This is a genomic window from Geovibrio sp. ADMFC3, assembly GCF_054687035.1.
On record NZ_BAAFZG010000002.1, the window covers coordinates 114,047 to 344,732 of the forward strand.

212 protein-coding genes and 1 tRNA gene (2 of these 213 cut by a window edge) are annotated in these 230,686 nt (G+C 43.2%); 92 read left to right on the forward strand and 121 right to left on the reverse strand.

Annotation, left to right across the window (positions count from 1 at the left end; all coding sequences use genetic code 11):
* The 3 genes from ACYRYY_RS00825 to ACYRYY_RS00835 all read right to left on the reverse strand — a co-directional run.
* Positions 1 to 543: the 5' end (the start) of an alanine/glycine:cation symporter family protein gene (locus tag ACYRYY_RS00825; protein WP_460213593.1), read on the reverse strand. The gene continues 798 nt to the left of window position 1, outside the view; only the first 543 of its 1,341 coding nucleotides appear in the window; its start codon is at positions 541 to 543; the stop codon falls past the left edge of the window.
* Between the two features lie 224 nt (positions 544 to 767).
* Positions 768 to 2,876 (reverse strand): L-lactate dehydrogenase (quinone) large subunit LdhH, encoded by a 2,109-nt coding sequence (gene ldhH / locus ACYRYY_RS00830; protein ID WP_460213594.1) that lies wholly within the window; start codon positions 2,874 to 2,876, stop codon positions 768 to 770.
* A gap of 7 nt (positions 2,877 to 2,883) precedes the next feature.
* Positions 2,884 to 3,363: a LutC/YkgG family protein gene (locus tag ACYRYY_RS00835; protein ID WP_460213595.1), complete on the reverse strand. Its 480-nt coding sequence runs from the start codon at positions 3,361 to 3,363 to the stop codon at positions 2,884 to 2,886.
* Positions 3,364 to 3,649: 286 nt separating this feature from the next.
* Between ACYRYY_RS00835 and ACYRYY_RS00840 the strand changes: the two genes are divergently transcribed.
* From ACYRYY_RS00840 to ACYRYY_RS00875, 8 genes are all read left to right on the forward strand, one after another.
* Positions 3,650 to 4,783 (forward strand): TRAP transporter substrate-binding protein, encoded by a 1,134-nt coding sequence (locus tag ACYRYY_RS00840; RefSeq protein WP_460213596.1) that lies wholly within the window; start codon positions 3,650 to 3,652, stop codon positions 4,781 to 4,783.
* A gap of 144 nt (positions 4,784 to 4,927) precedes the next feature.
* Positions 4,928 to 5,428, forward strand: a complete 501-nt coding sequence (locus ACYRYY_RS00845) for a TRAP transporter small permease subunit (RefSeq protein ID WP_460213597.1) — start codon at positions 4,928 to 4,930, stop codon at positions 5,426 to 5,428.
* Positions 5,425 to 6,747: a TRAP transporter large permease gene (locus ACYRYY_RS00850; protein WP_460213598.1), complete on the forward strand. Its 1,323-nt coding sequence runs from the start codon at positions 5,425 to 5,427 to the stop codon at positions 6,745 to 6,747. Before ACYRYY_RS00845 ends, ACYRYY_RS00850 begins: the two co-directional genes overlap by 4 nt.
* 14 nt (positions 6,748 to 6,761) lie before the next feature.
* On the forward strand, positions 6,762 to 8,135 hold the full coding sequence (locus ACYRYY_RS00855) for an FAD-binding oxidoreductase (protein WP_460213599.1): 1,374 nt from the start codon (positions 6,762 to 6,764) through the stop codon (positions 8,133 to 8,135).
* Entirely contained in the window at positions 8,136 to 9,371 is a 1,236-nt protein-coding gene (locus ACYRYY_RS00860) for a (Fe-S)-binding protein (protein WP_460213600.1), read from the forward strand.
* A gap of 83 nt (positions 9,372 to 9,454) precedes the next feature.
* The gene (locus ACYRYY_RS00865; RefSeq protein WP_460213601.1) at positions 9,455 to 10,168 is read left to right on the forward strand and encodes a FadR/GntR family transcriptional regulator; all 714 of its coding nucleotides are present in this window, start codon (positions 9,455 to 9,457) and stop codon (positions 10,166 to 10,168) included.
* A gap of 139 nt (positions 10,169 to 10,307) precedes the next feature.
* Complete coding sequence (locus ACYRYY_RS00870) at positions 10,308 to 11,333, forward strand: HD-GYP domain-containing protein (RefSeq protein WP_460213602.1); 1,026 nt, start codon at positions 10,308 to 10,310, stop codon at positions 11,331 to 11,333.
* A gap of 1 nt (position 11,334) precedes the next feature.
* A complete protein-coding gene (locus tag ACYRYY_RS00875; protein ID WP_460213603.1) occupies positions 11,335 to 14,913 on the forward strand; it encodes a response regulator in 3,579 nt (1,192 codons plus the stop codon).
* Here ACYRYY_RS00875 and ACYRYY_RS00880 read toward each other — a convergent pair.
* The 3 genes from ACYRYY_RS00880 to ACYRYY_RS00890 are packed head-to-tail and all read right to left on the reverse strand — an operon-like array spanning position 14,897 to position 16,803.
* Entirely contained in the window at positions 14,897 to 15,391 is a 495-nt protein-coding gene (locus ACYRYY_RS00880) for an arsenate reductase ArsC (RefSeq protein ID WP_460213604.1), read from the reverse strand. The two genes, ACYRYY_RS00875 and ACYRYY_RS00880, sit on opposite strands and share 17 nt — an antisense overlap.
* Positions 15,333 to 15,632 (reverse strand): thioredoxin family protein, encoded by a 300-nt coding sequence (locus ACYRYY_RS00885; protein ID WP_460213605.1) that lies wholly within the window; start codon positions 15,630 to 15,632, stop codon positions 15,333 to 15,335. The genes ACYRYY_RS00880 and ACYRYY_RS00885 overlap by 59 nt, the downstream gene beginning before the upstream one ends.
* A 10-nt stretch (positions 15,633 to 15,642) precedes the next feature.
* Positions 15,643 to 16,803, reverse strand: coding sequence for a permease (locus tag ACYRYY_RS00890; RefSeq protein ID WP_460213606.1), 1,161 nt, complete (start codon positions 16,801 to 16,803; stop codon positions 15,643 to 15,645).
* Between the two features lie 67 nt (positions 16,804 to 16,870).
* Between ACYRYY_RS00890 and ACYRYY_RS00895 the strand changes: the two genes are divergently transcribed.
* From ACYRYY_RS00895 to ACYRYY_RS00905, 3 genes are all read left to right on the forward strand, one after another.
* Positions 16,871 to 17,212: an ArsR/SmtB family transcription factor gene (locus ACYRYY_RS00895; protein ID WP_460213607.1), complete on the forward strand. Its 342-nt coding sequence runs from the start codon at positions 16,871 to 16,873 to the stop codon at positions 17,210 to 17,212.
* Positions 17,213 to 17,358: 146 nt separating this feature from the next.
* A complete protein-coding gene (locus ACYRYY_RS00900) occupies positions 17,359 to 18,378 on the forward strand; it encodes a hypothetical protein (protein WP_460213608.1) in 1,020 nt (339 codons plus the stop codon).
* Between the two features lie 77 nt (positions 18,379 to 18,455).
* The gene (locus ACYRYY_RS00905) at positions 18,456 to 18,878 is read left to right on the forward strand and encodes a PAS domain S-box protein (protein WP_460213609.1); all 423 of its coding nucleotides are present in this window, start codon (positions 18,456 to 18,458) and stop codon (positions 18,876 to 18,878) included.
* A gap of 7 nt (positions 18,879 to 18,885) precedes the next feature.
* Here the strand turns inward: ACYRYY_RS00905 and ACYRYY_RS00910 are convergent, their stop codons facing one another.
* Positions 18,886 to 20,262: a sigma-54-dependent transcriptional regulator gene (locus tag ACYRYY_RS00910; protein ID WP_460213610.1), complete on the reverse strand. Its 1,377-nt coding sequence runs from the start codon at positions 20,260 to 20,262 to the stop codon at positions 18,886 to 18,888.
* Between the two features lie 321 nt (positions 20,263 to 20,583).
* Here ACYRYY_RS00910 and ACYRYY_RS00915 point away from each other — a divergent pair, with 321 nt between their 5' ends.
* The gene (locus tag ACYRYY_RS00915) at positions 20,584 to 20,955 is read left to right on the forward strand and encodes a hypothetical protein (RefSeq protein WP_460213611.1); all 372 of its coding nucleotides are present in this window, start codon (positions 20,584 to 20,586) and stop codon (positions 20,953 to 20,955) included.
* Between the two features lie 168 nt (positions 20,956 to 21,123).
* On the opposite strand, the gene ACYRYY_RS00920 is transcribed toward ACYRYY_RS00915, so the two are convergent.
* Positions 21,124 to 21,549 (reverse strand): ATP-binding protein, encoded by a 426-nt coding sequence (locus ACYRYY_RS00920; RefSeq protein ID WP_460213612.1) that lies wholly within the window; start codon positions 21,547 to 21,549, stop codon positions 21,124 to 21,126.
* 127 nt (positions 21,550 to 21,676) lie between these two features.
* On the opposite strand from ACYRYY_RS00920, the gene ACYRYY_RS00925 reads away from it, so the two are divergent.
* Positions 21,677 to 25,282, forward strand: coding sequence for a beta strand repeat-containing protein (locus ACYRYY_RS00925; protein WP_460213613.1), 3,606 nt, complete (start codon positions 21,677 to 21,679; stop codon positions 25,280 to 25,282).
* 55 nt (positions 25,283 to 25,337) lie between these two features.
* Here the strand turns inward: ACYRYY_RS00925 and ACYRYY_RS00930 are convergent, their stop codons facing one another.
* Positions 25,338 to 27,767: a cache domain-containing protein gene (locus tag ACYRYY_RS00930; RefSeq protein WP_460213614.1), complete on the reverse strand. Its 2,430-nt coding sequence runs from the start codon at positions 27,765 to 27,767 to the stop codon at positions 25,338 to 25,340.
* 109 nt (positions 27,768 to 27,876) lie between these two features.
* Here ACYRYY_RS00930 and ACYRYY_RS00935 point away from each other — a divergent pair, with 109 nt between their 5' ends.
* From ACYRYY_RS00935 to ACYRYY_RS00970, 8 genes are all read left to right on the forward strand, one after another.
* Entirely contained in the window at positions 27,877 to 30,693 is a 2,817-nt protein-coding gene (locus tag ACYRYY_RS00935) for a DEAD/DEAH box helicase (RefSeq protein ID WP_460213615.1), read from the forward strand.
* A gap of 161 nt (positions 30,694 to 30,854) precedes the next feature.
* Positions 30,855 to 32,177: a homoserine dehydrogenase gene (locus ACYRYY_RS00940; protein WP_460213616.1), complete on the forward strand. Its 1,323-nt coding sequence runs from the start codon at positions 30,855 to 30,857 to the stop codon at positions 32,175 to 32,177.
* Positions 32,178 to 32,262: 85 nt separating this feature from the next.
* Positions 32,263 to 33,435: a cofactor-independent phosphoglycerate mutase gene (locus ACYRYY_RS00945; protein ID WP_460213617.1), complete on the forward strand. Its 1,173-nt coding sequence runs from the start codon at positions 32,263 to 32,265 to the stop codon at positions 33,433 to 33,435.
* Between the two features lie 11 nt (positions 33,436 to 33,446).
* On the forward strand, positions 33,447 to 34,661 hold the full coding sequence (locus ACYRYY_RS00950; protein WP_460213618.1) for an aspartate kinase: 1,215 nt from the start codon (positions 33,447 to 33,449) through the stop codon (positions 34,659 to 34,661).
* A 1-nt stretch (position 34,662) separates the two neighbouring features.
* The gene (gene cimA, locus ACYRYY_RS00955; protein ID WP_460213619.1) at positions 34,663 to 36,240 is read left to right on the forward strand and encodes a citramalate synthase; all 1,578 of its coding nucleotides are present in this window, start codon (positions 34,663 to 34,665) and stop codon (positions 36,238 to 36,240) included.
* A 235-nt stretch (positions 36,241 to 36,475) separates the two neighbouring features.
* A complete protein-coding gene (locus ACYRYY_RS00960) occupies positions 36,476 to 36,757 on the forward strand; it encodes a hypothetical protein (protein ID WP_460213620.1) in 282 nt (93 codons plus the stop codon).
* On the forward strand, positions 36,754 to 38,313 hold the full coding sequence (locus ACYRYY_RS00965) for an ABC1 kinase family protein (RefSeq protein WP_460213621.1): 1,560 nt from the start codon (positions 36,754 to 36,756) through the stop codon (positions 38,311 to 38,313). Before ACYRYY_RS00960 ends, ACYRYY_RS00965 begins: the two co-directional genes overlap by 4 nt.
* Positions 38,314 to 38,450: 137 nt before the next feature.
* Complete coding sequence (locus tag ACYRYY_RS00970; RefSeq protein WP_460213622.1) at positions 38,451 to 38,723, forward strand: GSU3529 family protein; 273 nt, start codon at positions 38,451 to 38,453, stop codon at positions 38,721 to 38,723.
* On the opposite strand, the gene ACYRYY_RS00975 is transcribed toward ACYRYY_RS00970, so the two are convergent.
* From ACYRYY_RS00975 to ACYRYY_RS01005, 7 genes are all read right to left on the reverse strand, one after another.
* The gene (locus ACYRYY_RS00975) at positions 38,720 to 39,544 is read right to left on the reverse strand and encodes an MBL fold metallo-hydrolase (protein ID WP_460213623.1); all 825 of its coding nucleotides are present in this window, start codon (positions 39,542 to 39,544) and stop codon (positions 38,720 to 38,722) included. The two genes, ACYRYY_RS00970 and ACYRYY_RS00975, sit on opposite strands and share 4 nt — an antisense overlap.
* Positions 39,545 to 39,670: 126 nt before the next feature.
* Positions 39,671 to 41,080, reverse strand: coding sequence for a type I glutamate--ammonia ligase (gene glnA, locus ACYRYY_RS00980; protein ID WP_460213624.1), 1,410 nt, complete (start codon positions 41,078 to 41,080; stop codon positions 39,671 to 39,673).
* Positions 41,081 to 41,115: 35 nt separating this feature from the next.
* Positions 41,116 to 41,454, reverse strand: coding sequence for a P-II family nitrogen regulator (locus ACYRYY_RS00985; protein ID WP_460213625.1), 339 nt, complete (start codon positions 41,452 to 41,454; stop codon positions 41,116 to 41,118).
* 217 nt (positions 41,455 to 41,671) lie between these two features.
* Complete coding sequence (locus tag ACYRYY_RS00990; protein WP_460213626.1) at positions 41,672 to 42,361, reverse strand: hypothetical protein; 690 nt, start codon at positions 42,359 to 42,361, stop codon at positions 41,672 to 41,674.
* A complete protein-coding gene (locus tag ACYRYY_RS00995; protein ID WP_460213627.1) occupies positions 42,358 to 43,341 on the reverse strand; it encodes an MlaD family protein in 984 nt (327 codons plus the stop codon). Before ACYRYY_RS00995 ends, ACYRYY_RS00990 begins: the two co-directional genes overlap by 4 nt.
* A complete protein-coding gene (locus ACYRYY_RS01000) occupies positions 43,302 to 43,829 on the reverse strand; it encodes a hypothetical protein (RefSeq protein ID WP_460213628.1) in 528 nt (175 codons plus the stop codon). The genes ACYRYY_RS00995 and ACYRYY_RS01000 overlap by 40 nt, the downstream gene beginning before the upstream one ends.
* Positions 43,826 to 44,614 (reverse strand): MlaE family ABC transporter permease, encoded by a 789-nt coding sequence (locus tag ACYRYY_RS01005; RefSeq protein ID WP_460213629.1) that lies wholly within the window; start codon positions 44,612 to 44,614, stop codon positions 43,826 to 43,828. Before ACYRYY_RS01005 ends, ACYRYY_RS01000 begins: the two co-directional genes overlap by 4 nt.
* Before the next feature lie 227 nt (positions 44,615 to 44,841).
* On the opposite strand from ACYRYY_RS01005, the gene nifJ reads away from it, so the two are divergent.
* A complete protein-coding gene (gene nifJ, locus ACYRYY_RS01010) occupies positions 44,842 to 48,432 on the forward strand; it encodes a pyruvate:ferredoxin (flavodoxin) oxidoreductase (protein WP_460213630.1) in 3,591 nt (1,196 codons plus the stop codon).
* Positions 48,433 to 48,476: 44 nt separating this feature from the next.
* On the opposite strand, the gene ACYRYY_RS01015 is transcribed toward nifJ, so the two are convergent.
* From ACYRYY_RS01015 to ACYRYY_RS01055, 9 genes are all read right to left on the reverse strand, one after another.
* Complete coding sequence (locus tag ACYRYY_RS01015) at positions 48,477 to 50,855, reverse strand: HD domain-containing phosphohydrolase (RefSeq protein ID WP_460213631.1); 2,379 nt, start codon at positions 50,853 to 50,855, stop codon at positions 48,477 to 48,479.
* Between the two features lie 91 nt (positions 50,856 to 50,946).
* Positions 50,947 to 52,098 carry a sensor histidine kinase gene (locus tag ACYRYY_RS01020; RefSeq protein WP_460213632.1) on the reverse strand — a complete coding sequence of 384 codons (1,152 nt, stop codon included), beginning with the start codon at positions 52,096 to 52,098 and terminating at the stop codon, positions 50,947 to 50,949.
* Positions 52,099 to 52,146: 48 nt separating this feature from the next.
* Positions 52,147 to 53,145, reverse strand: coding sequence for an ATP-binding cassette domain-containing protein (locus tag ACYRYY_RS01025; RefSeq protein WP_460213633.1), 999 nt, complete (start codon positions 53,143 to 53,145; stop codon positions 52,147 to 52,149).
* 4 nt (positions 53,146 to 53,149) lie between these two features.
* Positions 53,150 to 53,839: a GTP-binding protein gene (locus ACYRYY_RS01030; RefSeq protein ID WP_460216440.1), complete on the reverse strand. Its 690-nt coding sequence runs from the start codon at positions 53,837 to 53,839 to the stop codon at positions 53,150 to 53,152.
* 8 nt (positions 53,840 to 53,847) lie between these two features.
* A complete protein-coding gene (locus ACYRYY_RS01035) occupies positions 53,848 to 55,035 on the reverse strand; it encodes an ABC transporter substrate-binding protein (RefSeq protein WP_460213634.1) in 1,188 nt (395 codons plus the stop codon).
* A 138-nt stretch (positions 55,036 to 55,173) separates the two neighbouring features.
* A complete protein-coding gene (locus ACYRYY_RS01040; protein ID WP_460213635.1) occupies positions 55,174 to 56,904 on the reverse strand; it encodes a TRAP transporter permease in 1,731 nt (576 codons plus the stop codon).
* Between the two features lie 125 nt (positions 56,905 to 57,029).
* The gene (locus tag ACYRYY_RS01045; protein ID WP_460213636.1) at positions 57,030 to 57,992 is read right to left on the reverse strand and encodes a TAXI family TRAP transporter solute-binding subunit; all 963 of its coding nucleotides are present in this window, start codon (positions 57,990 to 57,992) and stop codon (positions 57,030 to 57,032) included.
* A gap of 191 nt (positions 57,993 to 58,183) precedes the next feature.
* On the reverse strand, positions 58,184 to 58,627 hold the full coding sequence (locus tag ACYRYY_RS01050) for a universal stress protein (protein ID WP_460213637.1): 444 nt from the start codon (positions 58,625 to 58,627) through the stop codon (positions 58,184 to 58,186).
* Between the two features lie 69 nt (positions 58,628 to 58,696).
* Positions 58,697 to 59,443 (reverse strand): hypothetical protein, encoded by a 747-nt coding sequence (locus tag ACYRYY_RS01055; RefSeq protein ID WP_460213638.1) that lies wholly within the window; start codon positions 59,441 to 59,443, stop codon positions 58,697 to 58,699.
* Between the two features lie 29 nt (positions 59,444 to 59,472).
* Here ACYRYY_RS01055 and ACYRYY_RS01060 point away from each other — a divergent pair, with 29 nt between their 5' ends.
* Genes ACYRYY_RS01060 through ACYRYY_RS01075 form a run of 4 tightly spaced genes read left to right on the forward strand, consistent with a single transcriptional unit; the run spans position 59,473 to position 62,166 of the window.
* A complete protein-coding gene (locus tag ACYRYY_RS01060) occupies positions 59,473 to 60,252 on the forward strand; it encodes a 50S ribosomal protein L11 methyltransferase (RefSeq protein ID WP_460213639.1) in 780 nt (259 codons plus the stop codon).
* Positions 60,246 to 61,007: a metallophosphoesterase family protein gene (locus ACYRYY_RS01065; protein ID WP_460213640.1), complete on the forward strand. Its 762-nt coding sequence runs from the start codon at positions 60,246 to 60,248 to the stop codon at positions 61,005 to 61,007. Before ACYRYY_RS01060 ends, ACYRYY_RS01065 begins: the two co-directional genes overlap by 7 nt.
* On the forward strand, positions 61,007 to 61,690 hold the full coding sequence (locus tag ACYRYY_RS01070) for an RsmE family RNA methyltransferase (RefSeq protein WP_460213641.1): 684 nt from the start codon (positions 61,007 to 61,009) through the stop codon (positions 61,688 to 61,690). The genes ACYRYY_RS01065 and ACYRYY_RS01070 overlap by 1 nt, the downstream gene beginning before the upstream one ends.
* The gene (locus ACYRYY_RS01075; RefSeq protein WP_460213642.1) at positions 61,687 to 62,166 is read left to right on the forward strand and encodes a nucleoside deaminase; all 480 of its coding nucleotides are present in this window, start codon (positions 61,687 to 61,689) and stop codon (positions 62,164 to 62,166) included. Before ACYRYY_RS01070 ends, ACYRYY_RS01075 begins: the two co-directional genes overlap by 4 nt.
* Here the strand turns inward: ACYRYY_RS01075 and ACYRYY_RS01080 are convergent.
* Genes ACYRYY_RS01080 through ACYRYY_RS01120 form a run of 9 tightly spaced genes read right to left on the reverse strand, consistent with a single transcriptional unit; the run spans position 62,146 to position 70,851 of the window.
* A complete protein-coding gene (locus ACYRYY_RS01080) occupies positions 62,146 to 63,030 on the reverse strand; it encodes a DMT family transporter (protein ID WP_460213643.1) in 885 nt (294 codons plus the stop codon). The two genes, ACYRYY_RS01075 and ACYRYY_RS01080, sit on opposite strands and share 21 nt — an antisense overlap.
* 12 nt (positions 63,031 to 63,042) lie before the next feature.
* Positions 63,043 to 64,989: a replication restart helicase PriA gene (gene priA, locus ACYRYY_RS01085; protein ID WP_460213644.1), complete on the reverse strand. Its 1,947-nt coding sequence runs from the start codon at positions 64,987 to 64,989 to the stop codon at positions 63,043 to 63,045.
* Between the two features lie 3 nt (positions 64,990 to 64,992).
* The gene (locus ACYRYY_RS01090) at positions 64,993 to 66,558 is read right to left on the reverse strand and encodes a long-chain-fatty-acid--CoA ligase (protein WP_460213645.1); all 1,566 of its coding nucleotides are present in this window, start codon (positions 66,556 to 66,558) and stop codon (positions 64,993 to 64,995) included.
* Positions 66,548 to 67,138 carry a Maf family protein gene (locus ACYRYY_RS01095; RefSeq protein WP_460216441.1) on the reverse strand — a complete coding sequence of 197 codons (591 nt, stop codon included), beginning with the start codon at positions 67,136 to 67,138 and terminating at the stop codon, positions 66,548 to 66,550. Before ACYRYY_RS01095 ends, ACYRYY_RS01090 begins: the two co-directional genes overlap by 11 nt.
* Before the next feature lie 16 nt (positions 67,139 to 67,154).
* The gene (locus ACYRYY_RS01100; protein ID WP_460213646.1) at positions 67,155 to 67,688 is read right to left on the reverse strand and encodes a Gx transporter family protein; all 534 of its coding nucleotides are present in this window, start codon (positions 67,686 to 67,688) and stop codon (positions 67,155 to 67,157) included.
* Entirely contained in the window at positions 67,639 to 68,001 is a 363-nt protein-coding gene (locus tag ACYRYY_RS01105; protein WP_460213647.1) for a NusG domain II-containing protein, read from the reverse strand. The genes ACYRYY_RS01100 and ACYRYY_RS01105 overlap by 50 nt, the downstream gene beginning before the upstream one ends.
* Positions 67,991 to 68,926: an FAD:protein FMN transferase gene (locus ACYRYY_RS01110; protein WP_460213648.1), complete on the reverse strand. Its 936-nt coding sequence runs from the start codon at positions 68,924 to 68,926 to the stop codon at positions 67,991 to 67,993. Before ACYRYY_RS01110 ends, ACYRYY_RS01105 begins: the two co-directional genes overlap by 11 nt.
* Positions 68,896 to 69,876 (reverse strand): AmmeMemoRadiSam system radical SAM enzyme, encoded by a 981-nt coding sequence (gene amrS, locus ACYRYY_RS01115; RefSeq protein WP_460213649.1) that lies wholly within the window; start codon positions 69,874 to 69,876, stop codon positions 68,896 to 68,898. Before amrS ends, ACYRYY_RS01110 begins: the two co-directional genes overlap by 31 nt.
* A complete protein-coding gene (locus ACYRYY_RS01120) occupies positions 69,877 to 70,851 on the reverse strand; it encodes a polyprenyl synthetase family protein (RefSeq protein ID WP_460213650.1) in 975 nt (324 codons plus the stop codon).
* A gap of 158 nt (positions 70,852 to 71,009) precedes the next feature.
* On the opposite strand from ACYRYY_RS01120, the gene ACYRYY_RS01125 reads away from it, so the two are divergent.
* From ACYRYY_RS01125 to ACYRYY_RS01135, 3 genes are read left to right on the forward strand one after another with little or no spacing between them, the layout of a single operon-like run.
* Positions 71,010 to 71,693, forward strand: coding sequence for a hypothetical protein (locus ACYRYY_RS01125; RefSeq protein ID WP_460213651.1), 684 nt, complete (start codon positions 71,010 to 71,012; stop codon positions 71,691 to 71,693).
* A 3-nt stretch (positions 71,694 to 71,696) separates the two neighbouring features.
* Entirely contained in the window at positions 71,697 to 72,074 is a 378-nt protein-coding gene (locus ACYRYY_RS01130; protein ID WP_460213652.1) for a Rid family detoxifying hydrolase, read from the forward strand.
* Complete coding sequence (locus ACYRYY_RS01135) at positions 72,052 to 72,852, forward strand: endo alpha-1,4 polygalactosaminidase (protein WP_460213653.1); 801 nt, start codon at positions 72,052 to 72,054, stop codon at positions 72,850 to 72,852. Before ACYRYY_RS01130 ends, ACYRYY_RS01135 begins: the two co-directional genes overlap by 23 nt.
* A 2-nt stretch (positions 72,853 to 72,854) precedes the next feature.
* Here the strand turns inward: ACYRYY_RS01135 and ACYRYY_RS01140 are convergent, their stop codons facing one another.
* From ACYRYY_RS01140 to hflK, 3 genes are all read right to left on the reverse strand, one after another.
* Positions 72,855 to 73,379 (reverse strand): GNAT family N-acetyltransferase, encoded by a 525-nt coding sequence (locus ACYRYY_RS01140; RefSeq protein ID WP_460213654.1) that lies wholly within the window; start codon positions 73,377 to 73,379, stop codon positions 72,855 to 72,857.
* Between the two features lie 93 nt (positions 73,380 to 73,472).
* On the reverse strand, positions 73,473 to 74,330 hold the full coding sequence (gene hflC, locus ACYRYY_RS01145; protein WP_460213655.1) for a protease modulator HflC: 858 nt from the start codon (positions 74,328 to 74,330) through the stop codon (positions 73,473 to 73,475).
* The gene (gene hflK, locus ACYRYY_RS01150) at positions 74,327 to 75,325 is read right to left on the reverse strand and encodes an FtsH protease activity modulator HflK (protein WP_460213656.1); all 999 of its coding nucleotides are present in this window, start codon (positions 75,323 to 75,325) and stop codon (positions 74,327 to 74,329) included. Before hflK ends, hflC begins: the two co-directional genes overlap by 4 nt.
* Positions 75,326 to 75,640: 315 nt before the next feature.
* Here hflK and fusA point away from each other — a divergent pair, with 315 nt between their 5' ends.
* The 5 genes from fusA (at position 75,641) to ACYRYY_RS01175 (ending at position 80,374) form a co-directional block, all read left to right on the forward strand.
* Positions 75,641 to 77,704, forward strand: a complete 2,064-nt coding sequence (gene fusA / locus ACYRYY_RS01155) for an elongation factor G (protein ID WP_460213657.1) — start codon at positions 75,641 to 75,643, stop codon at positions 77,702 to 77,704.
* Between the two features lie 78 nt (positions 77,705 to 77,782).
* Positions 77,783 to 78,823, forward strand: coding sequence for a hypothetical protein (locus ACYRYY_RS01160; protein WP_460213658.1), 1,041 nt, complete (start codon positions 77,783 to 77,785; stop codon positions 78,821 to 78,823).
* Between the two features lie 46 nt (positions 78,824 to 78,869).
* On the forward strand, positions 78,870 to 79,145 hold the full coding sequence (locus ACYRYY_RS01165) for an integration host factor subunit alpha (RefSeq protein ID WP_460213659.1): 276 nt from the start codon (positions 78,870 to 78,872) through the stop codon (positions 79,143 to 79,145).
* On the forward strand, positions 79,138 to 79,476 hold the full coding sequence (locus ACYRYY_RS01170; RefSeq protein ID WP_460213660.1) for a MerR family transcriptional regulator: 339 nt from the start codon (positions 79,138 to 79,140) through the stop codon (positions 79,474 to 79,476). Before ACYRYY_RS01165 ends, ACYRYY_RS01170 begins: the two co-directional genes overlap by 8 nt.
* Positions 79,477 to 79,561: 85 nt before the next feature.
* Positions 79,562 to 80,374: an alpha/beta fold hydrolase gene (locus ACYRYY_RS01175; RefSeq protein WP_460213661.1), complete on the forward strand. Its 813-nt coding sequence runs from the start codon at positions 79,562 to 79,564 to the stop codon at positions 80,372 to 80,374.
* A gap of 8 nt (positions 80,375 to 80,382) precedes the next feature.
* Here the strand turns inward: ACYRYY_RS01175 and ACYRYY_RS01180 are convergent, their stop codons facing one another.
* Complete coding sequence (locus ACYRYY_RS01180; RefSeq protein WP_460213662.1) at positions 80,383 to 81,210, reverse strand: FecR domain-containing protein; 828 nt, start codon at positions 81,208 to 81,210, stop codon at positions 80,383 to 80,385.
* A gap of 160 nt (positions 81,211 to 81,370) precedes the next feature.
* Between ACYRYY_RS01180 and ACYRYY_RS01185 the strand changes: the two genes are divergently transcribed.
* From ACYRYY_RS01185 to ACYRYY_RS01205, 5 genes are all read left to right on the forward strand, one after another.
* Entirely contained in the window at positions 81,371 to 81,937 is a 567-nt protein-coding gene (locus ACYRYY_RS01185; protein ID WP_460213663.1) for an LPP20 family lipoprotein, read from the forward strand.
* A 97-nt stretch (positions 81,938 to 82,034) separates the two neighbouring features.
* Positions 82,035 to 82,451 carry a hypothetical protein gene (locus ACYRYY_RS01190; RefSeq protein WP_460213664.1) on the forward strand — a complete coding sequence of 139 codons (417 nt, stop codon included), beginning with the start codon at positions 82,035 to 82,037 and terminating at the stop codon, positions 82,449 to 82,451.
* Positions 82,451 to 83,659: a transglycosylase SLT domain-containing protein gene (locus ACYRYY_RS01195; RefSeq protein ID WP_460213665.1), complete on the forward strand. Its 1,209-nt coding sequence runs from the start codon at positions 82,451 to 82,453 to the stop codon at positions 83,657 to 83,659. The genes ACYRYY_RS01190 and ACYRYY_RS01195 overlap by 1 nt, the downstream gene beginning before the upstream one ends.
* 8 nt (positions 83,660 to 83,667) lie before the next feature.
* Entirely contained in the window at positions 83,668 to 84,321 is a 654-nt protein-coding gene (locus ACYRYY_RS01200) for an LPP20 family lipoprotein (RefSeq protein ID WP_460213666.1), read from the forward strand.
* Between the two features lie 179 nt (positions 84,322 to 84,500).
* The gene (locus tag ACYRYY_RS01205; protein ID WP_460213667.1) at positions 84,501 to 84,836 is read left to right on the forward strand and encodes an STAS domain-containing protein; all 336 of its coding nucleotides are present in this window, start codon (positions 84,501 to 84,503) and stop codon (positions 84,834 to 84,836) included.
* A gap of 93 nt (positions 84,837 to 84,929) precedes the next feature.
* Here the strand turns inward: ACYRYY_RS01205 and cybH are convergent, their stop codons facing one another.
* Both cybH and ACYRYY_RS01215 read right to left on the reverse strand, forming a co-directional pair.
* On the reverse strand, positions 84,930 to 85,628 hold the full coding sequence (gene cybH, locus ACYRYY_RS01210; RefSeq protein WP_460213668.1) for a Ni/Fe-hydrogenase, b-type cytochrome subunit: 699 nt from the start codon (positions 85,626 to 85,628) through the stop codon (positions 84,930 to 84,932).
* Between the two features lie 154 nt (positions 85,629 to 85,782).
* Positions 85,783 to 86,358 (reverse strand): HD domain-containing protein, encoded by a 576-nt coding sequence (locus ACYRYY_RS01215; protein WP_460213669.1) that lies wholly within the window; start codon positions 86,356 to 86,358, stop codon positions 85,783 to 85,785.
* A 136-nt stretch (positions 86,359 to 86,494) separates the two neighbouring features.
* On the opposite strand from ACYRYY_RS01215, the gene ACYRYY_RS01220 reads away from it, so the two are divergent.
* The 4 genes from ACYRYY_RS01220 to ACYRYY_RS01235 all read left to right on the forward strand — a co-directional run bounded on the left by ACYRYY_RS01220 (position 86,495) and on the right by ACYRYY_RS01235 (position 89,363).
* Complete coding sequence (locus tag ACYRYY_RS01220) at positions 86,495 to 86,680, forward strand: hypothetical protein (RefSeq protein WP_460213670.1); 186 nt, start codon at positions 86,495 to 86,497, stop codon at positions 86,678 to 86,680.
* 9 nt (positions 86,681 to 86,689) lie between these two features.
* The gene (locus ACYRYY_RS01225) at positions 86,690 to 88,027 is read left to right on the forward strand and encodes a malic enzyme-like NAD(P)-binding protein (protein ID WP_460213671.1); all 1,338 of its coding nucleotides are present in this window, start codon (positions 86,690 to 86,692) and stop codon (positions 88,025 to 88,027) included.
* Between the two features lie 5 nt (positions 88,028 to 88,032).
* Positions 88,033 to 88,284 carry a hypothetical protein gene (locus tag ACYRYY_RS01230; protein WP_460213672.1) on the forward strand — a complete coding sequence of 84 codons (252 nt, stop codon included), beginning with the start codon at positions 88,033 to 88,035 and terminating at the stop codon, positions 88,282 to 88,284.
* Positions 88,285 to 88,373: 89 nt separating this feature from the next.
* The gene (locus tag ACYRYY_RS01235) at positions 88,374 to 89,363 is read left to right on the forward strand and encodes a glycosyltransferase family 9 protein (RefSeq protein ID WP_460213673.1); all 990 of its coding nucleotides are present in this window, start codon (positions 88,374 to 88,376) and stop codon (positions 89,361 to 89,363) included.
* 35 nt (positions 89,364 to 89,398) lie between these two features.
* Here ACYRYY_RS01235 and ACYRYY_RS01240 read toward each other — a convergent pair whose 3' ends face one another.
* On the reverse strand, positions 89,399 to 91,162 hold the full coding sequence (locus ACYRYY_RS01240) for a methyl-accepting chemotaxis protein (protein ID WP_460213674.1): 1,764 nt from the start codon (positions 91,160 to 91,162) through the stop codon (positions 89,399 to 89,401).
* 497 nt (positions 91,163 to 91,659) lie between these two features.
* Here ACYRYY_RS01240 and ACYRYY_RS01245 point away from each other — a divergent pair, with 497 nt between their 5' ends.
* From ACYRYY_RS01245 to ACYRYY_RS01275, 7 genes are all read left to right on the forward strand, one after another.
* Positions 91,660 to 93,171: a TolC family outer membrane protein gene (locus ACYRYY_RS01245; RefSeq protein ID WP_460213675.1), complete on the forward strand. Its 1,512-nt coding sequence runs from the start codon at positions 91,660 to 91,662 to the stop codon at positions 93,169 to 93,171.
* Positions 93,172 to 93,327: 156 nt separating this feature from the next.
* Entirely contained in the window at positions 93,328 to 93,648 is a 321-nt protein-coding gene (locus ACYRYY_RS01250) for an OmpA family protein (protein WP_460216442.1), read from the forward strand.
* Between the two features lie 14 nt (positions 93,649 to 93,662).
* On the forward strand, positions 93,663 to 94,325 hold the full coding sequence (locus ACYRYY_RS01255; protein ID WP_460216443.1) for a transglutaminase-like cysteine peptidase: 663 nt from the start codon (positions 93,663 to 93,665) through the stop codon (positions 94,323 to 94,325).
* Positions 94,326 to 94,330: 5 nt separating this feature from the next.
* Positions 94,331 to 96,271, forward strand: a complete 1,941-nt coding sequence (locus ACYRYY_RS01260; RefSeq protein ID WP_460213676.1) for a bifunctional diguanylate cyclase/phosphodiesterase — start codon at positions 94,331 to 94,333, stop codon at positions 96,269 to 96,271.
* On the forward strand, positions 96,271 to 98,418 hold the full coding sequence (locus tag ACYRYY_RS01265; RefSeq protein WP_460213677.1) for a type I secretion system permease/ATPase: 2,148 nt from the start codon (positions 96,271 to 96,273) through the stop codon (positions 98,416 to 98,418). Before ACYRYY_RS01260 ends, ACYRYY_RS01265 begins: the two co-directional genes overlap by 1 nt.
* Entirely contained in the window at positions 98,415 to 99,782 is a 1,368-nt protein-coding gene (locus tag ACYRYY_RS01270) for an HlyD family type I secretion periplasmic adaptor subunit (RefSeq protein ID WP_460213678.1), read from the forward strand. The genes ACYRYY_RS01265 and ACYRYY_RS01270 overlap by 4 nt, the downstream gene beginning before the upstream one ends.
* Entirely contained in the window at positions 99,779 to 100,372 is a 594-nt protein-coding gene (locus tag ACYRYY_RS01275) for a response regulator transcription factor (protein WP_460213679.1), read from the forward strand. Before ACYRYY_RS01270 ends, ACYRYY_RS01275 begins: the two co-directional genes overlap by 4 nt.
* A 147-nt stretch (positions 100,373 to 100,519) precedes the next feature.
* On the opposite strand, the gene ACYRYY_RS01280 is transcribed toward ACYRYY_RS01275, so the two are convergent.
* The 3 genes from ACYRYY_RS01280 to ACYRYY_RS01290 all read right to left on the reverse strand — a co-directional run bounded on the left by ACYRYY_RS01280 (position 100,520) and on the right by ACYRYY_RS01290 (position 109,932).
* Entirely contained in the window at positions 100,520 to 109,084 is an 8,565-nt protein-coding gene (locus ACYRYY_RS01280; RefSeq protein WP_460213680.1) for a retention module-containing protein, read from the reverse strand.
* Between the two features lie 238 nt (positions 109,085 to 109,322).
* A tRNA-Arg gene (locus ACYRYY_RS01285) sits at positions 109,323 to 109,396 on the reverse strand.
* On the reverse strand, positions 109,387 to 109,932 hold the full coding sequence (locus tag ACYRYY_RS01290) for a 50S ribosomal protein L11 methyltransferase (protein WP_460213681.1): 546 nt from the start codon (positions 109,930 to 109,932) through the stop codon (positions 109,387 to 109,389). The genes ACYRYY_RS01285 and ACYRYY_RS01290 overlap by 10 nt, the downstream gene beginning before the upstream one ends.
* Before the next feature lie 172 nt (positions 109,933 to 110,104).
* Here ACYRYY_RS01290 and ACYRYY_RS01295 point away from each other — a divergent pair, with 172 nt between their 5' ends.
* The 6 genes from ACYRYY_RS01295 to bioB all read left to right on the forward strand — a co-directional run bounded on the left by ACYRYY_RS01295 (position 110,105) and on the right by bioB (position 115,173).
* A complete protein-coding gene (locus ACYRYY_RS01295) occupies positions 110,105 to 111,124 on the forward strand; it encodes an aspartate-semialdehyde dehydrogenase (RefSeq protein WP_460213682.1) in 1,020 nt (339 codons plus the stop codon).
* 96 nt (positions 111,125 to 111,220) lie between these two features.
* The gene (speB, locus tag ACYRYY_RS01300) at positions 111,221 to 112,063 is read left to right on the forward strand and encodes an agmatinase (protein ID WP_460213683.1); all 843 of its coding nucleotides are present in this window, start codon (positions 111,221 to 111,223) and stop codon (positions 112,061 to 112,063) included.
* A gap of 97 nt (positions 112,064 to 112,160) precedes the next feature.
* Positions 112,161 to 112,433, forward strand: coding sequence for an HU family DNA-binding protein (locus tag ACYRYY_RS01305; RefSeq protein ID WP_265823141.1), 273 nt, complete (start codon positions 112,161 to 112,163; stop codon positions 112,431 to 112,433).
* Positions 112,434 to 112,612: 179 nt separating this feature from the next.
* Complete coding sequence (locus ACYRYY_RS01310) at positions 112,613 to 113,950, forward strand: AAA family ATPase (protein ID WP_460213684.1); 1,338 nt, start codon at positions 112,613 to 112,615, stop codon at positions 113,948 to 113,950.
* Entirely contained in the window at positions 113,934 to 114,212 is a 279-nt protein-coding gene (locus tag ACYRYY_RS01315; protein ID WP_460213685.1) for a hypothetical protein, read from the forward strand. The genes ACYRYY_RS01310 and ACYRYY_RS01315 overlap by 17 nt, the downstream gene beginning before the upstream one ends.
* Before the next feature lie 4 nt (positions 114,213 to 114,216).
* Positions 114,217 to 115,173: a biotin synthase BioB gene (bioB, locus tag ACYRYY_RS01320; protein ID WP_460213686.1), complete on the forward strand. Its 957-nt coding sequence runs from the start codon at positions 114,217 to 114,219 to the stop codon at positions 115,171 to 115,173.
* Here the strand turns inward: bioB and ACYRYY_RS01325 are convergent.
* Positions 115,168 to 115,551: a gamma-glutamylcyclotransferase family protein gene (locus tag ACYRYY_RS01325; protein WP_460213687.1), complete on the reverse strand. Its 384-nt coding sequence runs from the start codon at positions 115,549 to 115,551 to the stop codon at positions 115,168 to 115,170. The genes bioB and ACYRYY_RS01325 overlap by 6 nt on opposite strands.
* Positions 115,552 to 115,701: 150 nt before the next feature.
* Here ACYRYY_RS01325 and ACYRYY_RS01330 point away from each other — a divergent pair, with 150 nt between their 5' ends.
* Both ACYRYY_RS01330 and ACYRYY_RS01335 read left to right on the forward strand, forming a co-directional pair.
* Positions 115,702 to 117,117, forward strand: a complete 1,416-nt coding sequence (locus ACYRYY_RS01330; protein WP_460213688.1) for a PhoH family protein — start codon at positions 115,702 to 115,704, stop codon at positions 117,115 to 117,117.
* A 475-nt stretch (positions 117,118 to 117,592) separates the two neighbouring features.
* Positions 117,593 to 118,045 carry an N-acetyltransferase family protein gene (locus ACYRYY_RS01335; RefSeq protein ID WP_460213689.1) on the forward strand — a complete coding sequence of 151 codons (453 nt, stop codon included), beginning with the start codon at positions 117,593 to 117,595 and terminating at the stop codon, positions 118,043 to 118,045.
* A gap of 1 nt (position 118,046) precedes the next feature.
* Here ACYRYY_RS01335 and ACYRYY_RS01340 read toward each other — a convergent pair whose 3' ends face one another.
* Both ACYRYY_RS01340 and mobB read right to left on the reverse strand, forming a co-directional pair.
* A complete protein-coding gene (locus ACYRYY_RS01340) occupies positions 118,047 to 118,625 on the reverse strand; it encodes a nitroreductase family protein (protein WP_460213690.1) in 579 nt (192 codons plus the stop codon).
* A 163-nt stretch (positions 118,626 to 118,788) separates the two neighbouring features.
* Entirely contained in the window at positions 118,789 to 119,454 is a 666-nt protein-coding gene (gene mobB, locus ACYRYY_RS01345; protein ID WP_460213691.1) for a molybdopterin-guanine dinucleotide biosynthesis protein B, read from the reverse strand.
* Positions 119,455 to 119,562: 108 nt separating this feature from the next.
* On the opposite strand from mobB, the gene ACYRYY_RS01350 reads away from it, so the two are divergent.
* Positions 119,563 to 121,419, forward strand: a complete 1,857-nt coding sequence (locus ACYRYY_RS01350; RefSeq protein ID WP_460213692.1) for an ABC-F family ATP-binding cassette domain-containing protein — start codon at positions 119,563 to 119,565, stop codon at positions 121,417 to 121,419.
* A 6-nt stretch (positions 121,420 to 121,425) separates the two neighbouring features.
* Here the strand turns inward: ACYRYY_RS01350 and ACYRYY_RS01355 are convergent, their stop codons facing one another.
* The 10 genes from ACYRYY_RS01355 to pyrR form a co-directional block, all read right to left on the reverse strand.
* Positions 121,426 to 122,547 carry a PQQ-dependent sugar dehydrogenase gene (locus tag ACYRYY_RS01355; RefSeq protein ID WP_460213693.1) on the reverse strand — a complete coding sequence of 374 codons (1,122 nt, stop codon included), beginning with the start codon at positions 122,545 to 122,547 and terminating at the stop codon, positions 121,426 to 121,428.
* Positions 122,548 to 122,692: 145 nt separating this feature from the next.
* Entirely contained in the window at positions 122,693 to 124,531 is a 1,839-nt protein-coding gene (locus ACYRYY_RS01360) for an ABC-F family ATP-binding cassette domain-containing protein (protein WP_460213694.1), read from the reverse strand.
* Positions 124,532 to 124,647: 116 nt separating this feature from the next.
* Positions 124,648 to 126,360, reverse strand: coding sequence for a bifunctional metallophosphatase/5'-nucleotidase (locus tag ACYRYY_RS01365; RefSeq protein WP_460213695.1), 1,713 nt, complete (start codon positions 126,358 to 126,360; stop codon positions 124,648 to 124,650).
* Between the two features lie 98 nt (positions 126,361 to 126,458).
* On the reverse strand, positions 126,459 to 127,541 hold the full coding sequence (locus ACYRYY_RS01370) for an OmpA family protein (RefSeq protein WP_460213696.1): 1,083 nt from the start codon (positions 127,539 to 127,541) through the stop codon (positions 126,459 to 126,461).
* A gap of 65 nt (positions 127,542 to 127,606) precedes the next feature.
* On the reverse strand, positions 127,607 to 128,566 hold the full coding sequence (locus ACYRYY_RS01375) for a nucleoside recognition domain-containing protein (protein ID WP_460213697.1): 960 nt from the start codon (positions 128,564 to 128,566) through the stop codon (positions 127,607 to 127,609).
* Positions 128,567 to 128,616: 50 nt separating this feature from the next.
* Positions 128,617 to 128,781, reverse strand: a complete 165-nt coding sequence (locus tag ACYRYY_RS01380) for a hypothetical protein (RefSeq protein WP_460213698.1) — start codon at positions 128,779 to 128,781, stop codon at positions 128,617 to 128,619.
* A gap of 108 nt (positions 128,782 to 128,889) precedes the next feature.
* On the reverse strand, positions 128,890 to 129,306 hold the full coding sequence (locus ACYRYY_RS01385; protein ID WP_460213699.1) for a cupin domain-containing protein: 417 nt from the start codon (positions 129,304 to 129,306) through the stop codon (positions 128,890 to 128,892).
* A gap of 46 nt (positions 129,307 to 129,352) precedes the next feature.
* On the reverse strand, positions 129,353 to 130,624 hold the full coding sequence (locus ACYRYY_RS01390) for a dihydroorotase (RefSeq protein ID WP_460213700.1): 1,272 nt from the start codon (positions 130,622 to 130,624) through the stop codon (positions 129,353 to 129,355).
* Positions 130,624 to 131,553, reverse strand: coding sequence for an aspartate carbamoyltransferase catalytic subunit (locus ACYRYY_RS01395; protein WP_460213701.1), 930 nt, complete (start codon positions 131,551 to 131,553; stop codon positions 130,624 to 130,626). The genes ACYRYY_RS01390 and ACYRYY_RS01395 overlap by 1 nt, the downstream gene beginning before the upstream one ends.
* A gap of 28 nt (positions 131,554 to 131,581) precedes the next feature.
* A complete protein-coding gene (pyrR, locus tag ACYRYY_RS01400; RefSeq protein WP_460213702.1) occupies positions 131,582 to 132,124 on the reverse strand; it encodes a bifunctional pyr operon transcriptional regulator/uracil phosphoribosyltransferase PyrR in 543 nt (180 codons plus the stop codon).
* A gap of 273 nt (positions 132,125 to 132,397) precedes the next feature.
* Between pyrR and ACYRYY_RS01405 the strand changes: the two genes are divergently transcribed.
* The 14 genes from ACYRYY_RS01405 to ACYRYY_RS01470 all read left to right on the forward strand — a co-directional run bounded on the left by ACYRYY_RS01405 (position 132,398) and on the right by ACYRYY_RS01470 (position 147,021).
* A complete protein-coding gene (locus ACYRYY_RS01405; protein ID WP_460213703.1) occupies positions 132,398 to 132,787 on the forward strand; it encodes a hypothetical protein in 390 nt (129 codons plus the stop codon).
* Complete coding sequence (locus ACYRYY_RS01410; RefSeq protein WP_460213704.1) at positions 132,787 to 133,236, forward strand: N-acetyltransferase; 450 nt, start codon at positions 132,787 to 132,789, stop codon at positions 133,234 to 133,236. Before ACYRYY_RS01405 ends, ACYRYY_RS01410 begins: the two co-directional genes overlap by 1 nt.
* Positions 133,236 to 134,543 (forward strand): TldD/PmbA family protein, encoded by a 1,308-nt coding sequence (locus ACYRYY_RS01415; RefSeq protein ID WP_460213705.1) that lies wholly within the window; start codon positions 133,236 to 133,238, stop codon positions 134,541 to 134,543. Before ACYRYY_RS01410 ends, ACYRYY_RS01415 begins: the two co-directional genes overlap by 1 nt.
* A gap of 68 nt (positions 134,544 to 134,611) precedes the next feature.
* Complete coding sequence (gene prfB / locus ACYRYY_RS01420; protein ID WP_460213706.1) at positions 134,612 to 135,733, forward strand: peptide chain release factor 2; 1,122 nt, start codon at positions 134,612 to 134,614, stop codon at positions 135,731 to 135,733.
* Positions 135,714 to 136,805, forward strand: a complete 1,092-nt coding sequence (gene alr / locus ACYRYY_RS01425; RefSeq protein WP_460213707.1) for an alanine racemase — start codon at positions 135,714 to 135,716, stop codon at positions 136,803 to 136,805. The genes prfB and alr overlap by 20 nt, the downstream gene beginning before the upstream one ends.
* A 17-nt stretch (positions 136,806 to 136,822) precedes the next feature.
* Positions 136,823 to 137,593: an MlaE family ABC transporter permease gene (locus ACYRYY_RS01430; RefSeq protein ID WP_460213708.1), complete on the forward strand. Its 771-nt coding sequence runs from the start codon at positions 136,823 to 136,825 to the stop codon at positions 137,591 to 137,593.
* Between the two features lie 9 nt (positions 137,594 to 137,602).
* Positions 137,603 to 138,358, forward strand: coding sequence for an ABC transporter ATP-binding protein (locus ACYRYY_RS01435; RefSeq protein WP_460213709.1), 756 nt, complete (start codon positions 137,603 to 137,605; stop codon positions 138,356 to 138,358).
* Between the two features lie 13 nt (positions 138,359 to 138,371).
* Entirely contained in the window at positions 138,372 to 139,934 is a 1,563-nt protein-coding gene (locus tag ACYRYY_RS01440) for an MlaD family protein (RefSeq protein WP_460213710.1), read from the forward strand.
* A 10-nt stretch (positions 139,935 to 139,944) separates the two neighbouring features.
* Positions 139,945 to 140,733, forward strand: a complete 789-nt coding sequence (locus ACYRYY_RS01445; RefSeq protein ID WP_460213711.1) for a 1,4-dihydroxy-6-naphthoate synthase — start codon at positions 139,945 to 139,947, stop codon at positions 140,731 to 140,733.
* Positions 140,734 to 140,798: 65 nt separating this feature from the next.
* Entirely contained in the window at positions 140,799 to 142,910 is a 2,112-nt protein-coding gene (gene ptsP / locus ACYRYY_RS01450; RefSeq protein ID WP_460213712.1) for a phosphoenolpyruvate--protein phosphotransferase, read from the forward strand.
* Between the two features lie 147 nt (positions 142,911 to 143,057).
* Positions 143,058 to 144,599, forward strand: a complete 1,542-nt coding sequence (locus ACYRYY_RS01455; RefSeq protein WP_460213713.1) for an FAD-dependent oxidoreductase — start codon at positions 143,058 to 143,060, stop codon at positions 144,597 to 144,599.
* Positions 144,600 to 144,654: 55 nt separating this feature from the next.
* Positions 144,655 to 145,344 carry a Crp/Fnr family transcriptional regulator gene (locus ACYRYY_RS01460; RefSeq protein ID WP_460213714.1) on the forward strand — a complete coding sequence of 230 codons (690 nt, stop codon included), beginning with the start codon at positions 144,655 to 144,657 and terminating at the stop codon, positions 145,342 to 145,344.
* Positions 145,345 to 145,445: 101 nt separating this feature from the next.
* Entirely contained in the window at positions 145,446 to 145,817 is a 372-nt protein-coding gene (locus ACYRYY_RS01465; RefSeq protein WP_460213715.1) for a cytochrome c3 family protein, read from the forward strand.
* 43 nt (positions 145,818 to 145,860) lie between these two features.
* Positions 145,861 to 147,021 (forward strand): MFS transporter, encoded by a 1,161-nt coding sequence (locus ACYRYY_RS01470; RefSeq protein WP_460213716.1) that lies wholly within the window; start codon positions 145,861 to 145,863, stop codon positions 147,019 to 147,021.
* A 34-nt stretch (positions 147,022 to 147,055) separates the two neighbouring features.
* Here ACYRYY_RS01470 and purB read toward each other — a convergent pair whose 3' ends face one another.
* The 3 genes from purB to ACYRYY_RS01485 are packed head-to-tail and all read right to left on the reverse strand — an operon-like array spanning position 147,056 to position 150,409.
* Positions 147,056 to 148,489, reverse strand: coding sequence for an adenylosuccinate lyase (gene purB, locus ACYRYY_RS01475; protein WP_460213717.1), 1,434 nt, complete (start codon positions 148,487 to 148,489; stop codon positions 147,056 to 147,058).
* 7 nt (positions 148,490 to 148,496) lie between these two features.
* The gene (locus ACYRYY_RS01480; RefSeq protein WP_460213718.1) at positions 148,497 to 149,777 is read right to left on the reverse strand and encodes an amidohydrolase family protein; all 1,281 of its coding nucleotides are present in this window, start codon (positions 149,775 to 149,777) and stop codon (positions 148,497 to 148,499) included.
* On the reverse strand, positions 149,774 to 150,409 hold the full coding sequence (locus ACYRYY_RS01485; RefSeq protein ID WP_460213719.1) for an HAD family hydrolase: 636 nt from the start codon (positions 150,407 to 150,409) through the stop codon (positions 149,774 to 149,776). The genes ACYRYY_RS01480 and ACYRYY_RS01485 overlap by 4 nt, the downstream gene beginning before the upstream one ends.
* A 122-nt stretch (positions 150,410 to 150,531) precedes the next feature.
* Here ACYRYY_RS01485 and ACYRYY_RS01490 point away from each other — a divergent pair, with 122 nt between their 5' ends.
* From ACYRYY_RS01490 to ACYRYY_RS01510, 5 genes are all read left to right on the forward strand, one after another.
* A complete protein-coding gene (locus tag ACYRYY_RS01490) occupies positions 150,532 to 150,837 on the forward strand; it encodes a hypothetical protein (protein WP_460213720.1) in 306 nt (101 codons plus the stop codon).
* 736 nt (positions 150,838 to 151,573) lie between these two features.
* Entirely contained in the window at positions 151,574 to 152,911 is a 1,338-nt protein-coding gene (locus ACYRYY_RS01495) for a cytochrome ubiquinol oxidase subunit I (RefSeq protein WP_460213721.1), read from the forward strand.
* Position 152,912: 1 nt separating this feature from the next.
* Positions 152,913 to 153,938 (forward strand): cytochrome d ubiquinol oxidase subunit II, encoded by a 1,026-nt coding sequence (gene cydB / locus ACYRYY_RS01500; RefSeq protein ID WP_460213722.1) that lies wholly within the window; start codon positions 152,913 to 152,915, stop codon positions 153,936 to 153,938.
* A gap of 83 nt (positions 153,939 to 154,021) precedes the next feature.
* Complete coding sequence (locus ACYRYY_RS01505; protein ID WP_460213723.1) at positions 154,022 to 154,471, forward strand: thioesterase family protein; 450 nt, start codon at positions 154,022 to 154,024, stop codon at positions 154,469 to 154,471.
* A 52-nt stretch (positions 154,472 to 154,523) separates the two neighbouring features.
* A complete protein-coding gene (locus tag ACYRYY_RS01510; protein ID WP_460213724.1) occupies positions 154,524 to 155,372 on the forward strand; it encodes a hypothetical protein in 849 nt (282 codons plus the stop codon).
* Positions 155,373 to 155,401: 29 nt separating this feature from the next.
* On the opposite strand, the gene ACYRYY_RS01515 is transcribed toward ACYRYY_RS01510, so the two are convergent.
* The 10 genes from ACYRYY_RS01515 to ACYRYY_RS01560 form a co-directional block, all read right to left on the reverse strand.
* Positions 155,402 to 156,319 carry a dihydroorotate dehydrogenase gene (locus ACYRYY_RS01515; RefSeq protein ID WP_460213725.1) on the reverse strand — a complete coding sequence of 306 codons (918 nt, stop codon included), beginning with the start codon at positions 156,317 to 156,319 and terminating at the stop codon, positions 155,402 to 155,404.
* 1 nt (position 156,320) lies between these two features.
* The gene (locus ACYRYY_RS01520; RefSeq protein WP_460213726.1) at positions 156,321 to 157,109 is read right to left on the reverse strand and encodes a dihydroorotate dehydrogenase electron transfer subunit; all 789 of its coding nucleotides are present in this window, start codon (positions 157,107 to 157,109) and stop codon (positions 156,321 to 156,323) included.
* A gap of 1 nt (position 157,110) precedes the next feature.
* Positions 157,111 to 160,326: a carbamoyl-phosphate synthase large subunit gene (carB, locus tag ACYRYY_RS01525; RefSeq protein ID WP_460213727.1), complete on the reverse strand. Its 3,216-nt coding sequence runs from the start codon at positions 160,324 to 160,326 to the stop codon at positions 157,111 to 157,113.
* Between the two features lie 131 nt (positions 160,327 to 160,457).
* On the reverse strand, positions 160,458 to 160,994 hold the full coding sequence (locus ACYRYY_RS01530) for an SWIM zinc finger family protein (protein ID WP_460213728.1): 537 nt from the start codon (positions 160,992 to 160,994) through the stop codon (positions 160,458 to 160,460).
* Between the two features lie 175 nt (positions 160,995 to 161,169).
* Complete coding sequence (gene recG, locus ACYRYY_RS01535; RefSeq protein WP_460213729.1) at positions 161,170 to 163,464, reverse strand: ATP-dependent DNA helicase RecG; 2,295 nt, start codon at positions 163,462 to 163,464, stop codon at positions 161,170 to 161,172.
* Positions 163,465 to 163,473: 9 nt separating this feature from the next.
* Positions 163,474 to 163,926 carry a chemotaxis protein CheW gene (locus ACYRYY_RS01540; RefSeq protein ID WP_460213730.1) on the reverse strand — a complete coding sequence of 151 codons (453 nt, stop codon included), beginning with the start codon at positions 163,924 to 163,926 and terminating at the stop codon, positions 163,474 to 163,476.
* Between the two features lie 73 nt (positions 163,927 to 163,999).
* Positions 164,000 to 164,368 carry an aspartate 1-decarboxylase gene (panD, locus tag ACYRYY_RS01545; protein ID WP_460213731.1) on the reverse strand — a complete coding sequence of 123 codons (369 nt, stop codon included), beginning with the start codon at positions 164,366 to 164,368 and terminating at the stop codon, positions 164,000 to 164,002.
* On the reverse strand, positions 164,369 to 165,217 hold the full coding sequence (gene panC, locus ACYRYY_RS01550) for a pantoate--beta-alanine ligase (protein ID WP_460213732.1): 849 nt from the start codon (positions 165,215 to 165,217) through the stop codon (positions 164,369 to 164,371). It abuts the gene before it with no gap.
* Positions 165,218 to 165,225: 8 nt separating this feature from the next.
* The gene (gene panB / locus ACYRYY_RS01555; protein WP_460213733.1) at positions 165,226 to 166,035 is read right to left on the reverse strand and encodes a 3-methyl-2-oxobutanoate hydroxymethyltransferase; all 810 of its coding nucleotides are present in this window, start codon (positions 166,033 to 166,035) and stop codon (positions 165,226 to 165,228) included.
* Between the two features lie 503 nt (positions 166,036 to 166,538).
* Positions 166,539 to 167,075, reverse strand: a complete 537-nt coding sequence (locus ACYRYY_RS01560) for a cupin domain-containing protein (protein ID WP_460213734.1) — start codon at positions 167,073 to 167,075, stop codon at positions 166,539 to 166,541.
* A 223-nt stretch (positions 167,076 to 167,298) separates the two neighbouring features.
* Here ACYRYY_RS01560 and ACYRYY_RS01565 point away from each other — a divergent pair, with 223 nt between their 5' ends.
* Positions 167,299 to 167,817, forward strand: a complete 519-nt coding sequence (locus ACYRYY_RS01565) for a gamma carbonic anhydrase family protein (RefSeq protein WP_460216444.1) — start codon at positions 167,299 to 167,301, stop codon at positions 167,815 to 167,817.
* A 64-nt stretch (positions 167,818 to 167,881) separates the two neighbouring features.
* Here ACYRYY_RS01565 and ACYRYY_RS01570 read toward each other — a convergent pair whose 3' ends face one another.
* The 15 genes from ACYRYY_RS01570 to murJ all read right to left on the reverse strand — a co-directional run bounded on the left by ACYRYY_RS01570 (position 167,882) and on the right by murJ (position 181,784).
* Positions 167,882 to 168,718, reverse strand: coding sequence for a LysM peptidoglycan-binding domain-containing protein (locus ACYRYY_RS01570; RefSeq protein WP_460213735.1), 837 nt, complete (start codon positions 168,716 to 168,718; stop codon positions 167,882 to 167,884).
* Positions 168,719 to 168,815: 97 nt separating this feature from the next.
* Positions 168,816 to 170,609: an aspartate--tRNA ligase gene (gene aspS, locus ACYRYY_RS01575; protein WP_460213736.1), complete on the reverse strand. Its 1,794-nt coding sequence runs from the start codon at positions 170,607 to 170,609 to the stop codon at positions 168,816 to 168,818.
* A 13-nt stretch (positions 170,610 to 170,622) separates the two neighbouring features.
* The gene (hisS, locus tag ACYRYY_RS01580; RefSeq protein ID WP_460213737.1) at positions 170,623 to 171,876 is read right to left on the reverse strand and encodes a histidine--tRNA ligase; all 1,254 of its coding nucleotides are present in this window, start codon (positions 171,874 to 171,876) and stop codon (positions 170,623 to 170,625) included.
* Positions 171,877 to 171,989: 113 nt separating this feature from the next.
* The gene (locus tag ACYRYY_RS01585; protein WP_460213738.1) at positions 171,990 to 172,685 is read right to left on the reverse strand and encodes a cytidylate kinase-like family protein; all 696 of its coding nucleotides are present in this window, start codon (positions 172,683 to 172,685) and stop codon (positions 171,990 to 171,992) included.
* Positions 172,676 to 173,179: a 2-amino-4-hydroxy-6-hydroxymethyldihydropteridine diphosphokinase gene (gene folK / locus ACYRYY_RS01590; protein ID WP_460213739.1), complete on the reverse strand. Its 504-nt coding sequence runs from the start codon at positions 173,177 to 173,179 to the stop codon at positions 172,676 to 172,678. Before folK ends, ACYRYY_RS01585 begins: the two co-directional genes overlap by 10 nt.
* The gene (locus tag ACYRYY_RS01595) at positions 173,139 to 173,861 is read right to left on the reverse strand and encodes a lysophospholipid acyltransferase family protein (protein WP_460213740.1); all 723 of its coding nucleotides are present in this window, start codon (positions 173,859 to 173,861) and stop codon (positions 173,139 to 173,141) included. Before ACYRYY_RS01595 ends, folK begins: the two co-directional genes overlap by 41 nt.
* Positions 173,858 to 175,225 (reverse strand): dihydrolipoyl dehydrogenase family protein, encoded by a 1,368-nt coding sequence (locus ACYRYY_RS01600; RefSeq protein WP_460213741.1) that lies wholly within the window; start codon positions 175,223 to 175,225, stop codon positions 173,858 to 173,860. The genes ACYRYY_RS01595 and ACYRYY_RS01600 overlap by 4 nt, the downstream gene beginning before the upstream one ends.
* A gap of 6 nt (positions 175,226 to 175,231) precedes the next feature.
* Positions 175,232 to 176,641, reverse strand: a complete 1,410-nt coding sequence (ahcY, locus tag ACYRYY_RS01605; protein ID WP_460213742.1) for an adenosylhomocysteinase — start codon at positions 176,639 to 176,641, stop codon at positions 175,232 to 175,234.
* An 83-nt stretch (positions 176,642 to 176,724) separates the two neighbouring features.
* Positions 176,725 to 177,867: a methionine adenosyltransferase gene (metK, locus tag ACYRYY_RS01610; protein WP_460216445.1), complete on the reverse strand. Its 1,143-nt coding sequence runs from the start codon at positions 177,865 to 177,867 to the stop codon at positions 176,725 to 176,727.
* 16 nt (positions 177,868 to 177,883) lie between these two features.
* Complete coding sequence (locus ACYRYY_RS01615) at positions 177,884 to 178,120, reverse strand: DUF465 domain-containing protein (protein ID WP_460213743.1); 237 nt, start codon at positions 178,118 to 178,120, stop codon at positions 177,884 to 177,886.
* Positions 178,101 to 178,556, reverse strand: a complete 456-nt coding sequence (gene rimI, locus ACYRYY_RS01620; protein WP_460213744.1) for a ribosomal protein S18-alanine N-acetyltransferase — start codon at positions 178,554 to 178,556, stop codon at positions 178,101 to 178,103. The genes ACYRYY_RS01615 and rimI overlap by 20 nt, the downstream gene beginning before the upstream one ends.
* Positions 178,531 to 179,124 (reverse strand): tRNA (adenosine(37)-N6)-threonylcarbamoyltransferase complex dimerization subunit type 1 TsaB, encoded by a 594-nt coding sequence (tsaB, locus tag ACYRYY_RS01625; protein WP_460213745.1) that lies wholly within the window; start codon positions 179,122 to 179,124, stop codon positions 178,531 to 178,533. The genes rimI and tsaB overlap by 26 nt, the downstream gene beginning before the upstream one ends.
* Before the next feature lie 75 nt (positions 179,125 to 179,199).
* Positions 179,200 to 179,829: an MBL fold metallo-hydrolase gene (locus ACYRYY_RS01630; protein ID WP_460213746.1), complete on the reverse strand. Its 630-nt coding sequence runs from the start codon at positions 179,827 to 179,829 to the stop codon at positions 179,200 to 179,202.
* 30 nt (positions 179,830 to 179,859) lie between these two features.
* Positions 179,860 to 180,312, reverse strand: coding sequence for a D-aminoacyl-tRNA deacylase (gene dtd, locus ACYRYY_RS01635; RefSeq protein WP_460213747.1), 453 nt, complete (start codon positions 180,310 to 180,312; stop codon positions 179,860 to 179,862).
* Positions 180,309 to 181,784 carry a murein biosynthesis integral membrane protein MurJ gene (gene murJ, locus ACYRYY_RS01640; RefSeq protein WP_460213748.1) on the reverse strand — a complete coding sequence of 492 codons (1,476 nt, stop codon included), beginning with the start codon at positions 181,782 to 181,784 and terminating at the stop codon, positions 180,309 to 180,311. The genes dtd and murJ overlap by 4 nt, the downstream gene beginning before the upstream one ends.
* A gap of 142 nt (positions 181,785 to 181,926) precedes the next feature.
* Here murJ and ACYRYY_RS01645 point away from each other — a divergent pair, with 142 nt between their 5' ends.
* Positions 181,927 to 182,211: an integration host factor subunit beta gene (locus tag ACYRYY_RS01645; RefSeq protein WP_128466539.1), complete on the forward strand. Its 285-nt coding sequence runs from the start codon at positions 181,927 to 181,929 to the stop codon at positions 182,209 to 182,211.
* A gap of 131 nt (positions 182,212 to 182,342) precedes the next feature.
* Here the strand turns inward: ACYRYY_RS01645 and ACYRYY_RS01650 are convergent, their stop codons facing one another.
* From ACYRYY_RS01650 to fliD, 4 genes are all read right to left on the reverse strand, one after another.
* A complete protein-coding gene (locus ACYRYY_RS01650) occupies positions 182,343 to 182,681 on the reverse strand; it encodes a hypothetical protein (protein WP_460213749.1) in 339 nt (112 codons plus the stop codon).
* 93 nt (positions 182,682 to 182,774) lie between these two features.
* Positions 182,775 to 183,104, reverse strand: coding sequence for a hypothetical protein (locus ACYRYY_RS01655; protein ID WP_460213750.1), 330 nt, complete (start codon positions 183,102 to 183,104; stop codon positions 182,775 to 182,777).
* Positions 183,105 to 183,107: 3 nt separating this feature from the next.
* Positions 183,108 to 183,527, reverse strand: a complete 420-nt coding sequence (gene fliS, locus ACYRYY_RS01660; RefSeq protein ID WP_460213751.1) for a flagellar export chaperone FliS — start codon at positions 183,525 to 183,527, stop codon at positions 183,108 to 183,110.
* A 32-nt stretch (positions 183,528 to 183,559) separates the two neighbouring features.
* The gene (gene fliD, locus ACYRYY_RS01665) at positions 183,560 to 186,229 is read right to left on the reverse strand and encodes a flagellar filament capping protein FliD (RefSeq protein WP_460213752.1); all 2,670 of its coding nucleotides are present in this window, start codon (positions 186,227 to 186,229) and stop codon (positions 183,560 to 183,562) included.
* Between the two features lie 231 nt (positions 186,230 to 186,460).
* Between fliD and ACYRYY_RS01670 the strand changes: the two genes are divergently transcribed.
* Positions 186,461 to 187,078: an HAD family hydrolase gene (locus ACYRYY_RS01670; protein ID WP_460213753.1), complete on the forward strand. Its 618-nt coding sequence runs from the start codon at positions 186,461 to 186,463 to the stop codon at positions 187,076 to 187,078.
* Positions 187,079 to 187,117: 39 nt separating this feature from the next.
* Here ACYRYY_RS01670 and ACYRYY_RS01675 read toward each other — a convergent pair whose 3' ends face one another.
* Entirely contained in the window at positions 187,118 to 187,957 is an 840-nt protein-coding gene (locus tag ACYRYY_RS01675; protein WP_460213754.1) for a PHP domain-containing protein, read from the reverse strand.
* 67 nt (positions 187,958 to 188,024) lie between these two features.
* Here ACYRYY_RS01675 and ACYRYY_RS01680 point away from each other — a divergent pair, with 67 nt between their 5' ends.
* The 7 genes from ACYRYY_RS01680 (at position 188,025) to ACYRYY_RS01710 (ending at position 193,373) form a co-directional block, all read left to right on the forward strand.
* On the forward strand, positions 188,025 to 188,399 hold the full coding sequence (locus ACYRYY_RS01680) for a phage holin family protein (RefSeq protein ID WP_460213755.1): 375 nt from the start codon (positions 188,025 to 188,027) through the stop codon (positions 188,397 to 188,399).
* Positions 188,389 to 188,898, forward strand: coding sequence for a hypothetical protein (locus tag ACYRYY_RS01685; RefSeq protein ID WP_460213756.1), 510 nt, complete (start codon positions 188,389 to 188,391; stop codon positions 188,896 to 188,898). The genes ACYRYY_RS01680 and ACYRYY_RS01685 overlap by 11 nt, the downstream gene beginning before the upstream one ends.
* On the forward strand, positions 188,873 to 189,160 hold the full coding sequence (locus ACYRYY_RS01690) for a DUF1820 family protein (RefSeq protein WP_460213757.1): 288 nt from the start codon (positions 188,873 to 188,875) through the stop codon (positions 189,158 to 189,160). The genes ACYRYY_RS01685 and ACYRYY_RS01690 overlap by 26 nt, the downstream gene beginning before the upstream one ends.
* Positions 189,161 to 189,162: 2 nt before the next feature.
* Positions 189,163 to 190,218 (forward strand): LptF/LptG family permease, encoded by a 1,056-nt coding sequence (locus ACYRYY_RS01695; protein WP_460213758.1) that lies wholly within the window; start codon positions 189,163 to 189,165, stop codon positions 190,216 to 190,218.
* On the forward strand, positions 190,215 to 191,300 hold the full coding sequence (locus ACYRYY_RS01700) for an LptF/LptG family permease (RefSeq protein ID WP_460213759.1): 1,086 nt from the start codon (positions 190,215 to 190,217) through the stop codon (positions 191,298 to 191,300). Before ACYRYY_RS01695 ends, ACYRYY_RS01700 begins: the two co-directional genes overlap by 4 nt.
* A gap of 88 nt (positions 191,301 to 191,388) precedes the next feature.
* The gene (gene leuB / locus ACYRYY_RS01705; RefSeq protein WP_460213760.1) at positions 191,389 to 192,465 is read left to right on the forward strand and encodes a 3-isopropylmalate dehydrogenase; all 1,077 of its coding nucleotides are present in this window, start codon (positions 191,389 to 191,391) and stop codon (positions 192,463 to 192,465) included.
* Positions 192,466 to 192,650: 185 nt separating this feature from the next.
* On the forward strand, positions 192,651 to 193,373 hold the full coding sequence (locus ACYRYY_RS01710) for a LuxR C-terminal-related transcriptional regulator (protein ID WP_460213761.1): 723 nt from the start codon (positions 192,651 to 192,653) through the stop codon (positions 193,371 to 193,373).
* A gap of 260 nt (positions 193,374 to 193,633) precedes the next feature.
* On the opposite strand, the gene ACYRYY_RS01715 is transcribed toward ACYRYY_RS01710, so the two are convergent.
* Complete coding sequence (locus ACYRYY_RS01715; protein WP_460213762.1) at positions 193,634 to 194,554, reverse strand: LysR family transcriptional regulator; 921 nt, start codon at positions 194,552 to 194,554, stop codon at positions 193,634 to 193,636.
* A 154-nt stretch (positions 194,555 to 194,708) separates the two neighbouring features.
* Between ACYRYY_RS01715 and ACYRYY_RS01720 the strand changes: the two genes are divergently transcribed.
* Positions 194,709 to 194,933, forward strand: coding sequence for a DUF2917 domain-containing protein (locus ACYRYY_RS01720; RefSeq protein WP_460213763.1), 225 nt, complete (start codon positions 194,709 to 194,711; stop codon positions 194,931 to 194,933).
* Positions 194,934 to 195,218: 285 nt separating this feature from the next.
* Here ACYRYY_RS01720 and ACYRYY_RS01725 read toward each other — a convergent pair whose 3' ends face one another.
* The 17 genes from ACYRYY_RS01725 to xerA form a co-directional block, all read right to left on the reverse strand.
* Entirely contained in the window at positions 195,219 to 195,521 is a 303-nt protein-coding gene (locus ACYRYY_RS01725; RefSeq protein WP_460213764.1) for a nucleotidyltransferase domain-containing protein, read from the reverse strand.
* Positions 195,518 to 195,940 (reverse strand): nucleotidyltransferase substrate binding protein, encoded by a 423-nt coding sequence (locus tag ACYRYY_RS01730; protein WP_460213765.1) that lies wholly within the window; start codon positions 195,938 to 195,940, stop codon positions 195,518 to 195,520. The genes ACYRYY_RS01725 and ACYRYY_RS01730 overlap by 4 nt, the downstream gene beginning before the upstream one ends.
* Positions 195,941 to 195,978: 38 nt before the next feature.
* The gene (gene proC, locus ACYRYY_RS01735; RefSeq protein WP_460213766.1) at positions 195,979 to 196,791 is read right to left on the reverse strand and encodes a pyrroline-5-carboxylate reductase; all 813 of its coding nucleotides are present in this window, start codon (positions 196,789 to 196,791) and stop codon (positions 195,979 to 195,981) included.
* Complete coding sequence (locus ACYRYY_RS01740; protein ID WP_460213767.1) at positions 196,778 to 197,671, reverse strand: alpha/beta hydrolase; 894 nt, start codon at positions 197,669 to 197,671, stop codon at positions 196,778 to 196,780. The genes proC and ACYRYY_RS01740 overlap by 14 nt, the downstream gene beginning before the upstream one ends.
* Complete coding sequence (locus ACYRYY_RS01745; RefSeq protein ID WP_460213768.1) at positions 197,668 to 198,672, reverse strand: MBL fold metallo-hydrolase; 1,005 nt, start codon at positions 198,670 to 198,672, stop codon at positions 197,668 to 197,670. The genes ACYRYY_RS01740 and ACYRYY_RS01745 overlap by 4 nt, the downstream gene beginning before the upstream one ends.
* A complete protein-coding gene (locus tag ACYRYY_RS01750) occupies positions 198,662 to 200,194 on the reverse strand; it encodes a bifunctional aminoglycoside phosphotransferase/ATP-binding protein (RefSeq protein ID WP_460213769.1) in 1,533 nt (510 codons plus the stop codon). The genes ACYRYY_RS01745 and ACYRYY_RS01750 overlap by 11 nt, the downstream gene beginning before the upstream one ends.
* Before the next feature lie 13 nt (positions 200,195 to 200,207).
* On the reverse strand, positions 200,208 to 201,038 hold the full coding sequence (locus tag ACYRYY_RS01755; protein ID WP_460213770.1) for a deoxyribonuclease IV: 831 nt from the start codon (positions 201,036 to 201,038) through the stop codon (positions 200,208 to 200,210).
* Positions 201,038 to 202,033: a class 1 fructose-bisphosphatase gene (fbp, locus tag ACYRYY_RS01760; protein WP_460213771.1), complete on the reverse strand. Its 996-nt coding sequence runs from the start codon at positions 202,031 to 202,033 to the stop codon at positions 201,038 to 201,040. Before fbp ends, ACYRYY_RS01755 begins: the two co-directional genes overlap by 1 nt.
* 101 nt (positions 202,034 to 202,134) lie before the next feature.
* Positions 202,135 to 202,833: a DNA repair protein RecO gene (gene recO / locus ACYRYY_RS01765; protein ID WP_460213772.1), complete on the reverse strand. Its 699-nt coding sequence runs from the start codon at positions 202,831 to 202,833 to the stop codon at positions 202,135 to 202,137.
* Entirely contained in the window at positions 202,830 to 204,191 is a 1,362-nt protein-coding gene (gene mgtE, locus ACYRYY_RS01770; protein WP_460213773.1) for a magnesium transporter, read from the reverse strand. Before mgtE ends, recO begins: the two co-directional genes overlap by 4 nt.
* Complete coding sequence (era, locus tag ACYRYY_RS01775; protein ID WP_460213774.1) at positions 204,192 to 205,085, reverse strand: GTPase Era; 894 nt, start codon at positions 205,083 to 205,085, stop codon at positions 204,192 to 204,194.
* Complete coding sequence (locus ACYRYY_RS01780) at positions 205,085 to 206,383, reverse strand: hemolysin family protein (protein ID WP_460213775.1); 1,299 nt, start codon at positions 206,381 to 206,383, stop codon at positions 205,085 to 205,087. The genes era and ACYRYY_RS01780 overlap by 1 nt, the downstream gene beginning before the upstream one ends.
* Positions 206,384 to 206,607: 224 nt before the next feature.
* On the reverse strand, positions 206,608 to 207,063 hold the full coding sequence (gene ybeY, locus ACYRYY_RS01785) for an rRNA maturation RNase YbeY (RefSeq protein ID WP_460213776.1): 456 nt from the start codon (positions 207,061 to 207,063) through the stop codon (positions 206,608 to 206,610).
* A gap of 1 nt (position 207,064) precedes the next feature.
* A complete protein-coding gene (locus ACYRYY_RS01790) occupies positions 207,065 to 208,024 on the reverse strand; it encodes a PhoH family protein (RefSeq protein ID WP_460213777.1) in 960 nt (319 codons plus the stop codon).
* Positions 208,021 to 210,672 carry a CBS domain-containing protein gene (locus ACYRYY_RS01795; RefSeq protein ID WP_460213778.1) on the reverse strand — a complete coding sequence of 884 codons (2,652 nt, stop codon included), beginning with the start codon at positions 210,670 to 210,672 and terminating at the stop codon, positions 208,021 to 208,023. Before ACYRYY_RS01795 ends, ACYRYY_RS01790 begins: the two co-directional genes overlap by 4 nt.
* A complete protein-coding gene (locus ACYRYY_RS01800) occupies positions 210,669 to 210,863 on the reverse strand; it encodes a hypothetical protein (RefSeq protein ID WP_460213779.1) in 195 nt (64 codons plus the stop codon). Before ACYRYY_RS01800 ends, ACYRYY_RS01795 begins: the two co-directional genes overlap by 4 nt.
* The gene (gene xerA, locus ACYRYY_RS01805; protein ID WP_460213780.1) at positions 210,860 to 211,762 is read right to left on the reverse strand and encodes a site-specific tyrosine recombinase/integron integrase; all 903 of its coding nucleotides are present in this window, start codon (positions 211,760 to 211,762) and stop codon (positions 210,860 to 210,862) included. Before xerA ends, ACYRYY_RS01800 begins: the two co-directional genes overlap by 4 nt.
* Positions 211,763 to 212,269: 507 nt before the next feature.
* Here xerA and ACYRYY_RS01810 point away from each other — a divergent pair.
* A complete protein-coding gene (locus ACYRYY_RS01810; RefSeq protein ID WP_460213781.1) occupies positions 212,270 to 214,543 on the forward strand; it encodes an NADP-dependent malic enzyme in 2,274 nt (757 codons plus the stop codon).
* 167 nt (positions 214,544 to 214,710) lie between these two features.
* Entirely contained in the window at positions 214,711 to 216,405 is a 1,695-nt protein-coding gene (locus tag ACYRYY_RS01815; protein ID WP_460213782.1) for a thioredoxin domain-containing protein, read from the forward strand.
* A 23-nt stretch (positions 216,406 to 216,428) separates the two neighbouring features.
* On the opposite strand, the gene ACYRYY_RS01820 is transcribed toward ACYRYY_RS01815, so the two are convergent.
* The 11 genes from ACYRYY_RS01820 to ACYRYY_RS01870 all read right to left on the reverse strand — a co-directional run bounded on the left by ACYRYY_RS01820 (position 216,429) and on the right by ACYRYY_RS01870 (position 227,491).
* Positions 216,429 to 217,058 carry a TetR/AcrR family transcriptional regulator gene (locus ACYRYY_RS01820; protein ID WP_460213783.1) on the reverse strand — a complete coding sequence of 210 codons (630 nt, stop codon included), beginning with the start codon at positions 217,056 to 217,058 and terminating at the stop codon, positions 216,429 to 216,431.
* A gap of 275 nt (positions 217,059 to 217,333) precedes the next feature.
* On the reverse strand, positions 217,334 to 217,912 hold the full coding sequence (locus tag ACYRYY_RS01825; RefSeq protein ID WP_460213784.1) for a LuxR C-terminal-related transcriptional regulator: 579 nt from the start codon (positions 217,910 to 217,912) through the stop codon (positions 217,334 to 217,336).
* A 254-nt stretch (positions 217,913 to 218,166) separates the two neighbouring features.
* A complete protein-coding gene (locus tag ACYRYY_RS01830; RefSeq protein WP_460213785.1) occupies positions 218,167 to 218,844 on the reverse strand; it encodes a CBS and ACT domain-containing protein in 678 nt (225 codons plus the stop codon).
* A gap of 9 nt (positions 218,845 to 218,853) precedes the next feature.
* Complete coding sequence (locus ACYRYY_RS01835; RefSeq protein ID WP_460213786.1) at positions 218,854 to 219,993, reverse strand: phenylacetate--CoA ligase family protein; 1,140 nt, start codon at positions 219,991 to 219,993, stop codon at positions 218,854 to 218,856.
* Positions 219,981 to 220,763, reverse strand: a complete 783-nt coding sequence (locus ACYRYY_RS01840; RefSeq protein WP_460213787.1) for an ABC transporter ATP-binding protein — start codon at positions 220,761 to 220,763, stop codon at positions 219,981 to 219,983. The genes ACYRYY_RS01835 and ACYRYY_RS01840 overlap by 13 nt, the downstream gene beginning before the upstream one ends.
* The gene (locus tag ACYRYY_RS01845; RefSeq protein WP_460213788.1) at positions 220,763 to 221,908 is read right to left on the reverse strand and encodes an ABC transporter substrate-binding protein; all 1,146 of its coding nucleotides are present in this window, start codon (positions 221,906 to 221,908) and stop codon (positions 220,763 to 220,765) included. Before ACYRYY_RS01845 ends, ACYRYY_RS01840 begins: the two co-directional genes overlap by 1 nt.
* Positions 221,909 to 221,927: 19 nt before the next feature.
* Positions 221,928 to 222,980, reverse strand: coding sequence for a branched-chain amino acid ABC transporter permease (locus tag ACYRYY_RS01850; protein ID WP_460213789.1), 1,053 nt, complete (start codon positions 222,978 to 222,980; stop codon positions 221,928 to 221,930).
* On the reverse strand, positions 222,977 to 223,861 hold the full coding sequence (locus ACYRYY_RS01855; protein ID WP_460213790.1) for a branched-chain amino acid ABC transporter permease: 885 nt from the start codon (positions 223,859 to 223,861) through the stop codon (positions 222,977 to 222,979). Before ACYRYY_RS01855 ends, ACYRYY_RS01850 begins: the two co-directional genes overlap by 4 nt.
* 3 nt (positions 223,862 to 223,864) lie before the next feature.
* Positions 223,865 to 225,763, reverse strand: a complete 1,899-nt coding sequence (locus ACYRYY_RS01860) for an AMP-binding protein (protein ID WP_460213791.1) — start codon at positions 225,761 to 225,763, stop codon at positions 223,865 to 223,867.
* Positions 225,754 to 226,536 (reverse strand): ABC transporter ATP-binding protein, encoded by a 783-nt coding sequence (locus ACYRYY_RS01865; protein WP_460213792.1) that lies wholly within the window; start codon positions 226,534 to 226,536, stop codon positions 225,754 to 225,756. Before ACYRYY_RS01865 ends, ACYRYY_RS01860 begins: the two co-directional genes overlap by 10 nt.
* A gap of 193 nt (positions 226,537 to 226,729) precedes the next feature.
* Entirely contained in the window at positions 226,730 to 227,491 is a 762-nt protein-coding gene (locus ACYRYY_RS01870; protein WP_460213793.1) for an inositol monophosphatase family protein, read from the reverse strand.
* 93 nt (positions 227,492 to 227,584) lie between these two features.
* On the opposite strand from ACYRYY_RS01870, the gene zapE reads away from it, so the two are divergent.
* On the forward strand, positions 227,585 to 228,631 hold the full coding sequence (gene zapE, locus ACYRYY_RS01875) for a cell division protein ZapE (RefSeq protein ID WP_460213794.1): 1,047 nt from the start codon (positions 227,585 to 227,587) through the stop codon (positions 228,629 to 228,631).
* Between the two features lie 34 nt (positions 228,632 to 228,665).
* Here the strand turns inward: zapE and ACYRYY_RS01880 are convergent, their stop codons facing one another.
* A complete protein-coding gene (locus ACYRYY_RS01880) occupies positions 228,666 to 230,594 on the reverse strand; it encodes a methyl-accepting chemotaxis protein (protein ID WP_460213795.1) in 1,929 nt (642 codons plus the stop codon).
* Positions 230,591 to 230,686, reverse strand: partial view of a hydrogenase small subunit gene (locus tag ACYRYY_RS01885; RefSeq protein ID WP_460213796.1) — the final stretch only. 864 nt of this gene lie beyond the right edge of the window; 96 of the gene's 960 nt are visible here — the last part of the coding sequence; its start codon lies beyond the right edge, outside the window; its stop codon occupies positions 230,591 to 230,593. The genes ACYRYY_RS01880 and ACYRYY_RS01885 overlap by 4 nt, the downstream gene beginning before the upstream one ends.

Genomic DNA, 230,686 nt, shown 5'->3' on the forward strand with positions numbered 1-230,686 from the left:
GCCGAATGTACTTTTCATCGCATCAGCAACAGAGTTTGACTGAACCATGTTGCCGATACCGAATGAAGCCACAACAGCAAAAACTGCAAAGAGCATGCCGAGTTTTTTCCAGCCGAGACCGTTGGAGATATAGTACATAGGGCCGCCGCTCATTGAGCCGTCTTCCTTTTGTACACGGTATTTAACGGCGAGAACCGCTTCGGCGTATTTTGTCGCCATACCCACAAGTCCGGTTACCCACATCCAGAACATAGCACCGGGACCGCCTATGGCAATTGCTGTTGCCACGCCGGCTATGTTACCCGTTCCCACTGTTGCGGAAAGGGCTGTCATAAGTGCCTGAAAATGTGTGATGTCTCCGGGGTGATCGTCTGCTTCTCTCTTTTTGATAAGAGCCAGCCAGAGTGAGTGAAAAAGTTTGGTGAACTGAAGGAATCTGAGGTTTATTGAAAGCCAGATACCTGTGCCCACAAGTAAAACAAGAAGTGGCGGACCCCAAACGATTCCGCCTATTAGGTTAAGAATATGTTCAAATTGCTCCACTGTTTACCCCCAATAAATATTTGAGCGAAAATCATACTACTTAATTTCATTATTTTCAAACATTTGTTTTATGTTTTGAACCAAAGTGTTCGCCAGCAGGCTTGAGACAAAGCTGTGTTAAGGACGGATAAATGTAACAGCGGTTTAAGGTGTGCTGTGCCCCCGTTTTTTTCCCGCTGAAGATCAAACGGGGACACAGGATAAGTTAGGAGAGGGGTAGAAGGTTATCTTAAAAACTCTGAAAGATGCATAACTTTAGTGCTTTTGCCCTTTTTGCCCAAACCTCCCGCTATCTGGATTACGCATCCCGGACAGTCGGTCAGGACAGTGTCTGCACCTGTTTTTTCTATATTTTCTGTTTTTTTGTCGAGTATTCCGGCGGATATACCCGGATATTCAACAGACCACGAACCGCCGAAACCGCAGCATACATCACTGTCCTGCATCGGGATGAAGCTGTCTCCCAGAAGAGATGCCAGCAGATCCTCTGCGGATGAACCCAGACCGCGCTTCTGGTGGCAGGGGGTGTGGTAAGTTACTTTTGCTTCCTTATTAAAAGAAACATCTGTAAGTCGTTTATCTTTAATGAACATAGCGAATGATTTAACCTTTTCCGATATGAGCCCGGCTTTTTTGAAGTCCTCCGGTCTGTCTTCAGTATAGTGCTTGAAATCTTCTTTGACGGCAAATCCGCAGCTTGGGCAGAGAACCAGATAAGCTTCGTAATCATCGGGTTTTTTCATCTGTGCCAAACAGGCGGATATTGTTTTGCGTCCGCCTTCGCCGTCGCCTCCGTGTATCGCAGGAAGTCCGCAGCATGCGGCTTTATCCGGTGTATCAACCTGATAACCCTGCTTTTCCAGAAAGTTTACTAAGGCTGTTCCCATCTGCGGATAGAAATATTCCACAGCGCATCCGGGATAAAAAAAGATGCGCCCTTTAGGATTCTGCACAGAAGATCTGCCAGACATAATGTCTGTGAATGTTTTTTGTTTGATAGAGGGAAGCTCTCTGAAATTTATTTCTCTGCCGGCAAAAGGGATTTTTTTGATTTTGCCCGCCGCAGTTAATGGAGCGGCGAGTATCGAGCCGGCTTTCATTATCACACGGAAGCGTTTTCCGCTGCTTAAGATATTACTGTAGAGGAATTTTTTGAGCGGGTTAAGACCAAACTTGCCGCCAATATTTACGTTAAGCTCGGCAATTATTTTTTGTAAATCTATTCCAGACGGACAGTTGGTTGAACAGGCACGGCAGCCTATACACATTTTAAGTATGTCCCGTGCTTTTTTCTCGCCGTGGAACATCGCAGTCATTATCAGCCCTATGGCTCCGAGATAAACATGACCGAATACGTGACCGCCAACCATTTCATAAGCCGGACAGACATTGGCGCAGCTCCCGCAGCGCATGCACTTGAGAGCTTCAGAGAAAAGAGGGTGGTCAAAAAAGGCAAGCCTTCCGTTATCAAGGAATATGTAATGAACCTCTTTTTGCCCTGTTTCCGATGTTTCGCACGGAACCTGCCCCTTGATCCATGTGGTATATGTACTGATTCTTTGTCCTGTCGCACTCTTAGGGAGCATACGCACAACCTTTAGAGCTGTCTTAAAATCCGGCACAAGTTTCTCATAGCCCAAAAGAACAAAATGGACAGGGGGAACAGTGGCGGACAGCCTTGCATTGCCTTCGTTGGTGACTATGCCTATTGCTCCTGTGGACGCTACTGCGACATTAGCACCTGTGAGTCCCGCTCCTGCCTCAAAATATGAGCTTCTCAGGGCGTGACGGGCGGTTTTAACCATTGTGTCGATATTTTCCCTGTCCAGACCGGCGTTAAGAAGAGCATTGAAAAGATCAGCAACCTGACCTCTGCTTTTATGTATGGCAGGCATAACCATATGAGACGGATGTTCCCCTGCAAGTTGTAGTATCCATTCACCGAGGTCGGTTTCCACAGGCTTAATGCCGTGCTTTTCAAGATAAGCGTTGAGCTTGATTTCCTCACTGGTCATGGATTTTGATTTGACAATAGACTTTATGTTTTTATCTTTGCATATTTTTTCGATATATTTACAGGCATCAAGGCTTCCCGATGCTCTGTAAACCTTAGCACCGCTTTTTTCTGCATTTGCTTTGAACTCTTCAAACAGTGCTTCGCATTTCTCCCTTGTCATCGCTTTGAGGTTGTTCATCTCTTTCGTCATTGCGGTGAAGTCAAGCCCTGCATATGCGTTAGCCTTGGACGCCTTGTACGCTGAGGCGAAATTTTTCAGGTTAGTGTAAAGGATTTTATCATTCAGACTGCGTCTGATTCCGTCTTTTCCGCTCATTTTCTGCCTACCTGTCGGTAATTATGTAAACTGTCATTTCGCATGGACCGTGAACGCCTATGGTGAGAACCCTTTCTATATCCGCAGTGCGGCTTGCCCCGGTAATAAATGCTGTGAATGATGCAGGGTTTGATGTTTTTTCTTCAAGGAAGTTTGCTATGTCTTCCAGAGAAGGAACAATGCGTGACACCGGAACTGCAACATACAGTCTTTCTGCGAGGCAGGTGGCTTTACGCAGTGCTTCATCCGTGCTTTCAATTACCACGCTGCCTGTTTCAGCTATGGCGAAGTCAGCTTCGACAAGGGCGGTGCTTATGCCTTCTTTTCCTGCGGAAACTTCCTGATTGTACTGCTTCTCGGTTTTAAGGCTGATATAATTGTAATTATTGCTGCTTATTGATGAAAAAAAATCATCGCTGGAAATAAGTATATTTTTGCTGCTGACACTTTCTGAATATTTGATAAAGGTTTCGGTGAGTCCGCTCATTTCATCCTCACTTTTTAAGTGGTCTTACCACTAGTGTATCCGCAGCTAAATTCTAAGTCAACAGTTTTTTATATGATGTATTTAAAATAGAGCAAAAAATTAACTTATGTTTAAAGCATTGAATGATGGCTTTGATAAATGGTTTCAGTGGTCTGGATTAATTATAACAAGTTTATAAAATGTGCAATAAAAAAGATTGACAATGGTGTTCCAATGATATACTTCTTGAAAGTGGTTTTAAAAATTTACCACTTTACTTTTCAGGTTCTCTAGTCAGGAGGAAGAAATGAAAAAACTGGTCAACTATTTAATTTCATGTGTGATGTTCACTGCACTGATGTTCACAGTAACCGGCTGCGGTCAGGACAAAAAAGCGGAAACTACCGCTGCTCCGGCTGTTGCAGAAAAAAAGATTTACAACTGGAAAATGGCTACTACCTGGTCAACGGGTATTCCATGGCACGACACAGCGGTTCACTTTGCTGAAACCGTTGAGAAGATTACCGATGGTCAGCTCAAGATCAAGGTTTTCCCTGATGGCGCTCTTGTTCCTGCCTTCGAGGTGTTTGACGCTGTGAGAAACGGCGTTGTGGAAATGGGGCATGACTGGCCCGGATACTGGAAGGGAAAGGACGAGGGCTTTGTTGCTTTTGCTTCCGTTCCTTTTGGTCTGAATAATATCGAATACTCCATATGGTTTATGGAAGGCGGCGGAATGGCACTTGCTGATGAGCTGTACGGAAACTTCGGTCTGAAGCCTCTCATGGGCGGAAATTCCGGTCAAGAGATGGGTTTCTTTACCAAAAACCCCGTGACTGATGTCAAACAGCTTGCCGGAATGAAGATAAGAACTGTTGGCTGGGCTGCCGATATTCTTAAGGAAATGGGTGTTTCTGTGACTCCGCTTCCCGGCGGCGAAATTTATCTTGCTTTTGAAAGAGGTGTTCTTGATTCCGCAGAGTTTTCCACTCCGTTTATCACATACCCCATGGGTTTTCAGGAGATCGCAAAGAACGTAATGCTTCCCGGCTGGCATCAGACAGGTGTTCAGAACATGTTCAGCATCAACAAAAAAGCTTATGATGAACTTCCCCCCTATCTTCAGCAAGCACTTATAATTGCATCATACGAGACTCAGATGTGGGATATTGCCAGAAGCGAAAAGAAAAATGCCGAAGCAATTCTCAAGTATCAGACAGAAGGAGTTTCATTTAATAAGCTGGATGCCCAGTCGCTTAATGAACTCAGAAAAACAACTGATGCGTATCTTGCCAAGCTCAGGTCAACAAACCCTCTGCTTGACAGAATACTCGGCTCGCAGAATGACTTCATAGCGGAATACTCCGTATGGAAGGATCTCCGAGGCGGGGTTGCTGCTTTTCCGAAGGATGAATATTTAAGCGGAAAACACTACGAATAAAAAAAGTATAATTTTAAGGGTGCGGGGCTGACTGGCTTCCGCATCCTGATTTATTTTCAGAGAGACTGCATGCAGCTTACAAATATGTATTAAAGAGGCGGGCTAATCCGCACGGTATCCTTGCAGTCATTTTTCGGAGCAGATATGGGCAAATTAATCAAACTGATCGAAACAGTTACAGAGTGGGTGGGAAAGATGTTTTCGTACTCGGTGTATGCTCTGCTTGTTGTTGTGGTTTACGAAGTTATCAGCAGAAAGCTTTTCGGAAAGCCGACAATATGGGCATTCGATCTGAGTAATATGCTTTACGGAATAATGTTCCTCATGGGCTTCGGCTACACTCTGAAGCATAAAATGCACGTGGGAATAGATATTATAACTGCCAAACTGAACCCGAAGGCGCAGGGGTGGATCTCCGTTGTGAGCTACCTTGTGTTCTTCTTTCCTTTTATAGTTATAGCTATTCAGGCTTCAACAGTTTTTGCAACCCAATCATGGCAGGGGCTTGAGCGTGTACAGTCACCTTGGGGAGCCCCGGTTTATCATTTTAAAACATTTCTGCCTTTGGGCTTCTGCTTCCTGTTTTTGCAGGGTATCGCCGAATTTCTTAAGGCTGTTCAGCAGATCAGGGGAGTGAGATCATGAGTCCCGAATTTTTATCTATAGCAATGTTTGTTATACTTCTTGTCGTGGTTTTTCTGGGACATCCTCTGGGAATCACTCTCGGCGGGCTGGGCATAATTTTCGGAATTCTGGGTTATGGTCCCACGGCTTTTTTCATACTGGCAAACAAAAGTTACGGGCTTATGACGAACTATGTTCTCGTGGCTATACCTCTTTTTATATTAATGGCGCAGTTCCTTGATAAGTCCGGAGTAGCTGACGATCTGTATGAAACAATGTATGTTGTTATGGGTTCTGTAAAAGGCGGACTGGCACTGGCTACAATAGTTGTATGCACTGTATTTGCCGCTACCACAGGCATAGTCGGCGCTTCTGTTGTTGCCATGGGGCTTCTGGCTGCTCCCTCAATGGTGAAGAAGGGTTATGAACTCAGCCTTACTGCAGGAGTTATCACCGCAGGAGGAACACTGGGAATTCTGATTCCTCCTTCCATAATGCTTGTGGTTTACGGCGGGCTGATTGGGATGAGCGTTGGAAAGCTGTTTATGGCGGCTGTTGTGCCGGGGCTCCTTCTTGCGGCTCTGTATCTCGTGTATGCTTTCATATATTGCCATGTAAACCCGAAGGCTGGTCCTCCCATTCCAAAGGAGGAGAGAACCCATACAGGTGCACAGAAGTTTGTTATGATGTGTAAATCTCTTTTCCCGCCGCTTTTTCTCATTCTTGCGGTGCTGGGAAGCATTTCAGCAGGGATAGCAACTCCGACGGAAGCAGCCGGGCTCGGATGCGTGGGCGCACTTCTTCTTGCTTTTGCCAATCGAAGGGTAAATCTCAAGCTTTTTAAGGATTCGGCATACTCCACTCTTAAAATTACGTGTATGGTTATGCTGATCTTTGTCGGTGCGAATTTTTATACATCAATTTTTATGGGTTTAGGCGGCGGAGAGGTTTTTACGGATATTCTCTTTTCTGTCAGCGATAACAGGTATATAATACTCGCCGTTATGATGTTTATCATCTTTCTTCTGGGCATGTTTGTTGACTGGCTCGGTATCCTTCTGCTCTGTGTACCGATATTCACTCCCATAGCAGTAAACCAGCTGGGCTTTGATCCTTTATGGTTTGCTATTCTTGTGTGTGTCAATCTTCAGATGTCATTCCTTACACCTCCTTTCGGATATGCTCTTTTTTATCTCAAAGGTGTTGCGCCGGAGGGGATGGAACTCAGCCATATTTATAAAGGGATTTTCCCGTTCGTTCTTATACAGCTTTTCGGGCTGGCATTGTGCGTACTTTTCCCCGAAATAATAACATGGCTGCCAAATGCGGTTTTTAAATAAAGAGTGAGGACAAAATGCTTTCCAAAAGCCTGATAGCGAAATTTGCCGGAACAGCCGGAAAAAATGTCTGGACTGAAGAAGAGGATCTCATGTGCTATGCATATGATGCTTCCTTCGGTGAAATGTGTGTTCCTGAAATTGTTGTTAAACCTGAGAATGCTGAACAAGTTAGAGAGATTATCAGGCTTTGTTTTGATGAAAACATCCCTCTGGTAACAAGGGGAGCAGGAACAAACCTCAGCGGAGGCACGCTGCCCGTTAAAGGCGGCTGTGTTCTGCTCACGTCCGGGCTTAACAGGATTATTGAAATAAACACCGAAGATATGTATGCGGTTGTTCAGTCGGGAGTGGTTACTGCGGATCTTGCTTCTGCGGTAAGTGCAAAAGGGCTGCTTTACCCGCCTGATCCGGGAAGCATGAAGATGTCTACCATCGGCGGCAATGTGGCGGAAAACGCAGGGGGACTGCGTGCCCTGAAATACGGCGTAACCGGTGATTACGTTATGGGAACAAGGTTTTTTGATATGGAAGGCAATGCGGTGATTGCCGGAGGCAAAACAGTTAAGATGGTTACGGGTTTTAACCTGAACGGTCTTATGGTTTCCTCTGAAGGTTTACTTGGGGTAATGACGGAACACACCTTAAAGCTTGTTCCCCAGCCGCAGGCCACCCGCTCCCTTCTTGTCATATATGATGATCTGATGAAGGCGAGTGTTACTGTATCTGAAATAATCGGAGCGAAGATAACTCCCGCCACCCTTGAGCTGATGGACAGGTTTACCATAAAAACTGTTGAGGAAGCCGCCAGAATCGGTCTGCCCACCGATGCTGACGGTCTTCTTCTCATAGAAGTGGATGGACATCCGGCAGCAGTGGAGGATGAGTACGCCAAAGTTAAAGCAATATGCGAGAAACAGGGCGGCAAGGTGCATGTGGCTGAAACACATGAGGAAAGGGATAATCTTTGGGAAGCACGGAGGAAAGCATTAAGCAGTCTGGCACGTCTCAAACCGACTCTTATTCTTGAGGACGCTACAGTCCCCCGAAGCCGAATTCCTGAAATGATGCAGTGTATAAGGGACATAACCGTCAAATACAGCCTAACCGTGGGAACATTCGGTCACGCCGGCGACGGCAACCTCCATCCGACTATTCTTACCGATAAACGTGATAAAAATGAGATGGCAAGAGTTGAAAAAGCTATAGATGAAATATTTTCCGCCGCCCTCAGGCTGGAAGGGACAATAAGCGGCGAACACGGCATAGGCTCTGCCAAGGCTAAGTATCTTGAAAGTGAGGTCGGGGCGGGAACAATCCGTTTCATGAAAAATCTGAAAAACGGTCTTGACCGCAAGAATCTCTTGAATCCTCATAAAATGGGGCTGTAGATGGACGAGCTGATTAAAGAGCTGAAACAGCTTGAAGAGATGATGCTGCAGTGCATGAAGTGCGGCACATGCCAGTCGGACTGCCCGCTTTACCGCACTGACGGAAGGGAATCATCAGTCGCCAGAGGGAAAATCTCCCTTCTTCAGTCTGTTTATGAGGGAAGAATTGAGGATGCGGGCAGGATATTGAAGCATCTTGATCAGTGCCTGCTCTGTACCCGATGTCTTAAAGCATGCCCAAGCGGAGTAAAAACAGATGAAATTTTCCTGAAAGGCAGGGAGATTCTTAGAAAAATTAAAAAACTTCCGAAATGGCAGAAGATTATCCTTAAAACCGCCATGGAGAAGCCTGAGCTTATGGCAAAAATGGCTCCTCTTATGCACATGGGGCTTAAGTTCGGGAGCAAAAAAATTAAGGAAGGAATATACCGCCCGATGCTGCCTGCTCTCGGCGGACGAAATGTTGTTGAAATAAAAAGCGAAGCTTTTGTAAAAAAATACGGCGGGCTTAATAAGGCTGATAATGAATTAATGCGTGTGGTTTTTTATCCGGGCTGTGCGGTTAATCTTATCTATACAGAATGGGGCATATCTGTTGTTGAGGTATTAAAACATTTCGGCGTGTCGGTTTATGTGCCTGAAACTAATATATGCTGCGGAATACCTGCTGCATCAATGGGAGAGCTTGAAATGTATCGTAATGCCGTCAGGGCAAATTACGATGCCTTGGCGCAGTATGGCGATGCACAGTATATAATAACCTGTTGCCCTACATGCAGATATGGTCTTTTTGAGATGGGACCTAAACAGACCGGAACAGAATGCCCGCTTACGGTTATGGATATACTGGTTTTTCTTGAAGAAGTTCTGAAAGTTGAGATACAGACAGGAGAAAAGGGCAGGAGTACAATTCATTTTCCGTGTCATTATCAGGACAGCAAAAAGGCTCTTGCGGAAAAATTTGTTCTTTCGCACACAGAAACAGAGTATGTGAAGCTTGAAAATCAAAGCTGCTGCGGCTTTGCCGGAACTTTCAGCATTAAGTATTATGAACGATCCAAAGGTTTTTCCGTTTCTAAAATAGATGAGATGAAAGAGAAAAAGGTGAACAAAGTATATACACCATGTCCGGGGTGCGCTATGCAGCTTGCTGATGCAGCAGCGGGTGAGGGTATGGATGCGGAAGTCACTCATCCGGTGACAGAACTTTATAAGTTCATTAAAGGAATAAAATAGCGTTTCACGCAAAAAATATATTAGAAAAATCATTTTTTTAATATATACTCGTTCAATGTTAGTCACACTTGAAGGCCGTTGAAATGAAGTTTGAAAAAATAAGACAAAAAAAAATAAGCGACATTATCTACGAACAGATAAAAAAAATGATACTCACGGCGCAGCTTGCTCCGGGTGAGAAGCTCCCATCGGAAAGAGATCTTGCCGTCCAGCTCGGCGTGAGCAGACCTTCCCTGCGTGAGGCGCTGAACAAGCTTGAGGCTCAGGGGTTTCTTGCCCAGAACCACGGTGACGGCACTTATGTTAAGTCTCTGACATCACAGACAATAGATAAGGCTATGGAGGAATTCATCAAGCGTGAGGACGCCATAGTCGACCTTATGGAAGTGCGTAAAATTCTTGAAACGTGGGCGGCAAAAACCGCTGCTATGCGTGCCAGTGATGAAGAGATAGCAAATATGAAAGAATATCTGGATGAAATGCATGCCGCTCTTAATAAAGGAGAGGTAGGGCATATTCCCGATGCAAACTTTCATAACACAATATCCTATGCCACCAATAATATACTTCTGATACATATCATGAATACTATCTATCAGTGGGTGGAAAAAGTCAGCTATGAGGTTCGCTCAAGGCTTTATACTGATAATGAACGTTTTGAGAAGCTATATCTCCAGCACCAAAAAATATATGAAAGCATAAATGCCCGTGAACCGGAAGACGCATACAGGGCAATGCTTGAACATATGGAATATGTTGTTGAGGAAGTTAATGAAATAGTCAGAAGTAACAAGTGATATTTATTATTTCTTATTGGTGACTTATAATTAAACATATGCACAGTATGTAATTTTTATTGCGGTTTTCTGCTGCTTTTCTCTGTCTGTATGGTATACTTAAAAACGGACAAATGATGTCCCCGAACAGGGGGAATTTATGAATCAGAGAAGTGACAGGCAGATTGTACTTGTAGTTGATGATGTCCCGGAGAATATCGATATTCTCAGTAATATCCTTAGGTCTGATTATAAAGTTAAAGTAGCCACTAACGGGCGTAAAGCCCTTGAAATTGCTGAAAAAGATCTCCCTGATATTATTCTGCTGGATGTTATGATGCCCGACCTCAGCGGTTATGATGTATGCCGTGCCCTTAAATCAAATCTCATAACACGCTCCATACCTGTTATATTTGTAACCGCAAAGGATGAGATAAAAGACGAATCCATGGGATTTGACGCCGGCGGGGCGGATTATATCACAAAGCCTGTCAGCGCTCCTATTGTTCTGGCGAGAGTCAGGACGCAGCTTGCTATGTATGATCATATGCGGATGCTTGAAAACATGGTTCGTGAGAGAACAAAAGAGCTTCATGAAACACGGCTGGAGATAATAAGGCGCCTCGGATTTGCCGCTGAATATAAAGACAATGAGACGGGAATGCATGTTATCCGCATGAGCCGTTTTTGCCACCTTATTGCAAAAAAGATAGGTATGAAAACTTCTGAATCAGAACTGATTCTCGCTGCATCACCTATGCACGATGTAGGCAAAATAGGCATTCCCGACAGCATTCTGCTCAAGCCCGATAAACTGGATGAGAATGAATGGGAGATAATGAAGCATCACCCCTGTATCGGCTATAAGATTATCGGCGGGCATGAATCCGAGCTGCTTAATACTGCTGCCATTGTTGCTCTCACCCACCATGAAAAATGGGATGGAACGGGTTATCCGGAAGGGCTTAAGGGTGACAATATTCCTCTTGCGGGTAGAATTGCTGCTATAGGGGATGTCTTCGATGCTCTTATAAGTGTCAGACCTTATAAGCAGGCATGGAGTATTGAAAAAGCAGCAGAATACATCCGCAGTGAGAGCGGAAAACATTTTGAACCACGGTTGGTGGAGGCTTTTCTGAAATGTCTGCCTGAAGCAGTCAGAATCAACGACGAATACGGTGACTGAAATGGCTGAACAGAAGTCAGTATTTAAACTTTTAAAATCTTTTGCAGGTGTGGCTGTTTTATTTATTGTTCCGCTTACAGCATCTTACTTTGCTGTAAACCTGACTGAAAAGATTTCTATATTCAAGAAACGTTCCGAAATTTCGATTATGGCGGCTGAAATTGTAGATAATATCCATGCCAGAACAATTTACAGTAAGAATATGGGCGCAGCATCTATCACAGGAGTCCTTAATCCTAATGTTAAAGATATTGTTCAGGGCAAATTACCATACGATGATCCTTCTGTTCTTGGAGTACAGGATGTGATTTTAAAAGAAAATAATGCGGAAGCTGTTTATCTTCTTAATAAAAACGGTATAGTTGTTTCTTACTCCGATGTTGCTCCAATTTCACTTACAGGTCAGAATTTCAGTTTCAGACCATATTTTATTCAGGCAATGCTAGGGAGACAGAGTATTTTTGCAGCTCAGGGAATATCTTCTAAAATCAGGGGAATTTATATCTCCACACCAATATATTCCGAAAAAAGATCAGATTCTGAAATAATAGGCGTAGTTGTTGTTAAAGATTCAATAAACGGTTTGGAGGACATGTTACGTAAATATGAAGACCCTGTTTTTATGGTGTCACCGCATGGAGTTGTTTTTGCCACAAACCGTACAGAATATCTTTATAAAGTCGCAGGCAAGCTTAATGATACACGAAAAAACAGGCTTGCATCCTTACGCCGCTTCGGTGCTGCTTTTGATCAGGATGCAGAAGAACTCGGAGCTGTTCTTGACGGGCAGGATATCACTCTCGGCGGAGAAAAGTATCTTGTAAAAACACATCCTATTGACTGGAATGACATGGAAGGAAGATGGCAGATAGCATATCTGGTTAATATGAAAAACATTCTCCTGCCAGCTTTAAAATATACTGTTTACTGGTCGGTGTTTGCTGTTTTTTTCATTCTTTTGGGAACACTTCATATTGCTTTAGGCAACAGAAGGCAAAGATTGGAAATAGAAGCACAGAACAGAAAGATATTCAAGGCTGTGGAACAAACACCTGCAGCTATATTGATTACAGATAATAAAGGGTTTATCGAATACGCCAATCCTAAGTTTACAGAACTGACAGAATATACATTTGAGGAAGCCAAAGGGAAAAAACCTGCCATACTTAACCCTGAATTAGGCGGTGAAAGCTGTGACGAAGTATGGGAGACAATAAAAACAGGCAATGAATGGCACGGAGAATTTCTGAATACAAGAAAATCCGGAGAAACCTATTGGGAATCTATTCTTGTGGCTCCTGTGAAAAAAAAATCGGGTGAAATTACCAATTATGTGAGCATTAAGGAAGATATTACTGAAAAGAAAAAAGCTATAACAGCCATTGAAGATGCCCGTAAGATAGCGGAAAATGCCGCAGAGTCTAAATCAATGTTCCTGGCGAACATGAGCCATGAAATACGCACACCGCTTAACGCTATAATAGGATTGAGCGATCTTGCCTTGAAAACGGAACTTACCCTTAAGCAGGCTGATTATATAAGGAAAGTTAAAAATGCGGGAATATCTCTTCTGGGAATAGTTAACGATATTCTGGATTTCTCTAAGATTGAAGCAGGAAAAATTGAGTTGGAAAGTGTTGAGTTCTCTCTGGATACTGTATTGGAGCATCTTATTACTGTGGTATTCCAGAAAGCGGAAGAGAAGGGGCTTGAGTTCCTGCTTCATGTGGGAAGTGATGTTCCTCCTGTGATTAAGGGTGACTCGCTGCGACTCAGCCAGATTCTTATCAATCTTGTTAATAATGCAGTCAAATTTACAGAAGAAGGGGAAATAGAGCTTAGTGTGACTCTGGTTAGGGAGTTTGAAGGCAGAGTTGAAATTATGTTCTCAGTAAGAGACACAGGTGTTGGTTTGCTTGATGAACAGAGACACAGGCTTTTTGACGCTTTCTCACAGGCTGACGGATCTACAACCAGAAAATACGGAGGTACAGGGCTGGGTTTAAGCATATCTAAAAAGCTCTCTCATTTAATGGGTGGAGAAATAAGTGTCGAAAGCGAGTACGGCAAAGGAAGTGTGTTTGCTTTTACTGCAGTATTTGAAATAGGTGCAACCCCTAAGCGTGAATTCAAATATGGGCATGAGGAACTAAAAGATATGAAAGTTCTTGTGGTTGACGATAATTCATCCGCAAGACAGATAATTATGGAAATTCTGGAAAACCTTGAGTTTGAAGCAGAGGAAACAGACTGCGCAGAATCAGCAATAAACCTTATAAAGCAAAATGATGCTTCCGATCCGTATAAAATTGTGCTGATGGATTGGAAAATGCCCGGACTGAACGGTCTGGAGGCTTCCTTAATAATTAAAAATGATCCGGATATAAAGAACACACCGATAATAGCTCTTGTGACTGCCTTTGGCAGAGATCTGGACAGAAAAACAGTTAAAAACTACGAACTGGAAGGCTTTATAACCAAGCCTGTTACTCCTTCGTCACTCATTGACGGACTTTTATCTGTTGTTTTTAAGTCCGGTTATGAAAAGCCAGTTGAAAAAATAATTTCTGTTGAAAATTTCAAAGGTGTTCATGTTCTGGTGGTTGATGATAATGATGTTAATAGGCAGATAGCGGTCGAACTTCTGGAGGACACGGGCGCAATTGTTTCCGAAGCGGTGGACGGAAAGCAGGCTGTTGATTTTGTTTTATCCGGTGAAAGATGCGATATTGTTTTTATGGATCTCCAGATGCCTGTGATGGACGGTTATGAGGCTGTGAAACTTATCAGGGAAGACAAACGCTTTGCTGAACTTCCGATTGTGGCTATGACAGCCCATGCTCTTAATATTGAAAGAGAAAAGACCCGTGCAGCGGGCATGAACGGTCATATAACAAAACCGCTTATCCCAGAAGAAATTTATGAGTGTCTCAAAAATTTCTGCATAACCGGAGAGTTCGGAGGAGCATGCAGTGTTGTTATAGCTGATTCTATCAATCAGCCGGACTTAAACCCCATAGACGGGATTGATTTCAAAAAAGGACTAAAAACAGTCGCAGGTAAAACGGATCTGTACATAAGGATGCTTGGAAAATTTGCTGACTCCAATGCAGATACCGTTATGCGGCTCAGGACATTTCTTGGAGAAAATGATCTTAAATCTGCTGAAATGCTTGTTCATTCTGTTAAAGGAGTGGCGGCGAATATAGGAGCAACAAGGCTTTATAACATATCAGACAAACTTGAGCGTCTTTTAATTGAGGGAAAAGACTTTGTTTTTGAAGCAGACAGGTTTACCGAAGAGATCAACCGTGTGATAGCTTCAATAAAAAATTCTCAAAAAGAAGATGAGAAGTCGAAGAAACCTTCTATTCAGGTTTCAAAAGAGGATTTTGAGAAAATAATCAATAAGATGTGCAGCCTCCTTGAGGATGATGATAGTGAGATTGTGGATTATTTTATGAGCGTGAGAGAGCAGGCTTCTGCATTTTTCAGCGAACAGGAAATGAAAAGACTCCAGAAAGCGGTTAATAACTATGAGTTTGAAGAAGCTTTAAAAATTCTCAGAAATGAAATTTAAAGCTCTTCAGCCATTCAGCTATTCTCTGTTTTATCTGATCTCTTATTTCCATTGTAAAGGCAAGTTTTTCATCATCTGTCCCTTTAAAAGAAGACGGGTCGGGAAACATCCAGTGGATTTTTTCTCCTGAACCGGGGAAAACCGGGCATTTATCTGCCGCCTCTTTATCGCATACGGCGATTACATAGTCGTATGTGCGTCCTTCTTTAAGATAATCCATGACAGCGTTCGTACTGTTTTGTGAAATATCTATCCCCGCAGCAGCCATCGCCTTCACTGCAAAGGGATTAAGCACGCCCGGCTCAATCCCTGCGCTTTCAGAGTGAAAATATTCCGAAGCCATGCTGTTGAGCAAAGCTTCAGCCATCTGGCTCCTTGCACTGTTGTGAATACATATGAAAAGGACACGCTTTTTCATATCAGCATCCGCAACCTCCGCATCCGCATCCGCCGGAACTTTCTCCGTCGCCGAAGTCATATTCCTCATTGATTATCATCTCTTTGATCACATCAACAGAAGGAAGCGGTTTGCCTTCATGCTCCACAACTTCGTCAATAACAAGTCCGGGAGTAACCATAACGTATTTTGATATTTCAGAAGGCTCTTTAACATATTCCACTGTAATATCAGTGCGTTCAAGCTCTTCAACAGCTTTGAGAACGTTTTCATAAACAGTCTGGCAGTTGCGGCAGCCGGGTCCGAGAACTTTAATAATCATGATACACCTCTTAAAATTTTCCGTAAATCATACCCGCACATACGGACATGATAATTACAAGACATATATATACCAGAGTTTTTTTTGTGCCTATAACACTTCTTATTACCAGCATTGAAGGAAGGCTTAGTGCCGGTCCGGAGAGAAGGAGAGCCAGTGCAGGTCCTTTTCCCATGCCTGCTCCCATGAGCCCCTGAAGTATAGGGATTTCTGTAAGGGTGGCAAAGTACATCAATGCGCCTATTACCGAAGCTGTCAGTACAGAACTGAAACTGTTTCCCCCCACAAGGCTTTCAATAATTGAGGAAGGGATGACACCTTCGTGTCCCGGTCTTCCAAGAAGAAATCCGGCAGCGAACACACCTATGAAAAGCAGGGGAATAATAAGTTTTGCGTAATGCCATGTTTCATCCAGCCATGTTGTGCGTTCGCCTTTATCCATGGTTCTGAAAGAAAGGATTACGGTCATGATAAGGCAGACAGCAGCAAGATACCACTTCAGCGAATAGATTAATGTGAAAAGACTGCCGCTTTCTGAATCAGGTTTTGCCCATGTTGCAAAAACAAGTCCGGCAGTCATAACGCTGAAAAACAGAATAACTTCAAATGCCGAACGTTTTTCCTTTTGTCTCGAGGCTTTTTTTACAGATGTTTCCTGTTTCGGCTGGTCTTTGAAGATAAGTGCCATCAAAAGACCTATTATAACAGAGAAAGCAATAGAGCCCAGAGCCCTTGCTATCCCCATTTCAGCTCCCAGAACCCTCGCAGTGAGAATTATAGCCAGTATATTTACCGCAGGACCTGAATAAGCAAACGCCATAGCCGGACCAAGACCTGCTCCTCTGGAATATATGCCGGCAAACAGTGGAAGAACAGTGCATGAGCAGACTGCAAGCACACTGCCGGAGACTGATGCTACTCCGTATGCAGTAATTCGCTTTGCTCCGGCACCGAAATACTTGACCACTGAAGCCTGTGAGACCATAATGCTCATAGCACCGGCTATAAAGAGAGCAGGAATAAGACAGGTGAGCGTATGTTCACGCACATAATCCTGAAGCAGGTAAAAGGCTTCCAGCAGCGCTGCTGAAACCTTGGGTGATGAAAACGGTACAAAGTACAGAAACAGAAAAAGTGCAGCGATAGTCAGGAAGATATTTCTTTCTTTCATTGTTCAGCCTCTTTCGATTAATATACCTTTATGTCGTGCCGGTCAATATATTTTTATGGATATAAAAATGAAAACTTATCAGGAAAGGATGGTAATACTGAAAGCTCTTGCGGATGAAAGCAGGCTTAAGATACTTATGCTTCTTCAGATTCGCCCTTTATGCGTTTGTGAGATCAATTATATGATGGATATTGCCCTGTCCACCATATCAGCTCACCTGAAGGTTCTGAAAAAAGCAGGGCTGATTACGGACAAAAAAGAGGGCAGGTGGATAACATACAGCCTCACTGATGAAGCATACATAAGGAAGCTGCTGCTTTTATGTGCGGAAGGCATAGATTTCTCAGAAGAAGAAAAAAAGCTTTCGTCCGCAGACAGGCTTATGTGTGCCGAAAAACTTTATGAATAGGGGTTTACCGATGTTTTATAAAGACGGGTGAGCAATTATTGATGTGAATTTTCACATTTTTTGTTGCACTATCCCGTCATTATTATATCTTGTAACCCATAGTTTTATTACTAACAGATGTTTATTCAGTTGACGGAGGTTAATTGTTGAGCGTGTATTCTCCTCTCAGGTGTGTGGACGAACAGGCACTGCGGTTTGTCAAAAATATTGATTTAGTATTATCCAAACGTGTTCAGAGAGATATTTTCAGCTCCGAAAGCAAATGGCACAGAGCTGATATGAAACACAGTCAGGTTATGGATATAAAACTGGATGTTATATCCATTGCTGATAACTGCGTGGAATGGGCTGAAAAACTGGAAAAGGAATTTTACGGCTGGATTGCTGACTGTAATCGGGATCTTACCCAGTGGGATGAACCGGTTAGAAAGGCTCTTTCTTTTGATAAACCCAGTGAAGGTGTTTTTACTTACTATAATGCTGCCATAACCTACCTCAAGAGCCTTGTAACTTTCTGCAAGTCAGAAATGCTTGTAACACTTGATGATGATGACAGAAGATACCTTGATGACCTGATCAACACTGCTTCCGGTTTAAAGAAAACAATCAGCGGCATATATAATTACTGCTATGAAATAAACACAGTGAACTCCGATCTTGTGGAAGGAACCAAAGAGGCTCTGCAGGAGCTGTATAAAGGTGTTGAAAGGCTTTTGCGTGTCTGCGCCGAGGCTATAAGCACAGGTTTTTCCCTGCGGCGAAAATTTAACAACAGAAAATTCGCCAGTGAATACAACTCTGATTATATACATGCCTCCGGCGGAAGAATTATTGAAACAGCAAACCTTGTCTGGATGTTTAGGTTTATTTTCTGGTTCGGAAACAAGCAGAAACCGGATGAATATCCCATAAACCATATTCTCTCCCTTGAAAACAAAGATGTTATCGAGTTCCGCAGAAATGTTAATACCATTATGCGCCGTGTGATAGGCGAACGCCATCCGCTTTATATGAGGTTTAACACTCTTATGTCTTCTGTTATTCAGGGTATGGGGCTTAAAAAGCTGGACAACAGCCAGCTTGAATACCTTGAGAACACTTTTTTTGACATGTGGGCAATAGCCGCCGCCAGAACAATTTTGGCTGAAAAGGAAAGGGAAACGTAAATAAATGTAAATCGGTTGTGCATTTTACCTTCACACGCTATATTTAAATATACACAATGCAGCCGAGGAATGATTTTATGGGCTCCCGTATACTGACAAACAATGAAGTATTAAAGTATCCTCTTAAACACACTTCTTTGCAAAAATACCTTCTAAGCGATGAACAGCGCACTTCCGAACGTATTATGATGGCAATAGAACCTGCCAGTGGGCAAATTCTGGACTGCAGTAATGCTGCTCTGCGGTTTTACGGTTATTCGTTTAAAACTATTACTTCAATGAAAATAAGCGAAATCAACACCTTGCCGTATTTTGTCGTCATGAAAAAGCGGCTTGAAGCAGCGAAGAAAAACAGAAGCAGTTTTATTTTTCCGCACAAGCTTGCAGACGGGAGAGTGAAAGATGTTGAGGTAGTCTCTTTCACTCATATTATAGACGGAAGAAAATATCTTATCTCCGAGATAAAAGATATCGCTGAAAAAGGGCTTGCCATAGGCTGACAAGACCCTACTGTTCCGAAAGATGTCTGTATATTGTCTGTCTGTTTATGCCTAAGAGCTGTGCAGCTTTTGATATATTTCCCTCAGCTTGATCCAGCGCCATCTTGATAAGGTGATCACTGACCTCTTTAATAGTAGGGAAAGAGCCTCTGTAGTCTATATCCAGTCTGTCGGCTATTCCTGCTATCTCTTCCTGAATCTCCAGTTTTAACCCTTTGCGCCTGAAGTAATCTGCAATGAGTTTTTCATCTATTGTTTCGGGATAGGTCTCCGCAACCATATCATATAATATGCCTTCAAGTTCACGTACGTTACCCGGATAGTCGTAACCTGTCATAAGCATAAGAGCCGGTGCGGTTATGATTGGTTTGCGGATGTTGTATTTCTCTGCAATTTCAGCCAGTAGATGCTCTGTAACCGGAAATATGTCTTCTTTGCGCTCTCTTAACGGAGGAATAGTTATGTTATGGAACATCAGTCTGTAGTAGAGATCTTTTCTGAACTCCCCTGTCTCGCTCATTTTTTTCAGATCCCTGTTGGTTGCCGCAACGATTTTTGTATTTATCTGGCGTATGCTGTCAGAACCAAGAGGATAATATGAGTTATCCTGAAGCAGACGAAGTAGCTTGACCTGTGAACCCTGCTGGAGATCTCCTATTTCATCCAGGAAAAGCACGCCGTTTTCAGCAGATTTTACAAGCCCTTCACGCATTGCGTCAGCCCCGGTGAATGCACCTTTAACGTGACCGAAAAGCGTGTCCGAAAAAACAGTATCATCAAGACCGGAAACATTAACCTTGATCATCCGTCCCTTCATGCCGGACATATCATATATCAACTCAGCTATAAGCTCCTTGCCGACTCCTGTCTCTCCGGTGATAAGCACAGGGGTGGGGGTGGGAGCTATGTTTTTCATATAGCCGAAAATTCTCGTCATTCTTGAGCTGTTCGTTACAAATCTGTGTGAAATTACGCTGTGGTCTGCCGGATCAAAGAACTCTTCCTTTAGTTTATCCAGTTCTTTCATAGTGAAGTAGTGCTTAATAGCCTTTGAAACTGCAGCAATGAACCTGTTTTTACCGGATGCCTTTGTCACATAATCAAAAGCTCCCTGCCTGACAGCGGAGACAACCGTTTCCGAATCCTCTGCCGCTGTGACTATTACAACAGGTATTTCAGGGAACTTGAAATTTATATCAGTAAGCAGATCCAGCCCGTTTATGTGAGGCATATTCAGATCAAGAAGGATCAGGCAGAAATCACCTGTATCGAGAGTGCTTAGAACCTTGCGGCTGTCTTCAATGCAGACAGGGGTCTGTGTGAAGTTTTTTTCCACAATACGGGCAGTATATTCAAGATGCGAGGGGTCGTCATCGACGAGCATTATTTTATAAGTATCCATAATAAAATATTTTATTGGGTTTATTTTCAGATTGCAAGTGATCTGGTTAGGGTATGCTTCAAAAAGTGTCACTAAAAATGAAAAATAAGACTCAATATGTATTTTTTTGGAACAGATATTTTTTATTATTTGAGTGCTATTTAGGGTGCTTATCACAGTCTTAAGTAAGCTAAAGAATTGCTAAGTATCATGTTTATCAGGCTATAAGTTTTCGTTTTGTGTGGTTTAAACCGGATTGGCACGCTGCTTGCATTATACACAGGCAGATACAACAAAGTGCATCATTATTTAACGAGGTGGTTTATGGTCGCCGAAACAAAATTTGAAAACGTAAGTCTGCTTTACTTCTGCGAAGGAGAACATATTTCAGAGGAGTTTGTACTCTCCGTAAAAAATAGCGTAAAAAGGCTTACTGTTGGCAGGAACCTCAGTGATATGTCATCAATTATAGACAATATAGAGGTGGATGTACTTCTTCTGGATATAAACCCTGACAGGATTCCGGCGGAAGTTCTGAACGCTTTTCTCGCTAAAATGAAAAGAAAGAATGAAAGCCTTTCTGTGATAGTGGTTACAAAGCCAAGCGAGTTTGCAGACAATCTGATTGAAGCGGATTTTGTTGTCAGCAGAGAAATAAACCCTGAGCAGCTTAGGCGGCTTGTGGAGCTTTGCTGACACATCTGACGGGCACGGCTGCCTCCGGGCGGATATGAGACCGTGTCTGATTATATATATCTGAATAGTGTATCTGACGGGCAGGGCAGTCTGTTCTTTGAACAGGCTATTGAGAGCCCTGCCCACCTAAATCTGAATTTATATCTGATTAGATCTGAAAAGGCAGAATTATTTCAGTTCAACTGAAATAGAGGTGTAGTTTCTGCCGTTATCTCTGAACATACTGTATGTACGGCACATAGCTCCGATAAGCCTGAGTCCTTTGCCCGAAGGGGCATAAAGTTCATCATCGGAGTTATAATGGCATGGCTGTCTGAGCACCTCCTGATCAGGCAGCCACTCCCTGCCGCTATCAACAAAATGAAGCTCAATTCTATTATTATATATGTCTATTTCCGCAGTTATATTGTCAGCTTCTTTATCTATTTTTCCATGTCTTACAACATTAACAAAGAACTCATGGGCTATATAGCGCACCTTCATTGCTGGTGATGCTCCGATTCCCGCATGAGTTAGAGATGTTTCAAGCTTTTCACACTCATCAGCTATCTCTGATAAATCAGGTTTCACAGAAAGTTTTATGGTATTTTTCATTATTACCGCCTGCGGCAGTTGTTATTTTTCAGCGAAAAAGGTAATGTTTACTGTTAAAGTTATTATCGCAGTATTACGATTGAATATTAGTATTATTTTTTCGTCTTTGAATTTCAGGAGGTTATCCGTGAGTTTCAGAAAAGTCTTTTTTTTCATGCTTATAGCTATGTCATTTCTTCTCTCTGCATGCGGCAGCAGCGGTGGAGGCAGTGACGGCAGCACTGTCAGGCTTGAAAACATAGTTATCAGCCCGCCTTCAGCCAGTATCCTTATCGGACGCACCGCACAGCTTGAAGCTGTTGCCTTATATTCTGACGGCACATCGGTTGATGTTACAACCACTGCCGACTGGAGTTCATCTAACAACGCCGTAGCCACCGTGAGTGCAACCGGGCTTGTAACCGGAGTTACAAGCGGAACAGCGGTTATCACTGCCGAATACGGCAACAGGACTAAAACTGCAAATGTATTAGTCGGTGACGGTGAGATTCTCATAGGCGTATCTGTCACCCCCACGAAACCTATTCTATCTCTCGGTTCTGCTGAACAGCTTACTGCAACCGGGATTTATCATAATACTGCACTTGGCAAAATAACAAAAGACGTGACTGCTGAAGCCAAATGGGAAACTTCTGCTTCGGCAGTTGCCGGTGTGAATAACGCTGCTAACAAGGGGTTTGTCCTGTCCGCAGGTGCCGGAACTGCAAATATAACCGCAAGTCTGGGCGGATTTGACGGAGTTGCCGCTGTTACAGTGAGCAATGCCACTCTCCAGAGGGTCGAGATTGAGCCAGACTTACCTGTAAACGCCATGAACGCCACAAGGCAGATGGCCTTAGTCGGCTACTATTCAGACGACACCACAAGAGACCTTACATCCGAAGCCACATGGGTTTCCCAGAGTACCGGAGTGGCAACCATTAGCAGCACAGGCCTTATTTCAACCCATATCGTAGGTACTTCCGTTATCGTGGCTACTGTCGGCTCTATTACGGATCAGACAACTCTGAGCGTTGAACCTATCAGCGTTGTTTCAATCGATATAACGCCTGCTGCGGTGAGCCTCGCTGCGGGAACAACCATTCAGCTGGCAGCGACCGGAACTTATTCCGACGGAAGCACGCAGGACATAACCGCTGATGCTTCCTGGAGTACCTCAAACTCGGCAAGGGCAACTGTCTCTACCGGCGGTCTGGTAACCGGTGTTTCTGTGGGTGCAGCCAATATTACTGCCGCTATTGGTGCTGTGTCCGGCTCTGTGGCTGTTACTGTTACCAGTGCAGAGCTTTCTTCCATTGAAGTTACACCCGGTTCTGTGTCAATAGCAAACGGATTTGACCAGCAGTTCACAGCCACCGGAGTTTATACCAACGGCACAACCGCAGATATAACAGACAGTGTCGTATGGTCTTCATCAAACGGAGCAGTTGCGGGCATAAGCAACACAGCGGGAACAAAGGGGCTTGCATCCTCTTTTTCCATGGGAACAGCCGATATAACCGCCTCTTTGGGCATGGTAACAAGTCTGCCTGTTACCATGAATGTAACAGACGCAGTTGTTCAGTCGATTCAGATTACGCCGGAAGCTCCCTCGGTTCCCCTTGGGCTTACACAGCAGTTTACCGCAACTGCAACATATTCAAACAATACAACAATGGATGTGACGTCCCTTGTAACATGGTCGGTCAGCGACCCCTTCGCTGCTGTGAGCAATGCAGCCGGAACAAGAGGCATGGCATACACCCTTGCGCAGGGAACAACTGTTGTTACCGCAACTCTTGGAAGTCACACTGATACCACTAACTTTACTGTGACCCCAGCGGTGCTTAACACCATTCAGGTTACCCCGCTCACTGCCAGCCTTTCAAAAGGCAGCACCCAGCAGTTTACTGCCGTGGGCATATATTCAGATAACACAAACGTTGATATTACCGCATCCGTTACATGGGCATCCACAGACGCTTCAATAGCTTCTGTGAGCAACGCCGCCGGAACAAAAGGGCTTGTAACTGCTGTTAACTCCAATGCCGCACCTGTAACAATCTCCGCTACATTAAGCGGAATCACAGGTACATCAACGGTTACGGTTACCGCTGTTTCACTTTCGCATATATCTGTTACTCCGTCCGGTACAAGTGTCGCACTGGGCAATAATATTCAGATGACTGCCATTGGTATTTACTCTGACTATACAACTCAGGATATAACAGACCTTGTTACATGGAGCTCATCTGCAACTGCCGTTGCCACTGTTAGCAACGCCGCAGGGACAAAAGGTCTTGTTACAAGCCTTACGGAAGGAACAGCTAACATTACCGCAACATACAGCGGCAGAACAGGAACGGCAGGAATTACTGTAAACCCTGCAACGCTGAATTCCATAGTCCTTAACCCGATTATGGTAAGCAGCCTTCCTGTGGGAAGTACAAGGCAGTTCCTCGCAACGGGCTACTATTCTGACGGAACATCCGTGGATGTTACATCCGTTGCCACATGGACATCAAGCAGCACCGCCAGAGCAACGGTCAGCAATGTTGCCGGAAGCAAAGGAATGGTCACTGCCATAAGCGTTGGTACAACTAACATTACAGCTACGATCGGCTCTGTAACATCGGCTAATGCCCCTGTTACTGTAACTGCCGCAACACTTGATGTTATCAATATAACTCCCGCTGCTCCCACTGCCGTGGAGGGAACTACGGTGCAGTTTACTGCAACGGGCGTATATTCCGATGGTTCAAGCGCAGATATAACTTCGTCAGTTACATGGATTTCGGATGCTCCTTCTGTTGCGTCAATAAGCAATGCTGCCGGAACAAAAGGGCTTGCAACTGCCGTAGCAAATAATGTTACCCCTGTTACGATAATCGCTTATCTCTCAGGTGCGGCAGGTTCAACCACTCTGAAGGTTGATGCGGCTACGCTTACTTCAATTGCTGTAACTCCTGCTTCTCCGTCCATAGCTCTCGGCAGCAGCCAGCAGTTTACAGCCACCGGAACTTACTCCACAGGCTTTACAACTGACATAACAGAGCAGGTTACATGGACTCTCAGTAACTACTCCATAGCTTCCATAAGCAATACCGCAGGCACAAGAGGGCTTGCCGTATCTGTGGCGCAGGGCTCAACAACTGTCACGGCGACTCTCGGCGGAGTGACATCCCCTTCTGCAACGCTCACTGTAACCCCGGCAACGCTGACCAGTATAACCGTTACACCCGCTCCTTTCTCTGTGGTTGTAGGTGAAACTGTTCAGCTTACTGCCATAGGGCATTACTCCAACGGAAGCACTGAGATAATAACCGACACCGCTTCGTGGTCGTCTCTTATGACTTCCCGTGCAACAGTTGGGGACACATCAGGGGTAAATAAAGGTCTTGTGACTGGTATTGTTGCCGGTTCAACCACAATAAGGGCTATACAGGGAGGTGTAACAGGCACTGCCGCTGTGACTGTGACGGGATATGCGATAACATCAATATCCCTTACTCCGGCGTCTACGACTATTGCCAACGGAGCCACACAGCAGTACACGGCTATAGCCACATACACTAATGGTTCTACGGAAGACATTACAAGCGCCGCAGGCACAACATGGTCAAGCGATGACACGAGCATAGCTACGGTTAACGCAACAGGGCTTGCCACGGGTGACGCGGCAAATGACGGAACTGTTACCATAACAGTGAACAAGGCAGGGGTATCGCAGACAGCGACACTCACTGTAAACTAAGATATGAATTAAGGGCAGGGGGCTGATTCAGCCTCCTGTCTTTTTTTGATTATATTTATCTGGGAAGTTCGATTGTGAAAGCTGCTCCGCTGTTTTCATTGCGGGCGTTTATTTTTCCGTCCATGTTTGTTTCAATCACTGTCCGGCACATGTAAAGTCCTACGCCGGTTCCTTTTCCCTGTTCCTTGGTTGTAAAATAGGGGAGAAATATTTCAGGCATTATGTCTTCCGGAATGCCGCCGCCGTTATCCTTAACTTCAATCACAATATGATCATCTGTTAAAGAAATGAAAGTTTCTATAGTACCTGTTCTGGGAACAAGCCCTTTTTCTCTGTTTTCCGCTATGGCTTCAATCGCATTGTGGTAAATATTCAGCATAACCTGCTTAAATTCTGTGGGAAACCCTTCAGATTCAAAGGCTTTATTTTTGCAGTCATCTGTTTTTATGTTTCCTGTCACAGAAATAGGCTTGGAATTGTTTATTACCGCAGTGAGTTCTATATTGGCATATTCAGCCTTGGCTGTTGCCATTGCGAGACTTTCAAAAACCATCTCAACAATATTAAAGCGCACTCTCGCCTCGTTGGCTGCGTAAAAATTTCTGAAATCGTCAATGGTTTTAGAGAGATAAAGAATAAGATACATACAGCTTTCCGTCATGCTCTTAACATATTCGAGATTCATCTCACCGCTTTCAAAGGAGTCTTCAAAGTCCTGAATATAAAGTCCAAGGGCATTTATAGGCTGACGCCACTGATGGGCTATTGAGTTTATCATCTGCCCCATTGCAGTAAATTTTGACTGCTCAAAGAGAAGATGTTCATTTTTCCTGCGTTTTTCTGTTTCTGCTGCTACGGCTTGTTCAAGGTTGCGGTTAAGCTCTTCAAGTTGTGCTGTTTTTGCTATTAGCTCTTTCTCAAGGCGTATTCCTGAAGTATTGTTTTCGAGAACACCAAGAACAGTCTCTACATCTCCCTGGCTGTTAAAAAGGGGAATCCCTGTAAAAGTTGTACGCATTTGCCCGGAAGAGGAATGGATTTCCAGCTCTTTTATTATTATAAAGCTTTTCATTATCTCAGCATCTCTGTCTGTTGATCTGAAAACAGGAAGGTTAGGGTACTCTTCACGGAGTTCATCCTCTGTTTTCCCCAGAGCGGATGATGCAGGGATATTCAGCATTCCCGCCATAGCATCGTTCCAGAGGGAAAATCTGTAGCCGTTTTTTGTGTTTTTTGCATAAACACCTAAAGGAATGCTGTCAGTTACGGTTTTAAAGAACTTTTTCTGCTCGTTATTATGTCTGCTTTCTTCAAAGAGAACTGACATAACCGGACGCAGGCTTTCATACAGTTCGCGGAATTCAAACGGGAGTAAAGAGACTGAGTTTCTGTCCGTTTTTTTAATTTCAAATGTTCCGTTAAGCGTATCCTTCAGGCTGCTTACCCCTTTATTTAATTTCCGCCTGGCATAAAGAAAAATCAGAATTATCCCTGAACACATTATAAAAAACGCTGCTGCTGTTTTTGCTGTGTCCTGTGCGGTCAAAGATGCTTCCGGTGAAAACGCTGCGTTATTGACTGGGGCGGTTTTGCCTATGACCCAGTTCCAGTCTTCTATAGGCAATACATAAGAGAGCATCCTAACGGGTTTACCGCTTTTAAAATCCTGAAGGGAGTAGTAAATAAATCCTCCTCCGTTTTCTGCCATGCTTATATGACTGTGCAGCATGTCTCTGCCGTCCGGGTCTGATATTTCCATCAGGTCTTGTCCTGTGTTCTCACCCGTAAGCACAGTACCTTCATTAGTTATGATGAAAAGATCGCCATTTTCTGACTCAATAGCTGATATAAATTCTGCTGTTTTGCGCATTATGCTTTTTTCAAAATCGTTAGTCATAACAGCAGAGCATATGTAAATATCCAGTTCTTCAAAATATTTTACAAAGATTTGTTTTTCCTGTGATTTATTATCTCCGATAGTCATAAACCCATGATTTTCATTTGCCGCTGTTTTAAGCTTTTTGGGATCTATGGGGTTTAGGAGATCTGCGGATACTGGTGAAAACAGAACTTTCCCCTGTCCGGAAACGGCAAAAGTATATCCGCTGCCTTCCATGAACCGCAAATGCAGAAGAGGGATTCTGATCAGATTGATTATTCTTTCCCTGCCTCCTCCGGCATGTTCTTTATAAACTTCTTTTGATATAAGAAAAGCTTTTGAAGCGGAGTCTGAAAGTTTCTGGTTGATTTTCTGTTTGCTGTCAAGGCGTAAGTGATTTATATAGCTATGAAAAAGTTCTGAATCGTGTTTTAACTCTGTTTTTATCAGGTTAGTTTGTTCCGATGCTGCTGATTCAGCTTTTACATATTCCAATTCATTTGTCTTCTGAAAAAAAAGCAAAGCAAAAGGCACAGCGGAAATAAAACCCGCCGCAGCAAAACACAGGAGTATAACGGTTGTTAACCTGCTGAAAATATTTCTCATTATTGATAATCCTTTAACGAAGTATATTTTAAAAAGGCATCATAATCAATGACGATAATCAGCGATTTTGATATATTCGGCTATATAATGATGTGTTATAGATAGGCTCATGGATAAATTAATCAGTCATCTTCATAAAGGGCAGTTTGCCTCATCTCTTAACTATGAAAGGGTTATACCTTCCAGAGATGCGGAATACGAAGAACTCGGCATCATAGAATCGGACATAATAAGAAATGCTGTCCGTGATATGGGGATAGAAAAACTTTACACTCATCAGGCAGAGAGCTACCGGCATGTCAAAGAAGGGCGGGACATTATCGTAACCACCCCCACAGCCAGCGGGAAGACTCTCTGCTATAATCTTCCTGTAATTGAAGATATATATCATAACCGCAATGTGCGTGCCCTTTATCTTTTTCCTCTTAAGGCGCTGGGTCATGACCAGCAGAAGAGCTTAGAAAACTTCATCAGCGAAATTCCCCTTGGCGGTGGAATAAAAACCGCTGTCATTGACGGTGACACTGATAAAAAACTCCGCCGTAAAATTTTAAAGGATCAGCCTAATATAGTAATCAGTAATCCTGATATAATGCACTATTCAATGCTTGCCAAGCGTGAGGAGTGGGACGGTTTTTTAAGCGGACTTAAGTATCTGATAGTCGATGAGCTTCACACATACCGTGGTGTGTTCGGAAGCCATGTTTATAATTTATTCGCCCGTTTTCAGCGGCTTTATCCTCATATACGTATCATCTGCTGCTCTGCCACCATCGGTAGTCCTTCGGAGTTTGCCTCACAGCTTTTCGGACGTGAATTTGCTCATGTCTCAAAGAGCGGCGCTCCTTCCGGGAAAAAACATTTTCTGATGTTTAATCCCGATATTCCGGCGGCGGCTCTGGCTAATTATCTTCTTAAGGTTAATATCGAAGCCGGGGTTAAGACAATCTGCTTCACCAAATCACGCAAGCAGACGGAAACAATATTCGCCAGAGCAATTTCAAGCGACCCAACTTACGCATCCGCTTTGAGTTCATACAGGGCAGGTTTTCTGCCGGAGGAAAGGCGTGAGATAGAAAAAAAGTTCTCAAGCGGCAAACTGAAGGCTGTTATCTCCACATCGGCGTTTGAGCTTGGGCTTGATATAGGCGGTGTTGACTCGACCATTCTTGTAGGGTATCCGGGTTCGATGATGAGCCTATGGCAGAGGGCAGGGCGAAGCGGCAGAGGGGTTAAGGACAGTCTTATTATCCTCATAGCAGGTAATGATGCACTGGATCAGTATTATGTGAGGAAACCCGAACTGCTTTTCGATGGACAGTTTGAGGAACTGGCGGTTGACAGGGACAATACAGAGATAAACGAGGGGCATATAATATGCGCCGCTTATGAAAAGCCTGTTTCAAGGGATGAGGCGTATTACAAAGACAACGCCTCTCTAATAGAGAAGCTGGCCGCAGACGGACGGCTTTTTGAGGAAGCCGGCGGCGGCAGATTATTTGCTCTGGGCAGGTATCCGTATGGTGATATTGACTTACGCATGGCAGGGGAAAGCTATACCCTGAACTGCTCAAAGATAATGATCGCCACAAACTCCGGCAGACGTGTTTATACAGAAAACTTTAAAGGAGCTGTCTACCTCCACAGGGGCAGTCAGTTTATTGTGACAGATACAGACAGGCAGAAGCGTGAGATAGAGCTTCAGCCTTTTAACGGAAACTACTTTACTGTGCCGCTCACAGAAAAGCAGACATCTGTTCTGGAGGAGCTTAAACGCCTGACAGAAGGAAACATGAGAGCATGCTTCAGCGACCTGCGTGTTACAGAAAGGCTGACAGGATATTCCAAAATATCAGCACGCACAGGGGAAAAGCTTCAGGATGTTGACCTTGAGGAAGATCCTGTGATGTTTGAAACAAAAGGAATGTATTTCCTTATGCCCGCCGCCTTTCGTCAGGAGATAGAAGAACGGGGTATGAACTACATGGGCTCGATACATGCCTTTGAACATGCCGTTATTGCCATGCTGCCCACTGTTGTACTAAGCTCAAGGGATGATGTGGGCGGTATCTCATACCCTTATCATCCGCAGCTTGAAAGCTCTGCTGTTTTTGTTTACGACGGTTATCCGGGCGGAGTGGGCATAGTAAAAAGAGCTTTCGGCAGGATAAGAGAACTGCTGGAAACCACACTCAATCAGGTTAAATACTGCGGATGCGAGGACGGATGCCCCGCCTGTATATACTCGCCTAAATGCGGCAGCGGTAATTACCCGCTGGATAAAAAGGGGGCGGTGTATCTTATTCAGCGTCTTCTTGAGGCAGATTTGAAGGAAGAGGAGGAAAAACCTGTGATAAAAGCTGAAAACAGCGGCGAAGTGCTGGTTTATGACATAGAAACAAAATATTCGGCTGAAGATGTCGGCGGGTGGAATAACAGTCATAAGATGGGTGTTTCCGTTGCCGTTGTTTATTCCATGAATACCGGGGAATATGCTGCCTACCGAGAGGAAAAGATCAATGAACTCACAGAAAGACTCGCATCCGCGAGGATGATACTGGGCTTTAATAATATCGGTTTTGACAACAAGGTCTTATCCGGTTACGGTATGCCCGCTTTCAGGGGAACTTTCGTGTTTGACATGCTGGCGGATGTCCGCAGTCTCACCGGACAGAGGTTTTCCCTTGAAAAACTTGCCACAGCTACCCTGAATACAGGTAAGTCCGCAGACGGACTCATGGCGCTTCAATGGTATAAGGAAGGGCGGTTTGATCTCATTGAAGAATACTGCACAAAGGATGTGGAGGTCACAAAGGATCTGTTCATGTTCGGAGTAAACAACGGTTTTATACATGCTCCGGTGAAGGACGGAAGCCTCATCCGCATACCAGTGAAATGGAAGGAGATTCTTGCTTCCTACCTGTGATTGAATATTTTAAAACAATAATCGTTTTTTAATGATTTTTGCTTTATTTTCAGACCTTCCCCGTCTTGACTTGGCATGTTTATTACAGTATCATTGCAGACTTTAATTCAACAAAACGGAAGAAGCGTTCGTTTTTTAGGTAATCTTTTCGGAGGTATTTGATGGAAAAGAAAATTAATGTGGGCATCATCGGTTACGGAACCGTGGGCAAAGGCACTCTTGAGACTTTAAAGCATAATGTTAAAAGTACAGCCGTTAAAACGGGTCTGGATATTAACGTTAAGGCTGTTGCCGATCTCCGCATTAACGATTACACGAACGATACGCTTCTTCAGACAGTGCCGGTGCGAACGACTGACGCTATGGATATAATAAACGATCCTGAAATAGATATAGTTGTGGAGCTTATCGGCGGATATGAAGTCGCCAAACGTTTCATCCTTGAGGCTATTTCAAAGGGTAAACACGTTGTTACAGCTAACAAGGCTCTCCTTGCTGTTTACGGAGCAGAGATCTTCAAAGCAGCTGAGGCTAAGGGAGTCACCATCGGTTTTGAAGCCAGTGTGGGAGGCGGTATCCCCATAGTCAATGTTCTTAAGGAAGACCTTGCCGCTAACCGTATCCTTGAAATAACAGGGATAATAAACGGCACGGCAAACTACATCCTCTCCAAAATGGAGGACGAGGGCAAAGAATTTGATGAAGTTCTGAAAGAGGCTCAGGTTCTCGGTTATGCAGAAGCTGACCCGACATTTGATGTGGAAGGACACGACACTGCCCACAAGATAGCTATCCTCGCTTCCATAGGCTTTGCAACTCTCGTTCCTTTTGAGAAAGTATTTGTGGAAGGCATAACAAGCATCAAGCAGGTGGATATAGATTTCGCCAAAAAGCTCGGATGCAGAATAAAGCTTCTTGCAATAGCAAAAAGGCATGATGATGATATCGAAGTGCGGGTTCACCCCACTATGATACCAGCGACAGACCTCATGGCTCAGGTCAACGGTGTTTTCAACGCAATCAGCGTAAAGGGCAACAAAGTCGGCGATACTTTCCACTACGGACGTGGCGCAGGCGGCGAGGCTACTTCGAGCGCTGTTGCCGGAGATATTATCGGCATAGCCAGAGATATAAACGCCGGTGCAGAACGCAGAGTTCCTGTTCTCGGATTTACAAAAGATCTTACATATTACTATCCCATAAGGGATATTAAAGAAATAGAGTCCAGCTTCTATCTCCGTTTCCTTGCGGTGGATGAACCCGGCTCACTCAGCAGGATAGCCAGTGTGCTTGCCAAATACGGTATAAGCATCTATCAGGCCATCCAGAGCTGCAGGCAGAACAGCGGTGAAACAGTGCCCCTTGTGTTCATGACTCATCTGACAGAAGGAAGCAAGGTTATGCACGCTGTAAACGAAATAAATAACCTTAATGTTGTCCGTGACAAAACAGTAGTAATACGTGTTGAAGGTCTGGAAGACTGAACGCTAACACCGGAGATACTCAGGTTCTGTTTCAGAGTACAGACTCCGTTAAAATGCGGACTTTAATAAAGAAGGCAGGTTTATAATGAAATATCTTGTTCTGTTATGTGACGGAATGAGCGACCATAAAATCGATGAACTGGGCGGTAAAACTGTGATGCAGTACGCCGATACCTCAAACTTTGACCTGATGGCCTCAGGCGGGGTATGCGGCTTCATACGCACAGCCCACGGCGGACTTTACCCCGGCAGCGATATATGCAACCTCTCCGTTATGGGGTATGACCCCTTTAAATACTACACAGGCAGAAGCCCGCTTGAAGCGGGTGCTATGGGCATATCCCTCGGTGAAAAGGATATGGCCTTCCGCTGCAATCTTGTCACACTCACTGATGACAGGCTTGTGATGGATGACTTCAGCGCTCATCACATATCTGGCGATACTGCAAAAAAAGCAATTGCCGCTCTGAATGAGCTTTTTAAGGATGACGGCGTTGAATTCTACGCAGGTGTCGGCTACCGCAATATAATGATAATCCGCAATGCGGACTTTGAGCTTAAAACTACTCCTCCGCACGATATCATGGGGCAGGAAATAGAAAAATATCTTCCCACTGGCAAAGGTTCTGACAAAATCAATGCTATACTCACTAAGGCATCGGATATTTTTAAAGACAATGCTTATGAGCGTGCAAATGCAATATGGCTCTGGGGTGAGGGCGGAAGACCCATGCTCCCTTCCTTTGAAGAAATGTACGGGCTTAAGGGCTCGGTTATAGCCGCTGTGGATCTTATCAAAGGCATAGGCACATTTGCAGGCATGAATATAATAAACGTTCCCGGTGCAACCGGATTCATAGATACTAACTTTGAAGGCAAGGCGGAATACGCAGTGAAAGCCTTTAATGACTCCGACTATGTTTTTCTCCATGTGGAAGCTCCGGATGAAGCAGGGCACATGGGAAGCATAGAAGAAAAGGTGCGTGCAGTGGAAAATATAAACAGCAGAATGCTCCCCATACTGCTGGACGGTCTTCGTTCCTTCGGTGATTTCCGTATTCTGGTTACTCCCGATCACCCGACGCCCGTTAAAATCCGTACCCACGTTAATGAGCCTGTTCCGGCGATTATATACGGCTCAGGCGTGGAAGCCGACTCTAATAAAGAGTATAATGAGTTTATCAAGCCCTCCTTCTTCATGGAAGAAGGTTACAGAATAGCGCAGTATTTTCTGAAATCTGCCGTTATAAAGGGGTAAAGGAGGAGAAAGTGAGCCTTGTTGTGATGAAATTCGGTGGAACCAGTGTGGGCTCTATCGAACGAATTAAGAATGTCGCCAGAATTATTGCAAAAAAGAAGGATCAGGGGCATGACGTTGTTGTGACTTCCTCCGCCATGTCAGGCGAGACGGACAGACTGATCGGTCTTTTAAAGGAAATTGATAAGGACTACGATTTAAGAGAGTACGATGCCCTTGTTTCCACGGGCGAATCAGCAAGCTGCCCACTCGTTGCTCAGGCGCTTATTTCGATGGGCTATAAGGCTGTTTCTCTTTCAGGGATCCAGATAGGCATGGAAACGGATCAGGCGCACTCCAAAGCCCGTATAATGAAAATTGACGGCTCAAGAATTAAAAAAGAACTCGCAGACGGTAAAATCTGCATAGTTGCAGGCTTTCAGGGCTTTAATCCTGTTACAAATGACATTGCGACGCTGGGCAGAGGCGGTTCAGATACCTCTGCAGTGGCTATTGCAGCGGCAATTAAGGCTGATGTCTGCGAAATATATACAGATGTTGACGGTATATACACCGGCGACCCAAGAATTGTGAGAAAAGCTAAAAAGCTTGATAAAATCAGCTATGACGAAATGCTTGAACTTGCCTCCCTCGGCGCAAAGGTGCTTCAGTCAAGAAGCGTTGAGTTCGGCATGAACTATAATGTTGACATAATGGTGCTTTCATCCCTTGAAGACAAACCCGGAACTTTGGTTACTAAGGAGGACGACGAAATGGAGCAGGTAGTAGTAAGAGGCGTAGCAAGCGATAAAAATCAGGCTAAAATTACAATAAAAAGCGTGCCGGACAGACCCGGTATCGCTGCAACTATATTCACAAGACTTGCAAAAGAGGCAATAAATGTTGACGTTATAATCCAGAACGTCAGCACGGAAGGAAACACAGATCTTTCCTTCACTGTATCTAAAACCGACCTTAGCCGTTCGCTCACGGTTTGCAGAGACACTGCAAAAGAGATAGGAGCGAAGGAGGTTCTGGCGGACGAAGACATCGCAAAGGTTTCCATAGTGGGAGTCGGCATGAGAAGTCATGCAGGCGTAGCCGCTAAGATGTTTGAAGTCCTCGCCGCAAACAGCATTAACATACAGATGATTACCACAAGCGAAATAAAGGTATCATGCGTTGTTGATGAAAAATTTGCGGAACTCGCAGTTAGAGTTCTCCACGAGGCTTTTGTAGAGGATTAGAATGACTAAAGTCGATATATATGACACCCTCCTGAGGGATGGAACTCAGGCTGAGGATGTCAACTTCACGGTTAAGGATAAGGTAAAGCTCGCTGAAGCTTTCTGCGATTTTGGAATACGGTTTATAGAAGGCGGATGGCCCGGCTCGAACCCAAGAGATATTGAGTTCTTCAAGGCTATTAAGAAATCTTCTGCTCCTATTGACTGTATTGCCGCTTTCGGCAGCACCAGAAGAGCAAAAAGAAGCTGCGAGACAGATGAAAACCTTCAGGCTCTCCTTGAGGCAGAGGTTCCTAACCTGACTATTTTCGGGAAAACATGGGATCTGCACGTTAGAGAGGCTCTGAAGCTTTCTCTGGATGAAAACCTTGAGCTTATCCACAGCTCCGTGAGCTATCTCAAGAGCAAGGTAGACAGGGTGTTTTATGATGCTGAACATTTCTTTGACGGCTATAAAGCCAACAGGGAATACGCCATAAAGACACTTCTCGCCGCTAAGGATGCGGGAGCAAACTGCCTTGTTCTCTGTGATACCAACGGCGGAACTATGCCGGACAGCCTGGTGGAGATCATCGAAGATGTTAAAAAACATGTCGGCGATTATCCGCTGGGAATACACTGCCATAACGACAGTGACTGCGCTGTTGCCAACTCAACCCTTGCGGTTAAGCACGGTATCACGCAGGTTCAGGGAACAATGAACGGATACGGTGAAAGGTGCGGGAATGCAAACCTTGCATCGGCTATTCCCAACTTACAGCTTAAATACGGTTTCGAGTGTGTTCCGGCGGAGAACCTCAAAAGATTGAGAGTGCTTTCCCGCCTTGTAAATGAACTCGGCAACCTTAAGCATAATATCCATCAGCCATATGTAGGACGTTCTGCCTTTGCTCACAAGGGTGGGGTGCATGTAAGCGCTATTATGAAAAACTCACGCACTTACGAACATATAGAACCGGAGCAGGTGGGCAATACCCAGCGTGTTCTGGTTTCCGACCTGTCAGGCAAAAGCAACCTCATATACAAGGCTAAAGACTTCGGGCTTGATATAGACAGCAATGACCCTGCTATAACCGAAGTGGTGGAAAAACTGAAAGAGCTTGAAAACAAAGGCTTCCAGTATGAAGGCGCAGAGGCTTCCTTTGAGCTTCTTCTGCGTAAGGCTATGGGCGGTTTTGAGCCTTTCTTTGACTCTCTGAATTTCAGAGTTATAGATGAAATGAGAGAGGAAGAGGGCAGCACCATGGCGGAAGCCACTGTAATGATTGAGGTTCAGGGCGAAACAGAACACACGGCAGCTACCGGTAACGGTCCTGTTAACGCTTTGGACAATGCAATCAGAAAGGCTCTTTCCAGATTTTACCCTAACTTAAACGGCATGACCCTTGCCGATTACAAAGTGCGTATCCTCACCACCGGAACAGGTACACAGGCTCTTACCAGAGTGCTTATCGAGTCCAAGGATGATAAGGACACATGGGGTACTGTCGGCGTTGCTCACAACATTATTGAGGCGAGCTATCAGGCGCTGATCGACTCCATAGAATATAAACTTCTTAAAGATAGGGAGAATGCGTAAAACACTTGAAACTTGAATTTTTTGCTGTATAATAGTGTTGTTAAGTTAGTAACAAGTAAAAGTTAAATAGAATCTTGCCCGGCTATCTCTATGCTTTATCCCTCCTCCCCCCTTAAAGCATATAGCCGGGATTTTTTTTCTCCGCTTTCAATCAATCCGTGGCAATTTACTCTCTTAGGGTGTATTTTCTTATCATAAGACAATAAAGTGTGATTTAACTTTAAGGAGGTTTCAAGTGGACGAACTTAAAGACTTTTTTTATGCAGGTCTCGGTGCTGCTCTTACTGCAAAGGAAAGAATGGAAAAAGACCTTGAAGAGCTGAAAGAAAAAGGAAAAGGCGGCAAAGAAGAATTTAAACAAAAATATGAGGAAGCTAAAGCCAAAGCCAAAGCTTTTGAAGAAGAATTCGATAAAAAACTGAAAGAAAAGGTAAAGAATATTCTCTCCGAAATAGGCGTTGCTACCAAGGAGGATTTGGCAGAGCTTAAAAAGCTTATTGAAGAGAAAAATAAGTGAAATCAGGTTTTTTAAGCCTGTATTCCCCGGTGAGAATCTACCGTGTGTTCATGGTTCTTCTCACCGTTTTTCTTATTATAAAGGACAGGAAAAGTTTTCTGCTGATGAAGCCTCTTAACCCAAAGAGGCTGAAAAACTATATTTATGCACTGGGTGCAAGTTTTATCAAGCTGGCACAGGTTTTGGCCACCAGAGCCGATTTTTTCACGGAAGAATACCTTGAAGAGCTTCGGGATCTTCATGACGATATCCCGAAAATGAGCGAAAAGGACTTCTGCGCTGTTTATAAAAAAGCCTTTGGTGAGAAGAAACACTTTACAACATTTCTTGACGCCCCCATTGCCAGTGCATCCATAGGGCAGGTTCACCATGCAGTGCTTACTGACGGAACAGAGGTTGCCGTAAAACTGAGAAGGCTTAATATAGAGAAGGTTGTGAATGCGGATATCCGTATTCTGAGTTTGTTTAACAGGCTTTTTAAACCTTTGTTCTCTGAATATACAAAAAACTCCGTAGAAGCTGTTATCGCTGAATTTACAGATATGATCCGCAAAGAGGTTGATCTCTATACAGAACTTCTTAATCTGAAAAAATTTATAACAATGTATCCTGACAGCGGAATCAGGTTCCCAAAACCGTATGAGAAATACTGCTCCTCTGATGCTCTTGTGATGAGCTTTGAGCATGGGTACAGATTTGATGACAAAAAAGTTCTTGCACGCCTGAATATCAGCATAAAAGACATAATGGGCAAGCTGATTTATTTTTATACGCAACAGATGCTTGTTAAAGGCTTTTTCCATGCTGATCCGCATCCGGGCAATCTTTTGGTAACGACAGAAGGTGAGCTTATCCTTCTTGATTTCGGCATGGTAAAAAGAATCAGCGAATACACCAGAAGATCAATAATAGAGCTTATTAAATCCGCAAATGAAAGGGACTTTGAAACATATGTGCGTGCATGTAAAAAGCTGGGTATTATTGCTGCGGATGCCCCTGATGCCTTGCTTCAGGACGCGGCGGAAAGGATGTTTAACATTTTTTCTGATGATACGTTAGATGCAAAAAGTATGCAGGTTCTTGCTTTTGAGGTTCTTAACACTGTTAAGGATATGCCGTTTAAGCTTCCGCAGGAGGCGATCTACATAATGCGTGTCAGCTCAATAATAGAAGGGCTTGGGACAACATACATAAGCAACTTCAATGGCATAAAGGATATTCTGCCGATTCTGAAAGAAAATCTGCCAAAAGCCCTTGGATTGGATGAACGAATATTTGATCAAATAAAGGGTGAAGTCATGGAATTACCCATGACGTTTAAGAAAATCAAGAAAATTATCAACAGCATGAGCGATGATTCTCTTGAAATAAAGCTCTCAAGGGAGAGTATAGACTATATAAGAGAACGTTCCCGCATATATTACCGTCCGCTCGCTTATGGTATTCTAACTATGATTACAGGCTTTTTTATTGTGTTTCTGGGTTTTGAACACAGTCCGCTCATCGGCAGTATTGTATTCGGTGCAGGGCTGGTTAAGGTTATCTTTACTATTTAAAAATCTTTGCCTTTCTTTACATTCATTTTTTACTGTTTTCTTGAAATAAAATAACAGTGTGCTATAATATTAATCATAAGCGCTGCACTTGCGGTGCTTTTTTATTACATGCTTTTAAAACATACGGTGGTTACTGAATGGAACAGAACAGCGTTTTTGAAAAATTGAAATCAGCAGTAATAAAAGCGCAGAATGAGCTTGATCTGCCTGATTATATTGCGGACTCTGTTATGGAAATAGCTTCAAGACCCACATTCTTTGCATCTAAAACCAATATAGTTTCTGATTTGGCTGATATGGTTCTGGACTATCACACCTATGCCGAAGCCTGCTGTGAAAGGCTGGGAGCATCTGCCAGTGATATTCAGTATGTTGTAGATTACATAAAGTCGAGTGTAAGAGGCAGCTAGACAAATTCTGTAAGCCCTGCTTTCGTCATTCTCACAGATTCGCCCAGAAAGTTTCTGATTTTGAAAAAAGCGTCAATCCCTGTGCAATGTCCTGTCAGGATGGTATCTATTTTTTTTGGTTTCAGGTATTCCGCAACCGAAGAGATCTGGTTTGCTTCTGCTCTGAAAAGATGGAACCCTCCTACAAGGGAGCGTATTCGCAAGCCGGGGAACAGCCTTTCAGTGTGTTCAACTATGTTGGTTATTCCGCAGTGAGAACAACCTGTGACTATTACTAAAGCATCCTCGTCAATGAACGCAAGAAACAGCTCATCATCAAATGGATCTTTCTTAAACTCTCCGTCTGACTCAACAAACAGATTCTGATCCGCTGAAAATTCAGTATATCTGGGTATGTCACCGCAGAGGAAAACATTTTCTGCTATTTCGGTTTTTCCTTTTATTTTGGTTATGTTGTAGAGGTTTTCCAATTCATTCTCTGTTGAATCAAAGCCTATGAAGCTGAAGGAACCGTCAACATTTCTTTTCATGTGTCTGTTGAATACATTATGATGAGCGTACAGACTGTCTGCCAGAGCAGCGCCTTTCTTCATAGCTTGGATGAGACCGCCTGTGTGATCGTAATGTCCGTGGGTTATCACTGCAATGTCAAATTTTTCTTTCATACCCAGAGCATCCATGTTATGTGCCAGCGCCATTCCTTGTCCTGTATCGAGAAGGATGCGCTTGCCGGCGGCCTCAATAGCACAGGAAAAGCCGTGTTCGGAGCAGAGATTCATCGTGTCTGTATAGTTGTCGGCAAGAATCGTGATTTTTATCATATTAAACTATAGCTTATTTTTCATTCATGGCAAAGGGGAAGGGCAGGGTGTAGGTTTAAATTATCATAAAAAAAGAGCGCCCTGAAATCAGGGCGCCCCGTGAAAAGTCTTGCGGAAGTTGACTTTTTACGCGTCGTAATACAGGAAGAATTCGTGGGGGTGGGGTCTGCTGTTAACAGACGTGATTTCTTCCCTTTTCCATTCGATCCATGAAGAGATAACATCTTCAGTGAAAACATCCCCTTTAAGAAGGAATTCGTGATCTTTTTCAAGAGCATCAATAGCTTCACCGAGAGATGCAGGCATCTGGGGAATAGCTGAAAGCTCGATAGGATCAAGATCATAAAGGTTTTTATCCATAGGCTCGCCCGGATCAATTTTGTTCTGTATGCCGTCCAGACCTGCCATCATCATTACTGTGAACGCAAGGTAGGGGTTGCATGTGGGGTCGGGGAAACGTACTTCAATTCTTTTCGCTTTGGGCGAAGCAGAGTACATAGGTATTCTTATGGATGCTGATCTGTTTCTTGAAGAGTAAGCAAGGCTTACGGGAGCTTCAAAGCCGGGAACAAGACGTTTGTAGGAGTTTGTTCCGGGGTTAGTGAAAGCAGCGATAGCCTTAGCGTGTTTAATTATACCGCCGATGTAGTAAAGACCCATTTCACTCAGTCCAGCGTATGAATCACCTGCGAAGAGGGGTTTACCGTCTTTCCAGAGAGACTGGTGGCAGTGCATACCGGAACCATTGTCTCCGTAGAGGGGTTTGGGCATGAAAGTAGCTGTTTTGCCGTACTGACGTGCAACGTTTTTAACTACATATTTGTATTTCATGAGCATATCAGCCATTTCAACCATAGGAGCAAACTTTATGTCAATTTCACACTGACCGCCGGTTGCAACTTCGTGGTGGCTGTTTTCTATAACGAGACCAAGCTCTTCCATTTTCAGAACCATTTCAGCTCTGAGGTTAGCCAGAGTATCTGTGGGCTGGCAGGGGAAGTAGCCTTCTTTCGGTCTTACTTTATAGCCAAGGTTATTGCCTTCGTCTCTTCCTGTGTTCCACTCGCCTTCGTCAGAGTCAACAAAATAGAAGGCTTCGTTTTTTCCGGAAGAATACTGAATGTTATCAAATATGAAAAATTCTGCTTCAGGTCCGAAGTAAGAACTATCAGCTATGCCTGTGCCTTTCAGGTAGTTGATTGCTTTAATAGCGATGTTTCTGGGGTCTCTTGTGTAACGTTCTTTGCTGATAGGATCAAAAACGTTGCAGGTTACAACCATTGTAGGAATGTCCATAAAAGGGTCTACAAAAGCGGTTTCAGGATCAGGAAGCAGAATCATATCACTGTTGTTGATGGCCTGCCATCCTCTGATACTAGAGCCGTCAAACCCGAGACCTTCCTCAAAGAAGTCCTCTGTAAACTGATGGCTGGGGATAGTGGTGTGCTGCCACGTTCCGAGGAAATCGCAGAATCTGATATCTATCAGTCTGATTTCCTGTTCTTTGATAACCTTGAGCAATTCCTTAGCTGTCATGTTGCCTCCTAAATTCTATGGAAAAAGACCCCCGCTTAAAGGGCTTCTTCCCCTGTTTCTCCAGTTCGTATTCTCACAATCTGGTCAATTGGTGTAACGAAAATTTTGCCGTCACCGATGCGTCCTGTTTTGGCAGACTCCATAATGATATTTACGGCGTCGTCTACCATTTGATCAGGAAGAACTACTTCAATTTTGATTTTAGGGATAAAATCAATAACATACTCTGCTCCTCTGTAAAGTTCGGTATGACCTTTCTGTCTGCCGAATCCTTTAACTTCGGAGATAGTAATGCCTCTTATCCCAACTTCGGTGAGCTTCTCTTTAACATCGTCAAGTTTGAATGGTTTGATGATTGCTTCAATCTTTTTCAAGTTCAACCTCCGCGTATTATATTAAAGCAATTACAGTGCCAGAAAATATACGGCATCTGCTTTTATTCATTTTTGTAAGGTTTCAGACAAAATGAGCCTTGCCAGTGTCGGCTTAGGAGAATTCCTGAGTTTTTAAAATCTCCCACACTTACTCATAAAAAAGCACTTTTGAGCTGCTGAACGGATTATTGGCGGTTAAAAACTGACCAACAGGTGATTAATTCTTAGCCAGCTTTGCGTCTATGAGCCTTTTTCTTTCTATGAGAACAGAAGTATCCCTGCCGAGTTTTCCGTATGCCTCAATCATAATTGCTAAATCTCTGGATATTCCAAGTGTCCAGCCGTATGTGCTGTCGATTACACGGGCTTTTTCTGCAAGCTCACAGGATTTCTCCGGTTCAGAATCCGTTAAGTTTGCGGCAATAAGCCTGTACAGTCTGACTTTTGAGTCAGGGTTTGTGTTTCCACCATCAGCATAGGAGAGCAGGTCTGAGTATTTACCAGTTTTCATGAACTCTGCTATCAATGAAAAGGGTTTTTCAAGATCGTCGGTATTTTTGATGCTGTCACCGGCAAGAAAAGATATGATAAGTTTTTCATCAACGCATTCTGCAAGCTCAGAATATGCAGACGCTTTTGCAAGCTCATCAGAGGATGCCTCCTGTTCGGCAAGAACATATTTTGTTATGTAGAGGCGGGATATATTGCAGACGGAATCCATTCTCTGAAAAGCGTCAAGAGCTTTATAAAAGGTGATGTCAGCCATTTTGCTGTCACCTTTGTAATAGTAAGATGAGTAGTTTTTATGCAGTGATGATGCGTATATGTACTCGGCAGAGCTTTTCGGCTTATCTCCACAGGCTGCCGCAGCAAGGCAGAACAGTATCAGCAGGGTTATTCTTTTCATGGCAGCTTCACCTTTTCACCCGTAACCACAGAACCGTCATTGAACGGCCATCTTTGTTCGAGGTTATGCAGAATCCGGTCGGATGTCTTGAGTATGGAGTCCGCCTGACTTTTGATTTCGGTGATGTTGTCTGTAGCTTCGGCTATATCACCCGAAATTTCATTTGCGTTGTCTATTGTGGGCTGCGCACTTTCCACAGCGTTCTGAATAGACTGAATACCTTCTTTAAATGTTTGAAGGGCGCTGTTAAGTTTATCAATGGACTCGTCGGTCCGCTCGACCTTGTTATTAACATTTCCTGCTATATCATTAAGCTGAGTCTGGAGTATTTCAATACGGCCGACTATATTCTGAACTTCATTTTTGATATAATCACTACGAACAAGATAGCCCACTGAGCCGGTTTTGTTATGAAGGTCATCCCCCACATCTCCGAGACCGCTGAAAAATCTGTCTATATTTTTACTCTGGTCTTCAATCGTCTGGGTAATGTTTGCGACATTGTTAACGATTTCCTTAACATCATCTATAACTGGCTGCGCCTGCTCTATAAGAGCCGCCAGACCGCCTTCTCGGATAAGGTTGAAGGAGGTGCCGTCCTGTATTTCAAGTGAATCAGGCGAGCCGCCGCTGAAGACTATGAAGCTTGAACCGATAATGTTCTGTGATGTAAGCTTTGCTGTTGAGTCCTGTTTGATCCATTTGGTGTACTGTTTCGGGATTTTAGTGTGAAGAACAACATTTCCGTCTTCCATAAGCTCAACTTCGTAAACTCTGGATATGGTGAACCCTGCGTACTTCACAGGCATGCTTTTTGTGATTCCATCGCCTGAGTCAGTGAGGATTGAAACGTTAATTTTAGGCATAAAGAGCTTTTTCTTAATGGCAAAGGTCACCAGAATAGCAGCCATCAGTGCGATGGATATTATTACAAAAAGTCCTACCTTGAGTTCGAGGTTTGCAAATTTATTTCCAGCCATAAGTCAAAGTCCAGCTCCGTATAGTTTTCAAGATCCTGAAACAGATATCTGTGGTTTATATGATCGATAATAACCGAATTATCCCTTGTTTCACAACGTAAAAAATCCTTAAACTTTTCTTCATATTCAGCAGCGTACATCCTTCTGGGGCTTATTATGATTATCCATTTCGGCTGAAGGTACGTTACCTGAAGATACTTTACCATAAGTTTTTCAAAATCCGTGAGAAAGTCCGGTCTGGTATCAATGATATGAGGCATTTCCAAACGTTTCAGGTCATTTTCTATCATTTTTCTGCCTTCTTTAAGGCTCAGATTAAAGTGGTAGCTGGCGGGGAGTATAATATTTTCAAAAACAGAGAGGTTGCCGATTATCGGGAGCCTGCTCGTTACAATTCCTATATGCTCCGTTTTAGTTAATTCAAGTATCTGGTCAAGCCAGCGCTCTTTCTGGGCTTCGCTGGTGTAGTATATAAATGTGTTTGTCATAAATACATCCCCAGCATTATTGTGAATACCTGTATGAGTATGAAAGCGTAAAACAGTCTCATCATCCCCCGGAGGAGAGCAATGGGAATTTCTGTTACTGCCGCTTTTGTTTCCAGAGCAGTATAAATAGGTATGCTCATGAGGGCAAAGCCCAGGAAGAAGACTTTTATCAGGAAGGTAATGATATCAAACAATTCCAGATTATCAAATATTGTGGTGAGCATGTAGTCCAGTGACATATCCTGCAGAAAGCTCAGAATAAAATAGCCGCCCAGCAGAGATACGCACACAAATATAGTGGAGAGAGCCATCATACAGATAACTCCTGCGGCAATTCTGGGCAGGTACAGGTATTCATAAGGGTCTATGGAAAGCGACTGGAGAGTGTCTATCTCCCTGTTCATTTTCATCAAGGCTATTTCAGCCGTGACAGCGGTTGCAGAGCGCAGCGCAAGAAGTATTGAAGTGACAAGCGGCGCTATCTGATTGAAAGAGATGACAACCATTATTCTGCCGAGCTGGTCTATTCCGCCCACAAGATCCGCAGCCTGCATCAGCGAGCCGACCATAGCAACGCCTATAATGAGCGAAATTGCAATATAAACAGGAAGAATCTGAACGCCTGTAAAATAGATCTGCCTGACAAAAACCAGAAAAACAGCAGGGTTGAAGAGTTTGAATTTAATGAGGGTTTTTAAAACCTTGTTTGAGAATATAGTGAAGCCATGAAAAAAAACGGCAATATCTATAAAATTACGACCAATCTTTTTAATAAATGTTTCCATACAAAATTATATTAAATCTTTTATGAAAATCAACCAATATCATTAAATCGTTTTAATTCACTATTAATATTTTTTATGAAAAAGTAACTGGAAGCTTGATTATAAAACGGTTGACGCATTTTTGAATTATTGTTATAAACTTTAGAAGATTTAAATTAGGTCTATTATTCAGGTTATATTCTGCAACCGTAAGGATCTTGTCAAATACTCAAAACCAAGGAGGAATAATGGCTAACAGAAGAAAAGTCAACATCGACGGCAATACCGCTGCCGCCCATGTTGCCCATGCAACCAATGAAGTCATAGCGATCTACCCCATAACTCCCTCTTCCGTAATGGGCGAAATTGCAGACGAGAAAAGTGCCGTTGGCGAAGTCAACATATGGGGCACAGTGCCCAGAGTCGTTGAGCTTCAGTCAGAAGGCGGAGCCTCAGGTACTGTTCACGGCGCACTTTCGACCGGCGCACTCACAACTACCTTCACTGCTTCGCAGGGCCTTCTTCTTATGATTCCAAACATGCTGAAAATTGCAGGAGAGCTTACTCCTACTGTTTTCCATGTGAGCGCGCGTGCCATCGCTACCCACGCTCTTTCCATTTTCGGAGACCACTCCGATGTTATGAGCTGCCGCCAGACAGGCTGGTCAATGCTCTGTTCAAACAATCCTCAGGAGGTTATGGACTTCGCTCTTATCTCTCAGGCGGCATCTCTTGAGGGCAGAATCCCTGTTCTCCATTTCTTCGATGGTTTCAGAACTTCCCACGAAATCCGCACCACAGAAGAACTCACACTCGAAGATATGAGAGCAATGATCAGTGATGAGCTTGTGCGCAACCACAGAGCCAGAGCGCTTACTCCTGACTGTCCCACTATAAAAGGTACTGCACAGAACCCTGACGTATTCTTCCAGAGCCGTGAAACGGCTAATAAATATTACTCTGACTTCCCTGCTATTATGCAGAAACAGATGAACAAGTTTGCCGACCTTACGGGCAGACAGTACAACCTTGTTGACTACTTCGGCGCTCCGGATGCTGAAAAAATCATCATCATCATGGGCTCAGGCGCTGATGTTGCTGAAGAAACTGTCGAATACATGACTTCTCTCGGCGAGAAAGTCGGTATAATAAAAATCAGACTTTACAGGCCTTTCCCCCTTGTTGATTTTATAAATGCTATTCCTAAAACAGTTAAGAAAATGGCTGTTCTGGACAGAACAAAAGAGCCCGGCTCAATCGGCGAACCCATGTATCTTGATGTACGTACGGCAATCGGCGAAGCTATGCAGAAAAAAATCTTCAAATTTGAAGGTTATCCTGTAATAGTCGGCGGAAGATATGGTCTTGGCTCAAAAGAATTCACTCCCGCTATGGTTAAAGCTGTTTTTGACAACCTTGATAAAGAAGATCCTATGAACGGATTCTCTGTAGGTATTGAGGATGACCTCAATAAAACAAGCCTTCCTTACGACGGCGGCTGGTTGACTCCCAGAGACGGCGTTTACAATGCTATGTTCTTCGGTCTCGGTTCTGACGGAACTGTAGGCGCCAACAAAAACTCCGCTAAAATTATCGGAGAATACACTGATAATAATGTTCAGGCGTATTTTGTTTATGACTCAAAGAAAGCAGGTTCTATGACAACTTCGCACCTGCGTTTCGGCAAAAAGGATATTAAAAGCTCATATCTTGTTCAGGAAGCTGACTTTGTTGCATGTCACAACTTCTCATTCCTTGATAAGTATGAAATGCTCAGATTCCTCAAACCCGGAGGAACATTCCTTCTTAACAGCCAGTTTGATAAGGATACTGTTTGGGCTCACCTTCCTGAAATAGTCAAAAAACAGATTATTGCTAAGAAGGCGAAATTCTTCGTTATTAACGCTGTTGATGCTGCAGAGAAGATAGGTCTCGGCTCAAGATACAACGTTATCCTTCAGACAGCGTTCTTCAAAGAATCAGGAATTCTTCCCTTTGAAAAAGCGAAGGAAGCGATTAGCGATGCTATCAGAAAATCCTACGGAAGATACGGTGAAAAGGTAGTAAACATGAACCTTCAGTCCGTTGAAGCCGGTGCCAACGAGCTTTATGAGGTTGATTACTCCAAAGAGGATCAGCTCGGTGTTAAGGATAACGAAGTTATTCCTTTCCCCATAATAAATAACTGCGTGACTGATAAAGACGCCACTCCCTTTGTTAAAGATGTTACAAGCGTGCTTGTAGCTAACAGAGGCGATGAAGTACCCGTTTCCAAACTTCCTGTTGACGGTACTTTCCCCACAGGGACAGCCAAATTTGAAAAACGCAATATCGCCATCAATGCTCCCGTTTGGGAAGAAGAGCTTTGCATTCAGTGTGCTATCTGCTCATTCGTATGCCCCCACGCTGCTATCAGGACTATGGTTTATGACCCTGCCGTTCTCGATAAAGCACCTAAGGCATTTAAATCAGGCGATGCCAGAGGAAAGGATTTCGCAGGTATGAAGTTTACTGTACAGCTTGCTCCTGAAGACTGCACAGGCTGCGGTGCATGCGTACACAACTGCCCTGCAAAAAGCAAGACAGATCCTTCAATAAAAGCTATCAATATGAAACCTCAGCATGAAATCAAGGATCAGGAAGCGGAAAACTTTGCGTTCTTCCTCACAATCCCTGAACTTCCCGTTGAGAAATACAACAAAAACTCACTCAAAGGCAGCCAGCTTTCTCCCCATATGTTTGAATTCTCAGGCGCTTGCGCAGGATGCGGTGAAACCCCCTATGTTAAGCTGCTTGCACAGCTTTTCGGTGACAGGGCTATAATCGCTAACGCAACAGGCTGCTCATCAATCTACGGCGGTAACCTGCCCACCACTCCCTACACTACAAGATGTGACGGAAGAGGTCCGGCATGGTCCAACTCACTGTTTGAAGACAACGCTGAGTTCGGTTACGGAATGAGACTCACTGTTGACCAGTTTGAGCTTCAGGCTAAAGAACTTATGGAAAAACTCGGCGACAAGCTTGATAAGGCTCTTGTTGCTGAAATCCTCAACGCAGAGCAGAAAGACCAGCTTCAGATTGAACAGCAGAGGGAAAGAGTTGCCAAACTTAAAGCTTCCCTTGAAAAAATCGGCTCAGAAGATTCCAAAAACCTTATATCCCTTGCCGATTACCTTGTTAAGAAATCCGTATGGATTCTTGGCGGTGACGGATGGGCGTATGACATAGGTTACGGCGGTCTTGACCATGTTCTCGCAGCTACAGAGAACATCAATGTGCTTGTGCTTGATACTGAAGTTTACTCCAACACAGGTGGTCAGGCTTCAAAATCAACACCTATTGGTGCTGCTGCTAAGTTTGCTTTCTCCGGTAAAGTGCCTGAGAAAAAAGACCTCGGCATGATAGCCATGACATACGGTCACATATATGTTGCCAAGGTATCCCTTGCAAACCCTGCGCAGTGTATAAAAGCATTTGTTGAGGCAGAGCAGTACGATGGTCCTTCAATCATTATTGCTTACTCACATTGCATTGCACACGGTATCGACATGTCAAGCGGTGTAGATGCTCAGAAAAGGGCTGTTAACTCCGGCTACTGGCCTCTGTTCCGTTTCCACCCTGACAAATTTGAGGCAGGTGAAAACCCCCTCACTTTCGACAGCAAAGATCCTTCTATGAGCCTGAAAGACTTCATGGCTACAGAAAACAGATTTAAAGTTGTCCAGAAAATGTTCCCCGAAAAAGCAAAAGAGCTTGCTGAAGTAGCGGACGAAAAAGTAAAACGCAGATTCTCCATCTACAAACAGCTTGCTGAAAAGATGGATTGCAGCAAATAATACCTTAAATATCAAAGCCCTTCGGAAATTCCGAAGGGCTTTTTTTAATGCTTTGCCTGTTTTATAAGCTTTTCTATATCCACATGGTCTATTTGTTTTGTCTTTAAGTATTTTTCTGCGTATTCCATATAAACTTCTTCTTGAAGGAAGAGTTTGAAAATATCGAAGTCGATGTGATCGTCTTTTGCCATAAAGCTCATGATATTTAAAGCTTCAGACAGAGATTTTGCGTTTTTATATGGTCTGTCAGAGGCTGTTAAAGCTTCAAATATATCTGCTATTGCCATTATTCTGGCGGGGATGGAAAGATCCTCTGCGCTGAGTTTTCTCGGATAACCTGTTCCTTTGAGGGTTTCATGATGTGACCCGGCATATTCCGGAACACGCCTGAGATCATCTGTAAACGGGATACTCTCAAGCATCTTTATTGTCATGATTATATGTTCATTGATTTTAAATCTCTCTTCTTTATTAAGTGTTCCTCTATCTATTAAAAGGTTATAAAGTTCACCTCTGTTATTAAAATATTCCGGTACATCAACCTTGAATTTCAGGCTTTCATATTCTCCTGCGTCAATCAACCGTTCATGTCTTATGATATGTTCAGGTTTATCAGACAGCAGATTTTCTATGCACGGCAGAGAGGGCTCAGGATAATTATGTAAACGGAGTTTTTCGGAGTTACTCAGACCAAGCCTGTCACTGAAGTATCTGGTCCATTTAATTTGTGAAATCTCTTTCAGTTTCTCAGATTTTTTCTCATCCATAAATTCAGCGCCTATATTGCACTCTGCTACAAAAGAGAAGTCATCTTTTATTTTGTTATGTCTTTCCGCAAGCTCCTGCTCAAATAATTGTTTTTTATCCGGTTCGGCAAGCAGCTTTTTGTAGCAGTCTATCACCGCATCACGGTAAAGCACTTCAAATCTGGTTCTTATTTCATGAATTCTATTGTATATAGTTTCCAGTTTAGTTGCTTTATCAACAACGTATTCAGGTGTTACTACCTTTCCGCAGTCATGAAGCCATGCCGCAACTTTAAATTCTCTCCATTCATTTTCATTTCTGAAAGAAAACTCTGAGAGTTTTCCTTCTATGCTTTCACTCGCTGCTTTTGCCAGCATAACTGCAATAATCGGAACTCTTTCGCAATGACCGCCTGTATAAGGAGATTTTGCATCTATAGCCCCTGCAAGTATTTTTATAAAAGAATCTGTAAGTTTTATCTGATCTTTTTCATATTTTTTGATGGATTTTGCCATGTTTTCCAATGAGATGGAAAGTTTATGAAATTCATCAATACGTGTGAGTATAACTTCAGTTGTTTCATAGTTTTGTTCAGAGATGTCTGCTGTCATGCTTTTAAGCTTGTCAATAGGGTGTATGAATATTTTTCTGATGATATAAGAAACCGGAAGATAAATTATTCCCATTATAATAACAGATATAGCTATTGTGTTGAGTAAGGTTTGGTTAATATTTTCCAGAATGGACGCTCTTGCTACAACTGATGAAAGAAACCATCTGCTTTCACAATTTCCAGACACAGGTGTGATAAAGTATATATAGTTTACACCGGAAGAACTGCTTGTTTTCCCTTTATGATTTCCTTGTGTTGCTGCATCAAATATATCCTGAGCTTCCTTTATTCCCAGATCCTTAATTTTTGCCAGAATACCGTCTTTATTTTCAAAATTAAATGATGCGGCTATGATCTGTTGTTTATCACTGAAAAGAAAAAGTCTTCCGTTGACAAGTCCTGCCTTGCTTTTCAGCAGTGCTGATAAATTATCAAGGGTGTAATCCGCTCCGCATATGTACATCACTTTTCCGTTTTCATCCATAGCCGAAAGAGAGATTGTAACTCCGGGTTTGTTTGTGGATGCAAAAAAGTACGGATCAGTTCTGTGCGCACCCGATGAGTTCGCAGCATTTTGGAACCAGCTCCTTTCCCTTGGGTCATAACTGATTACAAAGCTTTCAGCAGATTTTGTATTAAAGTCATTATCTTTGAAGTAGTATGTGTCTGAATTTTTTCTGACTTCAATGACTCGGAGAGCAAGCTCCGGGTCTCTTCTGGCTTGAATGAAATTGCCTTCCATATCGGCAACATATATACTTGATAAGTTCTTGTCCGAATTGAGGTGTTCTTTCATAATCCTTGTAAAGATGTCAGTATTATCAAGTATTTTATTGTTTTCAATTGTATTTGCCAATACAGACAGTTTATTTTCTGTATTTTTCAGACTGCTGCTGAGTGATTCTGTTATGTTTCTGTTAACCTCGGTTATTTTAGCTTCTGTCAGATTCAGCGCATATTTCTGACCGTTGAAATAAAAGTTGCCGATGAGAAAAAATGAAAGAACAAGTGTCATTGTGCTGAACAATGACAGAATGCTCACAGTGAAAGTATATTTTTTCATTGTGCCGGCTCCGGTTGTGCATCACTATAATTAACGATAACACAATATCAAATTAAAAGCCGGATTGACGATTAAGTATCGGGTGAATAAATCAGAACGGTTTATATGAGAAGGGGATTTTGATAAAAAAAGTTGTTCCGCTTTCCCTGCGGGTTTCAAAACGGACTTTGCCCTTAAGATAGTTTTCCGTGAGAAGTTTTATGCTGTATGTTCCCAGCCCGCGCCCTTTACCTTTTGTGGAGAATGAACGCTGGAATAACTGCAGCTGAACATCTTTTTGCATAAAACCGTTATTGTGAACAAAGAAAACGGCGGAGTCATCTTCTCTGTAGCATCCTATAAGGACTTTTTCTCCTTCCAGACTTGCTTCCAGCGCATTTTTAAGCATGTTGCCGAGAATACGCCTAAGAACAGTTTTATCAGTTTCGATAAGAATATTTTCTGAGTTTTCACTTACAGCAACACTTTTTTGAAAAGCAGTGCTGTGATTGGAGTAAATCATTGCTGCTTCATTTATAATATCAAGGCTTTCCGAAGGTTCGATATTTATAACAAGCTCTTTTGATTCGGCAAGGGTTAAGAGCCTGTGAGAATGAACTTCTTCCACCAGTGCCTTCGATGTTCCGTAGAGAATATGGTGGTATTCCTCGCAGTCTTCCGGAGGCGGAGAGTCCTTAAGTATATCGCTCATTGTATGAATAACGCCGGCGAGATTGGAAATGTCATGATAAAATATCCGCTCAAGAATAATTCGCCGTTTTTCATCTGCAATATTTTTAGCAATAAAAAGAATGTACTCAGAATTATTGATCGGTATTATCCTTGTAGTTACAAGCAGATCAAAGGCATCACCGTGTTCTGTTACAATGCGGCATTCTTTTACTTCATCAGACACTAAATTTGCAGCGAGTATTGCATTTACTGCGCCGCACTGCGAGCAGTATTCAGTTGTTCCGCAGGCGGGACAACCGTCTATGAAGGCATGTTCGCAGGTCAGTGCCTCACCGGGGCGCATCCCAAGCAGTGTATCCTGCTTCTGTAATCCAAGAAGATTTAAGAGAAGCCTGTTTGCAAAAATTATCTGTCTGTTTTCATCAAGAACCGCAACAGTATCAGGAAGAGAGTTAAGAATACTGCAGATATATGGAGCGCTTTTAATCTCCTCTGCTTTTTTTCTTATCTCTGCATCTGAAGTACGTTCTGCCGGAGCAAAGAAAGTGTGCAGATTCTTGTTTTCTTCCAAATAGTTCCTCATTAGATGACAATACCGAAAATATTTATCATCTGCAATTTAAATTATCGTATCATCAATATTATCAAGTCTTCCGCCAGTGCGGAGAATATTTCTCATGGCAAGGAGCTTTTCATCCAGCTTTCTTAATGCTTCAAGACTTTTTCTTTCTTCTCCTGTGGTTTCGATTATCTCGTTGATACCGCCGTTTTTTATGACTATTCTTTTTGAACCCATAAGCGCCAGAATCGGGTCATGTGTCGCCATAAGAACGAGTTTTTCTTCCTTAACAAGGAGTTCAAGAGCTTTTTTTCTGTCTATTCCGGCGTTCTCAATTTCGTCCACAAGTACAACGGGTGATTTGCTTAAAAAAGCAGTATCAGCTATCATCAGCGCACGGGATTGACCGCCGCTGAGAGATGTCACAGGTGTGTCAGGTTTAAATTTTTCTCCAGCAAGCATGTTTGCCTGCTCGATTATAAGGGCGGTCTTCTCTGCGGGATTTTCCACAAGCCTGCTTTCAGCATGCATCATGACAAATTCTTCGGCAGTTAAGTCCATTACGAAGTTCATGTTCTGCGAAAGCTGCGCCACAAGCTTATGTTCCAAAGAGTAACGCATTGACAAATCCGGCTTTTCGCCGTTTATCAGAATACGCCTTCCGGTGGGGGTATCTCCGTCTGCCAGCCATTCAATATCAGCCAGAAGGCGGCTTTTTCCCGAACCGGTAGGTCCTACTATGCAGATTATATCACCTTTGCTTATGGTAAGCTCAACATTTTCAGGATTTCCGCTTTTATCGTGTCCGCCGATCACTGTGAGGCTGTTTACATCCATCCCTTTGTCATTCATCATCGCTTCAAAATCTGCGGCGAAGGCTTCCAGCGACTGAAAGAAGCTCTCCGGATCAATTCCCAGATCCTCCAGCTTGTCTTCCGGGATGTTTCTCACGTATTCGGCAGGGGTAATTTCATGGTTGTCTATCTTAAGACCGAAGCTTTCAAAGAAATCGGTCATATATGTCTGTTCGGAAAATTTTCTGTCAGCGGCTTTTTTCATTTTTCTACTCCTCCATATCCATTTTGCGGACATTGCCCATCTGATAAGTATCGCCGATGCGCCTTTCTCCCAGGCAATATGAGCAGAGAGCAGAGGGCATTGAAAAACGAAGCATGCGCCCTTTAAGAGTCTCAATCTCGTCTCCGCCGATAAAAAGACGTGAAAGCTCATACGCACCCTGTCCGGTGATTCCGTTGACATTCATTATTGTCGCAGCCGGATTTGCTATTTTCACTCTTGAAGCGAAGACCTCTCTTTCCGCCTGTGATACAATGTCTCCCTTGGTGATGATCACTATATCCGCTGATTTCAGCATAGGACCAATCTTCTTAGGTGTGTTGACGCCACTGAGGTTATCTATAACGCACACGGCGGTTATATCCTTTATGTGAGGTGAGCATCTGTTGCAGAGACCGGCACTCTCGCTTATGAGTATATCAAGCCCTTTATCTGTTCCCCAGCGTACGCATTCTTCAACATTGCTTACGAAGAAATGGTCGGGGCACAAAGCTCCTGATAAGCCTTTCTTAACGGGTACGCCTTTTTTTTCGTACAGCTTGTCATCATCAGTGGTAAGGCAGTCAAACTTGACAACCCCTGTTTTAAGCCCTCTGGAGGCGAGGGCGTCTATGGTTTTCAGAATTACCGATGTTTTGCCCGATGAAGGGGGACCGGAAACTGTTATAAATTTCATCATCAACCTCAGGAGTTTTTAAATACGTTCATTGTTTCTTCTATAACCTGATCAATATCATTATTTTCAATGAAATCCCAGCCTATCCACTTAAAAGGAGCAGAATCTGGAAGAACATTGTTTACATCAGGGTGAGTTGAGGGAAAAAGCCCTTTCTGTGTAAGTATTTCCCCGATTTCCTTACCTGCAACAGCCTGTGCAAGAGGGCGTACCCCTTCTTTATCTCTGGCGAGCATGAAAACAGGGCTCACTATTGCTCCGTCTTCAGGGAAGAGTACCTTCACTGTTTTGAGCCCCGCAAGCATTTTGGTGAAGAAATAGGGCATTATTGTTATATAAGGCTTATCTGCGACCTTTTTACCTGCATTTTTGACCATTTCGGCAGGGTGCATTGATTTGATAAGGCATTTGCCTAGTTTCTTTACCCCTTCCATGCCGTGTTCCTTATAAATGCTGAGGAGTATGGCGTTGAACAGGTCAAAGTCACCTACTGGGAGAGCCACTTTGTTTTCATATTCAGGACGAAGCAGATCCGCCCATGTTTTAGGCTCAGGCATGTCCCCTTGTTCTTCAAGGTTCAGCATGAATACTGCAGGAACAAGGGCAACAATGGAGAGTAAGCCTCTTGGATCCTCAAGTTTCAGGTCAGTGAAACGTTTATTTATACCTGTTTCAACAAGATTTCTAAAGCTGCCGTCAGCATCAAGCTTATCACGGAATTTTTTGCTGAAAAACAGCTCAAAACCTGCTGAAAGGTAAATGTCTGAGAGAGATGCCACAGAATCAGCATTCCTTATTTCGGCATTCATCCAGTCCGCACCGACAGAAGCAGCCTCAAGTTTATATGTAACGGAAACGCCTTCGCTTTCAGCGTATGCGTCTATCTTTTCGAGAATAGGGAGTCGGACAGGGCAGGGAAGAAGCCCTTTCATGCTGACTGCGCCTTCTGTTTTGGCTTTCTTCAGAGTGACATCCGCTGCTGCTTCGTTTGAGTTTACTTTTTCATCAAGAAGAGCAACAAAGGTTCCGACATCATATTTTTTGTTTTTCAGGGCTGTTTCAAGTTTAAGAAATTTGCCGAGAGTGTTGAGTTTGGCATCATCTTTAAAATGCTCAAAGCCGTTTGAAACGAATATGTCTCTTGTTTCAGGGTGATTATCGATTATTTCTTTAATTGTCATTTCAGCGAAGTTCATAACTACCTCTGTATTTTATATTTATAACCTGTTTATCCGTCTTTGTGAGTTTTAATATAAACATGAGAGGGAAAAATGAATTGATTGATGTCAAATAAAACAAAAAAAGACCGGAGTTTTATCTCCGGTCTTTGATGATTATGCTGCTTTGGGAGCAAATCTGTTTCTGATGCTGTAATACCATGCAAAGCTGAGAAAATATGAATACAGCCATGTTCCAACTATAATCAAAATGAATGCCTTTACTATATCCATCGAAGAGCCGTCCAGCGAAAATGCGGGAACATACCCAAAAAGAAACGGAGCAAGATAAAGGAATTTGGCAAACTTAAATGAGTTGAAAGCCGTCTTCCACATATGCGCTTCTGCGATTGCAGCGCCTGCAAATGCGGCTATGCACACAGGCGGTGTTATGTTTGAGTCCTGACTGAGCCAGTAAACAATCATATGCGCTGCTATAGGGCTTACGCCGAGGTGAGTAAGCGCCGGAACTGCCACCACGGCTGTAATAAGATAAGCAGCGGTAACGGGAACCCCCATTCCTAGAATGAGTGATGCAAGGGCAATGAGGAGTATGGTCAGCCAGAGTTTTCCTTCTGCAAGGCTGATGACTATATCAGCAAAAGTAAGGATCAGTCCGCTGAATGTGAGCATTGCGATGATGATACCTATTACTCCGACTGTGGCGCCTATTTTAAGGCTGCTTTCCGCCCCTTTTCTGGCTGCATCCACCACACCGGGGAGGTCAATTCTTGTTTCTTTCTTAAACCAGCTTATGACAAGGCATGTGAGTATGCCGACAACTGCCGAAAGACCTGCGTCATAACCAATAATCATAAGAACAGTGATCACTGCCAGAGGCAGGATATAATACCATCCTTCTTTGAAGATTTTGAGGGCGGATTCTTCTGATTTTTCGCCTCTTATGTTATGGATTTTAGCTTCGTAATGGACCATTACAAAAACACTGAAAAAGTACATCATTGCGGGGAATATAGCTATAAGCATTATTTTGGAGTAGGGTATGCCTGTCAGCTCCGCCATGATGAAGCCTCCTGCCCCCATGATGGGCGGCATAAACATTCCGCCTATTGATGCCGCAGGCTCAACAGCGCCCGCCACATGAGGTTTAAAACCCACTTTTTTCATGAGTGGTATTGTGAAAGCTCCGGTTGACACTGTGTTTGCTATGGCACTGCCGGAAATAGAGCCGAACAGGGCGCTTGCTATAACGGCAACCTTTGCTGGTCCGCCTGTTCTGTGACCAACGAGAACAACAGGGAGATCTATGAAGAATTTCTGCGCTCCTGATTTTTCAAGGAAAGCACCGAAAATTACAAACAGAAGGACGTATGTTGCAAGAACATCTGCCATAATCCCGAACACGCCGTCGTTTTTATAGAAACAGGTTACGCATATTTCTATAAAAGAGCCGCCCGGGTGCATAAGAAGTTCAGGCGCATAAGGTCCGTAAACTCCGTAGAGCAGAAGAACTGTACCTATAATAACAAACACTGTGCCTACTGCTCTGCGGGCAACCTCGATTCCTATAAGAACGCCTATAACAGCTATGATTCCGTCAGTCTGTGTTTCCGCCCCTGTTCTGTAGTTCAGAGCCTCAAAATTCATCATGAAATAGACAACAGTGACCGCTGACAGGATCAAAAGGATATAATCCACTATACGGAAGAATATGCTTTTCGATTTGTAGACCAGAAAAACAAGGATGTATGTAACAAAAACATACACTCCTTTGTGATATTGGGTGGCGGCTGGCACAACAAGTGCCGAATATGAATAGAAAAGAACGAGAAAAAGCGCCATCCCGTCAAAAAAATATTTCTCGATTTTTGTAAGTTTATCGTACACTTAAGTCCTCCGACAAAACCAGATTAACCCTAATAAAAGCGGCAGGATGCCCTGCCGCATATTTTGTGCATTTTTTTTACAGTAGGGTGCTGTCAGGGGTTGAATCCTGACAGTGGTCTTTCTTGTTACTTAAGTACACCCATTTCTTTCCAGTATTTTGCAGCACCGGGATGAACAGGAGTGGCTATGCCTGTGAGACCGCCTTCAATGCTCATTTCTTTTGCTGATTTATGGATTTCAACAAGGTGTTTAAAGCCTGCGGGGCTGTAAACGGCTTTTGTCATTTCATAAACAACGTTCTCAGGCACATCTTTGTTAACTACCCATATGGCTCCGTCCTGAATTGTTTCAACAGGTTCAGTCTGCCCTTTATAAGTATTTGCAGGGATGACAACTTTTGAATAAAAAGGATATTCGTCAAGGAGTCCGCCTTTCTGAGCATCGTTCCAGAGGCTCATTATTTTAACATCTGTCTGAAGGGCTGCTTCGATAACGGAAGAGTTGGGGAATCCTGCGAATACCCAGAAACCGTCAAGCTGATTGTTGCCGAAAGCCGCAGCGGCGTTTCTATAGCCTATGAACTGAGGTTTCATCTTGTCCCAAACTTTGAGCTGAGTGAAGTAGCGCTCTGCATTGGAAGCTGCTCCGGAACCTGCATCACCGACACCCACTCTCTTGCCGGCGAGATCAGCAGTTGAGTTCACTTTGGAGTCTGCTCTTACTATCATGTGGGCAGGTGCGCCGTAGAAATAGCCGATAGCCATTACGTTTTCATACTTTCTTGTGTCGCCGGTGAGCTGACCTTTTTTCGCAAGGAACACGTCCCCTGCGTATGCAACGCCCATGCTTGCTCTGCCTGAATCAACAAGCCTTACGTTCTCGACCGAACCGTTTGACGCGCTCGCAAGGATTCTGATATCCGGTGTTTTGATAAGCTGTGCTATGCCGTTTGCATAGTACATGAATGTTCCGCCTGAGGGACCGCCGGAAAACTTGTACATAGCGGCGGACGCAGCAGCGGGAAGAGCTATCAGCGCTGTGCAGAGCGCAAAAATAGCAAAAGCTGTTCTGAAAAGTCCTGACTTCATAAAACTTCCTCCATCATTTGATATGAAAAAATACCATTAAAAGGTACTAATTACAACGATTTTGTTATTTTTATAATATAGTTTCGTTTTGTAACTGATTTAAATATCATGTCTTTTTCGGCATCAGTGCAGTGATGCCCTAAACAAATAAAATTGCCCTGTAAAGCAGTTATTAAATCAGATAAACATCATCAGCGTGATATAAGCACTGAACAATGAGCTTTTCTTGAGACTTTTTCTGTGATGCTGCCAAAGAAGAAACCATCTAAAGCACTTTTACCTTTGGAAGAAATTACAATAAGGTCACATGCCATTGTGTCTGCAGTTTTAATAATTTCATCATATGGATTACCATGGTTAATCCTGATAGTCGGTTTAACTGTGCTTCCGGTGAATATGTCTTTTTTAATTTTATCCATTTCATGCTCAATGTGTTCGTCCAGGTGTCTGTTGATTTCCTCAAGTTTGGAATCATCAAGGAAGAACAAGGGGAGGTTCTCTGCCTCTTTTGCTTTAACATGAATTATCACCAGTTCTGAATCAAACTGTTCGGCAATATCTTTAGCCTGCTGAACAGCGACTTTGGATGCAGATGAAAAATCTGTCGGAACCAGTATTTTCTTTGGTTTGAACATAAAATTGCTCCTGTTGTTATTGTCGGATTAGAATATGATTTTGTTTTGATGCTTTTGAATGTTCAGATTTTAAATATGGTTTGAAAAATAATCAAGAAAATTGTCTGACCTCTTGGAAGTTTCTTCATTATTGTTAACAGAAGTGTATTCGCAGTGGAGCATCAGGCGTGGAAATTCTCTTCCTCCGTAAAGTTTATCACCTACAATAGGGAAGCCGGAGTGCGACAAATAGGCTCTTAGCTGGTGTCTGTTAGCATGCTTAAGTTCAGCGCTGACAACAGAAAAGCCTTTAAAAAACATGCGGCAGGTGAATACAACTGGATTTATACCTTTAGTATCAAGAACTTTTACTTTTTTACGTTTTGCGGCATCGATGGCGTTGTCCATATACAATCTATCTGGAAACCTGTTTTCAACTATAGCAATATATATTTTATTAACGTCCTTAACATCAACTTTATTTCCAACAGCAGCAAGGACTCCGTCCGTTTCATGGTCCAGCCTTGAAATGAGCCTGTGTGTACTTGGTACTAAGTCGCTTATGGAAATAGGATCTTCAGGCGTATGACGTTCACTGTGCATAAACGGTGGTTTGTAATAAAAAATAACATCGTTCTTGATAGAGATTATAAAAGAATCTGTATCGTAAATTTGTTCCGTTTGTTTTATTTCCAATAAAGGATTTTCATCGCCTGCAACTTCAATATCTTTTCTGACAGCTCTGCTGTTCAGGCTTACTCTGCCTTCTGTTATATATTTCTTTGCGTTTCTGCGTGAAATACCGTATATCTCACTTAATCTTGCGGACAGTCTCATGGACTGTATTTTATCATAACGGAGCAGAAATGAAAGAATATAGATATTTTAAACAGAATGAAGAGTTTGAAGAAGCTCTTTTTGATATGGAACTTACTGTTATTGAAGACAGTTTTAAAAATGAAGAAACGGTTTACATTGTATATTCAGACACCGATCTTACAGATATTTTCAAGAGCTTCGGAATCGAATTTACAGCAGCAGATATAAACGAAACAGGCTGGGAAGAAAAATGGAAGGAATTCCTCCAGCCCGGCTGGCTTACAGATAATGTCTTCTTTTGCTTTGATGCCGAAACTCCCGCTCCGTCCGGCAAGGCAGTCCGCATTATTCCTGCCCTTGCTTTCGGAACAGGAACACATGCCACAACGCAGGCGGCTGCAAGGCTTCTGGAAAGTGTTTGTCAGGGAAAATCAGTAGCAGATGTGGGCTGCGGGAGTGCGATACTTGCCATAACAGCATCTGTCTGCGGTGCTGAAAAAGTTTATGCTTTTGATATAGACGAACTCGCCATGGGGAATGCCCATGAGAATATCGAACTCAACGGATGCAAAAATATTGAAGCATGGGCAGGTGGGATCGAGAGCCTGAACCATCATGCTGATGTGATAGTGGCAAATATTATTACTTCGGTTCTGAAAGTTATCCACGGTGAGGTCATAGCAAAACAGCCGGAATATATAGTTTACTCAGGCATACTTCAAGAAGAATATGAAGAATTTATGTCAGATATAGATATTTCCGATTATGCGGTTGAGGCTGTGGAAGTAGTTAAGGAGTGGAAAGGAGTGCGTCTTAAAAGATGTTAGGAGTAATAGGTGATGTGCATGGATGTGTCAGGACGCTTGATGCTCTTCTGAACAGGCTTTTCGGAGAATACGACATTCACCGGCTGATTTTCCTTGGTGATATAGTTGACAGAGGCAGATACTCCAAAGAGGTCTGCGATCTCATTATAGAACTTAAAAAGGAGTATGATGTTACTCTCCTATTGGGCAATCATGAGGATGTCATGATGGACTACCTGCGCTCCTCTCTTCGTTACGGCTTTAAACAGTTTATGAAACTTGGCGGAGACAAAACAATAAGCTCATTCTCCGGAGGGCGGTTCGACAAAGAAATGGCTCAGGGAAAGGATGTTTCTCTCCTTGCTTACAAATACTTTGAGCCTTATATGGGTTTCTTCAACTCCGCAGTGATATGCGATTCAATGGATTACGGTTTTCTCAGACTCCATTTTTCCCATGCCGGTATTGGTGATGGTTCGGGAAACGGAGATGATGAATCCTTTAGCCCTCAATTCCGCTTTGCATGGTCAAGGAATACTGATAGGCGTAAAACAACATACTTCGGATACACAATGGTTCACGGTCATACTCCTGTGGTAAAGATTGACCCGCAGATAAATCCCAACAAACCTTACATCAACCGGAATAAGAAAGGAGAGATATGCTCCATTAACCTTGATACAGGATGTGTTTACGGTTATTTTCTTAGCTCAATGATTATTGATGATAACGGTGATTTTGAGTTTGAGTCAGTAAAATATAAGGACAAAGGCTGATGAAGAGAATCTGGCTTGATGAAGTTGAAGGGTCATCCTGCGAACTGCGGGATGATGCTCATCATTATATAAAAACAGTCCTGAGAAGCAGAGAAGGGAATGAATTCGGTATTCTCACCCCTGAAAAGTTTTGTGTGGCGAAGGTTTCCCGGATAACTAATAAGTTTACCTCCCTTGAGATTTTGTCACAACGTCCTGCTGTTAAACCATCATACAGTCTGGCTGTTTATCAATGTGTCCTCAAACGTGAATATATGGATTTTGCCGTTGAAAAGTATGCTGAACTTGGGGTGACGGAGATTATCCCTGTAATCAGCGCCCGCAGCATGAAGGATGTTAAAGACAAATCATTCAGCAGATATCATGATATTGCGGTTAAGGCTGTTCTCCAAAGTGAAAATGAGCATGTTCCTGTTATTATGCCCCCTGTGGAGCTGGCTGATATTCAGGCAGATAATGCAGAAAAGCTTCTGTTTTATGAAAGAAAGGAGGGCAAAGAACCGCTTAAGATTCAATCCCGTGATGTAGCCATGATAATAGGCTGCGAGGGTGGTTTTGAAGATGCAGAAGTGGAAACTCTCAAATCAAAAGGCTTTCGTGTGGTATCTCCTTTTACTCCTGTTCTGAAGGCGGAAACCGCCGCTGTGGTTTTCACAGGGCTGGTGCGTATGGAGCTTGAATGACGGATTTTCAGTTTAATGATGATGATATAAAGTTTATGAGTCTTGCAATCGAGCAGGCTCTAGAGGCACGCTCAGAGGGTGAAGTGCCAATCGGTGCGGTGGTTGTGAAGGACGGTGTTGTAATAGGCAGGGGCAGAAATGCCAAAGCCGTTGCCAAAACAGCCACAAGCCACGCAGAGATAATAGCCATCGAAGACGCCTCCAAAAACACAGGCGACTGGCGGCTTGATGAATGCAGCCTTTATGTTACGGTCGAACCGTGCCTGATGTGCGCCGGAACAATAATACACTCCCGCATACGCAACGTGGTTTTTGGTGTGACCGAACCTAAGTTCGGCGGAGTAATCAGCCTTGCGAACACCTTTGATATTCAGGGGCTTAATCACAAGGTTAACTACAAACACGGCATCTTTGAGGACGAGATCAGAGAGATGCTGAAGAGCTTTTTCAGAGATTTAAGAAACGGAAGGCTTTGATTTTTTCCCTGCGCTGCCCCATACCGGCAGAATAATTCCCGCTATTATCATGAACATACCTATAAACTGCGCTGCCGCAGTTGTCTCTTTCAGAAGCATGTGTGCCAGAATAACCGTGAAAACAGGTTCGATTGACGATGCTATGCAGGTGAGCGAAGGACCTATTTCTTTCAATGCCTTATAAAGCAGAATTGTTGACATTGACGAAGGCACTATCCCTATGAGCACAGCAAGAAAAAGCTGATAAGGCGTCAGGCGGAACACATCTGTTCCTGTGATGAAAAACAGAACTGCGGATGCCGTTAGCATAAAGAAGAAGGTCAATGCAAAAGCATCTATATTATCAAGTATATTCCGTGTAATTATTATATAGGTGGAGAACATCATCATCGCAGCGAAAGCAAGCCCTATTCCCGCAAGGTCCACATTGGAGGAAAACGCCTCATAAAGAACAAACGCCGAACCTGCGAATGCTGTGACTGCTGCGATAAGATGCAGCCTGTTGAGCTGCTTTCTGAAAACCGCCCACGAGATCAATATAACAGCCGTGGGGTAAAAATAAAAAATAAGTTCCGTAGTTACAGCGGAAATATATTTAACTGATGATACGAAAAAAAATGCCTGCGGCAAAAACAAACAAACCGCAGCAAGCATGATTCTTACAATATTTGCTTTGCTTGTTATGAGAACCGGAAGTTTTCCGCTCAGAACAAGAAACACAGCTATTGACAATGCACCGAATGTAAAACGGTAAAAAAGCATTTGTGTTGATGTAAATCCGGCTTCGTAGCAAAGTTTGGCAAAAACAGGCAGGGTGGAAAAGCCAAGAGCAGACAAAACGGAATAGATTATGCCTCTTAACATATCAGACAACTCTTACATAAAAAAATACGGGTCACGGTCAACCTTCATAATGACGGCAGTTTTGCCGAGTTTATTAAAGGCTGATACTGCTAAGGTTATTGCTCTTTTCAGAAGAGCGGTATCGCTGCTTTTCATAAGGATAGAGTACCTGTATTTGTTGCGTATCTTATAAACAGGTGCCTGAGTCGGTTTTTTTATATCTATACCTGCCGGGAGAGAATTTAATACCTGCTTGACGCTTTGAGCGGCATCATAGACAGTTTCCTCCCTTGAATGACTGAAAATAAGCCTGCAAAGCTTACCGGATGGAGGGTATCCGAATGGCTCACGGCGCATCATTTCAAAATCATAAAAATCATCAGGACGATTCATAGCCATGTCAAAAATTTCCATATCCGGAGAATAGGTCTGAATTATCACTTTGCCCTCTTTCTCGCATCTCCCTGAACGTCCGGAAAGCTGAACTAGAAGCTGAAACGCACGCTCATGAGCCCTGAAATCAGGAAGAGAAAACATATTATCCAGATTAAGCACGGCAGAAAGAGTCACATCAGGAAAGTGAAGTCCCTTTGCCACAAGCTGTGTGCCTACCAGAACCTTAAACTTTCCGTCACGAAAATCATCCAGCATTTTACTTAGTTTGCTTTGGGATGTAACACTGTCTGTGTCAAGTTTCATCACCGGTATTCCCAGAAGCTGTTCCAGAACTTCTGCCACACGCTCCGTTCCTGCTCCGTAGTCTCTGGTCTGGGTGCTGCCGCAGTGGGTGCAGTGGGGGATTTTATATTCCGAGGCGCAGTAATGGCACTTGGTGACGTTTCTTGATTTATACCATGTGAGAGCAACAGAGCAGTTGGGGCAGTGTATGGTTTTTCCGCATTTTTCGCAGTAGAGTGTATGGGAATAGCCTTTGCGGTTTATGAGGAGTATCGCCTGCTCACCCCGCTGAACAGTGGCGGAGAGTTCGTCATACAGGCGTTCGGATATTATATGATCTATAGGGTCGCAGGAGCGCATATCCACGGTCTCTATCACAGGCATACATGCTGCATGCCTTGTGGTGAGCCTGTGTAGTTTATACTTCCCTGTTTTTGCATTGTACATGCTTTCAAGGGATGGAGTAGCACTGCCAAGAATCACTGTGGCTCCCAGAATACTTCCGTACAGGACAGCCATATCACGAAGCTGGTAAGAGGGTGCTTCCTCCTGTTTGTAGCTTTGTTCATGCTCCTCATCCACGATTATAAGACCAATATTCTCAGCCGGAACAAACAGGGCGCTCCTTGCGCCGATAAGCACCGGGGCTTCACCTTTAGCAAAGCTCCAGAAAGCTTCTTTGCGTTTTTTAGGTGTGTGTCTGCTGTGGTAGGAGGGAACCTCGAATCCCAGTCTTTTTGAAATCCGGTCAACCATCTGCGGAGTGAGGGATATTTCCGGTACAAGGTAAAGCACCTTTTGTCCGGCAGCTATGACATCTTTTGCCAGCTCTATATATATTTCTGTTTTGCCGCTTCCTGTTACTCCGTGAATAAGGTGTACTGAGAATTTTCCGCTGTCTGCCTTTATCGCCTCGTACACTTCCTGCTGGTCGTCATTAAGTTTCAGTTCTTCTTTTGATTTCAGCATTTTAACAGGGACAGGGCAGGGGTCGGATTCTGTTACAGATTTGGACACGACACCCGAAAAAGCAAGCCCGGGCGGATTTACATAGTAATCCGCCATTGTTTCAATTAGCTTGAGAAAAGGATCTGTAAACAGAGGAGCATCTTCAAATATTTCTGTAATTTCACGGTATTTGACACCTTCTTTAAGCTCCATTGCCTTACGCAGAACCGCTCCGGTGAGGACTCTGGATGCGAGGGGAACTTTAACCCTCTGCCCCCTGTGAAGCGGCGTATGGGAGATGTAAGTGTAAACGCCGCCTGCGGGAACGGGCAGAAGGATGTCATAATATGTCAAATTTTACTCCCCGGAGTGATGCCCCGTGTTGAAGTGACCGGAAAGAACCTCTCTTTTCAACTCACGCTTGAGCACTTTGCCTGTGGCAGTGAGGGGCAGATCCTTTCTTATATAGACATGGCGAGGTATTTTGTAATTTGCAAGCTTTTCACGCAGATATTTTTTAATATCTTTAACATCAAGGTTTGAGCCTTCTTTCGGTTTGATATAAGCGTCAGGTACTTCACCGCTTGCCTCATCAGGCAGACCTATTACAGCCGCCACTTCAACGCCTTCGTATTTATGAAGCACTTCTTCAATCTCTCTGGGGTAAACGTTCATACCTTTAACAAGAATAAGATCTTTTTTGCGGTCTACTATGTATATGAAGCCGTCTTTATCTACTTTAGCAAGGTCGCCTGTAAAAAGCCATCCGTTGCGGATTGTAGTTTCCGTGAGTCCGGGCATGTTCCAGTAGCCTTTCATAACATTAGGTCCTTTTACAATCAGCTCGCCCACTGCACCCACCGGAACTTCCATCTCGTTTTCATCAATGACCTTGACCTGAACACCGTCAAGAGCAGGACCTACAGAAAGCGGTTTTTGTCTATTCAGAAGGTTTACCGAAACAACAGGTGATGCCTCTGAAAGACCATAGCCTTCTATAATTGTTTTCCCGAACTTGTTTTTAAACTGTTTTAAAGTTTCCTCAGGAAGAGGCGCACCGCCGCTCACATGAAGCCTTATGGGGTAAATAAATTTGATAAACCATGCGGGCATCTTGGATTTCAGCAGTGCTGTATAAACTTGAGGAACACCGAGGAAGAAGGTGGGACGTTTGAAAATGAGTATGTTTTTAAAGCTTTTCTTCTTTAAGTCATTCACTCCTTCCAAAATGATCACGGATGACCCGCAGAATGTGGGCAGGATAAGACATGTCATCATTGCATAGGAGTGGAAAGAGGGGAGGAAAAGCAGGAATTTTTCCTTAGAGCGGACATCAAACCGCGAAGCACAGGCAGCAGCATTTGCAATAAGATTTCTGTGTGTGAGTTCTGCTCCTTTGGGGTGTCCTGTTGTGCCGGAGGAGTAGATGAGAAGAGCCGAGTCCATCTCTGTCACATCCGGTTTTACATCTTTATCTGAAAGATTTTCTGAAATTGTATAAAAGTTTTCCGAACGGAATGCCGTTTCCTGGTAAGCCATAACAGCTTTCAGGGTCTTAATGTCTTTGTCTATTTTATTGGCAACCTCGTGGAACTCCGGGGATGTTACAAAAATTTTAGCTCCGCTGTCTTTGAGTATGTACGCCACTTCGTCTTTTTTAAGGAATATATTTACCGGAACAACGACAGCACCACATTTTGCGGCAGCAAAAAGAGTAAAAACAAATTCAGGAGAGTTTTCAAGCATTATTGCTATCCTGTCCCCTTTTTCGATACCTTTAAGCTGCATGGCTGCGGCTATTTTATTAGTTATTCTGTTGGCTTCGCCGTAAGTGATTTTGGATTCCTGAAAATGAAGGTAGATTTTTTTAGGCTGAATTTTTGCCCTGTCAATAAGCATTTGGGCAAGGTTGTTAAAATTCATGCAGTCCCCCCGGTCTTATTCCTGATTTCATAAGCTGCTGAAAAAGCCTGCTGACAGGCAGACCGACAACATTGTCATAATCGCCGTCTATTTTTTCAACCATGAGGCAGCCTTTTCCCTGAATGGCGTATGAACCTGCTTTGTCAAAGGGTTCTTCTGTTTCTATATACCAGTCAATGAAATCATCACCGTATTCACGGAAATAAACGTCTGTGGATTCATAAAATCTGTCGCAGATGCTGTCACGCTTGTTAACAAGGGCAACACCGGTTATCACCGTATGTTTTTTCCCGCTGAGAGCACGGAGTGTGTTTTTTGCATCTTCAGCGTCTTTTGGTTTGCCGTATATCACGCCGTCCAGCGTGACGATGGTGTCAGCACCGATTATGTATGCCTCGTCATAAATGTTTGCCACGTTGTATGCTTTCATAGCCGCAAGGCGCATTGCCTGATGCCCGAAATCGGGATCATCGGTAAGATCTTCTTTGATGTCTGATGTTACATACTGAAAATTCATGCCTATGCGTGTCATAAGCTCCCTGCGTCTGGGTGAGCCGCTGGCAAGTATTATTTTCTGAATCATATTTTCTGCTCCGTTACTGCGATCTTTTCAGATACCCGTTTATCATAAGCGCCGTATAACCGGTGAAAATTCCGCAGGCTGTCGAAACGGCGGCAAAATAGGGTAAAAGCCCGTAAATCGCCGGGCTCTGAATGTATAAAATACCGGCCATAAAGAACTGAACGGTGATATGAACCAGCCCGCCCAATGCACCCATACTGACCGAAGTTATGAATCTACCGCATAATTTAAAATATGTCAGCATTAAAAACGTGGATGCCAAAGTTGCTGGTAGTCCTATGGAAACTTTGACAATAAAATTGCCTGTTACCAGAGGCACTATTATGGCTTTGAGGAAAGCAACGGCGAACGCCGCTTTGAAGTCAAGCATTGTGATTGCAAGCATGATTCCGATATTTGCAAGTCCGAGGCGCAAGCCCGGTAAAGTCAGACCAATGAAGTTTTCCGCTATCCCGAAAACTATGGACAAAGCGGTAAAAACCCCTATCAGTGCAGTTCTATCTTGATATGGCGTCAAGTCCTTTGTCATCATCTTCACATCTGACATAAACAGCAACCTTGTTCGGAATACACACGGCGGCGTCTCCGCAGGCTGAGACCCAGCCAGTGAGAACGCATATCTGCGCCGGACAGTCCGATTCTTTTATTCTGGCTCTTCCGTCTTTCACTTCCAGAACCATCGCATGCCCTGTTTCTTCTCTGAGGTCGTAAAGTTGATTATGGAAGGGAACATTCTTCTCCCCGTTTTCGGTGACAAGTACAAGAGAAGGCGCACCGGAAGGGGTGAACAGATTTTTTATAAAGAATACTGAAATAAACAGCAAAACTATTACAACTATATCTGCCGCTTTAATTTTCAAAACTTTCCCACCCGCAGAGCTTTATCAGCCTGCCATCGTGAGTGTATATGAGAACCGGAGTGCCCGTACGCTTGCAGACTTCCGCCGCATCGGTCTCAGGCAGCAGAAAAAAAACAGTGGAAAGACCATCGGCCGTTTCGCAGTTGTCAGCTATTACGCTTACACTTCTGTAAAGGCTTGCGGGCTCCATTGTGGTCATATCGAATATGTGGCTGTAGCGTATACCGTTTTTCATGAAAAACCTTTCGTAGTCTCCGCTTGTGGCTACAGCTTTGTCAGAAATAGCGATGGTAGAGATAACTTTTGAAGCATCGTCAGGGTGTCTGATTCCCACACGCCAACGGGATTTATTCTTTTTACCGAAGGCGTACAGGTCGCCGCCGGCATTCACAATTCCTGATTCCACTCCGTTTTTCTTCATCACTTCAACAGCTTTGTCAACTATCATTCCCTTTGCAAATGCGCCAACTGAGATTTTAAGTCTTTCATCCTCTTTTACCAGCTTACCGTCCACAAAGAGCAGAGGTTTATTTTTTATGGCATCAACCGCAGCAGCATATTTTTCAGGTGAGGGCAGATCGAAAGGACCTTCAGGGAAACCGTAAAGCGATGTAAGACTCATTGCTCTGATATCAAAACGGTCTTTTGAGAGGGCTTTATAGTCGTATGATTTTTTGAAAAGCACTTCCCAAAGCGGGTTTATGGGAAAGCTTGAACCCGCCGGAGCATTATTATATTCATTTTCAAAGGATTTAACCTGTTCTTCATATTCGTTTATGGTACGTATGACCTGTTTAAGTCCCGCATCTTTCTTATGAGTGATTTCCACAAGAGTTCCCATTGCGTAGAACTGGCGTTTCTCAAATTTATCAGTGCATGCAGCCGCAAAAAGAACTACACACAGAAGTAAAGCTGTTTTCCGCATTCGGTACACCTGTTAGTTTTAAGGTAAGATTCTACTTTGTAACCGCTTCTTTTTACAAGAAGAGCTTTGCAGTGAGGGCAGAAACTATCATTTTTTTCATGTCTCAAATTTCCGGCATAAACATAATTAAGATGCTTTTTCGCTATTTTCTTCATATTAATAATAGTTTCGGGATCGGTAGGGCGTTCTTTGGATTTATAAGCCGGAAAATATGCTGAAAGGTGGAGAGGAATATCTATGCTGACTGATGCAAGCCATTCGCACATTGCTTCAAAATCCTCTTTACTGTCATTTCTGCCGGGGATAACAAGGTTGGTGACTTCTACTGAAACCCCTGATTCATAAAGGGTTTTAATGGTGTTTTTTACAGGCTCAAGTCCGCCTGTGACATCTTTATAAAAGCTTTCTGTAAAGCCTTTAAGATCAATATTTGCCGCATCAATAAGCGGAATAAGCTCTTTTAAAGGGGACTGATTTATATATCCGTTGGAGACAATCACGTTTTTAAGTCCTTGTTTTTTGAATTCCGCTGCGCAGTCAGATACAAATTCGTACCAGATTAAGGGTTCATTGTAGGTAAAAGCAATGCCCACACAGCCTGCTTCCTTTGCTTTCTCTGCAAGCTCTGCGGGAGAGGCTTCCTGTCTGGGTGTTTGCAGTGTGCTTATATGCCAGTTTTGGCAGAAATCACACCTGAAATTGCATCCGTTTGTACCAATGCTCAATATGCTGCTTGAGGGATGAAAATGGTATAGCGGTTTTTTCTCAATGGGATCAATGGCAAAGGATGACAGCTCACCGTATGCGGTTTGAAAAAGTTTGCCTTTTATGTTTTTGCGTATAAGACAGATACCGTTTTTAGACTCGTTTATCAGACATTCATGCGGGCACAGCATGCATTTTACAGCACTGTTTTCCCGCGGCTCGTAAAAACGCGCCTCTTTCAGCATCTATTTTTCCCGTTTAATCATAAAATCCGCAAGGCTCTCAAGTGCTTCTCTGTATTTGTTTTCAGGGAAAAGTTTAAGACATTCCTTCGCTTTTTCTGAATAGCTGTCCAGTATTTCCTCTGATTTTTTCTTAACATCATACTTTTTCATTAAGTCTATAATGTAGTGGAGGTTTTCATCATCAGAGTTTTCATTGACGATAATTTCTCTTACTTTTTTCTTTTCATCATCTGTTGCGTTATCAAGCAGAACTATTACCGGAAGAGTTATCTTGCCTTCTTTAAGGTCTGTTCCGGGTTTTTTGCCTGTTTTAGCCTCGTCTCCGAGGTAATCGAGAATGTCATCGCTCATCTGGAAGGCGATGCCGAGGTTCTTGCCGAAATCACGCAGAGCAGTGCGTTTCTCTTCGGACTCGTTACCGAGAAGGGCACCTATCTCACAGCAGGCAGAAAAAAGAACAGCCGTCTTACTGTTGATGATTTTCAGATAGTCGTCCATGGTGATTTTGATATCAGCAGTTTTGATAAGCTGAAAAACCTCACCCTCGCTCATGGTTCTTGCCGCAACAGCAAGTGTCATCTGTATATCGGGGTTTCCGTCTTTTACAAGGTTCATGAACGCTCTGGAATATAAAAAATCACCGCAGAGAACTGTTATATCATTGCCGAAAACTGTATTTGCGCTCTCTTTCCCTCTCCTGTAGAGTGCGCCGTCAATAACATCGTCATGAAGAAGCGTGGCTGTGTGGATATATTCAACAACACCGCTTATGGCTGCTGTTCTGGGACCTTCGTATCCGCAGAGCAGTGATGAGAGGATCAGGAAAACCGGACGAAGTCTTTTGCCGCCGCTCTCAAACACGTATGAAGCAACTTCATTCACCATCTGAACATCAGAATCCAGATTAAGGAGCAGCTCTTTTTCTACTTCGTCTCTTTGTTTTTCAATCATTGATAATATATCGTTAACCTGCATCAGCCGAATATATCCTCTCTCTTGATATTTTTGTTAATAAAAGATATTTTAACCAAGTGAAGCCCACTTCCCACAGGGTGACAAGTAAGTTTTTCAACCGAACAAGGATATACGAAACAAACGGCGGTGTAAAGAAAAAGGTTTTTGGAGATAGTCATTTGAGTTACACGGGTATGGAGGATATTCACCTTACTTATTATAAACTTCTGGACGGAATCGACACATCCGTAAATCTCGATGTGTCCGGTGTTGTTGATCTCTCGTTCAATGACTTTGTGACTGCCCGCTACCTTGTTGATAACAAAGGCTTCAGGAACGTCACCGCACTTACTGATCTCAAAATGATCAATTACGAGGGCATAAACCCCGTACGCATAGACAGAAACCTTTCGTTTACTTTAAGAAAGCTCAAGGCGGATCTTCTGATTTCTCTTGGCGGGACGTTTCGTTTTCAGCCTGTCCATGATGCCTCATACGCTCTGCATGGCTGCCTGAACATAGGCGGTACAGTGATTCTGGCTGTTTTTCCCACAATTTATGACAGACAGGGGCGGGACATGCTCGCAGCATTCAGCGCCGCAACGGGAATCCCTGTGCGTGATAAGCTTGGCAGATGGTACAGCACCCTTTACAACACAATGTGCAATCTTTTTGTCAATATCCGCACGGAAGAAGTGCTGTCCGACACTACAAGTGCCGAGATTATGTCCGTGTTCTCAATGGACAGTTTTTACAGGTACATTTTCAGAGATAATCAGGATTACGATAAGTTCTTCTCCATCATAGGAGAAAATGACGGATATATTCTTTCATGGAAAATAATTAAAGGATTAAAGGTGTAATTTATGAAAACAGTTACTACAGATAACGCTCCGGCAGCTATAGGACCTTACTCACAGGCAACTCACGCAGGAAACATGCTCTTTGTCTCCGGTCAGATACCCCTTGACCCCAAAACCGGTGCTGTGGTGGGTGATACTGTTGAATCACAGGCGGAAAAAGCTATTCATAATCTCATAGCTATTGTACGCGATGCAGGTTTTCTTGTTACTGATATTGCAAAAATCAATGTTTATATAAGAGATATGGGCAAGTTTGCGGAATTTAATGAAGTATATGCCCGTGAGCTTTCCGGTCATAAGCCGGCAAGAGCCGTTGTAGAGGTTTCCGCACTGCCGAAGGGCGTGTTGGTGGAACTTGATGCGATCTGTGTTAAAGAATAGCCTCATTACTCTGATTATACTTGTTCTTACAGCCTGTTCAGCACGTAAGGATGATGAACAGGCAATTCCCGAACACTGGCAGCCTGTATCCGGTTCAAGCTGGCATTTTCAGCTTCAGGGAGAGCTTGTCAAGTATGACGATGCCGGAGTTTATGACATTGATCTGTTTAACACGGATGAGTCTATGATTGAGCTGCTGCACTCGGAAGGGAAGAGGGTGATATGTTATTTCAGCGCCGGAAGTTTTGAGGACTGGCGTCCGGATTCGGGTTCGTTTCCGCCGGAGCTTACAGGTAAACCTCATCCTGAATGGGAATCTAAAAAGTGGTTAGACATAAGGGAAATAGGAAAACTTGCGCCTATGGTTGAAGCAAGGCTCGATCTTGCCGCCGCCAAAGGCTGTGATGCTGTTGATGCTGACAATGTTGATGCCTACTCCTATGATTCCGGTTTTGATATAACCTATGAGGATCAGATACGGTTTAATAATTATCTTGCTGATGAGGCACATAAAAGAGGACTTGCCATAGGGTTGAAGAACAACTTCGGTCAGGTTAAGGATTTGGCAGCTGTATTTGATTTTGCAGTGTCAGAGCAGTGCTTTGAGCTTAACCAGTGCGATCTTCTTTATCCTTTCATAAAAAAAGGGAAAGCAGTATTCGGAGTGGAATATGCTTTCCCCGCAGAAGTCTTCTGTGATGCGGCAAATAACGTAGGGTATGACTTCATCCTCTCAAACAGAGAGCTTGACGGAACATTCAGGATTCCATGCAGATAAGGCTATACTGTCGGTGAAAGCTTTTTTGCCAGAACCTTTTTGTATTGATTCAGTGTACCGTTGTCTATTTTGACCTTGTAGCTCATTATCTTTAAAGGTATCCGGGCTGTTTCACCCTTCTGCATAACAGGCTGTATATAGCCGAAGTCTGTGAGAAAAAATCCCAGCCTTTCATATAAACCTATGCGCCTCTTTGCTATGTCGCTGTCTTCATCCTCAACCTCAAGAATTGCAGGCTTAGTGCAGGATGCGAGAAACTCCTTCATCATCGATGTTCCCAAGCCTGTGCCTCTGGTATGAGGCTGAACCGCCAGATGCTCCATGAATATGAATTCTTCAAAGTTCCATACACCGAGAATTCCGTCAAATTTTCCTTCTCCTGCGGTGTAGAGGCTGTACTCTGGGTTGTCCAGTATCTCCAGAGCTTTTTCGTAGGATCTTATTTCTGCCGGATGAAAGGAGTTTTTCATCAGTTCATACGCTGCAGGGAAATTTTCTTTGATGCAGAGAGATAAAATCTTTTTCACTGTAAAACCTCATAACCGAAAAGCCCTCCGCTCTTTGAGGAACGAAGGGCTTATATATATAAATATAGTTTTAAATGCCGTTACGGCAAGCTGTTATTCACCTTTCTGGAGAATTCTCAGCATTTTATTGTTTGTGGTGAGGAAAAAGCCTGTGCTGTTGTCGCTAAGTACATTTCTGTACACTTCAAGGGACTTATAAAATTCGTAAAACTGCGGGTCTTTATTGTACGCAGATGCATAAATATTAATAACTTCTGCATCTGTTTTACCTTTGATCTCCTCAACTTTACGGTAAGCCTCTGCTATGATTATGGCTCTTTCCTTTTCAGTGGTTGCCTTGATAATCTGCGACTCTTCCATACCCTCTGAGCGGTACTGCTTGGCGATTCTATTACGCTCCGCCTTCATACGCTCATACACTGCTCTTTCGTTCTGAGTGGGAAGATCAGCACGCTTAATCCTTACATCATGTATATCAATACCGTATTCGAGGGCTTTTTCTCTGGAAAGTTTGGTAACGTTTTCCATTATTACCCCTCTGTTAGTTTTGATAACATCAATAAGATCATGTTTGCCGAGTTCGTTCCTCATTTCAGAGTAGATGATGTCATCCAGCCTATGAAATGCGCTTCTGTAATCCCTTACGGTGAGATAAAACTTCAGCGGGTCAGTTATCCGCCAGCGGCAGTAGTTATCTATCACCAGCGCTTTTTTGTCTTTGGTAAGGATTTCAGACGAGCTGGCATCATACTCTATAAGCTTCTTTGACATGAAAATAGCCTTCTGCACGAAGGGCATTTTAAAATAAAGTCCTGGTGTGGAATGGCTTTTCACAGGCTTACCAAGCTGTGTTATGACGGCATGCTCAGTTACATCAACTATGATAAACAGAGATTTAAAAGCGACAAACGCCGCAATTATTATTACAGGTATAATCAGTTCTTTTCTCATTTCGCCAGTCCCCCTTTGATAGCGTCAAGCCCGAGGAGGGGCGATATGTTCTTTATACTGTCATCAAAGATGTATTTTTGATTGCCTTTATATACTTCCGCCATTGTGTCAAAATACATTCTCTTTTTGGTCACAGACGGGGATTTTGAATAACTGGCAAGTATCTGGTTAAACCTTGATGTATCACCGAGTGCCTGCTCAACCTTTTCTTTTCTGTAGGCTTCAGCTTCCTGAATCATTGATTCCGCCTGACCTCTGGCTCTTGGGATGAGTTCGTTGCGGTAAGCTTCCGCTTCGTTGATAAATCTGTTTTTATCTTCCCTTGCGCTTGCAACGTCCTTGAAGGAGTCAACAACCTCAACTGGAGGTTCGACATCCTGAAGCTGAACAGCAACAATGGTTACGCCTGTTTTGTAGTAATCCAGCATGTCCTGAAGAATCTTCTGTGTTTCGTTCTGGATTCTGCCTTTGCCTATAGTGAGAATGTCGTCAATCATTTCTCTGCCCGCAACCTCTCTGATGGCTGATTCAGCAGCGTCTTTGATTGTGACTTCAACATTGTTCACGTTGTACAGGTAGCTTTCTATGTCCGTTATCCTGTACTGGAGGCTTAAGGCAATGCTTACTATGTTTTCATCGCCTGTCAGCATGAGGGATTCCTTGGGAATCTCCTGATACCCGCCGCGTGCGCCTGTTTTAAAACCGATCTCAATTCTGTGAACCTGAGTAACCACTGCCTTGTCTATTGTTTCAAAGGGGTAGGGCATATGGTAGTGAGGTCCGGCGCTGACTATGCGGTTAACAACTCCGAAACGTTTGATAACTGCCTGTTCATCCGCAGCGACGATAAAAAAGCCGCTGGCAAAATAAACTACCACGATAATGAGCACGATAAACGATGCTCCGGGCAGTTTGATGTCGGGTTTTTTGATTTTGAAGTCAAACTTCTCATCGCCCCACGGATTTCCGCCCGTGCCTTTGCCTTGTGAGTTCATTAATATCTCCTTTTTTGTTTATACACTACTAAATCATCTTGATAGTTTCATCAATGAAATGTTCTTAAAAATAAGCGCAGCAGTCACCATTCGGACTGTTAAACTATCATTACATAATATAACAAACAGATAAATAAAAAAATTTCCCTGTAAAGCGTTGAATTTCGCTCAAACTCTGATAAACTTAATCAAGGCGGAGTTTAAGACTTTGTCCCTGCTGTTTTATTCAGTTTTTGACAGCCTCTATGCTCATAAGTTAAATTTCACCGCTTTTTTTGCGGTTTAATCTTATAAACAAGCAGTTCGGAGGTCGAAATGGAGATTGGCAAAATAAGAAACGTGGCATTCATCTCCCATGGAGGTGCGGGCAAAACCAGTCTGGCGGAAGCTATCCTCTTCAACGCCGGAGCAGTGAACCGTATCGGCAGTGTCGAAAACGGCACAAGCTTTATGGACTTTGATCCTGTTGAGATTAAGAGAAAATTGTCAATTCACTCCAAAGTATCCTCTATCGAATGGCAGAAATACCTTATAAATATAGTCGACACACCCGGTTACTCCAACTTTCTGCATGAAACAAAAGCCGCTGTAACCGCTGTGGGCGGAGCGGTGGTTATCGCCAGTGCCATCACAGGTGTTAAGGCTGAAACCCAGCGTGTATGGCAGTATGCCGACGATAATGATCTTGCTAAGATTGTCTTTGTTAATAAAATGGATAAGGACAGGGCTGATTTTTTCAGAGCCTTGGGTGATATAGAAAAATCATTCGGCATTACTCCTCTCCCTATTTTTATTCCCATAGGCAAGGAAAACGATTTTAAAGGTATAATAGACCTTGTTAAAATGAAGGCATACGTTTATCCGGCAGAACCTACTGCTCAGTACAGGGTTGAGGATATTCCCGCAGAGTATGCCGACGAAGCTGAAAAATACCGCAACAAGCTTCTTGAGGCTGTGAGTGAGACTGATGATGATCTCATTGAAAAATTCCTCGAAGGGGAAGAACTCACAGAAGAAGAGATTGAAAAAGGGCTGCGTGAGGGAACGATCCGCAAGCAGTTTGTTCCTGTTCTGTGCGGCTCTGCTGTAAAAAATATCGGCAGTAAGCTCCTTCTGGAAGCAATAATAAAATACCTTCCCTCACCCCTTGAGAGGGAATATAAAATAGCGAAAGATCTTGTTACGGGTGAAGATTTTGTTGCCGTACCTAATGAGGCGGAATTCTCTGCCTTCGTGTTTAAAACCTTTATCGATCCTTTTGCCGGAAAACTCTCTCTGATAAGGATTTTTTCAGGTGAACTAAAGAACGATTCAGAGGTTTATAACTCTAATAAAGATGAAAAAGAGCGCATATCCCAGCTATATCTTCTTCAGGGTAAAAATCATATCAAAACTGATAAAGCTGTCGCCGGTCAGATAGTTATGGTAAATAAACTGAAATATACCGATACTTTTGATACTCTGTGCAGCGGCAAAAAGAAAGTTATGTTCCCCATACCGGAGCTTAGTGAGCCTGTGCTGGCTTATTCGATAGTTCCAAAATCAAAAGACGATGAAGACAAGGTTTCATCCGGTCTTCACCGACTCAGAGAAGAGGATATGGGAATCCGTGTGGAGCGCAATGAGCAGACCGGGCAGCAGCTCCTTAAAGGTATGGGGCAGATGCACATCGAGGTTGTGGCGGAAAGGCTTCAAAACAAATTCGGTGTTCAGGTTGAGCTTAAAACCCCCAAAGTGCCGTATATGGAAACCATAAAAAGCAGGGCACAGGGGCAGGGCAAATATAAGAAGCAGAGCGGCGGCAGGGGACAATACGGTGATGTTTGGATTGAGATTTCTCCCCTTGAACGCGGCAGCGGGTTCGAGTTTGAAAATAATATTGTAGGCGGAGCAGTGCCGAAAAACTATATACCCGCAGTAGAAAAAGGTATATATGAAGCATCACGGGAAGGAGTTCTTGCCGGATTTCCTCTGGTGGACTTCAGGGTAAGTCTTTATGACGGATCTTATCACTCGGTGGATTCATCGGAAATGGCTTTTAAAATCGCAGGTTCAATGGCATTTAAAAAGGTTGCTGAAGAATGTAAACCTATTCTTCTTGAGCCTATAATGAATCTTGATGTATTTGTTCCTGATGATACAACCGGAGCTGTTATAGGTGACCTTAACTCCAGAAGAGGGCGTATAGCAAACGTTGAGCCTCAGGCAAACGGTCAGCATATCAGAGCCGAGGTTCCCATGGCGGAGGTGCTTGCCTATGCTCCGGATCTCAGAAGTATGACAGGCGGGCACGGCATATTCACTATGGAGTTCTGCCGTTATGAGGAAGTTCCCACACACCTCATGGAGAAAATTATCGAGGAGCAGAAAGAGGCTTAAGCTTCGTAAATTTAACGAATGAACGGAATTAATTTACTTAAATTTCATGATAAAAGCTTTTCAGACATTCATCGTCTGATGCATGGAGAAATTGAGGACGAGCTGTTTACGCAGCTTGTCCTTAACCCTGCACAAAATAAAGGCAGACCCAAGCAGCGCAGGCTTCTGAGCCCTGTTTATGCTGCTGCTCTTCTGCTTACTCTTACTGCCGGAGCAGTATCTTATTTTTATTATAATACAGGCACAACGCCAGCAGATCTCATAAAACCTTCTGCCGAAAGACCAGCGCTCTCTTCTTCCGCTCCTCCTCAAACACGGTTAGAACGAGAAGGGTTTACAAAAATTGGCGAAATCATATTTCTGGATGAAAACGAGGCAGAAACCACCGTTGTTATCGAATCAGAATATACTCCGGAAGAAAATCCTCAGGAAAACGCTACCATAGCTCCTCCTGCTGTTGCAGTTAAATCGCTTGATGTTACAACAGAACCGCAACCACGAAAAACAGCTATCGCCAGAGGAACATATGTTGCTGTTGGAAAAGCTGAAAGCAGGGATATTAAATCTCCGGCTGTTTCTGAACCAAAAGCTGTACAAAAATCAGTTCCCAAACCTGTTGAGCAGCCCAAACCCCCGGTGAAAAAAGTTGAGGAGCCTAAAAAAGCAGAAGTACCAAAGCCTGCTCCTGCTAAAATTGCCGCACTCCCGGCATCTATACCGGAAAAAACTTTTGCAATAGAATTTGAGAATGTAACATCTGCGAAAAGATACACTATCCTTGCTAATGCTGAAAGAGCAGGTCTTAAAGGGAAAGAGACCATTATTTCCACAACGGAAAACACTTTATGGCGTGTTTACAAGCTTGTTCCGGGGTCAAAAACACAGATAGCGGGACGAGGTGTAGAATTCGCCGCCGATCTGCCGGACAAAGAGCAAGCAATTGAGTACGTGAAAAAAAATAATATACCTGCCGCAATTAAACAGGTAAAAATTGAAAATAGTGTATATAATATAACAGTTTGCTGTACGACTGCCGAGAAAGCCCGTAATTTTCTGTCCTACAACAGAGCAAATGCGGAAAATACTAGGCTCGTACCTTCATCAGATAAAAGTAATTGACTGTAAATAAAAGGCTATTATAATTTTGTCTATAAGGGAGGCTGTTATGACAAAAGCTGACATCGTCGAAACCGTACACGAGAAGCTCGGACTTACCAAGAAAGACATTTCCAAAGTAGTTGATGAAGTCTTTGATGCAATCAGAGGCAACATCCTCGAAAAAACAAATGTCAAGATCTCCGGTTTCGGTAACTTTGAAGTTAAGAAAAGAGGCAGAAGAATCGGCAGAAACCCCAAAACAGGCGTTGAAACTGTTATCGAACCCCGCACTGTAGTGGTTTTCAGACCCAGCCAGATTTTTAAAGACGAGGTAAATGACTGATAAGCTTTATTACAAGATAGGCGAAGTCTGCGAAATCACGGAGCTTAAATCCTCCGTACTGCGTTTTTGGGAGAAGGAGTTTAAACAGCTACGCCCTGTTAAATCAGGAGGCGGACAGCGTTTTTATACTAAAAAACACCTTGATCTTATCTTTTCCCTGAAACGTATGCTTTACGAAGAAAAGCTTACTATCGAAGGTGTACGCAGAAAATTAAGTAAGGCGGCATCAGAACCTGTGAAAGCAGCGGTTCAGCCTTCTCTTGTACCCGCCTCTCAGGAAGAAATCAGAAAAGAGCTTATGGATATCCTTAGTATCCTTAAAGATAAGTAGCGGCAGCCTTGCCCGATTAGGCTGCCGTATCCCTCGGCATCAGTCTTTTTTTACCTTCAGTATTATTTCAGTTGGGATATGTAAAATGCAGTCTGAATTATCTAATCAATTTTCATCTTCACACGGAACTGTCAGATACGGTGTAACAGGGCAGGGAGAACCCCTTGTTCTGGTTCATGGAACTCCTTGGTCCTCTTTTAACTGGCGTAAAATTATTCCTGCGTTAAGTAACTGGTTTACTGTGTATTATTATGATCTTCCCGGATACGGACAGTCAGATAAAACCGCAGGAGACGTTTCCCTTGGTATCCAGAATATAGTTTTAAGTGAACTGATTGACTTTTGGGGGCTCAACTCACCCAAGGTGCTGGGGCATGACTTTGGCGGAGCAACTGTACTGCGGGCTCATCTTCTGAGTGGTCAGTCTTTTCAGAAAATAATGCTTGTTGATCCTGTTGCGGTTTCCCCCTGGGGTTCGCCGTTTTTCGCCCATGTAGCTTCCCATGAAGCTGCATTCACAGGTCTTCCGGCTTATATTCATGATGCTGTTCTGGAAGCATATATTAATGGCGCAACATACACACCAATGGATAAGGAAACAGCAGAGGGAATAAAAAGTGCGTGGATTGGTGCAGAATCACAGCCCGCTTTTTACAGGCAGATTGCACAGTCAGACAGAAAATACACCGATGAGGTTGAGCCTCTTTATGGGAATATAAGAGTCCCCGTGTGCCTTATCTGGGGGGAGGATGACCAGTGGATTCCTCTTGAAAGAGGCAAACAGCTCCACAGCATGATTCCGTCTTCAGAGTTTGTAACTTTTAAGGAGTGCGGGCATCTGGTTCAGGAAGATCAGCCCGCACAGCTTGTTTCGCATATTCTGAGGTTCATGCTCTGATATAGATTTTACTTTGCTGTTCTATTGTCAGGAGTTTCCTGTTTAGGTTTAGGAGGAAAAGGAGGACGTATCTTCTTTTTTTCCTGCTTTTGCCCAGTAACATTTATTGTTGATGAAAACGTTTCAAGTTCTCTGAAAGCCTGATTAACATCCTCACCAAAGCTGATATTTCTTACTTCATTTCCGTCTATCGCTACGGCTGTTCCGCCTTGGATTGTAAATTCTTTTGTATATTCGACAAATTCTCCCTGTTGCTCACGGAGGTATTTTTCATAGTCACTCATAGTATCATTAACGAAGCTGTTATATTCCTCCTGAACCTGTTCAACATACCTTTTGAATTCTCCTTCAACTGAAGTAAACTCAAGTTCGCCTTCTTTGAGGTAAACTTTTGTCGGTGAGGCTCCTATACCATCTGCATTGGGTTCAACTTCGACAAGAAATGTCGTTCCCTTAACACCTATTACAGTTGTCTGTAAACCAATCTGCACGCCTTGCGCTTCCCCTGTCTTGGTTATTTTAAACAAGACCTTGCCTTCAGACGGGGAATACTGCTTAAAATCATCCAGCGTAAGCACAGATCTTTCCAGAAGAATCACTTTAGACTGATCCCGAAGTGATATAAAAGCCTTGCTTTTGCCGGAGGTTTTGATTTTATCCCCTTTAAAAAGCTTATAACCGTTTTTTCTGAACAATTCGCCTCGAACTTCGTTCTCTTTGTAGATGTTGACTTTTCCTTCCGCAGAGGCTATTTCTCCTATGGACACTTTGTCTATGGAAAATGCGGTTGCTGTGATGGCAGCAAGGAGTGTTGCGAGGATCAGGATTTTCTTCATGGCATTTCTCCGCAGGTTAAAAGTTATACTAATTTATATTACCTTATAAATTGCTTATCCAGTGAATTTTCCCTTTTTTCATTGGTAAGCTGAATGTATTATTTTTAAAAAGTGGTACAATATCACTGAGAGACGGTTATTAACCCCTATAGGAGGATTTATGAAAAGATTAGTTTTAGCTGTTATGTTTACAGCTCTTGTTGCTGTCGGCTGCGGAGGAAAAAGTACGGAAGCCCCCAAAGTTGCGGATCCCTGCTTTAACGGCGCACCGTCATGGGTTCTCAGCCCGGAGCTTGAGGGTGGTCTTGCTGCTTCCGGCTCTGCCAAAGTTGGCCCTGCTGGAATGCAGTTTGCAAAAACAGAAGCAATGGCAGCCGGCAGAGATGAGCTTGCAAGAATTCTCAGCGTAAAAGTACAGAACATGGTTAAAAACTTCACACAGGTAACAGGTGTGGGAGATGCTCAGACAGTTGACAAAGTTTCATCTCAGGTTTCCAAACAGGTTGCCAACGAAACACTCAACGGTTCAAGGCAGAAAAACATATGGCAGTCACCCTGCGGCGATCTTTGGGTGCTTGTTGTCCTTGACCCTGCTGTAGTTAAAGAGCAGGCTAAACAGGCAGTTCAGACAAGCTACAAAAATGATCAGGCCCTCTGGCAGCAGTTTCAGGCTAAAAAAGCCTATGAAGAGCTTGATAAAGAACTTGCAAAAGAATTCGGACAATAAATTTAACAAAGGGGCGTTACCGCCCCTTTCCACTTATCACACAAACCGCCTTTAAATTTTTTAAAGGCGGATTTCTAAAATATTTAAGGACACACTTATGAAACAAACCTCTAAGCTTATTGTCTTTATTATATTACTTGCTTTTGTATGTGCCTGCGGGAATCAAACAGTGACCGCACCTGTGCCTCAGCCCAAGCCTGAATGGCTGTGGAAACCGTCTGATAACGGCAAAATCGGAGGAGTGGGTATAGCTAAGGAGCATATCCACGGAATTGACGCCCAGAGAAAGCTGGCTGTTTCCAGAGCTATTGACTCAATAGCGGCACAACTTGGGGTTCAGGTGCAGAATGTAACTGTCCTTGAATCCCATGCCAATTCTTCAGGGGCAGGCACAACAACTATTGACTCTTACAGCATACACACTGTGCAGGGAAGCACTGTGAAGGCCTCTGTGAGAGAGTTCTGGAATGATCCCCAGACAAATGAACTTTATGTATGGATGGTGCTTGAATAATGAAAAAACTTCTTTATATCGCAGTTGTTCTGCTCATGGCTGCTTTTGCTTTTGCAGAAGGGTTTGACGATTTTAAACAGGGTATGGACAGCGGGTTTAAGGATGAAAAAAGCAGCTTTGACACCTATAAGAGCGAGCTTGAAAAAGAATTTGCCGAATATAAAAAGATAGCCGAAGCGGAGTACACAGCTTACCGTAATGAGATACTCTCATTCTGGAAAGAAGCTGAAATGAGTTCACCAACTAAATGGGTTGAGTACACTGACGGGCTTAAACAGAAAAAAGTTGTGGATTTTGAGAACGGAACATGGCGTCTTGAAGTTATAGGTAAAGACTATGAACAGGCTGAAAAAGATCTGGATGCCTTGATGAAAGACATGCTGGGTGTAGACAGAGCCACAGCCTTTGAGAGAGACGTTCCTGCCAGAAAGACCGATGAAAAAGCACGGGAACAGCTTAAAAATATAGCTACAGGCACAGTGGGCGGCGAGAGCGTGATCGGCAGTGCTGTTATTGGGAAAGAAAATCCCACTAAGAAAGATATAGATAATGCTGCTTCACAGCTTAAGGAAACCGCCGAAGTAAAAACAGAGCCATCAAAAACCGGTGAAATGATATTTGTTATGCAGGGCAAGCTGCCGTCAGAAACGTATAAAAAGAAGGCAGAAGAACTTAAACCTTCTGTTTTGAAATACGCTGAAGAGTTCAAAATACAGCCTTCCCTTGTTTATGCTGTGATACAGACCGAAAGTGCATTTAACCCGATGGCGCAATCCCATATTCCCGCATACGGGCTGATGCAGATTGTTCCCACATCAGCAGGTAAAGACGTGGCGCAGATGCTCATGGGGAAACCTCTGATTCTGACACCGTCTTATCTCTTTAATGCTGATAACAACGTCAGGGCGGGAACTGCCTACATCCACATACTCTATTACAGATATCTTAAGGCAGTTAATCATCCTGTGAGCAGGTTTTACTGCTCCGTTGCCGCATATAACACAGGCGCCGGAAATGTGGCTTCGGCTTTCAATGGCCGCAGTGCCGGAAAAAACAGGTATAATGTTACAGCGGCGGCGGGTATAATAAACAGTATGGAACCCAATGCTGTTTATGAGTATCTCCGTGCCAAGCTTGAATATGATGAAGCCAGAAGATATATAGTTAAGGTAACAGGTGCTATGCCTTCTTACCGATATTTTGACTAGGGGGTTTTATGTTTAGAATAATAATTGCAGCAGCCGCCTCACTGGCTTTTGCCGGGTGCATGGCTTCAAAAACAGAAACGCCGAAGCCAGCGGCTCATAATACAAAGCAGGTTCAGCAGATACGGGCAGATGATGCTTTTGATGAGCTTGAAAAAGAAGTTAGCGGGCAGGGGACAGGTCTTGAAAGCATGGAGAAACCTATTCCTGCTGTTCCATCACCTGCTGTTGAGACAAAAACACCTGAAATTCCAAAGCCAGATATGCAGAACAAGGCAGTTTATAAAAACAATCTTGGTCCGGCAACTAAATATCCCATGCAGGGAGGTTTTCCCGTGTGGTTTGCCACTCCTAATATGGATGGATATATAGGCGCTGTGGGTATAGCCAAACAGCAGGCAAGGGGCGGAATTGCAGCACAGAGAAGAATTGCAAAAGCTCTGGCGCAAAGTGAACTTGCCAGAACGATAAAAGTTATAGTAAATACTGAAGTGAATATAGAAAAGCTTAACGTGGATACGCAGACTCTTAAATATTACCGGAGCAAAGTTTCGACTCTTTCCAGGCATCAGGCTGAAGAGGTTTTGAGCGATTTTGAAATCAGGGATGAATGGCTCGATCAGAAAACAAAAGAGCTTTATGTGTGGCTTGTTCTGAAGAAATAAACCGTCTGAACTACAAGTAACAGTGTAAACGTTCATGTTATTTGCTTTTTTTGTCATTTCCTGTTAATGTTTTTTACTCTGATTACGATACTTATATTGTCGGACGTTGTCCCGTTTTGTTATTATGAATTAAGTTGTATTATATCTGTGGAAATATACTTTCAGTTGTATGAGGGGGTATGATGAAAATACACACTGAGGATTACGGTCAGTTTAAAGTTCTGAAAGTCGCCGGAAAGGTAGACATACTTACTTCCTCCGAGATCAGAGCGAAACTTGCCGAAGTTGCCCGTGCGAGAATTTCTGTTCTCGTGGTGGATCTTGATAAAGTTGTGTATATGGATTCATCCGGACTTGCCACTTTTCTTGAAGGGCTCAAAAGTATGAAGGAATACGGCGGAGTTCTTAGGCTTGTAAATGTTCCCGAAAGGATTGATAAAGTTCTAAAACTCATGAAACTTGATCAGGTTTTTGAAGTTTATGAATCAGTTGAAGACGCTGCCAAAGGAAAGTAATATCCGGTAAACTGATAAAACGTTCAAATGATTGCTTATAAAAAAAGCCGCTTCATCTGAAGCGGCTTTTCTGTTTATATATTTAGTGTGTTCTTAATCATCCGAAACGTCTGTTTTCCAGCCTGAGAATATTGAGCTGATATCGCCGGCACGGGTTCTGAAATCCACAAGAGCAGCCGCATAGAGGTGAACTACAAGGAAAGTCGCTATGAGAAACACTACAAAGTAGTGGATCATTCTTATATACTGCACGTTGCCTATGTAGCTGAACCAACTGAGCATTCCGTAAAGAGCCCCGTTAGGATCATTAAGCGACCAGAGGTAAAAACCGCTTAATATCTGAAAGAAAAATATACAGAACACGCCGATATAAGCATACTGAGCCATAGGGTTATGGGTGATGATGTGTTTGGGGTGTTTTTCAAGAAAAGCGTAATACTTAAGGTACTGTATTATCATTTCTCTGTCTTTTTTATTGAACGGGTTGTAGAAGGTGCGCCAGTTGGCGTATTCGTTGCCTATGATTACATAAACAATCCTCAACAGCACACTGAAAGTAAAGACTATCCCCGCTACAAAGTGTAAAAAGCGTATCTGCCCCATGACATAAGGCTCTGTCAGAGCATTGTCATAAGTGAAGAAGGGGTAGTGAATGTAAAGCCCAGTACCGATTAAAAGCGTAATACAGATTACATTAAGCCAGTGGCTGAACCTTACAGGCATCTGCCAGACATAAATGAAACCTTTAGCCGGACAAAGATGACGCATCTCTGCGGTGAGTTTAGGAGTCATAGCAACCTCCAGAATATACTTATGAACTTATGATACAACTCTTCGCATTTGATGTCCAGTCGAATAAGCGTTTTATTATGAAAATCCGCTCATTTATCAGTTGCTTTTAATGCTGTAAATCAGTATTTGCATAAACACTGGCTGCTTCTTTAATTCAGGCTCTTTTTTCAAGATCCGGCAGAATATCACGAAGGAAAAGCTTCACACTTAAAAGCTCAGATCCTTCAAGCTTTGCCAGAATTTCATCGTATTTGGCTTCAAAAGGTGATTTATTGCCGAGGTTCTTTTCATAGAGGCACTCAAGCAGGGCATCAATATTATCAGCGTATTTGAGAATGCGTCCTTCCATTGAGGAGTCTTTTCCGTCAAACAGTATATCTCTGAAAACCTCTTTATATGGTTCACTGAACGAGCTTAAAAGCATGTCTTCTGCTATGAGAACTTCAATCTCCTCTACCATATGTTTCATCTTTTCTGTCCGGTGCTTTACATGGCTGAGAATATCTCCTGTGAAGGCTTCGGATACATCATGATTAAGAGCTTTTTTATAAAGCTTGCCCCAGTCAACTTTATTTCCTGCGTTTTCTTCCATTATTCCAAGGAGCTGGGCTACCTGAGCCACAGAAAAGGAGTGTTCTGCCACAGAAGCCCGTCTGTGCATGAAATCGCTAGCCCATCGTCCGATATTGTTAAGCTTTTTTACTGATAAAAGATAGTCTGCTGCGCTCATTATCCACCCTTACTTAATCTTATGGTTTATAATACTATGGGGCAGTGGTGCTGTACAGGTATAATCATGTAATCAATTCTCTTTACAGAGCATATTACATGGCATATCCTTAGTTTAAAAATTATTGCGGAATATAATGAACGAAAAAGAGATAAAATGCCTGACCTGTGTCCATCTGAGAAAGATTAAGCTCGAAGAGCTTAAAGGCTCATGGAAAATGCGCTGTGCGGTCACGGGCAGGTTTATGAAGGAAGCAAAAACCAGATGCAGAGATTACGAATCAGAAACGTGGGAACGTTTTGTCGATGAAGAGGATAAGTAGGAGGATTTAATGCTTTTCGAGTATTCAAATAAAACCATAAAGTCTATCAGGGTCAAAATTACTGATAAACCCGGCTATCTGGGCAGACTCACAAGCCTTGTGGGAACTATGGACGGCATGTTCGGAGAGATAAAGTCTGTCCACATAGGTAAAGGCTATAAGATTCGTGATCTTGACGTATATACCGACAGTGAGGAGCAGCTTAAGGCCATACTCACTGAGATGGAAAAACTTGACGGCATAGAGATTATAGCTGTTAAAGACATAGTGGAAGAATATCATCAGGGCGGCAAGTTCAAGATCGTGCCGACTGTGCCGGTGGAAACTATTGATGATCTCAAAATTGTTTATACCCCCGGTGTTGCATCTATATGCAAACAGATTGCGGCTGATAAGAGCCTTGCAGATAAATTTACCACCATACCAAACAATGTGGCGATAGTTACAAACGGAACAGCCATACTTGGTTTGGGGGATATAGGTGCGGTAGCTGGAATGCCGGTGATGGAAGGAAAAGCTCTGCTCTTCAGCAGACTGTCAGATATAAACGGAGTGCCTATATTGATTGAGTCACACGACTCTGAGGTGATAATAGAAACAGTTAAGAATATTGCGCCCACATTTGGAGCTATAAAACTTGAGGATATAAAAGCACCTGAGTGTTTTGAAATTGAAAAAAGGCTTCAGGATATGCTTGATATACCCGTTATGCACGATGACCAGCACGGAACCGCAGTTGTGGTGCTTGCAGCACTCATCAATATTGCAAAATACACCTTTATAAACCTGCATCAGTCCAGCGTGGGCTTTATAGGGCTTGGAGCTGCCGGGACAGGCATATTCAAGCTGCTTAAGGCTTACGGGGTTACAAAACTCATGGGTACTGACCTTAACCAGCAGGCTAAAGACCTTTTTCAGGAGCTTGGCGGTATTCCCACTGATCTTAACGGAGTAATGAAAAACTCCCGTATTGTTATTGCAACCACAGGCTGCCCTGAACTTATAAAACCGGAAATGATACAGCCCGGACAAGTGATACTGGCTCTTTCAAACCCTAATCCGGAAATTGATCCTGAGCTTGCTGTTAAATCAGGTGCAATATTCGCCGCAGACGGCAAATCAGTAAACAATGCACTTGCATTCCCCGGAGTTTTTAAAGGGGCTCTCACTGCAAAGGCAAAGGTTATCAATGACAGAATGAAGATTGCAGCGGCTAAGACAATTGCTTCATTTGCCCTTGAGGGGGATCTTGTACCGAATATTCTGGATAGAAAAGTTCATGATGCAGTGGCTCTTGCTGTTGAGCAGGAAGCCTTTAAATCCGGCGCTGCCGTTAATCCGGAATAAAACGCATGAAAAGATTGCAAACTGCCGTTATTCTGACGGCAGTTCTTTTTTCAGGCTGTTCAATGACCCGTGAATTTGGCGACAGCTTCAAAAGAGAGTACAACAATGCCAAGCCTGAGGCAAAGCAGCAGTGGAAGGAAACTAAAAAAAGCGCAGGGGAGCTTCCATCTGATGCCAAAGATGCAGCAGAAAAGTTTAAGGACGGCACTGCGGACGTCTATGAAGGTATAAAAGAGGATGTGAAAAAAATCCGCTGAACAGCATAAATCTTATTTAATCTTGAGTTTCCGTTAATTACTTATTATTATTTCCGCTGATTATTACTTGGATAATTTAAGGAGCAGGAATGCCTCAGAATATTCTTTTGGTATGGATCGGCAAAATAGGTGATTTTGTTGTATCCACTTCATTTATAAGGGCTTTACGTAAAAGATATCCGGACGCCAACATTACTGTTGTGCTTAGTGATTTTGTTGCTGAACTGGCACATACAGTCCCGGAGCTTGACAGAATAATTGTCTTCCCTAAAAAAAAGATTGCTAAGAACCTTTTCCCTTTTCTGGGCACATACTTCGGCAAAAAATGGGATCTTTGTATAGATCTTAATCCAAGCCGCTCCACCTCCGCCGGCTGGCTTACAAGGCTTTCAGGGGCAAAAAGAAGGGTTTCTTCCTTTAATGAAAATTGCGAAAAATTTTACACGGAAATGATAAAAGTCGGTGTAAATCAGGAACATATGCTTGAAATTTATAAGCAGTTTGCAGAATATTTTGATGCCGGCGATGAGTTTGACTACAAGCTTTCCATAACTTTTACAGATGCTGATATGGCAGCCGCAGGGAAGATTTTTGAACAGCTTGACATAAAACAGGATGAAAAGTTTGCCATTGTTCACCCCGGCAATTTCTCCAAACCCCGTTCGTGCTGGGCAGCGGATAAGTTCGCCGCTCTTACAGCTTACCTTACGGAGCATTCCGACTTCAAACCGGTTTTCATCTCCGGTCCCGGTGAAAGCGAAAAGGTCAGGGATGTCATTTCGCAATCCGGTGTCAGCTGCGCTCTGGCTCCCAATATGCCGCTTCCTGTTCTTGCTGCGTTTTTAAGCAAGGCATCAATGTTTATAGGCAACTCCACCGGGACACTTCATATTGCGGAAGCTGTCGGTGTGCCCACTCTCAGCTTTAACAGGGCTTATTCATATGATGTCTGGCGTCCTGTTACTCCTAAGTCTGTCGCCATAAAAGGACCGGAAAAAGAAGTTGGCAGTGTTCCTTTTGAAGAAGGTGTGGAAGGGCTTAAAAAACTCTTTGAACTAAACGGTTATAACTTCAAATAAAAAGGGCGGGTTAACCCCGCCCGATACTCAATATTCTATTTTTTGATCTCTTCCGGCATTATTCCGGTTATCAGCGCACCCCAGTGTTTCCCTTTAACATATATCGGCATGGATATATCATTAAAGACCTCTCCGGTATCTCTGATTATAGTCTGAAGGAGAATAGGTTTCTGGTTCTGGGCGCGTTTTCTTTCAGCCTGTGAGCCAAAGTAAACCTTCATATGACGGCTGAACTTAAGGTCAGTATCCTTGTTCCCCGTAAGTTCTTTGGAAAACTCAGAATGATGCACAGGCAGATAGCCTTTCCTGTTGATCGGAACAGAGTATATAAGATTAGGCATTTTTCGCAGAATACTGTCAAGCCTGCTTTGAATTTCGCTTTTTAAAGCTTGTCTGTAGGAGATATCGTATTTCTGCGGGAACGTGTTCTTGACTGCGGTACAGTTTTCATCAAAAATATTTATCCCTTTATCGGAAAGTTTTTCAAGGCTTGTCTGGATCTCATTTCTGAACGCAGCAATTTCCATGGCTGTTTTTTCAAATTCGCCTCTACCGGTTTTAAATGTTGCCATAATTTCCTGAAGCTCTTCCGCTTCATCACGCAGAGTGTTTGTACTTGTTCTGGTTTCGGTCATCATGTGGGCAACCTGATTGCTTAGTTCACGGATATTGACTATGTTTTCATGAACCTCGCTGTTGGTAACTGAAAGCTCTTCGATAGCAGATGCAATAGTCATAAGCTGGGTGTTATTTCTTTCAAAGTCATTTACCATACTGACAAATTTTGTAGCAGACTCAGTAACCACGTTTTTAGTGTTGTCAGTATAGCTAACAATAACTTCAGTTTCTTTTTCTGTATTTTTAACAAGATTAATCATTTCGCTGACGTTGTTTTCTATTTCGTCAGTGGCGTCTTTAACTCTTTCTGCAAGCTTGCGTACTTCATCAGCGACCACAGCAAAGCCTCTGCCGTGTTCTCCCGCTCTGGCGGCTTCTATTGCAGCGTTAAGCGCCAGAAGATTTGTCTGCTCTGATATATCTTTAATAAGCGATATGATCTGCTTTATATTAGCGGAGTTATTTGAGAGGGCATCAACAGTGTTGCCGAAACTGCCCAGCATTGAACCCACCTGCGATATTTCACCGCTTGCTTCCTCAAGCCTGATAGAAATATCCTTTGCACTTTCAAGGTTTGTTGTTGTGGAGGAGGATATTTCCTGAGAGTTTACGGCTATTTCATTTATAGCGGTGGTAGACTGTTCGCTCGCAGTGAATATAAGCTCTGCCATGTTGTTCTGTCTTGTTATGCTTTCTGTGGCAAAGTCAACTGCTTTACTAACTTTTTCGCCGCCTATAGCCACTTCAATTCCGATATTTCTTGAAACACAGATATTCCTTCGCAGATGATCCATAAAAGAGTCATAGCTCTCAGCCATCTGACGGAATTCATCATAGCTCATTTTAGGCAGTGAACAGGATATATCGCTGGAGTTTACATCTGTGCTTTCAAAAACATGTATCATAGCCTTTACTGGTCGTATGAAAAGGTGACGCATAAACAGAATGATAAAAGTTCCTGCACCTATGCTTAAACAGACCATGACAGCGATGATAATGAGTGAGCCGGTCAGAAATGACTCAACTTCAGGAATACCGGAACGCACAGCGAATGTTCTTTCTCTTATATAGAGAACTGCGACAGTTATAATATTAAGAAGGATAAGAAATCCTACGTTACCGATAATCTTTTTTGATATTGAGTCAAAGAAGTGCATTTCAAGATATTCATAGATCTTCATAAACATAGAACTCACCTGACAATAAACTTTTCAAACATTAAAAGTGATAGTAGGGGTTGTGTCAAGATATTCTTTTTGAATAGCATGATGTTACATCCTTTACGTATGTTCATTTTCATATTGAAGACTATCAGATATATTAATAACTTAAAACGGTAGCACAAATAGAGAGGGGCATGTGCCTGCAGTAGTTTGAATATGTAAAAGAATTTGCATAAACAATTTTTACTGCTACTGACGAATATAATTACATAATTCTTATTATCAGAAAACACTTATTTTTACAGTGCAGTGGTTAATTTCGTAAAAAAGATAAAAAAATTGTACGAAGGTACAATACATCTTTAATTACTTATATATTTGAGAAAAATAGCTGTTTCGAGGCTACGTTTGGGTAAAATTACCACTTATTGATATTAATTTTTGTTTGATTATCAGAATAAGAGTGGTATTATTTGATTGTCATTATTGCGTACGTTAATAACAGGAGTGTTAGTATGTGCTTATCGAATAACATTAAGAGGAAACTTCTCTCAATCGTAGCTTTGTTTTCTCTGTTATGCACGGCAGGATTTATACCCACTGCATATGCAGATGAAGACCTGTCACAAATGCAGACTGATAACGGTCAGGCTGCCCAGTTCATGCCTCTTCAAGAGGTGCTTAAAGATGTTGTCAGGACTAACCCGGAAATTCTTGAAGCTTTAAAAAGATACCAGACGGTTAAATCCGAGCTGGGTATGGCAAAAAGCGGTTATAAACCAAATATAAGCGCTGAAGCAAGTATCGGACCCGAAGTTACCAAAGGCTATGATACGAACTATGAAAGCGAGGATCTTATAGCCAGAAGGGCAGGTATTTACGCCCGCCAGAACCTTTTCAACGGTATGCACACATCAAACTATGTAAAAGAAACGGAAGCTCGTGTCAAGGCTGCAGCTTATGATGTTCTTAACACTGCAAACAGAGTGTTTCTTGATGCGGCAGAAGCTTATCTTGAGGTTTTGAAAACAGCAGAACTCGTTGAGCTTGCCAGACAAAATGTGCTTACACAGGCACAAATCCTTAATCAGATAAAAGAAAAAACCGATTCAGGATTTGGCAGAGTATCTGATCTCTCCAACTCTGAATCACGTTTTGCTCTTTCACGGAGCAATTTCATATCGCAGCAGCAGGATCTTAATCAGGCTATTGTCAAGTTTCACAGACAGTTCGGACGTATATTAAGACCCGAAGTGTTTATAATCCCTGAACCTGCCGGTGAGCTTCCTGCCACTAAGGAAGAGGCTGTGGACATGGCAATGCATGTGCATCCTGCTCTTCGTGTTGCCAACTACAATATTGAAGTGCGGAAGTATACCCTCGCTAAAGAAAAATCAACTTACTATCCTTCACTTGATCTTGAACTTCAGGCTCAACACAATAATGATGTTGGCGGCGATGACGGCTGGACAAACAATGCTGGTGCATTCCTGAAACTCAGCTACACCTTTTATGATGGCGGAGTCAGAAAAGCACGTAAAATAGGTAACTATGAATCCATGCTGAAAGAGCATCAGAGAAGCTACATCGAACGCAGAAACGTTAACGAAACTGTTGGGCTTGCATGGAACATTTTTGTTGCTGAACAAACAAAAAAAATGTTTCTCACTGAGCATGTTGACATGAGTGAAAGGACCCTTGTTGAGTTCAAGGAAGAATATCACCTCGGCAGAAGGACTCTGCTTGACCTTCTGGATATGGAAACAGAATACTTTACTGCTCAGAATTCATTTGTTCAGTCAAAATATTCATTTCTTGCCGCATACTACAGGCTTGAACAGGCAACCGGAATGCTGCTCAGTGAGTTTGAAACAGGTCTCTTTGAAAAGGTTGAACTCCCTGAATATAAAGATGAATTCGACTACTCTCTTTATAAAAAACTCGGTGAGGACAGAGATGAAGACACTGTGAAGGACACAGCCGACCAGTGCGACAACTCACTCCTCGGAACAGATACTATGCCTTGAGGATGCTTTGATAAAAAAGCCCTTGAAGTAGGCTACAATGTTCCTGAAAAGATTGAACCTTACATTCTTCCTAAAGAGGAAAGAATAACTGCTGAAGAGCAGAAGGTTCTTGCTATTGATGAAACCAAGAAGGAACAATCGTTTCATCTGGATATAATCAATTTCAACTTCGATTCAGCAGAGCTTACTCCCGAAGCCCATGAATATCTTAAAAGCATAGCCGGACAGCTTAAAAGGCTTGAAAACTACAAGCTTGATATAGTGGGACACACTGATACTTCAGGAACAAGAAGATACAACCAGAAGCTCTCTGAAAAAAGAGCGGAAACGGTTGTTAACGAACTTGCTTCCCTTGGTATATCAAAAGATATTATGACTGCCTACGGTAAAGGAAGCACTTCACCGGTTTTCAGCAACCAGACCCTTGAAGGCAGACAAAAGAACAGAAGAATAGAGTTTAAGCTTATCAGGAACTAATGCTATACTAAGTGATGATAAAACTTAAACATTTAATGCTTATAATTTCCGCAGCAGCGATATTTTATGTCGCTGCTGCGGTTTCGTCTGATACTTTCTACGTGCCGGATGATGCTGTGAATGCCTTTAAAACCCGCTATGGCGGACAGGCAGAGAAAAGACTCACCGCACTGATAGAGCTTATGAATGAACTTGTGTCTGCAGATGAGACAACAAAGATCACAGAGGTCAATAAATTTTTCAATCGGGTTGAATACCGTTCAGATGCGCAGGTGTGGGGTAAGAGCGATTATTGGGCAAGCAGGCTGGAGTTTTTGGGAAAAGGGATGGGTGACTGCGAAGACTATGCCGTTGCTAAATTTCTAACGCTTATTCAATTGGGCGTTCCGCAGGAAAAGCTGTTTCTCACATACGTCAAGGCTATAGGATATGCCGAGGTTGCTCATATGGTTGTTTCCTATTACCCGCAGAAAGGCGCTGTTCCGCTTATTCTGGATAACTACAACAAACAGATTATGCAGGCTACGCAGAGAAATGATCTTGTGCCTGTTTACAGCTTTACTGCAAAGGATCTTTATATACAGAAACAGCAGGGACTTGGAAAAAGGGTGAATCCTTCTTCATCCAAAAATCTCCAGAAACTAAAAGAAATAGACCTTGAAATATATAAGAGGTAACTAAAATGACCTTATTCCGACAGTTACAAATTTTCGTGACAATAATGCTGCTGGCGGTTCTGGGTATTGTTCTGCAAATTAATTTCAGCGATACAAAAGAATACGTCCGCAGCCAGTTATATACAAATGCGAAAAACACAGCTAATTCCCTTTCGCTCTCTATGAGTCCGTTTATGGACGACCTCTCTATAATGCAGACAATGATAAATGCAATGTTTGACGGCGGTTATTTTGAAGAGATAACTCTAATACGGCAGGATGGAACAACTGCTTATTCCAAAAGCGAAGAAGTTGAGGGTGAGGGTGTTCCGCAGGCTTTTATAAATATGGTGAAACTTGAGGCTCCTGTGGCGGAGGCGGCAGTTTCCGGCGGGTGGAATATATACGGAACACTGAAAGTTAAGGTTCATCTCGGGCATTCATACCTACGTTTATGGGAGACATTTAAACAGCTCTGCATATGGTTTGTGGCTATAGGCGGACTGGCTTCTTTTGCCAGTTATTTCATTCTCAAGCTTATTCTGGCATCGCTTAATGCAATTAAGAACCAAGCGGAAGCCGTAGGGAACAATGAATTTATAATAAATAACCGTGTGCCCAGAACCCCGGAACTCAAACAGGTTGTTCTTTCGATGAACTCGATGGTTCAGAAGGTGCAAACCATTTACAACCGCGAGGTTGAGACTCTGAAAAAATATCAGGAGCTTCAGTTCAAAGATCCGCTGACAGGGCTTTACAACCGTAAATACTTCATAAAACAGTTCGGCAACTTTATTTCCTCCAACGATGAGCGCTCCAAAGGGGAAATTATACTCTTTTCCTTTGAGGGACTTGAAAAAGTTCAGCAGGTGTCAGGTTTCCAGGTTGTTCAGCAGCTCTATGATTTTGCTTCAGCAACAATGAAAGAGTGTACTGCAACCAAGCTGTATTCATTTATCTCATGCCTGAATGCCAATGATTTTGTCATAGCGCTGCCTTCTGCAGATTCTGATGAAAGTAATCTCTGCACTAAAATGATCTATTCCAAAATCAAAGACTTTGTGGATGCAAATAGAGAATTCAGGGAGCATACGGAGTTTGCCGCAGGGATCGTATCTTATAATGAATCCGACACCATAAGCAGTGTGCTGACCAAAGGCGATTATGCTCTTTCTGCTGCAAAAAATTCTGCCGAACCTCATTTTGAACATTTCAGGGATGATGGAAACGCCCTGATTCTGGGTAAGCTTGAGTGGAAAAAAATGATTGAATCCGCCCTCAGTGACCAGAGGTTTATGCTTACATCACAGCCAGTTGTTTCCGATACGGGAGAACTGCATCAGGAGATCTTCATTAATATGGTAGATCTTCAGGGGCAGATCCAGCGTGCAGGATACTTTATGCCGATGGTTATTAAGCTGTCACTTGCTAATGAAGTTGATCAGTATGTGCTGCGCCACGCCACGGACTTTCTTGATAAAAATCAGGATATTACCCTTGCTGTCAATGTTTCCAATGACTTTCTCAAAGACAGGGAGTCGTTTACATGGTTCAGAAAATTTCTTGCTACAGTCAAACACCTCAGCAAAAGACTTGTTTTTGAAATTCCCGATGAAGCTATTGGCAAGAGTTTTGACATTTGTCTGGATTTTTCTGGTTTGATTAAAGGAACCGGCTTCAAGTTCGGTATAGACAGGTTCGTGATGAATGAGACCTCTGTTAAATACCTGCATCTGCTTAAACCTGACTATATAAAAATAGAGCAGGACTATCTGCTTGATATTGAAAACAGAGGTGAAGCAGAGGTGGCTCTTAATGCGTTCCTGACTATTACAGAAAGTCTTGGAATAAAGCTTATAGCTACCAAAATAGAGAATGAGGAACAAAAAGCAGTGCTTGAAGCAAGACAGATAAAATATTTTCAGGGCAGGGGAATCGCTGATATTACTCCTTTAGGTGATAAATAATGAGTAAAAAAATATCATCCGATTCATTGATGAACTGCTTGGTTTTATTAACCAAGCTGAATGACAGACCAGCCACGATGGAAGCACTGGCCTACGGTCTGCCCTTTGATCCTAAAAAGGAAAAGCAATCGCTTTTTGATGTTGAAAAATCAAAAGCAAACTTTTCACGGGCGGCTGCGAATGCAGGGTTTAAATCCACTCTTGTTAAAAGGAACATAGAGGATTTTCCCGTAGTTGTTCTTCCGGCAATCCTTCTTCTCTCCAACGGAAACGCCTGTGTGCTGACAGCAATAGACCATGCAAAAAGAAAAGCTGAGATTGTAATTCCTGATATTGATGAAACTCCGATGGAAACAGATCTGGACAAGCTTAATGAGGAATACCTCGGTTTCGCTTTTCTCCTTAAAAGAGTTTATGAGGGCTACAGACCGGAAGATACTGTTTCAACAGAAGGCGACCGTGAAAACTGGTTTTTCGGCACTCTGCTGAAGTTTAAGAGTATTTACGGCAACGTTCTGCTTGCTACGTTTCTTATAAATATATTCGTAATAGCCGGTCCTATGTTTACCATGAATGTGTATGACAGGATTATCCCTCATAACGCAGTCGATACTCTCTGGGTGCTTGCTATAGGAATTTCCACGGTTTATACCTTCGACCTTATTCTTAAATACCTTCGTACTCAGTTTCTTGAGGTAGCTGCAAAAAAAAGTGATGTAATTCTTTCATCCATTCTTTTTGAGCAGTCCCTGAATCTGAAGATGAAAAATAAACCACGCACAGTGGGTTCTTTTGCCAATAATCTCAGGGAGTTTGACGGAATAAGAGGCTTTTTTACATCAGGTGCCGTAACAGCATTTATCGAGCTTCCTTTTGTCGTGATTTTTCTTTTGGTTATCTATTATATAAGCAAACTCCTTGTGCTTGTTCCCCTCGCTACTATCCTTCTTATCCTTATTTACAGCGTAATTATGCGTAAGCCGATTAAAAGGCTGGCAGACAGTACACACGAAGCATCTGCACGAAAAAGCGGAATACTCGTGGAGGCACTTTCCAACCTTGAGACAATAAAGGCTTTCAACGCTAACAGCTCTGTTCAGTGGCACTGGGAGGAAAGCACCGGAGATATAGCTTCAAAAGGGCTTAAATCGAGGATTTTATCCAGCTCTCTCAGCACGGTTGCAGCGTTTCTTACTCAATTAAGCAGCGTTGCCGTGGTAATTGCAGGTGTTTATCTGATCAAGGAGGGTGAGCTGACCATGGGCGGACTTATCGCAACGGTTATACTGTCTTCCAGGAGCATAGCTCCGATGTCTCAATTCGCATCTCTGCTTACAGGATACGAACAGATGAAGACGGGGCTTGCCTCTCTCAACGATCTGATGAAGAAAGAAATAGAACGCCCGGACCGCAGGCTTTTCCTCCGCCGTCCGGTTTTTAAAGGGGCTATCGAGTTTAAAAACGTGACCTTTAAATATCCGGACGAAACCAAAAATGCCCTCTCCAACGTCAGCTTTAAAATCAACCCGAAAGAACGGGTGGGAATCATAGGACAGGTCGGTTCCGGTAAATCAACTCTGGCAAAGATGCTCATGGGGTTTTATGAACCGGAAGAAGGAAGCATTTTTGTGGATGGTATAGACATACAGCAGATAGATCCGGCGGATTTACGGCATAATTTCAGCTATGTTCCGCAGGATGTATCACTGCTTTCCGGAACAGTTCGTGACAATGTGACCTTTAAAGCTCCCCATGCTGATGATACCGAAATAATCAGAGCGGCTCAGGTGGGTTGTGTGACAGCTTTTACAGACAGACACCCCATGGGGCTTGATGTAAATGTGGGGGAAAGAGGAGGCAACCTTTCCGGCGGTCAGAGGCAGTCTGTCGCCTTGGCTCGTGCATTTCTGGTGGACAGCCCCATAGTCCTTATGGATGAACCCACTAACTCCATGGACTACGCCACAGAGATGAAGGTAATAGCCAATCTTAAAGAGAGTACAAGAGATAAAACCACTATAGTGATCACTCATAAACCGAGTATCCTTGAAATAGTTGACCGTATTATTGTTTTCGATAACGGAACCATAGCTCTGGACGGCAAAAAAGAGGATGTTCTGGCAAAGCTCGGAGGTAACCGTAAATGATAAACGGAAAAAACTCTTCGGGTTATAAAAACGGAAACGGAAAAAAATACGTTCAGGAAAGTGACATCGAATTCATGAACAGCCTTAACGCCGCTGTTCTTCAGAAAAGCCCGGTGAAAATGTCACTGATACTTTATGTTATAACTGCTCTTATAATTGTGCTGTTCACATGGGCTTATTTTACTGAACTTGATGAACTCACAAGAGGCATAGGCAAAGTTATTCCATCCAGACAGGTTCAGGTGGTTCAGAACCTTGAAGGCGGTATAGTTAAGGAGCTTCTGGTAAAAGAAGGGCAGTTTGTCAAATCGGGGCAGGTGCTTGTGATTATTGATGACACAGGTGCAGGCAGTTCATATCAGGAAGGTAGAGCAAAGCTTGGCGAACTTAAGGCGAGGGCGGTAAGGCTTCGTGCTGAAGCCGGCATAGCTCCGTTTATTATAGATGATGACGCAAAAAATAATTATCCCATGCTGATTATGGAAGAACAAAGGCTTTATGAAACTAATGCCGCACGCAGAAATAATGAAAAAGAAGTTTTTGTTCAGAGATTTAAACAGAGGCAGGTTGAACTTGCCAATGCTCGTCTCCGGCTTAAAAACCTTCATACCAGCAGAGGAATGATTCACAGGGAAATTGAGCTTATGGAGCCGCTTTATAAAAAGGGGCTGGTATCCGAGCTTGAGTTTATTCAGCTTAAACAGAAAGAACTTGATAACCGCAAAGAGATTGATGAAACAGTGAAAAATATTGAATCTCTGGAATATCAGGTTGTGGAAGCAAGAAACGCTATAGAAGAGATCGAAGGAAGACAGAAAAGCGAGGCGCAGACAGAGCTGAATAAGGTAATAGCAGAGATAGAACAGATCACCAACTCACAGGTTGCCATTGAAGACAGAGTAAGGCGAACAATGGTTCGCTCACCTGTTGACGGAACAGTTAAGCAGCTTTTCATCAACACTGTCGGCGGTGTGGCAAAACCGGGAATGGATATAATTGAAATTGTTCCCAATGATGACAGGCTGCTCATTGAAGCCAAAATTAAGCCATCGGACATAGCGTTTATATACCCCGGACAGAATGCAGTGGTTAAGCTTACAGCCTATGATTTTGCCATTTACGGCGGTCTCAAAGGCAAGGTTATCCATGTGAGTGCAGACACTATAACAGATGAAAAAGATGAGGAATACTACCTTGTCCGCATCGAAACAGACAAAAACTACCTGGGCACAGAAGATAACAAAAAGGACATTATGGTCGGCATGACAGTGCAGGCGGATATTATTACGGGCAAAAAGACAATTCTTCAGTACATCATGAAGCCGATTTTAAGAGCGAAGTATAACGCATTAAGGGAAAGATGATGAAAATAACTGTTGTAACTGACGATACCCGCTTTTTTAAATATGTCGAGTCAGCCGTAAGACTTAACGGCTGCAATTTCGCAAGATATGAACGTGATAAGGCGGAAGATTCCGTAAAAGATGCGGATTTGGTTGTGGTGGATTTACTCGCTTCGGACAGACAGATTCATGCAGGCGGATGCCCTGTTGCTGTTTTCTCCGCTGTACCGTCTTACGGTGAAGCTCTGCGCTTTCTCCAGAAGGGCGTTAAGGGGTACGGAAACCGTTTGATGAACCCTGAAAACATGAATCAGCTTGTTCATACTGTTTTATCAGGGCAGGTATGGCTTCCTCCAGCGATATTGAACAGGCTCATAGCATCTGTGCCTCAAAACGGCACATCAAAGCTTGAGGCTGGCTTTTTTGAGGATTTGAGCGAAAGGGAACAGCAGGTCGCAGAGCTTGTAGGGCGGGGAATGAGCAATAAAGAGATTGCCGAATTAATGAATATCACCGTTCGCACGGTAAAGGCGCACTTGTCGTCTGTTTTTGTGAAGACAGGCTGCCGTGACAGGCTGGAAGTTGCTCTCAAGCTGAAAGGTAATCTCTGAATCTCATAATACGTGACAGAATATTTTTAATAATAAAAGAATCCCCCGTAAGCTTTACAGCCTGCGGGGGATTTCTTTTGGCTATTGCAAACACTGCGCCGGACTCGCCGGACGCAGCATTCTAAGTATTGATTTTAAGTTATCGGCTTACATATCTGTACCGTCATCAGTGAATATGACTTTGATGTGAGTATCTGTCACTTCAAAGTTCACTCCGCCTTCAAAGCTGATGTCAGCGCCGCCGTTGTTGACAACAAGATGATTATCCACTACGGAGAAGTCACCTTCTGAGTTGTCTATTGTGACGAAGTCGCCTTCATTGCCTCTGATAACAAGGGCGTTGTCACCATCGGTAATATCCAGAACATCCTGCAGAGTAAGGTTTGTGAGGGTATTGTCTCCGTCAGAGAGGTCTATCTCCTCTACATTCCTTACTATTTCGCTGATATTGCTGAAGTCAAGCTCTCCGCCTCCGGTATTTACAACAAGTGTGTCGTAACCGTCTCCGGCGTCTATCAGGTCGGCTGTCGGGTCAAATGTTATGGTATCATTGCCGTCTGTGCCGCTGATAACATGCTGAGGCTCTTCACCTATGCTTATTACAAGCTTCGCACTGTCTGTGTCGCCGTCAGCCTGAGTAAGCTTATACTCAAAGGTTTCGGTTTTGCCGATACCATCAGTGCTTTCAGGTGTGTAGGTGTATGAACCGTCTTCTTTAATAAGAAGAGTTCCGTAATCGCCGTTAATTGTGATACCGGATTCAGTAGGTTCAACATATTCTGTTCCGTTGAATACGGTGAATACTGCACCTTCGGAACCCATATCATCCACAGCGCCCCACTGGTCGTCACTGCCGAGGTATGTGTTCGGGTCTGTGAGAACGTTGCCTTCAGCATTTTCTACAATAATGCTTGTAAAAGCGGCAACAGTTGCAACAATAGCAATGTTAGTAAGTGTTACACTGAGGTCATAGTTCCATAACAGGAAACCATTATCAGTAGTGTTAAACACTATCCTGTAATGTCCGGGATCAATATTGTCTAAAGTCACTGTTCCGCTACCGCTGTACTTTGTTACGGAAGTACCGGGAACAGTTTTCCATTTGGTATTGCCCCAAAAATCCTTTCCGTCTGCAACTTCAAGTTTGTAGCTGAATGAATCTCCATCGGAGATACCGGACATATTATAATTAAAGCTAAGTGAGCCGCTGCTTCCTCCATTGACTTCAAATTCAGCAGAAGTATCATTGCCATCCTTAAGAGTAATGTCGTTCATTACCTTTTCAGGCTCTCCTACAACTGCTTCATGGAAAATCTCTTTGTAGATAGCGTGATCAGCATTGTCCGCAGCAAGAACTTCGCTTCTGTCTGTTGTAGTGAGAACAAGTTCAGCTTCGGATCTGTCGCCGTTGCTGTCCTGAATCACATACTTGATAACCGCAGAGGCATCATCCGCAACATCCAGACCGGAGGTAAACTCATACCTTCCGTCACTGTATATAGTTACTTTGCCTGCGTTGCCGAGGTCAATTTCTTTGCCGAACTCAATCTCTTCTCCGTTGTATTCGGCAGATACAAGGGCAGGGCTTCCCGCTCCGTCATCACCGAAATCATCGTTATCAAGGAGATTGCCTTCAATTTTGTTAAGCTCAACAGTTTCCTGCAGCTTAGCTGAAAGATCTGCCTCATTAGCAACAGTGATTACGTTACCGTTATGGTTTCCGTCATCATCACTGGTCCATGCAACCTGTTTAAGCTCTTTAGTATCGTCAATATCCGAACCGACTGCGATAGCAAACGATTCTGTTACCCCTTTCTCGTCAAGGAAATCTCTCCATAAGTCTCTTTCTGAGTTATTGAGACCATTTGAATTGGAAGAAGGATCTCCGTCTGAAAGGAAGTACACATATGTATTGTCTGCCGCTGTGGGATTGCCGTAGCCGGATTTAACCGCATTAATAGCCGCATCATAGTTAGTTCCGCCGCCGCCTTTCATCAGGGAGTTATCCTGAAGCAGTTCAACAGCCTCACTGCCTGTCATCCATGTTGAACCGTCATACTTGACAATGCTTGCTCCTGAATCGAAGTCTACAAGCATAACGCTCTGGAGAGAATCGCCGTATTTGCCAATAAGGTCTATGAGAGCCTGTTTGGCAAGGGCAAGACGGGTTGTCCATTCTCCGTCAACATAGATAGTTCCGGAATAGTCTGTCATACTGCCTGATGTGTCAAGCATCAGAACAAGGTTGGTTTTTGAGGTTGTTGCAACACCTTCCTCAATACTTACGATATCATCCTGAGCAACAGGCACATCATTGGTATTATTAACCTTGACAGTTACTGTTTCAGTATCTGTTCCGCCGTTTCCGTCTGAAACTGTGTAAGTGAACGTATCCTCGCCGTCAAAGCCTTCTGCGGGAGTGTAAACAAGTTTACCGTTCACAAGCTCAACTGTTCCTCCGTTTTCGCTTGTGCTGTCAAAGTCTGATACGCTGAGAGCGTCGCCGTCTGCGTCTGTATCATTTGCGAGAACATCAATTTCGACAGATGTGTTTTCATCTGTTTCAATGTAATCCGCAGCAGCCACAGGTGCATCATTTACAGGAGATACTACAAGGTAAACAGTTGCGGAATCTTCACCGCCGTTTCCGTCTGAAATAGTGTATTCAAACTGAGCAGGACCGTTATAGTCTGCATCCGGTGTGAAAGTTATACTTCCGTCAGGGTTAAGAGTAACCTCTCCGTTTACAGCATTGCTGACACCTATGATTGTGAGGTCATCTCCGTCCACATCAAAATCGTTATCAAGAAGATCTGCCGCTGCAAAATCTATGGCAACGTCTTCCGGTGTGGCGTATGTGCCTTCGTTTGTGAGCATTGTGTAGGTCTGTCCGCCGTCAGAGCTTATTTCAGGCTTGAATACATATTCGCCGCCCTGATCCCACCAGTACATATCAATGTCATACCATCCGCTTTCTCCGATGGTGAAAGAGTCATGTACGTGAGTTGCGGGGGACTGGTTGTTGGCGAATTTAGCCACACTGTCACCGTTTATGAGTATCTCATAACCGTCATCCGCAAGAACTCTGAAATTGTAGGTTCCGGCTTCGATATATACTTTACCGGAGATATGGAATCCGCCTTCATCAGAGTTTACAACTTCGCCGTCACTGTAAGTAAGTGAGTTACCGTCAGTGTTTTCACCATTGGCATTGAGGAATCTCTCAAGGTTATTACCCTGTGAAACACTGCCTGTGCCGTAGCCGTACCAAATCTTTGTGGCTTCAAAAGATGCCGCAGGATCAGTTGTATTAACAATATGCTTGAATTCATTGAGGTTATCTATCAGATAACCGCTGTTATTGTCATTGCCGAGACCGTTATCGTCTGTGTCAACAGCGTAGTAGTTGCCTGTAAGCCCTGTGAAGCTGAAGTTAGGTCTGCCGTCATCAACAGCCACCGGTTCATCGTTTACAGGTATTACCTTAACGGTTGTTATGGCAGTGTTGCTGTCATCGTCTCCGTCATTTACAGTTACTTCGATAAAGCGGTCGTCTGTCGCAGGGTTTTCGCTTGTGCTTGCGAAGCCTATAGCCTTTATGGCTTCCTGATAGTCTGCCAGAGTGGCAGTACCTTCAAGCACTATGGTAACGCCGTCATTGCTGACAACACTTATACCTGCGGGCAGGGTGCCTGCTGAAAGGAAGTCCCCGTCAAACGGATTGGTGAGTTTGATAACTGCGCTTTCGATGTTAGTATCGTCAATATCAGTTATCTCAACTGTGTCACTGGCTATTGATACAGGAGATGAGTTCTCAACGTATGTTGTTTCGTATCCTGTGCCGTCACCGGAAGATGTTTCCGTAAGAGTGAGTACGACATCGTTGAAATCACTGTCGGTCTGGTCTTCAATAGCTATGGTGTGAGTTCCGTCACCATTGTCAGTTATCAGGAAGAACTGTTTTCCGTCAGGGTTCTTACCATCTTCACTGTAGAAAACGGGCTTAGTGGGCTCTGCTCCGTTAATAAGCAGCTTGCCGTCTGAATCAAAGCTGAGAACAGTGCTTCCGTCAACTATGGATGCTCCGTCAGCTATGATAAAGAACTGAATGTTTCCGGCTTCTGAATTCATGGAGAATATCTCACCGAAATCGGTGTTGTCAGATCCGTCCAGAATTATCTGTGCATCAACAGGGTCGCCGTTTTCATCCAGCCAGTAAACACCGACTGCATTGTTAAAGCTTGCGCTCTGTGAGTCGTAAGAGATTGTGGTTTTTGCGGCATCAGCCTCAAGATCCAGCACAGGAGCATCATTAACAGGATTAACGTTGATGTTCACTGTGGCTGTGCTTGTTGCACCATTTTCATCTTTAATGGTGTAAGTGAAGCTGTCTGAACCGTTGTAGTCACCGCTAGGAGTGTAAGTGAATGTTCCGTCAGGATTGAGAGTAATTTCGCCGTGTGCGGGCTGTGTGTAGTCTTTAATGCCTATAGTGTCTCCGTCAACATCGTAGTCGTTGTCGAGAACATCTATCACAACCTGACTGTCCTCATTAACCTCAACAGCATCATCCTGTGCAACCGGCGCATCGTTTGTGCCTTTCACTTTGATAGTGATATAGCCTTCTTCCGATGTGTCGTTATCAGAGCCGGAGTTATCTGTGGCGGTAAACGGTACTTTAATAAGTGTTGTTTCGCCCTTTGCGAGATAATCGTAAGCGGAATTAGACGGGTCGAAAGACCATGAACCGTCAGAGTTAAGTGTAAAGCCCGCAGGTGCATCACCAACGAGAGCAAAAGTATGTGTATCGCCGTTATCAGCATCATAAGCCCTAAGCTGTCCGCCGATTTCGTTTCCACCTTCGTAAACTGTTTTAAATACATCAGTTACGCAAGGCCTGTCATTTGTGCCTGTAACAGTAATTGTAATAGTTCCTGTTTCAGAGATTGAGTTAAGAGATACAGAATCATCCACAGCAACATATTTCACTGTGAGAGTAATCTCTTCTCCTTCTCTAAGGCTGTTATATGCGGGATTTGAAGGATCAAAGCTGTAAGAGCCGTTGGGCAGAAGCACAAAGCCTGCGGGGAATCTGCTTGCGGGCAGGAAGATATGCTGATCGCCTTCATCAACGTCTGTTACATCAAGCTGACCTGTATATCTTGCTCCGCCTTCAAAAACTCCGAACTCAACATCTCCGACTTCCGGTCTGTCGTTTTTACCTATAACTCTGATAGTTATTGTTCCCTGTTCTGATTCAGCATTATCAGCACCTGAATCATCTGTGGCAGTGTAGGGTATCTTAAGCACAAGGACATCGCCTTTTGCGAGGCTGTCGTATGTGTCATGGTCAGGGTCAAATGACCAAGAACCGTCAGAGTTCAGAATGAACCCGTCAGGAGCATCGCCGGAAAGAGCGAATGTATGAGTATCTGTAGTATCAACATCAGACACGGAGAGCTGACCGTCTATGGTTCTGCCGTCTTCAAAGACGATTTTTGAAACGTCTCTAACTTCCGGTCTGTCGTTAGTTCCTGTGATTGTTACCGTCACGGTTTCTGTGGCTGTTCCGTCAACAGATACAACCTCAAAAGTTTCTGTCAGGGTTTCACCTTCACCAAGCGCCTGAACTGTGCCGTTACTGTTGTTAAGGCTGTATGTCCAGTTACCGTTTTCATCCATTAAGAATGAACCGTAATCACCATCCCGATTGGACGGGTCGAAAAGGCTTTCACCTGTGTCAACGTCAGCAATATTAAGCTTGCCGTCAACTGAAAGAGTAGCGTCTTCCACAACTGTTCCGCTGTCCTGACCGCTGATTACGGGAACATCATTAGTTCCGGTAATGGTCACTGTTACGGTGTGTGTTGCAGAACCGTCTATGGATGTTACTGTAAATTCTTCTGTAAGTGTTTCTCCTGCGGGAAGCGACTGGATTGCTGCGCTGTTGTTAGTTGCGGTGTATGTCCACACGCCGAGCGGTCCGACAGTAAATGTGCCGTATTCTCCTCTAACTGCTTCTGGTTTAAAGAAATCCTGAAGAAGATCTGCATCATCAATAGTAAGTATGCCGCCTGTTACGAGCTTGCCGAAGAATACACCCTGATCTTCTGTGACAGAGCCTTCATCCTTACCGCCTATAACCGGTACGTCATTTGTGCCTACTATAGTTACTGTGACTTTTTGAGAAGCTGTTCCATCAAGGGATACAACTGTAAAAGTCTCTTTCAGTTTCGCTCCTTCGGGGAGATACTGAACAGCGTCATTGTTGAGGTCATAAGTCCAGTTACCGTTCTCATCTACACTGAAAGTGCCGTATCTGCCGGATGTATCTTCCTGCGGACGGAAGAAGCTTTCATCTGTATCGATATCTGCTATGTCAAGCTTGCCTGATGTTGAAAGAACGTCGCCGTCTTCATATACGGTGCCTTTCTTTTCGCCTGATATTTCAGGTACATCGTTAGTTCCTGTAATAGTTACTGTTACTGTTTCTGTGGCTGTGCCGTCAAAGGATACCACTTCAAAAGTTTCAGTGAGGGTTACACCGGCGGGAAGAGCCTGAACAGCGCCGTTTTCGTTATCGAGGCTGTAAGTCCAGTTGCCGTTCTCATCCATTACGAATGAGCCGTAGCTTCCGTCCTGTTCTGCGGGCTGGAATGAACTTTCGCCAGTGTCAACGTCAGCTATATCAAGCTTGCCTGTGGCTGTGAGTGTTCCATCCTCGACTACATCACCTGCGGCGTTGCCTGTTATCACAGGAACATCATTAGTGCCAGTGATGGTCACTGTTACAGTTTCTGTAGCTGTGCCGTCAAAGGAAACAACTTCAAACGTCTCGGTGAGAGTTGCTCCGGCGGGAAGAGCCTGAACAGCACCGTTTTCGTTATCGAGATTATATGTCCAGTTGCCGTTCTCATCCATTACGAATGAGCCGTAGCTTCCTTCCTGTTCTGCGGGCTGGAATGAGCTTTCGCCTTCGTCTACATCGGCTATATCAAGTTTACCTGTGGCTGTGAGTGTTCCGTCTTCAACTACATCACCAGCGGCGTTGCCAGTTATTACGGGTACATCGTTAGTGCCTGTAATAGTTACTGTTACAGTTTCTGTAGCTGTACCGTCAAAGGAAACCACTTCAAAAGTTTCAGTGAGGGTTACGCCAGCGGGGAGAGCCTGAACAGCACCGTTTTCGTTATCGAGATTATATGTCCAGTTGCCGTTCTCGTCCATTACGAATGAGCCGTAGCTTCCTTCCTGTTCTGCGGGCTGGAATGAACTTTCGCCAGTGTCAACGTCAGCTATATCAAGCTTGCCTGTGGCTGTGAGTGTTCCGTCTTCAACTACATCACCAGCGGCGTTGCCAGTTATTACGGGTACATCGTTAGTGCCTGTAATAGTTACCGTCACTGTTTCTGTGGCTGTGCCGTCAAAGGAAACAACTTCAAACGTCTCGGTGAGAGTTGCTCCGGCGGGAAGAGCCTGAACAGCACCGTTTTCGTTATCGAGATTATATGTCCAGTTGCCGTTCTCGTCCATTACGAATGAGCCGTAGCTTCCTTCCTGTTCTGCGGGCTGGAATGAACTTTCGCCAGTGTCAACGTCAGCTATATCAAGCTTGCCGGAGATTGAGACTACAGAGTCTTCAACTACGTCAGCGGAAGATTCGCCTGTTATCACGGGAACATCGTTAGTACCTGTAATAGTTACTGTTACGGTTTCTGTAGCTGTACCGTCAATGGAGACAACTTCAAACGTTTCCGTAAGAGTTGCGCCTTCGGGGAGAAATTGAACAGCATCATTATTAAGCTGGTAAGTCCAGTTTCCGTTTTCGTCCAGAACAAAACTGCCATATTCACCAGTCTGTTCGGATGGGCGGAAGAAGCTTTCACCTTCGTCAATATCTTCAATAGTTACCTGACCGCTTATTGACGTTACTGCATCTTCAATTACAGCGCCTTCATCTCCGGTAAGGATCGGTACATCATTAACAGGATTAACTGTTATATCAACCGTATAGGTTGCTGTTCCGCCGTTTCCGTCATTGATTACATAAGTAAAGCTGTCGGAACCGTTATAATTGGGATTGGGGGTGTAAGTGTAGGAACCGTCAGGGTTGATAACAAGTATTCCGTTTGTAGGCGGAGTGCCAACGGAGTAGGTGACATCATCGCCGTCTATGTCTGAGGCTGCGGGAAGTTGACCGGAAAAAACACCGTCTTCGTCCATTACGACCGCATCATCAGCCGCAGCAGGGGCAGCGTTACCTGCACCGGTGTCATCTCCTGCATCTTCTCCGCCTTCATCAGCATCTGCATCAAGCAGGTATGTACCTACCTGACCTTCGGAATCATCACCGCCATAGTAAGAAGCAAGAAATTCAAAAGAGTCTTCCTCGCCTGCGGCTGTTTCTTCTTCGATTTCATCGATATTTTCACCAGCTTCAAGTGCAGCTTGAAGAGCTTCAACATCTGATATGGACGCATCTTCGTTTTCAACGGATGCCGTCACTGTTTCATCAAGCAGCATCTGGGCGTTTTCGCCGAGAGCTATTTCCTTGTTGTCAGCGAGAGTGATAACTATAGAACCGCCGGCGCCTGTTTCGATAATTTCATTATCAAAAACTATGTCGCCAACTGCGAGGGTACGCACCTGGCCATCTGCGCCGCGTGCTGTTACCATTCCGCTGATTGATTTAACTGTTCCTGCCTGAGCCATAAAATACCTCTTCGGTTTTTATTGATAATCAATGTTAAATCATAAAAACAATGGGAACATCGTACCATGGTACAGGTGGGTGAAATATCCTGAAAAAAAATCTCATTAAAATAGATAAATAACTGATATTAATAACGAATAAAAAAAGATAAAAAATGAGTTATTTTGAAGGCAATACAAGGGAAATTATAAAAGAAAACGGATTCCAGAGTTTTCTGAAATCCGCTTATGTTCTGTACGGGCGGTGCGGGAATCGAACCCACTACCTCAGGCTTCGGAGACCTGCACTCTATCCTGATGAGCTAACCGCCCTTTTGCAAAAGAATCGTACTATATTCATCATGTATATTCAAGTCAAGGACTTTGAACCCCTGCCTCTCGTAACAAACCTTTACCTCATAGTTATACTCAAGAGGAATACCGGAGAGAAGGGCAAGTCCCTGCTCTGTTAAAACATCGGCTATATAGGGGCAGAGTGCAATAAGAATATCCTGATATATATTTGCAGCGACAACATCGAACCTGCCACTCACTGCGTCGTTATATCCACATATAATATGGTTGTTTGTAACTCCGTTAAGCTCATTGCAGAAGACAGCAGTTTCGCATGCGGCAAGGCTCGGATCGAAGCCAATGCACATTTCAGCACCAAGAAGAGAGGCAGCAATACCGAGTATTCCTGTTCCGCAGCCGACATCAAGCACCTTCTTCCCTTTAAGCTCCATATTCTGTATATGCTTAAGGCAGGCGAGGGTAGTCTCATGCTCACCGCTGCCGAAAGCTCCCTGCCTTATCCGTATTTTTCTGCCGCCTTTCAGCGGTATGTCATATATCTTCTTTTCGCTCATAGTTTATTCTTTTTTCCGTTTAGTCTCACTTTATCAAGTGATAGCATGAACAAACAACGAACACAAGTGCAGACAAATAATAGTGTTTTAAAGCCTTAATTTCGCTTTAAGTGTTGACAAAAGGGCGTTCTGATAATATTTCATTTACTACCATATTCCTTGAGGTGCAATAATGGCGCAATTACAGAAGAAAGACGCTTACAACGTGGCCATTGCCGGTGCTACCGGTGCCGTAGGAGAAACCTTTCTCCAGATTCTCGAAGAGAGAAACTTTCCCATAGCAGAACTCAGACTTCTTGCTTCAAAACGTTCAGTCGGCAAGACGCTTAAGTTTAAGGGTAAGGATTATACGGTGCAGGAACTCACGCATGACAGCTTCAAGGATATTGACATAGCACTGTTCTCCGCAGGCGGCGGCAGAAGCCTTGAGTTTGCACCATCTGCTGTTAAGGCAGGCGCAGTTGTTGTCGATAACAGCTCCGCCTACAGAATGGATGATAACGTGCCCCTTGTTGTTCCTGAAGTTAACCCCCAGGATGCGTTTAAACATAAAGGTATAATAGCAAACCCTAACTGCACTACAATTATCATGGTTGTGGCTCTTCAGCCTCTTCATGCTTACTCCAGAATAAAAAAGGTAGTGGTTTCATCCTACCAGTCAGCTTCCGGAGCAGGCGCACAGGCTATGCAGGAGCTTATGGATCAGACAAAAGCATGGGCGGAAGGAAAAGATATCAAGGTTGAAAAATTTGCAAACCAGCTTCTTTTCAACGTTTTCCCCCACATAGACAGCTTCACCGAAAACGGTTATACCAAAGAAGAGATGAAAATGTTTAACGAAACAAGAAAAATAATGGGAGACAAGGACATAAAAGTCAGTGCGACATGCGTCCGTGTTCCTGTTCTTTCTGCTCATTCTGAATCCGTTACGATTGAAACTGAAAAAGAAATTACCCCTGAGCTTGCCCGTGAGCTTTTCAGCAAGGCACCGGGACTCGTAGTTAAGGATAATCCTGCTGAAAATAAATATCCTATGCCTCTTTTTGTGGCTGGTCAGGATGACTGCTACGTAGGCAGAATAAGAAAGGATCTCTCTGCTGATAATACTCTCAGCTTTTGGGTTGTTGGTGATCAGCTCAGAAAAGGTGCTGCAACAAACGCAGTACAGATTGCAGAACTCTTAATTAAGTAGTATAGTATATCTTACGGTCGGGAGCTGCAGGGGCGGTTCCCACCGTTTTATTTGAAAGTAATAAATTTATTTTTGAACGGAGAAACCACTAAGTATATGAAATTTGAACCTGTCAGTAATTGTTTTATCTCCTGTGACAAACCCTTTGACACAGCAGAAAACATAATCATGGGTGTACCCTATGACGGCACATGCAGTTTCAGACCCGGTTCCAGATTCGCACCGGATGCCATCCGTTCAGCTTCATACGGGATAGAGACATACAGCCCCATGCTGGATGCTGATCTTGAAAATATGAAAAACTGCGATATAGGCGACCTTGAGTTATCCTTCGGAAATAAAAAGAATATTCTCAGCGTGATAGAGTCTGCCGCGCTTGAGGTTTTTAATTCAGGCAAAAGACTTATCTCTTTCGGCGGGGAGCATCTGGTTACTCTGCCTCTGTTCCATGCTCTTTCTGTAAGCCTTAAAACAAAAGATATTTGCGTTATTCACCTGGATGCACATGCCGATCTGCGTGATGATTACATGGGCGAAAGACTTTCCCACGCCACCGTTATCAGAAGAATTTCCGAAATAACTGGAATGGCTAATATTTTTCAATATGGGATACGCTCCGGAACAAAAGAAGAGTTTGATCTTATAAAAAAAGAAGGTACAATGATAACACCTTTTGCTGATTTGGCGGATGCCATAGGCGGGAGACCCGTTTATCTTACCATAGATCTTGACGTGCTTGACCCGTCAGGCTTTCCGGGCACAGGAACACCTGAACCCGGTGGATGGCAATTTATTGAGATTTACAGTATTCTCAGAGCTATCAAAAATTTAAACGTAAAAGCTGCAGATGTGGTTGAACTTTCACCGCATTATGATCACAGCGGAGTGTCGACCGTAACAGCCTCAAAGGTAGTCAGAGAGCTACTTCTGAGCCTTTGAAATTTTGTTTTTTTACGGTTGAAGAATGAATAATATCTTGATTTTATAGGTACCACTGTGTATAACCTATAGAAACTTCTTGAGTGAGGAGGTTGTAGTGAATAAGAAGGAACTTATTGAGAAGATTGCCGAGAAGTCAGGGCTGAAAAAGTCTGACGCAGAAAAAGCACTTAAAGCTTTTGAAGAGGCAACTGTTGAAGCTCTTAAAGCAGATGACAAAGTTACGCTTGTCGGCTTTGGTACATTCTCTGTTTCCGCAAGGAAAGAGCGCAAGGGTAGAAACCCTCAGACTGGTGCAGAGATGACTATCCCTTCCAAAAGGGTACCCAAATTTGTTGCCGGCAAACTTTTCAAAGACAGCGTAGACTAAGCTGTCTCTTGTTTTACTGAGACAAATTTCCAAGGAATAAAAAGCTCTCTTCGCACTAGCCGAGGGGAGCTTTTTAATTTCCCTTTCCCCCCAGCTTCATTTATTGCTCCTATATTATTGAAAATAATTTGTAAATCATATATCATGACTTATCTTCGATTAAACTCATAAGGACAGTTATGCATATTGACTTTTTCGGTTTCAGGGATAAACCTTTCAGACTCACGCCGGAACCTTCGGCATTTTTCTGTTCAGCACCCCATGACAGGGCTATGACCATGCTAGAATACGGCATAAACAGCCGCAAAGGTTTTATGCTGCTTTACGGTCTGCCCGGAACCGGAAGAACCACGCTCTGTTTTCTGCTTCGGGAGACTCTTGTCAACTGTAATGTGTCTTACGTTGCCAGAGTTCCTGACAGTGATTTGCTGCAGAAAATATGTAACGGCTTCGGAATAGAAGCAGTCCACAGCTCCACTGAAAACGAGTATTTCGGCGCTATGATGGATTATTTCGTTGGTGAATATAAGAAAGGTAAAAATAATCTTATAGTCATAGACGATGCCGATGAATACTCTATAGACAGTTTCCGCACCCTTGAAAAACTTTCTGAGGTCGAGATAGAGCAGTGTAAGCTTGTTCAGGTTCTCCTTGTGGGAACGCAGGAACTATGCACTAAGCTTATGTACGGAAATGTCAAAAACCTTAGTGAGCGTGTTCTGTCTGTAACAGAATTAAACCTTCTCGGGTTAAGTGACACTGCAAACTATCTCCAGCACCGCATAAAACACGCTAAGGGTACTGATCCTGAAGTGCTGAAAAGAACTGCTGTCGTTGAAATTTTCCGTTATTCTCACGGGCTGCCGCTTGAAGTCAATCTTGTTGCGGACAAAGCCTTTCAGGCTGCTGCTGATGCCAAAGATAAAAAAGTTGGTCCCAAACATGTCCGTGAGGCGATAAAACATATTTCAGGCATAAGACAGCCTTTAAAAGTATTCACTGTAGCGCAGTACCTTACACCGTTTCTTATTTTCCTTGTCCTTATTCTCGGCGGACTGCAGATAAAGTCATTTTTCGATATGAAATTTATAGAAGAGCAGTATGCGGCTAACAAACCTGTGGCAGAAACACCGGAACCTGTTAAACCTATTGAACAGCCTGTTATTGAAGAATCTGTTCCTGAGCCTGCTGTTGAAGAGGAAACAGTTCCGGAACCTGTTGCAGTGCCTGAACCCGCTCCGGTTGCGGAGATCCCTGCCGTTGAAAAAAAGCCTGAACCTGTAACTGAAGCTCCTGTTATGGAAACAAAATACGGCTGTATCACCGCCAGAAGCGGACTTAAGTTGAGAAGTCGCCCTGTGGCTGATTCTGCTGTGGTAGGTGTTGCTGCTTATAACAGCAGAGTTCCTCTTTTTGAGCGTGATGGTGACTGGTGGCGTTCCGAAATCAACGGGACAGAAGGCTATCTTTATGCTCAGTATGTGGCAGAAACAAACCAAGATGGAAACTGCGAATAAACTTCTGATTTCTGTTTTTTTCCCAATAATCCTTCTTAGTGCCTGTGCAGCAAAGCCCAGCTCCGCCGTGGAAGCTCTTCAGGACATCGAATCAGAAATGAGGAAAATGCGGGAGGAAACATCCGTTTTAAACAACAGAATCAAAGAGCTAGAGGTCAGGCTGGATAGTCTTTCTGCAAATATTGACAATCAGACGGAAGAGATAAAAGAAACCGGCAAAAGCATCACAGAGACAAAAAAAGATATTGAAGCATTAAGGTGATTTCATGATTGAAAAACTGTACTCTAAGTGTCTGAACGGGCATGAAACGAGTGATTCCGATATAGAAGTAATACTAAAAACCCCTTTGAGTGAGCTGCTGGAATATTCCTATAAAATAAAGCAGCACTTCTTTGCCAATGATATAAGTACCTGCGGCATTATAAATGCAAAAAGCGGATTATGCAGCGAAGACTGCATATTCTGTGCCCAGTCAGCACATCACAGAACAGGGACTCCGGTTTATTCATTCATAGACCTTGATGAAATCCGTAAAGGAGCATCAAGAGCCGCCGAAGCGGGAGTAAAAAGATATGCAGCAGTAATCAGCGGTAAGTCTCCCAATGAAGCGGAATTTGAGCTTCTGCGTCAGTCTGTGGAGATAATTACCTCTTTCGGGATGGATGCAGATATATCTGTCGGTGTTCTGACCAAAGAACAGCTTGCAGTCCTCAAGACAAGCGGGTTGAAAGGCTATCATCATAACCTTGAAACTTCGCGCAGTTTTTTTCCCAATATATGCACAACTCATGAATATGATGAGGATGTAAATGCAGTTAGATACGCTGTGGAAGCAGGGTTATATGTCTGTTCCGGCGGTATATTCGGAATAGGGGAATCATGGGAGCATCGTGTTGAGCTTGCCCGTGAGCTTAGAAATATCGGAGTTCAATCAATACCTGTCAATTTTCTTAACCCTATAACCGGCACACCCCTTGAAGGCGCAAAACCGCTTTCACAGGAAGAGGCATTAAGAATAATAGCCTTATTCCGCTTCATGATGCCTGACAAACATGTGCGTGTATGCGGAGGCAGAACTCTTGTGTTTCCTGGAAATGAAAAAGATAAACTTTTTAAATCAGGCGTTTCCGGGCTCATGGTCGGTGATTATCTTGTGGTGAAAGGAGAAGGATTGGCAAGTGATATGGATGCGATTAACCGCCACATCAATGAAAGCTCATAATATAAAATTTCTCCATCTGCCGGAAAGTAAGGGCACTCCCTTTTCCCTTATTTGCTTTTCGTACCGCTTTGATGCGAGAAATACCGCAGCCTGAACCACTTCTCTGTCAGTATAGACCTTAACAGCTTTTTCTATATATAGAGGATCAGCCTCGTCAATATCTTCATACTCTCTTATACCGGATAAACTTTCCTCACTGACACAGTATATTTCGCCGTAAACCTCTGAAACAGAGTTTTCTATAGCTATAGGATATCCTTCCGGCAGATGAAACAGTTCGCCCTTGATGTATCCTTCCGCCTCAGGTTCTTTCCCTGTCAGGTATTCATTATGCCCTGAAAAGCCTTTCATCAATGTTCCGTAAACAAAAATTATCATTTCAGTTATTTTTATGGAATTAAGACATTAATGTCAACCACTGTGAAAATCAGTTAAATTTTTGTGCGGTCTAGGCTTAAGCTAAAACTATCCTTGACTTTAAAACATACTCGGTTGAAAATTAAGGCATTGAAAAGGTTGGAGTTGTTAATGCCTAAAGCAGTTAAAAAATCCACAAAGATCAAGAACTTCGTAATCGACACAAACGTAATTCTCTACTCACCAAAAGCTCTGGAAACATTCGATGACAACAATATCTATATCCCTGCCATAGTCCTTGAAGAATTGGACTCATTTAAGAAGGGAGTAGACCTCAACGGCTATAACGCCCGTGAATTTATCCGCAAAATAGAAGACTACAGAACAGGCGGGGATCTTCTTAAAGGCGTTAAAATGGAAAGCGGAGCTACATTGTTTATATCTTTTCATGATAAAGAGTCAAAAGACAGTGTTCCTGAAGAGTTTTCCGGCAGAAGAAATGACAACCTTATATTAGGTATAGCAAAAAAGCTTCAGAATGAATCAAAGAACGAAACAATAATAATCTCAAAAGACGTTAACCTGCGTGTTAAGGCAAACGCTCTCGGCATCAAAGCCGAAGATTATTACCATGAGAGGATGGGCAGTTTTGTTGAAAACAGAGACGACACCCTCTATGTGCCTGATTCATATATAAATACGATGTATCAGGAAAGCGAGCTTCCTATGCCCGATTATATATACGGCATAAACATGGAGGACTTTAAGCCAAGAGTTAATGAGTACTTCGTGATGAAGAGTGAAGTTGATGATAAAAAAGGCGTTCTTGTAAAATACTTTGAAGATGAAGGAGATATAAAAGGGTTTCAGCGGGTTACGGAATATGAAAATGTTTACGGCATAACCCCCGCCAACAGAAAGCAGAAATACCTTATGGAAGCTCTGCTTGACCCGGATATTGATGTTGTCTTCGCCATTGGTATAGCAGGAACAGGCAAAACCCTTCTTGCTCTCTGCGCCGGAATGTATGCGGTACTTAACGAAGGAACCTACAAAAAAATGCTTGTTACACGCTCTCCCATTCCTATGGGGCGTGATCTGGGTTATCTGCCCGGAAATATCTCCGAAAAACTTGACCCATGGCTCAAACCCATATATGACAACCTTGAGTTTATAATCGGCAACAGCAGCAAAGAGATAAAAGACGGAAAAGACGGTATATATTACAAAAGCCAGATGAACAACATCACAATAGACTATCTGAAGTCTTCCAACATACTTGAGATTGAAGCACTGACCTACATAAGAGGAAGAACTCTTATTGATACCTATGTTGTTATAGACGAAGCACAGAACCTCAGCCCTCATGAGATGAAAACAATCATAACAAGGGCAGGGAATAACACAAAAATTGTCTTTACAGGAGATTTGAAGCAAATAGACAACCCTTACCTCAATGAGTGGGACAACGGGCTTATAAACGCATCAGAGAAGTTTACACAGGCACGTTTCAAACACTGCACAACTGTTTTCCTTGATAAGGGTGAAAGAAGCCGTCTTGCCACTGAAGCGGCTAGGGTGCTGTAGAAATATAATACATTGCGGGGCTTAGTGCCCTGCATTTAATTAAGAGAAAAAAAGTAACTAATTTAACAAATGATAAAGGCACGGGATAATAAACCGTGCCTTTTTTATACGATAACATATTCATAATTTTGAAAACCCTGCCCGACTAACGGTACATAGTGTTTTTTCACCTTGCCGGGCAGGGGATTTTAAAGTGACTCAACGGGTAACACCTCCGTATCTGTCTTCAGCGATGCTTATGCGGCTTTTTCTCTTATGTAGAGTTCCTAACAACTCAGGGGAATGTCGCTTCCCGTGCGTTCCGTGCATCAGCTATATATCCTAAGATATAAACCTCTTTGTATTCCGCAATAGTTTTTTGACACTTTTAACAGGAGTGATTGTTAAAAAATGTTTCTGCATATTTGAAAACACCATTTGCTTTTAAAGATCAAAAATATTATAGAGATTTTATCATTATTATAACGGAGCAGACATGGCAGACAGCATCACCCTCCGCCCCGCGGAAAAGACAGATATTGAAGGCATGGTAGAAGTTTTGAGTGAGCTTCTCACCCTTGAAAACGAAACAGTGGATGAAGATGCAATGAAAAAAGGATTTCAGATGCTTATGAGTGATCCCGAACGCTACTGTATATATATTGCAGAGCAGGATGGAAAAATAGTAGGCATGTGTCAGGCTCAGTCATTAGTATCTGTGGATGAGGGAGCAAGGGTTGCCTACGTGGAAAATATGATAGTGAAAGGGGAGCTTCGCAGTTCAGGTGTCGGTGCCAAGCTTCTGTCCGCTGTTGAGGACTGCTGCCGTGCCAGCGGACATATCCGTATTCATCTTCTTGTTCTGGAGAAAAATCAGGGCGGAATAAAGTTTTATTCCCGCAACGGGTGGAAAAAAGACACCCATGTTTATATGGATAAGGAGCTGTAGACTACAGCTCCTTGATGATCAAGTCTTCTATGCATCTTTTTGGGACATAATGATTCCCTTCTTCGTCCCTGAAATATTTATGATCTGCCGTTTCTCTGATGCTGACCACCTGAACATTTTCAACCGGATAACCAAGAGCAACGACGTAAAGTATATTTAAGCTTTCATCAATCTCAAGTATCTGCATCAGGCGTTCTTTTTTTATATTTCCCAATATGCAGGAACCCACTCCAGCGGCAATGGCAGTGAGGCATATGTTCTGCATGGCGAGCCCGGCATCAACCTGTGCATATGAAGAATCCTTGGTGGAAAGAATAATGATATACCCCACCGGGCGTTCGTCAGGTTCAGGACCATCCCAGTCTTTTAAGTAGCCTGCCCAGCCGAGTGTGGAATATACTTCCGCTGTTTTTTCTCTGTCAGTTACTGTGACATAGCGTAGCGGCTGAAGATTGGCAGCGCTTTGTGCCATTCTTGCTGAGTATATAAGGTCTTCCAGAAAGCCCATATCAAGCTCTTTGGAATTGTCAAACCTGCGGTAGGAACGGTTAATCTGTATAAGTTCTTTTATTCTTTCCATTATACGCCCCCATTAAAGTATTAATTGTATATCAACGGCGGCTGGTGTCAAGTACGGCTGGAAATAATTAAGAGGATAATACGCCGGAGCGGGCTTCCTGATTCTCTCTTGCGTTGTTCGCTGTGGAGATTTTAGCGGAAAACCCGCCCCGTGGACTTAAATTCTATTTTCTTAAATCGACCTTTATTTCAAACTCCATAGCATCTTCAGCACCTTTCAGGGATTTCAGGTAGCCTTTCAGAGTATTTGCCAGCGAAAACGAGGCAAAACGGTTGAGGTCTATCTTCTGTCCGTCCGCAACAAGACTGACAAAAGGTGTGGGTTTTTCCTCGCAGAGAATCCGCTCTTCGATAAGGCTGACCACCGCCTGCGGATCGTTTATATCAAGAAGCATGGGAGCATCTTTGATTTGTCCGCTTTCAGGAGTGTCGGTCGCCACTGCAAGCAGGCTTTCATGACCTATACAGACAGGCTTTTTACCGTTTGATTCTCTGAAAACTTCTATCTTGGGCAATGAGGATGATTTGTAACCTTCAACGACTATAAGGTCGATGTCACCGTCACCCGCCATATAAAGCATATCACCCAGATCCGCTTCGCCGTCTGCGATCATCGCATACTTTGCGGGGGATGATATAAGCACACGCACGGCTCCGGCCTGTTTGTGCCGCCATGTGTCTTTTCCTTCGTGGTCGATCTCGAATCCGTGAGCATCATGCTTGATAAGGGATATGCGTAACCCCTTCTCCGTGAGGATTCTGATAACCTGTTCAACAAGCGTTGTTTTCCCGCTGTTGCTGCTTCCTACAAATGAAATAACCGGAATCATATCTATTACTCCTGTTAATAAAGTTGAATCGGCGCATTATCCTTCACTTTTGCAAAGATTTCCAGTAGATTGTATCCGCCGCAGGCATGAATATATGGAGTACAGGTAATGATAAGCGTTGAAAACATAAGCAAAAGCTACGGAGGGCAGGTTCTACTGGACGATGCCTCATTCAGATTAAATAAAGGTGAGAGAGCAGGGTTGGTCGGCAGAAACGGACACGGCAAAACAACTGTTTTCCGCATGCTGATAGGGGAAGAAACACCGGATTCCGGTCAGATAAGCTTTCCCAAACGATATGTAATAGGGCACCTGAAGCAGCACCTTGACTTTAAGGAGAATACTGTCATCGAGGAAGGATGCAGGGGTCTCCGTGAGGAGGATGAAGGGCAGACATGGAAGGTTGAAAAAATTCTATTCGGACTTGGGTTTACTCAGGATGATATGTACAGGCATCCATCTGAGTTCTCAGGCGGATACCAGATACGTCTTAATCTGGCGAAAGTTCTTGTTTCGGAACCTAATATGCTTCTTCTTGATGAACCCACAAACTATCTGGACATTACATCAGTCCGCTGGCTTGAAAATTTCCTCAGAAGCTGGAAAGGTGAGCTTATTCTGATCACCCACGACAGAAGCTTTATGGATGCTGTTGTTACCCACACAATAGCCATACACCGCAAGAAGATCCGCAAGATAGAAGGCGACACAGGCAAACTCTACGAACAGATAGCTACGGAAGAGGAAATATACGAAAAAACCCGCCAGAATGAGGAACAGAAGCGCAAAGAGGTCGAAGCATTCATCACACGCTTCAAGTCGAAAGCCTCGCTGGCAAGCCGTGCCCAGTCAAGGGTGAAAATGCTTGAGAAAATGGGCTCAAGGGCAAAGCTTGAGGACATAAAAGATCTGGACTTCGGCTTCCGGTATAAACCTTACGAAGGTAAAACAGGGCTGAACGCCAAGGGAATCACCTTTGGCTATGATAAAAGCGATCCGCTTATAAAAGATTTGGATGTTAATATCACCACCGGTGAGCGTGTCTGCATAATCGGTAAAAACGGTAAGGGTAAAACCACTCTGCTGAAGCTTCTTGCAGGTGAAATGAAACCAGATTCAGGGGAAGTGTACTACGGACCCGGCATTGAAAAAGGCTTTTATGAGCAGACAAATATAAAAACACTGGATGACAGACGAACCATAGAGGAAGAGCTTTTACAGACCGCACCGGATGTTGACAGGCAGAGGGCACGCAATATAGCGGGGATCATGATGTTTGAAGGTGACACTGCACTCAAAAAGATCGGTGTTCTCTCCGGAGGGGAGAAGAGCAGGGTGATGTTAGGCAAACTCCTCGCCCAGCCTCTTAACTTCCTGATGCTTGATGAACCAACAAACCACCTTGATATGCAGTCCTGCGATTCGCTGCTTGAGGCTCTTGATGAGTTTCCCGGCACACTGCTTCTTATCACCCATAATGAGATGTTTCTTCATGCTTTGGCGGACAGGCTTATCGTTTTCAAAAACAACTGTATAAGCGTGTTTAACGGTACATACGCAGAATTTCTTGAGAAAGAGGGATGGGACGAGGATGATGAATTCTCCAAGCCCAAGAAGAAAACAACCTCTGAAGGGAAGCTGACAAAAAAAGAGCTGAGGAAAAGGCGTTCTGATCTTCTTTCTGAAAGAAACAGAACCCTAGCACCCCTTGAAAAGAGAGTTCATGACACTGAAACGGCAATTGAGACTGCCGAAAAAAGAGTTACAGAGCTAAATCAGCTTTTGATAAGCGCCTCGGAAAAAGGGGAGTCGGATAAAATAAGTAAGCTTTCAAAAGAACTCACTGAATGGGAAAGTGAAATTGAAAAGCTTTTTACCCAGCTTGAGGGCGCAACCGAAGACTTCGAGTTTGAATCCGCAAAATACGAAGCCAAGCTCAAAGAGCTTGGCGACGATGAAGATTAGTATTTCTTAATTGGCGTTTCCTGATGCTTCAATGCGCAGGAGACGCCCGTTTTTATTATCTGTCAGTAGATAAATCCATCCGTCCGGTCCCTGACGAACGTCTCTTATCCGTTCACCGAGTTCCTGAAGAAGCCGTTCCTCGCCGGCGACCTTTCCGTCTGATATAGTGAGCCTCACAAGCATCTTAGCTGCCATAGCACCGACAAACACGTTCCCTTTCCATTTGGGAAAGCCGTCAGCACTGTAAAACATCAGCCCGCTGGTGGCTATGGAAGGATTCCAGTAGTAAAAAGGTTCACGGAAACCTCTTTCCGCATGGTTGTCAGGAATAGGTACGCCATTATAGTGCGAACCGTAGCTGACTTCCGGCCATCCGTAGTTGACTCCGGCTTCGGTAATATTCAGCTCGTCACCGCCCATGGGACCGTGTTTCACAGTCCATAATCTGCCCGTTGCAGGCTCAAGTGCAGCTCCCTGAACATTCCGGTGTCCATATGACCATATTTCAGGCATTGCACCTTCAACTCCCACAAAAGGATTATCCGCAGGTATTGAACCATCCGTGCGGACACGTATGACCTTTCCTAAATGGTTATCAAGCTTCTGCGCCTGTTTACTGTAGTCAAACCTTTCTCCCAGCGTGATAAATATATTGCCGTCACCGGACAATACAAGGCGTGAACCCCAGTGATTTTTGCCGGTTACTTTGGGAAGCTGGCGGAAAATTACCTTTACGTTTTCCAGTTTTTCACCGTTCAGCTCTGCTCTGGCGACTGCGGTTCCGGCTTTACCGTTTTCTTCTTCAGAAAACGAGAAGTAGATTACCGGGAGTTCAGACGATTTCGGGTCAACAACAACATCCAGAAGCCCGCCCTGACCCTGAACAAATATTTCAGGCAGACCTGACAGGGGCTTGGAAAGCACACCGTCAGAGACAAGCCTCATCCTTCCGGGACGTTCCGTAACCAGAATTCTGCCGTCTGGAAGAAAGGCAAGGCTCCATGGGTTCTCTAAACCTGACGCAACAACAGAAACATTAAGATTTCCTGCGCTGGATTTAAATTCATCAGCCTTCACCGAGGGGGCAACTAACAGCATGCAAGTTAGTATCAGAAGAAAATACCTCATAATAGCCTCCTTCTATCGCTATAGTTTTAGATATGTCAAACTTTATATATAGAATCTAGGTATAAGGGGACGATATGTACAGGATAATTTTGATATATGAACTCAAGTAATAAAAATTATAAGGTTGGTTACGGGCTGAGTGTATTCACTCAAGCCCGCTTAAATATTCCCATCTTTCCATTTTTTCCAGAAGCTCCATTTCCTTAGCCTCTATTTTGGCTTGTAAATCCGTAAGGCGTGAATAGTCACTTCCTCCCTGTTCAAGTTCCGCACTCAAATCGGCAAGTTCGCCTTCCAGAACGGCTATTTCAGCCTCAATACCTTCATATTCCTTCTTTTCAGCATAGGTAAGCTTACGCTTTTTCTCCTGCTCCTGCTTCGGAGACTCTTTCTTTTCAGAAGACTTCTCTTTAACAACATTTCTGGATTCCATCCAGTTGGAATAGCTGCCGGGGAAATGCTCAAATATACCGTCACCTTTGAAAATAAACATAGTGTCACATACTCTGTCCATAAAGTATCTGTCGTGAGATACCACCACGGCGCACCCGCCAAAGTCCTCAAGGAAGTCCTCAAGCACGCTTAGTGTCTGTATATCAAGGTCGTTTGTCGGTTCATCGAGAATGATGAAGTTCGGATTCTTTATCAGCTCATTAACAAGATGAAGTCTGCGTTTTTCCCCGCCGGATAATTTACCTATGGGGCGGTAGTGACTGTCTTTTGGGAAAAGAAAGCGCTCAAGCATCAGTGTGGCAGACAGAGTGAGTCCGTTATCAAGTTTGATATTTTTTGCTGTTTCTTCAATGTATTGAATAACCTTCATTTCGGGGTCAAGCTCTTTACTGTGCTGATCAAACACCCCGAAGAATGTGTTTATGCCTATATCAACAATACCGTTGTCCGGTTGTTCCTCACCTGTGAGAACACGCAGAAAAGTTGACTTTCCGCTTCCGTTAGCGCCAGCTATACCAAGTTTTTCGCCTTTTTTGAACGAATAACTGAAATTGCGGAACAGAACCTTATCTCCATAAGCCTTGGAGACATCCTTAAGATCTATTATCTTGCCGCCGAGCCTTCGCCCAAGTGTCTTAAGCTCAAGATCACGCTCTGTCTTATGTACTATGCTGTCCTGTATAACCGCCGCACGGTCAATCCTTGCCTTCTGCTTTGTGGTGCGTGCCTTCGGGCTTCTGCGGAGCCATACGAGTTCATTACGGAGTATATTAGAAAGTCTTTCCTGCCTCCGCTGTTCGTGGGCTTCTGTTTCGGCCTTTTTCTCAAGGTAAAAAGAGTAGTTCCCGTCATAGCGGGTGAATTTTCCTTCGTCTATTTCAAATATTAAATTGCAGACACTATCAAGGAAGTATCTGTCATGAGTAACAAGGAGAACAGCTTTTTTAGTGGATTCCAGATGGTTTTGAAGCCACTCCACTGTATCAATGTCAAGATGGTTTGTAGGTTCATCCAGAATAAGGAGATTGCCTTCATCGATCAACGCCTGTGCAAGTGAGACCTTCTTCGCCATACCTCCAGAAAGTTCGCCCATTTTAATGGTGTAATCGTGTATGCCAAGCTCACCAAGAACAGATTTTACGCTGTATTCGTATCCCCACGCATTTTTAGAATCAAGCTCCGACATTATCTTATGCAGTTCCGGGCTGTCCGTATGACAGAGCTGTTCATAGCGTTTTATTAGGCGCATCGTAGGGGTATCTGATTTGAAGATGTAGTCAATTACACTGACTTGAGGCAGAACATCAGGTAACTGTGCCAGATAGTTGATAATACATGTCTTATTGACAGCAACATTACCGCCGTCCGACTCTTCTAATCCGGCTATAATTTTCAGCAAAGTTGATTTCCCGCTGCCGTTGATGCCGATTATTGCAGCTTTATCGCCTTCGTTAAGCCCGAATGTGACATTCTCAAAGATTGTCCTGTCGCCGTAGTTCTTTTTGAGTTTTTCAATTGATAAAAGATTCATAGGAGTGAATTATTATATATCTTCACATGATTTGGCAATATAAAAGCCCGCAGTGAGGGGTATGCTGCGGGCTTTTTCTGGTTTTAAGGCAACTTGCGGAGATTAACCCTATTCGTTTACTTTAAATAATATTTCACAGGGAGCATATCTTCGGGAAGATTTTCCAGCTTTTTCCCAGAATTATAGAGATTTTGAAGGTAAGCTTTAAACACATCCCTGTAGTTTATGTACGTTTCCGGAGCAAAACCGTGCTTCTCCTGCGCTGTGCGGAAGGTTACATATCCCTCTCTGCCTCTGCCCGGAAAAGACGTGGTTGCGATAAGGTATATTTTGTTATTATCCGGCTGCGTCCACTTTCCGGTGGCTTTATCTGTTATTTCAAGGGCTTCAACCCTTTGTCCGTAAGGCTTAGTCATGTTAATACCATAACGGAGACCATAAGCATAAGGGAACGAACGCATAGTATTCGTCTTGAGAGCATTATCCAGAGCGTCCTCAATGACTGCCTTTATTTCCTCTCCGGTCATTTGTATTTCCCACAGGGTGTCATGATGAGGCAGAAGATCAATCAGAGTTCCGAAGGTTATATTTTGATCTTTTACCACACCGTCACGGGTAACTGTAGCGTTTACCACCGCCGCATCAGCATTACCGGAATATTCAGCCATTGCCTTAGCAACAAGAGGAGCAAATAGCGAACCATGCGGCATTTCTGCATCAGGTTCCCAATTCTGGGGAATATCATCAGCGGATACGCACAAAACTTTTTCTCTCATCGCTGACAATTCTTCTTCATAGTGATCCAGAACTTTCTGAGCCTGCGGGTCGGGGGTAACAAATTTTATATTAGGCGCACTGTCTACAGCCGCTTTTGCCTGTCCCGGTGATACTGAAGACTTGATAATATCCTGAATTATAACAACAGGGCTGCCTGAACATGAAGTGACTTTGCCTTCATCATCAAAAACCACATCAAGATCTCCCACTGCAAAGCCGAAATATCCTGCCTGAACCACGCAGATGTTATTACCTTCTGCATCCGGTATAAACGTGGGGTAGGGACCTTCATATTTGAGACCAAGATTTGTGAAATCACCGAGAAGGGTATGTGAATCACCGTCAACGATAACATCCACGTCTTTCAGCTTATTTGCAAGCTCACCGATGCGCCCGTAACCATAATGGCTTAAAAGAACTATCTTGTTTATTCCCATTGACTTAAGCTCTTCTGCATACTTTGAGACCGATTCATATTCGCCAAGAAAGGTTATTTCATCACTTGGCTTCGATGAACCCTGGGTTTTGCGTGAAACTGTAAGCCCGATTATACCGATCTTTTCCTCACCGATATTCTTGATGATGTACGGTTTTATTAATCCGTGAAGAGGGCTTTTTTCTGACGCATTGATATTTGAGCTAATTAAGGGAAAATTGACTTCATCAATAAACTTTTTAAGCAGCCCGTCCCCTTCGTCAAACTCATGGTTACCCACTGCCATTGCGTCAAATCCTGCAAGATTCATCAAATCAGCGTTAGCTTTTTCCTTGAACACAGTAAAAAAAAGATGCTTGGAAAAAGCATCCCCGGCGTGAAGCACCAGACTATTGGGTATTTCAGCCTTTAAACTGTTTATTTCACTGATAATAAGTGGAAAACCGCCCTGATTGACTTTCATTGTTATTCCGTCAATTGTGTAATCTGCCTGTTCTGCCCTTAAGTGTGAGTGATGATCGTTGATATGAATGATTTTAAGCTTGAAATCATCCGCAAATACATTAAATGAAACTAAGAAACTCATGGTGAAAATAAAAACGGATAGTTTTTTCATAACTGCCTCCGCTTTATATTAATGAGAATATAACGAAAAAAGTCAAACAAAAAAGGGGGCTTTCGCCCCCTCGTTATATATTTTTATTTATAACGCAGTTATTCAGGCTTCTGAGACTGAACTCTCGTTCCGTCCTCATCAAGTGCAACAGCCTCAATACGTCTGTTTGCCGCTCTGCCTTCAACTGTATCATTAGATGCAACAGGGTTGCTTTCTCCGTAGCCTTTTGTCTGAACTCTGTCAGCTTCTATCCCAAGTCTAATAAGCTCTGCTCCTACAGCTTTTGCTCTTTTTTCAGAAAGCTTCTGATTATAGGCTTCACTTCCTTTGCTGTCTGTATGTCCCTGAATCTCAACCTTAAGAACAGGGGTAGCCTTCATAAAGTCGGCAAATTCCTGAACCTTATTCATGGAAGCAGCGTCTATAACATCGCTGTTATTAGCAAAGTTGACAAGGAGTTTCATGCTTTTAAAGCATCCTTTCTCATTAACGCTGAATTCCGCAGGAGTGCCGGGGCACAGATCCTGATCATCGTAAACACCGTCACCGTCAGTATCAACAGGGGCAATAACGGCAACTGCTTCCTCTTTTTTCTCTTCAACAGCGGCGGGTGCAGGAGCAGGTTCTTCCTTAACAGCAGCAACCGGAGCAGGGACAGGTTTATCGGCAATCTTCTCTTTTACTCCAAAAAAGTAAGCAACAGATAAAGCCACAAGTTGATCATGTTTGCCTTCACCGTAGTAGATGTTTTTATAGGAAACATCACCTGCGAAGTTTTTAGTGAAAAGATATTTAAGTCCTCCGCCAAGAGCAAGCCCGGTGTCCGTGTCATCGGCTACACGTGCTTCAATACCTGCCTGAAGAAAGGGAAGGAGGCCTCTATCCATTGAGGGTCTGAAATGATACAGAGCATGAAGTCCGGGAGTGAAAATATCTTCTGATTTATTTGTGCTGTCGTACTCAGCATCTACAAATCCGCCGGAGAGTTCGGCAGCCCAGTGTTCTGTAATGAAATATCCGAGTTTGATTCCCGCTTCAACGTCATTTTCAAAATCTGACTTATCATCGAAAATTTTATATCCGACATAGGGACCGAAGTAGTATGAACCTTTCATTTCATATGCTGCGGCACTCATTACAGTGAACGCACATACAAGTAAAAATAATGCAATTTTTTTCATCTTTCACCTCGGATAAATATTCTCTTAATTATAACAGATATCAAACGGGTGTAAAGTAAATTACGTTAAGTGCTTTTAAAAGGTAAAAATAACATTTTATGGAAGAAATCAGGGGTTATTGTTCTTATAAATCTTTGCAGGAGAACAACTATAATAATTGAGAACGCTATTCTTCCCCAGAAAATCCCTGAAAGATGCCCCCCGACAACCATAAGAAGGAGAGTGTCTTCTATCAGACTGTGGCACAAGCCCAGCAGAGATATTGAAAAGAATATATCTTCTTCGGAAAGTTTACCGCTTTTTGCCTCGTTAATTATCATTCCCCCAGCGTAAGACAGACCGATTGTCAGCCCGAAGATGGTGAGAGTTGAAGCACGGGCGCTGACGCCGAAGAAACGGAGAACAGGGCTAAGTATCCGCTCCATGAGTTTTATGAGTCCCAGCGCATATAAAATACGCATTACAACAACCAGAGTAAAAATGATGCATGTAATCCATACCAGGTTTTTAAATTCTCCAACAGCCCATGCGATCCATGAAGTATCTTTAACCGGAGGAGCCCAGAGAATGTTCAGAGGGTTCTGGAGGGTGTCTGTAGCGGTGTAGATAATATTCAGAATCCATCCGTAAAGCACTGCACCGCCCATACGCAGAGCAAGCATGGCACGGAGCCTCGGACCTGATTTACGCATTATCTGAAGTTCAACCGGCATAGAATGGGCTATGAGAACTATGGACGCAAAGACTGTCGCCTGCGCTACAGTTAAGTTTAGCCCGTCAGAAAGGCTTATGAAAACTATTATTCCGCCGTAGATATTTGTGAAAAGAGCGGTTGCCCACGCAAGTCCAAGCTCGCCGGGCAGCCCCATAAGTTTCATGAAAGGATTGAGAATAGAGGAAAGAATATTAACTATTCCCAACTCTGATAGTATCTTAACAGCTATTATGACAGGAATCATAATCCTGAAAAGAGTTTTGCAGATATTATAAGTTTCTTTCAGCAGTTCTGAAACAAGTTTAAACATCAGTTATTTTAACATACACCCCTAAAACGGGCAATATGAGAAAACCGGTCTCAGCGTACTGAAATTGTCAGCATTTTTTCTTCGATTGCATCCTTTTTTTCCTGTGCCGCTTTCACAGTGTCAAAGCCGATATGACCTTCAACAGCGCAGAATATTTCATCTTCAGAAATTTCAAAAAGGTTTTCTGTTTTTTCAATGAATTTTGCAGAGGACATAGCCCACCTCACATGTTTTATGGTGAACAGTATATATCTGAAAAAACAAAAGAAAAGAGAAATTAAACAAAAATCGTTCTATTGTTCTATTTTAAAAAGTAATTATCATTATCTGTCAGATAAAATACTCAGTTCAGCCCCTTTTGTTCCCGCATAAAACACAATGATTTCCGCAGGCTCAATACCTGTGTTTTCACCCTTATGCCACGTATTTACTACTTCGATTATCGGATCCCCTGCGTGCAGAACAAGAGTATCTCCTTCCTTTGTGACAACAGTAAGCTCACCAGACAAAAGCACTCCGGCATTTATTACAGGGTGTTTATGAAAAGGCAGAACTGCACCGGCAGGTATGGTTATTTTTAATATGGAAATTTCCGGCTCCCCCTTGGGGTATTCGGGCAGGTTTGCACCGTTCCAGCTTGTAGATGATTTAGCAAGAGTAACGGCTTTTACGCCTTCTGATTCAGCAGCATAGGCGCAGAAACAGGATAACACCAAGATACAAATAAACAGTTTTTTCATTGAAATCCTCAAAAAAAGAGGGCAGGGAACACCTGCCCATATAATTTTATATATCTGCTTTATATACTTCTTTTCCGTTTTTAAATGTCAGAACGCAAAGTCCTTTCAGAGTTTTGCCCATGAAAGGTGAGTTGGTTGATTTGGATTTATTAAGCTTTACATCAAATACATACTCTTTATCAGGGTCAATAACTGCTATATCAGCCATTGCTCCTTCTTCAATCACTCCTCTGCCTTTCTGGCGGAGCAGTTGCGCAGGGGCATAGCTGCAGAGCCTTGCAAAGTCATTTTCGTTTATCACTCCCTCACGGACAAGATTAAGGGTAAGAGGAACCATGGTCTGTAAGCCTGTTATACCGAAAGGAGCGAGATCAAACTCCTGAAACTTTTCGTCTCTGGCATGGGGGGCGTGGTCTGTGGCTATGCAGTCTATAGTGCCGTCCTTAAGTCCTTCCTTCATAGCCTGTACATCATCAGCAGTGCGGAGAGGAGGGTTCATTTTGCAGTTGGTATCATAACCCAGTAGCTCTTTTTCGGTGAGGGTAAAGTGGTGAGGAGTAACTTCGCATGTGATTTTGATTCCCTTCGCCTTGCCCCATCTGACAAGATCAACAGCGTCCCTTGTGCTTATGTGGCATATATGAACATGTCCTCCAGTAAGCTTTGCGAGGAGAATGTCACGGGCTATCATTATCTCTTCTGTTTCAGAAGGGATACCTCTTAGACCGGTAATAGCGGAAACTTCACCTTCGTGGATAACGCCTTCACCCGCAAGCTGCTTGTCCTCACTGTGGCTGAGTATCATTCCGCCGAAGCCGGACACATATTCCAGCGCCCTGCGCATAACATCAGAACCGAGAACCGGCTTGCCGTCATCGGAAAAAGCGCATGCGCCTGCGGCAAACATTTCACCCATTTCAGTAAGCTCTTCACTGTGCATTCCTTTTGATACAGCGCCAACGGGCAGTATGTCGCATACTCCCAGCTCCTTGCCTTTATCAACCATGTATTTAGTGATAAAAGCATTATCGTTCACAGGTTTTGTATTTGCCATAGGGCAGACAGCAGTAACCCCGCCCGCAGCAGCTGCATACGAGCCGGAGATGATGTCTTCCTTATACTCAAGCCCCGGATCGCGAAAATGGACATGCATATCTATAAGACCGGGCAGAACCATTTTCCCTTTAAGATCATAGGTTTTATCTGCCGTAGGGGTATCATCGGTAAGTGACTTTATTATTCCGTCCTCAATGAGGATATTTTTGGTTATCGTCTTATCATAATTGACTATTTTGCAGTTTGTAAGCAGTGTTTTCATTATTCTCCCCCTCTCTGACCTGTTCCCAGTGTATAAAGAACCGCCATCCTCACCGCAACACCGCTTTCCACCTGCGGAAGAATCACGGACTGCGGGCAGTCAGCTATTTCGCTTGATATTTCGACCCCTCGGTTGATAGGACCAGGGTGCATCACTATTGCGTTGTTGGAGAGCTTAAGCCTTGCGGCGTTCAGCCCGAAGTACCTTGCGTATTCCTTTACGGAAGGCAGAAGCAGCTTGCCCTGACGCTCTCTCTGGATGCGGAGTGTCATGATAACATCCGCTCCGTCCACCGCTTCCTCCATATTATTGCATACTTTTACCCCGAAAGGAGATGTGCAGCGGGGAAGCATTGTTTTGGGTCCGAAAAGGCGGAGATTGATGCCGAGCCTAGGCATTGCCCATATGTTTGAGCGGGCAACCCTGCTGTGGGTGATATCGCCAATTATTGCGACATTAAGCCCATCAAGCCTGCCTTTGTGCTGTTTGATTGTGAGCATATCCAGAAGCGACTGGGTAGGGTGTTCATTAAGCCCGTCTCCGGCATTCACCACCGATGCGTTTGTGTTTTCAGCTATAAATTTAATAGCTCCGCTGTAGGCGTGGCGTACAACAAATATGTCGGTCTTCATCGCTTCAATGTTATGAACAGTGTCGATGAGGGTTTCACCCTTTGCTGTGCTGCTTGCGGATGCGGAAAAATTAATTGTATCCGCTGAAAGTCTTTTACCGGCTATCTCAAAGGAAGTTCTGGTACGGGTGGAGTTTTCAAAAAAAAGATTCACAATGGTTTTTCCCTTAAGTGTTGGAACCTTTTTAACATCCCTGTGGTTGATTTCCCTGAACTTTTCCGCCGTATCAAGCAGGTGGAGAATCTCATCTTTTGTAAGGTCTATCATACCTGTAAGGTCTTTTCTGCTGTAAGACATCTGTTACTCCTGAATGAAAATTAAAGAATTATTTCTTTATTATGCAAACAGAGTCCGCTCCGGCGGTTTCTCTGAAATTTACCTGAACACATTCGCTTAAGGATGTCGGGACAGATTTTCCCACATAATCCGGCTGAACAGGCAGTTCCCTGTGTCCTCTGTCAATGAGGGCAGCGAGGCTGATTTTTGAAGGTCTGCCGAAATCTGTAAGTGCATCCAGAGCCGCTCTGACAGTTCTCCCTGTGAAAACCACATCATCAACAAGAATAATGTGCCTGCCCGCTACATCAAAACCGATTTCTGTTCCCTGAACCAGAGGGAAATCCGCAATCTGCGTCTGGGCGAGGTCATCACGGTACAAAGTTATGTCCAGATACCCGACATCAGGACTTTTACCGCTGTGCTTTGCTATCTCATCAGCAATTCTGCGTGCCAGCACGGCTCCGCCGCTTTTAATGCCTACGATTCCGAAATTGCCCGAAGAACGCACCGATTCAAGGATCTGAAAAACCATCCTTGTGATCATTCCTGCCATTTCTTCGCAGCTTAGAATCTCTTTTCCGTGACTCATCAACGACCCTCCGCTGTCTTTTTATTAAAAAAAAAGCCTTCCGTCCCAAAATGGGCAGAAGGCTTAGGTTTCTCTGTAAGAATTTGTGAACTTTCTACGTTTTTTCATCTCAAAACTGATATTAGATCCCGCCGGATAAGCTGTCAATAAATATCATTGATAAAATCCTAATTATTTCGTAATATTATACGATTATTAAAATGGCGGGGTTTTTCCCCGAACAGAATGCGCAAGTTTATGATGTGAAAAATCAATCTGTATAATGAGGTAGAAATGAAATTAAGAACCGTCCTTTTCGCCGCTGTGATCTCAATGTTTATGTACGGGTGCCTTCCGGCTGTTCTGGTAGTGGGAGCGGGTGCTGCAGGTGCAACTTACAGCGTGACCACTGACGGTGTTTCAGACACGATCACCGCAAGCCCCGAAACCGCTTTTGAAACCATGCTTGACGTTATTAAGAATGAAAGAGGCGTAATACGTGATTCCAGCATAGCTGAAGGCAAAATTGAGGCTGTTCTTCCCAATGCCGACGTATTTGCATTCATAGAAGATCAGGGACTCGGCAAAGTTAAAGTAACCATAAAAGCCAGAAAGGGTCTTAACCTTCTTCCTGACAAAGAAACGGCAGTGTATCTCTATAAGCAGTTTATCAGGAACTTTTAATGCTCAGAAAAGCAACCCTCGCAGATACAAGAAAAATACAGAAGCTGGTTAACTCCTATGCTTCAAAGGGAGAAATGCTTCCTGTAAGTATAAGTGAGATATGCGAACGAATACTTGAGTTTATAGTGTGGGAGGAAAACGGCGAACTCCTTGGATGCTGCGCCATGCACCCATCATGGGAGGACTTGGTTGAGCTTCGCTCAATCGCCGTTGCCGAACACGCATCCAGACACGGAATAGGCAAAGCAATGGTGGAAAAGGTCATGGAAATGTCCAGAACCATCGGTGCAAAAAAAATATTTCTTCTGACTTATAAAGCTCATTTTTTCGCAAAATTCGGCTTTCAGGAAGTTGAAAAGGATACCCTGCCCAAGAAAATCTGGTCGGACTGTCTTAAGTGCGCCAAATTCCCCGATTGCGATGAAACCGCAATGGTTCTGGAGCTTTGATGGATTTTTCCGAACGGCTCATTGACAAATACAAAACAAGCTTTGACAGTATAGAAATACAGCTTTCTGAAGGAACTTCAAAAACTGTTGACATAAGAGACGGAGAGGTGGAAGACGTTACTGTCAATTCATCCTCCGGTCTGCGTGTGAGGGTTTTTAAGGAAGGCAGAACCCTGTACTATACTTCCGGCGGTGTAAACGAAGAGAGGCTCAACGCTTTTCTGAGTGAAGCACAGGAAGTCATCAGACTGACCCCGCAGGATGAAAAGGTATATATCCCTTCATCACCGCAAGTTTATAAAGACATTACAGAACTAGCCGAACCGGATATTGAGACTCTCAAAAACTTTGCTCTTCTGACAGAAAGCGGTGCAAAAGGGTTTGACAAAAGGGTTAAATCTGTCAAATCAGCTTCATGCTCATATATTAATCAGAAAACATTAATCACCGGAACACATATAGCCCGTAAGTTATGGAACAAACAGATGATTTCATCTTTCTGCCAGTGTCTTGCAGAAGAAAACGGAGACATTCAGGAGGGTTATGAGGGTGATACTGTCTATCTTGATAAACACTTTGAACCATCCTTAACCGGCAGAAGAGCGGCAGAGACAGCAACCAGCCTTCTGGGCGGGAAACCGCTTAAAACAGGGAAGTACAACATACTCTTTGACTCCGGTACTGCTGCGCAGTTTTTTGAGCTTATTTCGGAAATGTGCGATGCTGAAAATGTCCTTAAACAGATGAGCCTTTTTGCCGGAAAACTCGGGAAAGCAGTGGCGTCTGACATTTTAAACATAACTGATGATCCCTTTCACGGGGATGCCATAGGTTCATTCCGCTTTGATGATGAAGGAACCGAAGCAAGGGAAACACACCTTGTTACAAAAGGAAAGCTTGAATCATACCTTCATAACGGCTACACTTCGGCATTGATGAACGCTGAAAACACGGCAAATGCGGTGAGAACCGGTTCGGGTAAAATAGGCGTAGGAACCTCCAACCTTGTTGTTGAACCCACAGAAGATGTATCCGCCGTTGCTTTAATAAAAGGTGATGTGGTCAATGTTCTTGATGTGATGGGACTCCATATGGCAGACACCGTCAGCGGTGATTTTTCTTTGGGGATTTCAGGCGTGGTGCTGCGTAGTGGTGAGGCAGTTTCATCGTTCAGAGAATCCGTTCTTACCGGAAACCTGAAAGATCTGCTTTGTGCTGCAAAAGCTGTGTACAGCAATACACGAATCCACGGGAACATAGTCACAGGTGATGTTCTTTTTGATGCAATGATTGTCAGCGGAAGCTGAATAAACCCATACCGGACATTAAATCAAACGGACTGGACGTACCGTTTAAATATATAAGGAATACATTAATGAGTATTGAAGAGTCACAAAGCTTATTTTCAGAACTTAAAGAGCAGGTCAAGGGATTTTACTCTGTAGTAAACGAAGAAGATATATCGGAAAGAATACGCAGAGTAGATGAAATGTCCATCAACGAGCCTGATTTCTGGACAAAGAAGGAATCCAAAGCCCTTCTCAAAGAACAGTCAAACATGAAAAAGTTCCTTGAAGAATGGAAGGATGTCAAAGACCTTGTGGACGAGGTGGAAACCCTTCTTGAACTATATGATGAGGGTGCGGAAGAAGTTGCTGACGATATAATTTCCGTCACAGACAAGCTTGAGGCAACTATCAGGCAGTTCGAGCTTAAGCTTATTCTTGATGACCCCCACGATCCGAACAATGCTATCCTTACCATACATTCCGGCGCAGGCGGAACAGAATCTAACGACTGGGCGCAGATGCTTTACCGCATGTACACCCGTTATGCGGAAAGAATGGGGTTCAAATGTGAGCTTATGGATATGATAGAAGGCGAGGAAGCGGGTATAAAATCTGTTACTTTTAATATTATAGGCGCATACGCCTTTGGTTATCTGAAAGGTGAGATAGGGGTTCACAGGCTTGTCCGCATATCCCCGTTTGACTCGCAAAGCAGGCGTCATACATCCTTTGCATCTGTTTTTGTTCTGCCGGAAATTGATGACGATATCGAAATAGATATAAACGAATCTGACCTTCAGATAGATACATACCGTGCCAGCGGCGCAGGCGGGCAGCACATCAACACAACCGATTCTGCTGTAAGAATCACCCATATGCCCACGGGAATAGTGGTTACATGCCAGAATGAGCGCAGCCAGCATAAAAACAAGGCTCATGCAATGAAGCTTCTGAAAGCTAAATTATATGACCATGAGATGAAAAAACGCAACGAAGAGCGTGACAAGCTGGAAAGTACCAAAACGGACATAGGGTGGGGAAGCCAGATACGCAGTTATGTAATGCACCCATATAAAATGGTAAAAGACCTGCGCACAAGACACGAGACAGGGAACGTTGACAGCGTCATGGACGGCGGACTTGAACCATTTATAAGATCTTATCTTCTTCATTCAGCAGGTATAGAAAGTGATACAAAAGAGAATTGAGTCTCTCAGACCCACATATGCCCAGATAGACTTAAAAGCCTTCGGACATAATATAGAACAGGCAAGAAAACTCAGCGGAACAGACATTATAGCCATAATCAAAGCGGACGGTTACGGGCACGGGGCAGTCAGACTGGCGGAATATGCCATTAAAAACTGTGGTGTCAGAAAATTCGGAGTGGCGACAGTTCTGGAGGGGATAGTTCTAAGAAAATCCCTTGGTCCTGAACCGGAAATTTTTCTCCTCGGATATGTTGATCAGTATTTACATGAGGAAGTATTCATAAACAAGCTTATACCAACCGTTTTTGATGATGAAATAGCAGAGGCATACCATTCTTTCCTTGAGCAGAATAACCTGAAGGCAGACATAACCCTGAAGATTGATACAGGAATGCACAGGCTGGGTTACTCTCCGGAGATGGATTATCAGGGATTTTTAAAAAAATACCCACGTTTTCATGTTTGTCATGTGATGAGCCATCTTTCTAGTGCAGATTCAGACATTGAATACAGCTATCGGCAGAAAGAACTGTTTTCCTCCTTTATCAAAAAGAACAATATCTCCGCAGAAACAAGCCTTCTGAACTCCTCCGGCATAGCTAATATCAGCAATGAATGTACTCTGGCACGCCCCGGAATCATGCTTTACGGATACTTATACGGTAATAATAATGTTGATTTAAAGAAAGTTATGAGGATATACTCGAAAGTGGTTCACATAAAAAGAATCCCGAAAGGCGAAACTGTGAGCTACAACAGGCGTTTCACCGCAGACAAGGATATGACAGTCGGCGTTGTCCCCATCGGTTATGCTGACGGCTATTCCAGAAACTTTTCAAACAGGGCTGAAATGCGTGTAAACGGTGTAAACTGTCCGGTTCTTGGAACTGTCTGTATGGATATGACTATGATAGACCTGACGAATGTTCCCCTTGACGGCTCATACCCTGAAGTGGAGATTCTGGGCGATAATATATCTGCTGAAAAATGGGCGGAACTCGCCGATACTATCAGCTATGAAATCCTCTGCGGTATTTCAGACCGAATACCCAGAATCTACAAAGACTAAAGGAGAAAACCTCTCTGATGAACGAAATTCTGGCATTTGTAGGCAGACCTTTTACAGTTATGAGTGTCGGTGCGGGCAGGCTGTTTCTGCTTTTCTGGGAAACACTGAGAATGACCTTTGTACCGCCTTTCAGGTTCAGGCTGTTTATTAAACAGATCGAGTTTATAGGCGTAAACTCTCTCTCTGTTATCATACTCACAGGCAGCTTCACAGGCATGGTATTTGCCTTTCAGAGTTATATAGGCTTCAGCAAATTCGGCGCAGAATATCTTGTGGGAACTGTTGTCACGCTGGGCATGGCCCGTGAGCTTGGTCCGGTTCTTTCTGCCATAATGGTTGCAGCAAGGGCAGGGTCTGCTATCACGGCAGAGATAGGCACGATGAAGGTCACAGAACAGATAGATGCTTTATCATCCCTCGCTGTTGATCCGGTGCAGTACCTCTGCGTACCCCGCATACTTGCAGGAATATTCGTCATGCCCCTCCTGAACGCAATAGCTGTTTTCTGCGGCACTGTTGGCGGAGTATTTGTCGGGGTTTATATACTGGGTATCAATAAAACACTCTATCTTGATAATATGTATCGCTATATAGACCTTTCGGACTTTATGAACGGAATGATAAAGTCAGTTGTTTTCGGTCTTCTTGTAACCTTAGTCGGCTGCTACAAAGGCTATTACACTTCAGGCGGCGCAGAAGGGGTAGGAAAGGCGACCACAGAGTCTGTGGTGCTTGCCTGCATACTCATTCTTGTTTTTGACTATATTCTCACGGCATTCATGTTTTAGGCGGTCTTAATGGAATTTGCGATAGAACTGAAAGACGTACATAAAAGCTTTGGTGAATATAAAATCCATAAAGGGATTGATATTCAGGTGCGTAAAAATGCAATTACGTACATAATAGGTCCCTCCGGTACGGGAAAAAGCGTACTCCTTAAGCAGATGTGCGGACTTATGCCGCCCACAAAAGGCGATGTTCTGGTGGACGGCAAAAGTATAGTAGGGCTCAGGGGCAAGGAACTTCTGAATATACGCAAAAAATTCGGCATACTTTTTCAGAACGCAGCATTGTTTGACTCCATGACTGTATTTGAGAATGTAGCCTTTCCGCTTGTGGAACACACTAAACTTACTAAAAAACAAATTCATGACATAGTTATAGAGAAACTCCGCCTTGTCGGGCTCCGTGATGTGGAGAAAAAGATGCCGTCAGAACTTTCCGGTGGTATGAGAAAAAGAGTAGGGCTGGCAAGAGCAATAGCCCTTGAACCGCAGATTATTCTTTACGACGAACCCACCACAGGGCTTGACCCGATAATGTGTGATGTGGTGGATAACCTAATACATGATACGCAGAAAGAGCTGGATATAACCTCTGTTGTCATTTCGCACGATATAGACAGCGCATTGAAAATAGCTGACTATATGGCGATGCTGTATGACGGCAAAGTGGTTTTGTTCGGTACTCCGGACGAGTTTAAATCCACGGATAACCCGTATGTCCGTCAGTTCCTTTCCGCCTCGATGGAAGGACCTATAAAAGTAATATAACGAGGGGTAATAGATGAAAGCAGGACTCGAAGCCAAGGTTGGAGCCTTCGTAATTATATGTTTTGTGCTTATAGGCTTTATGTCTCTTAAAGCAGGCTCATTTTCCATAGGCGGACATAAGGGAATGGAAATAAAGGCGGAACTCAGCAACGCTTCAGGGCTTACGCCGGACTCCGCTGTTATGTTCAATGGTGTTGAAGTCGGAAAGGTCACAGAGGTTAGGCTTGTAAACGGTAAACCTGTAATCACCATGGTTATAGATGAACAGTACGAGATCCCTTCTAATGTCATTTTAGCAGTCCGTTCCAGCGGCTTCCTCGGAGAAAAATACGCCGAACTCCAGATGAAAACCAATGAACTTGCAGGTGCTCTTAAACAGGACGATGTTATCAGAGAATCAGCAAGCTCAACTGATTTTGATGAGCTTGGAAACCAACTCGGCGATATAGCCGGAGACGTTAAGGAAATTACATCTGCGCTCAAAGAGGTTCTCGCTACTGCGGAAGCTAAAGAAAACATGAAAATGACACTTGAAAACGCCCGCTACACCACAGATATGCTTCGTGACATCCTCGCTCAGAATGAAATGAGAGTTAATGCTATCATGCGTAATGTTGAATCACTCACAGGTTCTCTTAACAATTTGGCTGTGAGTAATCAGCAGAATATGAATGATATAATAGCAAATATACGTGTAATAACAGAAGATTTGAGGATGCAGACCCCTGCGATAGCAGAAAACCTCAGAAACGTTACCGGTGATATAGACGATATTGTCGGCGGAAATAAAACCGACATCAATGATACAATCAAAAACCTCCGTGCCGTAACAGCCAAGCTTGAAACAACCGTTGATAATATGAATGACATTACCGGACAGATAAAATCCGGTGAAGGCACAGTCGGCAAACTCATATACGACAACAATACTATTAATAATGTTAATGAAACTCTCACAAGCCTGAAGAATACAGTTGGTAAGCTTGATAAGATGCAGGTTTATCTCTCATTTGAAGGTCAGCATAACTTTGAAGAGAGCGAAAACAAAGGCTATTTCAGACTTAAGCTTGTCCCTAATGAAAAAAGATATTATCTCCTCGGTCTTGAAAGCCACCCCAACGGAAGAGATACCACTGAAAAATTTTCCCAAAAGATATACAAAGGCGGCAACCCTGCCGGTGGTGACGGGTATTGGGTTGATGTCGAAGGAGAAAAAACCGTCAATAAAGATGAACTTACATTCACTGCAATGTACGCTCACAGATTTTTTGACAACTTCTACTTCCGCATAGGGCTTATGGAATCAGAATTCGGTGTCGGAGCTGATTTTTATCCCATATCAAAAAACAAAAACTTTGAACTTAAGCTTGATGTGTATGACTTCCCCGATGAGGATGAGGACAGAAACGTAAATGTCAAGGCATACGCCAGGTACAAATTCTTTGAAAACTTCTTTATCACAGGCGGTGTGGACAACATAGCAAACAGCGATACGAGAACACTTTTCCTCGGCGGCGGTGTTGAGTTTAAGGATGATGACCTCAAGTACCTGCTGGGAAGCATTCCGTCATTCTAAGGGAATTAAAATGAACTTTAACATAGGCATATCCACATGCCCTAACGACACATATATTTTCGGCGCCCTCCTTGAAGGGCACATCAGAACGGCTCACAGCTTTGAGCCGTTTATGGATGATATTGAAGTGCTGAACAATAAGGCTCTCAACCGTGAGCTGGATATAGTCAAGGTTTCCTACGGGATGATTCCGCAGGTTCTGAATGATTACTCTGTGCTGAAAGCCGGCGGTGCCCTCGGCTTCGGCTGCGGACCACTGATTGTGTCGGCTAAAGAGACAGATATAGCTTCAGCAAAAGGTGTCAAAATAGCCATACCCGGCATCCACACCAGTGCATTCAGGTTTTTCAGACATTTTTTCGGTTCAGACTATGAGTTTATCGAAATGCGTTTTGATGAAATAATGCCTGCTGTGAAAGAGGGCAGAGTGCTTGCCGGAGTGGTTATACATGAAGGTAGATTCATATACAGGCAAGAAGGGCTTGTGAAGCTCTTTGACCTTGGCGAACTTTGGGAAGAAAAGTATAAAGCTCCGATTCCGCTGGGAGCTATTTTAATAAGGAAGACTCTCACTCAATACGCAGATGAAATAAACGGGCTGCTCAGAGAGTCGATCTCCTTTGCAGAAAACAACTATTCAGAGATACAGCAATACATTAAAAAACATGCACAAGAGCTTGATGATAAAGTAATAAAGAGCCACATTGATTTATATGTAAATGATTATTCAGTTGATATGTCACCCGCTATAGACGGTCTCTGCGGCTTCCTCGGATGCAGACCGGAAGACTTTGTATAAAAAGGACATTAACCTCCAGAATTTCCACTTGCACATAACGTTGTAACGCTTTAAAATCAATCGTTATGAGAAAAATTGAACTTTTGCTTGAAATCAGCAATATCATTCTGGATGCCGAAAGCATGGAGGATGTCCTTACCAGAACAGTGACACATCTTCGGCGTGGTCTGGGCAGTGACGTCTGCTCTGTTTACCTTTTAAGCAAATTCAAAAAAGATACTCTCACCCTCATGGCGACCGATGGTTTGAGCCAGTCTGCTGTGGGAAATGTTACCATGAAAACCTCCGAAGGTCTCACCGGCTTAAGCTTTACCGGAGGGGAATACACCTTCATCAGAAATGCTTCCAAACACAGCAGATTCAATTACTTCCCGGGAATTAATGAAGAACCCTTTAATACCTTCATCGGTGTTCCGCTTAAGGGACGCTCCCACATCATAGGGGTTCTGGTTTTCCAGTTTCAGAAAGATAAAAAGAACACAGAAGCAATGAAAGCTCTCATCAAAGCGGCAGCAGCACAGGTTTCCACCATAATGATGAAACATTATCTTTATGAGCCGCACAACGATGATGATATGTATGAAGGAGAGATAAGTGTCAGAGGAATTCCTCTTTCCGGCGGAATAGCAATCGGCTCTCCCGCAATGGTACTCTCAAGGTTTCTGGAAAAAAACACAGGGGATCTAGATATCCAAAGAGAGCTTGAAGAGCTTGAAAGTGCTTTTCTGAAAACAAAAGCTGATCTTCTGAAACTTATTGATGATCTTGACCAAAGCAGTGAAAATATTGACTCGGAAATTTTCCAGACACACCTGCTTATGCTTGAAGACAGCATGTTCAGGGAAGATATAAAAAAACACGTAACCGACCACCGAAAGAGCGCTGCTTTCAGCGTGCGCCACGTTGCGGATAAAGTTATCAAACGTTTTTTATCTATACCCGACCGCTATTTAAGAGAAAGAGCAGGAGACATTGAGGATATATCAAAACGCCTCCTAAGTCATCTTGGTGTAATGAAGCGGGACATGGAACTTGGTGAAAACAGTATCCTGATGGCAGACGCCCTTACTCCCGGAGAAACAGCGTCACTTGATCTTGAAAAAGTTACAGGCTTCATCACCTCCAAAGACGGTGCAACAAGCCACACCGCAATTCTTGCAAAAAGCAGGCACATTCCCGCAGTGAGCGGAATCAAAAAGCTTTCAGAGCTTATGGAAGTGGCAAAAACAATCATTCTTGACGGAGACAACGGCGAAATTTTCATTAATCCCACACCTGAGAGGCTCAGGGAATATCAGGAAAAAATAAACAGCATAAAACAAAAACCTGATCTCGGTGAAGCAGATCCGGATATCAGACTCCCGGATGGGGAAAGCGTGTATTTTTATGCTAACGTTTCAAGCCTTCTGGATGCGGAAAGAGCCCGAAGCCTCAATGCGGACGGAATAGGGCTTGTGCGTACAGAGATTTTCTATCTTCAGAATCCTTCCGGCTTCGGGTTTGATGAACAGGTGAAAACCTACGAAGAAATACTTTCCATGTTCCCCGGAGAGGTTGTTTTCCGCTTGTTTGACATAGGTGCGGATAAAAAAAGCGATCTTGAAATCCCTGAAGATAATCCGGCTCTCGGCAACAGAGGAATACGCCTTCTCTTAAACGGCAGAAACATGCTTGAGGAGCAGTTGAGAGCCCTTATTGAGGTATATTCGTCTTATCCTTCCCTCAAAATCATGGTTCCATTTGTCTCCACCCCTGACGAGCTGCGTGATGTGGTTCAGCTTGGCAGGCAGATAGCAGAGGAAAGGGGAGTCAAAGCTCCGTCATTCGGCACTATGATAGAAATTCCATCAGCTGTTTTTTACATTGAAGAGCTTGCTGAATACTGCGATTTCTTCAGCATTGGCTCAAATGACCTTTTCCAGTATTTTTTTGCGGTGGACAGAACAAACCCGGCAGTAAGTTCACTGTATCAAACTAATAATAAAGCGTTTCTTGCGCTTTTAGAAAATATATACAACAGAGTTAAAAAAACAGGACTCAGGCTTGAAATCTGCGGTGAAATAGCAGCAGATGAACGTATTTTAAGCCATCTTATTAAAACCGGCTACAGGACATTCAGTCTGAATCCATATGTTATTAACGATTTAAGACACTTCGTAAGAAACACGCTCTGTTAAGGTCTGTTATATAACAAGCCGTTTCCCTTTTTTAGCATCACTAAACACTTATCATGCTACTTTTTTCTCAAAACAATATCGTGCGATAGTTTTTTGCTCATAATTTAATGCTACCCTGCTTTTACACTATAAAAAGGAGGAAGCACAATGTTGCGTAATTTATTTGTTTATTTAACAGTAATGATGCTGTGTGCATCGTCAGTTTTTGCTGCACCTAAGCGGCAAATCATTGAAACAGATGTTGTTGTTGTCGGTTCAGGGCTTGCAGGTCTTTCTGCGGCTGCTGTCGCTTCGGAAAACGGGCTTAAAGTTTATCTTATCGAAAAAATGCCTACATTAGGCGGGGCTGCTCCGTTTGTTGAAGGCACATTCGCAGTTGAAAGCTACATGCAGCGGCAGTCTTCTGACAGAATTACAACAGATCAGGCATGGAACATGGCGATGGAGTTCAGCCACTGGAAAGCGAATGGAGCTGTGCTGAGAGCATTGATTAACCGTTCAGCGGAAAATGTCGACTGGATGAAGGCTCGTGGTGTTGTCTTTGAAAAGGTACATACTGTCATATATAACGGTCCCAAAACATGGCATTTATTTCATGAAGGTTCCGGTGCGACAGCAGTGAAAACCCTTGTCGATATTATCCATAAAACGGGTAATAAAACCATGACAGAAACTGCCGGTAAAAAACTTATTACCGACTCAAAAGGCAATGTTGTCGGAATCATAGCAGAAGATACGGACAGCGGCGATGAAATAGAGTTTCATACAAAAGGCGGTGTAATCCTTTGCACAGGCGGGTTTGCCAACAACCTCAAAATGATGAAAAAATATATTGCCAATGCAGAACAGCTTGTTGCGGGTCCGAAAGCAGGGCGTGAAGGTGATGGAATAAATATGGCACTGGCTGTAGGAGCAGGAACAGAGAGCATGGGTTCTCTCCTTGTACTCGGCGGTATTCCCATAGGCGAAGACCCGAATAAAACCCTTACGGACACAACACCTCTTGGACAAACCACAAGTGTTCTCCGTCAGCCTCTTCTTTGGGTAAGCAAAGCAGGAGACCGCTTTTTTAACGAACAGCACTCATCAGACTGGACTGTTTCACAAAATGCAATAGAACGTGTCGGCAAAAGGTATTTTGTAGTTATGGATCAGAATACAGTTGATGAGCTGAAAACAAAAGGAACGTTTATGCCATATAGTGACTGGGTTCCTGCAGGAACAAAGCTCAATCTTATTGATCAGGGCATAAAAGAGGGCGAGAAAAAGGGCTATGCATTCAAAGCGAATACAATTGATGCTCTTGCTCAGAAAATGGGTGTCCCTGCAGGTAATCTTAAAAAAACAGTTGCTGATATTAACAGATACACAGAATACAACTACGATGAAGTATTCGGTAAAGACAGAAGATTTCTCCGCAAAGTGGAGCAAGGTCCGTTCTATGCTGTAGAGGGCGAACCTTCATTTATGAGTACAATCGGCGGCGTGCGCATTAATGCTAATATGCAGGCCGTTACAGATCAAGACAAACCCATAAATGGTCTTTATGCTGCCGGAATAGACGCCGGGGGGATGTTTGGTGATACCTATGACCTCATCATGCCCGGTTCTCTCTCAAGCTATGCGGCAACAGGAGGCAGAATAGCTGCGGAACATATTGCTGTAAAACTTGGCAAAATAAAAAAATAGCTTTACTTTAATAGCGGCGGCTGTTTACCGCCGCTAATTTAATTAACGGTAGATTATGAGACAGGTATTTTTTCAGAAACCATGGATCTACAGTGAAGAACCGCCTCAACTCCGTGATATTTATTTGAAATATGGTTCCCTTGAACTACTGGGACGTGGAACCCCGTTAATGAACGGAGGACCAGAAGGAAAATTTTATTATCTGAAAAAAGGATTGGCAGCATTCTCGTTTCAGGACAAGCACGAACGAAGCTTTATCTTCAGCCTGGTTATCCCCGGGCGAGCCTTGGCCGATATCGATGGACTGACAAGAGAGTTAGTCAATGTCACTGACAGCGTAATAAGACCTTCGGAAGTTTTAAGCATCACATACGATGTATGGCAAAAACATATAGGAAATAACCCGGAGCTGATGCTTCTTTATACAAAAGGAGTGGTGGCAAAAGAGGAAACCCATATGGAAGCCATGATCGCCAACTATACTCTCAGTGTCCCGGAAAGATTGAGGGTATTTTTGAAAGTGCTTGTAACTTCATACAACCCGGAAATTAAAGAAGGCTGGAACATGCTTCCAATTTATCTCAGTCACAGGGAATACGCACAGATTCTGGGAGCATCAGAGGTTACGGTTTGCCGCACTGTTGTAGAAATGTATGAAAAGAAACTGATGAGCAGAAACAAGCGTAACATCTATATTCATTCGTCACTCTTTGAAAACATGTACGACTGGACAGAAATGCAATAAACACGACGTAAGATTTTACTGCTTGTATTTTTTTTTCTCTTTTTCTTTTTACAGTGAAAAAATGCCAAAATTGTTAAACAGCATACAATATGGAGAAATAGATGTTAAATATCAAATATATAAATATTGTTTTCTTAGTTGTTTTTTTTGCCTCTGTTTATTGTTTTGCAGGAAATTCAGATAATCAGATTAATGAAAAACATATAGAAGCAGGTCTTCAATGTATTGACTGTCATATGACAGAAACACCTGTCAGAGCTGCTTCACAGAAATCATGCAAAGCATGTCATGAGGGCGTTGAGACCGGTGAAAAAATTATTCTTAAAGATATTAATAGTAAAGAATATTTAGTAAATCCGCATAATGCTCACACCGGAGCTTTGCGGTGTACTATCTGTCATCACATCCATACATCCTCAGAATTATACTGTAATAAGGAATGCCATCATTCATTCACAATAAGTGTTCCATAAAAGGTATTTACTCATGCAGAATAATAAACAAAAGCAAAGGTTTTTGATTCTTTTTGCAATAAATTTCATCATAACACTTGCTTTTGCAGCAAATGACTCTCTTTTTCCGATATTTTACAATAAATATTACTCACAAAGCGCCACATTCGGATTTGCATTTGCTTTTTATTCCGCATCCAAAATTATATTCTCTCCACTTGCAGGCAGTACAATCGACAGGTACGGTACGAAAACTGTTCTGATTGCTTCGATTCTGCTGTTTACAGCAGTTTCTTGCATGTTCAGCTTGGTTCATGATGCAAAAGCCATTTTGATATTAAGAGCAGTTCAGGGAGTATCATGTGCCATGTTCCGTCCTGTTATGTACTGCCTGCTTGAGTTTTCGGGAAAGAAAAAAGGTAATATTCTGGGTATTTTCGACATATCCTTTTATTCTGCCATTGCTGCAGCACCATTCGCAGGAAGCATTATTGTAGAAAGCTTCGGATTCAGTTATTTATTCATTTTTACGATGTTTTGTTGCTGCATTTGTCTTTTCTTTGCCTTTTTTATTGAAAATAATGGAAGAAATAAGCCTTCTTATATTGATAAAAAATGTAATATCTCTCAAAAAACAGATATTAATATCATGATGTTTTATATTTTTTGCAGAGCATGGGGCATATCAACTGTCACTGTTTTTTTACCCATATATTTATTGGAATTATCCGTGCCTATAAAGGGAATAGGGGTAGCCTTAAGCCTGTCCGCACTGCTGACCGCCATGTTCCTGCCTTTTACGGGAAGGCTGGCAGACCGTTTCCATAAAGAAATACTCATTTATTGCGGCGGATTAGTGGTGTCGTCACTGCTGATAGTTACTGTAATGCTTGACAACTATACATATATACTCACAGCGCTGCTTTTCAGCGGAGTATTCAGCGCAGTTTCACAACCGGCATGTCTTGCCTTTCTACTGGAACACAGCGAAAATTCGGGGTATGGCAGTGTTCTGGGGCAATTCAATATGTTTATGGGGTTGGGGTTCGCCTGCAGCCCTGTTTTCAGTTCACTTATTCTTAAATATACAGGGATTAAATCAGTTTTTATTTTTTCCGGACTGGTGGGAATAACGTCTGTAATAGTTTTCTGTCTGAAGAGATCGGATAAGGTTTCAACTCAAACTGATTCGGGATGGAGTACAGATAGTATTACAAGGATATAAAAAAGCGGGCTTCAAATCGCCCGCTTACATGTTGCTAAACTTTTATATCCACATCAAGACCTATGCAGTCTTTGTATTTATCAAGAACAGGGCGGACCTCGCCTTCAACAAAATCAATTACCTGCTCAGGCGCTCTGCCTACAAACTTTGAAGGCTCCAGAAGCTTGTTTATCTCATCACGGTTAAGGGGTACACCGGAGTGATTGGCAAGCCTATCTAACAAGTCATTGTCCAAACCTTCTGATTTTACTCGTTTTCCGGCTTCCATTGATGCTTCACGAATTATCTCATGAAGCTCCTGTCTGTCACCGCCTCGCTTAACGGATTCCATAATGATGTTTTCCGTTGCCATAAACGGCAGCTCATCCATTACACGCCTGTTGATCATCCTTTCATACACAACAAGACCGTCTGTTATATTGTAAAGCAGCTCAAGAACGGCATCCATTGTGAGGAATGCTTCTGAATTGCTTATCCTGCGGTTCGCAGAGTCGTCCAGAGTGCGTTCAAACCACTGGGTAGCGTGTGTCATATAAGGATTAAGGCTCAGTGCTATTACGTGTCTTGAGAGGGAGCATACACGCTCACTGCGCATGGGGTTGCGCTTATAAGCCATTGCGCTTGAACCTATCTGGTTTTTCTCAAATGGTTCTTCAACTTCTTTAAGATTTGCAAGGAGTCTGATATCTGTTGCCATCTTATGAGCAGATTCAGCAAGGGAGGCGAGGGCGGCAAGCACTCTTGAATCCTGTTTTCTGGTATATGTCTGCCCGGTGATGGTCAGAACCTTGTCAAAATCCATTTTAGCAGATACCGTTTTATCGAGTCGGCGCACCTTGTCGTGATCTCCTTCAAACAGATGAAGGAAAGAAGCCTGAGTGCCGGTGGTTCCCTTTACGCCTCTGAACCGGATGTTTTCGATTGCGAATTCAAGTGCTTCAAAGTCAAGCATGAAATCCTGAAGCCACAGGCAGGCGCGTTTGCCCACAGTTGTAAGCTGTGCAGGCTGAAAGTGGGTAAAACCGAGGGCGGGCATATCTTTATATTTAACTGCGAATTTTGCTATGTTATTCATAACACTGACAAGTTTTTTACGAGTCAGAATCATTGCCTCTTTCAGCACAATAAGATCAGTGTTGTCACCCACATAGGCGCTTGTGGCACCGAGGTGAATTATTGGCATTGCTTTCGGGCATACTTTACCGAATGTATGAACATGCGCCATGACATCATGACGAAATTTTCTTTCCATTTCAGCAGCATAGGCGAAGTCTATATTGTCTACATTAGCCTTCATCTCTGCTATCTGTTCATCGCTGATGTTCAGCCCAAGTTCTTTCTCAGATTCAGCAAGGGCAATCCAAAGCTTTCTCCATGTTGAGAATTTTTTGTGAGGAGAGAAGAGATAAAGCATCTCTTTGCTGGCGTATCTCTCATTAAGAGGGTTGGAGTAAGTGTTAATATCCATTATTAATTTATCCTTTAATTTTTGCCGCCCATGAACGGGCTTTTTCTTTTATTTCATTTTCATTAACTATTGTGATAACCCCATTATCCATAAGGCATTTACCATTGACATAAACATCAGTGACATCACGCTGATTTGCAGAATATACAAGATGGGAAACAGGGTTGTAGACAGGGGTCATATTCACTGCATCAAAAGACAGAACAAAGAAATCAGCTTTATAACCCGCTTTCAATTCGCCGCATTTATCAAGCCCAAGGGCTTTTGCGGCGTTTTTGGTGGACATATCAAGAACAGTCTTCGCATCCAGGACTGTGGCATCCTGAGAAAATGCCTTATGAAATTTAGCCACAGAACTCATTTCACCAATCATATCAATATCATTGTTGCTTGCCTGACCGTCAGTACCTATTGTTACATTCATTCCTGCATCAAGCATTCTTTTCACAGGTGAAAAACCACTGGCAAGCTTCATATTGCTTTCAAGGCAGTGAGAAGTACAAACACCTTTTGTACCCATAAGTTCTATCTCTTCATCAGTAGGGTGGATTGTGTGAGCAAATATCGACTTTATATCAAAAGCACCCACTTCATTCATAAGCTCAACTGGTGATTTGCCGTACCTTGCGATTATATCATCCCGTTCGGTCGGCGCTTCAAGAAGGTGTGTATGCAGCAGGATGTCATGCTTGCCGCAGAACTCGACACATTTGCGGAAATTATCCGGATTAACAGTGTAGGGCGCATGAGGGCAGAGAGAGATATCTATAAGCTCATGATCTTTATATTTCTGATAAAGAACAGAGCCTTTTGCTATGTAGTCATCAGCTCCTTTGCCGGTTTTGGTGGGGAAGTCCAGCACCCCAACACCGACAACACCGCGTAATCCGCATTTTTCAAGCGCTGAAGCGACATGGTCAGAGAAGAAGTACATGTCATTAGCACAGACAGTTCCGCAGCGTATCATCTCCACAGCGGCAAGAAGGGTGGCATCATGGACAAAAGATTCTGAAAGCCATTTTGACTCAACAGGCCATATATGGTTTTTAAGCCAGTCCATAAGCATTAAATCATCTGCAAGACCTCTGAATATAGACATTGGAAGGTGGGCATGGGTATTTATTAATCCGGGGAAAATAGCCGAGTTCTCCCGCCTTATAATCTCACAGTCATTCTCTGGTTTATCTGCAAGTCCTTCGATAATATTACCATTTATTATCAGATACTTGTTCTCCTTAATCTCACCGTCATAGTATATCCAGTCTGCGTATACAGCTTTTTTTGTCATTTAATACCTGCTATCTGAAGAATTTCCGAAGGCGAATCAATGAAATAATCCGCCTGAATTGACCTCAATTTACCATAGCCGTATTTGCAAAAGCAAGTTTTTATCCCTGCGCCGGCTCCGCTTTCAATATCTGTATAATTGTCACCAATCATGATCGATTCATCGGCAGAAAAGTGCTTTGCTTTCAATATCTCACGTACAGGCAGGGGAGAAGGCTTTTTCTCATGGAAACAATCAAAACCGTACCATCCGTCCAGATATTTATCTAATCCGAAGTGACGTACTATAGAATCGGTGTATTCTGTGGCTTTGTTAGAAAGGACAACCTGACAGACACCTTCAGTTTTCAATCTCTCCAAAACATCGGTAATACCTTCATAAGGCTTTGTTGTTTCAACTAAACGCTTATTGTAAACAAACCTGAAGTAATCCTCTATTTTCTTAGTATATCTTTCTGATGTTACGGCTCTTTCGACAAGCTTGCTTATACCGTCACCCACATAGGTTTTTGTAACATCAATTGAAAATTTATCAAACCCGAATTTATCAAGAGTATCCATCATAGAGGAGTGAATATCATCCAAAGTATTAAGAACCGTACCATCAAGGTCAAAGATTATCATTCTAAACATTGCATTATCCGTTAATTTTTTTTATCTTATTTTAAATGTAAGTGAATTATATATTATAAGAATGCAGAGAGTTTTTTAAAGTTCAAAATAGAAAAAACAAATAAATTTTATGAGGCATCGTAATGAGAATGTCAAAAAAGACAGAATATGCAGTGCATAGTCTGGTGATTATCGCCTGTAACAGTGGCAGCCATATTCAGCTTGAGGAGCTGGCGGAAAGGCAGAACATTATTTTTGAGGATACGCCTAAAAGCATTTCATGCCAGTTTACAAATAGAAGCTGTGATGCTGAAGGAATGTGCGAAATTACAAAAAGAGTCGGTAAAGCCTTTGAAAAGCTTTACGAAGAACTGGAACAAACAACTCTGGCAGATCTTATCGTCAAAGCAGATATATCAAGATTTTCTCTCAATTGGCTTAAAGGCTGAATCTTCACCTGAATTTTCATTGTAAGGCAAGGAAGAGCATAGGCGTTTGTCCTTGCCTTACCGGAATCTCAAAACTATCCTTAAAAAGCAAAATATGCTGCCGTTTTTTCATTAAAGGGGAGCGCTGTTTTTATTTCTGACATCCAGCATTACTGTTTTTTTTGAATAAGCAGGAAAAACCTGAAATAGCTCAAAATCATCAAATCATCTTATAATCCCTTTAATCCTGCCTGTTGCCGCTATTCTGTTTAACATAATATATCTTATCAGACGTTTTTAAAATAGAAATCCTTGTCCCCTGCCAGATAAATCTAACTCGATCTACAGAATTAGAAAACAGCAATTAGATGTCAAAAATACAGGGCTCTATTTTGGGTTCTAAGAGGATTTAAATAAAAAGCACAGCCAAAGACCTTTACTGCTCGCAAAAATCATCGCACAAGGCATTTTGGCAACCTGCATGCTTTCAATAGTATTTGTAAAATCTTTAGCATGGAATAATATATAGCATTTGCTCTTTATTATATCCTTTTTTTATCTTTTAGTAGATAAAATTTAATTTTGCATTAAAATACTCTTCTTAATCATAGTTATCTTATATGATTGATTTTATTGAATATTTTTATTGCAGCCCATATTTAAAGTGCTATTCTTATTTGTATGCACCACTCTGTATTGGTTGCAGGTTCTGCATGAGTACACCGATTATATATCTTAATAATAGGAGGTTTTGGCTATGGATGCCTTGATGCTGTCACGAATCCAATTTGCCGTAACTGCCGGATTCCACTTTATCTTTGTTCCCCTCACTCTTGGGCTGGTAGTTCTTATCGCCTTTATGCAGACGGTATATGTCAGAACGGGTGATCGTGACTATCTCAGAATGACAAAATTCTGGGGCAAACTATTCCTGATAAACTTCGCAATCGGAGTTGTCACAGGGATAACTCTTGAGTTTCAGTTCGGTATGAACTGGGCCGAATATTCAAAATATGTCGGAGATATTTTTGGCGCACCACTCGCTATCGAAGCTACAGTTGCTTTTTTCCTCGAATCTGTTTTCCTTGGAATATGGATTTTCGGCTGGAAAAAGGTATCAAAAAGAGTCCATCTTTTCTCAATATGGATGGTAGCTCTCGGCTCTAATCTTTCCGCACTATGGATTCTTATAGCAAACGGCTGGATGCAGCATCCGGTGGGCTATACACTAACAAACGGAAGAGCAGAGCTGACAGATTTCACTGCGGTTATCCTATCTCCTTACGCATGGCTTAAATTTTTCCATACTGTAACAAGCGGATGGGTAATAGGAGCATTCTTCGTAATGGGTGTTTCGGCCTACCATCTGATGAAAAAGAACGAAATTGCAGTTTTCAAAAAATCTATAAAAATTGCCGCCATATTCGGACTTTTTTCATCTCTGGCAGTTGCGGGTATAGGAGATTTCCACGCTGCGGAAGTTGCTAAAACTCAGCCGTCAAAATTTGCAGCAATGGAATCTATCTGGGAAACGGAAAAAGGAGCGCCGATAGTTCTTTTTGCTGTACCGGATGAGGAAAATGAGCGTAATTCAATTGAAATAGGCTCAATACCGAAACTGGCAAGTTTTATGGCATTTAAAGAATGGAATGCAGAAGTAACAGGACTCCGTGACATACCCGTGAAGGATCGTCCGCCTGTTACACCGGTATTTATCGGATTCCGCCTTATGGTCTTTTTGGGCGGATTATTCATAATTCTTGCGGCAGCAGTAATATACTATTCCCGCAAAAACAGTGTTGAGAATAAAACATGGCTTCTCCGCACCCTTCTCTATTGCATACCGCTGCCATATATTGCTGCACAGCTTGGCTGGATAGTGGCAGAGGTCGGACGTCAGCCATGGATAGTTTATGGTCTGATGCGTACTGAAGACGGCGTTTCCATGAACATTACTCCTCAGCAGGTGGCAATGTCACTTGCAGGTTTTTTCATTTTCTATGGGACACTTATGATAATAGACTTCTACCTTTTATTTAAATTCTCCAAAAAAGGACCTGAAAAAGAAATCCATAGAACAATAGAGGCGGTGTAACATGCTCCAGTCATTATGGTTTGGTTTATGGGGACTACTCTGGGCTGTTTATTTCATGCTGGATGGATTTGATTTCGGTGCAGGCATGCTCCACCCTTTCATAGGCAGAACAGATATGGAGCGCAGGCAGATAATTAATTCTCTGGGTCCGGTATGGGACGGAAATGAGGTATGGCTTGTTACCGCAGGCGGAGCAACATTTGCTGCTTTTCCCGCAACATATGCTTATATGTTCAGCTGGTTTTACACCCCGCTTCTTATAATCCTTTTCGGGCTTATTGTCAGAGGTGTGTCTTTTGAATTCAGAGGCAAAGCTGATTCTGAGAAATGGAAAAAAACATGGGATTTCCTTATATCCGTAAGCAGTTTTGTTCCCCCTCTTCTTTTCGGTGTTGCTTTCGGCAATATCTTTCAGGGGCTCTTAATAGATGGATACGGATATTTCGGAACGACATTAAGCCTTCTTAATCCCTACGGATTGCTTACCGGCGCAGTATTTGTAATATTTTTTCTTGCGCACGGTGCTTTATGGATTGGTCTGAAGACGGAAGGCGGCTCCGCAGAAAGAGCGAAAACCCTCCTGCCTTATCTGCTTCCGCTCCTGGCATTTGCAGTGGTTATGTTCCTTATAGCGACTTATTTTTCGACACCGCTGTTTAACAACTTCTTTAAAATGCCCGCATTGTTTATTCTGCCGATAATATGTGCAGCAGGCATAGTGTATATTTATGTAATATACAAAAAATCAATGTTTCAGGCGTTTCTTGCTTCATGCGTTTCAGTTTTCACATTTGTATTTACAGGCATAGCGGGACTTTATCCTAACCTGCTGCCATCAAAAGTGAATGATGCTTATAATATTACCGCCTTCAACTCATCATCCAGTGACTATACTCTGAAGATAATGACTGTTGTGGTGCTGATATTTGTTCCTATTGTAATAGCCTATCAGATATGGACTTATTACATATTCAGACACCCGGTTAAACCGGAAGATGTCACAGATCCGGATGTTGAGACATACTAAGAAAATTAGCCGTTTCAGCAATTAAAGGGAGCCTTCGGGCTCCTTTTTTGTTATAATCACCTGTTATTTGAGGGGAAGCTGAAATGAATGAAATAATTGCACGGTTTAAAGAAAGATTTGAAACACTCAGTCCTTTTCAGAAGCTTCTGGGCATGAAGCTGGAAGTTACAGACAGTTTCACTCCTGTCATTACATTTGATATGAAAAATGACTTAATAGGTAATTTCGACTACGGTATCCTCCATGGCGGGGTTGTAGCCTCAGTTATGGATGTTACAGCGGGAATAGCTGCCCTGCTCTGCCTTCCGTCAAAATACCCTTCAGAATCAGCAGACCAGATAATGAAACGAGTCAGCAAAGTCGGTACTATTGATCTGCGCATTGACTATATTCAGCCCGGCAGAGGCAAATCGTTCACAGCAACAGGTGAAACCCTGAGAGCAGGAAATAAGATAGCCGTCTCCACCGCTAAACTGCATAATGATGAAGGCGTGCTTATCGCCGCCGGAACAGGAACTTATTTGATCGGGTAATCTATGTTATAATCAGATAAGATAATTTTTCATATAAGATAAAAGGTAATAAATGTTTGATGATGCTGTTAAATCAATAAAAGCATATCTTTATGACAAAACAGTAAGCCCGCTCTGTGGTGCTTTTATTATTTCATGGCTCTTAGTTAACCACCGATTTGTCATGTCCATCATCTTTGGTGAGACTCTTGAAGAAAAATTTCTGGCGATGGATAATATTATTAAAACATATGATAGTTGGTGGATTATTTCAGGATGGTTTTTATATTTCATATTCATTCCCCTTATTTTCTCTTTAGCTTATATTTTTATTTATCCGTACCCAGCTAAACATGTGTACAGTTTTAGCAAAAAACGCCAGATGGAAATTAATAAACTTAAGAATGAAATTGAGCAACAAAGGTTATTAACTGTTGAAGAATCAAGAGAGCTTATTATGAAGCATTTGGAATTAGAAGATAATTACACTAGTGATCTAAAAAGAAAAGATAATGAAATAACATTAATAAAGCAAGAGTTGGAAAATATTATAATAGAAAGAGATGAACTCAAAAATAAGATTGAATCACTCAGTACTCAAGTTGAACTAAAAAGTATTAATGGTTTTGTTGAAGATACGCCAGAAGAACAAGTTACTAATTCTAATCAAGAGGTTCAAAATGAATTTCCTGAACTTACAGAAAAAGATATAAAAGAGATTAACAATATATTATTACGTATTGGAGATAATAGATTAACTAAACAACAGATAATGTCTTTTTCAATTACAAGTTCAATACGCCTTGCTTATTTGTTGGATATTCTTATTGATAAAAGATTCATTATCAAAAGTGATGCAGGTTATCATATATTAACTCCAGCAGGCAGGAACTATTTAATTAAAAATAATCTTGTTGAATAGAAAAGAGGCAGCCCTGCGGCTGCCTCTGATTATTTGCTTAAATCCACCTTTCCGGTGAGTTCTGATATGTTTGAGAGCTTCTGCTCACTGACGTATTTCTCAAGTCCGTCAATAATTTTGATCGGGATTTCAGGGTCAACAAAGTTCGCAGTGCCGACCTGAACCGCAGATGCACCAACGAGGAAAAACTCTGCCGCATCCTCCCACTTTATAATACCGCCCATGCCGACTATGGGGATTTTAACGACCTTTGATACCTCATGCACCATGCGCACAGCAACAGGTTTAATAGCCGGACCGCTCAACCCGCCAGTAACATTAGATATATATGGCTTTCTTGTATTTATATTCACAGCCATGCCAAGCAGAGTGTTTATGGCGCTGATTCCGTCCGCACCGTTGTCCTCACATGCTTTTGCAAAAGGCTTAATATCAGTGACATTGGGTGAGAGCTTTACCAGTAAAGGTTTGTTCTTTATGACCTTTCTGCATTGATCTACAACCTTTGCAGTCATGGCAGGGTCAGAGCCGAAGGCTATTCCGCCCTCTTTCACATTTGGGCATGAAATATTCATTTCAAGCATGTCAATATCAGCATTATCAAGTATTTCCGCTACTTGAACATATTCCTCAATGGATTTGCCCCAGAAGTTTACGATCACTCTGGTATCGTATTTTCTTAAAAGAGGCAGTTTTTCCTTGAGAAACCTGTGGACACCGACATTCTGCAAGCCGATAGCGTTCAGCATTCCGGAAGTGGTTTCCATGATTCTGGGCATGGGGTTGCCCTGAACCTCGTTGAATGAGATTCCCTTAACGGAGATTCCGCCAAGTCTTGATATGTCAATAAAACGTGCGTATTCCAGCCCATAGCCGAAAGTTCCGCTTGCCGTGATAACAGGGTTTTTAAACTCCACCCCGCAGATATTTACTTTCAGTCCAGACATATCACCCCACCCTGCAAACAGAATCCCAGACAACTTTTGAGCCGTCAAATACGGGACCTTCAACACAGCACCGCTTCTGAACAGTGCCCTCACCTTCTCTAACATAAATAATGCAGCCGAGGCAGGCGCCCATACCGCAAGCCATGCGTTCATCAAGTGAAACATCCACCGGGACATCACTGCTGACGCATATTTCGCTGACGGCCTGAAGCATTCTTTTCGGACCGCAGGCATAGACACGGTCAAAGCTTTTTACATCTCTGCCGAAAGGGGCAGTAACAAGAGCTTTTTCACCTATGCTGCCGTCATCGGTGGTGATGATAAGGTTATCTATATGCGGGCGGAACTCATCAGCAAGCACAATGTCTTCCTGATTTCTGCCGCCGAAATATAAGCTAACGGTGCATCCGTCATCTTTCAGAAGTTTTGCTATCCAGAGCAGAGGGGCTATCCCTACTCCTCCGGCGACAAGAGCCACATTTTTTCCCTTAACAGACTTAAAGCCGTTTCCGAGGCTGGATGAAAACTCGATAACAGAGCCAGTAAGGCTTTCTGTCATAAGGCGTGTACCTTTGCCGACAAGCATATACAACAGACGGAAAGTGTTACCACGCACATCTACAACGCCGAAAGGACGCCTGAGAAGCGGGTCTGCAAGATAATCCTGCAAACCTGTCTTCACCATGACAAACTGTCCGGGTTTTGCATCTTTAACAAACTCCGGTGATTCGATTTCCATCAGGCGATATTTATCATTAAGTCTTTCGTTTTTAAGGATAATTCCTTTCATGTTATTTCCCGAAATATTGCTGAATCGGTTTAACTGTCATTCCTTTATGGATTTTTGACTCAATAGCAGTCACAACAGCCTGCGCCGCTTCAAGAGTTGTTGCGTAGGGAACGCTGTAGCTTAATATAGCTCTGCGGATTGATTCAGAATCAAGCCTTGAGCGCCTTCCCGCAGGAATATTCAGGCAGAAGCTGATCTCCCTGTTTTTAACAGCATCAACAATATTGGGTCTGCCTTCGCTGACCTTTTTGATGCGCTCGACCGCTATTCCGTGTCCGGCAAGGAAATCATAGGTTCCTGCGGTGGAAACAACGGTGAAACCAAGCTGAACAAACTTCTTGGCAACTTCCAGAATGCCGTCCTTGCAGGCGTCTTTAACGCTTATAAAGACTTTTCCTTTTTCGGGAAGTTTATTGCCCGCAGCAAGCTGTGACTTGTAAAAAGCCATGCCGAAATCGGTATCGATCCCCATAACTTCGCCTGTGGACTTCATTTCGGGTCCGAGGACGAGGTCAGTTCCGGGAAATTTTACAAACGGGAATACCGCTTCTTTAACTGTATAGTATTCAGGGTAAATTTCTTCTGTGAAACCCAGCTCTTTTAATTTGATGCCCACCATCACCTTACTTGCGATTTTGGCGAGGGGGCGTCCGATTGTCTTGCTGACATAGGGGACAGTTCTGGATGCTCTGGGGTTTACCTCAAGGATATAAAGCTCATCGCCCTTAATCGCCCACTGAACATTCATCAGACCTATTACTTTAAGTTCTGTAGCTAACTTCTTGGTTTCAGAGATAATTTTAGCTTGCATATCTTTATTTATGGTGCGTGCGGGTATGGAACATGCCGAGTCACCGGAGTGTATTCCGGCTTCTTCAATATGCTGCATGATGCCGCCGATAACAACTCTCTCACCGTCACTGACAGAATCCACGTCAACTTCGATGGCGTTTTCAAGGAATTTATCAATGAGTACAGGATGATCATCGCTTGCTTCAACGGCATATTTCATATAGTTCACAAGGGCTTCACGCTCATAAACTATCTCCATCGCACGTCCGCCAAGTACATATGATGGGCGCACAACTACCGGGTAGCCTATTCTGTCGGCTATTTCAAATGCCTGCTGGTCGTTTTTGGCTATTCCGTTGGGCGGCTGTTTGATATTCAGCCTCTCTATAAGGTCTTTAAATCTCTCTCTGTCTTCAGCTATATCAATGCTGTCGGGGCTTGTTCCGAGAATCGGAACTCCAGCTTTTTCAAGGGGTACAGCGAGTTTAAGGGGTGTCTGCCCGCCGAACTGAACAATAACACCAATGGGTTTTTCCTTTTCGACTATGTTGAGAACATGCTCTTTGGTGAGCGGTTCAAAGTAAAGCCTGTCAGATGTGTCATAGTCCGTACTGACAGTCTCAGGGTTACAGTTAACCATGATGGTCTCATAGCCCGCTTCTTCCAGAGCGAACGAAGCATGGACACAGCAATAGTCAAACTCTATCCCCTGACCTATTCTGTTGGGTCCGCCGCCAAGGATTATAACCTTTTTTCTGTCTGTGGGTTCGGATTCACACTCATCCTCAAAGGTTGAGTAGAGATAAGGCGTATTTGATTCAAATTCAGCAGCGCATGTATCAACTCTTTTATAAACCGCTTTGCGGCGAGAGCTTCTTACATCATCATCATGTGTTTTCAGAAGTTTAGCGAGTCTTTTATCAGAAAAGCCGAGCCTTTTGGCTTTTTCCATCATGTCAGCTTCAACAGCCTTCAGAGAACCTTTTGCCTTGAGTTCTGCTTCAAACTCGATAATTTCCTGAATATTATCAAGAAACCAAGGGTCAATTGCACTGATAGCGTGTATTTCCTCTGTCGTATAGCCGGCCCTGAAAGCATCGCCTATGTACCACATGCGTTTGTCTGTGGGGCGGCGGAGGTATTTTTCTATCTCTTCCCTGACAGACTCCTTATGAAGCTCTTCAGTGGGGAAAACCTCGTCAAAGCCGGTTTTACCCGTCTCCAGAGAGTTTATTGCCTTCTGAAGAGACTCCTTGAAGGTTCTGCCTATGGACATAACCTCGCCAACTGATTTCATCTGCGTTGTAAGCCTGTCATCAGCGCCGGGGAATTTCTCAAAGGTAAATCTGGGGAATTTCACCACGCAGTAATCAATTGTGGGCTCAAAGGAAGCGGGAGTCTTTTTGGTAATATCATTGGGAATTTCATCCAGAGTATAGCCAACAGCAAGCTTGGCGGCTATTTTAGCTATGGGGAAGCCGGTTGCCTTTGAAGCAAGTGCGGAGCTTCTGGAAACTCTGGGGTTCATTTCGATGATGATCTGGCGTCCGTTTGCGGGATTCACAGCGAACTGAACATTTGAACCGCCAGTGTCCACCCCTATCTCACGCATAACCTTGATGGAGGCGTTGCGGAGCTCCTGATATTCTTTATCTGTAAGGGTCTGCGCCGGAGCAACTGTGATACTGTCTCCCGTGTGTACACCCATGGGGTCAAAGTTTTCTATGGAGCAGATAATAACCACGTTGTCATTGAGATCACGCATTACTTCAAGCTCGTATTCCTTCCAGCCGAGGGCGGATTCCTCCACAAGTATTTCATGCACAGGTGAGGCTTCGAGCCCCCATTCAACGTAGTTTTTATATTCTTCTATATTATAGGCAACGTTTCCGCCTGTTCCGCCGAGCGTGAATGAGGGGCGGATAATAGCGGGGAAACCGATGGAGTCAACACAGTCCATTGCCTGCTGATATGTGCGTACGATGGCGCTTTTGGGCATATCAAGACCGATTTTTGCCATAGCTTCTTTAAAAAGCTCACGGTCTTCAGCCTTCCTGATAGCCTGTACATTAGCACCGATAAGCTCAACCTTGTGCTTATCAAGCACGCCTGCATCATAAGCAGCAAGGGCAAGATTAAGCGCAGTCTGTCCGCCCACAGTGGGGAGAATTGCGTCGGGCTTCTCCGCTTCGAGGATTTTATCCAGAACTTCAACCGTAAGAGGTTCGATGTACGTTGCGTCGGCTATTTCGGGGTCTGTCATAATCGTGGCAGGGTTGGAGTTTATGAGTACAACTCTATATCCTTCCTCTTTAAGAGCTTTTACAGCCTGTGTTCCCGAATAGTCAAATTCGCAGGCCTGACCTATAACAATGGGTCCTGAACCTATAACCAGAATGGTTTTGATGTCGTTTCTTCTTGGCAACTCATCCTCCGAAATATATGGGCAAAATTGGAGTTTTATATCAGAATTATTTCTCTTTTACAACACCTGAAAAGCAAAAAAATTATACAAAAAAAAGCCCCTGAAATACAGGGGCTTTTTAAGCTTAATCTTTATTTCTGACTGCACAGAAGATACAGGCAGGCTATTTTGATAGGATCGGTTAATACATGGCTTTTCCCGTTCAGATCCTCCTTCACAATGGAGGATAACTGCTGCATGGAAATACCCGCAAGATCAGCTACCTGTGAAGAGCTGACACTCTTTCCCCGCACATCATCAAGAAGAGACTTAAGGGAAGTGGTTTTAATATAAAATTTAATATCATCAAAAGTTTTTATGTTTTTCCTTTCCAGTTTCCGGCTGCTTGCAAAGACCCACGGTGTGTAGATGTAAGTCAGGCCGAGAGCAGCGGCATGCTTGCAGAAAACCTCCTTAGAGTTATTACATTCGCATGAAAACCGGATTGGGTCTGAACTGATTTCGAGGGTGGTGACATAAGCACCGTGATTACCTTTGATTGTTCCCTTGAGAAGAGAACCCTCAACAGAGCACTCGATAAATTTACCGACATAGTTTTCCGCTCTCTGAAGGTTCAGAGGAGTGGAAATATTCCTGAGCTGTTCTTCGCTAAGCTTTGGCAACTGCATCGGTGACCTCCTTAATTTCTATACACGCCTGTGGTTTGCAAAGCAAACCCTCGCTGCGCACGGCGCATTCCCGTCAGCGGGAACGCAATGGGTTAATAAATTACTGACAACCAAACTTTCCTTTAGTTGGTGAAAAAAAACTCTCTATTATATATTAGTCCGACAAACTGACCGTCTACCCGATGTTAAGAAAGTCTATTCCGTCCTTCCAGCGGGTTTTCAGGGCTTCCAGAACCGTTTTATTGACAGGTTTTGCCAATTCAGGATCTTCTGACAGAAGCTCTTCCGCTTCCGCTCTTGCCCTATGTAATATTTTGACATCTTTTACGATATTTGAAAACCGAAACTGTGGCAAACCTGACTGTCTGGTTCCGAAAAAATCTCCTGGACCACGAAGTTCAAGATCTATCTCACTTAGCTTAAAACCGTCCGCATGCTGTTCCATTGCCTTTATTCGTGCTTTTCCGTCTTCGCTTATCTGTTTTGAATAAACCAGAACACAGTAGGACTGTTCCGCTCCCCTGCCCACTCTGCCTCTTAGCTGATGAAGCTGTGAAAGACCGAACCTTTCGGCATTTTCTATCACCATAACTGTGGCATCCGGCACATCCACTCCGACCTCTATTACAGTGGTAGACACAAGAACTTTCAGACTGCCGTTCTTAAACCCGTCCATCATAGCACGTTTTTCATCCGCCTTCATGCGACCATGGAGCAGTCCGGTTACATTTTCTCCGAAATATGCGGCTATTTCCTCAAAACCTTCAGTTGCAGCCTTCAGAGCAAGTTTATCGCTTGCATCGATCAGCGGATATATGAAATACGCCTTATGCCCCTTATCCAGCTCTTTCTTAACCGACTCAAATATCCTGTTACGGGAAGTCTCAGGGAAAGCTTTGGTAATAATGGGCTTTCTGCCCGGCGGCATAGCATCAATAACACTTATATCAAGATCACCGTAAAAAGTAAGAGAAAGAGTGCGGGGAATCGGGGTTGCTGTCATCAGAAGTATATCAGGAGTATAACCCTTCTCCACCAGTGTCTTACGCTGTAAAACACCGAAGCGGTGCTGTTCATCAATCACCACAAAGCCGAGAGAGGCAAATTCTGTATCTTCCTGAATCAATGCATGGGTTCCCACCACAAAATTTATGTGCCCTTCCCTTATCAATTCTTTGGAAGCTTTTTTATCCTTATCAGCCGTTGAGCCCGTGAGGAGCGCTGCGGTGTATTTTGTGCCGTTCAGAAAGTTAAGCAGACTGCGGAAATGCTGTTCCGCCAAAACCTCTGTAGGAGCAATTATTGCAGCCTGACATCCGTTTTTAACCGCAATCATGGCAGCAGTGAAGCAGACAATCGTTTTTCCGCTTCCCACGTCTCCCTGGATAAGTCTGTTCATTTGTTTCGGGCGTTTCATATCATTAAAAATATCCGCCAATACTCTTTTTTGGGCGGATGTAAGTTTAAAGGGCATCATGTTCCCGATTTCGTCGAGATATTCTGTTTTAACATCAAAAGCTATACCAGTGATCTCCTGATAAGTTCTCTTTTTCATCAGAAGTCCAAGCTGCAGATAAAAAAGCTCTTCAAATACAAAACGCTCGTAAGCCGGGTGACTCCGTGTCTGAAGCTTGCCAAGCTGGCTTATATCATCGGGAAAATGCAGTGTTTTCACTGCGGAACGTATGTCAGGATATGAATATTTATCAGCCAGACGAAGCGGCAGAGTATCCGGCATATATTCCAGATAATCATGCACAGCTCTGAACACTGCGGAAGCATAGGTTTTATGATTAACTGCTGTGGGAAGGCTGTAGACAGCACGGATCTTGCCTATATCCGCCTCGCTGATCATTTCAGGGTGGACAATGGAATATGAGCCGTCCATCCGGCCGATATTTCCGTACAGGTGATATTTTGTGCCGATTGTAAGCCCCGATGCGGGGTATGATTTGGAAAAATTAAACCACAAAGCCGAGAAAAAACCTGCTTCAGAGCGGAAAACAGCCTTATAGATACGTTTTTTACCTCTGGTGAATGTCGGTCCGTGAGTTTCCAGAACACCGGTAAGAACACCCTTCTCACTGCCTTCATAACCTATTGCCTCGTAACGGAAAGGAAAATGGAGAAGCACATCCTCCATATTTGTTATTCCGGCTTTTTCCAGTGCTTCCGCTGTTTTACCGCCAATGCCTTTGACTGTGGCAACAGAAGTCTGGAGTAAAACCGCCGCTTTAGTGTTTGAGGATGAACCTGCAATAAACATGGCAAGCTCATGGACAACAGCATCCAGCTCTGATAAAGATGGGCTTCCCTTCTCCGCTGTTTTTGCGGCAATTGATGAGAGTGTAGGGCTTAATTTTGCGGTATATTCTGCGATTGATAAAAGATATGAGGTCGGATTCTTGACGAAATCCGACCTGTTTTTCCCTATTGAATTAAGGAGTTTGCGAAGATTTCCAAGCTCCATGAGCCGTCATCAGAAATAGCTGAGAGCGCTTGCTTCGTTAGGGTTGAATATTTTATGAACATCAAGAATGATGATCATACCGTGCTTTGTTCTGGCTACTCCGTCAATATAGCCGGAGTTGACTCCAGTGGAGGCGCCGGGAGCTTTGTCAATTACTTCGGGGTCAAGGCGCAAAACTTCGTCAACGCAGTCAACCACAAAGCCGATCTTTTTGCCTTTTATATTAACGTTGATAATCCTTGTTTGCCCGCTTTCTTCAGGAACAGCTATACCGAGCTTCTTGCGAAGATCTACAATCGGGATAACCTGACCACGCAGATTTATAATCCCTTCCACAAATGACGGAGCTTTGGGAACTTTTGTAATATCCATCATGCGGAGTATTTCTTCTATATCCATTATATTGATGCCGTATTTTTCACCGCTCAGCATCAGACTGACTATTTGTCTCATTTCAGCCATGTGTAAACCTCTAAGCCCGTTTTATAAATAAATAATAACAGGATAACGGGTTGTTGGCAAGAACGAGGTTCTTCTAGACCAGAACACCGTCTTTCGCCACGATTTTATTATGCTCATCAAGCTGAACAACAGTGGGTTTGAAACCCTCAAGCTCTTTTTCATCCATCATGGCAAACGTAGCTATGATCACCCTGTCTCCAACCTGAACAAGTCTGGCTGCTGCGCCGTTGAGGCAGATTTCTCCGCTTCCTCTGCGCCCTTCAAGCACATAAGTTGAGAAACGGGCTCCGTTTGTTATGTTCCAGATATCAACCTTTTCAAACTCGATAATTCCTGAAGCGTCAAGGAGATCCTTGTCGATTGTGACACTGCCTTCATAGTTGAGGTCTGCATCAGTTACGGTGGCTCTGTGGAGTTTTGCTTTAAACATATTTCTGAGCATTTACATCACCTTAAAGATATTATTATCTATTAGCCTCGCTTTGCCTACATAAACAGCAAGAGCAAGCAGAAAGTCTTTTGTGAGATCCTTTACAGGCTTAAGAGTTTCAGGGTCCACAAACTGAACATAATCTATGCGTGTGTGAGGATGATCTTTTATAAAATTTTCAACGATTGTCTTAACTTCGGAAACTTCCGTTTCGCCGCCTTCAAGAGCTTCATAAACAAGGGCAAATGATCTGCTAAGGCAGAGGGCGGACTTTCTTTCATCAGCGTTCAGATAAATGTTTCTGGAGCTTAAGGCGAGCCCGTCTGTTTCTCTGATTATCGGCATACCAATAATTTTTGTATTCATATTCAAATCAGCAACAAACCGTTTGATAACCTGAAGCTGCTGATAGTCTTTCATTCCAAAATATGCCTTATGAGGCATGATTATATTAAGAAGTTTGGTAACAACCAAAGCAACTCCGTCAAAATGTCCGGGTCTTGAGCTTCCGCAAAGCCCGTCACTTATACCGGAAACGCTTATGGCAGTGCTGAAGCCTTCGGGGTACATTTCTTCCACTGACGGAGTAAACAGAAAATCTACCCCTGCTCCTTGAAGAAGTGCTGCATCTTTTTTAAGATCCTTAGGATAACGCTCAAAATCTTCCCCTGCGCCAAACTGTGTGGGGTTCACAAAAATGCTTACCACCACTATGTCATTCTCCTCTCTGCATTTTTTTACAAGACTCAAATGCCCTTCATGCAGATACCCCATTGTGGGCACAAAGCCTATCCTCTTGCCCACACATCTGAAAACATTAATTTCATCTCTTGATTCGGAAATCTTGGTTATAATTTTCACTAAGCACCTCAAAAACTGTGCTTTTCATCAGGAAAGGCGCAGCTTTTAACCTCTTCTATATAATTTTCTACCGCTTTTACAGCAACCTCTCTGAGGTTAGCATATCTTTTAACAAATTTTGGTGTGAAATCATTAAATAATCCGAGCATGTCATGATAAACAAGCACCTGCCCGTCACAGTTTACACTTGCGCCGATTCCGATTGTCGGGATAGACACAGCATCGGTTATCTTTTTAGCAGTTTCAGCGACTACGCCTTCAACCACAATTGAGAAAGCACCGGCTTTTTCCAGAGCAACAGCATCTTTAACAAGCTGTTCTCCGCCGTCTTTACCCTGAATCTTATATCCGCCCATTACATGAACTGACTGCGGCATAAGACCTATATGCCCCATAACATTGACACCCGCCTTCACAAGTTTTTCAACCAGAGGCGCTATCTCTTCACCGCCTTCAAGCTTTACAGCCTCAGCGCCGGATTCCTTAATCACACGGACACCGTTTTCGATAGCTTTTTCTGTGCTTACATTATACGTGCCGAACGGCAGGTCAGTTACAAGAAAAGCTCTTGTCAGACCTCTTTTCACTGCCTTTGTGTGGTAAATCATTTCATCAAGAGTGACAGGGATGGTGTTTTCATAACCGTTCATCACCATCCCAAGGGAATCACCGACCAGAACTATGTCAACACCTGCCTGATCCAGAATCTGTGCGGCAGTATAATCATATCCTGTAACGCATGTCACTTTTTCATTTTTTGATTTCATATTACGGATGGTAGAGACAGTAATCTTCTTGATTTCAGCGTGTTTGCTCACTTAGGCACGCTCCCATATCTTTTTTGCGAAGATCCGCAAGCGGGAGGCTTAACGAGGATATATTGAATTGTTAAGTCTCGGTCTTTTGAAGGATCCAAGCTGTGCTACATATAAGTAGTTATGAACCATATGTCAAGAAAAAATATATAAGGTTAAAATTGAGCAGATAAAAGTATGCTTTTTTGATTTGAATATCAGTTTGAAGATGAGCAACATTAAGAACCAAGCAACACCACAGGATGTGCCGACGCCGTGCGAACGAAGGGCGGTTAAACCGCCCGAGAGTGTGTATCACAATTTATGCAGTGCTTTATAAACGCTCCCAAGGACGGGAGCGCACCGTGTGAAGCGAAGCCGCATTTACTGCGGCGCAAGCGTGTATTAGAAACAGACAAAATTCACTTGAAGAGGCACAGGATGTGCCGACGCCGTGCGAACGAAGGGCGGTTAAACCGCCCGCGAGTGTGTATCACAAATTCCCATGGATGGAGAATTTGTGATTATTAAAATGACGGTGGCGTATCAACCCAGAAAGCTTTAGCAGGTTTATCCGTCCTGTTGCGTATCCTATGAGGAAGGTTTGAGCTAAAGTATATTGATTCGCCCTGTTTTACTTTGTATTCTTCTGTTCCTATTACGACAACAATCTCTCCTTCAAGCACATAGCCGAATTCTTCACCCACATGGTGATAACTGTCCGTACCTGTTTCTGAATAAGGTTCAAGATCGATTATGATAGGCTCAAGTTTTCTGTTAACAACCTTGGATGCAGGAAAAGTCATAGTAATGCTTTTGTTCTTGAGTACATTATAGTCTTCGTATGAAAAGGTGTTAACTATATTGCGTTCATCTTCAAAAAGCTCACTGATAGTAGTTCCCAGAGCATAACAGATTTTTTTAAGAGAAGCTATGGAAGGCGAGTTTTTGCCGTTTTCAATCTGGCTGATAAAACTCTTGGTAAACCCCGTCTTCTGTGAAATATCTTCCAGCGTAAGCCCCAGTCTTTTTCTGATGTCTCTCAGCTTGGTTCCGTATCCCATTAATAACCCCTGAATCTGATTTAATAATTATCCCTATTTCTATTATATATTAAACAGAGAAGTTTATGTCAAGTTATTTATTAACAGTGTTATTATAAAAATATCTATAAACCTAAGATATTTACGTAACAAATATATTTAACTGATGCGTGTTTTTGTGCGTAATGTTATATTAACTGCAAAATATTTCCATAACTTTTCAGGAGGTTACGCAGTGGAGAGAATGATTGCCAGACTGAACAAGGGTGCAACAAAGGGAGAGAAAGTATTCATAGCCGACAATGCGGTTATAATCGGTGATGTCACTCTGGGGGATGACTCAAGCATATGGTATAATGTTGTCTTGCGGGGCGATGTTGAGCGGATAGAAATAGGCAAATGCACAAACGTGCAGGATGGGAGCGTTATTCACGTTACTAAAAATAAATACCCCACTGTTCTCAAAGATTATGTAACCATAGGACACAGCGTAACACTTCATGGATGTACCATAGAAAACAATGTACTGGTAGGTATTGGGTCGGTCATTCTTGACAATTCCGTCATAGGCGAAAACAGTATAGTTGCTGCAGGAAGCCTTGTACCACCTAATAAAACCTATGAACCGGGCTCACTTATTATGGGCAGCCCTGCCAAAGCGGTCAAAAAACTTTCAGAAGCTGAAATACAAAGCATCCGAGACTATGCCGACAGATACGTGATTTATAAAGATGTTTACCTAGACCGAAAAATATCCGGATAACGAAAATAAAAAAGCCGCACCCGTTATGAGTGCGGCTTTTTTTATATAATTCTAACTTATGCTCTTATTTGCCATCGAAGAGTGACCAAGGTCCTCTGTTACGAGAGAACTTCTCAGCCTTGTCTTTGTCAGCAGCGGGAACATCTTTCATGATATCAAATACCTGACCGGGGAAAATAAGGTCGGGGTCTTTGATAGATGCTTCGTTAGCCCAGTAGATGATCGGCCACATAAAGGGGTTCATGTACTTAGCTTTAGATATGTTCCAAAGGTTGTCGCCTTTTACAACAGTGTACTTTTCAGAAGCAACAGCTTCTGATTCGACAGTTTTTGCAGCTTCAGCAGCGGCAAGCTCAGCAGCTTTAGCAGCGGCAAATTCTTCCTCAGCGTTTTTGAGGTCTTCGTTAGCCTGAGCTATGAGAGCGAGAGCTTCTTCACCCTTGCACTTGTCTGCAAGTTCTTTAGCTTTGTTATACTTATCAACGGCAGCCTTGTATGACGGAAGGTCATATTTTTCACCGTTCTCTTTATATCTGTCGATATTAGCTTTGAGAGCGGAAAGCTCAGCCTGAACTTTAGCATCGGTAGCTTTATAAGCATCGGCGTTTGCCTTAGCTTTTTCAAAGTCAGCTATTGCAGCAAGAAGATCTGCTTTTGCTGATTCGTAAAGTTCACCTTTTTTGCCGCCTTTTTCGGCTTCATCCATTTTCTTCTGAGCGGCTTCAAGCTTAGCTTTAGCTTCAAGATATTCGGGGAGCTGGCACTTCTCGGCTCCGCTATCCTTAGCTGCCTGCATGGCCGTCTTGGCCTGATCGAGTTCCTGAACGGGCGGTTTGCTGCATCCGGCAAGAGCGAAAGCAGAAAGCACCACAACCAGGAGCAGAAGTTTGTAGGTCTTCATACGGAATCCTCCCTTTTTCTTAATTATCTATTAAGATAATACCTTCTAAGGCTAACACAAGCCTAAAGGTCTGTCAAACCAATGACAGTTAAATCTTCTATTTGTTCTCAGCAACTTCAAATTTCATGTAAAGCTCTTTGAGCTGTTTATCATCAATGAAACTTGGGGCGTCGCTCATCAGGCATGTTGCTTTCTGAGTTTTGGGGAAAGCTATTACATCTCTGATAGATGTGGATTTTGTAAGGATAGTAGCTACCCTGTCCACGCCGAAGGCAATGCCGCCATGGGGCGGAGTGCCGTACTTAAGCGCATCAATGAAGAAACCGAATTTGTACGCCCTCTCCTCTTCTGTGAGACCGAGGGTGGCAAACATTTTCTCCTGAACATCGCTTCTGTGAATTCTGATACTTCCACCGCCGATCTCAGAACCGTTAAGTACGAGGTCATAGGCTTTCGCACGCATTTTACCCGGATCCGTATCAAACAGAGCCACATCTTCATCAAGGGGAGACGTGAACGGATGGTGCATAGCCGCCCAGCGTTTACCATCTGCATCCCATTCAAGGAGCGGAAAGTCAAGAACCCATACGAAGGAGTGTTTATCTCTGTCTATGAGACCGAGCATTGCGCCGAGTTTCAGCCTGAGCTTGGACATATAGAGATTCACAGTATATTTGTCGCCGGCTCCGAAGAAAATAATATCTCCGGGTTTGGCGTCCATTTCCTTAACAACAGCCGCAGCCACATCTTCGCCGAGGAATTTAACTATAGGTGACTGAAGTCCGTCCTCGTTAACTTTGATGTAAGCAAGACCGCCTGCGCCGAGTGAAACAACGAAATCAGTAAGGTCATCTATATCTTTTCTGGAAAATGCCTTGCCTGCGCCAATGGCGTTTACAGCTTTAACACATCCGTTTTTTTCAACTGCTTCATTAAACACTTTAAATCCGCAGCCTTTTACTGTTTCGTTTATGGTTTTAAGATAAAGCTCAAAACGAGTATCAGGAGCGTCATGACCGTATTTTTCCATAGCTTCATCATAGCTCATAGTGGGGAAGCCTTTTTCAAGCTTAACGCCAAGAACCTGATCGAAGATTGTGATGAAAAGCTCTTCCATGATGCCCATGAGATCTTTAGAGTCAATGAATGACATCTCAATATCAAGCTGAGTGAATTCGGGCTGTCTGTCTGCACGAAGGTCTTCATCACGGAAGCATCTAACTATCTGGAAGTAACGCTCGAACCCTGCGATCATCAGAAGCTGTTTGAACATCTGAGGAGACTGAGGCAGAGCATAACATTTGCCGGGGTTTACCCTGCTGGGTACAAGATAATCCCTTGCGCCTTCAGGTGTGCTTTTTGTAAGGAAAGGCGTTTCAACATCTATAAATCCTTTGGAATAAAGGAATTCTCTCATAGTTTTGGTTATCTGGTGTCTCATGATCAGGTTGCTTTTCAGCTCTGGTCTTCTGAGGTCGAGATAACGGTATTTCAGTCTGACGTCTTCACTAACATTGCTGTATTCATCAAGCATGAAGGGAGGAACTATAGATGTGTTGAGGATTTTAAGTTCCTCAACATTCACTTCCACTTCGCCTGTGGGGAGTTTTTCATTAAGTGAGCCTTCGGGTCTGGCTGCTACTTCACCTTTGATAGCTATAACAAATTCGCTTCTGAGGTTTTCAGCTTTTTCATGAACAGCCTTATTGAGTTCAGGGCTCATAACTATCTGTGTTAAGCCTTCTCTGTCTCTGAGATCCACAAAAATAACGCCGCCGTGGTCTCTTCTTCTCTGAACCCACCCCATGAGGGTAACCTTTTTCCCTATATCTGACGCTCTGAGAGCATTACAATCGTGCGTCCGTCTCCAGTCGCCAAGGTTTGAAACCAAGTGGTCCTCCTGCTTACAGTTTATTTTGGATATATTCGACAACTTCATCGAGCTTAACAGAGGTCTGCTCACCAGTTTCCATATTTTTAACGGAAACCTCGCCTCTGTCCATTTCTTCATCCCCCAGTATCAGGGTGAAGCGCGCGCCGGATGAATCCGCCGATTTAATCTGCTTTTTCATGGCACGGAAAGCGTAATCAATCTCAGCTATAATCGACCTTTCTCTGAAATTCTTTACCAGTTCCGCACATTTTACATCCGAAACATCCTTGAAGGCTATGATGAAAACATCCGCCCCTTTGTCTTTGATATTGTCCTTCTGCATGGCAAGAGCCACCAGACGGTCAATTCCCAAAGCGAAGCCTATTCCGGGCACTTCAGGTCCGCCGAGAAGCTTTATAAGTCCGTCATACCTTCCGCCTGCGCCCACGGCATTCTGCGAGCCGAGATGATTTGTGACCATCTCAAAGGCGGTGCGGACATAATAATCCAGCCCTCTGACCATCATCTTATTTATATTATACTCCACACCAAAGGCTGTGAGGTATTTTTTTACATCCGAAAAATGATTTTCACATTCATTACAGAGATAATCAAGCATAACAGGAGCATTTTTTGTCACTGCTCTGCACGATTCCACTTTGCAGTCAAGAATACGCATAGGGTTTTTGCCCAGTCTGCGTTTGCAGTCTTCACAAAGACTTTCCTTATGCTCCTCAAAGTATGCAACGAGGGTTTTATAATACGCAGGTCTGCACTCAGGACAGCCTATGGAGTTTATCTCCATTGTAACCATATCACCTATGCCTGCTTTATCTGCAAGGGTACGGAGCAGATATATCACTTCCGCATCAGCGGCTGCGCCTTCAGCGCCGAATACCTCTATTCCTGCCTGATAAAACTGACGGAAACGCCCTTTCTGCGGACGTTCCCTTCTGAACATGGGTCCGATGTAGTAATATTTTTTGACTGAAGGAGGGTTGTAGAGCTTGTTTTCAACATAGGCACGCACCAGAGAAGCAGTCCCTTCAGGGCGGAGCGCCACCATTGTGTCGTCTCTGTCCTTAAAGGCAAACATCTCTTTTTCGACTATGTCTGTTGTATCGCCTATTCCACGATGAAAAACATCGGCTCGTTCAAGCACAGGAAGAATAAATTCCCTGAAGTTGAATGTATGAAAAGTTTCCTTGAAAATTCTTTCTATTCTTTCCCAATACACGGCTTCTTCGCCGTATATGTCTCTGAATCCTTTGACTCTGCTGAACAAAACAACCTCCGCATAAGAATACAGGTATATTCCAAATCACGCAGACAGTCAATGATTTTAAGCTTGACAGTAAAGGCTTTCCGGCTGTGTTGCCGGTAATTTTAAAACACGTATCAGAACTTCAGAAAGGATTTCGCAGAGGCAATTATCATATCAGCCAGCTGCTCATTTGATGACTTACTCAGGTTAAAAACGGCATGATACAGACTAATATCGTCAATATCCTTTTTATAATAATGTCTTATATAACTTTTCTTATGTTTTTCTATAGCTTTTATCTGCTCAGATGCCGCAGCCTCTTCAAGGCTCTCTTTATCCATCAGCCAATTAACTCGGCTTTCAAAAGGTGCAGTAAGTCTCAGATGCAGGCAGTTAGGTTCATCCTCAAGAATACACTGGCTGCCCCGCCCCATGATTACACAGTTGGTATCCGAAGCAAGATTCTTTATAATAAGCTCCACCATTGAGCTGAACTTTTTACTGTCGAAAACAGGCTCCTGATCAGCATAGGTATCAAAGAACGACAGTGTTTCGTCGTTTTTGATCATGTCATTTACCTTATCGATTTTTTCATCTTTAAATACATTTGAGAACAGATCAGCATCAAAATAGCTGGACATAAATGAACGGAAATTTGAGTGATGTTCTTCGTCAAATTTATTAACCTTCTCCTCATCAGTATCAGTGAGAATGGCTATATATTTAATAAGTTCCTTATGAAAAAACTTGAACCCCAGTTTTTCCGCAATTTTTTCCGCAACGTACTCGCCGCCGCACCCGAACTGTCTTGAAACTGTAATCACCGCCATGGTAACTCTCCGTTTAATGTGATGTCGAGATCGTCTTTAAGTTCATTGATAAGAGTATCTATACTTTTAAGGCTTAACGGGTGAATGTAACCGGCATCCACATCCCTCAGCGGATAAAGAACAAAGCTGCGGTTTGTCATCTCTCTGTGAGGAATAACGAGATTCTCTGAATCGTACGATTCTTTGTTGTAGTCGATAATATCTATATCTATCAGTCTGCTCTGCCATCTTGCAGATTTTTCTCTGCCAAGCTTTTTTTCTGCCTCTTTAACAAAAGAAAGAAGCTCATCAGGAGTAAGCTCCGTTGTGCCTGAACAGCAGATGTTGCAGTAATCCGCCTGTCCGTCCCTAAGCAGAGATGCAGTGGAGTAGACAGACGATACTTTCTCTATACAGGCAGCCGGAGTCATGGCATCAAGAGCATCAACTAAGTTCTGCTCCCTGTCGCCAATGTTACTCCCCAGTGCTAAGATTATCCTTTTGACCGAGTTCATTCAGCATCACACCACGCACATGTTCAAGGAGTTCTTTATCCTTCATACCGCCGGGATTCATTGGTTCAAGAAATTTTAAATGGACTTTTTTAAAGGGATAAACTCTGAAACCATGTTTAGGAACAGCGTCAGATGTCCCCCTTATTATAAAAGGAGCAATCCTGTTGCCTGTTCTTCCCGCCAAAACAAAAGCACCCCGTTTAAAGCTGCCCAGTCTGCCGTCTGAGGATCTGGTTCCTTCGGGAAAAAGCAGAACCGAAAAGCCTTCGCTGATTTTTTTTGCCGCATTAAGCAAACTTTTCAAACCATCTTTATGATCGCCTCTTTCGATTGGGATCATACCTATTTTTTTGAGGGCAAAGCCGAAAAAAGGAATTTTGAACAGCTCCTTTTTAGCCATAAAAAGAAACTGTCTTTCAGAGAACACATGAAGCAGAACGAAAATATCCGCATAGCTTAAATGGTTGCCCATAAAGACATAATGAGAGTTTTTATCAAGTTTCTCCAATCCTTCGGTGCTGACACTGATACCGAGAAACAGAAGGAGCATTTTTGCCCATATCCGGCTCATAAGCTTATAAGGGTGCTTTGAAAAGAATATGGACGGTATCCCAATGATAACAAGCACAGCGGTAAGAAGTGCCAGATATATCCAGAAAAGGATACTGTAAACAGCTATCACTGTTTCACCTTGCTTGCTATATCATTAAGCACTTCCGCATATGTGGGATGATTGAAAACATAGTCGGAGATCTTATCTATGGTGATGCCGGACTGTATCAGAAGCGAAAACATTGAGCATATCTGCCCTGCACCGTCTCCGATTACATGGCATCCGAGGATTTTTCTGGAGTCTTTGTCGTAAACAACTTTCATATACCCTTTCTGGGCGCCGCTGATAAGGGTTTTTTCAAGGTCTGTAATGTTGTATTTTATACACGCATATTCGCCTTCGCTGTCTTTGAGTTCATCTTCAGTTGATCCGACTTTGGCTATCTCAGGATCAAGATAAAGCACTCTGGGCATCGTTTCCCAAGGTTTTGCTGTTTTGTTGCCGATTATGGCATCCGCAGCTATTTCAGAAGTGGTGTAAGCCCAGCTTACAAGCATGTTTCCGCCTGACGCATCACCCGCAGCGTAAACATTGGGGTTTGTCGTACGCATCTTTTTAGTGAGCTTCAGGTTTCCGTTTTCATCAAGTTTAATGCCTGCTTTATCCAAATCAAGGCAGCAGATGTTGGACTTCCTGCCTACAGCTACAAAAACTTCCTCAGTTTCAAGCTTAACGCCGCCGGAAAGGAAAAGGATATATTTGTTCCCAACCTTTTCCGCTTTATCAACCTTTGTATTTTTGAGGATTTCTATGCCGCTTTTCTTAAATTTTTCTTCCAGTTTTTTGACAACCTGCTGATCCATATCACGGAGTATTTCATCTTTTGTCTCAATAATAGTTACAGCAGAGCCCAGTCTTCTGAAAATAGTGGCAAATTCACACCCCACAAAGCCGCCGCCGAGGATGGTGATCTTGGAAGGCACTTTCTCAAGCTCACTGATGCTTGATACAGTAAGAAGTTTTACAGAAGAGCTTAAACCGGGGTTAATGTCAGACGAACCGGTGGCAATGATGCAGAAATCAAACTTGATCTCCACATCACCATCCACACTTGTGACTGTCATGGAATTTTCAGAAGCAAATTTACCAAATCCGTAAACAAACTGAATGTCAAGGTTTTCAATATCTTCATTGAGAGCCTTGCGTATTCTGGTCACGGACTGCTCTGTTAGTTTCCTTGATTTTTTAAAGTCAAAATTAACGGATGAGCATTCATCTCCGCTTACCAGAGACGACATTTTCTCCGAACAGCTAGCAAATATTTTGCTCTGATACAGGAGTGAGTTAGAAATAACACTACCGGAACGGCAGTAGTTGCCGCCTATCTCCCTGTCAACAATAGTTACACGAAATCCCTGCGTTGCCAGAAGCTTTGCGGCATTGAGTCCCGCAGGACCCGCACCCAGTATAAGAACGTTTTTATTATTTTCCATTATACCTTAATACCTGTAGTGACCCGGCTTATAAGGACCCTCTACAGGCACGCCTATATAGTCTGCCTGTTCTTTTGTAAGAGTTGTGAGCTTAACGCCGATCTTCTCAAGGTGGAGCCTGGCAACTTCTTCGTCAAGGACTTTCGGAAGCATATATACACCAGGTTTGTATTGTTCTCTGTTCTCCCAGAGATCAAGCTGGGCAAGGGTCTGATTTGCGAATGAGTTTGACATTACAAATGAGGGATGTCCCATAGCGCAGCCGAGGTTCACAAGCCTTCCTTCTGCCAGAAGGAATATTTCATGTCCGTCAGGGAATGTATATTTATCTACCTGAGGTTTAATGTTCAGTCTCTTAATTCCTTTATAGTTTTCAAGCTTTTCAACCTGAATTTCGTTATCAAAGTGACCGATGTTGCAGATAATAGCCTGATCTTTCATTTTTTCCATATGCTCAATGCGGATAATATCCCTGTTGCCGGTAGTGGTAACATAGATATCTGCTCTGCCGAGAGTAGCCTCGACAGTGGTAACTTCATAACCTTCCATAGCAGCCTGAAGAGCGCATATAGGGTCAATTTCAGTTACAATAACCCTTGCGCCCTGCCCTCTGAGGGATTGCGCAGAGCCCTTGCCCACATCACCATAGCCGCATACCACGGCAACTTTGCCGGCGATCATCACATCGGTTGCACGCTTAATTCCGTCAATAAGAGATTCACGGCAGCCGTAAAGATTGTCGAATTTGGATTTTGTTACAGAGTCATTCACATTTATCGCAGGAACAAGCAGCTCGCCCTTTTCAAGCATTTGATAGAGGCGGTGAACACCGGTTGTTGTTTCTTCGGAAACACCTTTCCAGTCTGCAACAGTTCTTGCCCAACGGGTTGAATCTTCCTTAAATATATTTTTAAGCAGCCCGAAAAGCTGTTTTTCATCTTCAGTATCTACCTGTTTATCAAAAAATGAAGGCTCTTTTTCACCCTTATAACCAAGGTGGATCATAAGAGTGGCATCTCCGCCGTCATCAACAATGAGTTCAGGACCTTTTCCACCGGGAAATCTCAGCGCCTTATCAGTACACCACCAGTATTCCTCAAGGGTTTCACCTTTCCATGCAAAAACAGGAACACCCGCAGCCGCTATTGCCGCAGCAGCATGATCCTGTGTGGAAAAGATATTGCAGCTGCACCAGCGGACATCAGCTCCGAGAGCAACAAGAGTTTCTATCAGAACTGCAGTTTGAACTGTCATGTGGAGAGAGCCCATAATTCTCACGTTTTTCAATGGTTTGGATGCAGCATACTTTTCTCTGACAGCCATGAGACCGGGCATTTCATGCTCCGCAATCTGGATCTCTTTTCTACCGAACTCGGCGAGGGAAATATCCCTGATTTTATAATCGCTAAAACTCATTTTTACCTCTTAAAATACACGGCAGGAATGCCATAAAAGAAAAAACGGACTTTCCTTCTCAGAAAGTCCGCAAACATTTGCTGTTAGCCTATGATTTTCTTAAGTTCATCAACTTTGTCAGTCTTTTCCCATGAAAATTCGCTTCTGCCGAAATGACCGTAAGCGGCTGTTTTTCTGAAAATTGGTTTTCTTAAGTCAAGGGATTCCATGATGCCTTTGGGAGTGAGATCAAACACTGCCTTAACCGCTTTTTCTATTTCACATTCAGGCACTGTTGAAGTTCCGAAGGTATTTACGTTCACAGAAACAGGCTCTGCTACACCGATTGCGTAAGCAAGCTGAATTTCGCATCTTTTAGCAAATCCGCCGGCTACTATGTTTTTCGCAACCCATCTTGCAGCGTACGCGGCACTTCTGTCCACTTTGGACGGATCCTTACCGCTGAATGCACCGCCGCCGTGTCTTCCTGCACCGCCGTATGTATCTACTATAATCTTCCTTCCGGTAAGACCGCAGTCACCCATCGGACCGCCTATTACAAATCTTCCGGTAGGGTTGATATGATATTTTATGTGTTCTTCATCAAGAAGATCCGCAGGGATAACAGGTCTGATTACTTTTTCTATAATATCTTCTCTCAGGTCTTGCAGTTTTATTTCATTTGAATGCTGGGAAGATATAACCACAGTATCAACTCTTACAGGGTTGTAGCCGTCATATTCTATTGTAACCTGAGATTTTCCGTCCGGTCTGAGGTAGGGAAGAACTTCGTTTTTACGAACTTTTGAAAGCTGCATAGTAAGTTTGTGGGCAAGCATGATGGGAAGAGGCATAAGCTCCTCGGTTTCATCGCATGCGAAACCGAACATAAGCCCCTGATCTCCGGCACCGCCAGTGTCAACGCCCATTGCGATATCCGGAGACTGCTTGTCTATAGTGGAGATAACTCCGCAGGTTTCGTAGTCAAAGCCGTATTTGGCTCTTGTATACCCTATGTCTTTAACTGTTTCTCTGACCACTCCGGGAATATCCACATAGGTTCTTGTGGTGACTTCTCCGGCAACTATAACAAGCCCTGTCGTAACCATGGTTTCGCAGGCAACCCTGCTCATTGGATCGTCAGTGAGCATGGCGTCAAGAATGGCATCGGAAATCTGGTCTGCTATCTTATCAGGGTGTCCTTCCGTAACTGACTCGGAAGTAAACACATATTTCTTTTGATCCATCATTACCCTCTGTATTTCAGTTTGAAGAGTTTCGCTTGGCGTACTCCACAGCGATCCTCTCCATTTTGTCTTTTCCGATAAGTTTCTGCTTTTTAATTTCTTTTATTTTCGCTTCCACTTCTGGGGGATAATATTTCAGGCTGAGGAGAGCTTCCAGATCCTGTTCCATCCTCACATGCTCATTAAAAAGTTCTCTGAACTCCGGGCTATCATTCTTAATGCTCTCAATAAGTTCAGTATTGCTTTTCAACATTTCTCACCTCGTTATTAATGTCGAGCTTCATTATGTAGGCGTCGCAGCCCTGACCGTAATAGTCTTTTATATAACCGACTTTCTCAAAGCCGAAAGATTCATATAAACCAACAGCAGAAGTATTATCCACTGCCGCTTCAAGGAACATAACCGAAGCTCTGCGTGCCGATCTCACCGCTTCCGCCAGCAGAAGCTTTCCATAGCCTTTTCCTCTGTGTTTGGGAGAAATAGCTATGTCAGCAAGCTCAGATTCGTCCAAAACTGTGTATATAACAAAATATCCGCAGATTTCCCCTTCTTCTTCAAGAAGTTTAAAAACACTGCATTTTCGAGTTATCTCCGTTTCAAAGTCCGCCTTGGACCACGGTCTCTTAAATGATTCTCTTTCAATTTCTGTCACGGAGTCAAGATCATCCGCAAGCACGTCTCTGATCAAAGTTTATTTCCGCCTCGGATTTCCTGAAATACAAAGGCTCGTAGCCGCATCCGAATTTAGTAAAGTATTTATGTTTTACAGCATGAGTCAGGTTAAGACTGCTTTTCTGCTCACGGTTTACAATATGAGTTATGGAATCTTCATTTTCCGCCGTCACGGTCTCATAATCTGAAAATACCATATTTTTAAAGTCATAGCTTTTTTTTACATAACTTTTCATTCTCAGCTTTGCCCATACATCCAACTGCTCACTCCCGCAGACAAGAGCATAAGCATCCATAGATGAAATCCCTTTAAGTTTTTTCCCAAGAGATGAGGCAAGCCCAAGCATAGTCGAAACGCCTATCCTTATGCCCGTGAACGAACCGGGTCCGGTTACTGTATAAAAATGTTCAATTTCATTGAGTGAGGTTCCCGAAGTTTCCAGGAGGAAATCAACGGTTTTAAGAAGATTCTCATTAATATTAGATTTCATTTTCACTCCGGTTTCAGCCAAAACAGCCCCGCAGGAAGAACCCAGCGAGGCAAAAAGCATATCACCTGAAGTGTCTACGATTAATGTATTCATTATTAAAGCATAGTACCATATTTAATGCGGAAGTCAATAACCGAGGGACGCTGCCGGAGTATAGAAATCATCCTCTTATATCTTTCTCAAATACGGATTATTCTTTTTCTCCCAGCCTATTGTGCTGAATTCTTCATGTCCGGGGTGAACTGTCACCGCATCATCAAGAGTAAGCAGTTTTTCAGCAATGCCGTTTATCAGTTCAAGGTGGTTGGCATATGGAAAATCGCTGCGTCCTATCCCTTCGCAGAAGAGCGTATCGCCTGTTATCACAGCATTGATCGGCTCGATAAAATAACAAACTCCGCCGGGGGTGTGCCCGGGAGTATGGAGAACTTTGATTTTTCCGCCGCCGAACTCGATTTCATCCCCGTCTTTAACATATCCGTCCGCAGCAGGCACAGGTGCAGGTTCTGCGCCGAATAGAGAAGCATGGCTTTTGGACTGTCCGAGAAGGAATTCATCATCTTTATGTATATAAAATGGTATACCGTATTTTTCTTTCAACTCGCTCACTGCGCCGATATGATCAAAATGCCCGTGGGTATTAAGAATCATCTTTAGCTTAAGGTTTTCGGATTCTATCTTATCTATAATAAGATCTGCATCTCCGCCCGGATCAAAAACAATCAGGTTTCCGTCATCATCAGATAAGAAAAAACAATTTACAAAAAGGGGGCGAACCACCATATGATCAAGCTTCATCTAAAATACCTTCCTCATAATATTGCCCATTCAGGGCTGCCTTTTCTCTAAGATTATAGTCACAGGACCGTCATTAACAAGCCCCACTTCCATTTCCGCACGAAAAATGCCTGTACCAACCTTTTCTGAACCAAGTTCCTCACGGCATATATCAGCAAACTTTTCGTAATATTTCTCAGCAAGTTCCGGCTCAAGAGCGTTGCCGAAATCCGGTCTCAGACCCTTCCGGCAGTCCGCAGCGAGGGTAAACTGACTTACCACTATTACGCTTCCGCCTGTATCTTTTACAGAAAGACTCATCTTTCCGTTATCATCCTCAAATATTCTTAAGGCACATGCTTTTTTGGCAAGAAAGCTGATGTAATCCTCCTGATCGCCCTTCTCTGCCCCAAAAAGAATCAGAAGCCCATCTTTTATTTCCGCAACAGAATCACCATTAACACGTACGAAAGCGGAGCTGACCCTCTGTATGCAAAGCTTCATCTAAGCACCTTTCTTAAATTCACTCCGGTTATTTTGAGAGCAGCAAAATAAAGCACAGCCGCTGCGGCTATATTTATAAGCAGATGAACCCCTGCTGCGGAAAGCCCCACAGCACAAAAGCCCATAAGCGAACAGGCAAAAATAATCTTAGCTATGAGAAAGGCATTGCCCCTGAAGTTAAACCTGTATTCACGCAGTCTGGAATAAAGATAAAACGAATTAGCCGAAGCAGATATACCTGACGCAAGGGCTATGCCCGCATGCCCGAACGGCTTAATAAGAATCAGGTTTGATACTGCATACACACAAAGCCCGATAAAAGCACCTTTTACCGGAGTACGCATATCCTTTTCGGAGAAAAACACTTTGGCAAGCAGTCCAACGTATGAGAAAAAGATCATTCCCACACTGAACATCACAAGAGCCTGAGCTGTATTATAAACATCCACTCCGGTAAACTGATTGCGGGCATATATAAAAGAGGTGATTTCATCCGCCAGAAGCACAAGCCCCAGTGTTGCAGGCATTATTATTACAAAAATTGCAATAAAAGCCTTATCTATAAGCGTATTTCTGTAAGAAAAGTTTCCGGCGGAGTTTGCTTTGCTTATCTCTGTCAGTGAAACAGCACCAACCGCTATTGAAAAAACGCCTAAAGGAAGCTGGAAAATTCTATCCGCATAATATAAATAAGAGATGCTGCCCGCAGCAAGGAAAGAGGCAATTATTCTGCCGAGGGTAAAATAAAGCTGATTTATCCCCAGCCCGGCGAGGGAAGGAACCAGAAGGCGGAATGTTTTTTTAACATCAGGGTGCATTCCCTCCCATCGGAAGCGGAAACCTTTTATAAACGAGTACGTAAATATATATAAAAGCTGTAGCGCTCCGCCCAGAATTACCCCGTAACAAAGCCAAAGAATATCTCCGCCGAATTTATAACCGGCAAAAGCACCTGCAATCATTGATATATTAAGCAAAGCAGTGGACGAATACGGCACATAGTATGAATCGTGCAAATACAGGTAGCCTGTGAACAACCCGCAGATAGTTATAAAAATAAGGTAAGGCATAACCAAACGAAGCATCTGACCCGCTGCGACCAGAATTTCCTGTGAACCCTGATATCCCGGCATGAAAAGAAATATTATCTGCTTCGGAAAAAGAGAAATAAGAAGAACAATGGATGAAACAATCAGAAGAAGCACAATAAACATACTTGTCATATAAGAATATGCTTTTTTTCTGTCTCTCGTGAGGTTATCGCTCAGAAAAGGGATAAAGGCTGATGTAAGAGCCCCCTCGGCGAAAAATGCCCTGAAAAGATTGGGTATGGCATAGGCAACAAAGAAAGCATCAGTCAAAGCGTTGGCTCCGAAAAATGCCGCCACTGCTATGTCTCTGATAAGTCCGAAGATGCGGCTGGTAAATATCCCGAAGGATGACTTCATTACGCTTTTTAGGAAAACCGACACAAAATCCGCCTATGTTTAAATGATAAATTGAAATAATTGCATAAATATTTGCCCAATTAGACTTTACACTTTATAAGGCATTGGATATAATATTGTAAATTAAAAAATTCCATCAAGACACCCTAATAAGGGGAGGTTGCAAATGACAAAGTCTGAGCTTATCGAAATTATCTCTGCCGAGAACACTAACCTTACTAAAAAGCAGGTTGAATTTATCGTCAACGGCGTGTTTTCTTCAATCAAAGATGCTCTCCGCAACGATGACAAGGTGGAAATAAGAGGCTTCGGGAGCTTCAAAATCAGAGAGAAAAATTCTAAAATGGGAAGAAACCCCAAAACCGGAGACAAAGTGGATGTGCCTTCTAAAAAAGTGCCCTACTTTAAACCCGGCAAGGAGATTAAAGAGCTTCTCATTAAGATGAACTGAGAAAGTTTTCTTAATCCTCTTTTCAAACTTTTTGTGCTGAATTACTCCGCAGGCGGTGAAAGCCGCCTGCGTTTTGGGTGCTATTGTCTTTTAACGGATAAAACCCAAAAAAAATCGGCATTTTCTGAAAATCAGCCTTTTCTGTCCACACCCATGCGGGAAACTTTTTTCCCGTAGTATTTTTGTTTTATACTTAAATTAGAGTTAAGGTTCATTATTTCCTTAAATATCCCTGTTTTGTTTTGTTTCAGTTTGATTTCAAGTTCTTTATGCTTTTCTTCGACCTTTTGAATTGAAGGATTGTTCAGCCTTTCATTTTCGTTCATAGCTCCCACTATCTGAACAAACTGGGCAAAATAGCTTTTATAGCGTTCAAAAAGTTTCAGAATCGTTTCATCTGCTTCTGCAGCAATAAGCTTATCTGCGAGTTCAGTTACCTGTCCGGCTATGATTTCAGCATCGCATTTCATGATAATTCACACTTAAACCTTTGATAAAATTGTTAAATTGAAAAGACGTTTTATGATACAGAGGAAATGAGAGCGGAATAATATGCTTTACCGTTATTCAAAAGGATAAAAGCCCAAGACAGCATCAGCGTTTGCTTTTTTATGAGCCAGAATTGACTCTTCACCATTTGCGGCAAATTTATTTTTGAGCATTGAGACAATATCGCGAGCGTCACTTTCTGTGCGTACAGAACCGATAACAGCAAGCTTATTTTCATTGCGTATCTCAATGATATCAGCAATGCTGCTCTCTTTGTTCTGTTGAGAAACGGGCGCAGAAGCGGAAGAAGAGCTTTTCGCTGTCTGCACAGACTGAGATTTCCTCTTATCCGCCTCAAGAAGTCTTTCACGCAAATTGACAATGCTGTTATCCGCGTTGATCACATATCACCCTGCAAAATTTATTGACTTAGAAGCCGCCTCGACAGTTGAACCTGTTTTTTCTTCCTGTTCTACAACGCCTTTCCATGCTTCCCTTAACTCAGACATAATGGAGATAACTGACTCCACTTTTGTTTTGTCCTTATTTTTGTTAGCCTCAATAAGAGACCAGATCATAAAGTCGTAAAGCCTGAGAAGATTCTGTGAAATCTCACCGATATCCATATTCAGGGAAGACATAAGCTCATAGATTATGTTTTGTGCTTTCATTATGTTGTTATGCGCTTCAGGAATTTTACCTTCCTCAATAGCGATAACAGAAAGGCGCATAAATTTTATAGCACCATCGTATAATAAAAGCACTAACTTTCCTTTTGTAGCTCCCTCAACTTCCTGTCTGATATAATTTTGATACGGTTTTGTCACCAGATCAACTCCTTTTTTGAGATATTCTGCCTCTAGCTGCTTGAACTGCTTGTAAGAGAGCTAAGAGAATTACCCATAGCCTGAGCGTCAGCGATCGCCTGTTCCATTGCGGTAAACTGTGCCCAGTATCTTTCAAGCTGCTGTTCAGCCCTTTCCTGATATGTTTCAATTTGCGTAGCTATTCTCAGCATTTCCTTATCCAGCGTGCCTTCTGTCACTATTTTTTTCTGGATCATGCCGTCATAGGCTGTGTAACGGTTCAGCAATGTAGAGTACATCCTTGACCAGCCTTTAATGTCGTCACTCTCATTGATAGGATTACCGTCATCATCCTCAGTTTTACTATCGTCATTGCCGACAATAATATTAGCAGAAAAAAATTCATAAACATCATCTGCGTTATCAGTAAGCACTTCCTGAAGCTTTTCGTTTGATTCAAGCTCCGAAAGAATTTCATCATAGTCTGTCGATTCGGTAACAAGAAGCCCCAGTTTTTCTATTGAGATATCGCCGTCACCCGCAACGTCTATCCCGAGTTCAAGAAGGTTTGAAATAGAGCCGTTAAGTCCGGGAATTTCAGAAAAAAGAGCCGTTCTTAAACTGCTTTTAAGGTTTTTAAGCTCCGGACTTTTGCGTATCAAAGAGTAAGTGGTATATTCCTTGAACTTTGCTTCATAGTCTGCAATTTCAGTATCTGTCATGCTTTCTTTGTCTTCATCGGTGAGAGGAGTAAGGTATTTTTTCTGTTCTTTATCAAGAGCCGGTGCGTTCAGGATTGTGGTTATCTCATTATATGTTTTAATAAAAGATGCAAGAGCCTCTGTCGCCTTAGTAGTGTCGGATGTTATGCTTATTGTCGCCGGAGCATCACTGGCAGAGCGAAGATCCAGGGTAACACCTGCTATTATGTCGTCGATTTCATTGGAGTCGCGTACATAAGTTACCCCGTTCACATCAACTATTGAGTTGCGTCCGGCAGAGCCTAATGCTTGGGTAGTTGTAGTGCTGCGTGTGAGATTTACAGCAGAAAGAAAATTGCTTGTGTCATTCGGGGAACCGAAAGTTATCTGCTCTGTACTGTCTGATGTTACAATAATTTTATCTCTTGCTGTGTCATAAACCATATTGACGCCTGCACCGGAAACATTAACCTTTCGGATCACATCATCAAGGGAGTCTGTTGTATTATCAATATAGATCGAAACACCGTTAATTGAGAATGTTCCGCTAGTCGGTGTAGATGAAAGACCTGCGGAATTAAGTGTTCCGCTTGTGGAGATCACCCCGGTAGTTGACCCGGCAGATTTTACTGCACCCTGATTTGCTGTCAGTTTAAGAACAGACAACAGATTGCTTGTATCTGATGAGTCACCAATTGAAATATTGGCCGCCCCGGGGCTGTTGCTGGTCAGAACAACATTATTGGAAGATTCATCATAAGTCGCTGTCACTCCGGCGTTTGATGAGTTTATCGTGGCGAGAAGGTCGTTAAGAGTCATAGTAGAGTAGTCTGTAACTTTTATCTGTGTGCCGTTAATAGTAAAAGTTCCGTTTGCAGAACTCACAGCTCCGAACAACGCAAGGTTCTGCGTAAGCGCATTTGCAGGATCAGATGATAAACCAGTGGCGCCTGTAACCATTGAGTAGGATTCAGAAGCCACAAGCAGAGAGGCATCCTGCGTTATTTCAAAAGTGCCTTCCGTAAGCCCTGTTCCTGTCAGAACAACACCTTTGATCAGCCCGCTGTCGGCATTATTAACTTTCTGTCCGAGAGTTGTGAGGTCGTCTGCTCTGTAATACTGGGTTATTCTGGTGGCTGTGGTTGAGGATTGGTAACCGTATTGATCAAATCCGAAAGTTGAACCTAATCCTGTATCAGTGGGTGTCACGGTTATACCGGTTACGTCCGTAGGAGTGTAGACCGCCATGCGCCATTCGTCAGTGCTTTCATCAAATTCGGCACGGACAGCAACATACTGAACACCGTCAGTACCTTTGTTTGAATTTATATTATTATTCAGAGTGGTTTCAATATCTCTGGCAACTTCGTTAATATTATCACCGGCATCAACATCAACGGCAGACCATATGCTAGTAGTGTCCGTTCCGTCATTTACAGAAAAAGTTATTGCGTCCTGATAGTCATTTTGAAGCGTTCCGTCGGCCGATACCACAGAAGGGTCGATAACTGCTCCGAGACTTTTATTCATAGTTCCCCAGTCGTTAGGCTTGAAACTGTTCACCGCAGTGTAGTATGAACCGTTGTTGCTGACAGTCACCGTGTGTTTGCCTTCAAGGTAATCTGAAGGAGTACCGGTTGCCCCTGTTACACCTGCTCCTTTTGATGTGAGTCTCTGTCTGGTGTATGAGCTTGTCCACATAGCGTTTTTGGCTGTCTGTTTAACAGTAACGGAATAAGATCCTTTTGCCGCATCGGTGGTTGCTGTGGCAGCAACTATTGAACTGTTTGATGTTTCGGTACTTTTTGTTTTAAATGTATTTTCAAGACGCAGAGTAAGCAGGTTACTGTTAAGTGTGCCTAACCTGTCGCTTACATCCTGATAGATATCTTTTTCAAGCTGTTTGAGTTCATATTTATTCTGCAGGTTTGTGATCGGAATCTGACTCTGTGCGACAAGCTGTTCAACTATCGCATTTGTATCCATGCCGGAAACGACACCGCCCATTTTAATTGCACCCATAACGGCAAATCCTCCGAATATGATCATAATATCGGCATTTGTGCCTCTTTCTTGAGCCGTTTGAGAAGAGGCAAAACTCGCCATACATTGCAATAGCAAATGCCAAGCCACTTGAAAACCGCATGAGAATATCCTAAAAAGGTATTTTTTTCCTTATCATTAAGGGTAATTTTTTCTTTAAGGAAAATGATGCACCTTGCTATTAATGACGGAATATATTAACTTCCGGTTATGAAAAAAATTATTGTGTATGATTGCGACGGTGTGCTTTTTGACAGCTCTCATGCTGTAAAGGCCTACTACGATTATGTATTTGAAAAATTTGACCTCGACATGCCTGACTGGAACAACAAGGCAACATTTGAGCTTGCAATGATGAGTACCAACAGCGAGATCATTGGGCATTTTTGTAAAGATGAAAAAAAGTTTAACGAGATAATGGAATTTGCCACGAAGCTTAACTTCCGCATGTTTCTGGATAAGATGATCCCTGCGGACGGAATATTCGAGGCTCTTGAAAAACTGAAATCAGACGGGCACAAACTTGCTGTCTGCACCAACAGAGGCGTATCAATTGATCCGCTACTCAAGCACTTTAAAATGTATGACTACTTCGACAGGCTGGTGTGCAGTTTTGACGTTGTGCGCCCCAAGCCGCACCCTGAAGGCTTAAACAAAATAGCAGAACACTTTGCCTCTACGAAAGAGAACATGCTTTTTCTCGGCGACTCAGAAGCGGATTACAAAGCGGCAAAGGGCGCACGGATGCCTTTTCTGTCCTTCGGCAGCAATCTTTATGAAAGCCTCAGAATTGACAACCATATGGAAGTGTTTGACCACATCGGATAAAGCAATCATGGCTTAGTATAATTTAAGCTAATCTTAGTTTTACTTGTACTGCTCTGCTTTTTTGCGCAGTGCATATAAAACATTTTCAGGATTGTGAAGTCTGCAGTTCCATTTGCCCAGCTTGACATTTGTTTTATTATCACCGTGGTAATCGCTCCCGGCTGAAACAGGAAGACCAAGCTTTTTTGCAAGGTCATTGAAAAACAGCGTATCTTCCTCTGAGTGATAGGAGCAGTAAGTTTCAACTGCGTCAAGCCCTTGATTAATCATGTTTTTTATATAAGGCAGATATTGTTCCTTTTCCAGACGCATGCTGAAAGGGTGCGCCAGAATTGTTATCCCACCTGCAGCATGTATCATCTCAGCGCTCTCACTGAAACTTAGCCTCTTTCTCTCTCTGTATATTGGTTTGCCTTTAGCCAGATAGGTATTAAAAGCTTCATCCATATCAGCGACTATACCCTCCCTTATCAAAAACTTAGCAATATGAGGTCTGCCCAGTTCACCAAGGTTTGATGTGCTGATATCATCTTCTCTCACTCCTCTGCCCACCAGCCTGCTTACCTCTTCAAGCATACTTTCGTTCCTTGCTTTTCTTGCAGCGAGAAGGTCATTGAGTTTTGCGGTAAGAGACAGATTCTCATAATCTATAAAAAGCCCCACAACGTGCATTGTGCCGGGAGAAAACTCTATGCTTATTTCAGTTCCCGCAATGCGCTCAACATTACCTTTTGCGGCAAAGAAATCCGGCAGACCGGCAACTGTATCATGGTCAGTGAGCGCTAAAGCTTTTATTCTTTTGGCATCAGCCATTTTAACAATCTCAGCAGGAGTCTTTGTCCCGTCCGAAAAAACTGAATGACAATGAAGATCTATCATAACTTTTCACCTGTATCCCTATCATTATTATCTTGTTTTGTTCATGTTTAGGCAATATAGTTTTAGCATGAATATAAACAGTTTCATTATATACCGTATTTTTGCAAATCTGGTAGCTTTCTGGATCGCGGGTAAAACAATACCCGGATTTGAGACCGGTGATATGCTCAGCCTCATAAGCGCATCATTAGTGCTGACCTTTCTGCACATATTTATCCGTCCGCTTATGGTTATCCTCACCCTCCCCTTGCAGATATTCAGCATGGGTCTGGCTTATATAATCTTCAACGCCGTTTATGTCAAAATTACCTCTGTAATTGTTAAAGATATAATAGCCGAGGGCTTTTTACCCGCCTTAGGAGCAGCGGTTATGATAAGCTTGGTTAATATAGTGCTGGACGGCATGGCTCGCAGACAGAGGATAGACAGGGATGGACCCTAAGGCGATTAAGGAAGACATTGATAAACTTGAAAAACTCATCTCACGGATGAAATTTGAGTACGAACAGTATATCAGAGGAAATCTGAAATTACCCCCTGCACCAGTGGAAAGGGAAATAAACAATATTGTCCAGAACTACAACCGCAAACCCATAACGAACACCACACTTCGATTCAGGTTTAATAACCTGACAGCACGTTTTCTTTCACTCCGGCAGAAATTCCAGCGTGATCTGGGTATACGTGACGGCTTCATAAAAACACCCTACACAAAAGACTACACACGTGAAGACATCAGCCGGGATGAACAACTACTGCAAAAACTTGATGAACTCCCCGCAAACTACGATAAACAAAAGGTTCTTGATGCTTTAAATATGAAAATAAATGAGTTGAAATCACAAGGATATGCTGATATTGATGTTTCTCTGGAAATTGAAAACGGAAAACCCCGCTTGAGGATAATAACCAAAGATGAAAAAAAAACTCTTCAGGATTGACTTTATAAACGCTGCAAAAGAAAATTTAACCATTCACGCTTCAAATGTGAACCCTTCTTCATTTCTGGGACTCATAGAGGTGACGGATATTGTTTTTATGGACTCCTCAGAGATTATACTCAACCCACAGGATGATAAAATAAAAAAAGAATTTAAAAATGTCGAACGTACCTTTCTGCCTCTCAACTCTATAGTGAGAATTGACGAAATCATTCTTGAAAAAGAGACCCCTGTAATACGTCTCTACGAAAAACAGGACTGAAAATGCAGATGAATACTCTGCAAAAATACATCATCAGGGAAATTGTTCCGCTGTTTGTATTCGGAAACGTTCTCTTTGTGGTTTTTCTTCTGCTTGAGAAGCTGATTAACCTTGCAGATCTGTTTTTTACCAAAAATGTCCCCGCACTGCTTATAGCAGAAACCATAATCTACTACCTTCCTTCTTTTCTTATGATAACAATACCCACTTCAGCACTTATGGCAAGCATGGTCGGCTTCGGCAGACTGTCGGCAGACTCTGAAATAACAGTGATGAAAGCAGCAGGAGCAGGAGGCAGATTTTTCCTTAAGCCTGCTGTAATTGTGGGAATCGGCGCCTTTGCGCTCTCGATGTTTATGAGTGTTTATCTTATGCCTTTAGGCAGCACCCTTGCGATAAACAACCTCGCCCGGATAGCAAAAAGCATATCCGTAAAAGATATGAAAGAAAATGAAATGTATGATGAGATACCCGGGCTTCTTTTCTATGCGGATAAACGCCCTGATGACAATGAGTTTGGTAAGATTGTGGTTATAGATAAAAACACAGGCACAATTATCACCGCCGAGACAGGCGCTATTGTACCGTCCGGTGAATCTGCCCTTGTGATGAACTTTAACAACGGACGAGTAGTGGCGGAAACCGCCGGAGAGCAGAGAACTGTTGTCCGTTTCGGTGAAATGGCTATGAACCTGCCCTTCGAGCTTAAAGATAAGTTCAGCAAAAGAGATGAGTATTTCATGACAATGTTTGAGCTGGCTGAGAACTTTGATGATCATGTGAACTATAAATTTGAGTTTTCCAAGCGCTTCGCCCTGCCCGTTGCAGGACTTCTTATGGGAATACTGGGCATGTCCCTCGGCATATTCTTTCATCGTTCAGGGCGTTCCATCGGCATTCCTCTTTCACTTGGGCTGACTCTCTTCTACTACATGATATTCTTTACATCACTCAATCTTGCCCGTGCAGGGGTGCTTGACGGTTTCTTCGCACCATGGCTCGCCAACATCTTTTTTACTCTCGTTACGGCTCTTTTCGCCTACAGGGTGCTTAAATGAAAAAATTTCATATCTATTTCATAAAACAGTTCCTTAAGCTTGCTTTTTTTATACAGATTTTTGTGGTGATACTTAACATTGTTGCCAATACATCCATGCACACCAAGCTGATGGCGAAGCACAACATATCCTTTATCTCTCTGCTGATATTTGAATCAATCGAACTCCCCAGCGCCATTTATGAGTCCATGCCCATGGCTCTTGCCATAACCACTATGGTAACAATAATTATGATGATCAGAAGCAACGAGCTGCTGGCTTATGTCAGCCTCGGCGGACGGCTGAGGGATCTGCTTTTTCCCATATTCGGCATAGGAATTGTGGTATTCAGCATACTGATGTTTATGGCTGATAGAGTGAACCCATGGGTGGAAAACACCAGAAAGAAGTATGAAACCGAACAGTTTGACAGGCAGCCTTATGTTACAAAAGGAAAGCTTACTGACGTATGGATGAAAGACGGTGAGGAAGGCTTTGTCCATATGGAGCTTGTAGACCCAATAAACCGTGAGTTTTTTGACATAACCTTCTACCGTATGGACAGTGCTTTTGAGATAGACAGAGTAACAAGCATTGAAGACGCAAAACCTGTGGGAGACAAATGGGAGCTGACCGGAATCAAGATTTACGACATCAAGCCCAGACCAGAGCTTGTTCTTACCATGGATAACAACACTATTGAGTCCCGCCTGTTTTCAGATCTTGCTGATCTTCCTGTAAATAAACCGAAGTTTCTTTCACTTGGGGAGCTTTCAAAGATTATCAAACTGCTTAAAAAACAAAAACTTAACGCCGCTGCGTATGAACTCATGATATTCAAAAGCTACAGCCACGCTGTCAGCGCTGTAATCATTATGTTTCTCGTGTTCCCCGTCTGCGTAAATTTCAGCAGGCACTCATCATACATCATAAGCGCAGTAAATGCCCTTGCGCTGGCAGTTGCTTACTGGCTTTCAGTCAGCTCGTTCCAGTCATTAGGAAAAACAGGCGTAATGTCTCCGCTTATGGTCAGCATAATCCCTAACCTGCTGTTTCTTGGAGTCGCTATTTATCTTGTTTACCGAAGGGAAAGCGCCTCATAAGTTTAACCTCGCCAAAGTATATTTATTTTGACTTTACCTGTTCGATCATGTATTTTGAACATTCAATAATCTTTGAGGAGGAACAGGAATGCATAAAGTTGCGGTGCTGCCCGGTGACGGCATAGGACCTGAAGTAATGAAGCAGGCAATCAAGATTCTCGGTAAAATTTCTGAGAAATATAATACAAAATTTGAGTTTACCTTCGCTGATGTCGGCGGAATAGCAATAGATAATCATGGAACGCCGCTGCCCGAATCGACCCTGAAACTTTGCGAAGCTTCAGAAGCCATACTTTTCGGCTCAGTAGGCGGACCTAAATGGGAAAACCTCCCCCCTGCACAACAGCCTGAAAGAGGCGCACTTCTCCCTCTGAGAAAGCACTTCGGACTTTTCGCCAATCTCCGTCCTGTCAAAATATTTAAAGCGCTTATAGATTCAAGCTCTCTGAAAAATTCTCTCATACCCGATGGGCTTGATATTGTTTTCTTCCGTGAGCTTACAGGCGGAATATACTTCGGACAACCCAAAGAAATCAATGAAGACAGGCAGAGCGCCAGAGACACAATGCTTTACACTGTACCGGAGATTGAACGCATCACAAGACAGGCTTTTGAAGCCGCCAGAATGCGTTCAGGACGAGTCACAAGTGTTGACAAAGCAAATGTTCTTATGACAAGCGTTCTCTGGAGAGAAACTGTTACAAGGATACATAAAGAAGAATACTCAGATGTGGAACTCTCACACATGTACGTGGACAATGCCGCTATGCAGCTTGTGCGCTACCCCTCTCAGTTTGATGTTATAGTTACCGAAAATATGTTCGGCGACATTCTCAGCGATGAGGCGGCAATGCTTACAGGCTCTCTGGGCATGCTTCCTTCAGCCTCTCTTAACGAAGACGGCTTCGGGCTTTACGAGCCCATCGGAGGCACTGCGCCTGATATAGCCGGACAGAACATAGCAAACCCCATTGCACAGATTATGTCTGCCGCCCTCATGCTCCGTTACAGCTTTAAGATGGACGATGCGGCTTCTGATATAGAAAAAGCCATAGAACAACTTCTTGAAGAAGGTGTGAGAACCAGAGATATTTACCGTGAAGGACAAGGCTTCAGGCTCGTTTCCACCGACGAAATGGGCGATCTGATAGTAAGCAAAATATAACTTTTCAACCGGACGCACAATGCGTCCGGTTTTCTTTTTTTACGCAAAATTACCAGCCGATATTCCTGAAAATTCCCTTTAATTGAAAAACAGTCTTTTTGTGCCTATAATCAATTACAGTCACGTGGAGACAACTCAAGATGATACAGGAAGAGATTATACACAAACACCTGAGCCGGGATGATATGTCTAAAACTTTATGTTTTATGAATAACTGCCTCCGGTCCGAAAGCGAAGCAGATTTTCACAATCTGATTCAGAATTTCACCTCTTTTCTTGGGTATGAATATATTCTTTACTGTTATACCAAAGCATCTTATGACAAAGGTACCGTAGTTGAGATGGTAAACCTGTCTAATCCGCCGGAATGGATGGAAGAATATGACTCAAGGGGTTTTCTGAAATGCGACCCTGTCCGCTCTGAATTGGAAAACAGGCTGAAAACACAGAGCGGTTCAGCCTTTATTCTGTGGGACAGCTATGAGAGAAAACTGACAGAAGCGGAAGAAAACGTGATCCGCAGAAGAAAACACCACGGGCTTAATTACGGCTGTTCCGTCTATGATAATTCCACAAAAAAAGACTTTACCTTCCTTATATCCCTCTCTAGCTCAACAACACGCCCTGACATACGCACAGAGCTTATATCCCAGTTGATTATATCACCTTTAATGAGCGCCAGAAAAAGGCTGGATGCCTGTTCTCTGTTCAATGTGTTATCTGATAAAGAGAAAGAAACGGCAGAATGGCTGGCTCAGGGAAAAACAAACTGGGAGATAGGACGAATAATGGATATAAGCGAAAATACCGTTAAGTATCATCTGAAAAATATATTCAGCAAACTTCATGTTTCAAACAGACAGCAGGCTGTAAATATACTTCTGGCAATAAAGTATCTTAATAATTAAACATTCATACCGTTTACCGCCCCCGTGCCGGACAAGCAGGGAGCGGCAGCCGGCACGGTTTATCCCTTTGTTCTCCTATATGTCATTACTGCGTTATCCTGATTTTTTTTCAAGATTGCATAGGAGAAAAAAAGATAAAATTCTGCAAGCTATTACGGGCATCACTACTATAAATCCCGGAAACAGCTGCTGCAACTACCCGAACGGGTAAAAATATTTCTATATTAATTCAAATAAATCCATTCTATATAAACAAATTATCAGGTTAAGCTCCACATTGCACCCTGCGGACTGACAGCAGGTTCACCGCTCTGCTCAAATACTCGTTTTACCGAGTTGCGGACGACATTAACCTCAGGATCGTCTGCTCTGCTCTTGAGCCAGCCCAAGCAGAGTTTCACAGGAACTATTCCCTCTTCCCATATAACAAGCCGTCCTTCTTTTTCAAGCTGTCTCGCTCTTTCAAGGCGGAGCATACCCAGCCCGTGACCGTCAAGTACAAGCTCTCTGATCACATATTCATCCTCACAGTTTATCGCCTGCTTGATTTTAAGCCCCTGCGACTCAAACTTTGACAGTACGGCGATATAAAAAGGACATCCGTAACCGGCCCACACCCAAGGGGTAGCGGCTATTTCTTTCCATGTGCTTTTTCCTTCAAGGAAGTCCGGTGTTCCGGCTATGCATATTTCGGCATTTTCAAGCACTTCATACTCGATTTCACTGCTTATGGGGTGATGATAGAAAAATCCTGCATCTACTACTCTACGCTTCAGCATATCTTCCGCATCTACACTCTGGCATGCCATAAGAATAACATTAAGCTCCGGATATTCAGAGGCTATCAGCCTTGATACCTCACTCACACGGAGAAATGAAGGTTCTGTGTTTATACCGACTGTAACATCTCCGATAACAGTATCGCCAAGCATATTTGCCTTTCGTTTCATATCATCCGCAGCTTTCAGGATCTCCTGCGCATGGGTGAGAAGCACCCGCCCCTTATCGTTAAGCTCCATTCCTCTTGAATTACGGATAAAGAGGTCAACTCCAAGCTCATCCTCAAGGCTTTTTATCTGCGTGCTAAGTGCAGACTGGCTGATATTAAGGCTTACGGCGGCTTTAGTAAGGTTTTTAAGTTCTGCGATTACGGCAAAGGATTTTAGCTGATAAAGCTCCATATTGATCTCCGTTCTGTTTTATCGAACGCTGTGATTGAAAAGCAATATTTGTTCAAAGTGTTTTTCAGTGATATTTAAGCATATCAAAAGTTAACGGTCAATAAGTTTGGCTGAATTATATTCTGTTATAATGAACGCTTTAAAGGAGTGCGCCATGAAAGGAAAAAGCCTTAGAATGTCTCTCGGAAAAAACAAACTCGTATCACTTAACGGCATCAAGAAAGCAAGCCTAATCTGCGAAAAAGGCAAGCTATGGATAACCGGAACAAAAGAAGGCGATATTGTGGTTAAAAGCGGAGAGACTGTGAGTCTTTTTCCTCTGCACAGCCTCGTAATTCAGGGCGGAACAGAATCTATGTTCTCAATGGAAATTAACTAAGCAAACAGGTTTTAAGCTTCCTGTTTCCAATTATGGCTCCTGTTTCAGGTTTACCCCTGAAATAACAATAAAAGGCAGAGGGTGACTACCTCTGCCTTTCTTAATTTATAATGCAAATTCCTACATCCTGTAGAATTTGCATACACGCTCGCGCCTTGTAAAACAAGGCTTCGCTTCGCACGGCGGGCTTCCTTCCTAGGAAGCTGGTGTCAATTCCTTACAGCACACATCTATCAATGCAAATTCCTACATCCTGTAGAATTTGCATACACACTCGCGCCTTATTCATGCTTCATAAAAGGTTATCCCTACCCTGTTTATGTGTTCTTTAAGATCTTCATTTGAGATATCATTATAAACTGACAAATCAACCGAATAAGGTAATAGCAGATCATCAATTCTATGTTCAATTTTTTGTTGAATTTGCAGATTCAGCTCTGTGCCAAAAAGGGTGAGATCAATAGCAGAGCCTGTTTTGTAGTTTCCTTTTGCACGTGAACCATACAGAACTGCTTTTAAAACCTGGGGAAATTCTGCAAAAACATTCTGAATTTTCTGAACAGTCTCATCACTCAGTCCATACATCATTTATTTTCGCTCTCTTTGATTAACTCAAACTTATCCTTCAGTTCAATAAACTGATCAAAATAGCTGTTCAGAACAAAATTCACTATCTCTTCTGTGGTTTTCTCATTATATGTGTGAGAAGTCAGATTCCGACTTGAAATCATGCTCATCCATGCTTCGCCGTTTTCAATTATGCCAAGCCGGAATGCTTCTCTTGTAACGTCTTTAGAGCCATACAGATCGCTTTTGCCTCTGCTTTCTAAAAAATCTTTTAAAACTTTCCATGCAAGTTCGTGTGTATACTCAAAAGCCTGTATCAAACTCTGTTTTTCAAGCTTAGAGAGCCCCCTTTTTCTGCTTAAATACACAGCATCAGATAGCTGCTCCAGTGCCTTAGTATAATTTGAGAAACGCTGCTGCCACCGAATATCAATAGTCATCAAGATTCTCCATTATGCTTTTAACAGGATAATTCATTTTATTTCTTGCCAAGTTCCTCGGAACGCTTGGTTGCTTCCTCAACAGCGTCGATAACAGCAGCGGAGAAACCGCCCTTCTCAAGCATATGGACGCCCACAATCGTTGTTCCGCCGGGGGAAGTAACCATATCCTTAAGTGCCATGGGATGCTCTCCTGTTTCAAGCACAAGCTTTGCAGAACCATAAACAGTCTGCGCTGCAAGCATACGTGATGTCTCACGGCTTAAACCCAGTTTAACTCCCGCATCGGCAAGAGCCTCAATGAACTTAAAAACATATGCCGGACCGCTGCCCGAAAGCCCTGTGACTGCATCCATCTGTTTTTCAGCAATAACAGCAACCTTGCCCACAGAACAGAAAAGCTCTGTCGCTGTTTCAAGTTCCGGCTTGGCTGCGTATTTTCCGGCGCATATGGCAGAAGATCCTTCACCCACAAGGGCGGGAGTGTTTGACATAACCCTGATTACACGCAGACCGCTCAGATAATGCTCGTAAAATTCGGTTTTAACACCTGCGGCGATTGATATAAGCAGTTTATCCTTAAGAAACTGGCTTATTTCATCCATAACCTGTTTTGCTATCTGCGGTTTAACACAAATCATTATGATTTGGCTCTTTTTTGCGACTTCGATATTATCCATGGTGATGTTTATACCGAGAGATTTGCTCAAACCTTCAAATCTTGATGGTTCAGGGTCAGATGCCATTATATTTTCTGGTGGTACAAGACCGGAGTTCACAAGCCCTTTCATTAAGGCGAACGCCATGTTTCCTGCTCCGATAAACCCGATTTTTTTGTTACTTAATGACATCTATCCACTCCTTTACCTCAGCGAACATACTGTCTCTGTGCGGGTTGTTATCTCCGCCGAGAGCATGGTAGCCGCTTTGGTCATTCTCGAAATATACAGCTTTTTTATATGTTTTGATCCGTCCGAAAAACTCTTTCGCAGCCTCGGCGCTGACCACTCTGTCCCCCTTGTGCTGAAACATGAGGACAGGGATATTTATTTTATCTGCCAATGGGTTGGTATATTCTGTAAACATAATAAGCTGATGAACGCCTTCCATCGGGTATTTAGTATAGAAGAATTTTTGTTCTTTTGCCTCAACATTCTTTTCATCAAACTTTTTAAAGTATTTTACGTATGGTACAAGAAAGCTCAGGGGATTTTTGATTTTTATGCAAGGAGCAAGGAGAATAAGCCCGTCTGCATCATTATTTATTACGGTATTCACGGCGATAAGCCCGCCCATGCTCTGTCCCGCAACAATTATCTTGTCACAGTTATTTTTCAGCAGGAAATAGCCGTATTTTACCGATTCGTACCAGTCTTCATAAGTAAGCTGATTAAGGTTTGCAGGCTCTGAACCGTGTCCGGCAACCCTTGCCAGATAAACAGTAAACCCTGCTTCGTTAAGATATTCGGCAAGGGGCAGAAGCTCATAGGGTGCTCCGGTAAAGCCGTGGATGAGAAGAACGCCTGTTTTCCCGCCTTTGTAGAATTTGGGGTAGTTTTCAGGTTCTTTTACGATCTCCGATTCCGCACGCTTAAAATCCATAACCTCAAGCTCATAATCCTGCACGCCTTTCAGATTTACAAAAGGCTTGAGAGTAACGAGCTTTGATCTGCCCATAAAAAATAATCCGGCAGCAACAGCACAGATAACCAGAACAATAATAAGTTTCATCTTGTTTCGACCTCAAGTATTTCCCCGTCAAAACCATCATAAAGTCTTTTCAGAAAAGGACCTCTGTCACGGTCATATCTGGGTGCAAAGTGAAAAAAGCGCACCTTACCCGCTCCGGATCTTTTGTAGATTGTTTTTGCCAGATCGAGTGTGAGATGCTGTTTATCCATAGCGTGCAGAATATCTTCTTTCATGAACACACCTTCCATAAGAAGGGAGTCTGTTCCTTTGGCAAATTCCAATGCTTTCAGATAATTAGAGTAACTTGGCGCAATGTCAGTGATAAAGGTGATGTCCTGCGGGCTATGTTTGGTTATGAATTTAGCTTCAAGCTCTGCAACAGCCATTTCCCGCATTCCTTCTTTTGTATCAATAGTAATTGTTTCATCCGTCAGATAACCGTTTTCGATTTTCTGCTTCAGCTCACCTACCCATTTTCCCGGTTTAAAGCCCTGTTCCGCCATGAGTTCACCGTTCGCAGAGTAAAGGGGTTTTTCTTTGATTCGGTAGCCGACAGAAGTTACTCTGTGTTCAAAGAAAGCAAAGTCAAAGGTGAATCCTTCGCCTAAGTCGATGTCGCTATGGTTTATTTCGGAGTAGACGCCTTCAAAACCGTTTTCAGCTTTAAACAAAGCATGTTTATGAAGGCGAGATTCGTTTAGTTCAACCACTTCAAAGTTGATGGCATAGCTTTTTATCAGGTTCCATGTGTATGAATCCAGTTTACCCCGAACATTCTTTATTATTCCGGGAGGACCGAAAACTCTGACTGTTTTCTCCGCCATGAGAGAGCCTCTCAATATGCGGTCAAACCCGTAAAAGTGGTCTATGTGCGTGTGGCTTATGAATATATCGTAAATGCTCAGCACTTCCTGATTAGTAAGTGAGCCTATTTTGCCGCAGTCAAAAAGGAAGGCGTTTTTCTTGTAAACGTTTCTTACAAAAAACGCCGTATCCTCAAAAGGCGAGTTTACCTGAACTACGGAAAAGTTATTTTTCATCAATCAGAAACTCCATAACACGCCTTGCGTTGTCATCAACACAGCCAGTTGTTTCAACAGAAAGATCAGCTCCGGCATCCACAAATTTATCCTTATGCTGGAAATATATTTCCTCTCTGCCGTCTGTCACTGCTGTTTTTTTGGCACGCTCTTTAAAACGTTCCAAAATAACGGAATCATCTGCGGTGAAACGGATTTTTTTATAAAAACGAGTGTTCTTTTCCGCAGCCTGAACAAAAGCGGGATCGGAAAAAGTTCCGTCAAGGATTGTCATACGCCCTGTCTTAGCCTTTTCAGCAGATTTTCCGCCCAGATGAGCATAAACCTCAAGGGACTTCTCGTGGGTGTATATACCTGTCTCCATTGCGGTTTTGCTGCTGTCTGTCGGCTGAAGACCGCTGAGAAGCTTGCGCTCAACATCAGTATTAAATTCTGCAGCGGCAAATTTATCAGCAAACGCCTTTGCGTTCTTGGATTTTCCGCAGCCCATGTAGCCGTAAAACATAAGTGTTTTAGGAGCTTCCATATTCAGAGCATATGCAGCGGCGAGATCGATAAGCCTGTCCACGCTCTTTTTTGTGTCTGCAAAGCCTTCCCACTCCTCGCCTTTCTGTGCGAGAAGAAAGCAGGTAACCTTTGCCCTGACAAACGCCCTGTAGCATTTATAAAAGTTAAAAAGCTTTATGCTGTTTTCATCGCTGTATTTTTCAAAAAAGCCCTCTGCCAGAGCATCGGACAGGTCTGTTCTGCCAAGCTCATCAAGCTCCATGCAGATAAACGCCACTTCAGAAACAACATCGTTATAGCGGAAGCGTTTATTAAACTCTATACAGTCTATCAGACCGACTTTTCCGCTGTCGAAGAATACGTGTTCCGCACGCAGATCACCGTGTCCGTTCACAACAAAGCCGTCTTTCACTCTTGAGGCGAATACATCCTGATGTTTTTCAAGAAACTGAAGTGTTTCCTTTTTTATGAAGTCGTAGAATAACTTATCAATGAATCTTCCTGCAAAGCTTTCAGTCTGGGAGAAATTTTCATCGCAGTTAAAACGCACTACAGATGCTCCGCCGTTTTCCTCTGCGGCAGCTTCATCTGTAATGATACCTGCAAAAAGTCCTGCTATGTGCCGTCCTGTCTTACGCATATCATCCACGGAGATTATCCCTTCTTTCACTCTGTATGAAAGGAAGCTTCTTTCCGGTATGCGCTTCATGGTGACAACATATTCCATCGTATTCTGGGTGTTTTCATATTCTGTCAGTTCAAAGGATTTTTCCTTGCGGGCAACCTTAAGGACTTCGCCGTAAATTCCCTCGCAGAAACGCCCGTTCAGCTCTTTTTCCATAAGGCAGTATTGCTTACGGAGCTTCAGCCTTGAGAAATCAAGAAAACCGAAATTAACGTTCTTTTTTACTTTGTAAACCTTGTCTTCCGTGAGAAAAACATAGGATATATGTGTTTCAACAACCTTTTCAGGCTTGAGAAGGTCTTTCATAATCATAACTATCGGTGCTTCCATCTCTGCTGCTCCTTTATACTCTGAATGATTTAAGCAGGCTTACTTCGCCTTCGTATGTATTTTTTTCGCCCACAGGCGTTTCCAGAATCCCCAGTGTGTTTCTTAACCTTGGGTCGTTGACCGCTTTTCTGAAAAAATCAGCCCCTATTTCACCTTTTCCTATCATCGCATGCCTGTCGACTCTGCTTCCCAGAGGCTTCTTGGCATCGTTGAGGTGAAACACCTTAATTTTATCGCCGAACTTTTCAAAAAGGGAGTCAAAAACCGAATCATAATCATTTACAATATCATATCCTGCGCTGAACATATGGCATGAGTCAAGACATAAACCCACTTTTTCACCGCAGGAGGATATATTTATTATCTCTTCCATATGATCAAATGAACAACCTATTGACGAACCCTGCCCCGCTGTGATTTCCAGAAGAGTCATAACGCTGAATCCATTCTCATCATAAACCTTGTCGATGGAACGGGCTATTCGCTTTATGCCTTCTTCCAGTGTTGAGCCTGTAAATGAACCGGGATGAATCACATAATAAGGAATGCCGAGGCTTTGACACCTTTTTAACTCATCCGTATATGCGTTGAGGGATTTTTCGCAGATGTCTTCCTTAACGGAAGCTAGATTAATGAGGTAAGAGGCGTGGGCGCATATGCGGGAAAAGCCGAAATCAGCCGCTTTTTCCCTGAACATGGCTATGTCTTTATCCTGTATGGGTTTGGATTCCCATCTGCTGGCGTTTCTCACAAAAACCTGAAGAGCCTCGCATTTATCATGCAAGGCTCTTTCAATGCTTTTATATATTCCGCCTGATATGGACTGGTGTGCGCCTAAGCGCATTAAGCCTCACCTTTCATATACTTGCGGTAAAGTTCGACCTCGTGCTTTGAGCCGATGACCAGGGGCGTTCTCTGGTGGATTCCTTCGGGTTTAATATCGAGAATATCGTTTATTCCGTCTATTGCAGCTCCGCCTGCCTGTTCAACAAGATATGCAAGGGGCGCAGCCTCATAAAGCAGCCTGAGCTTGCCTTTGGGGTTGCTTGTGTCTCCGGGGTATGCGAACACGCCGCCCTTGAGAAGGTTGCGGTGAAAATCGGCAACAAGGGAGCCTATGTAGCGTCCTGTGTACGATCTGTCGCTCTTGGTGCGGAGATCCTTAACGTATCTTTGTATTTCGGGAGTCCATTTTTCAAAATTAGCTTCATTAAAGCTGTATATCTTACCCTGTTCGGGGATTTTGATATTTTCGTGGCTGAGAAGGAACTCGCCCACGCTGGGGTCAAGGGTAAAGCCGCTTACGCCGTTTCCTGCGGAGTAAACAAGCATTGTGCTTGAACCGTAGATCACGTATCCTGCGGCAACAAGGTTTCTGCCTGGCTGAAGGAAGTCCTCAAGCGTTCCCTGATTTCCTTCGCTCACTGCTCTGTAAACGCCGAAAATTGTTCCGATGCTTATATTAACATCAATGTTGCTTGAGCCGTCCAGCGGGTCAAAAACAACAACATATTTTCCCTTAGGGTATTTTTCAGGGATGGGGATTATTTCCTCGCACTCCTCTGAACCCATAGCACAGAGCTTGCCTAAGTGGTCCATTGCGCTGATCATTTTGTCATTGGAATAAACATCCAGTTTTTGCTGATCCTCACCGTGAACATTCACGGACTGGGCCTTCCCGAGAATATTCACTATGCCTGCCTTGTTTACTTCTCTGGATATAATCTTGGAGGCAAAGGCGATCTGTTCTATTATTGTTGTGAAATCACCTGTAGCGTGAGGATATTTTCTCTGCTCCTCAAGCAGATATCTGTTGAGATTAGTCAACCCCTTCTGCATTTGGACATCTCCGACCTTAAAATTTTAATACTGGAACAATTGTCTTATAGTTTTTGGCAATAGTAGAAAATTCACAAAGATTTGTAAAGCTTTTAGGCTGTTCAGAGGAGAAAGCTGAGAGTCGATGCGCTTTTAAGTTCTTTTCCATAAAGGGATTTATAAAATTGAGCAAAAAACGAAATAATCTCTGTCTCATTTTCTCTGTTTATTATCAGGTTCTTCATCAGCTCACTTACCTGAGCGCTTTTCATGAACAGCATCACTGAGCCGGATACCCTAATCCCTGAATGGCGGCATTTTCCGCAGAAATACTCGCCGCCAAGAACATATCCTTCGGTGCTGTTCTCATCCCCGCACCCTGCGCAAACATTGAAATCAGGCAGCACCCCGTTTTTTTCAAATATATGTCTTACAGTAAAAGAAGCTGCCTTACGGAAGTTTGTGTTATCGATTTTTGTAATAAGTTTCATTAGGTATCCGTCTTTTTCCCTTTCCTGATAGAGAGCGTCCATCACCTCGAAGATAAAATGCAGACGGATCATTATTTCATGACTGTCTATAAACCTATAAAATTCGGGTTTCTGGGTAAAGGCATAAAAACGGCAGAGATCGGATGATTCTTTCATCTGAAAATCCAGAATACCGGGAAAACAAGTCAGCAGACCGCCTTTTTTGCTGAAGGCTTTCGGGACAAACAGTTTAATTTTACCAAAGTCAGCAGTAAAAGCCCGTGCAACAGCGGAAGAATCGGAATATCTGTGAAGTTTATAGATTATGGCGTCTGTTAAATGCCTGCTCATCCGAAATAGCGAAGAAGAACTGCGGACACTGAAAAGTAAATGGAAAGCCCCAGAATGTCATTCAGCATGCTGATAAAAGGGCTTGAGGCAACTGCGGGGTCGAAATTAAAACGTATGAGGGTCGCCGGAACAAATGTACCGGAAAACGTGGCAAGGGTCATAGCGAAAAACATTGCCGTTCCCACCACTAGGCCTATGGCTGGTGAACCTGACCATAGAGGAGCTATAAAAGCCAGCAGAATGCCTATAGTAACTCCCATTATCATCCCGACACGCATTTCCTTCAGCATGATGGGTACAATATCCGTGGGTGATATTTTGCCGAGGGCGACTCCGCGTATGAGAATTGTGGCGGACTGGCTGCCGGCATTGCCTGCCATCGCCATTATGATAGGCACGAAGGGGACAAGCATGGCAAAGTCTTTTGCATGTCCCTGAAAGAAAGTAAGAACGATACTCGCTACAATAGAACCCACAAACGTTACAATAAGCCACGGCAGCCTTACTTTGGCGATTTTGACGGAATTGTTCGCAAACATAAGCTCATCATCCGATGAACCCACCATCATATAAAAGTCTTCCGTGGCTTCCTCACGGATAATATCTATAACGTCATCAACTGTGATAATACCTGAAAGAACGTTAAATTCATCCACAACAGGGATGGCAAGAAGGTCATACTTTTCAACTATTTTTGCAACATCTTCCTGATCCTCGTGGGTGGTAACGTGGATGACGTCGGTGGTCATTATCTCATAAAGCTTTTTCTCCGGCGGATTAAGAATAAGCTGACGGAGAGAGATAACCCCCACAAGCCTTCCTTCGTCATCCGTTACGTAGAGATAAAAAACCATATCCACATTTTCCGCCCCGTGGAGCGACTTTGTGGCTTCCTTTACAGTGGTCTCCTCGTTAAGGGAAAAATAGCTGGTATTCATAATTGAACCCGCTGTATATTCCTCGTAGTTAAGGAGTTGCTCTACTTCGCTTATCTGGTCGTTGTCGCCTATAAGGCTCAATACTGAGTTGGATATATCATCAGGAAGAAGACGCACGACTTCTGCCGCATCGTCACTTTCCATATGTTCTACTATTCTGGCTATTTTTTCGGGTTTCTGTTCTGAGATGACATTGATTACATCGGCTTCGTTCATCTCAACGATAATTTCAGCCAAAAGCTTTTCATCCTTAATATGGCTGAGAAGCTTTTTTCCGTCTATATCGTTAAGGTTGTTATATATAACAGCGATATCCGCAGGGTGCAGCTTTGAGAGTGTTTTCTCTAAAGCCACCCTTGCGTTTCTTCTGATAAGTTTTTTAACGCTTTCTAGTGAAACCTTTAATCTTGGTGTGAGCATCTACCGGAGTCCCTGTATTCTCAAAAATTCATCCTTGTCTGCCCAATCATTACGAATCTTAACCCATAATGCAAGATGAATTTTGACTCCGAAAAATTTCTCCAGATTAAGTCTTGCTTTTGTTCCTATCTCTTTAAGGCGTGCGCCCTGCTTTCCGATGACCATTCCCTTATGGCTTTCACGCTCAACAATTATGGATGCGCTTATCTCCATCCGACCATCATCAGTGTCTTCAACTGATTCAGTTTCAACAACTATACGGTAGGGAAGCTCATCCTGGAGCTGCTCGAAAACCTGTTCTCTCACGTATTCTGCAATAAGCATTTTTTCAGGAACAGTAGTTATCTCCTCACTGTCGAACATGGGCATGCCCTCAGGCAAATGTTTTACAACGAGTTCAAGCAGCAGATCAACGTTTGTTCCTTTCCTTGCGCTTATGGGCACAACTTCAGCGAAGTCAAGCACTGGGAAGAGCTTTTCTGCCAGAAGAACCGCCTTCTCCTTCTTAAAAATATCCAGCTTATTGATAACAAGAAACTTTTTTGCCTTTGAAGCTTCCAGAATTTTAACAAGATTTTTAAATTCAGGTCCAATATACTCATCAGCCTGAACCATAAGAAAGAGTATATCCGCCATATCTATGGAATCTGCTGCCTGCTGAACCATAAGTCTGTTTAGCGTGTCCTTCGCCTTGTGATACCCCGGAGTGTCTATGAACACTATCTGGTAGTCTTCTCCGGTTTTGATGCCCTGAATATTCGTCCTTGTAGTCTGGGGCTTGTTAGAGACTATGGCTATCTTTTCGCCTATGAGGCTATTAATCAGCGTTGATTTACCAACATTGGGTCTGCCGAGTATGGAAACAAAACCCGACTTATATATCTGTTCCGGCATTAAACCTCCACATCATCCGCAGCAGGGGGTGTGTCCTGTATTTTTTTCATTTCTATTTTGCATATCTTTCTGTCTTCAATTTCAAGCACGGTAAGGGTATTTCCGTTGAATATGTATGAATCGCCCTGCTCCGGCACTTTTCCTGCAAGGTCATAAACCAACCCCGCCAGTGTTTCATATTTTTCCATTTCCTCTGTTTTTTCAATATGAAACTCTTCGCAGAAATCGTCAATATCCATCATGGCGTCAAGCACGTAAGTATCAGGATCTGTCTGTTCGACCTCAATTTCCTTCATTTCGTCTTCGTCATACTCATCGTAAATATCCCCGACAATTTCCTCAAGGACATTTTCAAGGGTCAGAAGTCCCGCCACTCCGCCGTATTCATCAAGAACTATAGCCATATGGTTTCTGGTTTTCTGAAACTCGGTCAGCATGGTATCTATCTTTTTGGTGCCGGGGATAAAATAAGGCGAACGGAGCATACTGCGGAGATTAAAAGTGCTTTTATCCTCTCTTGTAAAAGCAAGCAGATCCTTAACATTCAAAATGCCGATAATTTTATCAATGGTATCTTCATAAACCGGCAGGCGGGAAAACTCATTTTCAAAAACCTTATTCATTATTGAGTCAAAGTCATCATTAACATTAACGGCGATAATGTCCCTTCTGGGAACCATTACTTCCTTTATGCTCATGTCGCCGAGTTCAAAGATATTCTGAAGCATTTCTTTCTGCCCGTTTTCCAGAACCCCTTCTTTCTCGCCGACATTTATAATAAACTCAAGTTCTTCTTCAGTAATCTGCGGTTTTTTCTCAAGCTTGCCGCCGGAAAGCTTTATCATCGCAACCACGAACTTGTTCATCGCATAAGTTGCGGGGAAAAGCACTGTGTAAAACACCTTAAGAATCCGCATCAGGGCAATTGCCATAGCCTCCGCATTATGCTTTGCGAAGGTTTTTGGTGTAATCTCTCCGAATATAAGAACCATAAGTGTCATAACACCTGTTACAGCAGCGATTTGCGTATTGCCGAAAATTTTCTGCATCATATCGGCAGCAAGAACAGAACCGAGAATGTTCACTACGTTGTTGCCGATAAGAATTGTGTTAAGCACCTTGTTGGGGTGGTAAATCCAAAGTTCAAGAATTTTTGCTTTCGGGTTTTCTTCGATCATATGTCTAACCTTCATCTCGCTGAGAGAGGTCAGGGCAGTCTCACTGCCGGAAAAAAAGCCAGAAAGTATTAGACAAACGAATATTGAGACCGACTGAAACAGTATACTGTCAGTTTCCAAAACAATTCACCTCTGATGAGAATATGATTAAACACGCCACAGAAAAGGGCGCAGAATATCTGTGATAATAAGTATGGTTATCGCTTCCGCAATGGGGAAGCAGCCGTGCAGAACAAGGTTCGGAAGGAGGTTTCTTTTTCATTTGCGGAATATTAACATAAAAAAAACTGCTGTTCCATATTAAAAATGCCTGAAAACGGCGGTTTTAAATAATTTGACTTTTTTCACTGAACGAGTCCGTCCTTAATAAGCTTGCGAAGAATATCTTCCTGCATATCAAACATTTCCTTTTCATCCTCTTCTGAAAGTTCATGATCAAACCCCAGAAGATGAAGAAGCCCGTGAATATACAGAAAAGCAAACTCCCTTACAAGAGGAATTTCATTCTCCTCCGCCTGTTTCTTTGCAGTGTTTATGGAAATAACAATATCACCGAGCATTCCGCCGTCATCCAGAGGGTATTCAGACATAGGGAACGAAAGGACATCAGTTGCGTAATCTTTCTGTCTGTACTGAGAATTCAGGGAGCGTATTTCAGCATCGTCTGTTATCAAAACAGATACTTCCGCTTCTTCAAAGGAAGCTTCGGTGAAGCTGAACACCTCAAGGGATATTTTTGTAAGGAAATCCTCTTTGAATCCGCTTTCTGTTTTATCGGTTAAAAGAACATCTGCCGTCACTTTATTTTTTCTCCTCAAACACTTCATAAGCCTGAATAATTTTCTGTACCAAACTGTGTCTGACAACATCTTTCTGGCTGAATTCCACAAAGCCGATGTCGTCAATATTTTTAAGTATGTCACGGACAAGAATAAGCCCTGACTTTTTGGAGGAAGGCAGATCCACCTGTGTTATATCCCCTGTAACAACCGCTTTTGAGCGGAAGCCCAGACGGGTGAGGAACATTTTCATCTGCTCGCTTGTGGTGTTCTGAGCCTCATCAAGAATTATGAATGAGTCATTCAGAGTGCGTCCTCTCATGAACGCCAAGGGAGCAACCTCTATTATATTCTTCTCCACCAGTGCCGCCACCTGCTCTATATTCATCATGCTGTAAAGAGCATCATACAAAGGACGGAGGTATGGATTTATCTTGTCTGCTATGTCTCCGGGCAGAAAACCGAGGTTTTCCCCCGCCTCTACCGCCGGACGGGTGAGAATAATGCGACCGACTTTCTTTTTCAGGAACAAATGCACACCCATAGCCATAGCGAGATAAGTCTTCCCTGTTCCGGCAGGTCCTATGCCGAAAACAAGGTCTTTGTCCTTGATAGCCTGAAGGTATGCCTTCTGGCGGGGTGATTTCGGTGAAACACTCTTTGTTCTGCCAGAAACTTTTATGGATTCGAGGAGAATCCCGCTGACATCTATCTCCTGATCATCATCCATCATCCTCAGAGCGTCACTGACTCCTGTTTCGGTGAGTTCGCCCTTCATAGCCATCTCACGCAGATGATCGATCAGGCGCACGGCCTTCATAACGTCTGCCCTCGCCCCTTTTATTGTAAATTCATCGCCTATAACCGCTATACTCACGTCAAAAGCTGATTTTACAGCACGTAGGTGCTGGTCGCCGCTGCCGAGTATTGCCGGTATCAGCGGTTGATGGATGCTGATTGTCTCTGAATATTCCCTGCTCAAAATCTGATTCCCCTTTCCTGCGCTATTCTTTTTGCGAATGCGGCTTCCTCTTCTTTTGAGGATATTTCATGATCGAGTTTAGCCCGTTTTATTTCCTTAAAAATTTCGCCGTAAATATCCGAAGGCGGAATACCCATGACTTTCAAATCATTTCCGGTCAGCACAGGTGCAGTAAACCTATAAACCGTGAGATATTCCTTAAGAAGCCATTCATATTCCTGTCCAAGAACTGCTACAGAAGCTGTCACGGCTTCGGTCTTCATCCCTTCAAAAATATCTGTAATAGCTGACGCCTTTACGTTTTTAAGCCGTTTGATCTGCCACACAGCATATTTGAACTTATTAAATGTTTCTGCAAGATCATCATAGAGCCTTCCGGTTATTTCAAACCTTGAGGCAAGTTTCTTCATCTCCTGCTTATTTAAATCTGCAAATAGGATACAGAAACGGCTGATCCACATCTCAAGCTTGTCTTCAAACTGAAACGAGTACCATCCGTTAATCTTCTTCAAAACTGCAAATCTGTCCAGCTTGAAATCATCAATGGCAAGCTTTTCATGAAAAAATTTCAACATATCATATTTTTTCATCATCATCAGAGCATCAATGAAGTAATCTTCAGACAAAATATATTTAAGCTCAAGGTACATCCGCTGACCGACAACTCTGTCCAGCAGATTCAGCGAAACTGCATGTTTAAGCAGCTTTTCTGTGTGCGGACCAACGGCAAATCCGTAACGCACGGCAAAACGCACACCACGCAGACATCTTGAAGGGTCATCCACAAAACTAAGGCTGTGCAGAACTCTTATTTTTTTATCCTGAATATCCTTCTGCCCGCCGAAAAAATCCAGAAGCTGACCGAAGTTTTCACCTGTGAGCTTCATCGCCATGGCGTTTATGCTGAAATCACGTCTGTAAAGGTCATTGCGTATGGATGCGTTTTCAACCTCCGGTGCTGAAGCCGGGTTGGTGTAGTATTCAGTTCTGGATGTGGCAAAATCCACCCGGAAACCGTCTTTGAATATAACCACCGCAGTTTTGAACTTGAAATGTTCCGACACCTTGGCTTTTTTTATTGAGGCAAAACGCTTCGCCAGAGCAGGAGCGTCCCCCTCCACTACTATATCTATATCCATATTGGTGTTCTGCATGAGTATATCACGCACCACACCGCCCACCAGATAAGCATTAAGCCCCATCTGCTCGGCAAGACCGCCTATGTCTTCTAAGATTTTCACAACCCTTTCAGGAAGGCATGTTTTTATGAGAGAACGTATATTCTTCAGCTTCTGCGGCTGTTTCACCTGCTGATGCCGAGGCAGTTTGGTTATCTCCTCGTGCATCAGACGCAGAAGATCTGTACGGGTTATAACCCCTTCCAGTCTGTTATCTTTAACGACAGGAAGCATCTTCTGATTCAGAGAAAGCATCATCTCTTCTGCCAGATAGTAAGGAACATCCGGCTCAACAGTGCGGAACTCTATCTGCATAAGTGAGCGCACAGGTTCGCCTTTTAGCCCGTGTTTTATACCCTGCAGTATATCACGCCTTGAAATAAGCCCCACAGGGAGCCCGGCGTTATCCACAACAGGCATCATATTCAGGTTGTATTTCATGAAAAGATCCATCGCCATTTCAAATGTTCCTGTTATAGGGACTGTTTTAACAGGCGATGTCATAATATCCCTTGCCAGACGCACAGGGTGTATATTTTCGCTTATAACAATTTTTAAAAGATCCACACATTCGGTAAGGGTCATTTTCTTAACTATAGCGCTTGCTGCGCTTGGATGGCCGCCTCCGCCGAAGCGTGTCATCACCACGGAGCAGTCTATCTCATCCGCCCTGCTTCTGCCAACCAAGACAATGCGCTCACCGGCACGCACAGCAATGAACAAAGCATCCATGCTTTCCATATCCATAATGCGGTGAGCAATAACTGCTATTTCACCGACATATCTGTCAGTAGTTGCGTGTGAAAGACCTACTGTTGCGCCCTGAATATGGAAAATACTCATATTTACAAGGAGTTCGTTCATTACAAACACCTGTTCCTTGCTCATATCACGCTTAACATATTCACTGACCATCTCCAGATCAGCACCCGCCTTCAGCAGAAAAGCCGCAGCAGTCATATCCTCCGGAGTGGTGCTGGAAAATGACAGCAGTCCGGTGTCTTCGTATAATCCGAGAATCATAAGCGTTGCAAGTGCTTTATCCGGTACAAAACCAAGCGCCTTCATCTTGCGGATGATAATTGTCACAGTGGAACCGGTTTCATCTATGTATGCTTCGTCAGCTTTTATATCACGCCCGTGGGACGGGTGATGATCATACACGATTACTTTATCAGCCTTATCAATCAACCACTCCAGAGGTGCGGTACGCTCTTTCAGCTTACAGTCTGTCACTATAAGCAGCTCAAGATGCTCTATCTCTTTAAATTCACGCTCTTTTATTCGTATGACGGGAAGGCTCACATCTTCTTCGTTGTAGTAATCTTCAACATTACTTTCGTAAGACGTAACAGTAAGGACAGCATCACAGTCATGAAGAACACAAGCGGCGCATGCACTGGCAAGTGCATCAAAATCAGGGGTTTTATGGGTTATTACCGCTTTTTTTATATCTTTAAGAGGTTTCATGATTTACCTCTTGTGCGGGAAAATCTGGGATGGCATTCATTCATTATATTCCGTGTTTTGTCTGATACTACAATCCAAAATTTACCGTCCATGGAAATTTTGGATACACGCTCGCACCTTGCAAAGCAAAGCTTCGCTACACACGGTGCGCTCCCATCCTTGGGAGCGTATGCAACAACAGACGGAGTCATGATTTACCTCTTGTGCGGGAAAACCTGGGGTGACACTCATTCATGATATTTCTCGCCTTGTCTGTTGTTACATGAGTATATATTTCGGTGGTGGAGAGATCGGAATGACCAAGAAAAAGCTGGATAGTGCGGAGATCCGCCCCGTTCGTAAGCATGTGAGTGGCAAAAGAATGACGCAGAGTATGAGGAGAAACATGTTTGGTTATACCTATTTTTTCACAGTATTTCTTTACAATCATCCAGAAATATTCCCTGTCCAGTTTCTTGCCGGTTCTGCTTAAAAAAAGATATCCGTTATCGGACTCTTTGACAAAATAATCTTTCCGAACAGCAAGATAGCTTTCCATTTTTTCACGAAGACTTTCATAGAAAGGTACAAGGCGCTCTTTGCTCCCTTTACCCGTCACTTTGAAAATTCCTCTTTTCATATCTATGTCATTTAGTCTGATACTGACAAGCTCACTTACTCTTATTCCTGACGAATACATAGTCTCAAGCATTACCTGATCTCTGAAACCGAGGTGTGTAGAAACGTCAGGAGCCTTTAAAAGCTCGTCAACCTCTTTGAAATCAAGGAAAGACGGAAGCTTCTCCCATTTTTTTGGTTTAGTCACCAGTGTGACCGGATTTATCTTAAGTTCATGCTCCGTAATGAGAAAATCGAAAAAAGCACTCAGACCGGAGAGTCTCCGCAGAAGTGTTTCCACAGAACAGCCCCTTATCCTCAGCTCCGTCATGAACCCGATGATTTCCTTGAGGGAATACGGTTCTTCCCTGCTTGCTGTAAACTCATAAAAATCTTTTACATCATGAAGATAAGCCTCCACAGTGTTATCACTGGCAGAGTATTCGTACTTCAAAAATGACTCAAAAGCCTTGATATGCTTATCTTTATCCATATTCACTTTTACCACATCAGGCTCAAAGGAGCAATGGCGCTTTCTATAAGCAGAGATCAAAATAAAAAAAAAATCACTGTTAACTTATACTCAACCGTTTAACCTATCCGACTAAACAGTTTACTACCATGTGGACATATGCCCTATTTCAAAAAATTAGTGACTAATCATTTAGATTGAATCTGAACATAAAATTTAGTATAATACTAATATCAGATATTAAACCTTAATTAAGAATAATTTATTATCAAATAATAATAAAATCAATTAGTTTTTTCTATAATATATAACTTTTCATACATTCATATCATGGCATAAAAGTTTTGTTGTCAAACTCTGTTCTTAATAACAAAGATATCATTATAGTTTTTATCTATTAAACTTAAAATTAATCAATAGCTCTAAAACAGGAAAAAATAATGCACTTTTGCTTATAATATTAAAATTAGTGTTGACTATCTATGAACACAAAATTAATATTATCACAGATAAGTCAGGAGGATCTAAATGAGCAAACAGGAAAAAATAACACTGGAGGAAGTTCTCGATTACCATAAGGGCACACGTCCCGGTAAAATCGAAGTTGTTCCCACGAAACCCTGCTTCACGCAGAGAGACCTTTCCCTCGCATACACTCCGGGTGTCGCTGAACCCTGCCGTGTAATTGAAAAAAATCCCGAAGCCGTTTACGACTACACGTCCAAAGGAAACCTGGTGGCGGTTCTTTCCAATGGCACTGCGGTTCTCGGTCTCGGAAATATCGGCGCTGCTGCCGGCAAACCTGTTATGGAAGGAAAAGGCATTCTTTTCAAAAGATTTGCAGATGTTGACGTTTTCGACATAGAGATCAACTCACAGAACCCTGATGATGTTATCAAGGCATGCGAACTCCTTGAGCCCACTTTCGGCGGCATAAACCTTGAAGATATTAAAGCACCGGACTGCTTCTATATAGAAGAAGAAGTCAAAAAGAAACTCCAGATTCCCGTTTTCCACGATGACCAGCACGGAACAGCGATCATCTGCATAGCCGCTCTTCTGAACGCTCTTGAAATTGTGGACAAAAAGATAGAAGACATTGTAACTGTAATCAACGGTGCAGGAGCAGCAGGTATAGCTATCGGGAAGCTTATGCTTCTTGTCGGCGCAAGAAAAGAAAACATATTTATGTGCGATACTAAAGGTGTTGTTTATACCGGCAGAAAAGAAGGTATGAACAAATACAAAGAAGAATTCGCACTTGTTACGGATAAACGCACCCTCGAAGAAGCTGTTGACGGTTCAGACGTTTTCCTTGGTCTCTCCGCTAAGGGAGCTCTCACCAAGTCAATGGTTAAAACAATGGCAAGAACGCCCATTATCATGGCTATGGCAAATCCTGACCCTGAAATCACTCCCGAAGAGGTTGAAGAAGTCAGAGGTGATGCAGTTGTGGCGACCGGACGTTCCGACTACCCCAATCAGGTTAACAACGTTCTCGGTTTCCCCTTCATTTTCAGAGGCGCGCTTGATGTGAGAGCATCCGCTATCAATGAAGAGATGAAACTCGCCGCTGTTTACGCCCTTTCCAAGCTTGCAAAGGAAGATGTGCCCGAAAACGTATGTAAGGCTTACGGCGTAAGCAAAATAGAGTTCGGAAAAGACTACATAATACCGAAACCCTTCGACCCCAGAGTTCTTACATGGGTTGCCCCTGCTGTTGCGAAAGCCGCAATGGAAACAGGTGTGGCAAAAATGCCCATAAAAGACTTTGGTGCATACAAGGATCAGCTTGAATCAAGACTGTCATTCGCAAAAGAATTTACCCGTCAGGTAATTTCAGTTGCAAGGCAGCATCCTAAGAAAGTCGTATTCCCTGAAGGGGATTACGAGAAGATTGTAAGAGCCGCTAACAGAATCGTACTGGAAGGAATCGCCCAGCCTATCCTGCTCGGAGATGTTGAGAGGATCAAGAAGCTTGCCGCAGAAATTAATGTTGACCTTACCGGCATCGAAATTATTGACCCCAGATGCTCGGACAAAGTTGACGATTATGCGGCACAGCTTTTTGAACTGCGCGGCAGAAAAGGCATGACTCTGGCAGAATCAGTAAGACGCATGAACAAAATCACTGATTACTACGCTGCCATGATGGTTAAAAACGGAGAAGCAGACTGCCTTGTTAACGGATATTCCAGAAACTATCCTGACGCCATCAAGCCTCTGCTTGAAATTCTGCCTCTGGAGAAAAATTATACAACTCCTTCCGGTTCATACTTCATGCTGTTTAAGGACAGAATGGTTCTCTGCGCTGACACAACTGTGAACATAGACCCCACAGCAGAGCAGCTCGCACAGATCGCCCTTCAGTCTGCCGACACTCTCAGGAAGTTCCAGATTGAACCGAAAGTTGCGATGATCTCTTTCTCCAACTTCGGCTCAGTGCGTATGGACAGAACCGTCAAACTTGAGAAAGCCATCAAAATAGTTAATGAAACCGATCCAAAACTCATAATAGACGGAGATATGCAGGCGGATACAGCAGTTTACCCGCCAATAGCAAAAGAAGCATTCTCCTTCTCAAAAATCAAAGGGGACGCAAATGTTCTTGTTTTCCCCAACCTTGAAGCAGGTAACAGTGCATACAAACTTCTCTGGAGACTCGGAAGCGGTATCGCAATAGGTCCTATCCTTCAAGGGTTTGAGCATTCGGTGCATGTACTCCAGAGAGGGGTTGATGTTACCGACATAGTTAATCTGGCCGCTATTGCAGTTGTAGACTGCATTGAAAAAACAAAATAATTCCTGCCTCACCCATTAGTAAAAAAGGAGTCCCGCCGGACTCCTTTTTTAATGTTCAATTTCCTGCTTATTAAGCGTTATTATCTTGAATTAAGCGTTATTATCTTGAATTTAGCATATTCTTATGTTTAATTAGTCGGAAAGACTTATTCCAAAAGGTGATTACATTGCTTGAAAATATTCTTAAAAATGAACGAAGCATTTATCTGCTTCAGCATAAAGACAACCCTGTCGCATGGCAGCCTTGGAGCGATGCCACACTCAAACTCGCTCAGGAACAGGATAAACCCATAATGGTCAGCGTTGGCTATTCCGCCTGTCACTGGTGTCATGTAATGGAGCAGGAATCCTTTGAAGACCCTGAAATAGCCGAAGTAATCAATAAGTATTTCATACCCGTAAAGGTGGACAGAGAAGAATACCCCGATGTGGATAAACGCTATCAATTTTACCTGCAATCAACAGGCGTAAACGGCGGATGGCCGTTGAACTGTTTCCTCCTGCCCGACGGAACGCCATTCTACGGCGGAACCTATTACCCCAAAGAGCCCGGACACGGACTGCCGGCATTCAAAGAGATACTTGAGAAAATAGGTGAACTCTACCGCACTGACAGAGCCCATGTGAGACAAACGGCTAAGAACTACATCAGCTTTCTTGAGGAATTTAAAGAGGTTAAGTTTGATCTTGAACATTTTGAATCCACACCTGTAAGTGCCTTTGATAATGAATTTTACCGCATTATGGATATGGAAAACGGAGGTTTCGGAGCTGGCGCCCGCTTTCCGCAGATTCCTTCCCTGCTCTATCTTATGAAACGTTTTGAAAAGGAAAGGATTTCCGCCTTCCTTACAAAAACAGCAGATATACTCTGCTCCGGCGGAATATGCGACCATATACACGGCGGATTTTTCAGATATACGGTTGATAAGGAATGGCGTACGCCCCACTTTGAAAAGATGCTCTACGACAACGCCCTGAACGCCATATTCCTCGCACGCATGTTTGACAAAACAGACAACATGCTCTACCTGCACACTGCACGTAAAGCGATCGACTTTATAATGGAAGAGTTTAACACGGAATTCGGTCTAATATCATCCATGGATGCTGACAGTCCGGACTCCAAAGGCAAGATGGCTGAAGGCTTCTATTATAAGATATTCAATCGTGATATGGTTCTTTTCAGCGAAGAAGATAAAAAGAAGCTGTTTGAACATGTTTTTCCATACGAGGGAGTTGCGGCATTTGCCAAGGCAGATTATGAAAGCAGAATCCTTGTTCAGCCGCTGATAGACAAACTTAAAGAAGGTTCGTTATATAAGACAAAACCCGCCAAGGACAATAAAGTTATTCTTTCTCAAAATGCCTTGTTTTGTAAGGCTTTGTTAGAGTATAGCGAAACAGCAGGAGATGAATATTACTTTGAGCAGGCAAAAATGCTTCTGGGCAAACTTGAGCATTTCCTCATAGACGGAACACACCTTAACAGAATCAACTACAACGGAGATATATTCAACTACGCAACTCTGGAGGACTATGCCTTCACTGCGGATATGTATATTAAGTTCTTTGACATAACCTCAGAAAAGAGCTTCCTTGTTAAAGCAAAAACCCTTCTTGAACAAGCTTTGGAGGAATTCACAACAAACGGACTTCTTCATCTGGACAGAGCGGGCAAGGTACTTGAGACATTTGACGATTCCATGCCGTCTGCAGTGGGGTTGACTGTTGAGCTGATAATACATAATAAAGAGCGTCTGGGACTTGAGATAACCTCTGAAACAGAAAATTTTCTCGCTGACAGAGCAGTCAAGTATCCGACAGCTCATTCAACAGTTCTGAGTGCATTCACAGCCTAGAAGACTGAATCCGGCGTGTATGTTCAGCGCACGCCGGAAGCTTGCTTAATGTCTAATCTTGCAAGAAAAATATCAGAAACTGCTTCTGCTGCAAATGAGGAAGGATTCCCGTCCTCACATTCCAGTTCTGTAAGTTTTTTAGCACCGGCGCAGTATAAAAGCTGTGTCCAGAAAATGCTCATGAGAAAGGATATTTCCCTAGCATCGGCTTCAACTCCGGATTTTTCAAAAAAGTCTGTAAAATGGAGTTCAATATCTTTAAAACTATCAAACAGATAGATAAGCTGTACTTTGTCACGGCTGAACATTACCTTAGCTATCATATTTATATATGTGGCATATTTACTTTTCATCGCTTCAGCAAATATTTCTGATAATATATTCCTGAAAGTTTCGCCAGAAGGTCCTCCGCTCCCATTTTCGCAGTGTTTTTTGAATATTTCGCCAAAGTTAATACCGTTTGCAAGGAGGTGTTTTATGGTTTCATGATGAAGATTTTCCTTTGAAGAAAAATGGTACATTACAGTATTAAGCGAAACACCTGATTTTTCAGCTATTTCTCTTATCCCTACCGCATCTTTGCCTTTGTCCGCAAACAAAGCTGCGCTCAGTTCAAGAATTTTCAGTTTAGTGTCTTTCTTTTTTCTGGCCATAATTAAAAATGTCCCCCTCAAATGCACAATAACTTTCCGAACGTCAAAGATAACAAAGTTAATAGGCTGGAAGTACGCAATTTTATACAATATTTTATGTATTTTTAATATGTCAAAAAATGGGTTTTCAAGCAAGGAATAAATGTTTTGTCATTATTTATCTTTACACTTCTTAACATTAATCAAAAAGATTCTCATAATTAACTGCTGCGGTTTTTCAGCACTGGTCAGTTCGCGGAAAAACAGCGCAGTCAACCGATAAGATTGATAAATAATTATAAAAGTCCCGACTTGCAGGCGTACGTTACAAGAGAGGCAGAATTGGATAAGTTTAATTTCTGAAGCATTTTATTCCTGTGGGTGTCCACAGTGTTTTTACTGATGAAAAGTTCTTCGGCTATTTCTCTGCTGGTTTTTCCGGCAGCTATAAGCTTTAGTACCTCACACTCTCGCAATGTGAGATTTCCGATGTTGCATGAAGTGCTTCCATTACTTTTAGACTTTACTATTTTTTCAAGGTTACTGCGTGTTCTTTCAGTATCATCCTCGACAAATAAGAGATCATGAACATTATATTTCTGTACAAAATAGCTTAACAGCGGGTTATCTTCGGAAACGATAAAAACAAACCTGGCTGTTAAAAAAATTTCTCTGACCATGGCGACAAAGTCATCCGTCGCTCCTCTTGAAAAAATGTCAATAATTACAATTTCAGGGGTTATTTCCTTAATTGAAATCTGCATCTTTGCATTAACTGATTCAGATGCGAGGCAATTTAAGCCAAAATCAACTGCCATCGCCGCAATAGTTTCCCTATAGACGGTATTGGCACTGAATATTATAAAATTTTTCATACCCCACCAAAACATAAAATGCTTTTCTGCTTAAAAGATAGATGTATTCAAGATATGTGTAAATCCTCAAAAAACTGTATTTTAACATAATTTGTTAAAAAACAAGCAAAACAGCGTCTGTTTTAGTACGGATACAAAAAAATCAGGGTAAAGGATTGAAAGTAAATAATAAATATTGCCATTATGTGAACAATAAAAATTGTTCAAAGGATGTGGATGCAAGTAATAAAGAGAAAAGAGAGTTAACTAGAAATTCAAAGATCGTTCATTATATCATTCATCTCGATAACACTTGCCAGATTAAAGTCTGCTGAACGTAGATCTTTAACTGCCTCATCAATTTTACTTTGTTCACCATTAACTCTGATTACGACGTCACGAATTTCGCCTTCTGTGTTCTTAATAAAAAAAGTCGCCAAACTGACAATATTCAACCCGTGACTATCTATAATTTTCGTCATTTCAGCCAATGCACCTTTTCTGTCCTCTAACACTATGGCTATCCTTGTACTCTGATGTGAGAAACCCATAGATTCCACAAATATATCAAAGAGATCTATTGCTGTAATAATTCCTGCAAGTTCGCCGGAATCATTAATAACAGGTAAACCGCCGAAACGTTTATCACGAAGAATAAGGGCAGCTTTCTCAATGGGTGTTTCAGGATGCACTGTGATAACATTCACATTCATCGCATCCTTTACCAACGTTTTGGCAAGCAGACGCTTCATTTCGTAAACATCAAGAGAGCTTGCTTTGGATGGTGAATACTCTTTAATATCTTTTTCAGTGATAATGCCCACAAGCTTATTATTCTCAACCACAGGAAGACGCCTTATGCCGTAGTCCTTCATTGTATGTTTTGCATCAAGTATTGTCTCATTCTGAGAAATTGTTATGACTTCTCTTCTCATCCAGTTTTTTACAAACATTTGTTGCTCCTACCTGCGGTTAAGCTGTTTTCTTATGTCATTAATACTGCTTACAGAAATAGTATCATCAACTTTGATTTCAGGCAAACGCAATCCGAATACATTATAAAATGATGCGCTTATCATGTCCGTATCCCCACTGGAAACCGCAAGAGACATGGTATCTGAACCATCGGAAAGATTATAAATTTCCAGTCTGCCTGAAATTCTCTGCTCTTCACAAAACTTTTCAAACACCCAGAAGTGAATAAACACACCTTTGAACTTAACAGAAGAATCTGTTCTGCCGAAAACTCCTGCCAGCCGCCCGTTTTCGATAAACGACAAGTCTCCGGTTGCAAGACGGATAAACGGCGTTGTTTCGCTCATAAAAGTAACGACAACCTCGCCTGTCTCTCCTTCTGCTGCGGGTTTTCCATCAACCGGATCAAGAATTTCTATAAAAAGTGAATCTGTATCCGCCTTCATGCCCCGCTCACCTGCGGTTTCGTAAGCAATAAGACCAGTCTCTGCAGTGCCGTATGCCTGATAAGCTTTTATGCCGTAATCACTGAAAAGAGTGAGTTTATCATCTTCTGTTAGTTTTTCCGCCATGAGAAAAGCTTTTTCAAGCCGACCGCTGCCACCCAGTTTTTCCAGACATTTAAAAAGAAAGGTCTTAGTACCGATAAAAGCATTTGCGTTTATCAAAAGGATTGCTTCAGCCCCTTTATCACTGTCAGCCGGACCCAGAGGATACACGGCGCATCCGCATTTCTCACATGCCTCATCAGCCATATCTCCGGCAGGACTGCCGTGGTAGGAAAAAGCATTAACCGCAATGTCTCCCTCCATAAACCCAGCCGCTTCAAGAGCTTTATAAAATCGGTAATGCTCGTATCTTTCGCCTTTAACATTATAAACAGGACCCGGAGAGGTGAATATTTTTGAAACATAGCCTCCTGCAAAAATAAGGGGAAGAAGAGTTCCGGCAGAGTGCATTTCAGAAAGTTTCTGTTTTGAGAGAGGAGTGATAAACTGAAAGGTTTCATAGTCTTTTATGAGAGAAGACGATATTTCAGACCGCACAAAAGCGTCCTGAATCAGCGGATGAGCAGAGTTTTCTTTTATGAACTCCAGAACACGTTCAAAATCGCCTAGGAAAGCCATCTTTTCCTTCTCCTGTAATGTTTGACGTCCCTGAAGCTTTTCTTTTCAGACAGACCGAGATAAAACTCCTTAACATCGTCATTCGCCTTCAGTTCCTCTGTGGTGCCGTCAAGAACCACACGGCCATTCTCCATAATGTAACCATAATGAGCAGCAGAGAGCGCCATATTTGCGTTCTGCTCCACTAAAAGAATCGTTGTGCCCTCTTCCCTGTTAAGAGTAGTGATGATGTTAAAGATCTCTTTTACAAGTAGAGGGGCAAGACCAAGGGAAGGCTCATCCATGAGAATAAGCTTCGGAGCAGCCATAATCGCCCGTCCGATGGCAAGCATCTGCTGTTCGCCTCCGCTCATATATCCTGCAAGCTGGCTGCGCCTGTCCTTCAGTCGGGGAAAGTAATTATAAACACGCTCCATGGCAGTTGAAACGGTATTTCCCGGACGGGTGTAGGCTCCTGCGATGAGGTTTTCCTCAACAGTGAGATCTTTAAAGACTCTTCGTCCTTCCATAACCTGAAAAATGCCTGATTTCACTATGTCTGCGGCGTCTTTTTTATCTATCCGCTCACCGTCAAACCAGATTTCCCCATCGGTGATCTCACCGTCATCAGGACGCAGAAGACCGCTTACCGCCTTAAGAGTGGTGGTTTTGCCAGCACCGTTAGAGCCGAGCAGGGCTGCTATACTGCCCTGCTTCACCTCAAGGGAAAGCCCCTTCAATACAAGAACCACGTCATTGTAAACAACTTCGATGTTGTTGATTTTAAGCATTATTCCGCCGATATATAGTCTGTCATGGGAACAAGCTCACCGCCCTTGACCTGATACATTTTAAGGGCTCTGACACCTTTATGGCTCGCCGGAGTGAATGTAACAGGTGCTGTGAGTCCCATCGTGCTGAAATTTTTCATGCTTTCGAGGGTTTTCTTGATATTTTCGCCGCTGTAGTTGCCGTTTGACATCTTAAGGGCGTTCAGCAGAACATACATCGAGGAAAAACCCTGAATGTAGTTCACTTCCCTGTAGGTAACTTCGGGATGATATTTCTTATTAAGCTCACGCAGAAACTTTATTCCCTCAACATCCGTATCAGTCCAGAGGGTAAAGGCGTTTGTGCCGATAAAGCCTTCGGAATCCGCCCCTGTCATCTCAACCAGCTTTTTGCCGAATGTCCAGTTAAGCCCTATGAACTTCGTGGGCACATTAAGTTTTTTAGCATCTTTAAGGATTGTGGAGGTCGCCATATATGTCTGCTGAATAAACGCATAGCCGGGATTTTTTTTATTCATGTTGAGGAGCTGGCTTGTTGCATCCAGAGCCTTGAGATCCACAACCTGATTATCAGTAACCTTTATGCCAAGCTCCTTTGCGCTGTTTTCGCCGTCCGGGAAAAAGGGTGAGCGACCGAAGCTTGAATCATTGTAAATAAAAGCCACATCGGTATTACCACCCTGACTTTTGATATATTTAAGAGCGGCACGCACCTGATCGGAGTATGTTGCACCGACTATGAAGTTATAAGGAGCAGTTTTAGGATCTGTCACATGCTCTGAATATGATGCCGAGAAATAAGGAATCTTGTCTTTAGTGACCATCTTAACAAGGTTTTCGGTATCACCGGTGCCCCAGCCGTGGACAGCCACAACCTTCTCACGCATAAACTTTTTATATGCACTCAAGGCAGCGGGAATCTTGTATCCGTAATCCACATAAAGTATCTCGACCGGAGCGCCGTTTATTCCTCCGTTTTCGTTAAACCAGCGCACACAGTCTTTAATCCCTTCGCCGTAGGGTTTCCCAACATCGCCAGTTCCGCCGGATTCATCCACCAGAACCCCTATTTTTACAGGCTTAGCGGCAAATGCGCTGCCGGTGAGCAGAACAAACACAGTAAAAAGTAATATCAGCTTCTTCATAAATCTTCCTCCTTACAAATCAGTATGAAAACGGCCACAGTTTCCAGTAAGCCTTTATCAGTCTCCATCTTCTCACCATGCCTTCGGGCTCAAACATAAGAAAAAGGATTATCACAAGCCCGAACACACCCTCTTTTATTGAACCTATAATCTGCGTGAGATTAGGGTAATATCCCCCTGCCCAGTCAGAAAAGCTTTGCAGAACCTCCGGCAGTATCACAATAAAAACTGCGCCGAATATACTGCCCAGAATGCTCCCCAGACCGCCTATGATAATCATCGAGAGATACTGTATAGAAACGCCTATGGTGAAGTTTTCAGGCGTGATGATTGTTGTGTAGTATGCCCAGAGCGACCCTGCAACACCGGCGTAGAATGAACTGACGGCAAAAGCCGTAAGCTTGTAGCGGAAAAGGTTTATTCCCATCGCTTCTGCTGCTATGTAGTTATCACGAATGGAGAGGAAAGCCCTTCCTGCTCTGGTGCGCATCATGTTTACTCCGGCAAGGGTCATTATCAGACAAAGAGCAAGAGCCAGAAAGTAGAATGAGAAATCACTGTCGATCTCATATCCAGCCAGACTTGCGTAATCAATGGAGAGCCCTGTGACTCCGCCTGTGATAAACTCAAGCCTTACAAAGCCGAACTCAATTATAAACTGCGCTGCAAGTGTAGCTATGGAGAGATAAAGCCCCTTAAGCCTTAATGAAGGTATTCCGAAGAATGCTCCGAAAACAGCAGTAATCAGCCCTGCGGCGGGTATAGCCAGAAAAAAAGGAAGCCCGTAAGTGAGCGAAAGATAGCCTGCGGCATAAGCCCCCACTCCCATGAAAGCACCCTGACCGAGGGAAATAAGCCCTGTGAAGCCTGTGAGTATATTAAGCCCCACAGCACCTATTACCGCTATGAATATAAGATTCATAACGTAGAGATAATAGTCTCCGAGGAAAAACGGCACAGCGAAAAGAACCGCAATAAAGGCGTATATAAGGATTTTGGAAAAAGTTGTCTGAAAAAGCTCCGCATCCTTTTCGTAGGAGGTTTTGAAGTTGCCGCAATTGACGTAGCTCATACCTTCTCCACCGCCTTAGTGCCGAAAAGACCGTAAGGCTTAATCATAAGCACTGCGATCATAACTACATAAGGAAAAATCTCCTTCGCTCCGCCGCCTATGAGCGGATCAATGTATCCTCCGGCGAGGTTTTCCAATATACCTATTATCAGCCCGCCCACTATGGCGCCGACTATGCTGTCCAGCCCGCCGAGAATAACCACGGGAAATACCTTCAGCCCGAAGTGGGAAAGCGTGGTGTTGATCCCGTTGATGTTGCCGAGGAATATTCCGCCTACGGCAGAAACAACAGCCGCTATGCCCCATGACAGAGCAAAGATTTTTTTAACGTCAATCCCCATGGAAAGAGCTGCCTGCTGATCACTCGCCACGGCTCGCATTGCAACCCCGACCTTTGATTTCTTGAAAAACAGAGAAAATAGCACAAGAAACACCGCAACAGCCGCTATGGAGTAGATATAGACCCTGCTTATGCTCAAGCCGGCTATCATGAAAGGTTCAGATGAAAATACCTGCGGGTATGTCCTTGTGTCAGTTCCCCAGAATATCTGAACAACAGCCTTCATTACGGATGAGAGACCTATTGTCAGCATTATTATTGAGATTATGGGTTCGCCTATCATCCTGCGGAGGAACACCTTTTCTATAAAAAAGCCCATTGTGAATGAGAAAACAAGAGTGATAAGGAACGAAGCCCAGAAGGGAACATTATAGCTAACCGTAAGGTGCAGACAGATGTACGCACCCACCATAAGAAGCTCACCCTGAGCAAAGTTTACTACATCAGTCGCCTTGTAAATCAGCGTGAAGCCGAGTGCCAGAAGAGCATAAATGCTCCCTATTACTGTTCCGGTTATTATGAGCTGAACAAAAAATTCCATTCCTTAACTCTCCATCAGGTAAAGGCGCATATCAGTTTCGATTGCCCTTTCCCTGCCGTCCTGAAGCTTAATAATAGCTTTTATATGAACAGACTCCGTATCCTCGTACAAAGCCCTTGTGATTTCGCCGTATTTCTCTTCTATGAAGCTTCTGCGCACCTTACGGGTTCTGGTAAGCTCACCGTCGTCTGCATCAAGCTCCTTATAAAGAAGAACAAACTTCCTTACCCTCATTTCCGGAGGAAGCTGTTCGTTTACCGCTTTCAGCTCTTCTGCCACAAGACCATAAACCTCGTCCTTTGCGGAAAGATCGGTGTAAGTGGTGTAGGCCGTCTTGTTGTTCTCCGCCCATTTGCCCACTATGCCCATATCGATATTGAGGATAAGAGTTATGTAGTCCCGCCTGTCACCGAGAGTTACCGCTTCTTTAATATACGGGCTGAACTTGATCTTGTTCTCTATAAACTGGGGTGAAAATCTTGTACCGTCTTTCAGGTGCATGAGATCTTTCATACGGTCGATAACAACAAGCTTGCCGTTTTCATCAAAATATCCTGCATCGCCGGAATAGAGCCAGCCGTCCTTGAGGGATTCATCTGTTGCCTCGCTGTTGCCGTAATATCCGGCAAATACCGCATCACTTCGGGAAATGATCTCCCCGTCTTCAGTTATGCGTATCTCTGTCCCAGCTATGGGCGCACCAACGGAGGTAAAGTCCACATCGTCACTTCTGTGTATGCAGGAAATACCTGAAATCTCAGTCTGTCCGTATATCTGCTTGAGGTTTATGCCTAAAGCGTGGAAAAACCTGAAGGTATCCGGTCCAAGAGCCGCCCCGCCCGTCATGGCACTTCTGAGATTACTGAACCCCATACGTTCTTTCAATTTGCGGAAAAGCACCTGATAGGCAAATGCATAGCGCAGTTTCAGCATAAGCGAAGGCTGTTTTTTGCTGAATTTGGCATCGGCGTACTCATACCCTATGGGAAGAATCTTATTGTAAACAAACCGCTTGAACGGGGTCGCATCCATAATCTTAACCTGCACAGTGGACGCCATATTCTCCCAAACCCTTGGGGGAGAAAAAACAAAATCCGGACCTATCTCCTTCATATCCGCCTGAACAGTGTCGGTGCTTTCGGGAAAATTGACAGTGAAGCAGAAGCGCAGGGCACTGACAACACACATCATCTGCTCCCCTATCCACGGCAGAGGCAGAAACGACACAAACTCATCTCTGTCATTTTTGGGATCAGCTTCTGCGAGGCTTTCCGCCATGCAGATCAGGTTTTTATGGGTAAGCATTGCAAGTTTAGGGTGTCCGGTTGTACCGGAGGTGGTGCACATCACAGCCACATCATTCTCAGATATGCTTTTGAGACGCCCTTCCATATACCTTTTCACCCATTCGCTCCCTACCTTTTCACGGGTAAGAATATCTTTAAAATATATCAGCTTCGGGTCGTCATACTGATACATCCCTTTATCATCATAATAGATTATCTTTTTAACAGCAGGCAGTTCCGGCAGAAGCTCCAGAACCTTGTCAGTCTGCTCCTGATCTTCTGCTATTACCAGAGATGTACCGGATGTTTGCAGAAGATATTTGACCTCTTCCGTAACGGAGTCCTGATATATGCCGAACGGAACAGCCCCCACAAGCTGTGCGGCAAGCTCGGCGTAAACCCATTCGGGCTTGTTGTCGCCGATTATAGCCACCCTGTCCTCCGGCTTAATTCCGATATGCTCAAAGTAAAGGGCAAGCTTCACAACATTTCCGGCATAGTCCTTCCAGTCCGATTTTTGCCAGATGCCGTAATCCTTCTCACGGACAGCGGTTTTATCCGGCGTTTCCATGAAGTTTTTATAGAGATAAAAAGGGAGAGTTCTGTCTAATACCATTGCTCCTCCCCAAGATAAGCAGCGATTACGTCAGGGTGCGATGAAATCTCATCCGGTGCGCCTTCTCTGCATATTTTTTCACCGAAATTAACCGCAACAACCCTTGAGGATATATCCATAACAACCTTCATATCATGCTCGATGAGAATGATCGTCACTCCCGCCTCTTCATTGATGTCGATTATAAACCTTGCCATATCCTCTGTTTCTTCGCTGTTCATCCCCGCCATGGGTTCATCCAGCAGAAGAAGCCGGGGCTCAAGGCAGAGCGCCCTCGCCAGCTCCACACGCTTCTGCAAGCCGTAGGACAGCTCAAAAACATGCTTCTTGCGTATATGGGTAAGCCGCAGGAAATCTATAACTTTCTCCACACGCTTGCGGTGTTCAATCTCCTCTCTCCTTGCTTTTCCGAAGTACAGCATGGATGAGAGAAGACCGTATTTTATGAAAATGTGCCTTGAAAGCATTAGATTATCGAGAACTGTCATCCCCTTGAAGAGTTCAAGGTTCTGAAATGTGCGTACTATACCCATCTGCGGGCGTTTATGCACCGGAGAGTTTGTTATATCCGCCCCGTCGTAGATGATTTTACCCTTAGTCGGCGGATAAATACCTGTGATTGTATTAAGGATGCTGGTTTTCCCCGCCCCGTTAGGTCCGATTATTGAGAATATTTCACCCTCGTAAACCTGAAAGCGTACTCCGGCTATTGCCTGTATTCCGCCGAAACTGAGATAAATATTGTCAAAGTTCAATAAAGGCTTTTTTTCCATATACTTCCTTGCTTCTGCATCTCTTGGTCAGCCGCTCAAATAAACTCTGGCAGAAATTTAACACGGTGTTCTGCTCAAGTCAAAGTAATTTTAGCCATATTAAAATTTATTACGGCACACTTAACACGATGGCTGAAATAAATAAATTATAGCTGAACAGACGATTGATGAATCAAACGAAGCTATTCTTTTTTCAGCATTTTATCATCTCAAGCATATCCTCATGGATGAGCCCGTTTGAAGCCATGATGAAGTCACCGGTTATACGGTGCTTTCCGCCGTTCAGAGCAGTTACTTTTCCGCCGGCTTCCTGCACTATGCAGATACCGCCCGCCACATCCCACGGCTTTAGGTTAAATTCGTAATAGCAGTCGAAAGTTCCTTTTGCAGTATAACATAAATCAAGCGCCGCAGAGCCTGCCCTGCGTATTCCTCTGGTTCCGCTTAAAACTCTGCCAAGCATGGAAAGAACGTCCGGGCATTTTCGTTCAACAATTGAGTAAGGGAAACCTGTGGCAATGAGAGATTTTTTTGTTTCTGATGTTTCAGAGACCTTGATCCTTTCGTTATTTAAAAATGCCCCTGCCCCTTTTTCGGCGCAAAACATTTCATCAAGCACAGGGTTGTAAACAAGCCCTCTCACAGCCTCACCGTTTTCATAAAAACCAATGGAAATTGCCGTAAAAGGAAAGGCATGGACAAAGTTAGTAGTGCCGTCTATGGGGTCTATATATATCGCTTTTTCCGGTTCTTCCTTCCCTGTGGCGGATTCCTCGCCTATTATAGTATGAGCGGGGTAAAGAGGAGCGAGCTTCTTTTTGAGAAAATTTTCAACAGCCACATCATATTCCGTCACCAGATCTATGCTTCCTTTATATTTCACTTCTTTATTCTTTTTAAAACCGTCTTTTATAATCTCACCCGCTTCGAGAGCGGCTTTTATCAAAGCTTCCATTACTCCTCCGGAAAATTTTAATAATTTAACACTTGCAGAAATCAAACCTTTCCGCTAATTTTTCAAATCTGTTATTTACGGGGGATTATTACCTTGAGCAGCACCGGAAACTACATCGACATAAACAAAATAAGTTTCAATGTATCAATAGAGGAGTGTTTTGCAAACCTCAAGCCGCATCCGAAATTTTCAGGATGCACATTTGACAATTACATTCCCGATGAAAATTTCCCCTCACAGCACTATATCAAAAATCTGCTGAAAGAGACAGTCGAGATAATGAAAAAGAAGAATGAAAAGCCTGTCAAAAAAGGATTTTCATTCTTTAAACCAAAAAACACATTTGAAAAACCCCTAAACATTTATATTGACGGAAGTTACGGAATCGGCAAAACACACCTTCTCAGCGCCACATACAACATGACAGACATGAAAAAAGCCTTTATGAGCTTTTCTGAAATGAATTATTTTTTCCATTACCTTGGGGTGGAAAAATGCATTGAGGAATTCTCCAAGCTTGATCTTCTTCTTGTGGATGAATTTGAGCTGGATGATCCTGCTATGTGTCTGATAATGGTTCGTTTCTTTAAAGAGGTAAATAAAGACACGTTGATCGTGACTACGTCAAACACCCTGCCCACCGAGCTTGGCAAGCTGCGCTTTCAGGTGGACAGGTTTGAAAAAGAGATGGGAGTAATAGCCTCTACCTTCAAAACAGTAGTTGTTGAAGGTGAAGATTACCGCAAAAAGCACAAAACATGGAAACGCAATATCTCCACAGAGTCGTTCTTTGACTCGTTCAATAACTACAAATGCGAAAGCAAAGCAAAAACACGCACCGATTTTGACAAACTTATGAAAATACTTTCTGATAATCATCCTTTCAGATACTTCATGATTCCTTCAAACTGTGAGGCGATATTCATTGACGGGCTTACACCGTTTAAAGACCTCAACAATGCACTGCGGTTCAACCATCTTATTGATCACTGCTACTACTACAATACAAAGCTTTTTATCAAGTCTGACTATGAGTTGAAAGATTTATTTTCTGTTGAGATGCTGGAATCACCCTTTGAAAAGAAGCTGAAAAGGTGTCTTTCGAGGCTGGATGAGCTTGCGGTGTTCTACAGAAGCTGATTAAGCCACCCGCAGAACACCTTCGCTCAGTATATTAAGAATACTTGTTTATCATTACATTCAGCTTGCCGATAAAGTTTTCAATCTCACTCTGAAGAGCATCAAGCTCGTCAGCAGGATTTTCTTTTCTCTCAAGCATATTTTTAATTTTCTGCGCCATGGCATGTATATTTCTGTGCGGAGCATCCAGAGCGGCAAAGTCTGAGTCACGCCCGAACTGTTCCTCACCCTCTCCTCTCATGAACTTGGTAAAATCACACTCTTCAAATGATTTGATATTTACACGCTCATTGTACATATAACCGTGGTAAACAGCCTTCATCATAAGAACATGGCTTGCCTTGGCATGGATAAACGGAATTATTTTAGCATCAAGGGTAAACTTTTTAAGTTCGGATTCAGACTCGTCAAGCTGCTGAACGACAACCTCAACACCTTTTACCATTTTATCTATTCCGCCGGAGTTCATTTCACTCATTTTGGCAACATCTTCAATATTAACAGCAATCTGCGATGTTGCTGCTGACTGCTGCTGAACAGCAGTAGCAATGTGCATGAGAAGACCGTTAAGCTCCTCCACAGACGCTTTGATGTCCATGAATTTTTCATTAGCGGTTATGACCTTGCTTCCCTGAAGGTTGACTATATCAAGGGCTTTCCCTGCGTTAGAGACAGCCATCTGCACCTTTGACTGCATAGAGCTTACCACATCGGTAATATCTGCTGCGGATTTGTGTGTTTTTTCGGCAAGCTTACGGACCTCATCAGCAACAACGGCAAAGCCCCTGCCCGCTTCACCTGCCCTTGCCGCTTCGATAGCTGCGTTCAGGGCGAGAAGGTTTGTCTGTTCTGTAATATCAGTTATCACCTGAACAATTTCACCGACTTCAGTTGATGATTTCAGCAGATCCTGCATATCATCAGCCAGTGTATTAACAAGCCCGCTTACGTTTGTGGCAAGCTTTGTTGTCTCCTGCATAGCTTCCCCGCCGTCTTCAGAAAGGCGGAGGGTTTCGTCCGCTTTGGTGGATGAGTTTTGTATGTTTTCTGCTGAATCACGCACAGTGGCACTTACTTCCTCACTGGCGGCAGCAACCTCCCCAGCAAGGCGAAGGGTTTCATCGTTCATCTTCTTAATGCGCATAGCAGAAAGAGACAAAGGCAGAACCTGTTCCATAACATTGGAGATTGACTTGAACGTTCCGGTTATGTCACGTCCGATAGTTTCCATAAATTTATTATAACGTGCGGCAATTTCACCCATTTCATCCCGTGAGGCTATATCTGACTTGAGGCTCAAATCAAGGTTTTCCGCCGCACTGACTATCGTATTCTGAAGTCTGTTAACATTTCTGATAACCAGTTTATTAACAAGGAAATAGATGATAAACACCAGTGCCGCACCGCAAATAAGCACAAAAATGTCAGATATATACGACATACGCTGCACATTTATGAGCGCATCACGTTTAAGCTTTACAAGATAATATGAATTTACTTTATCCTCTTCCCAGTCTGTATGACAGCGCAGGCAGTATCCTATGGTTTTAACAGGAAAGTGGTAAACCACATTGCCGTTGTCGTTAAAGCTCTCCTCGTGTTCAGGATTAAAATTATGCTGAACCTTCGTGCCGACTTTGCCGGGTTCTGATGAATAAGCCACCAAACCGTCCGTATGCACAAGGGAAAACTCCGCCACATCATGATATTTTCCTATTTCGGAGATCATGTTTTTAAAAACATGCATATTCCCTTTTTTGAGGGAATCATAGGTGGACATGAAGATCATATCCTTAAGCTGGTTCATGTAGCCGGAAAGAGCAGTTTCAACACGGTGAAGCCTTATACTGTCAAGCACAAGCACACCGAACACAGTAACAGCCACAAGCAGAGAGGATGCTATAGCCATTTTTACATTAAGGGAAAGACCATCCAGATAGCGCATAAAATTCTTAAAACTCATCTGCGCCCTCCTTTTTCAGAGTATGTTTTAAACTCACTCCACGGAACATCCTCAACATTTTTAGCTTCAATGTATATATCAGAAGAGAAAGG

Coding starts and splice junctions, on each gene's coding strand:
- ACYRYY_RS01445 (WP_460213711.1), top strand. CDS start 139,945: ATGAACTTTAACATAGGCATATCCACATGCCCTAACGACACATATATT.
- ACYRYY_RS01715 (WP_460213762.1), bottom strand. CDS start 194,554: ATGGAGCTTTATCAGCTAAAATCCTTTGCCGTAATCGCAGAACTTAAA.
- ACYRYY_RS00855 (WP_460213599.1), top strand. CDS start 6,762: ATGCTTTCCAAAAGCCTGATAGCGAAATTTGCCGGAACAGCCGGAAAA.
- ACYRYY_RS01510 (WP_460213724.1), top strand. CDS start 154,524: ATGTTTGATGATGCTGTTAAATCAATAAAAGCATATCTTTATGACAAA.
- proC (WP_460213766.1), bottom strand. CDS start 196,791: ATGTCATTAAGTAACAAAAAAATCGGGTTTATCGGAGCAGGAAACATG.
- ACYRYY_RS01750 (WP_460213769.1), bottom strand. CDS start 200,194: ATGGAAGCACCGATAGTTATGATTATGAAAGACCTTCTCAAGCCTGAA.
- ACYRYY_RS00835 (WP_460213595.1), bottom strand. CDS start 3,363: ATGAGCGGACTCACCGAAACCTTTATCAAATATTCAGAAAGTGTCAGC.
- ACYRYY_RS01615 (WP_460213743.1), bottom strand. CDS start 178,120: ATGTTGAAAAGCAATACTGAACTTATTGAGAGCATTAAGAATGATAGC.
- ACYRYY_RS01850 (WP_460213789.1), bottom strand. CDS start 222,980: ATGAGCTACGTCAATTGCGGCAACTTCAAAACCTCCTACGAAAAGGAT.
- ACYRYY_RS01810 (WP_460213781.1), top strand. CDS start 212,270: ATGAGCAAACAGGAAAAAATAACACTGGAGGAAGTTCTCGATTACCAT.
- ACYRYY_RS01360 (WP_460213694.1), bottom strand. CDS start 124,531: ATGAATCTTTTATCAATTGAAAAACTCAAAAAGAACTACGGCGACAGG.
- ACYRYY_RS00860 (WP_460213600.1), top strand. CDS start 8,136: ATGGACGAGCTGATTAAAGAGCTGAAACAGCTTGAAGAGATGATGCTG.
- bioB (WP_460213686.1), top strand. CDS start 114,217: ATGATTGAAAAACTGTACTCTAAGTGTCTGAACGGGCATGAAACGAGT.
- ACYRYY_RS01135 (WP_460213653.1), top strand. CDS start 72,052: ATGCGATCTGTGTTAAAGAATAGCCTCATTACTCTGATTATACTTGTT.
- ACYRYY_RS01225 (WP_460213671.1), top strand. CDS start 86,690: ATGCTTTTCGAGTATTCAAATAAAACCATAAAGTCTATCAGGGTCAAA.
- ACYRYY_RS01350 (WP_460213692.1), top strand. CDS start 119,563: ATGATAAGCGTTGAAAACATAAGCAAAAGCTACGGAGGGCAGGTTCTA.
- ACYRYY_RS01690 (WP_460213757.1), top strand. CDS start 188,873: ATGAAAAAAAAACTCTTCAGGATTGACTTTATAAACGCTGCAAAAGAA.
- ACYRYY_RS01720 (WP_460213763.1), top strand. CDS start 194,709: ATGAAAGGAAAAAGCCTTAGAATGTCTCTCGGAAAAAACAAACTCGTA.
- hflC (WP_460213655.1), bottom strand. CDS start 74,330: ATGAGAAAAGAACTGATTATACCTGTAATAATAATTGCGGCGTTTGTC.
- ACYRYY_RS01205 (WP_460213667.1), top strand. CDS start 84,501: ATGATGAAAATACACACTGAGGATTACGGTCAGTTTAAAGTTCTGAAA.
- ACYRYY_RS01825 (WP_460213784.1), bottom strand. CDS start 217,912: ATGAAAAATTTTATAATATTCAGTGCCAATACCGTCTATAGGGAAACT.
- ACYRYY_RS01725 (WP_460213764.1), bottom strand. CDS start 195,521: ATGATGTATGGACTGAGTGATGAGACTGTTCAGAAAATTCAGAATGTT.
- ACYRYY_RS01215 (WP_460213669.1), bottom strand. CDS start 86,358: ATGAGCGCAGCAGACTATCTTTTATCAGTAAAAAAGCTTAACAATATC.
- ACYRYY_RS01100 (WP_460213646.1), bottom strand. CDS start 67,688: ATGTCAGATGTGAAGATGATGACAAAGGACTTGACGCCATATCAAGAT.
- ACYRYY_RS01185 (WP_460213663.1), top strand. CDS start 81,371: ATGAAAAGATTAGTTTTAGCTGTTATGTTTACAGCTCTTGTTGCTGTC.
- pyrR (WP_460213702.1), bottom strand. CDS start 132,124: ATGAGTCACGGAAAAGAGATTCTAAGCTGCGAAGAAATGGCAGGAATG.
- ACYRYY_RS01455 (WP_460213713.1), top strand. CDS start 143,058: ATGTTGCGTAATTTATTTGTTTATTTAACAGTAATGATGCTGTGTGCA.
- dtd (WP_460213747.1), bottom strand. CDS start 180,312: ATGAAGCTTTGCATACAGAGGGTCAGCTCCGCTTTCGTACGTGTTAAT.
- ACYRYY_RS00990 (WP_460213626.1), bottom strand. CDS start 42,361: ATGAAAAGAATAACCCTGCTGATACTGTTCTGCCTTGCTGCGGCAGCC.
- ACYRYY_RS01090 (WP_460213645.1), bottom strand. CDS start 66,558: ATGAATTTTAACAACCTTGCCCAAATGCTTATTGACAGGGCAAAAATT.
- ACYRYY_RS01630 (WP_460213746.1), bottom strand. CDS start 179,829: ATGAAGCTTGATCATATGGTGGTTCGCCCCCTTTTTGTAAATTGTTTT.
- ACYRYY_RS01275 (WP_460213679.1), top strand. CDS start 99,779: ATGATGAAAATAACTGTTGTAACTGACGATACCCGCTTTTTTAAATAT.
- ACYRYY_RS01200 (WP_460213666.1), top strand. CDS start 83,668: ATGTTTAGAATAATAATTGCAGCAGCCGCCTCACTGGCTTTTGCCGGG.
- ACYRYY_RS01235 (WP_460213673.1), top strand. CDS start 88,374: ATGCCTCAGAATATTCTTTTGGTATGGATCGGCAAAATAGGTGATTTT.
- ACYRYY_RS00870 (WP_460213602.1), top strand. CDS start 10,308: ATGAATCAGAGAAGTGACAGGCAGATTGTACTTGTAGTTGATGATGTC.
- ACYRYY_RS01430 (WP_460213708.1), top strand. CDS start 136,823: ATGAACGAAATTCTGGCATTTGTAGGCAGACCTTTTACAGTTATGAGT.
- ACYRYY_RS01030 (WP_460216440.1), bottom strand. CDS start 53,839: ATGAAATTTATAACAGTTTCCGGTCCCCCTTCATCGGGCAAAACATCG.
- ACYRYY_RS00930 (WP_460213614.1), bottom strand. CDS start 27,767: ATGAGAAATATTTTCAGCAGGTTAACAACCGTTATACTCCTGTGTTTT.
- ACYRYY_RS01840 (WP_460213787.1), bottom strand. CDS start 220,763: ATGCTTAAAATCAACAACATCGAAGTTGTTTACAATGACGTGGTTCTT.
- ACYRYY_RS01860 (WP_460213791.1), bottom strand. CDS start 225,763: ATGGTATTAGACAGAACTCTCCCTTTTTATCTCTATAAAAACTTCATG.
- ACYRYY_RS01530 (WP_460213728.1), bottom strand. CDS start 160,994: ATGCAGTTGCCAAAGCTTAGCGAAGAACAGCTCAGGAATATTTCCACT.
- ACYRYY_RS01290 (WP_460213681.1), bottom strand. CDS start 109,932: ATGAGCGAAAAGAAGATATATGACATACCGCTGAAAGGCGGCAGAAAA.
- ACYRYY_RS01370 (WP_460213696.1), bottom strand. CDS start 127,541: ATGAAAAAAATTGCATTATTTTTACTTGTATGTGCGTTCACTGTAATG.
- ACYRYY_RS01000 (WP_460213628.1), bottom strand. CDS start 43,829: ATGACAAACACATTTATATACTACACCAGCGAAGCCCAGAAAGAGCGC.
- mobB (WP_460213691.1), bottom strand. CDS start 119,454: ATGATTCCGGTTATTTCATTTGTAGGAAGCAGCAACAGCGGGAAAACA.
- ACYRYY_RS00945 (WP_460213617.1), top strand. CDS start 32,263: ATGAAATATCTTGTTCTGTTATGTGACGGAATGAGCGACCATAAAATC.
- ACYRYY_RS00910 (WP_460213610.1), bottom strand. CDS start 20,262: ATGCTCGTCGATGACGACCCCTCGCATCTTGAATATACTGCCCGTATT.
- ACYRYY_RS01065 (WP_460213640.1), top strand. CDS start 60,246: ATGTTAGGAGTAATAGGTGATGTGCATGGATGTGTCAGGACGCTTGAT.
- ACYRYY_RS01755 (WP_460213770.1), bottom strand. CDS start 201,038: ATGCGCTTAGGCGCACACCAGTCCATATCAGGCGGAATATATAAAAGC.
- ACYRYY_RS01820 (WP_460213783.1), bottom strand. CDS start 217,058: ATGGCCAGAAAAAAGAAAGACACTAAACTGAAAATTCTTGAACTGAGC.
- ahcY (WP_460213742.1), bottom strand. CDS start 176,641: ATGAGTTTTAGCGATTATAAAATCAGGGATATTTCCCTCGCCGAGTTC.
- ACYRYY_RS01675 (WP_460213754.1), bottom strand. CDS start 187,957: ATGATAGATCTTCATTGTCATTCAGTTTTTTCGGACGGGACAAAGACT.
- ACYRYY_RS01600 (WP_460213741.1), bottom strand. CDS start 175,225: ATGGAAAATAATAAAAACGTTCTTATACTGGGTGCGGGTCCTGCGGGA.
- ACYRYY_RS01130 (WP_460213652.1), top strand. CDS start 71,697: ATGAAAACAGTTACTACAGATAACGCTCCGGCAGCTATAGGACCTTAC.
- ACYRYY_RS01330 (WP_460213688.1), top strand. CDS start 115,702: ATGCCTAAAGCAGTTAAAAAATCCACAAAGATCAAGAACTTCGTAATC.
- ACYRYY_RS00840 (WP_460213596.1), top strand. CDS start 3,650: ATGAAAAAACTGGTCAACTATTTAATTTCATGTGTGATGTTCACTGCA.
- ACYRYY_RS01270 (WP_460213678.1), top strand. CDS start 98,415: ATGATAAACGGAAAAAACTCTTCGGGTTATAAAAACGGAAACGGAAAA.
- ACYRYY_RS01120 (WP_460213650.1), bottom strand. CDS start 70,851: ATGCAGGTTAACGATATATTATCAATGATTGAAAAACAAAGAGACGAA.
- cydB (WP_460213722.1), top strand. CDS start 152,913: ATGCTCCAGTCATTATGGTTTGGTTTATGGGGACTACTCTGGGCTGTT.
- ACYRYY_RS00975 (WP_460213623.1), bottom strand. CDS start 39,544: ATGATAAAAATCACGATTCTTGCCGACAACTATACAGACACGATGAAT.
- mgtE (WP_460213773.1), bottom strand. CDS start 204,191: ATGCTCACACCAAGATTAAAGGTTTCACTAGAAAGCGTTAAAAAACTT.
- ACYRYY_RS00850 (WP_460213598.1), top strand. CDS start 5,425: ATGAGTCCCGAATTTTTATCTATAGCAATGTTTGTTATACTTCTTGTC.
- glnA (WP_460213624.1), bottom strand. CDS start 41,080: ATGACAGCTAAGGAATTGCTCAAGGTTATCAAAGAACAGGAAATCAGA.
- ACYRYY_RS00970 (WP_460213622.1), top strand. CDS start 38,451: ATGGAACAGAACAGCGTTTTTGAAAAATTGAAATCAGCAGTAATAAAA.
- ACYRYY_RS01865 (WP_460213792.1), bottom strand. CDS start 226,536: ATGGAAAAAAAGCCTTTATTGAACTTTGACAATATTTATCTCAGTTTC.
- ACYRYY_RS01260 (WP_460213676.1), top strand. CDS start 94,331: ATGACCTTATTCCGACAGTTACAAATTTTCGTGACAATAATGCTGCTG.
- ACYRYY_RS00995 (WP_460213627.1), bottom strand. CDS start 43,341: ATGGCTGGAAATAAATTTGCAAACCTCGAACTCAAGGTAGGACTTTTT.
- ACYRYY_RS00905 (WP_460213609.1), top strand. CDS start 18,456: ATGGGCTCCCGTATACTGACAAACAATGAAGTATTAAAGTATCCTCTT.
- ACYRYY_RS01175 (WP_460213661.1), top strand. CDS start 79,562: ATGCAGTCTGAATTATCTAATCAATTTTCATCTTCACACGGAACTGTC.
- ACYRYY_RS01075 (WP_460213642.1), top strand. CDS start 61,687: ATGACGGATTTTCAGTTTAATGATGATGATATAAAGTTTATGAGTCTT.
- cimA (WP_460213619.1), top strand. CDS start 34,663: ATGACTAAAGTCGATATATATGACACCCTCCTGAGGGATGGAACTCAG.
- amrS (WP_460213649.1), bottom strand. CDS start 69,876: ATGCTGAAAGAGGCGCGTTTTTACGAGCCGCGGGAAAACAGTGCTGTA.
- ACYRYY_RS01515 (WP_460213725.1), bottom strand. CDS start 156,319: ATGTCTGGACTGAAAGTAAATATCTGCGGGGTGGAGTTTAAAAACCCT.
- ACYRYY_RS00880 (WP_460213604.1), bottom strand. CDS start 15,391: ATGACTTCGGCGACGGAGAAAGTTCCGGCGGATGCGGATGCGGAGGTT.
- ACYRYY_RS01880 (WP_460213795.1), bottom strand. CDS start 230,594: ATGAGTTTTAAGAATTTTATGCGCTATCTGGATGGTCTTTCCCTTAAT.
- recO (WP_460213772.1), bottom strand. CDS start 202,833: ATGAGCAGGCATTTAACAGACGCCATAATCTATAAACTTCACAGATAT.
- ACYRYY_RS01440 (WP_460213710.1), top strand. CDS start 138,372: ATGAAAGCAGGACTCGAAGCCAAGGTTGGAGCCTTCGTAATTATATGT.
- speB (WP_460213683.1), top strand. CDS start 111,221: ATGAAATTTGAACCTGTCAGTAATTGTTTTATCTCCTGTGACAAACCC.
- ACYRYY_RS01710 (WP_460213761.1), top strand. CDS start 192,651: ATGTCTAAAACTTTATGTTTTATGAATAACTGCCTCCGGTCCGAAAGC.
- ACYRYY_RS01695 (WP_460213758.1), top strand. CDS start 189,163: ATGCAGATGAATACTCTGCAAAAATACATCATCAGGGAAATTGTTCCG.
- ACYRYY_RS01180 (WP_460213662.1), bottom strand. CDS start 81,210: ATGAAGAAAATCCTGATCCTCGCAACACTCCTTGCTGCCATCACAGCA.
- ACYRYY_RS01110 (WP_460213648.1), bottom strand. CDS start 68,926: ATGCGGAAAACAGCTTTACTTCTGTGTGTAGTTCTTTTTGCGGCTGCA.
- xerA (WP_460213780.1), bottom strand. CDS start 211,762: ATGGATAAAGATAAGCATATCAAGGCTTTTGAGTCATTTTTGAAGTAC.
- hflK (WP_460213656.1), bottom strand. CDS start 75,325: ATGAACTCACAAGGCAAAGGCACGGGCGGAAATCCGTGGGGCGATGAG.
- fusA (WP_460213657.1), top strand. CDS start 75,641: ATGGAGATTGGCAAAATAAGAAACGTGGCATTCATCTCCCATGGAGGT.
- ACYRYY_RS01050 (WP_460213637.1), bottom strand. CDS start 58,627: ATGTTCAAACCAAAGAAAATACTGGTTCCGACAGATTTTTCATCTGCA.
- purB (WP_460213717.1), bottom strand. CDS start 148,489: ATGGATATTAACACTTACTCCAACCCTCTTAATGAGAGATACGCCAGC.
- ACYRYY_RS01845 (WP_460213788.1), bottom strand. CDS start 221,908: ATGAAGAAGCTGATATTACTTTTTACTGTGTTTGTTCTGCTCACCGGC.
- ACYRYY_RS01240 (WP_460213674.1), bottom strand. CDS start 91,162: ATGAAGATCTATGAATATCTTGAAATGCACTTCTTTGACTCAATATCA.
- ACYRYY_RS01730 (WP_460213765.1), bottom strand. CDS start 195,940: ATGACTATTGATATTCGGTGGCAGCAGCGTTTCTCAAATTATACTAAG.
- ACYRYY_RS01355 (WP_460213693.1), bottom strand. CDS start 122,547: ATGAGGTATTTTCTTCTGATACTAACTTGCATGCTGTTAGTTGCCCCC.
- ACYRYY_RS01190 (WP_460213664.1), top strand. CDS start 82,035: ATGAAACAAACCTCTAAGCTTATTGTCTTTATTATATTACTTGCTTTT.
- prfB (WP_460213706.1), top strand. CDS start 134,612: ATGAGTATTGAAGAGTCACAAAGCTTATTTTCAGAACTTAAAGAGCAG.
- ACYRYY_RS01855 (WP_460213790.1), bottom strand. CDS start 223,861: ATGGAATTTTTTGTTCAGCTCATAATAACCGGAACAGTAATAGGGAGC.
- ACYRYY_RS01015 (WP_460213631.1), bottom strand. CDS start 50,855: ATGAAAAAATATACTTTCACTGTGAGCATTCTGTCATTGTTCAGCACA.
- metK (WP_460216445.1), bottom strand. CDS start 177,867: ATGGATCAAAAGAAATATGTGTTTACTTCCGAGTCAGTTACGGAAGGA.
- ACYRYY_RS01295 (WP_460213682.1), top strand. CDS start 110,105: ATGGCGCAATTACAGAAGAAAGACGCTTACAACGTGGCCATTGCCGGT.
- ACYRYY_RS01060 (WP_460213639.1), top strand. CDS start 59,473: ATGAAAGAATATAGATATTTTAAACAGAATGAAGAGTTTGAAGAAGCT.
- ACYRYY_RS00895 (WP_460213607.1), top strand. CDS start 16,871: ATGAAAACTTATCAGGAAAGGATGGTAATACTGAAAGCTCTTGCGGAT.
- ACYRYY_RS01680 (WP_460213755.1), top strand. CDS start 188,025: ATGAATATAAACAGTTTCATTATATACCGTATTTTTGCAAATCTGGTA.
- ACYRYY_RS01570 (WP_460213735.1), bottom strand. CDS start 168,718: ATGAAGACCTACAAACTTCTGCTCCTGGTTGTGGTGCTTTCTGCTTTC.
- folK (WP_460213739.1), bottom strand. CDS start 173,179: ATGAACTCGGTCAAAAGGATAATCTTAGCACTGGGGAGTAACATTGGC.
- ACYRYY_RS01310 (WP_460213684.1), top strand. CDS start 112,613: ATGCATATTGACTTTTTCGGTTTCAGGGATAAACCTTTCAGACTCACG.
- ACYRYY_RS01245 (WP_460213675.1), top strand. CDS start 91,660: ATGTGCTTATCGAATAACATTAAGAGGAAACTTCTCTCAATCGTAGCT.
- ACYRYY_RS01670 (WP_460213753.1), top strand. CDS start 186,461: ATGAAAAAAATTATTGTGTATGATTGCGACGGTGTGCTTTTTGACAGC.
- ACYRYY_RS01220 (WP_460213670.1), top strand. CDS start 86,495: ATGAACGAAAAAGAGATAAAATGCCTGACCTGTGTCCATCTGAGAAAG.
- ACYRYY_RS01265 (WP_460213677.1), top strand. CDS start 96,271: ATGAGTAAAAAAATATCATCCGATTCATTGATGAACTGCTTGGTTTTA.
- ACYRYY_RS01365 (WP_460213695.1), bottom strand. CDS start 126,360: ATGAAAAAACTATCCGTTTTTATTTTCACCATGAGTTTCTTAGTTTCA.
- ACYRYY_RS01315 (WP_460213685.1), top strand. CDS start 113,934: ATGGAAACTGCGAATAAACTTCTGATTTCTGTTTTTTTCCCAATAATC.
- nifJ (WP_460213630.1), top strand. CDS start 44,842: ATGGCTAACAGAAGAAAAGTCAACATCGACGGCAATACCGCTGCCGCC.
- ACYRYY_RS01325 (WP_460213687.1), bottom strand. CDS start 115,551: ATGATAATTTTTGTTTACGGAACATTGATGAAAGGCTTTTCAGGGCAT.
- ACYRYY_RS01505 (WP_460213723.1), top strand. CDS start 154,022: ATGAATGAAATAATTGCACGGTTTAAAGAAAGATTTGAAACACTCAGT.
- ACYRYY_RS01415 (WP_460213705.1), top strand. CDS start 133,236: ATGGATTTTTCCGAACGGCTCATTGACAAATACAAAACAAGCTTTGAC.
- ACYRYY_RS01070 (WP_460213641.1), top strand. CDS start 61,007: ATGAAGAGAATCTGGCTTGATGAAGTTGAAGGGTCATCCTGCGAACTG.
- fliD (WP_460213752.1), bottom strand. CDS start 186,229: ATGGGTGCAATTAAAATGGGCGGTGTCGTTTCCGGCATGGATACAAAT.
- era (WP_460213774.1), bottom strand. CDS start 205,085: ATGCCGGAACAGATATATAAGTCGGGTTTTGTTTCCATACTCGGCAGA.
- ACYRYY_RS01465 (WP_460213715.1), top strand. CDS start 145,446: ATGTTAAATATCAAATATATAAATATTGTTTTCTTAGTTGTTTTTTTT.
- ACYRYY_RS01280 (WP_460213680.1), bottom strand. CDS start 109,084: ATGGCTCAGGCAGGAACAGTTAAATCAATCAGCGGAATGGTAACAGCA.
- ACYRYY_RS01740 (WP_460213767.1), bottom strand. CDS start 197,671: ATGAAACTTATTATTGTTCTGGTTATCTGTGCTGTTGCTGCCGGATTA.
- ACYRYY_RS01405 (WP_460213703.1), top strand. CDS start 132,398: ATGAAATTAAGAACCGTCCTTTTCGCCGCTGTGATCTCAATGTTTATG.
- ACYRYY_RS00915 (WP_460213611.1), top strand. CDS start 20,584: ATGGTCGCCGAAACAAAATTTGAAAACGTAAGTCTGCTTTACTTCTGC.
- ACYRYY_RS00875 (WP_460213603.1), top strand. CDS start 11,335: ATGGCTGAACAGAAGTCAGTATTTAAACTTTTAAAATCTTTTGCAGGT.
- ACYRYY_RS00935 (WP_460213615.1), top strand. CDS start 27,877: ATGGATAAATTAATCAGTCATCTTCATAAAGGGCAGTTTGCCTCATCT.
- ACYRYY_RS01540 (WP_460213730.1), bottom strand. CDS start 163,926: ATGGCTGAAATGAGACAAATAGTCAGTCTGATGCTGAGCGGTGAAAAA.
- ldhH (WP_460213594.1), bottom strand. CDS start 2,876: ATGAGCGGAAAAGACGGAATCAGACGCAGTCTGAATGATAAAATCCTT.
- ACYRYY_RS01080 (WP_460213643.1), bottom strand. CDS start 63,030: ATGTTAAGAGGCATAATCTATTCCGTTTTGTCTGCTCTTGGCTTTTCC.
- tsaB (WP_460213745.1), bottom strand. CDS start 179,124: ATGAATACATTAATCGTAGACACTTCAGGTGATATGCTTTTTGCCTCG.
- ACYRYY_RS01380 (WP_460213698.1), bottom strand. CDS start 128,781: ATGTCCTCTGCAAAATTCATTGAAAAAACAGAAAACCTTTTTGAAATT.
- ACYRYY_RS01375 (WP_460213697.1), bottom strand. CDS start 128,566: ATGTTTAAACTTGTTTCAGAACTGCTGAAAGAAACTTATAATATCTGC.
- ACYRYY_RS01485 (WP_460213719.1), bottom strand. CDS start 150,409: ATGTTTAGAATGATAATCTTTGACCTTGATGGTACGGTTCTTAATACT.
- ACYRYY_RS01650 (WP_460213749.1), bottom strand. CDS start 182,681: ATGAAATGCGATGCTGAAATCATAGCCGGACAGGTAACTGAACTCGCA.
- ACYRYY_RS01795 (WP_460213778.1), bottom strand. CDS start 210,672: ATGAAACCTCTTAAAGATATAAAAAAAGCGGTAATAACCCATAAAACC.
- ACYRYY_RS01045 (WP_460213636.1), bottom strand. CDS start 57,992: ATGAAGTCAGGACTTTTCAGAACAGCTTTTGCTATTTTTGCGCTCTGC.
- ACYRYY_RS01435 (WP_460213709.1), top strand. CDS start 137,603: ATGGAATTTGCGATAGAACTGAAAGACGTACATAAAAGCTTTGGTGAA.
- ACYRYY_RS01495 (WP_460213721.1), top strand. CDS start 151,574: ATGGATGCCTTGATGCTGTCACGAATCCAATTTGCCGTAACTGCCGGA.
- ACYRYY_RS00885 (WP_460213605.1), bottom strand. CDS start 15,632: ATGATTATTAAAGTTCTCGGACCCGGCTGCCGCAACTGCCAGACTGTT.
- ACYRYY_RS01410 (WP_460213704.1), top strand. CDS start 132,787: ATGCTCAGAAAAGCAACCCTCGCAGATACAAGAAAAATACAGAAGCTG.
- ACYRYY_RS01055 (WP_460213638.1), bottom strand. CDS start 59,443: ATGAGACTGTCCGCAAGATTAAGTGAGATATACGGTATTTCACGCAGA.
- ACYRYY_RS01165 (WP_460213659.1), top strand. CDS start 78,870: ATGACAAAAGCTGACATCGTCGAAACCGTACACGAGAAGCTCGGACTT.
- ACYRYY_RS01835 (WP_460213786.1), bottom strand. CDS start 219,993: ATGGCTTTCCTAGGCGATTTTGAACGTGTTCTGGAGTTCATAAAAGAA.
- ACYRYY_RS00890 (WP_460213606.1), bottom strand. CDS start 16,803: ATGAAAGAAAGAAATATCTTCCTGACTATCGCTGCACTTTTTCTGTTT.
- ACYRYY_RS01255 (WP_460216443.1), top strand. CDS start 93,663: ATGATAAAACTTAAACATTTAATGCTTATAATTTCCGCAGCAGCGATA.
- ACYRYY_RS01490 (WP_460213720.1), top strand. CDS start 150,532: ATGAGAATGTCAAAAAAGACAGAATATGCAGTGCATAGTCTGGTGATT.
- ACYRYY_RS01585 (WP_460213738.1), bottom strand. CDS start 172,685: ATGGCGGTGATTACAGTTTCAAGACAGTTCGGGTGCGGCGGCGAGTAC.
- ACYRYY_RS01800 (WP_460213779.1), bottom strand. CDS start 210,863: ATGACTCCGTCTGTTGTTGCATACGCTCCCAAGGATGGGAGCGCACCG.
- leuB (WP_460213760.1), top strand. CDS start 191,389: ATGCATAAAGTTGCGGTGCTGCCCGGTGACGGCATAGGACCTGAAGTA.
- ACYRYY_RS01745 (WP_460213768.1), bottom strand. CDS start 198,672: ATGAAAAATAACTTTTCCGTAGTTCAGGTAAACTCGCCTTTTGAGGAT.
- ACYRYY_RS00940 (WP_460213616.1), top strand. CDS start 30,855: ATGGAAAAGAAAATTAATGTGGGCATCATCGGTTACGGAACCGTGGGC.
- fbp (WP_460213771.1), bottom strand. CDS start 202,033: ATGCAGAAGGGGTTGACTAATCTCAACAGATATCTGCTTGAGGAGCAG.
- ACYRYY_RS01645 (WP_128466539.1), top strand. CDS start 181,927: ATGACAAAGTCTGAGCTTATCGAAATTATCTCTGCCGAGAACACTAAC.
- ACYRYY_RS00920 (WP_460213612.1), bottom strand. CDS start 21,549: ATGAAAAATACCATAAAACTTTCTGTGAAACCTGATTTATCAGAGATA.
- ACYRYY_RS01335 (WP_460213689.1), top strand. CDS start 117,593: ATGGCAGACAGCATCACCCTCCGCCCCGCGGAAAAGACAGATATTGAA.
- ACYRYY_RS01685 (WP_460213756.1), top strand. CDS start 188,389: ATGGACCCTAAGGCGATTAAGGAAGACATTGATAAACTTGAAAAACTC.
- recG (WP_460213729.1), bottom strand. CDS start 163,464: ATGGAGCTTGGAAATCTTCGCAAACTCCTTAATTCAATAGGGAAAAAC.
- ptsP (WP_460213712.1), top strand. CDS start 140,799: ATGAGAAAAATTGAACTTTTGCTTGAAATCAGCAATATCATTCTGGAT.
- ACYRYY_RS01460 (WP_460213714.1), top strand. CDS start 144,655: ATGAGACAGGTATTTTTTCAGAAACCATGGATCTACAGTGAAGAACCG.
- ACYRYY_RS00865 (WP_460213601.1), top strand. CDS start 9,455: ATGAAGTTTGAAAAAATAAGACAAAAAAAAATAAGCGACATTATCTAC.
- ACYRYY_RS01230 (WP_460213672.1), top strand. CDS start 88,033: ATGAAAAGATTGCAAACTGCCGTTATTCTGACGGCAGTTCTTTTTTCA.
- ACYRYY_RS01700 (WP_460213759.1), top strand. CDS start 190,215: ATGAAAAAATTTCATATCTATTTCATAAAACAGTTCCTTAAGCTTGCT.
- ACYRYY_RS01480 (WP_460213718.1), bottom strand. CDS start 149,777: ATGACAAAAAAAGCTGTATACGCAGACTGGATATACTATGACGGTGAG.
- panD (WP_460213731.1), bottom strand. CDS start 164,368: ATGCTCAGAAATATGTTTAAAGCAAAACTCCACAGAGCCACCGTAACT.
- ACYRYY_RS01395 (WP_460213701.1), bottom strand. CDS start 131,553: ATGTCTTACAGCAGAAAAGACCTTACAGGTATGATAGACCTTACAAAA.
- ACYRYY_RS01520 (WP_460213726.1), bottom strand. CDS start 157,109: ATGAAAGGAATTATCCTTAAAAACGAAAGACTTAATGATAAATATCGC.
- ACYRYY_RS01565 (WP_460216444.1), top strand. CDS start 167,299: ATGATTGCCAGACTGAACAAGGGTGCAACAAAGGGAGAGAAAGTATTC.
- ACYRYY_RS01390 (WP_460213700.1), bottom strand. CDS start 130,624: ATGAAAACACTGCTTACAAACTGCAAAATAGTCAATTATGATAAGACG.
- ACYRYY_RS01340 (WP_460213690.1), bottom strand. CDS start 118,625: ATGGAAAGAATAAAAGAACTTATACAGATTAACCGTTCCTACCGCAGG.
- ACYRYY_RS01870 (WP_460213793.1), bottom strand. CDS start 227,491: ATGGAAGCTTTGATAAAAGCCGCTCTCGAAGCGGGTGAGATTATAAAA.
- ACYRYY_RS01170 (WP_460213660.1), top strand. CDS start 79,138: ATGACTGATAAGCTTTATTACAAGATAGGCGAAGTCTGCGAAATCACG.
- ACYRYY_RS00845 (WP_460213597.1), top strand. CDS start 4,928: ATGGGCAAATTAATCAAACTGATCGAAACAGTTACAGAGTGGGTGGGA.
- ACYRYY_RS01005 (WP_460213629.1), bottom strand. CDS start 44,614: ATGGAAACATTTATTAAAAAGATTGGTCGTAATTTTATAGATATTGCC.
- cybH (WP_460213668.1), bottom strand. CDS start 85,628: ATGACTCCTAAACTCACCGCAGAGATGCGTCATCTTTGTCCGGCTAAA.
- ACYRYY_RS01195 (WP_460213665.1), top strand. CDS start 82,451: ATGAAAAAACTTCTTTATATCGCAGTTGTTCTGCTCATGGCTGCTTTT.
- ACYRYY_RS01385 (WP_460213699.1), bottom strand. CDS start 129,306: ATGAAAAAACTGTTTATTTGTATCTTGGTGTTATCCTGTTTCTGCGCC.
- ACYRYY_RS01025 (WP_460213633.1), bottom strand. CDS start 53,145: ATGAAAAAAGCCGCTGACAGAAAATTTTCCGAACAGACATATATGACC.
- ACYRYY_RS01560 (WP_460213734.1), bottom strand. CDS start 167,075: ATGGGATACGGAACCAAGCTGAGAGACATCAGAAAAAGACTGGGGCTT.
- ACYRYY_RS01160 (WP_460213658.1), top strand. CDS start 77,783: ATGCATGGAGAAATTGAGGACGAGCTGTTTACGCAGCTTGTCCTTAAC.
- ACYRYY_RS01035 (WP_460213634.1), bottom strand. CDS start 55,035: ATGAACTTCGCTGAAATGACAATTAAAGAAATAATCGATAATCACCCT.
- ACYRYY_RS01830 (WP_460213785.1), bottom strand. CDS start 218,844: ATGTTTGTAAAAAACTGGATGAGAAGAGAAGTCATAACAATTTCTCAG.